The organism is Micrococcus sp. TA1, from assembly GCF_014199555.1.
In the GTDB taxonomy this organism is placed as follows: Bacteria; Actinomycetota; Actinomycetes; order Actinomycetales; family Micrococcaceae; genus Citricoccus.
This window is the reverse complement of record NZ_JACHNW010000001.1, coordinates 1266789-1493761: the sequence shown is the minus strand read 5'-3', so window position 1 is coordinate 1493761 and position 226973 is coordinate 1266789. Positions and strand designations below refer to the sequence as shown.

Genomic DNA, 226973 nt, shown 5'->3' with positions numbered 1-226973 from the left:
TGCTCCAGCACGGCGAAGTAGACCGCCGAGAACAGGGGCAGCAGGAACATGACCAGCGCCATGGGCCAGGAGCCGAAGTCCTGGTGCATGTCGATGGCCCACAGGGACAGGGTGGCGGCCAGCACGCCGATGAACCAGCGGGTCAGCAGCCGCAGCACGATGGTCATGGTGTTGTAGCGCAGCTTGGCCTGGAGCAACCGGTCGTGCTCGGGCCCCTCCTTCAGGTCGTCGAACGCGGCGTCGCGCATCACGCTGCGGGGGATCTCGAAGGCCGGGGAACCCAGCAGGCCGACGTCGTGGCGCATCGCGCCGGAGACCGGGACGAGCACCTTGGTGGCGAGCAGGACGTTGTCACCGATCCTCGCCCGGGGCGTGACGAGGACGTCGTTGCCGAAGAAGCTGTGGGCGCCGACCTCCGTGGGACCCACCCGGAAGGCCGTGCTCGAGTACTCGGCGTTCATGAAGATGATGCCGTCCGAGACCATGGTGCCCGTGCCCAGCCGGACCAGGTAGGGGATGTCGTGCCGGGTGAACATGCCGAAGTTGGTGCCGGTCTGGATGACCGGCTTCATCCGGTAGCCCAGCAACGAGAGATAACCGGTGATGTAGTTGCTGTCGCCGAACAACTGGCCGAAGCGCGCGTTGGTCATCCGCATCACCATGCGCATCGCCACGTATCCCAGCCCGTAGAGCGGGTAGACCCGGCCGGGTACGACCAGCCGGTTGACCAGGCGTGGCACCGTGAAGACCCACACCAGGCCGGTGGTGATGCCCACGGGGATGAGGACCAGCGTGATCCCCAGGGCGAGGAGGTTGTAGGGCCAGGCGGTCCAGGGGAGCTGCTGCACTCCCATCAGCGGGCCGCCGATGACCGGGAAGGCGTGGATGAGGGCCCAGGTGATCGTGAACAGCGGGGCGGCCAGCAGCACCGGCGTCAGGATGACCCAGAGGCCGAACACGACGCCGCGCCAGGGCCGCGGGGCGACGTCCGGCACGGTGCGGTGATCGTCACCGCCGGGCACGGCAGGCGTGCCGTGCCAGCTCTCGCCGGCGGGAATGCGCTGGCCGGGAGCCAGGCTCGAGGAGTGGGCCAGCTGCGCGTCCTGACCGACCACGGTGTCGATGTCGAGGACGCCGTGACCGCCCACGAAGGCCCGGTCGCGGACGGTCACCGGCCCGCTGCGGATCACTCCCGAGTCCACGCGATAGCAGTTGAGCATGGTGCCGGGGCAGATCACGACGTTGCTGCCGATCGTGAGCAGGTCGGGGAACGCGGGGATGGTGTTGCCGTGGATGATCGTGTTCCTGCCGACCCTGGCCCCCAGCAGGCGGAGGTACCAGATGAAGACCGGCGTCCCGGCGGCGAGCCTGGCCGGACTCAGGCCCAGCAGCCAGCGCACCACCCAGTAGTGGTAATAGCCCGCACCCCAGACGGGGATCCGCTGCACCCTGGTCCGGCCCACCAGCAGCCACTTCGCCACCACGGGCAGGATCGAGAGGAACACGAGCATGGCGGAGGCCATGCCGAGGGAGCGGGCCAGGGCGTGCCACCCGTCCGGGGCCGCGGTCAGCCAGTCGAAGAGCAGGATGAAGACGAACGCGGACAGGCTGGTCAGTGCCATGAAGGTCAGGGCCTGGGCCGCCCCGATCGCCGCGTACCGTGCCCTGCCCACCCGGTGGGCCGGTGGCGGAGCCGCGATGGTGGCTCCGGCCGGCAAGGCTCCGGTCCCCGCGGACGCGGTGGAGTCCACGAGCGCGGAGGCCAGGTCGCGAATGGTCGGGTGCCGGTAGACGTCCTGCATGACCGGGTGGCCCAGCCCCGGGTGCTCCCGGACGCGAGCGCAGAACCGGGCCATCACCAGGGAGTCGCCACCCAGGTCGTCGAAGAAGTGCGAGGTGACCCCGACTCTCTCCATGCGCAGGACCTCGGCCAGGAGCCGGGCGAGCTCGTGTTCGACGGGCCCCTCGGGGTCCACCGTCACCGTCGTCGCGCCCAGCCGGTCGGCCGGACCGGGCGGGGGGAGCCGCTTGCGGTCGACCTTGTCCGAGGGGAGCATGGGCATCTTCTCGAGTTCGATGAGGTACGAGGGCACCATGTACCCCGGCAGCCGGTCGCGCAGCAGTCCCTGCACCTGCAGGGGCTCCACGGCCGAGTCCCCGCGCCGGCAGTAGTAGGCGGCCAGTTCCACGACGTCGGGCTCCGGCCGGTGCGGTTCGACGACCGCCGTGGCGATCCCGGGGTACTGCATCAGGACCGACTCGATCTCGGTCAGTTCGATGCGGTACCCGCGGATCTTGACCTGGAGGTCGATGCGGCCCAGGTACTCGATGTTCCCGTCCTCGTCGATCCGTCCCAGGTCACCGGTGCGGTACAGCCTGCCGGAGGGATTGTTGGCCAGGCCGAGGCTGTCCTGGATGAACGCCTTGGCGGTGAGGTCGGGACGGTGGACGTAACCGGGGGACAGGGCGACGCCGCCGACGCAGATCTCACCTACCCCGCCCCGGGTGACCACCCGGTCGGACTGGGGATCCAGGAGCACCACCGAGTAGGTGGGCAGCGGGACCCCGATAGTCACGCGGTGGTCGGGGTCGAGGGGCGTCCACGTGGCCGTGACGGTGGCCTCGGTGGGCCCGTAGACGTTCAGGAAGCGCCGGTCGGGGCGATACCAGCGGGTGATGAGGTCCTGGGGGCAGGCCTCGCCCGAGACGAGCAGGAACCTCAGCCCGGGCAGGTCGTCCTCCAGGGTGGCGAGCAGGGTGGGAACGCAGCACAGGGCGGTGATCCTCCGGGACTGGAGGTACTGGTGCAGTTCCTCTCCGACCAGGGCGGCGCCATACGGTTTCGGCACCAGGGTGGCGCCCGCCATCCAGGGCACCCAGATCTCCTCGACCGAGAAGTCGAACGCGATGGTCATGCCCTGGTAGATGCGGTCCCCGTCCGTGATGCCGTAGACCTCGGCCGCCACCCGCACGAAATTGCAGATGCTCGCGTGCTCGATCGCCACGCCCTTGGGCCGTCCGGTCGTCCCCGAGGTGTAGATCACGTAGGCCAGTTCATCCACGGGGAGACCGCTTTCGCCCGGATCGAGCCGGTGCGCGGGCTGCATCGCGATGGCGGCGGCCTCCGCGTCCACGGCGACGGCATCCGCGGTGACGGACTCCAGGGCCGGGAGCAGGGAGACGCAGGTGACGACGGTGCGCACGTCGGCGTCGTGGCAGATGTACGCGATGCGGTCCGTGGGGAACCCCGGGTCGAGCGGTACGTAGGCGGCGTTCAGCTTGAGCGTGGCGAGCATGCCGGTGTAGCCATCGAGCGCATGGTCGAACAGCAACCCGACCCGGTCTCCGGACCGGACACCGCGCTGGGCCAGGTGACGAGCGAGCCGGTTGGCCCGGCAGTCCAGTTCGGCGTACGTCAGGGCTCCCTGCTCGGAGTCCACGGCCAGCCGGCCGGATTGTCCGCGGATGTCCAGGCTGTCCACCTTCTGCTCGAACAGGTGGTCCAGCCGTTCACCGGGGGACCAGCGCACCCGCTGGTCGAACCGGCTGTCGATCAACACGTCCACGTCGTGCACCGGATCGGGCATCTCCCACTCCGTTCTGATCGGATCTCAGCCGGCCACTGGCGTGGCACGCGGGTCGTCCGCGTGCCGGGACACCGCGGAGCGGAGGATCTCCAGGCCGCGGTCCAGGGTGGTCTCGTCGGTCGTGAGGGGTGCCATGACCTTGATGACCTCGTCGCGCGGGCCGCCGGCCTCGATCAGGAGGCCGTTCGCCGCGCAGGTCCGCCGCACGGCGGCGGAGACGCCCTCGTCGACCACGTCCAGGCCCTGCATCATCCCGCGGCCCTTGACCCGGGACCCCGGGATCGCTCCCGAGATCTCCTCCAGCCGTGTCCGCACCAGCTCGGAACGACGCCCGATCACCTCGGTGAACTGGGTGCCCGCCCAGAACTTGCGGATGGCCACCTCAGCCGTCACGAAGGCGTGCGCGTTGCCGCGGAAGGTGCCGTTGTGCTCCCCGGGCTTCCAGCGGTCGAGGTCCGGGCGGATCAGCAGCACGGACATGGGCAGCCCGAAACCGGAGATCGACTTGGCCAGGACCACGAGATCGGGGGCGATGCCCATGTCCTCGAAGCTGAAGAACGTCCCGGTGCGCCCGCAACCGGCCTGGCAGTCATCCACGATGAGCAGGGCACCGTGCTGGGCGGCCAGACCCGCGACGCGTCTCAGCCAGGCGGGCGAGACCTGGTTGAGGCCGCCCTCGCCCTGGACGCACTCCAGGATGATCGCTGCCGGGGCGTCGACCCCGCTCGAGGCATCGCTGAGCATGCGTTCGAGGAGCTCACTGGTGTCGATGTCGGGGCCGTGGTATCCGTCATAGGCCATCCGGGTCACGCCCTGGAGGCCCTGGCCGGACATCCGGTGGTGAGAACTTCCCGTGGCGGCCAATGAGCCGAGGCTGACCCCGTGGAAGCCGTTCGTGAACGCGATGACATTGGTCCGTCCGGTGACCTTGCGGGCCAGCTTCAGGGCGGCCTCGACGGCGTTGGTCCCGGTGGGACCCGTGAACTGCACCCTGTAGTCCATCTGCCGGGGCGCGAGGACGGCCTCGTGGAACGCGGTCAGGAAGTCGCCCTTCGCGGCCGTGTGCAGATCGAGTCCGTGGGCGATCCCGTCGCCGGCGACATAGGCCATGAGGGCGGACTTCATGTCCGGATCGTTGTGGCCGTAGTTGAGCGTCCCGGCTCCCGCCAGGAAGTCGATGAACTCTCTGCCCTCGCGGTCGTACACGAAGCTGCCCTTGGCAGTGGTGAGGACGTGGGGGAAAGAGCGGCAGTAGCTGCGAACCTGGGATTCGTGCGCAGCGAAGACATCTATGAGATGGGCCACGAGGGTTCCTTCCGAGACGGTGCGGGTGGGCCCATCCCCCCTCTTGGCACTCGAATATGCACCTCGCTGAGAACGTTGTCAACGGCTCATGAGTGGCGCTGTCTCGCTGAGATCCTGGGGGCTTGGGCGCCGTCATCCCGGTGCGGCGGACGGGATCCCGCGGGCTCCAGAGTGAGGGTGCCTGAGCGACCAGATGTCGGGCCTGAGCCCCGCCTCTCACGTGGGGATTCCGGGGGAGGGGCGCCATCTCTTAGGCCTGACCTTACGGAAGTGTCTGAGGTCCGGTTGAGGACCCACGCGGACAGCATGTTCCCGTCGCGCGCTGTCAGATTCAGAACCCGACTGCACTGAATTCAGAAGTGGACTGCACTGATCCGCAGGTGTGACCCCGGCACGGACCGTAAGGGATCGCCTTGCGGAGATTCGGTCAATCCCAGACGGGACGTTCTACCGAGGGGCGCTTTCGTTTTCGTGGTCGAGCCAGTGGGCCCGGTCGGCGACGTTCTGGATCTCGGGGCTGCGGACCACCGCCTGCCCAATGAGATGCCGGACGGCCACCGGCAACGGCGGGGTGATGTTGTCCTCCCAGTCCGTCAGCACCCAGCATTCCTCGTAAGAATTGGCGGACTGTCGGAGCAACTCGTAAACGAGGAAATCGCAATCGTTCTTCGGGACGACAAGACCCAGGGCATCGTCGATCGCATCGTGGGTCCGCTCCCGCTCATCCGTCCTGCAGAGCTCATCCAACCGGTGGTGACCGGCTTCGATCCGGACCGAATCCTCGGGGCGCTGTTCGTAGAGGTCGGTGATTTCCCGCATCTGGTTCAGGTACGGGCGGATGGCTTCCAGGTACTCCTGGGCCAGGGCCGACAGCTGTTCCTTTGGGGTCTGTGTGTGCAGATCATCCGGAAACGAATACACGGAATCCTTGTCGCGTCTCCTACTCATGGCACCTTTTCGCCTGCCTTTCACCGTACGCACGTCCCGCACGGCACCCCGGCAGTGTCGGTTCAAACGTCTCATGGGCATGTACGCAGGAAAGCCTCACACGCTGGCCGGAGGAGCATCTGCACTGACATATATACCCGTGCGGAGGATTGCTTGGCACCGCCCACTACCGGCGGGGGCAGTGACTATCCGTACCGCCCCGTGAGTGGATTCCCCGCTGGGACGGTATTAGTGATGCGCTTCTTCGTGCGTCTTCGGGCCGGGGGGAACGCATGCCCGGGGCGCTTTGGTTCGTTCCCGTGGGCTGCGGTGATCGATGACAGGCCCCTGGAGTAGCTCCGTTTCCGTGCATGCGCTGCAGGCCGGGCCTGCACTGCAGCGGCGGGGTTAGTGCGCACCAAGGTCGTCTGGTGGCGGCGCGGGGCGGTGGCCGGTGAGGATGAGGGTGCGAAACCATCCGGTGGCGCCGGCGAGGATGGCTTCGAGGGGGCCTTTGCCCACGGCAGCTCGCCAGAGAACGGCGAAGAGTATGAACACGATGACCTGGATGGCGATGGACATGATCGGGCGCTCAGGATCAACGGTGTCGGTGGCCATGATCACGACGTGGGCGGAATAGAGGGTCAACGTCATCGACCCGGCCGCGGCGAGGGGACGAGTGGTGCGACCCAGATACGGCACCAGGAGCAATACAGCGCCCAGGACCGCCAGGGAGGTGCCCACGGTGTGCAGGATGGTCACCGGGGTCGAGGTATAGGGCGCCAGGATCGCCAGCCACCACCCCGTGGTGGTCGGCAGCCCATCCACTGCATCGTCCTCCCCGTAGACCAGGATGTTCTGGATCTGACCGTGGTCCAGGTCCGGGGTGGCGGCCGTGATCTGGCCCATTCCCCCGACCGGACCCAGCAGCAGCACCGACACCAGCCACGTGGACACCGCCAGAGCCGCCCCCGCGCCGAGCAGGGCAGCCGCGACCTTCTTCGAGTTCAGGTCCAGGCGACCGACCACCATCCCCACGCAGATGTAGGCCACCCAGGGCAGGACCGGGTAGTTCCCGGTGAGCAGCATGTCGGTGAGGAAGACCCCCGGGTGGGCCGCCGCCAACCCGAAGGTGTACTCGTCGTCGAACACCGGCATCTCCGGCCACCCGGCGCGGACCAGTTGCATCGCCACCGGCCCGGCCACCGCGAAAACCACGGCCAGGACCAACAGGGTCCGCCGCCCCAGGCCCAGCAGGGGTGCCGCCAACAAGAACAGGATCCCGTAGTACGGCAGGATGATCGCCACCGCCGTGTCCGTGGACCCCAGCAGCAGCCCGATCCCGGTGATCAGCACGGCTCGTAAAGCGAGGGCTCCCCGTGCGGCGGTCATCGCCCGTCCGATGGGTGGTTGCCGGCCGCCGGTCTGCAGGGCGATGGAGATCCCCGCGATCAGCGCGAAGAGCGCGGCCACCCGGCCCGCGAGCACGGTCCAGACCAGCAGGAGGTCTCCGGTCGGGGTATCGGGTAGCACGTTCACGACCACGATCCCGATCAGGGCCAGCCCCCGGGCGACGTCGACGCCCTCCACCCGGCGCGACACCGGGCCGCCCGGAGGCGCCGGCCCCGGGGTGGAGAACCCCTCGGCTGGTTTTGGCACGCGAATTCCACCAGTGGCCACTGCCACATCACCCCCTTTCAGGGTGTTCCCAGGGCAAGCACCGCTGCACCATTCCAGCTGGAAACCGCCGATAGGGCGATGGCGCGTCAGCCGGAGCGCCAGTCCGTCCACACGGCTTCGGCCCCGGAATGGCCGGTCACCACGACCTGATAGATCAGAAGCAACCCGGCCAGGACGGTGAGCACCCGCAGAGCCGCCACCATCCACCGAATGTCCCGTCCCGGGGCCAACCACTTGATCCGGGAAGTGCTCCAGGGGCCGGTGACCGCCACCGTCAAGATCACGACGACGGCGAAGACTCCCGCGACAATCTCGAGCCGGTCACCCTGGGCGGCATGAGCCTCGATCAGGGAGCTGGGGGATCCGACCTCCTCCAAGGCCTCCTCCAAGACCTCCCCGGCACTGGCGGTCAGTATCGTAAGGGCCGCAGTGAGTACCGCCAGGATGACGATGGGCCATTCCAGGACACGTTGCCAGGGTGGGCGCAGGGCGTAGACGATGCCGGTCAGGCCGGCCACCGGTGCGAAAGCGACGACCGCGTGCAGGAACAAGATGTGCGCAGGAAGCCCCAGAATCTCTACCATGAGCGCTGCCTTTCAGGTTCAAAGTGCCACCGGATTCCGAATCGACACCTGCCTTGAGGTGCACCCCCGCGCTGAACTGTGCGCCTCACAGCTGAATGCCTGCTGAGCTGGCCCTGATACCTGCCTGAGGATCGGGTCGCGCACAAGTGCCCATCACCCACCGGCCGAAAGGACCCTAGGGCGGCCTCCCGGTTTGTCCCTACGGTGACTACGATCGATAGAGTGTTCAAGGCCGCCATGAATCCTGGGCCACTCGATGGCATTCTGACGGTCGCGTCGATAACTACGCCCGCATAGACCTAAACGCCACAGTGAGCCTTCCGCAACGGGATCCGCTTACGAAAGAACTCGGTACGGGCTACCGCACCAGCAGGTTCTCGTGAACCTGCGTCCAGCCGTCATCGGTGAGATCGGTGGTGTTGGCCCCGTCGCGCACCACCCTGGCCTCAGCGCCGGCCACTCCGAGTGTCGCCAGCTGGGTATCAACATTGGAAGGGCCGTCACAGGCGGACGACTCCGCTTCCACGGCCACAATGCACACACCGCCGGCCATGCCGGGGTCGGCGGGCTTGGCAAGGAAGTATGAGATGCCCTCATGTTCGCCGACGAACCGGGCGCTGTCCGGCTCCATCTCACCCCGATACAGGTTGGCGGGCAGCGTCCGGTCGTCGGCTGCCGGCTCGTCCAGGACGCTGATGCCGGCATTGGCTTGGTTGCTGCATCCCGACACCAGGAAAAGCATGCACATAGCGGCGGCTGCCAAACCCTTGCGTTGCATTATGGCTCCTGACCATGGGCGTAGTGATACCCGCCACCATAGTCAGGAACGACTGAACCGCGTCAGGCTCGTGCCGCCTACGGAACACGGTGCCCCGCAAGGGGATCCCTTTCCGGGGAGTCTTGTTGAATGGGGGAATGGATATTCGCCCCTGCACCGACGCGGACCTGAGCGTGTTGTGCTCGCGCTGGAGGACACCCGGTGGCGTCCACGAGGCACACCATGTCTGCCAGCGGGCCGGCCAGACCACGTACCTGGTCGCGTGGCATGACCAGGAGCCACTGGGCTCCGGGGTCCTGCAATGGGGTGGGTGCATCGGGTCCAACGCCCGGACCGCGTACCCCGAGGCGGTGGAACTCAATCACCTGCAGGTCCGCGACGAGTATCGCGGACAAGGAGTGGGCAGCGCCCTGATCGCCGCCGCCGAGGACCTCATCGCGCGAACCGGCTGCTACCAGATGGCGGTCGGCGTCGCCGAGGACAACCCGGCCGCGGAGCGTCTATACCGCCGCCTGGGATACCGCCGCACCGGGGTCCTCGATGTCAGCGAGTACGACTGGATCACCCCCGAGGGAACAGTCCGCCATGAGACCGAACGCGATCACCTGCTGATCAAAGCCTTGAACTACACCAGTGAGCAGGAGGGGTAGTGCTCGTCGTCGAACGCGTGGTCGACCTGCTGACGGACCACTCGGTGGTCGAGGCCGACGCCGACATCCAAGAACGTGACTACTGGCTGGTCTATCTCGAGTACCGCCACATCACCGCCACCCTGATCTTCAATGGCCACTACTCCACCGACGACCGGATCAAGTACGGCCGTGAGCCGGGTTCCATACTCGAGGGGCCCGGTCTCTGGTACGTCCCGGACGGCACGCCGGCGGAGATCGCCTCGTTCCTGGCCGGCTGGATGATCGGCCGAGCCGGGGCGCCCCGCAACCCTTGCCCATGACCCAGCTACCCGGACGGGTGCCGGCCGAGTCCGATCCCCACGAAGGCGGGACCATTCCGCGTCCCAGCCAGTGGTTCTCCCCGTCTGCATTCTTTGAGGGTCAGCACCGGTCCCGCCTGGACCCGGACGAGCGGACCGGATGAGCACCCGGTGACCCCACCACCAGTTCCTCTGGTTCACCCAGCTGGACTGCCCCACGAGGGGATCCCCAACCGATACAGCGTCCGTGGACCCCGCGTCGGCGCAGGCACGGCTCACAGCACGCCACGGAACGTGGGGGCCGAGCCTTCCGGGTGGGAGGCGACGGACCGGGTGGCCAGCCCCTTCCCAGCGTGATAGATGACGGCCGCCCATGCTTGTCGACCTAGCCCCGCAGTACCGCGCGCAGCGTCGGCCGGGAGGCGGCTACCCCCAGCCGGATGAGCGCGACGCCGGCCACCAGGCATCCGGCGACCAGCGCCATGGAGGTGGGGCTGAACACGATCGCCGCGCCGATCATTGGCAGCGTGGTGATCACGGCGGCCCCGACGGAGAACACCAGCACGGTCCACAGCGGGCCGAACACCGAGCGCCGCCGGATGGCCTCCATCGTGGCTTCGGTCATCCCGATCCGGCCGAGCCCGCGGTACATCTCGGCTCGGTCCAGGACCTGTGCGGCCTGGGTGATGCCCACCGAGCACGCGGTCAGCACGAAGGCGATGAGCATGGTCAGCAGCACGCCCGTGCGCAGGTCCGCCATCAGCAGCAGGTCCTCCGGCCGGGCGCCCTCGGCCGACGTCGCGCCGGCCAGACCCATGCCCGCGCCGCCGACGACGCCGATGTACACGGTCACCGCCAGCCCGCCGACCTGGCGCCAGGCCTGCTGCGGGGACTCCAGGACGTTGCGGGCGGCCACCAGCTGGTTAGGGCCCTTTGCCCGGCGCCAGGACCGTCGGCTCATGACGGCCAGCAGCCAGGGGCCGATGAAGTGCAGGGCCAGCAGGGGCAGTCCGAAGCCGATCAGCACCATGACGAGGAAGAACATCATGTCCCCGACCCCGGCGACTTGCAGCATGAGCTGCGCCACGGCCACGCCGGCCAGCGCCAGCACCACCCGCACCCAGTGGACCCGGGCCGGTTGTTGACGGGTGCGCACTCCGAGCGGGGTGATCTCAATCCGGCGTAGTCCGGCCAGCGAGCTCAGCACCGCCAGCAGCAGCAGGGCACCGAGCACCGCGGCCAGCCAGGGCCCGCCCAGCCACATCCCCGCCCCGCCGATGGGCCGTCCGGCGAACGGGATCAGTCCGACCACGGGCATCAGGACCAGGTACCCGGCGACGCCGACCACCAGCCCGGCGGCGGCCAGCACCGCCGCCTCCGCCACGGCCAGGGTGCGCACCGTGCCGGTCCCGGCACCCAGCAGGCGCAGGGAGGACAGTCGTTCGTCCCGCCGTCGGGCCAGCAGCTTTGCCGCGGCGCCGGCCAGCCCGGCCAAGGGGAAGATCAGCAGCATCAGGGCGAACACCGAAAGCATGAGGTAGAAGCCGCCCAGCTCCCCGGTGATGGACCAGAAGGAAGATGCGCCACCGGCCACCAGCAGGGTCAGCGTGCCGACGATCGCGAAGGAGGCCACGGGCAGCACCCACACCTGCCGGTCGGAGAACAGCTTGCCTAGGAACAAGCGCAGCAGCGCCGCCGTGCCGTGGCGTCCGATACCCGTGCCCGACGGTGACGGGCCGGGCATCGCCGGAAGGTCACCGGCCGGCGCCGGAGCGTGGTCCCCGGTGGGGATCCCGGCGCGCGATCCGGACGGGGACGCGGGCAAACGCGCGCTCATCGGTGGCCTCCCTGGGAGCCCGCGGGGGACGCGGACCGTCCGGTGGCTGAGTCGGCCACGATCCGTCCGTCCTGCACGCGGACCAGGCGGGAGCAGCGGGCGGCGGTGGCCTCGTCGTGGGTGACCATGACCAGGGTGTGGCCGCGGCCGACGGTGGAGTCCAAGAGCGCGGTGAGCACTGAGGCGGAGGTGACCGAGTCCAGGGCGCCGGTGGGTTCGTCCGCGTAGACGACCTGCGGGTCGGCGACCTGGGCCCGGGCGATGGCCACGCGCTGGGCCTGGCCGCCGGAGAGTTCCCCGAGGCGGCGGTCCTGCATCCCGTCCAGTCCCAGGGCGGCTAGCCACTGCCCGGCGTGGTGCTCGGCGGCGGGGCGGGGCACGCCGGAGAGCATGAGTGGCAGGGCGACGTTCTCCTGCGCCGTGAGCTCGGGCAGCAACAGCCCGTCCTGGAAGACGAAGCCGAGGCGTTCGCGGCGCAGTCTCGCCCGGGCGTCCTCGTCCAGGGCGGTGACCTCCACCGGGTCGGACCCGGGCGCCGTGAACAGGACCGAGCCGGCCTCGGGCAGCAGGATCCCGGAGAGCACGTGCATCAGGGTGGTCTTGCCGGACCCGGACGGGCCCATGATCGCGACCGACTCACCGATCCCCACGGTGAGATCGACGCCATCGAGGGCGCGGGTGGTGCCGTAGTCCTTGACGAGGTTACGTGCGGTGAGCAGGGGCGGGGTGCCGATGGAGGGGTGGGTCATCATGGGTTCCACTCTCGCGTCGAGGCTGCCCCGCCGTCGTCGGCCCTCAGGGTGAACCTGGCCGGCGTGGATCCCCCCGGAGGATGAGGCAACAGGCGGTCCCGGAGGCGGAGTTACGGTGGCGAACGTGGACACCGCGCTGGGACCAGCTCAGTCCGGAGGAACCGATCCCTCTCCAGACTCAGTATCTTCTGAGACGACGCAGCAACTCCAGGCTGCCCCTTCACCGACGCCGTTTCACATGGGGATCCTCCAACGGGCGCCTCTCATCGGAGGGCTGCACAACTCCTGGATGGCCACGCTCAGAATGTTGTGTACGCCGGGTGCGGAGCTTGCCCTTTGCGGGATCCGCGTGCGCACCATGGCACGTGCCCAGCACTTTCCTCACTGTCGTGGGACGTCGCCTCGGGGCAAGAGGATGAGTCCTTCATGGGTCACGGTCGAGCCCAAAACCGAGCCGTGCCGGTCCAGGAAGGTGACATCGACATTGCCCAGACGGGTGAACCGTACACGGTCACCGGTTGGCGTTGAGACGTACTCGAAGATGCCCCCCAGCTCTTCCAGGGCGTGCAGGATCGCCCGATCGTAGGAATAGCGATGCAGGACTGCCGATGGCTGCGGTCGCTGGTAACCCGGACGGGCACCGACGCCGATCTGCCGGATCGGATCTAACCAGGCCAGTGTCCTGCTCAAGGGATGCTCGTTGTCCCCGTCGTGGAAAACCAGCTCGATGTACGCGGTCGCGGACCTGAGGGAGCGCATCCATTTCCGCTGTGCAGCCCCATCGAATCCTGCAACGGACTCGAGGGGCACCTGCTGACACATATTCCTAGCCTTATCCATCCAGGCGGCACCGCAAAACCACTGATGATCCAGGACCGGGTGGCTCCCAGACTCACTCGGCTGCTCGCCCTCAGTCGTCCCTGTATGGGGATCCCCCTCCGGCATAGGAGTTCGGCGGCATGATGGGACGACGACCGGAATGGAGTGACCATGAATGATGCCGCCACGAGCCTGTCGGCTCTCATCACGTCCAAGCGGAGACTCTTCGCTCCCGAACAGATCGAGGCCACGGTCCACGCCACCGACGGAAACGCCACCCGCATCTTCCACGTGGTCGCCCGGACCCCGGCCGGCGAATACCGCGGCACCAACGACGACGAATCCGTCAGCTACAACCCCCACACCGGTGAACTGGTCCTCGAGCCGGCGGACGCCCCGCCGCTGCGGACGCACCGCGACGAGTTCCCGATGTCACACCCGGCGCTGGCCATGTTCAGCCCCCTGGACCTCCCCATCTGGGACGCCTCCACTAACTACGAGGTTGTGGATGCCTGGCGCAACGGGGACAGCGTCCGGCTGGAGTTCGCCGGCCAGGTTGGGTGTGGCCACGCGATCGTGGACCTGGAGAACCACGTCGCCGTGGAACTGCGGTACCGGGACTGGCTGTACACGGTGCGTGACCTGTCCACCACGCTCCACGGCGACCTCGGCAGGACGGCTTGGGACTGACCGCCGCGCACGGGAACCACGCGGTCGGTGCACGTAGGGGGGATATCCCCGGGCGGCTTGCCGAAGTTCTTTGCGGCGCAGGGATGGTTAGGAGAAATCGGAGTACCGTGCCGAGCCGTCGGTGTACTTGTAGCCGATGGGGAACTGCTCGATGATGACATGCCCTGGAAACTCGTCCTGAATCTCTTCGGCGAACTCACTGGCGTCGCTCGGGTCGTCGAACACCCCCAAGACGACGTTGTCAGGCATTTCGTCCTGCTGCACGATCCATACCCGGCGCCCGCGCCTCCGCCACCTCATGCCGCCAGCATAGGTTTCAGCGCGCGGGAGTCCGAGGCCGAGCCTCCGCACCGTAAGGGGATCCCTCGCCGGGACGGCGTTGGCGAACTGCATCTTGGCCCATCCTCGGGCCGGTGGGGGTTCTGCTAGCGGGACGTTTGGCATGTAGTAGACAGAAGGTTCGCGGACCAGATCCTGGAATTCAGGAGAAACAAGTTACTGTGACGTCCGACCCGATTCAGACATGCGTCTTGCTGGCCTTATGCTTCGGGAGCACGCGATCATCGGAGGTTGGCATGACGGAAAATCCGCGGCAGGAGCGACGCATCGAGGCCCTGGTCTTGTGCATAGTCGGCTTTGGGTTTGCCCTGTCAGTGGCTGCGGTGAACGCGCTATTTTTCCCCGGTGAGTCGTTCTGGGACAACCTGCAGCCCGGCGTGGGTTTCGCCCTCGGACTAGTGCTTGCCTATCCGATCCTTAAGTGGAGGGCTCGCCGGAAGCGTTAGCACCTCATGCCCTGTGCGCTGCGGTTCATGGGACCGGTCGGTATGTGCAGTCGAAATCCGACATCTGCGCCGTCGACCACGACTCTCCTGCGGGTCGAGTCAAGACCGGCGACTCGCTGAAGGATCCCCGCTACGGGATGGCTTTGAGGTCGGAGAAGCTTGCCGTCTTGATGAGAGCGCGGTGACCAGGGGTTGAGGCCCCCGGGCCAGTACCCAATATTGGGAGGACCCAGTATGGCCTCCTTCAGGAAGAGCGTTGATGAGACGACTAAGTGACACGACGATTCGCCAAAGAGGGCGCCTGATGTTCTGGCTCTACATGCTTCCCATTGGAACGTGTTTCATTTTCGGACTGGCCATACACCACTGGGGGATCGTCATTGCGGCGCTGATCGCCGCTGTCTTTTGGGTCGGCTTCTTGTTGCACAACGAGAAGAAGACACGGGATGACCCGCCGCACGCGAACTACTGAGCCTCCAGGTTTCCCTGTTCCAGAACGCTATATCGACTACCAGCAGCGCGAGCGTCCAAAACCCAATCACAGCCTTGGTGAAACGATCACTGGAATCCGCCCAAAGGTATCTGACCGTCTGCGTACCGTGGCATCCGTTTGGGGATCGCCTCGTGGGACGGTCCAACTGTGTGCATCGGGAAGGACTGGCGGTGGGAGCACTGGGTGTTCATCCGCTCCGCTCGTCCGGGTCCAGCCGGGCCCGGTGTTGACCTTCGAAGAAGGCTGGCGGGGAGAACCACTCGCTAGGGCGGGGAACGTTCCCACTTCCGTGAGGCTCGGGCTGGCCTGGTGTCGATCCGGAAAGCTCGGCGACTGGAGAAGGCTGCGGGGGCGCCCCGGCGCGGCCGATCATCCAGCCGGCCAGGAACGAGGCGATCTCCACCGGCGTTCCGTCCGGAACATACCAAAGACCGGGACCTTCTTGGACGGATCCCGGCTCTCGTCCGCGCTGGATGCGGTCCTCGGTGGAGTATTGACCGTTGAAGATCAGGATGGCGGTGATGTGCCGGTACTCGAGATAGACCAGCCAGTAGTCGCGTTCTTGGATGTCAGCGTCGGCCTCGACCACCGAGTGGTCCGTCAGCAGCTCGACCACGCGTTCGATGACGAGCATTACCGGGCTCGCTCCATAGTGGGGCCGAGGTTCTTGACCAGGAGGTGATCGCGTTCGGTCTCATGCCGGACGGCTCCCTCGGCGGTGATCCAGTCGTACTCGCTGACGTCGACGACCCCAGTGGGGCGGTAGCCCAGGCGGCGGTACAGGCGCTCGGCGTCCGGGTTGTCATCGGCGACGCCGACCGCCATCTGGCGCCGGCCGGTCTGTGATGCGAGGGCCTCGGCGGCGGTGATCAGGGCGCTGCCCACTCCTTGTCCGCGGTACGCGTCGCGGACTTGCAGGTGGTTCAGTTCCACCGCCTCGGGGTACGCGGCCCGGGCGTTGGATCCGATGCACCCACCCCACTGCAGTACTCCGGAGCCCAGTGGCTCCTGATCCTGCCACGCGACCAGAAAGGTGGTCTGGCCGGCCCGCTGGCGGCCGTGGTGTGCCTCGTGGACTCCGCCGGGCGTCCTCCAGCGCGCGCACAACACGCTCAGGTCCGCGTCGGTGCAGGGGCGAATATCCATTCCCCCATTCAACAAGACGCGCCCGAAAAGGGATCCTCCTGCGGGCACAAGGTGGATGGTGCTTTTGCGCTCCTTTAATGGGCTAGAACTAGGGCGTGCCTCCCTATGTCGAAGCTACCGACCAGGTCTCCAATGGCTGGGGCAGACCTCGATGACGATTGGCGCCGAAACTCCGGCGAGAACTCGCTGAACCAGGGGCACACTTAGCTGAATGGAAGAACCACAAATGGGACCCCCTACCCCTGCTCAATCTCGACTCCTCGCGGAGCTCGTGAGAGTTGCGGAGGGCTACGCCGCAGTACTTCGCCAGCAGTTCACTGACTGCAAAACCCGTCCCAAAGAATACTGCGAGGAATGCTTTGAGTTATCAGTGGCGGCCCAGACGCCGCCGTTGCCGCCAGAAGCGGAAAATCCCTTAGTTTTTGACGCTTCGACTTCCGACCCTTCTCAAACCGCACTGTTGGTGATGCTGTGGCATGAGGGAAGGCGTGTCGATGACTTGGAAATTTCATATCTTGAAGAACACCCACCGATTGCTTCCCTAAGCATCAACTCCTTGCTTCACGAGGATGCCGACTGAACTCCTCAGTTGGCGCCGTGCCTACCGTTGCCCAGCATCGCGACGAACTCGGCGCCATCCCTGAGGGCGTGTCCCCCACAGGGATCCCGCTAACGGACATCCCTGCGCCCATGGACGGTGCCGCCATCAAGCGATCACAGAAGACCGCCGTTTAGCGATCAATTTTCATTTCACGCGTCCAGGCAAAGCTGTTACGAGTCAGCATGAGGCGGTCGGCACCCACGTGAAGTCGGTCCCGGAGAACTCGGTGTACTCCCAGTTGTCAGCTGTCCTGTACCGCAGCTTGAGCCGGTCCAGGCTCGCCGGCCTCGCCAACCCGTCCCCCTCGACCTGGACGATCAGGTTGACCTCCTCGCCGGCGCCAACCGTGTACCGCAGCGGTTCGGGGGACAGCTGCGGCCACGGCATCTCTGGGTCGGCCAGGTCGCGGTTGCCGGCCATGAACCCGTCGGCGTCCGGGTTCACCGGGGCCACCCCGGAGGCCACGAGCTCGACGCCTGCCGGGTTGACCAGCTCGATGCCGGTCAGGGTGATGGACTCACCGGTGGGGTTCCGGACTCGCTCCCCGAGGAAGTACGGCTCTTGGAGAACGGAGTCCGGCACGCAGTAGTGGACTCCGGTGCGCCAGATCGCGGCGTCCACCCCAAAGCCCAACGGTCCGATGGTGCCCTCGGCCACGGCGCATCCGGTCATCGCGCCGCTGAGCATGGCTGTGACCGCGGTGGCGGCCCAGCGAGTCTTAGTCACCATGGTCCACCCACGGGACTGCGTCCAGGTCGGTCAGTCGCCAGCTGTGGGTGTCCGCGGGGTGGAGTATCCCCTCGCGCGCGTGCTCGTCACCCTGCTGCTCGATTTCTACCCTGGTGACTAGTGTGACCTGCGCATTCTCGGACATCGTCATGGTGCCAACCTATAGATGACTACGGGCGCTGTCTTGTGTCAGCAACCACAAACTCCGGCAGGTCGGTGGAATGCGGAATGGTGAGACGCTTCCACGGTCAAATGAGAACTCGCGCTATAAAGGGGTCGCCCTGGCTCATCCTCGGCCGTTGGTCGACCCGGTATACCGATCCGCGTTCAACGTTCCACAGGCACGTCGTTGGATTCCTGCAGGACCAAAGGCGCACGGGCGCCACCCCTAGACGGAGAGGCCGCACCGTGCGTATGCGCTCCAATGGTCGGGACTGCTGCACCGATAGGTGACAGGGTGGGTCAGGCTGCCTAAGCGGCAGCTGTGGTCATGATGGTCTCGTATTCGATGGGGGTCAATCGGCCCAGGGATGATTGCCTGCGGCGGCGGTGGTAGGTCCGCTCGATCCAGGTGACGATCGCGAGCCGCAGCTCCTGGCGGGTGGCCCACCGGCGACGATCCAGGACGTTCTTCTGCAGCAGCGCGAAGAAGCTCTCCATCGCGGCGTTGTCCCCGGCCGCCCCGACCCGGCCCATGGAACCGACCATGGCGTGGCGGTGCAGGGCGCGCACGAACTTTCGGCTTCGAAATTGAGATCCTCGGTCCGTGTGGACCACGCAGCCGGCCACGTCACCGCGGCGGGCGACGGCGTTGTTGAGCGCCGCGACCGCGAGCCGGGACTTCATCCGGTCGCTGATGGAGTAGCCCACGATCCGGTTGGAGTACACGTCCTTGATCGCGCAGAGGTAGAGCTTGCCCTCCGCGGTGCGGTGTTCGGTGATATCGGACAGCCACAACGCGTTCGGCCCGTCGGCGGCGAACCGGTGACGGGTCGCGCCGTGCTCGTCGAGGTAGGCGCACAGGTCGTCGTGGACCGGAGGGCCAGGCGTCTTGCCGTTCTTGCCGCGTTTCTTGCCGAACGCCGACCACCAACCGTTGGTCGAGCAGATCCGCCAGGCGGTGCGCTCGGCCATCGGTTCACCGGCATCCCGGGCCTCCTCAACCAGGTACCGGTAGCCGAACTCCCGGTCATCGGTGTGGGCGTCGAACAGGGCGTTGGCGCGGTAGGCCTCGGTGAGTTCGGCGGTGGCGACCGGGGTGGCGAGCCAGCGGTAGTAGGGCTGGCGGGAGAGCTTCAGGACCCGACACGTCACCATGACGGGGATACCGTCGGCGGCGAGCTCCTTCACGAGCGGGTAGAGCCTTTTGACGGCAGGTTGGCCTGCGACAGGTAGGCCGCCGCCCGGCGCAACACCTCGTTCTCCTGCTCCAGCAACCGGATGCGCTTCTTGGCCTCGCGCAGTTCCGCGTTCTCCGCTGCGGGCGTTCCGGGCCGGGCGCCGTCCTCGACCTCGGCCTGGCGTATCCAGTTGCGCACACAGGACTCGGCGATGCCGAAATCCGCGGCGATCTGCTTGATCGTTTGGCCTGCTTCACGGTTGCGGACGACGTTCACGACGTCGTCGCGGAACTCCTGGGGATAGGGCTTGGGCACGGTGTTCATCCTTCCAGCAACGCCTCACAGCGTCACAGATCAGATGTCACCTATTCGTGCAGCAGTCCCGTGGCCTGTTGGGCGATGGTGTGGGCGAGGCGGTAGGAGTCGGTGCCGGTTTCGATGATGGTGCCGTTGAAGGTCAGTCGGTCCACGATCGCGGCGCACAGGCGGGGGTCGGTGAAGGTCTTGGTCCAGCCGGAGAAGGATTCGTTGGAGGCGATCGCGATGGAGTTCTTCTCCTCGCGTTCGGTCAGGACCTGGAAGAGGAGTTCGGCGCCGCGGCGGTCCAGTTCCATGTACCCGAGCTCGTCGATGCACAGCAGGTCCACCCGGCCGTAGCGGGCGATGGTCTTGGCCAGGACCTTCTCGTCGGCGGCCTCGACGAGTTCGTTCACCAACCGGGTAGCCAGGGTGTACTTGACCCGGTAGCCCTTCTCCGCCGCGGCAGTGCCGAGCCCGATGAGCAGGTGAGACTTCCCCGTGCCGGAGTCCCCAATAAGGCATAGGGGCGCGCCCTTGCGGATCCAGTCCCCGGTGGCCAGGGTGTGGATGGTGGCGGGGTTGATGTTCGGGTTCGCGTCGAAGTCGAAGTCCCCGAGCCACTTGTCCCGGGGGAAGCTCGCGGCCTTGACCCGGCGGATGGAGGAACGCCGGTCCCGGTCGTCGCACTCGGCCAACAACAGCTCGGCCAGAAATCCCTGGTAGGTGAGTTGTTCCTTCCCGGCCACGGCCAGGGCCTCGTCCAGGACCGCCCGGATGGTGGGCAACCGGAGCCGGCGGCAGGCCTGGTCCACGGCGGCGACCGCGGCCTGCTCGGTCAGCCCGCGGCGTCGGCGCAGGGTCGGGGTGATGGTGGTGGCCGGGGCGGTGTGACTCATGAGATGTTCTCCTTCGGCACGGTGCCGGACTCGGTGGGGTGGTCGATGGAGTGTTCGGTGCGTTTGGCCAGCAGCTCGTCATAGGCGTTGATCGAGGGCAGCGGGCGGGTGTCCGGCGGGAGCCCGGCAATCACCGCTGCCGGGTCCATCAGCCGGCGCTGGGTCAGGCTGACAACCCGGTGCACATTCACTTCATCGCGGGCACCGGGATGACGGTCCGAACCGGACCCACCCCCGGAACCCGGAATGGTGTTGGTGGCGTGGCGGCGGGCCTCGACCGCCACGACGTCGGCGCTGACCGCGCCTACGCTCAGGGCCGCGGTGATCCCGGCCTGGATGTCGGCCGCATCCATGGAGCGGTGCAACAGCAGCACGTCGATGAGCTCCCGGGTGCCGTCGGCGTCGCCGTTGACCCGGCGGGAGGCGGCCCAGAATGCCTCGTGGGCTCCGGTGAACGCCCCGGAGTCCCGGGCCCGGGCCAGGGCGGTGGACCCGGGCAGGGCCCCGGGCTTGGTCTTGAGGACCTCGAGGTAGTGGTCCAGCTGGACCGACTGGCCGTGCTTGGCGACGACCCGCCGGTGCCGGGCGGCCACCGTACGGCCGTCGAACACCACCAGCTCCGAGGCCCGCAGCGAGACCCGGACCTTCCGGCCGATGAACCGGGCCGGGACGGAGTACTTCACCATCCGCACCGTGATCATCGAGGACCGGTCCACCCGCGGGGTCAACACCAGGCCCGGGTCGAAGGCCTCCGCCGGCAGCGGTGACAAGGACGGTTGTTCGATGGCGAAGTCCTGGCCGATAGTGCGGATCCGGTCGTTGATGCGCCGGTGCTCGTCCTCGGCCTCCCACCCCCGGATCCGGTCGTTGAGCTCATCCAGGGAATCGGTGACCGGCATCGGGGAGAGCCGGTTGCGGCGGAACCAGCCCACCTCGCCCTCGACCCCGCCCTTCTCGTGCGCCCCGGCAAGACCGGGCTGACAGTAGAAAGGGTCGAAGCCGTAGTGGGAGCGGAACAACACCCACCGGTCGTTCTCCACCCGCTGCCGGCCCTGCCCGAACACCACCGCGGTGACCGCGCTGGTCAAGTTGTCATACCTGATGTGTCGGGTCGGCACCCCGCCGATCTCCTGGAACGCCTCGAGGTGGCCCTCCAAGAAGGCCTCCTGCGCCTGGGTCGGGTAGATCCGGTGGATGGCCTTGCCCGAGTGGGAGAGCCGGAAGACGAACAGGTGGCACTTCGTTTTCACGCCGTTCAGCACGACCCAGACCTCGCCGAAGTCCACCTCGGCCTCCGCGCCCGGGGCGTGGTCCTGCGGGATGAACACCTCGACCCGGCGCCCGGCCTCCACATCGATCTGCGCCCGACGCACCCGCACGTAGTCCCGCACCGTGGAATACGACAGTTCCTCCGCCCCGTGCTCCTCGATCAGCCGGGCCAGGATCCGCCGGGCGGTATGGCGCTGCTTGCGCGGCGCCGTGGTGTCCTCGATGAGCATCGCATCGATCGCCGCCTTGAATGGCCCCAACCGCCAGGCCACCCCTTGACGTGGTTTGCGCTCCGGAGGGACCGCCGATTCCAGGGCCTGTCGCACCGTTTTGCGGTGGACCCCATGCCGGGTGGCCAGCGCGCGAACCGACAGGCCCTCGACCCGGGCATCCCGTCGGATCTGCGCGAACAACTCCACTCTCGACTCCATCCCGACCAGCCTTCCGCCGCATCCATCCACTGATGGATCCAACGCTGAAGGTGGGGCCACGAATAACCGTCCCAGGTACCCGGCGAGTCACGAACTGGGGCCAGAAATAACCGTCCTACCGGGGCCACCCAAACCTGTCATAGCCAAGCCGGGTTCACCCTGCTGCGGTTGACCGGCCAGATAGACCCGGCCGGTCATCAACGGACCATTCAGGCGGTCGACATCCTGATCGACTGCTTCGGGGAGCACCCCGACCTGCTCCAGCAGAGAGCGGATCTGCAAAGCTGGTCGACCGAGGGCACCCCTCAGGGCTGACCACCACGGTCCCCGTCCGTGTGCTCGAGTCCAGGAATCGACGGCCCAGTCTCATTAGAGATCGCTTAGCGAGACCTGCCGGGGTTCTCCTGGCCCCGGCAGCTCTGCCGCCGACCAGGACAAGCGTTGGCTGTTTCACTACGACCTGGCCCTGACCTGCGTGCCACAATCGCAGCAGGGTCGTCCACGGGGGCTGCCCGTGAGCAGAGGAGTACATCCGGATGGGTGCCTGGGACGTTTCAATCTTCGGCAATGATGGCGCCGGGGACTTCTTGTTCGAGTTCGACGACGCCCACGCCGTGGGCGAGGTGACTCCGGTCCTCGAGGAGGCCTTGGACGCCGTGCTGGGCGGCGGCGGGGTCGACTCCATCGATGGGGAGATCGGCCTGGCGGCCGCCGCCCTCGTGGTGGCCTGGCGGAACCCTCAGATGCTCGACGACGAGGACACAGGCGACTTCTCAACCTGGCCACGCGTCACGGATCCGCTGCCGGAACGGCTCGCCGTCAAAGCTGACCAGGTGCTGGAGCGGATGCAGCAGCCCGCGGGTAACGAGCTGTTCGAGCTGTGGGCCGAGGAGGACCAGGCCGAGGAGTTCGTCGCCGCGATCGGGCGCTGGCGTACGGCCCAGAGCACGGTCTAAGCCGCCTTACTCCGGTTTACGGGCCGGTGTCGAGATTTCCACGCCGGCGGACTGCAGGGCATGGATGGCGCCGGTCAGGGCCTTGTCTTGGGCCATGAGCAGTTCCAGGATCGCGCGGGTGGCCTGGATCGTCCAGTCCGGGCCGGTGGCGATGAACCGGTCCCGGGTGGGGGTCAGGTGCAGGCGGTCAGCCAGTTGGGGGTGGCGACTTCGGAGCAGCTCGGTCCAGAACGGGCCCGTGGAGGCGTGGCCCATCGCGGTGAGGGCCTCGGCGACGGGCAGGGTGGTGCACTCGGCCCAGAGCCTGAGGGGGCTGTCGTCGTCCGGAATCTCGACGCTGGTCACTACGGAGGCATCCAATGTGAGGGCCCGGTCGATAGCGGCGTCGAAGAAGGTCACCTCCCCGGCGCGGCGAGGGGCGTCAGGTTGCAACCAGATGGCCTCCATGAGCCAGGGGTTGCTGGCCGGTTTGCCCTCGACGATGACGTCCTGCGCCGGGACGTCCCAGACGTCGGCGGGCACCGAGACCTGCCGGATACCTTCGATCCAGACCCGTTCCAAGGTGGTCTGCTGGGCGGGCATGTTCAGGTGGGTGAGCATCTTGGCGTCGTTGATCGTTAGGTACCTCAGCGCGGGAAAGTTCGCGTCGCTGAAATCGACGGTCTTCCACCCGTACAGCATCAGGTTCTTCAACTGAGGCATCCGCGGCCAATGCTGCGCGGCCGGCATCATCCGGGGTCGCTGCAGCCGGAGTTCTGTCAGCGCGGTGCCGTCCAGGGCCTCCAGGGTCGCAGCCGTGGGCCGCCACACCATCACGTGCTTCAGGCTGGGCAGCGACAACCACGGAATCAGGTCCTCGGACCACTTCGCGGTGATGGACTTCAGACGGGAGAAGTCCTTGCCCGCCGGGATAGGCCCCAGGGGCTCCTCGTCGGCGTCGATGCCCCGGACCCACCCCAGGGAATCATCCTCGAAGGGCGCCCATGAGACCTCCTGGAAGACGATCTCCTTCTTACGCCTCAACCAATAGGACCCGCTCATGCTCTCTCTTCTGGAAACACGGCGTTCCCATGCAACTCCGGACTAGGACCCCTCGAGGAAACGGTATCCCGGAAATGGAACCCCCACCGGACACACCCACACGTGACCTGCACAAAGAACAGTGCCCCTCTCGGGGCATCCCGTAGGACCCGTCCGGTGCTCCATCCCGATGACGGGGCGGCATACGAAGCACCCCTCCGCGGTTTGAGCTCTGCCCTAGGACTGTCGCTCTAACGGTGTAAGAGGCGGTTTCCAGTCCTAGTGGTTCTTCGCGGCCGGCATCCGGTCGGCGAAGGAAACAAACGAAGGCGTTCAGCGCCGGGTTCCACCGGGGGACCCATCGTGTCTATTCCATGCCCTTGGAGTCCAGGCTTCGCACCACGAGGTAGAGCCTCTTCATCGCGGACTGCTCGTTGGGGAAGTGTCCCCGGGCCCTCTCCACCCGGCGGCACCGGACGTTGAGGGACTCGATCGCGTTGGTCGAGTAGATCACCCGACGGATCTCCACATCGTAGTCCTTCGAACGGGATGAACTCCGCCCAGGCCGAACGCCACAGCCGGTTAATGGCCGGGTAGCGGGCGCCCCACTTGGCCTCCACCGCCTCCAGGGCGGTCTCGGCCGCAGAAGCGTTCGGGGCGGTGTAGACGGGTCTGAGGTCCCGGGCCAACTCGTCCTAGTACCGTCTGAAGTCGTAGCGGAAGGTGTTGCGGATCAGGTGGATGATGCACGTCTGCACCGTCGCGGCCGGGAACACCGCGTTCACCGAATTCGGCAGGCCCTTGAGCCCGTCGCAGACCACGAAGAACACGTCCCGCACCCCGCGGGATTTCAGGTCGGTGAGCACGGCGTACCAGAACTTGGCGCTCTCGCCGTCGCCGTCTCCGGCCCACATCCCCAGGATGTCCTTGTGCCCGGCCAGGTCGACTCCGATCGCGGCGTAGATGAACCGGTTGCGGATCTGCCCGTCGCTGACCAAGGCCGAAGATGGCATCGAAAATGATCGCCGCGTAGACCTGCTCCAGCGGGCGGGCCCACCAGGTCTGCATCTGGGCGATGACGCGGTCGGTGATCCGGGTGACGGTGTCCTTGGAGACCTCGGCCCCGTAGACCTCGGCCAGGTGGGCGCTGATCTCCCCGGTGGTCAGGCCCTTGGCCGAGAGCGAGAGCACCACCTGGTCGAGGTCCGACAGGCGGCGTTGGCGCTTCTTGACGATCACCGGCTCGAAGGACCCGGCCCGGTCGCGGGGTACCTCGATCCGCACCGGCCCGGCGTTGTCGGTGATCACCGTCTTGGCCCGCTTGCCGTTGCGGGAGTTGGCCCCGTTCCGGCCCCCGGGGTCACCCGGTTCATAACCCAGGTGTTCGGTCATCTCCTCGGCCTTCGGCGGCCTCGACGTCCATCTTGGTCAGCTGCTTGAGCAGTCCGTCGGGACCGGTCAGCGCGGCCCCGCTGGCCCGGGCCGGGCGCACCAGCTCCCGGACCGCGTCCTGCTCCGCGGCAGACGACTCCAGCCCCTGCTCCGGTGGTTGGTCCGGGGGCTCGCCGGGATTCGCTGGGCTCACACCCACCAGTGTCTCGATGTTCTCGTCCATGTCGACCCTCCAACCCCGAAAGGGGTGGTTGGGCCTCTTACACCGTCATTGCGATACTCCCGCACGTGTCCGGCGGCTCGCCGTGCGCCTGCCAATGCCTGTGGCCGTGGCGTTCACACACCACGGCCACAGGCATTGGTTGTCGAAGATCTAGTTGGCTCGGATCTCCGACGTCCTGTGCGTGGTGAAGGGCAGCACCAGTCGGGAGGGGTGCTGGGCGTCGCGGTAGATCTTGTGCATGACCGGGCGGCCCACCGGCAGGTGGAAGGCGTCCGGAGGAAGCAGCGAGTTGTGCTCGTCGGCCAGCGGTTCGGCGTTGGACAACTCCACGGTGAGCTTGTGGCCGGGCTGGAAGGAGGCGGCGAAGGGGTACAGCCGGATCACGTACTCCTCGATCATGCCGGGCTCCACCGGCACGGTTCGGGTGTGCGGGTGGACCGGGTTGCCCTCGGTGGTGCGGTCCTGGTCCAGTTCGCGGTGTGAGGCTTTGAGGTAACCAGTGGTGATCAACTGACGCCGGCCGTTCGGTGCATAGTCCCACAGGCGCAGGATCAGGTTGGTGTCCGGCTGGTCGATCTCCACGAACAGGTGGGCAGCACCGGAACCGATCATCTCCACCGGCTCCTCGAGGACGGGGGTGGACCAGCTGAGGATCTGCACGTCGTCGGTGACGGTCAGTGGGGCCTGGTAGAAGCCATCCGGGTGGGCGTATTCGGTGCCCATCGTCTCCGGCTCGGCGGAGAGCCGGTGCCGCGGGCGCAGGTACAGGGGCCGGCAGTCGATCTCCTTGGGTGGCCACTGGTCCGCGGTGATCGTCTGGCGGGAACCCTCCACGAACACGTCCACGGCCGGCTCATCCATGACGCCGTTGTCGATGCCCTTGAGCCAGTAGTCATACCAGCGGAACATCTTGTCGTGCTCCTCGATGAAGGGGCGCGACTGCATGGGTGGGTAGGAGCCGATGGTCAGTTTCTTCGGGCCCTTCACGGCATTGAAGACCTCGATGGTGCTGTCCAGGGTCCAGCCGCGGCCCTGGTCCAGCTGCAGCCACACCGGGATGTCGATGGCGTGCGCCAGCTCGTTGGGGTTGCGCTCCTGGTACCACGGGCCGTCCAGCTCGTTCATGACGATGTCGAACCAGGCCTCGTGGTTCTTCGGGTAGTTGAGCACGTGCACCAGGTTCGGCCAGGCGGCCACGTCCGGATCCTCCAGACGCTGGGTCACCAGCTCCTTGAGCTCGGCGGGGGAGTGCTCCTCGATCATGCGGGACTTGACCCGGTCGGTGAAGGCCCAGCCGGAGTCGCCACCGCGGCCCTCGCGGGCGGCCCGCGGCATGAACCACATGATTCCGCCGTGGTAGGTGGTCTCGTAGAAGTCGTAGTGGCCGCCGGACACGAAGATCGCCTTCAGGTGTGGGGGGCGTTCGGCTGCGGCCAGGACCTGCATGGAGCCGAAGTAGGAGATGCCGACCATGCCGACGTTGCCGTCGCACCACGGCTGCTCGGCCACCCACTCGATGAAGTCGTAGGCGTCCTGGCCCAGCGAGACGCCGCCGGCGTTGTAGTTGCCGATGTGGTCGCCCTCGGAACCGCCGGAGCCGCGTAGGTCGCCGATGACGTGGACGTAGTCCTCGGCGACGATCCGGGCGATGTCACCGGCCTCGATGCATCCGTCCCACATGGGGGAGGGGCGGCGCTGCGGCGGGGTGGTCAGGGCCAGGGCCTGCAGTTCCTTGCCGTAGGGGCTCAGGGCGACCAGGGCCGGGCGGGGCTTCTGCTCGGTGCCCTCGTAGGCGTCGGCGACGAGTTCCACACCGTCGCGCATGGGGACGCGCAGGTCCTTGCGGATGGTGATGGGCGTACCACCGGCATTGATCGTCTGGTGTTCAACCATGGCTGGGGGGCTCCTCTTGTCCAGGGCTCGTGGCGAATCGGGTGTGGTGACCGTGAAGCGTGGTGAAGAACGGCGAAGGCTCGAGCGTGGGATCGCCGTCGTAACCGAGTTCCTCGGCGACCTGCGCGAAGGGCGAGTACGGGGAACCGGTGTCCCGCAGTCCGGCCACCAGGCAGCGGCAGGCGGCCTCGCCGATGCGGGCCTCGATCTCCAGGCTCTCGTTCAGGGCCTCCCTGGCCTGTTCCGCGTCGAGTTCGACACCGTAGGCCATGCCGTCCGTGCGGCGGTATGGGTGACCCAGGTAGAGGTGCCGCGGCCGGATCTCGTCGCGCAGGAACCGAAGGCTGGCGCGGTAGGCGACGGGATCCATGAATCCGGGAAAGCCGTTGGCGGCGCCGTGGACCTGTACGGCGTCACCGACGAAGGCGTCGTTCTGCCCGTCGAGGACATAGGCGACCGAACCGGGGGTGTGGCCCGGGATGGGGTGAACGGACAGGGTGACCTCGCCACCCAGAGAAAGGGTCTCGCCGCCGCGTACCAGCAGCGTGGGTTCCATCTCGCCGGAAATGACCGCGTTCCCGGCGGCGGCCACCTTCTCCTCGCCTTGCGGGTCGTGGAGGTACTCGCCGCGACCGGCGAGGTACTCGTCGACGTGGGCCTGACGCGAACGCAGCATCGGCGCGTCCTGCTCGTGGATGACCACCTGCGCGCGTCGGCCGGTGAGCTCCCACAGGGCGCGCGCGCCACCGATGTGGTCGATGTGCCCGTGGGTCAGCAGGATCCACCGCACGTCCTCGATCCGGCGCCCGAGTGCCTCCAGGGCCGGCGCCATGCCCTCGGCGGGCGAGGACGCGATGCCGGTGTCCACGATGGCCGGTTCCGGCGCGTCGATGAAGAAACTGTAGAGGCCGAAGCGTCCCCAGGGTGACACCAGGGGATGGACGGCGACGTCCCGTGTCATCGCCCAGCGTCCTGTGTGAGGAACTCGGCCGTCTGGGTGAAGGCCTCGTGCAGCTCCGGGATCCAGAAGAAGTTCTGGACGAAGCCGTGATTGGCCTGTTCGAAGCGCGTCACGGTGGTCTCTACCCCGGCCTCTCGCAGCCGCAGGCCGTACAGCTCGCCCTCGTCCCGCAGGGGGTCGAACCCGGCGGTGATGATCAGGGCCTTCGGCAGCCCGGACAAATCCGCCCGCTTGATGGGGGAGACCAGGGGGTCGGCCGGATCCGCTCCGGACTCCAGGTAGAACGAGTTCCACGGTCTCAGGGCCGGGGTCTCCAAGCCGTAGCCGGTGGCGTTCTCCCGCAGGGACGGGTACCGGTCCTCGTCGAAGTCCAGGTCCACGGAGGGGTAGTAGAGCACCTGGTGGGTGATCTTGCCGAAGCCGTCGTCGTGAGCCATAGCGGTGACGGCGGCCACGAAGTTGCCGCCGGAGCTGTCCCCGGCCACGGCCAGGGTCCGGCCGTTCCAGCGCAAGCCGCCGGGATCCCCGAAGTCGCCGACGGTCTCGGCGACCCAGCGCACCACGCCGTAGCACTGGGTCAGACTCCTCGGGAAGGCGGCCTCCGGGGCCAGGTCGAAGTCCACCAGGACGATCTGGTGGCCCGACTCCTTGGCCAGGTGACGGGCCACGTGGTCGTGCGTCTCAAGGTCGCCGGAGAAGAAGGCGCCGCCATGGAAGTACACGACGACCCCGTAGGAGTCGGCCTCGACCGGCGTGAAGATGCGCACGGGCACCTCACCGGTTGCCGTGGCCGCCGTCGTGTCCCGAACCGCGTGCAGCGGCAGGCGCTCGGCCAGCGGGGCCACGAACTCCTGGTCCGCGGCGCGCTTGCCGGCCGGGTCCGGGCGGACGCTGTGGTCGAACGGCGGCAGGGTCTCCAGCAGCTGGGCGATCTGGGGATGGAGGGTCATGGTGGAACCGCCGCCCTACGCGTTGGCCGGGAAGGCGGAGTCCACCGCGTCCGCGTGCCAGCCCTGACGTGAGATCCGCTGCAGTTCATCCGTGACGGGTTTACGGGTGGCCTCGTAGATCGACAGTGCGTCCTTCACGGAGTCGCCCTGCACCAGCGCGTCGGCGAGACCGCCGGCGTCCAGGATGGCCGAGTTCGCCCCCTGGCCCTGGTGGTGGAGCATCGCGTGGGCGGCGTCGCCGAGCAAGGCGACGGAGTCGGTGTGCCAGGACTCCAGGGGATCGATGTCGAACACCGAACGGCTGGTCACCCGGCCCAGGTCGAGTTCCCGGGCGACCTGGACGATCCGATCGTCGAAGCCCTCCAGGATCCGCACCAGGTACTCCGTCGAGATCTCCGGTGCCCACGAGTCGTCCTCGGAGGGTGCGGTGATGTCGTAGGAGAGCTGGCCGCGATGGCGCAGCGGCAGGTTGTAGGCGATCGTGCCGTTCTCGCCCATGTAGAAGCGCGGGTTGTCATCGGTCACCAGTCCGTGGGCGTCCTCGACCGAGATGACCGCACGGTAGGCGTGCTCGCCGGAGAACACCGGCGCCTTCTGCGAGAACAGCTGGTGGCGCACCGTGGAGCGGATGCCGTCGGCGGCGATGACGAGGTCGGCGGTGATGGTCCTGCCGTTGGTGAACGTCAGGGTCGCGGACTCACCGTTGTCCTCGATGGTCTGCAGCTTGTGGTCCAGATGCACCATGCCCTCGGGCAACGCGCCGAGCAGGACGTCGATGAAGTCCCCGCGGTGGATCATACGGTTGTGGTTGACCTCTGCGTAGGCGCGCAGGAACGGCCACTCCTCCGTGGCCAGGACCTGCCGGCCGTCCGCGCTGAGGATCTCCAGGTGGTCACTGGGCGAACTCACGGCGGCGACCGCGTCGAAGATGCCCCACTGGCGGAACAACTCGACCGACGGCGGGCGCAGCCCGATGCCGGCACCGACCTGGCCCAGCGCCGACGCCTGTTCGTAGACGTGGACGTTCCGCGCGCCGACGCTCTGCAGGGCCTTGGCCGCCGAGGCCCCGCCGTAGCCGCCGCCGACGACGGCAACCTTCAAGTTCTTGATGTCTTCAGCCTTCATGGTGATCTCTTCTCTCAGTTGGGGGGCGTCAGTTCTTCATGCCGAGGAAATCGGCGGTGTTCTCCACGAGCAACTGGTGGATGGTGGCGTCGTCGATGCCGACGGCCTGCATGTCCGGGATCATGTCCTCGAAGATGTAGTTCACGGTGTGGCCCTTCACCCCGGGCCAGCCCAGCGGACTGCAGTTGGCGTCCGCGCCCACCAGGAGACTGTCCGTGTAGCCCTTGTCCACGAGCTGCTTGAAGTGCCCCATGCGCTCGGCGCGCTTGCGACCCCAGAACGGTGGGTCCGGCAGTTCCAGGTCGTAGCCGAAGGTGTCGAAGCCGAGACGCCCGCCCTGTTCGTAGATCCAGTCGTGCGGGGTGATCGGGGCGTTGAGGCCGTCGTCGGCGTGGCCGAACAGGACGCGGTCCAGGTCCAGGCCCTCCTCGTGGAAGATGGCCACGGCCGGTTCGGGGTCGATGGCCAGGTGGGTGAGGATCGGCACGCCCGTCACGACGGCGGCGCGGGCGGCCGCGCGGTAGATGCGCTGGTCCAGCTCGGTCATCCGCCCGCCGCGGGAGACGCCGACCTTGATGATCCCGGCCTTGGCCCCGGTGTTGCCGATGCCCACGGTGATCTCGTGGATGAACACCTTGGCCAGGTAGTCCACGGAGGCCCGGGAGAAGTGCGGTAGGGCAGTGTCCCCGCCGACGAAACCGGTGCAGGCCACGATGTTCACGCCGGTCTTGGCCGACAGGGTCTGGTAGTAGTTCGGGTCGCGGCCGTTGCAGATGCCGGTGGCATCCACGAAGGTGCGTCCGCCGTAGTCGTGGAAGGCCCGCAGCTTGGGCACGGTCTCCTCGTACGCCTGTTCCGGCGTCTTCCACCACGTGGTGTCGAGCTCGGAACCGGGCATGCCGTAACCGATGTGCTCGTGGATGGCCACGATGCCCAGTTCTGCGGCCGGGATGGTACCGAGCACGGTGTTGACCTTGGTCATGAGTTCACCTCAGGGAAGTAGTTCAGGGTGTGGGGGCAGGTGCGGGCGTCGCGTGCGGCGGCGCTCAGCACACGGCAAGCAGGCGGCGCGGGTTGTCCTGGAGGATGCGCCGGGCGTCGGCGTCGGTGAGACCTTGCCGGGTGAGGAACGGCATGAAGGTCTCCAGCACGTGACCGTAGGGCAGGTCGTAGGCGGGCAGGCCCTTGGCCACCCCGATGGCGTTGGTCGAGAGGACGATCTTGTCCGCGTGGCCGGCGGACACCAGTTCCAGCACCAGTGCGGCGCGTTCGGCGTCCGTGAGGTACCCGGCGGCCTCGTTCAGGCCGACGTGGTCGATCCCCACGAAGGCGCCCCGGTCGGCCACCGCCAGGGCCGCGCCGTGGGCGTCCCGGCGGTCCAGGTCCCCGACCAGCACGCGGTCCGCGGGGAGCCGTTCCTCCAGGACGATGTCCAGGTCGTGCAGAGCATCGGCGCCGAAGCGGATCGAGACGGCCACGCCGGTGACCCGCGCGGCACGGGCGCAACCGCGGAACAGGGACTCCTCGGTGGGCGTCATCCCGGCGCGGTCGGCGACGGTGGCGATCAGCCCGGCCGCGGCGCGGCGTTCGATGCGCGGGACGACCATGCCCTCGGTGATTTCCCTGCCGAAGAGGTCCGCGAACTTCTCGGCCGGCCACGGGGTCGGAGGGTTGGTCTGCGGGGTCAGGAAGTACCCGCCCAACTCCTCCTCAGGGCCCAGACCCGTGGAGGCGACGATATGCACACCGGTCGCCGTCGACAGCGCCTCGTAGAGCTTCAGGTCGCGGCCGTGGAACATACCGGTGGAGTCCACGATCGTGCCGCCACCCGCCTCGCGGAACGCGATGACCTTGGCCTCGAGCGCCTCGTAGATCTCGGCCCTGTCCATGGAGACGTCCGGGGCGTACTGGGCCCCCGGCAACACGGAGAGCAGGGCCTCGTGCACCGCGACGGCGCCGATCTCGTCGGCGGGAACCGGGCCCAGGACGGTGTTCACCGTTGGGACGGAGGCGATGGGGCGGCCGGTGGTGGTGGGGCGGCTCATAGGGGTCTCCCTCAAGGTTCGGGCGGGGAAGGGCGGTTCCCGTCGGCCTGGAGGCCGGCGCGACGCTGCGTGTTACCAGCATCACGCAAAACTTTACACGCTGTCAACTAAACGTTCTGAGAACTCCCGCTCTCGTGGCGGTGTCGCCCGGGGCGACGGACGGACCTCTCCGGCGGGGGCTTCATCCAGGCTCGAGGTGCAGCCATGAGCTGGCTCACATTTTTTGCTTGACATGACGTAAAGTAAAACCACACACTGTTTCAGCGATCCCATGGTCCACGCCGGGAGTCGCACGGCATACGGGGAACACCGGGCGCGGCCTTCCGCCCGCTCCCCAGGGATCGACCGGAACAAAGGAATCTCATCGATGAGTCAGACGATCAAGGTGGCGAGCCGGGGGTCGGCACGGGCCACGTTCGTTGCCGCCTACAGCGCCGTCACACTGGCCCAGATCACCAACGCCCTGCCAGGTGCGCTCAGCGGAACGTTCGCCGTGGAATTCCATACGTCGGGAGCCGGACTGACGTGGATCGCGGGCATGTTCCTGATGGGCATCGTGGTGTTCGAACTCAGCTGGGGGCTCTTGGGTGACGTGTTCGGGCGCAAGAAGCCGCTCTACGTCGGTGCCGCGATCAGCGTTGCCGGGTCGGTGCTGGCGGCTCTGGCCCAGACCACAGGAATGATGATCTTCGCGCAGGCGGTCGGTGGCATCGGGGCAGGCATCCTCTTCCCGATCTCGCTGTCCATGATCGTGGCGATCACCCCTGAGCACCGTGCGCGGGCGAAGGTCATCGCCACGTGGGCGGGATTCCTCTCCCTGGGCGCGGTGATCTCACCGGTGCTTGCCGGCTTCACGGCTCAGTTCTTCACCGTGCCGGGGGCTTCCCCGGGCGCGCCGAACGAGTTCAGCGGCTGGCGGGCGGCCTACCTGGTGGCAGCCGGAGTGGCGGTGCTCGTCCTGATCGTCGCCCTGGGCGCGAAGGATTCCGCGGCGGCCGAGGGGCGCAAGCTGGACCTGCCCGGCCAGATCACGCTCGCGCTCGGCCTCATCGCCGTCCTCTACGCCACGGTGACGGCGGTGGACGCCGGCTTCGGCAGCGCCCAGGTGATCGCCGGCTACATCATCGGCGTGATCCTTCTGGTCGCGTTCATCGTCATCGAAACACGCACCGAGCAGCCACTCATCCACCTGTCACTGTTCAAGAACAACGCCTACTCGATCACCGGCATAGTGGCGGTCACCGGGATGTTCGCCTTCCTCGCGATCTGCTTCAGCACGAGCGTCGCCGTCAGCGGACTGGCCCTGGCCGAGACCTGGAAGATCGGCGTGCTCTTCGTCGTGATCCAGGGCCCCGCCTTCGCGTTCATCCCGGTGGTGGGGTGGCTCATCCACCATGTTGCCCCCCGCTGGGTACTCACCGCGGGCTTCTCCCTCATGGCCGTCTCGGGGTTCTGGCTCTCGACGTACTCCCTCGGGATCCCGGAGGCGTTCGGCGGAACCCCCTGGACGGCCTTCATTCCACCGCTTCTGCTGCTGGGCACCGGATTCGCCCTGACCGTCGGTTCCGTCACCGCTGTCGCCATCAATACCGTCCCGCCCCAGCAGATCGGCATGGCGTCGGCGACGACGAATCTCCTACGCGACCTGGGGTTCGCCCTGGGGCCCGTTGTCGGCTCGGCAGTGGCATTCGGCATTGGCGCCAGCGTCTTCGCCGGTGCCCTTGCCGGGATCCTCGACGGGGCAGGGCTGCCCGCCGACACGGTCGCAGGGCTCTCCCACGTGCCGCCCCTGGGCTTCCTCTCGGGCTGGGAGGGTGTGATCGCCCAGTTCTCCGGCCAGGCATCGGCCGCCGGCGCCTCCGCCCCGGCCGTCGATGGCATGGTCCAGGCCCTGAACACCGCCCAACCGAGCATCCAGGCCGCGGCAGGGACCTCGCTGGGTCAGGGGTTCCAGGCGGCATACCTCACCGCGGGCATCGCGGCCATCCTCTCCGCCGCCCTGACCCTCTTCATCTCCCCGCCGTCGGCAGTCCCCACGTCCGATGCCATCGCGGACCCCGCCGAGGTGCCTGCCGATGTGCTCGCCTGAGAGCCCAGTCCTCAGCGACGCCGACGCCCCACGATCCAAAACCCAAGACCCACGACGAAGCAACCACAAGGAGAACACCGTGACTGCACCGACCGAATCCGGCATCGACATCTGGGATGACGACATCGTCGTCGACCCCTACCCCACGTATGCCCAGCTGCGCGAGCAGAGCGGCGTCGTTCACCTGCCCGAGAACGGAATCTACGTGCTGACGCGGTACGACATCATCCGCGACGTGCTCGGGGACCCGACGACGTTCTCGTCCACCACCCTGGGATTCAACCCGATGGTCAACGAGGCGCTGCAGGGCACCTCGCTGGCCTCCGACCCGCCAACGCACACCCAGCTGCGCGCGACGCTGTCGGAGAACCTCACCCCGCGCGCACTGCGCGGCCTGAAGGCCACCATCGAGGAGAAGGCGGACAGGCTCGTCGCCGAACTCGTCGCCGGCGGAGGCTTCGAGGCCGTCGACTACCTGGCCCGTGTCTTCCCGATCGAGATCGTCGCTGACCTCATCGGCTTCAATGGGCACGTCAAGGACAACATGATGCGCTGGGGACAGGCAGCGATGCAGGTGCTCGGCCCGATGAACCACCGCACCCAGGAGAGCTTCCCGATCGCCGGCGAGCTCTACGGTTGGTGCTCCTCGGTCACCGCAGACGACCTGACTCCCGGCTCGATCGGCCGCGGGATCTTCGACGCCGAGACGCGCGGGGACATCCCGAAGGGCTCTGCCGGCCACATCATCCACCAGTACCTCGGGGCCGGCGTCGACACCACGGTCGCCTCGATCGGGAACATCGTTGCCCTGTTCGGACGCCATCCTGAACAGTTGCGGCTCGTCCGCGAAAACCCCGAGCTCGTCCCGGCGGCCTTCGCCGAGGTGCTGCGCTTCTGGACGCCGCTGCACATCTGGGGCCGCACGACGACCCGCGACGTGGAGATCGATGGGGCTTTGGTCCCCGCGGGCGCCCAGCTGGGCATCCTGCTCGGCGCCGGCAACCGCGACCCGCGCCACTACACGAACCCGGACGTCTTCGACGTGACGCGAAACCCGGTGGACCACCTGTCCTTCGGCTACGGTCCGCACGGGTGCGCCGGCCAAGGCCTGGCGAAGCTCGAGGGCCACGCCATCATCGGCGCACTGGCCCGACACGTGAGGTCGATCACGGTCGACGACGGGGTCCGGGCACCCAGCAACATGACCCGCAGCCTCGAAACCCTCCAGGTCCTCGAGGTGGTGGGGGTATGAACATCGAACTGGACCGCCCGCGCTGCGAGGGACACGGCCTGTGCGAGGAGGCCGCGCCTGCCCTGATGCACTTGGACGATGACGGCGAACTCGTGATCGACGTCCCGGAGGTGGACGGAGCCGACCTCGACGCCGCCAAGGCGGCGGTGCGGGTCTGCCCGGTCGCCGCACTGCGCCTGGCGGGGGACTCATGATGCGCCGGATCGTCGTCGTGGGTAACGGCATCGCCGGCCTCACGGCCTGTGACTCCCTGCGCTCGGCCGGCTTCGAGGGGGAACTGACGGTGGTCGGCGCCGAGCGCCACCACCCCTACAGCCGACCGGCCCTGTCCAAGGCCCTGCTGCACGGGGATGAGGCGCTGTCGGCCCACGAACTGCCGGCGCCCAACCACGGGGCGACCGAGCTGCTCGGCGTGGGGGCGACGGGCCTGGATCCCGATGCCCGCCTCGTGCGGCTCGAGGGAGGCGGCGAGCTTCCATACGACGGCCTGGTCATCGCCTCCGGGGCGCGAGCCAAACGCCTCGCCCCGGCCGGACCCGACGGCGCCGCGCGCGAGGTCACCCTACGCACGATCGAGGACGCCATCGTCCTGAAGCGGCTGGCCGCCGCGCGCCCCTCGGTGCTGGTGGTCGGCGGCGGACCGCTCGGCATGGAAGTCGCCTCGGGCTGCCTGCACCTGGGCTGTGAGGTGACCCTGGTCTCCGACGCCCAGCCGCTCGCCCCCCAGCTCGGAGACCACCTCTCCGGGGTGTTCGCCGCGGCCGCCGCCCGGCACGGCCTGCGGATCGTCAGTGGCGGCAAGGCCCGGTTGATCGATTCCGCCGCCGGCACGCGGGTCATCCTCGCCGACGGCACCGAGCTGGAGGCCGGACTGGTGGTCACCGCCATCGGCGACGCGCCGAACACGGAGTGGCTGTCCGGCTCTGGGGTCCTGGTCGATGGGTCGGTTCGGGTCGACTCCCGCGGCCGGCTCCGGCCGGAGATCGTCGCCGCAGGGGACGTGGCCTTCTTCCCCAACCGGCGCGGGGTCGCCCGCGTACCCTTGTGGACCAGCGCCATCGACCAGGCCAGGATCGCGGCCCTGGGCCTGCTGCACGGCGATGATGCCCCCGAACTCGACGTCCAGCCGTACTTCTGGACCGAGGGTTTCGGCCTCTCGCTCAAGGCGGTGGGCTTCACGCCCGTGACCGGGGCACCCGACTACCTCGAATCCGGCGCGAACGAGGAGTCGATGTTGATGCGCTGGGACCACGCGGATGGAGCCGGGACCGCCGTGGCGATCAACTACCGGATCCCCGTTCCGAAGCTGCGGCGGCTGGCCCACACCGGCCCGGTCGCCCTGCGCCCGCCGGCACCCGCCAGCCTCTGATGCGGATCCCGTCTGCCCGGCAGGAGGTGCCTCGTGGCGTACGCTGAGCGCAGTTCTCCCAGCGTAGACGGGACCCGCATCGTCGTTAGGATTGCCTGATGCCGTCACTGCGAGAAGCCCGGAAACAGCGGATCCGCAACCTCATCGTCGAAAAGGCGCTCGAGCTCTTCACCGAGAAGGGGTACGCGGCGACGACTATCGACGAGATCGCCGTCGCGGCGGGCACCACCAGGGTGACCTTCTACGCGTACTACCCCGCGCGCCGCGACCTGATGAGGGAGTTCCTGGCGCGTGTCAACGCCGTGCTGGAACGCGCCGATGGGCCTGACCGGGTTTCGACCTCCGTCGACCTGGTCGAGGTCGTCCGTGCCGGCAGACTGCCGGAGATCCTGGCATGGCTCGAGTCCCGTGCTGCGCTCTGGCCAGCCTTCCGGCCCTACCTCGACGTGCTCTATGAAGCAGCCGCAGCCGATGACGAGGTGCGCGCCCTGCTCGAGCAATGGCGTGAAGAGGTTATCGCCGACTTGGTCCGCGGCATGGAACTGGCCGGGCGATTCGACGAGAGAACCCACCATCTCCGCGGAACCCTCGCCTACGAGCAACTCGACTACATCAGCACCCTCTGGACTCGTCGCAAGGATGAGCCCCATCGCGACCAAGCGCTTGAGGTGCTCGCCAACAGCTGGCACCACCTGCTCTGCCACGAGGGGTGACGGTCAGTTTCGAAGACAGGGCGTACACATCCGGCTGCATGATCGACTCAACCGTGTCGGTAGGGTTCCGAACCGCGTCAGCGAGGCGGGGAGAGCGCGCTGAGCTGTGTGCAATGCGCTGCCGCCCCACTTTCGCCGCAGTCAGCCAAGACGAGGTGGACACCGGCACCGAATTAACCCTCGGCCTAGCGCAGCACCTCGACCAGCGCGATCCATGAGATCAGCAGCGCGACGATGATCGTCATGAGCGTGCCCACCGCGCTGACCCCGACGCCTGAGGGCTGGCCGGCCAGGCACAGCGCCCCGGCCGCGAAGTACGCCAGGATCGGCACGAACCCGATGGCCGAACGCAGTGACCGTCCCCGGGTCGGGCCCTGTCGGTCCCGGGCCAGGGTGGATGCCGCGTGGAACTGGAACCCGACGGCCGGGATCGCAGCGGCGATGGTCATCGCCCCGAACCATGGCAACGGCAGGCCGGGCACGAGCCCCAGGCCCGAGACGACGATGGCCACCACCAGGGTGGCGATCGAGGCCGCCAGACGGGACGTGACAGAGCCGGTCGCAACGACTTTGTCGATGTTGACGCTTGCGGCAACGATCACCAGACCCGCCAGGGCGGCCGTTGCCCCGACCATGGCGACGTGGAAATCCGACCAGCCCGCCAGCATGTCCATGACCACATGGTAGATCCCGTTCCAGGCACACCCGGGGCCGCACCGGTCAGCGAGGGATGGCGGGGTGGGGGAGTGGTGGCCGGCCTCTGCTAGGGCGTGTCTCCTCATGCTCTCAACCAGTGGTGGCGAGCCTGAGAGGGCAGCGGCGGTGGCTGAGGAGAGGAGGTCCGGGTAGTCGGGGAGCGTGAAGGTCTCGGCGGACGAGGCGGCGCGTGTCAGCCGGCTGGCGAGGGTACGGCCGAGGGGTGTCCCGGCGGCGCGCATGACGGTCCGCAGGGCGGCGACGCCGGCCCGGGAGGTGGGGTTGGCGATCCGGGGCGCCCCGGGCGGCAGTTTCTGCTTCTCCTCGACCCAGGGCCGCAGGGTCCGCTCGTAGGCGGCCAGGCCCTCGGCCAGGTCCGCGTGGGAGGCGATCTCCCCGGCGAGCACGTAGGCCCCGACGACGGCCAGGGTGGTGCCCATACCGGTCACCGGGGAGGGGCAGTACGCGGCATCCCCCAGCAGCACGACCCGTCTGCGTGACCACTGCGGTGCGTGCACCTGGCCGATGACCTCGACGTACAGGTCGTCCACGTCCTCAAGGGCGTCCAGCACGCGGTCCACCTCCCAGCCGGTGCCCCCGAAGGTCCGGCGCAGCAGGGCGCGCTGTTCGGCGGTTGTCCGACGCGCCGTCGGTTCCCGCCGCTCGGTCCGGGGCAGGGTACGGGTGATGATCGTGCGCATGGTGCCGTAGCGGTCCGGGCGCAGGGACACCGTGCCACCGGGGGCGTTGAACCACCGCCACCAGTCGGTGTCCGCGGGCTGCCAGGGTATCGTCGCCCACGTGGCCTCCACGCCCAGGGAGGCACGACCGGTTCCTCGCCGAAGGCCAGGGTGCGGGTGGTGGAGCCGATCCCGTCGGCGGCCACGACCAGGTCGAACCGCTGCTCCGGGGTGTGCTCGAACCCGGCCACAAGGCCTCCGCCGTCCTGGTGCAGGGAGGTGATCCGGTCCCCGAAGCGGTACTTGGTGCGCGGCGCGGTGGCGGCCACGAGCGGTTCGGCGAGGTCCCCGCGCAGGATCTCGATCTCGGAGGTCAGGCTCAGACTGCTGGCGTCCCCGACCGGGAATCGGGCCAGGGCCGGGCCGTCCGGGCCGACGAATGCGAATCCGTCCTCGCCGGTGTAGGCGGCGCGGACCTGGCCCTCGAGTCCCATGCGGGCGATGACCTGCAGCCCGGCTCCCTTGAGGTCGACGTTCTGCCCACCCGTGCGCAGCCATTGATGCCCACCACCGGTGGGGCAGGCCGACCGTTCCGGGATCACCGGTCGGTGGTCCAGGGCATCATCTACCGGTACCGGACCTGGATCGCTTGGCGGGATCTGCCACCGTGCTTCGGCCCGGGGCAGACGGTGTGGAATCGCCACCGCCGGTTCAGCGGCGACTGGACCTGGAATGCAATCCTCACCGTCGTCCCTCGCGGTGGGGGAGAGGCAATGCGGTAAGCAGCGGGCGTGGGGTTGTTCTGGTCTTTCACGCTTGTTTTGTCCCTGCTGGCGAGCTCGCTCGCCTGCCCCGAACGGAACCGGCAGCGGCCCGCAAGCCAATGAGGCTTTGCTCCCGCCGGTTCCGCATTGCGCACGAGGAGTTGCCCCACCCACGCGACTCGAGGTTGGGGGATCTAGTCGTACGTGGCCTCAGGAGGAGCGAGTGTCGACAGCGGAGACAGTGCGTCACGAGGCCTGGACCACCCGTGCGCACTCAGCGGTCCCGTGGTCTTCTCGTGGGGGAGCGGTGGGTCTAGCATGCCTTCGAACTGCAACGGGATAACGCGGTCGAGTCCGAGCCCGGGCGACGACAGCGGGGCCATGATGTCTAAGAAGCCACGAACAACGGATCCCTGACAGCCAGTATCTGAGGTCAGCTCCCCTCACTGCCGGTTGCATCGAGTGGGGACTCGTCGAGTACGAAAGAGGCGCGGTATGTCAGAGATTGTCCGCTACGAAGTCGGCTCCGGTTTCGTGCTGGTGGAGGCCCATGACGGAAGCTACGGAGTCGATCACCCGCTGCGAAATCAGCAGGGAATCCTCGACGCCGGCCGTCGCCTCGAAGAGGCCCTCGCGTCCATCCGCCCAGCCGCCGCCGCCGCATTCGAGGCGTTCGATGACCATGTGGCGGAACGCATTGAAATCCAATTCGGCATCAAGCTCGCCGGGGAAGCCGGAGCGGTCATCGCGAAGAACCACGCAGAAAGCCACTTCGTCGTCCGTATGTACCGGACCGGAGGTGGCCGGGGCAATCTCCCGGAGGCATAGGGCCATTCGCCGTTGCCGATGGGGGCCCGCCGCCCCGCACTTCGGGAAAGGAACCTACCCATGACTGCGGTCGACACGATCGGCAACGGGCACATGACCGCGGGGGCTTAGCTGTTTACCCACCACGTGCTGACCGACATCGGCCACTTCATACCGGAGCGCCCCATGAACCCCCTGCAACAAGTCCTCCTCATCGCGGGAACCATCCTGGTCCTGCTTCTGCTGTGGTTGTCCCTGAAGGTGATCAAAGAGTACGAACGCGGGGTGGTCTTCCGTCTGGGCCGACTGCTGCCGGTGCGCGAGCCCGGCCTGCACGTCATCATCCCCTTTATCGACGTGCTGCACCGGGTGCCGTTGCGGATCGTCACCCTGCCTATCCAGTCTCAAGGCATCATCACCAGGGACAACGTCAGCGTCGATGTCTCTGCAGTGGCCTATTTCCGGGTGATCGATGCCGCCAAGGCGGTGGTGGCGATCGAGAACGTTCACTCCGCGATCGACCAGATCGCCCAGACCACCCTGCGCAAGGTCGTGGGCCAGCACAGCCTCGATGACACGCTCTCGGAAACGGATCGCATCAACGAGGACATCAGATCCATCCTCGACGTGACCACCGTGGACTGGGGCGTGGAGGTCACCCTCGTGGAGCTGAAGGTCATCGAATTGCCCGACAGCATGAAGAGAGCCATGGCCCGTCAGGCCGAAGCCGAGCGGGAAAAGCGTGCCAAGATCATCAACGCTGAAGGCGAGGCGACTGCAGCCACAGCCCTGGCAGCGGCCTCGGATGTGATGATGGCCCACCCAGTGGCACTGCAGCTGCGGAACCTCCAGACCCTGCTCGAGCTCGGGGTGGACAAGAACACCACGGTCGTCTTCCCCGCACCGTTGATGAGCACCATCGAGGAACTTGGGTCCTTCCTCGCGCGAGAGGAACGCGCGGGCGGCCGGTACCGGCAGGAGTAACACCCGGTGGCCATCTGTGGCGGGCAACGACGGGAGACGGAGTGGTGCCAGCCCAGAACCTGGGGCGAATGGCCCGCAGAGCACCCGGGGCCATACGTACACCTATCAGCGTCCGGACCGGCACCTGCGCGCCTCCGACCGAAACCGTGACCGGGCCGAAGTCACGGCGCCCTTGCACGTTGACCTATTCACTGTCAATACTCATTCTCCACGTGTACCGGCTGACCACGGGTTTCACGCGCCCGGGACCCAGGCCGTGCCCCTGGTAGACGTCATCCCAGCTGACGGCATCAGTACATATGGGGTAGACGCGAGACTTGCTCCGATCGGACCGGTCTTGCCTAAGGTCGGGTACGGGAGCACCGCCGGGGCGGGATACCCACCTGTTCCTCCCGCTCCGATCCAACGGGGTGTGCGGATAGACGAATCGCACACCACTAACGAGTTCAGCAGCGAGCTCTTGATGCCACTCCCAGGAGGGGTCTATGGAGCACGACGTGCGAATCCACCTACGGGCCGGGGTACTGCCGGGACCGATGCGGCCCGATGCCGCCGGGTGCCTGACCCAGGACCACTACGCGCGGTTGCTTGACATCCTCGACCGGGCGGTGGGCCTGTGTCCCCACTGGTCAGCATCCAGGCCCCGTCCCGGCCCTGTCACCTGCCGCGACCCCCTCATGGCGAGGGCTCGTGACGCTATCCGGCCGGACGGCCCATCCCGAGTGTTCCCTCTCGACCGCCTGTCCGAGGGGCCCGACTGCCGTGTCTGAAACGGAAGAGATGAGATGACCAGTTCCATGTACGCCACCGCTCAAGGTGGGATGGCTGCCGGAGCCGACGGCCCGGATCCGGTGCTCCGGGTGTTGAAGGTCGGCCCCATGGTGCACGGGGGCCATTGCGTGGCTCGGCACCAGGGCCGGGTGATCTTCGTCCGTCATGCGATACCCGGGGAGACCGTCGTGGCCCGGTTGATCGGGTCCGGCCCCACGACCGGGTACTACTGGGCTGACACCGTCCAGGTGCTGGGGGCCTCGGAGTTCCGACGGGTCCATCCGTGGAAGTTGGCGGACCCGCTGCGGGCCTATCAGGCCGGCCGGCCCCCGGTGGACGGCGCCGAATTCGGCCACATCGTCCTGGACCATCAGCGCCGGCTCAAGGCCCAGGTCTTCCGGGACACCCTCGGCCGGGCCGGCCAGCTGCATGGAGATGATGTGGAGGTCCGTGTCATGGGCATCGTCGCCGATGAGCCAGCGGGGATGCACTGGCGCAGCCGCACCACGCTGGCCGTCTCACCCACCGGCAGGATCCCCCTGTCGGTGCCCGCCTACGACGAGCTCCGCCTCTGGGACCTGGACTTCACCGGTGCCGTACGCGTCGACGTCACTGCTGCCACTCAGGGATCCCGGGTGCTGGTGAGTATCACTCCGGGTCCACAAGCATCCCGTAACCCTCGAGTACTGCAGGATCAGCACGAGGGCTGGAAGCGCCGGCTGGCCCACTTGCCGGGCCACGTCTCGGCCCGGATCACCGTCCCGTCGCAAGGGTCGGCCCCGGGGCCAGGGGTGATCCACCTGCGCGGGGATGCTGTGATCCGGGAGCATGTGGTCACCGAGCACCACGGAACCCGGACGTTCCGCGCCTGGGGGAGCGGATCCTGGCCCGCCCACCGCGATGCCCCGAGGACCCTGGTCGAATCCGTGCTGGCAGCGACACAAGCCCAGCCGGGAGAGGTCGTGGCCGAGCTGTATGCCGGTGCGGGCTTGTTCTCCGCCTTCCTGGCCGACGCCGTCGGCCCGCAGGGGGCGGTGCTCTCAGTAGAACCGGACGCCCAGGTCAGCCAGGACGCCAAAGCCAACCTGGGTGAGATGCCCCAGGCGGTGGCCCTCACCGGTGACACCGAGCAGATACTGGCCGGATGGCTGCGAACCCGGCAGGCCGGAATGACCGAGGGAGGCCTGGCCGGCCGGAGGATCAACACCGTGGTGCTGAACTCCGCGAACGGTGGCCCCGGTCGAACCGTTCTCCGTCAGGTCCACCAGATACACCCGGACCGGCTTGTCCACATCTCCGGGAACCCGGTTTCCCTGGCCCGAGACATGCACCACCTGAACCAGCACGGCTGGCGCCTGAAGCACGTGGACGTCTATGACCTGGCGCCGAACACCCACCACGTGATATCGGTCAGCCTGTTCACCCCCCGCTAGGGCATACCCCGGCTTCAATCCACCAGCACGGCGCCAGGGTGCATGCTCTGGTCGGAACGCCAGTGCTCACGGTTCGCGGTTCAGAACCCTGAGCACACCCGGCCTCACCCCGGCGGCCTGTCCGACGCACGGGAGCGGGGTAGCACGAGCAGGTTCACCGCGTCCTGGGGAGACGGACGAGCCGCTGAGTTGACATAATGTAGATTATCGGCGTTCTACAGAGGCTCTGGTCGGGGCCCGTCTGACGGCATGGTGCCGACGGGCCCCCGGGGTCATCCGACGCGTCCACCAGTGGACCGGTGGTGCATTGCCACGCCTGGGACGGTCGTTCCTGGAGCGCGCCGCCGAGGACGTCGTCACGCCGCCGGCGTGGAATCACTGCGCCGCACACCGGCCGGCCCGTGACGTCGCGAGGCGCCTCGGGTCACACGGGCCGACCGTCGCGGTCAGCAGGCGTCGTGTCGGTTCGGTCAGCCCAGCTCGGTTCGGTCAGCCCAGCTCGGTTCGGTCAGCCCAGTCGCGTGACGTCGGTGCCTGTTCGCTCCACGGTGCGCCAGCCCGGGCCACCCGTCCGGCGCCGAGAGCTACTTGCGCCCTGGCCGCCGGTGATCGGTGGTACCCGGAGGGCCTGTCCTCCGTCAGTGCATGTGGGACGGGGCACTTTTCCGTCGAGCGCCTCCCGCTCCCAAGTCGACCGGCACCGTTCTCGAACTTGACATAATGCAACGGTCGGCAACCCTTGACCCCCCGCTGAACGCCTGTTTAATATCCTGAACATGCGTTCAGAGTCTCGCAGTCCCGAGGACCTCACCACCAAGACCCGGATCCGTGACGCCGCCATCCGGCGCTTCGCCGCGGACGGCCTGGGCGCCTCCCTGCGCGCCGTCGCGGCCGACGCGGGAGTCAGCCCGGGCCTGATCATGCACCATTTCGGTTCCCGGGCCGGACTGCGGGCGGCGTGCGACGAGTACGTGCTGGCCGAGACGCGCACCAGCAAGGCCGAGGTGCTGGCACCCGTCGGCGCCCCCGCCGCCATGCTGTCCCAGCTGGCCCAGGTTGACGGGTACGCTCCCCTGATCGGGTACGTCCTGCGCTGCCTGCAGGCCGGGGATGACCTGACCCGGCGGCTGGTCGACAGCATGGTGGCCGACGCGGTCACCTACTTCGAGAACGGCGTGAAGGCGGGCACCATCACCCCCAGCCGGGACGAACCGGCGCGGGCCAGGCTCCTGACGGAGTTCGCGCTCGGATCGCTCCTCATGAACCTCCCCGCCGGCGGGGAACGCCTCGACCTCGAGGCGCTGCCGGCCTGGCTGGAGGCCTACGCCGACAGGATCATCCTGCCCACCCTGGAAATCCTCACCGAGCCCCTCCTGGCGGACTCGAGCCTCCTCGACGCGTACCTGGCCTCCACCGCGAGGCCGCACCTCAGGCCCTGACGTACTCCGCCAGGTGGTGTCCCGTGAGCGTCTCCCCCGCCGTGCCCACCCGGGCCACCAGGTCGGCCGGCGTCCCCTCGAAGACGACCCGGCCGCCGTCGTGCCCGGCACCGGGCCCCAGGTCGATGATCCAGTCCGCGTGGGCCATCACCGCCTGATGGTGCTCGATGACGATCACCGTCTTCCCCGCGTCCACGAGCCGGTCCAGCAGCCCCAGCAGGTTCTCGACGTCGGCCAGGTGCAGGCCGGTGGTCGGCTCGTCCAGGACGTAGACCTCGCCGGCCGCGGCCATCTCGTTGGCCAGCTTCAGCCGTTGCCGCTCGCCCCCGGAGAGCGTGGAGAGCGGCTGGCCCAGTGTCAGGTAACCCAGCCCGACGTCGGTCAGGCGGGCCAGGATCTTGTGGGCGGCGGGAAGCCGGGCCTCGCCCGCGGCGAAGAACTCCCCCGCCTCGGCCACGGACATCGCCAGTACCTGGGCGATGTCCCGGCCGCCGAGGGTGAACTCCAGCACCGTCGCCTGGTAGCGCCGGCCCTCGCAGTCCTGGCACGTCGAGGCCACCGTGGACATGAACCCCAGCTCCGTGTAGATCACCCCGACGCCCTTGCAGCTCGGGCACGCGCCCTCGGAGTTGGCGCTGAACAGGGCTGGCTTGACCCCGTTGGCCTTGGCGAAGGCCTTGCGGATCGGCTCCAGCAGTCCCGTGTAGGTGGCGGGGTTGGACCGGCGCGAGCCCTTGATGGCCGACTGGTCGACGACCACCACGCCCTCACGGCCGGCGATCGAGCCGTGCACCAGGGAACTCTTGCCGGAGCCGGCCACCCCCGTGACCGCCACCAGCACGCCCAGGGGGATGTCCACGTCCACGCCCCGCAGGTTGTTGGTGACCGCGCCACGGACCTCCAGGGCGCCGGTGCCGCTGCGCACGTCCTGCTTCAGCGCGGAGCGGTCGTCCAGGTGGTGCCCCGTGAGGGTGCCGGAGGCCCGCAGGCCGGCCAGGTCGCCCTGGTAGGTGATCTCCCCGCCCCCGGTGCCGGCGCGGGGACCGAGGTCCACCACGTGGTCGGCGATCGCGATGGTCTCCGGCTTGTGCTCGACCACCAGGACGGTGTTGCCCTTGTCCCGCAGCTCCAGCAACAGCCGGTTCATCTTCTGGATGTCGTGGGGGTGCAGTCCGATGGTGGGCTCGTCGAAGACGTAGGTGACGTCCGTCAGGGACGAGCCCAGGTGGCGGATCATCTTGGTGCGCTGGGCCTCGCCGCCGGAGAGGGTTCCCGCGGGACGGTCCAGGCTCAGGTACCCCAGGCCGATCTCCACGAAGGCGTCGAGCGTCTCGGCCAGGGACCGCAGCAGCGGCGCGACGGAGGGGTCGTGCAGGTCCTTCACCCAGTCCGCGAGGTCGGAGACCTGCAGGGCGCAGAGATCGGCGATGTTCTTGCCGTTGATCCTCGAGGACCTCGCCTCCGGGGCCAGCCGGGTGCCCTCGCAGTCCGGGCAGGTGGCGAAGGTGACGGCCCGGTCCACGAACCGCCCGATGTGCGGTTGCATGGCCTCGCGGTCCTTGCTGAGCATGGACCGCTGGATGGACGGGATCAGGCCGAGGTAGGTCAGGTTGATGCCCTCCACCGTGATCTTGGTGGCCTCCCGGTACAGCAGGTCGTGGCGCTGTTTCTTGGTGAACCTGCCCACCGGCTTGTCCATCGGGAAGTACCCGGCCCCGGCATAGATGCGTCCGTACCAGCCGTCCATGCTGTAACCCGGGACCAGGATGGCCCCCTCCTGCAGCGACCTGGCCTCGTCCACGATCGCCGTGAGGTCGAAGTCGGTGACCGTTCCCCGTCCCTCACAGTGCGGGCACATCCCGCCGAGGCGGTTGAAGGAGGCCTTCTCCGCGATCGTCCTGCCGCCGCGCTCCACCGTGATCGCCCCGGAGGCCGAGACCGAGGGGACGTTGAAGGAGAAGGCGTTGGGCGGACCGATGTGCGGTTCCCCCAGGCGGCTGAACAGGATGCGCAGCTGGGCGTTGACGTCCGTGGCCGTGCCCAGCGTGGACCGGGGGTCGGCGCCCATCCGCTCCTGGTCCACGATGATGACCGTGGTCAGCCCCTCGAGCACGTCCACGTCCGGACGGTCCATGGAGGGCATGAAGCCCTGCACGAAGGACGAGTAGGTCTCGTTGATCAGCCGCTGGGACTCGGCGGCGATCGTGCCGAAGACCAGGGAGCTCTTGCCGGAACCGGACACCCCGGTGAACACGGTCAGCCGCCGCTTGGGCAGCTCCAGGCTGAGGTCCCTGAGGTTGTTCTGCCGGGCACCGACCACGCGGATGGCGTCATGACGGTCGGCCGGGTGCACGTCTGCCGTCGGCGGCGGGAAGTTGGAGTGGACGCTGGTCTTCATGACCTCAGGGTATGACCAGCCCGCTCGTGGTCGTGTCATGATCCGGCGGGTTCACGGGAACGCTGGCCTCCGCCATGCGCTCATGGCACTCTGTGGGGCATGGAGACCGATACCGCCAGCAGCTTCGCCCAGACCACCGAGCCCGAGCCCGCGTCCCAGGAGGGCCCACCGCCGCGCCCCCACGTGGAGGCCTACCGTGCCGCGTCCAACGCCCTGGCCCGCGTCTGCAGGAACATCACCGACTGGGAGGCACCGGGCCTGGGCGAGTGGACCGTCCGGGACCTGGCCGGCCACGTGGACCGCGCCCTGGTCAACGTCACCGCCTACCTCGAGGCCGGCACGGAGCCCGGCGCCCCGTTCGTGGACGGACCGGTGGCCTACTACCGGGCGTTCTGGGGCCGTCACGACGACGAGGGGGTCGCCGAGCGCGGCCGGCTGGCCGGACAGGCACTCGGCGACGAACCGTCCATCACCATCGAACGCGACCGCGTGCTGGCGCAGGCCGTGGTGGACCGCACGCCCGACGACGCGCGGCTGCGCACCCCGGTCGGCACCATGACGCTGGCCGGCTACCTGCCCACGCGCACCTTCGAGCTCGCCGTGCACACCGCAGACCTGGCCCGGGCCACGGGTCAGGAGGTCCCGGAGTCCCTCGACCTCGCCTGGCCGGAGGTGATCCGGCTGGCCTCGGAGCTGGCGGTCCAGAACGGCCAGGCCGTGGACCTGGTCATGGCCATCACCGGACGCGGGACCCTGCCGGAGGGTTTCACCGTCCTGTAGGAGGCCCTCAGTCCCCGGTGTGCAGGGAGAAGATCACGCCGTGGCCGCCCGGCCACGTGGCGGTCAGCCGCCGGCGGCTGGCCAGGTGCTCGGACCCGGCGTCCTCGGGATTGGCCACCACGCGGTGCACCTGCACCCGCCCGGGCTGCTCGGGCAGAGTTCCCAGGACGGTGACGGACACCTCCGAGGGCTCATGGCCGATGTACTGCCCGTCCTCCGCGTAGAGGTGGACCTCGGCCTGCTGCTGCTCGCCCTCCAGGGCCCGCAGGAAGCAGGCCGTGGCCACGGGGTCCGCCATGGCGTCGTAGACCCACCGCTGGCCCAGGACCGAGTGGTCCACGGTTCCCACCAGGTAGGGTTCGGCCCCCTCCAGGGGTGCCGCGCGGTAGCTCAGGGGCACGTGCAGCACGGTGTCGCTGCCGGCGCGCCGGACCAGGTGCGCCTCGATCCCGACCTCGCCCTCGGGGTCGTCGAAGCGGTAGGCGCCGACCTTCTCGAGATCGCCCTCACCGGACCAGGGCTGCTGGGCGAGCCAGGACTCCAGGAGTTCCCTCTTCGAGGGCACCAGGGTTGCTTGATACACGGTTGCCATGCTCGTCAGTCTACGGGTCGGCCTGCCGGGGCTACAGGCGGGCGGCCAGCCGCGTGGCCTGCTCGATGGCCCGCTTGGCGTCCAGTTCGGCGGCCACGTCGGCTCCGCCGACCAGTACGACGTCGGCCCCCGCGGCGACCAGCGGGTCGTACAGGTCCCGTTGGGAGTCCTGTCCGGCGCACACCACGATGTCGTCGACCTCCAGCACGCGGCGGGCGCCGTCGACGTCCAGGTGCAGGCCGTCGTCGTCGATCCTCACGTATCCGGCCCCCGTGATGCCCTCCACGCCCCGGGCCCGCAGGGCCGAGCGGTGGACCCAGCCGGTGGTCTTGCCCAGGCCCGCTCCCAGCCTGGTCGTCTTGCGCTGGATGAGGTGGACCCGACGGGCCGGTGCCCCGGGGTCGGCGGCGGTGAGTCCGCCACGGTCGGTGAAGTCCGGGTCCACGCCCCACTGGGAGTGCCAGGAGCGCGGGGACTGCGGCGCGGCGGGGTCCGGTTCGGTCAGCAGCCCGGCGACGTCGTGGCCGATGCCGCCGGCCCCGATGATCGCCACGCGGGGGCCGCAGCGCACCCGCCCGGAGACCACGTCCGGGTATGCGTGCACGTTGGGCCGGTCTATGCCGGGCAGCTCGATCGTCCGGGGCACCACCCCGGTCGCCAGCAGGATGCGGTCGTATCCGCCGTCGAGCAGTCCGGGCACGGTGGCCCGCCGGCCCAGGTGGAGGCACACTCCCGTCTCGTCGATGCGCTGCCGGAAGTACCGCAGGGTCTCGGCGAACTCCTCCTTGCCGGGGATCTGCCGGGCCAGGCGGAACTGCCCGCCGATCGACCCACCGGCCTCGAACAGGTCCACGTCCAGTCCGCGCGCCGCGGCCTGGGTGGCGGCCGCGAGTCCTGCCGGTCCGGCCCCGACGACGGCGATGCGCCGGGGGGCGGTGTCCTTCCGGCGTGACCGGGGGGCGACCGGCAGCAGCGACCGGTCCGGCAACGGGGGGAACGCCGGGTCGGTCTCCCGGCCGGCGCGGGGGTTGACCAGGCAGGACGCCGGCCGGTTCTGGAACGTGTGGTCGAGACAGGCCTGGTTGCACGCGATGCAGGTGTTGATGCGTCCGGGGGTGCCGGCGGCGGCCTTGGCCACCCAGTCCGGGTCGGCCAGGAAGGGCCGGGCCATGGTCACCAGGTCTGCCTGTCCCGAGGCCAGGACCTGCTCGGCGGTGAGGGGCATGTTGATCCGGTTCGAGGCGGCCACGGGGATGGTCACCGCCTCGCGGACTCGCCGGGTGAAGGCGGTGAAGGCTGCCCGGGGCACCGAGGTGACGATGGTCGGCACCCGGGCCTCGTGCCAGCCGATGCCGGTGTTCAGCAGGTCCGCGCCGGCCTCCTCCAGCTCCCGGGCGAGCTCGAGCGTCTCCGTGAGACTCTGCCCGTCCGGGACGAGGTCCGCCATCGACATCCGGAACACGATCAGGAAGTCCGGGCCCTCGGCCGCCCGGATGCGGCGGACGATCTCCGTGGCGAACCGGCGGCGCTTGCTCGGGGTGCCGCCCCAGGCGTCGGTGCGCCGGTTGGTCCGCGGGGACAGGAACTGGTTGATGAGGTAGCCCTCCGAGCCCATGACCTCCACCCCGTCGTAGCCGGCCCGCCGGGCCAGTCCGGCCGCACGCACGAAGTCCGCCACGGTGCGCCCGACCGCCCGCCGGGACATCCGGCGGGCGGTGAAGGGGGTGATCGGTGACGTCGAGCGTTCCGGTGCCGCGGACCAGGGGTGGTAGGAGTACCGGCCGGCATGCAGCAGCTGCAGCGCGATCCGGCCGCCGGCGGCGTGGACGGCGTGGGTGACCGTGCGATGGGCGACCACGTCGGCCGCCGAACGCATCGTCCCGGCCATCGGGGTGAGGCGGCCGGTCCGGTTCGGGGCGAAGCCACCGGTGATGATGAGCCCCACTCCCCCGCGGGCCCGCTCCGCGTAGAACGCGGCGAGCTTCGGTGCGTCGCGGCGACGGTCCTCCAGGCCCAGGTGCATCGAGCCCATGATCACCCGGTTCTCCAGCCGGACCGGTCCGACCGTCACGGGGCTGAACAGGGTCGGATACGGAGGGCTCGCGGGGTGCCCGGTGGCGGGTGTGGCGGTCATGGACCGATACTACTCGCCGGTAACTTACCTGTCAGCCGCTCGCGCCGGCCCCGCGGGAGACGGGCAGGTGCCGGTCCCACCAGCGCAGGACGTGCTCGAAGCGGGCCCGTCGGTGCCACGGGGTGCCCGAACGGGACAGTTCATGGTCCTCCCCCGGGAACACCAGCAGCTCGGACTCCACCCCGGACGCCCATAACGCGTGGTAGTAACGCTGGGCGTGCTCGATCGGGCAGCGCAGGTCCTGCTCCGAGTGGATCACCAGGGTGGGCGTGCGCACCCGGTCCACCACCTGCAGGGGGCTCTGGGTGCGGACGTGGTCGTGGTCGTCGCCGAAGTACTGGGACGTGAAGAACCAGCCGATGTCGCTGGAGCCCAGGGCGGAGACCGGGTCCAGGAATCCGCGCTCGACGATCGCCGCCGTGAAGCGGTGGTCGTGGGCCGTGATCCAGGCGGTCATGTACCCGCCGTAGGAACCGCCCATCACACCCATCCGGTCCGCGTCCAGCACCCCCGTGCCACCCGGGCCGAACTCGTCCAGGGCCGCCTCCAGGAACCCCAGGATGTCCTGGCGGTCCACCGTGCCCAGCCGCTCGCGGATGGTCGACCCGTGCTCGGACCCGTAGCCGTTCGAACCGCGCGGATTGCACATCACCACGGCATAACCGGCCTCGACCAGCACCTGGGTCTCGTCGAACCAGGACCACGTGTACTGCGCGTAGGGACCGCCGTGGATGTTGAGCACGACCGGGTGCGGCCCCGGCCCGGACGGGACGAACACCCACCCGTGCACCATGCCCGGTTCGACGCCCTCCTGGACCCGGTACTCGCGCTCAAGGCCCGCGGTCGAGAAGGCGTCCCGGCGCCAGGGGTCGTTCGGGTCGAACAGCTCCGTCAGGCCCGTCCCCCGGTGCTGGATGCCCACAGACCCGGGGGAGAGCTCCGTGGTGTAGGACACCGCCAGGTTGCCGCCGGCCTCGGACGCGCCGGTGACCTCTCCGCGCAGGTCCACGATCGTCTCCGGGTGGCCGTGATGGGACATCCACACCAGCACGCGCCGACCGCGCTGCTCGGCCAGCGCCAGCACGTTGTCCTGCCCCGAGGGTTGCAGGGGGCCACCGGAGCAGTTCATCCCGTCGGCGTCGGTCAGCAGCCGCGGCCGGAGCGTGGCCGCCGGACGGTCCCAGCCGGCCGTGGCGTGGCGGAGGGCCGTGGGGGCCGGCACGGCGTAGACGCCCGTGTTCGCCGCCACGAACTCCAGGCCGGACTCCCCCACGTCCTCCCCGTGCAGGTAGAGCCATTCCCCGTTGCGGGAGACGCACGGCCCGGAGAAGGACGTCCGTACCTCGCGTCCGCCCGCCACGAGCCGGACGGAGCCGTCGTGGGGACCCGCCGGCTCCACGGCGCGGGTGTCGACCACGGCGACGGCGGTCCGCAGGTCCAGCCCGGCGCCCGCCCCGGGCGTGGTGGTGAAGAACACGTGCCGGCCGTCGGCGGCGTAGACCGGATCGGTGGCCTCGCGCTCCCCACCGGTGAGCTGACGGGCCGGTGGCACGGCCGGGCCCGGCGCGGCGGCGGCCTTCGCCCGTCCCCGCGGGGCGAACACGGGTTCCCCGTCCGGGTCGGGGAGCTCGATCTCGAACAACTGGGCCCGCTGGTCGGTGGTGTAGCCCCGTCCGTTCTCGCGGTGGTCCGGCCCGGTGAACAGTCGCGGGTCCTCCTGCGCCGGGCCGACGTCGGGCAGCGTGCCGTAGCGACCGGCCTCGGGCACCGCGGCGCTGAACACGATCCGGGAGGAGTCCGGGGACCAGTTGAACTGGGTGACCCCCAGGGGCCGGTCGGTGAGGAACCGCGCCTCGCCGCCGTCCAGGGGCAGCAGCACCAGCTGCGGCGCGGAGTCGGCCGGGGTGTCCCGGTCGATCCCGGCGCCGTGGCCGGTTCCCGGGGCTGGCGTGCGCAGGAAGGCAACGCTCCTCCCGTCCGGGGCCACGCGCGGGCCGGCATCCCGGTAGCCACGCGTCAGGCGCCGCGGCGGGGCCGCACCGTCCGTCGAGATGAGCCACAGCTGACCGGTGTAACCGTCCGTCCCGAAGTCCGCGCGGGAGGTGGCGACCACGAGGTGCCGGCCGTCCGGGGTGAGCGAGGGCGTCCCGGTGGAGGTGATGAGGTCGAGCTGCTCTGGTCGCATGTGCATAACCTACGTTGTCGGATGCCGTGGTGAGCAGGCAGGATGGGGGGAAGGGCGCACATCGCGCGGGCGGGAGGCCACGATGGTCGAATGGGTCGGTGACAACCTCTGGGCGTTCTGGCTGACCGTGGCCGTCGTGTTCGCCGTGGTGGAGGTCTTCATCCTGGACCTCGTGTTCCTCATGCTCGCCGCCGGTGCGGCGGCCGCGCTCGCCACGGCACTGGCCGGTGGTGAGGCCTGGCTGCAGATCGTCATGTTCTCCGGGACGTCCCTGCTGATGCTGGCGGCCGTGCGGCCGACGGCCCTGCGGCACCTGAAGAAGGGGCCGGCGGACCAGCTGACCAACGTGGACACCCTGCCCGGCCGGACGGCCGTGGTCCTGGAGGACACCACGGGTGACTCCGGGCTGGCGAAGGTGGACGGCGAGACGTGGACGGCGCGCTCGGCCACCGGGGTCCTCATCCCGGCCGGTTCCGAGGTGGAGATCGACAGGGTCCAGGGGGCCACGCTCATCATCCACCCCCGTCCGAGCATCGACTGGGAGTCCGGCCAGGCCGACCAGACCGACGGACCCTGACCCGGCGCACAACCTACCCAGCATGAACAGCAGGCGGTCCGCGGACCGCAGGAGGGAGCAAGGGCGTGGAAGTCCTTATCGTGCTCATCGTCGTAGCGGTCCTGGTGGCCATCATCCTGATCCGGGCGGTGCGGATCGTGCCCCAGGCGCGGGCCGGCATCGTCGAGCGCCTGGGCAAGTACCAGAGCACCCGGGGGGCCGGGCTGACGCTGATGATCCCGTTCATCGACCGGATGCGGCCCCTGATGGACATGCGGGAACAGGTGGTGTCCTTCCCGCCCCAGCCGGTGATCACGGAGGACAACCTCGTGGTGTCCATCGACACGGTGGTGTACTTCCAGGTGACCGACGCCAAGGCGGCCACCTACGAGATCAACAACTACATCCACGCGGTGGAACAGCTCACCACCACCACGCTGCGCAACGTGGTCGGCGGCATGAACCTCGAGGTCGCGCTGACGAGCCGTGACTCGATCAACAACCAGCTGCGCGGGGTGCTGGACGAGGCCACCGGCAAGTGGGGACTGCGGGTCTCGCGCGTGGAACTCAAGGCCATCGACCCGCCGCACTCCATCCAGGACTCGATGGAGAAGCAGATGCGCGCCGAGCGGGACCGCCGTGCCGCCATCCTGACCGCCGAGGGCACCAAGCAGGCCGAGATCCTCACCGCCGAGGGTGAGCGCCAGGCCGCGATCCTCGAGGCCGAGGGTGACGCCCAGGCCCGCATCCTGCGTGCCAACGCCGAGGCGGAGGCCATCCACGTGGTGTTCGAGGCCATCCATGAGGGCCGCCCGGACCCGGACCTGCTCGCCTACAAGTACCTCGAGACGCTGCCGAAGATCGCCGAGGGCGAGTCGAACAAGGTGTGGGTCATCCCCGCGGAGCTCACGGACGCCCTGGGCCGGATGGGTTCGGCCTTCGGCGGCTCCGGCTCGGCGGAGTCCGCCGTGCAGGACCTGGACGGCGGATCGTCGAGCGGAGACGATGACGGCGAGGCCGACGCCCGGCCCCGGGGCCGCCGGCGGGAACCGCGACCGACCACCGCCGCCGAGCTGAGCGAGGCCGGCCAGGGCCTGGGCGCCATCACGGACACCCCACTGGAGGAGGCGCTGGCGGCGCCGGCGATCCTGGAGGACGAGCACTCGGCGACCGCCGAGCGCGCCCTGCAGGCCTCGACCTCCCCTGCGGACGCGCCCACCATGCCGCGGCGTGCCCCCGGGGGGACGGACGCGGTCAGCCCGGAGGGCCGGATCGGCGAGGGCGGGAACAAAGATGGGTCCTGAGGCGTTGGCACCCTCAGATCCCCCCGCCGGACCGGCCGAGGTACCCGACGGTGCACGGTAGACTGGTGGGTCGACGTCGTACCGCCCCGATGGGGGCCGGAAGGAGACCGAATGAGCGACCGCAGCCTGCGCGGCATGCGCCTGGGCGCCCAGTCCATGGAGTCCGAGTCCGGAGTGGAGCCAGCCCCGCGTCAGCGGGTCGAGTACCGCACCGAGGACGGTGAGCAGGTGTTCGTGGTGTTCGCCACGGACGCGGAGATCCCCGCCACCTGGACCTCGAAGACCGGCAAGGAGGCGCTCCTGGTCGACGGCGAGAAGCCGGACCAGACCGACGCCAAGCCGGTCCGCACCCACTGGGACATGCTCCTGGAGCGGCGCAGCATCGAGGAGCTCGAGGAGGCCCTGGAGGGCCAGCTGAACAAGCTCCGCGAACGCCGGGGCGAGAAGACCAGCTCCTGACCGGTTGCTGAGCGCCGGGACGTCCCGGACCGCCCGGCAGCAGAGGCCCGCATCGCGATCGATGCGGGCCTCTGCTGTTCCCTGCGCCGGGTCCGGCGCCGGGCGCCTTCCGGGGCTCAGCCGCCGAACCGGGCCTTGAGGACGTTCCACCGGGCCTGCAGGCCCCACTGGGTCACCGAGACGACGGCCTCGGTGATGATGTTCCCGCTCATCTTGGACTCGCCGTACTCGCGTTCCACGAAGGTGATCGGCACCTCGGTGATCCGCTTGCCCAGCAGCGCCGTGCGGAAGGTCATGTCGACCTGGAAGCCGTAGCCCTTGGACTGGACGTCGTCCAGGTCGATCGCGCGCAGCGTGTCCGCACGGTAGGCGCGGTAGCCGGCGGTGACGTCGGTGAGCTTCAGGCCGAGCATGATCCGGGGGTACAGCGAGCCGCAGGCCGAGATGAGCTTGCGGTGGGCCGGCCAGTTCACCATCTTGCCGCCCGGGACGCGACGGGAGCCGATCACCAGGTCCGCGCCGTCGACGGCCTCGAGCAGCCGGGGCAGCTGTTCCGGCTGGTGGGAGCCGTCGGCGTCCATCTCCACCAGCACGTCGTACCCGCGCTCCAGGCCCCAGCGGAAGCCGGCGATGTACGCCCCGCCCAGCCCGTTCTTCTGGGTCCGGTGCAGGACGTGGACCTGCGCGTCCGAGGAGGCTGCATCATCGGCCCACTGGCCCGTGCCGTCCGGCGAGGCGTCGTCCACCACCAGCACGTCCGACTCCGGGACGGCCACGCGCAGTCGATCGAGGGTGCGGGGCAGTGACTCGATCTCGTTGTACGTGGGGATGATGGTGAGCACGCGCATGCTGGAGAAGTCCTTCGGGTCGTCCGGGGGCATTGGCAGTCAAGTATAGGGGTGGCCGTCGGGGAGGGGACGGCCGGGGGGCTCAGGACCGGTGGGCGAGGGCGCCGTCCACGACCGTGGCCACGCACCGCGGGGCCGCGGTGCCCTCCTCGAGGACCGGAAGCAGCGGGGTCCCGGCGCGGGTGTCGGTGCTCCAGGCGGCCACGCGTCCATCCGGTGCCTGCACGCTGAGCGCCTCCGTGGCCCAGATGCCGAACGTGGCCGGAGCGGACGGTGCGATCCGGCCGGCCGTCCCGAACCGGTCGGCGACGGCGGCGGGCAGCGCGCGCAGCCCGGCCCGGGTGGCGGCGGTGAAACCGGCCCGGGCGGAGATCCGCTGGTCCGGGTCCCCGTGCTCGAGGCAGGCCCGGATGGCCGACCAGAGGTCCCCGGGCCCGGCCCCGGTGCCGAGGCAGACCGGAACCCCCCGGGCGAGCAGCGAGGCGACGGGCGCGAGGATGGCACCGGTGGCGTCCGGGACCACGGTCACGGACACGCCCAGGCGGGCCAGGTGCTCGATCGTGGACTCCGCAACGGGGCCGTTCCACGCGACGCGGTGCCGGGCCCGCCCGGTGGCGGCCTGCCCCTGGGCATCGGCGGCCCCGGCGACGGCGGCGATCACGGCCTCCAGGCCCTCGGCGTCCTCCGGCAGGAAGTACACCTGGACGCCGGCCTCGGTGGCCACGCCGGCCAGATGGGCCGCGGCCCCGGCATCCAGCCCCTCCGGCCCCACGCCGGCGGCCAGTCCGGCCACGGCCGTACCCCCGGTGTCGCCCTCCCCCGCCGCGACGCGGGCCTCCTGGAGGGACCGGGGCACCCGGTCTGCCTCGACCGGCCGGTAGGTCACGGTGGCGGCGCCGTCGCCCCTGACGGAACCCGCAGTGCCGGCGGTGCCGACGGTGCCGATGGCCACCGAGAGGAACACCCCCGACGACGCGGGGTCGGCACCGGTGGCCGGGCCGAGCGAGTCCACGAAGGCGGGGACCACGAGGGCCTCATCAAGGTCCACGACCTCCCAGTCCGCCCCGGCGCGCAACCGCATCTGGTCGGCGGTGTCATCGGTTCCGACCCAGGCGACGGACCCGCCGTCCACGAGCACGGCCGTGGCGTAGGGGTCGGACGCGGAGTGAATGGTGCCGTTGACGTAGAGAGTGGTCATCCGTCCAGCGTATCCACACTCGAGTACGCGACCACGCCGCGGCGGATGAGATCCACGGCACGCTGGCACTGGCGCGGCAACCCGGGGTGGCCCGGCACCTTGGAGAGCTGGTCCAGCAGGTCGACCACCTGGCGGGCCCACCGCACGAAGTCCCCCGCGGCGAGGTCCGTGCCCTTGAGGGCGTCGCGCAGGTTCCGTCCCCGGGCCCACCGGTGGATGGGCCAGACCAGTCCGGCGTCCGGCTCGGGCGTCGGTTCGAGCTGGGCACCCCGTTCGGCCAGCTGGAGCTCGTACCAGTGCTCACCGGTGCGGTCCAGGACCTCCTGGAGCCGGGCGGTGGGCATCTGCGGGATGCCCACGGTCTCGTCGCCCTTGGCCTGGTAGACCAGCAGGGCCGCGAAGCCCGCCAGTTCCTCCGGGTCGAGTTCGCGCGCCAGGCCGTCCTCGAGCAACAGGGAGGTCAGCAGGTCCCGCTCACCGTAGATCCGGCGCAGCGTCTGGCCGGAGGCGGTCACCCCCGGGGACGCCGTGGTCCCGGCCACGGCGCCGGCCACCGCGGCCTCGGCGTCCACGTAACCGTAGGTGGTGAGCAGGCCGGTCAATCGGTCGAACGCGCGGGCGATCGTGTTCGTGCGCCCGGCGATGCGGGCGGAGAGCTGGTCCACCTCCTTGCGCAGCTTCCACCAGCGCTCGGCCCAGCGGGCGTGCTCCTCGCGGTCCCGGCACCCGTGGCAGGGGTGCCGCTCCAATTGCCGTCTCAGGTCCTCGACCCGTTCCCCGGCTCCCTCGTCCCGGAACCGGAAGCCCGCGGTGGACCGGCCACCGGGCGCCGGGCGGTGCTCGCGCAGGGCCGACCGCATGGCGGAGGCGATGTCCTTGCGCTGGCTGGGGGTCTTCACCTGGATGTTCTGCGGCAGCCTGGCCCCGGCCACCGGGTCCACGGGGGCATCGAGGTCCTCGGTGGAGATGCGGCGCAGCTGGGCCTGCTGGGTGATCACGCCGACCCGCGGGTTCGCCGGGTTGCCGGCGGGGAACACCACGACGACGGTGCCCAGCCGGCGTGGCCCGGGCACCTCGACGACGTCCCCGGGCAGCAGGTTGGCCAGGGACTCCTTGACCGCCCGCTGGCGGGCGCGGTGGCGGCCCTTGGAGGAGTCCTTCTCCGCCTCCGAGAGTTCCTTGCGCAGCCGGGCGTACTCGGTGAAGTCCCCCAGGTGGCAGGTCATGGACTTCTCGTAACCGGCCAGCGACTCCTCGCGGCTGCGGACCTCGCGGGCCAGGCCCACGACTGAGCGGTCCGCCTGGAACTGCGCGAACGAGGACTCCAGGATGGTGCGGGAGCGCTCGAGGCCGAACTGGGCGATGAGGTTCACGGACATGTTGTAGGTGGGCCGGAACGAGGAGTTTAGCGGGTAGGTCCGGCGCGAGGCCAGCCCGGCCACGGCGGCCGGATCCAGTCCGGGCCGCCAGAGCACCACGGCGTGGCCCTCGACGTCGATCCCCCGGCGTCCCGCCCGCCCGGTCAGCTGGGTGTACTCCCCCGCGGTGATGTTGACGTGGGCCTCGCCGTTGAACTTCTCCAGCTTCTCGATCACCACGGTGCGGGCCGGCATGTTCACGCCGAGGGCCAGGGTCTCGGTGGCGAAGACGACCTTGACCAGGCCGGCGCCGAACAGCTTCTCCACGACCTCCTTGAACGGCGGGAGCATACCGGCGTGGTGGGCGGCGAAGCCCCGGGACAACCCGTCCCGCCAGCCCCAGAACCCCAACACGTCCAGGTCCTCGGGCGGCAGCGATCCGGCGGCCTCGTCCACCACGGACTGGATCTGCTGCTTCTCTCCCGGAGTGGTCAGGTCCAGTCCGGCCCACAGGCACTGCTCCACGGCACCGTCACAGCCGGCGCGCGAGAAGACGAAGGTGATGCAGGGCAGCAGGCCCTCGCGTTCCAGGGTGCGGACCATGCCGGGACGGGACACGCGCAGGTCGCTGCGGGCGCGCTGCGGAGCCTCGTGACGGCCTCCGGCCGGTCCCGGCCCACCGGAGCCACCGCCGTCGTACCGCGTGGTGGTGACGTCCTCACGGCGTCCGTAACCCGGGGACGCCGTGTTCCGCTGTCCTCGGGCGGGCTTTCCCCCGCCCCTGCCGCGCCCCCGGGGCCCGCTCCCGCGGCCGCCCCGGCCGCCGCCGTACTGCTGACGGTTCGGCCGGCCCCAGTCGCTGCGTTCCTCCCGCCGTCGCTGGTCCTCGGCCAACCGGGCCAGCTCGGGGTTGAGCACGAGCTGACCGGTGGGCTGCGGGGTTCCCGTGGGGCCGGCGTCGGGATCGGCGGGGTCCCGCACCGGGGTGTCCGGGCCGATCTCGTCGAAGGCGACCTCCGTGGCGAACAGGTCGTACAGCTGGGTCCCGGCCATCACGTACTGCCACAGGGGCACGGGCCGGTGCTCGGAGACGACCACGGCCGTGGACCCGCGGACGGTGTCCAGCCAGGCCCCGAACTCCTCGGCGTTGGAGACCGTGGCGGAGAGCGAGACCAGCTGCACGTGCTCGGGCAGGTGGATGATGACCTCCTCCCACACCGCGCCGCGGAACCGGTCGGCCAGGTAGTGCACCTCGTCCATGACCACGAAACCCAGGTTGACGAGGGTGTCGGAGTCCGCGTAGAGCATGTTGCGCAGCACCTCGGTGGTCATCACCACCACGTCGGCGTGCGAGTTGATGGCGGTGTCACCGGTGAGCAGGCCCACCCGTTCCGTGCCGTAGGTGGCGACGAGGTCCTGGTACTTCTGGTTGCTCAGGGCCTTGATCGGGGTGGTGTAGAACGCCTTCTGGCCGGCGGCGAGGGCCAGGTGGATCGCGAACTCGCCCACCACGGTCTTGCCGGCCCCGGTGGGGGCGGCCACGAGCACGCCGTTGCCGGCCTCGAGCTCTCGGCAGGCCTGGTCCTGGAAGGGGTCCAGCGGGAAGTCCAGGGTGGCGGTGAACCGGCCCAGCTCGGTCTTCGCCTCGGCGGTACGGCGGCGGGCTGCGGCGTACCGCTCCGCGGGGCTCAGCCGGCCGGTGGTGTCATCCGCGGAAGGTGCCATGCACCCAGCCTAGGACATGCCCCTCCTGCGGTCCCCCCGGGGCGTGCGGGGTCAGAGGTCGCGCAGCGGCGTGGGCCCGGTGCCGAGGTAGTCCTCGTTGGCCTGCTCGAGCCGCGCCGTGCGCCGGGCCCGGCGCCGGTCGTTGATCAGGCAGATGACGATGGCCACGCCGAAGAGCAGCACCAGGGGGATGGCCAGGTAGAACATGGTCATCGCGTCGGACCCCGGCGCGGCCAGGGCGGCGATCAGGGCGATGACGAAGACCGTGATGCGCCAGTGCTTGAGGATCTGCCGCCCGGGCAGCACCCCGAGCATGTTCAGGCCGACCAGCACGACGGGCAGCACCAGGGCCACCCCGAAGGCGAGGAACAGCCGCAGCACGAACGGGATGTACACGTCCGCGGTGATGACGTTCGCCGTGCCCTCCGGGGACAGGCCCACGAAGAACTGGACGGCCTCCGGGAGCACGAGCCAGCCCAGCCCGACGCCGAGGACGAACAGCGGGACGGCCGCGGCGATGAAGCCCAGCGCGTAGCGCTTCTCCTTCTTCTTCAGCCCGGGGACCACGAAGGCCCAGAGCTGGTAGAGCCAGACGGGGCTGGAGATGACCACGCCCACGAAGAGCGCGACCTGCAGCATGATGTCGAAGGGCTGGCCCACGGCGCTGAAGGCCACGGTCACGATCCGCCCCTCGTCCGAGAGCCGGTGGACCGGGTCGATCAGGGCCGAGAAGAACGGCTGGTAGATGATGAACCCGACGATGGCGCCGAGCAAGAGCCCGATGCCGGCGATGATCAGCCGGTTGCGCAGTTCCCTCAGGTGGTCCTTGAGGGGCATCTGCCCGTCGGGGTTCTTCCTCCGGGACACGCGGACGCGCCGGGAGCGGCCGGCCTCGGAAGCGGTCGACATGGAGTGCGGACCGCCCGCCTACTTCTGGTCGTCGGAACCGGAGGTGCGGCGGTCGCCGGCGCGCGGGGCGTCGGCCTGGCCACCGTCGACGATGCGGCCCTCGACCGGGGCGGAGCCGTCCTGGCCCGTGCTCCTGCCGTGTCCGTCGTCGTCCTTCATCTGCTTGACCTCGGACTTGAAGATCCGCATGGACTGCCCGAGGTTGCGGGCCATTGCGGGCAGCTTGGGTGCTGCGAACAACAGCAGCACCAGGGCGATGATGATGACGAGCTGCCATCCCTGGAGTCCGGCGAACATGAGGACGTCCTTTCGATTGAACGGTTCGAGTCTACGGCACGGGGCTGGGCGGGGACGCCTCGGGCACGTCATAACCGGCCCTGGCCTCCGCGAGCCAGCCGGTCACCGCGTCGACGAGTGATGCCGGTGACAGCACGCGGAATTCACCCCCGTGCCGGGCGGCCTGGGCGCGCGCGTAGTCCGCGGAGGTGAGACGAACCTCGGCCACCACGGACCCGTCCGCCAGCGTGGCCGTGCGCTCGGGGCGGAACCCGTCGGCCAGGTCCCGGATCCGGTGGGCGAAGAGCACGTGGGCGGTGCTCTCGGCGCCGTGCGGGGAGAACAGCGGCCCGTCCAGGGCCACCTGCCGCCCGGCGTGGATCTCCCCGGTCTCCTCGATCTCCCCGATCCGGTCGAGCCGGAAGTTGCGCAGCCCCTCCTGGTGCCGGCACCACGCCTGGAGGTAGCCGTGCCCGCCCTCGGTGGTGATCCGCAGGGGCTCGACCTCGCGCCGGCTCTGCTCGTCCCGCCCGGCGGCGTGGTACGTGATGGTCAGCACCCGGCGCTCCCGCACCGCGGCGTGCAGTCGCCCCGCCACCTCGGCGTAGGGGCCGAAGTCGAACCGGGCGTTGATGCCGTCCGCCGCGCGCTCCACCTCGGGGCCGGACGCGGCCACGATCTTGGCCAGCGCCGTCCGCGCGGCGTCACGCTCCTCCTCGGACAGTCCGGGGATGCCCGCGGAGGCGCGCAGCCCGACGAGCAGGGCAGCGGCCTCCGGGATGCTCAGCCGCAGCGGACCGGACAGGTCCTCCGCCTGGCTGATGCGTATCCGCCCGTCCTGGTCCTCGACCTCGAATTGCTCGCCGGCGAAGTACCGCTCGGGCATCCCGCAGAACTGGAGCTCCTGGAGGATCCTCTCCAGTTCCGCGTCGGTGACGTCGAGCCGCTCCGCCAGCTCGGTGCGGGGCATGGCCCCACGCTGGTTGATCAGCCCGATGACGTCCACCATGGTCGCGACCCTGTCCCGGTCACTGCGGCGGTTGCGGCGGCGTCGCGGTTCGGCCAGCTCATAGGGCGGGACGGGCAGCCGGTGGGCCGCCAGGGCACCGTCCAGCAGGCGCACGACGGCGTCGCGCACCGTGGCCGAGGTTGCCGGCACCCGCGCGGTGGGTCCGGCCGCGGCGACGGAGCCGGCCAGTTCGGCCGGGCGGGTGTATCCCAGGGTCACCCGGTCCCAGCCGTCAGGGGTGGTCCCCCGGGGCTCGGCGCCCAGGCGCAGCCCGACCGCCCGGCCGGGGCGCAGCTCCAGGTCCACCGTGGCCGGTTCCCGTTCACCGGAGACGAGGTCGCGCACGGCCTGCAGGTCGAAGCCCGCGGGGCGCCCGGGAGCCGGGCGTCCGCCGTCCGTGGCCGGGCGGGGTTCGGACTCCATGCGCGTGAGCCGGAACGTCCGCTGGGCCTGACGGTCGAGGTCCCAGCCGACGAGGTACCAGACGCCCGTGGGGTTGGTCAGGGCCCAGGCCCGCACGGTACGCCGGTGCGCCTCCGGCGCACCGGCGGTGCGGTAGTCGAAGGCGATGACGGACTGGCCCCGGACCGCATCGGCCAGGGCAGTGAGGGTGCGGTCGGCACCGGCCAGCCGGGCCCCGAAGGCCTCGTGGTCGGAGGTGGAGGTGGCCGCCACCCAGTCCTCCCCCGCATCGAGCCTGCCGAGCGCGCGGACCACGGCGCGGTCGACGTCGGAGCCCTGCCACGCCGAGCGGGCCCTGACCAGGGCGAGGCGCTCGGCGTTGGTGAAGTCGACGTGCGGCAGGTACATCTGCCCGGGGTCGATGCGGTAGCGCACCTCGTCGGCACGTTCCGCACCCTCCCAGTTCCCGGTCTCCTGGACCTCGTGGGCCCTGAGGGGCACCCCGATGTCCTTCAGGACCTCCTTGTCCCGGGTGAACATCTTCTCGAAGGCCTGCTCCGAGGTCGCGGCGGCATAACCGTCCACGTAGCGGCGCAGGGCGTCCTTCGTGACACCGCGGCGTTCATGGGCGAGCAGCAGCCACAGCACGGAGACGATGCGCTCCGTGGCCGGGGGCTGGAAGGCCGGATCCGGGGACGAGGGTGCGCTCACGCCGGGGATCAGCGGACGTCGACGAGGTCCACGACGAAGATGAGGGTCTCCCCGGGGCCGATCTCCGCACCGGCGCCGTTGTCCCCGTAGGCCAGGTGCGGCGGGATCTCCAGCCGGCGGCGTCCCCCGGGCTTCATGCCCAGCAGCCCGTCGTCCCAGCCCTTGATGACTTGGCCGACGCCCACCGTGAAGGGCAGCGGCTGTCCGCGGTTCCAGGAGGCGTCGAACTCGGCGCCGGTGGACCAGGCGACCCCGACGTAGTGGCACTCGACGTTGTCCCCGGCCTGCACGGCGGGACCGGAGCCCTCGATCAGGTCCTCGATGACGAGGTCCTCCGGTGGGGTCTCCCCCGGGAATTCGATCTCGGGGCGGGAACGGTCATAGTTGCGCTGTCCGAAGGACATGGGTGGGGTTCCTTCCAGGTGAGGGGGAGGTGCGTCAGCCCATCCTACTGAAGACTCGGCAGGGGGCCGGCCGGGCCCGGGACTACTCCGAGGCGGACGGGGAGGGCTCGGCGGAGGCCCCCTCCGTGGACTCGCCGGTACCGCCCTGGGGCTGTTCGTCCGGCTGGGCCGGGGGCATGGCGTGGATGATGTCGACGACGAAGACCAGGGTCTCCTTGGCCAGCTCGTGCTCGGAGCCGCCGTAACCCTTCGCAGGCGGCACGACGAGCAGGACCTGGGAACCGACCTTCTGGCCCTGCAGGCCCTCGGTCCATCCCTCGATCACGCCCGTCAGCTGGAAGCCGGAGAGCTCGTCCCGGGACCAGGAGGAGTCGAACTCCTCACCGTCGGACCACTTGATGCCCTTGTACTGGACGGTGACGTAGTCCTGGGCTCCCACCTCGGCACCATCGCCCTGGATGAGCGGCTGGACCACCAGGTCCTGGGGAGCCTTGCCCTCGGGCTTGGCGATGGTGGGCTCACCGGACTCCTCGTCCAGCGTCACCGCGGGCAGCTTCGGGTCGACGTCCCCGACGGACTCCCCGGTGGCGCGGGCCGGGCTCGCCCCGGCGATCTGGAAGACCATGAGCTGGTCACTGGCGCCCTGGCCCTGCTGCCCCGCGGGCATGAAGAAGGCGACCTGCGCACCGACCCGGTTCTGGTCGATCATGTTGTACAGGACCTCGTTCGCCTGCTTCAGCCCCTCCGTGAGGTGGACCGCCTCCGAGCCCTGGGTGAAGTTGTCCGCGGTGACCTCGCCCGTGGCGGGGTCCACCACGGCGGTCTGGACCATGGCGACGTCCCCCGGCTCGATCTCCTCGCCGTCCCCGTCCTTCAGGACGCGGGAGGAGACCTGGTCGGTCTCGATCTCCCCGTCCACGGTGACCTCCGGGCTCCCGTCCTCGGCGACCGAGAGCGAGACCGGCTTGAGGGCCTCCTTGTCTCCGGCGCCGCGCGCCTCCGGTTCGGCGCAGCCGGCCAGCAGCAGCGCCCCGGCCAGGGCGATCCCCAGGGGCGCGGCCGCCCGGAGACGGCGCGGGGACCGGGTCAGGGAGCGGGGTGCGGAACGGGGGGCGGTACCAGTCATGGGATCCTTCGGTAGTGCCAGCGGGCCCGCGGCGCGGTCGGCGCCGGGGAACCCTCTCCGGGGTGGGACCCGGACACTCTACTGTGCCACGTCACACTGGATGGATGCTGCACGCATCGCCGTCCCGGTGTCCCTCGGCCGGGGCGTGGTCCGGTGACGGGATGGACCGCAGCAGTTCGTCCAGCCGCTCGGACGAGGTCTGGAACGGGTCCTTGGTGGTGACGGTCAGCAGGGGCCGGTCGGAGAGCTTCAGGTGCGTCCAGTCCACCGCATAGGGCTGCCCGGACTCGCGGGCCGCCTGGATGAACCGCCCCCGCAGTGCGGCGCGGGTCGTGGCCGGTGGGGTGTCGACCGCCTGCCGGACGGCGTCGTCGTCCAGGAAACGGGCCGCCGCCCCGCGGGACTGCAGCAGCGTGAACAGGCCCCGCCCGGGGGTGATGTCGTGATAGGACAGGTCCAGCTGGGCCAGCCGGGCGGAGTCCCAGTCGAGCCCGTGCCGGTCGGCGTAGCGGGTCAGGAACCGCTGCTTGATCGCCCAGTCGATCTCGGTGTCGATGCCCGCGGGGTCCTGGCGCTCCACGGCGTCCAGGGCCCGTTCCCACAGGTCGAGCACGGCGTCGAGGCGGTCGTGGTGGGCCCCGTGCCGCTCGACGAACGCGGTGGCCTGCTCCAGGTAGTGCCGCTGCAGCTGCAGCGCGGACCGGCGCCGTCCCGAGCGCAGGGACAGCTCGGCGGTGCCGGTGAGGTCGTGCGAGACCTGGCGGATCGCCAGGATGGGGTTCTCCAACTGGTGGTCGCCCAGGGGCGTGCCGGCCTCGATCATCCGCAGCATCAGGTCCGTGGCGCCGAACCGGACCAGCTGGGTGGTCTCGGACATGTTCGAGTCCCCCACGATCACGTGCAGGCGCCGGTACTCCGCGGCGTCCGCGTGCGGTTCATCGCGCGTGTTGATGATCGGCCTCGAACGGGTGGTGGCCGAGGAGATGCCCTCCATGACGTGGTCGGCACGCTGCGAGAAGGCGAAGTGCGCGCCGTCCGGCCGGTCCCGGTCCAGGGTGCCCGGGTCGGTGTCCCCGGTCCGCGGCGCCACCACCTTCCCGGCCCCGGCGTACAGCTGCCGGGTGATGAGGAAGGGGATCAGGGCCTCGGACAGGCGGCGGAACTCGGTGCGCCGGTTCAGCAGGTAGTTCTCGTGGGAGCCGTAGGAGTTTCCGGCGGAGTCGGCGTTGTTCTTGTACAGGTAGATGGTGCCCGTGAATCCGTCCGCGGCCATCCGTTCCGTGGCCTGGTCGATGAGCTGCTGCATCATCACCTCGCCGGCCTTGTCCACCGCGACGAGTTCGTCCAGGGTGGAGCACTCGGCGGTCGCGTACTCCGGGTGGGAGCCCACGTCCAGGTAGAGCCGGGACCCGTTGGAGACGAAGACGTTCGAGGACCGTCCCCACTCGACGACGGGGCGGAAGAGGTAGCGGGCCACCTCCTCCGGGGTCAGCGGACGGGCTCCCGGGTGGGAGTAGTGCACGCCGAACTCGGTCTCGACGCCATAGATCCTGCGGTCCATGGGCGGTTACTGCCCGCCCTTCTGGACGAAGCCCTTGACGAACTCCTCGGCATTGGTCTCCAGCACCGAGTCGATCTCGTCCAGCAGGCTGTCCAGGTCGGTGGTGCCGGCCTGTGCGGAGCCGCCCGCGGGGGCCGGGGCCGGTTCCGGCGCCGGAACGTCCTCCTCGCGCTCGGACCTCGATCCGCTGTACTGCTGTGACATCATGCCTCCTGCGTCTGTCGGGTGCCCCCAGCCTACGCCCGCGGGTCCGCCTGGGCGCCGGACAGGGCCGCCAGCAGGCGGTCGAAGGACCCGGGTGCGGCGCCGTCGTCGTACACCCCGGCCATCTGCTGTGCCGTGGCCGAGAGCGGCTCGCGCTGATGGAAGCGGTACAGGCGGCCCTCGCCGTCCCGGCGCAGCAGCAGGGTGTCCCAGCTGGCGCCCACGACGTGCTGGCCGAAGACGCCCACCGTCCGGCCCCTCGCCCACGCACGGGTGTCCACCGGCGGGGTGTGCACGGCCCGCTGCACCGTCTCCTCCGGCACCAGGGTGCGCATCGAGCCCCGGCGGACCAGGGCGGCGTGCAGCCCCTTGTCCGGCCGCAGGTCGGCGTACTGCAGGTCCAGCATGCCGATGCGCGGATCGTCCCAGCCCACCCCGTGGCGCTGGCGGTAGCCCGAGAGCAGCTGGTACTTGGCCACCCAGTCCAGCCGGTCGGCCAGCGCGGCCGGATCCGAGCGGAGCAGCTCGAGGGTCTCCCCCCAGGCCTGCAGGACGTCCAGCGTGGCCGGGTCGGTCATTCCGAACCGCTCCACGTGCGCGGCGGCGGCGTCCCGGTACAGGTCCATCAGGTCCACGCCCGTGAGCCGGCGGCCGTCGGCCAGCCCGACCGTGGTGCCCAGGGTGGGGTCGTGGCTGATCGACTGCAGGGCCTCGACGGGGTCCCGCAGCTCGAGCACCGGGCACGTGCCCAGTTCGATCATGGACAGCACGAGTGCGGTCATCCCGCACCGCAGCCACGTGGCGTACTGCGACAGGTTGGCGTCCCCGATGATCACGTGCAGCCGCCGGTACCGTTCCTGGTCCGCGTGGGGTTCGTCGCGGGTGTTGACGATCGGCCGGCGGATCGTGGTCTCCAGGCCGACCTGTTCCTCGAAGAAGTCCGCCCGCTGGCTGATCTGGAAGCCCGGCGTGCGGCCGGTCGTCCCGATCCCCACCCGGCCCGCCCCGCAGACCACCTGACGGGCCGCGAAGAACGGGAGGAGCCGGGCCGCGAGTTCATCGAAGTCCAGGGCGCGGGTCACGAGGTAGTTCTCGTGCGCGCCGTAGGAGACGGACTTGTTGTCCGTGTTGTTCTTGTACAGCAGCACCTGGGGCTCGCCCGGGGCCTGGGCGATCCGCCGGGAGGCCGCCAGGGCCACCCGGTCCCCCGCCTGGTCCCAGACCATGGCGTCCAGCGGGTTCGTGGTCTCCGGCGCGGAGTACTCGGGGTGGGCGTGGTCCACGTAGAACCGGGCGCCGTTGGGCAGCACGAGGTTCATGACCAGGTGCACGGGGTTGCCGTCGTCGTCCGTCAGCGGCCGGTCGGTCAGCTGGGTGTGGTGGGCGGCCGAGCGGGGCAGCTGCCAGCCGCGGGCGTCCACCAGCGGGGACTCCTCCCCGTAGTCCCATTCGGTCCCGGCCACGGAGCCACCCTCGGCCGTGACCACGTCCGCGTAGGCGTTCACCACCTCGGTGGAGAGCACGGTGTGCCCCGCCCCGGGGTTGTCGGGGGCGTGCACGCCGAACTCGGTCTCCATGCCCATCACCCGGTGCACGCCCCAGCCGGCGGTGTCCCGACCGGCCGGCAGGACGGCGTCGTCCGGGACCAGCCCGCGCTGGCCGCGCCACGCGGGCGCGACGCCGGACGGTCCCCCCGGGCGTCCGGGTGCGGGCGGCACGTGGCTCACTCCGTCGCCCCCGGGGACCGGCCGTCGCCGTGGTCCTGGGCGGAGGGCAGCCGGTCGCGCACCAGCATCCGCAGGGAGGCCACGCGGCCGCCGCGGTGCCCGGCGATCCGGGCCCACTCCTCCGGGGAGGCGTTGTTCGGCAGGTCCTCCTGCTCGGCGAACTCCTCCTGGACGGCCTGCAGGAGGTGACCGGTGGTCAGGCCCTTGGCGGTCTCGTCCCGGCCGGCGGCGAGGTAGTCCTTGATGGCGTGCTTCTTGGCCCGGTCCACGATCGACGAGATCACGGCCCCGGAGGCGAAGTCGCCGAAGTGCAGGGTGCGGGTGCTGCCGTCCACGTAGGTGACCTCCACGTACTCGGTCTCCGGTCCGCGGCCGTAGAGGTGTGCCGTGACGGCCTCGATCATGGCGTCGACAGCGGCCTGGCGCCCCCCGGTGCGCTGGATCTCGCTGGCGTGCAGGGGCAGCCGGGTGGTGAGGTACTTGCTGAAGATGTCCGCCGCACCGGTGGCGTCGGGCCGGGAGACGTGGATCTTCACGTCCAGCCGGCCGGGCCGCAGGATCGCCGGGTCCAGCATGTCCTCGCGGTTGGAGGCACCGATGACGATCACGTTGTCGAGGCGTTCGACGCCGTCGATCTCGGCCAGCAGCTGCGGGACGATGGTGGTCTCCACGTCCGAGGAGATCCCGGAGCCGCGGGTGCGGAACAGGGACTCCATCTCGTCGAAGAACACCACCACCGGATAGCCGTCGGAGGCCTTCTCCCGGGCGCGGGCGAAGATCGTGCGGATGTGCCGTTCGGTCTCGCCCACGTACTTGTTCAGCAGCTCGGGGCCCTTGATGTTGAGGAAGTAGGACCGCGCCTCCTCCGTGGACCGCGCCGCCAGCGAGGAGGCGACGGCCTTGGCGATCAGGGTCTTGCCGGTGCCGGGCGGGCCGTAGAGCAGGATGCCCTTGGGCGCCTTGAGGCCGTGCTCGCGGTACAGGCCCGGGTGCAGGAAGGGCAGCTCGATCGAGTCGCGGATCTGCTCGATCTGCTCGCCGAGACCGCCGATGTCCTCGTAGCTGACGTCGGGCACCTCCTCGAGGACCACGTCCTGGACCTCGGTGAGCGGGACCAGGTCCAGGGCGTAGCCGGTGCGCGCGTCCAGGGTGACGGCGTCGCCGACCCGGACCCGCTCCGCGACCAGCCGTTCGGCCCGGCGGACCACGCGTTCCTCGTCGCCGCGGCCGACGACCACCAGCAGCCCCCCGTCCAGGGTCTCCTTGACCCTCACGAGCTCGCCGGTGCGCTCCCCCTCCACGACGGCCACGATCACGAGGGAGTCGTTGAGCAGCACGTCGCAGCCCTGGGTGATCCTGGCCTCGTCCAGCAGGGGCGAGACCGCCACCCGGATGCGGCGGCCGTTGTGCAGCACGTCCACCCCGCCCTGGACCGTCGCGGCGATCTCGACGCCCTCGACGGCCTCACGGGCCGGGTGCACCTGCAGGACGGTCGCGAAGCTGAACGGCGCTTCCCCGTCCATCTCCAGGGCCTTCTTCAGCACGGTGATCTCGTCGCGGGTGGTCTCCAGCAGGTCGACCATGCGGCGGTTGTTCCGCGAGGCCGTCTCCAGCTGGTACTCCAGCGTCCGGTTCTTCTCCACCAGGGTGGCCGAACGGCGCTTGGCGGCGTCCAGCTGGCTGGCCAGGGCGGGGTCCACCGCGCTCTCGGCGCCGGTGCCGGGCAGGGAATCGCTCACGAGTGCCTTTCCGGTCGAGGGGCTAGGGCGGGTGCCCCGTCGGCCTTGCCCGTCCATCCTAGGCGCGACGGGCCGGGCTCGTCCCTCAGAGGTCCTCGAGGTGGCGCAGCGCCCCGCGCTGTTCCATGGAGGCGGCCTCCTTGGCGGCCTTGCGGGCCTTCTTGTCCGTCACCGGTCGCTCACCCAGGGCCTGCGGGGTCCAGCGGGACTCGTCGGCCGGCTGCCACGCCTCGATGTCCTCGGCGGAGAACTCGGAGACCTTGGACCGCTTCTTCAGCTGCAGGGCCTCCTCGCCCGAGGCCAGCCGCCGGCAGGTGATCAGGAACCCGGTGTGGGCCACCATCCGGTGGTCGGGGCGCACGGCCAGGCCGTCCAGGTGCCAGCCCCGCACCATCGTCTCGGAGGCCTCGGTCTGGGTGAACCGGCCGTCCGCCCGGATGGCCTCGGCGACCCGGGATAGCTGGGTGGCGGTGGCCACGTAGTTGAGCCACACCCCGCCGGGGGTCAGCACGGTGGCCACCGCGTCCAGGCACTCCCACGGGGCCAGCATGTCCAGCACCACGCGGTCCACGCTGCCCGGGGCGTGCACGCGGGTCATCTCCTCCTGGGCATCGCCCAGGTGGATCTGCCACGCCGGGTGCTCGCCGCCGAAGAACGTCTGGACGTTGGCGCGGGCCACGTCCGCGAACTCGGGGCGCCGTTCGTAGGAGTGCAGTTCGCCGAGGTCACCGACGGCCCGCAGCAGGGAGATCGACAGCCCGCCCGAACCGACGCCGGCCTCCACCACCCGCGCACCGGGGAAGATGTCGGCCATCTGGACGATCTGGCCGGCGTCCTTGGGGTACACCACCGTGGCCCCGCGGGGCATGGACAGCACGAAGTCGCTCAGCAGCGGCCGCAGCACCTGGTAGTCGTGGCCCGCGGAGTTCTGCACCACCACCCCGTCGGGGCCGCCGAGCAGGTCGTCGTGGCGCAGCACCCCCTGGTAGCTGTGGAACTGGCCGCCGGGGGTGAGCGTGATGGTGTTCAGCCGCCCCTTGGCGTCCTTGAGCTGGACCCGCTGTCCGGGCCGGAGCGGGCCGCGGCGCTCGGAGGCGCCGGTCGGTCCGGGCCGGGCGGTGGACGGGCTGGTGGAGTCGGTCATGCGTTGCGGGTCTTCCTGGTGGAGGGGTGTGGCCGGTGTCTCAGCGCGTGCGGCCCGTGGTCAGCCACGCGACGACGTCGGGCTGGCGCAGGACGCCGCACACCGTGCCGTCGGGAGCCAGTACAGCGTATTCGGCCCCGTCCACCGCGGCGAGCCGGTCCACGAGGGGACGGCCGGCGTCGGTGGCGCGCACGATGGCTCCCGGCGCCAGCGCCCGCGCCACGGCCGCGGCGGGTACGACGGGCGCCTCGGTGTCCCGGACCGAGGCCAGGGCCGGCTCGTCGACGACGGCCTCCGGCACTCCCGCGGGCGAGACGAGGACCGCGCGGGCACCGGCCGGACGGTCCAGGACCTCGGCCACGGTGACGGTGGCCGGCAGGCCGACGGCCGGGTGCATGAGCTGGGCCGCGGTCAGGGTGGGAACCCGCAGTCTCAGCTGCGCCCCGCGGATCGCCTCCGTGGCACCGGTCCACAGGAAGTAGCCGACCATCACGAGGATGACGATCAGGGGGATGTCCGCCTGCCTGCCCTGCAGCAACGGCACCACCACGACGGCGACCACCAGGGCCGCCACGATGACCCGGCCGGCCCAGCCGGCGGCGATGGTGCCGCGGTCCTGGTCGCCGGTGATCGCCCACACGGCGGACTCGACGATGCGCCCGCCGTCCAGCGGCAGCCCCGGCAGGGCGTTGAAGATCGCCACCAGCCAGTTCGCGTAGGTGAAGATGCCCAGCAGCAGGCTCGCGACGCCGTCCGGCTGCCACGTGGCCATCAGGAGCTGGCCGGCCAGGGCCAGCACCACGTTGGCCGCCGGTCCGGCCAGGGCCGTGACGAGGGACTTGCCCGGGCTGGCCTGGAAGGCCCCGAACTGGGTGTGCCCGCCCCACAGGTTCAGCACGATCTCCGTGGTGGGCCAGCGGAACAGGCGGGCACTGCCGGCGTGGGCGAGCTCGTGGGCCAGGACGGAGAACAGCAGCAGGACGGCGTAGAGGAACGCGATCCCGTAGGCTCCCCAGCCCAGCTCGGGGAAGAGCCGGGCGACCTGCGGACCGAACAGCAGCACGACGAACAGGGCGATGAGCGACCAGCTCCAGGACAGGTAGACCGGGACGCCGAGCAGTCGTCCCAGCCGGAGCATGCCGCTGCGCTGCGGACCGGTGTCCGCACCGGCGGCCCGGGCGGGCCCGGTCACGGGGTGCTTCCGTGCGGGCCGCCGGCCACGGGTGCCAGGGGCCGGTCCGGACCGCCGGCCATCTGGCGGGCCACGCGTCCCAGGTCCGCCGGGAGGCGTCCGGCCAGCGAGGTCCAGTGCTCCCAGCGGGGATCGGCCGGCAGGGGCATCACGTGCGGCACGGCCACGACCGGCAGTCCCGCCGCGGCGGCGGACTCCAGGCCGGGCAACGAGTCTTCGATCGCCACGCACCGCGGTCGCTGCAGCCCGTCCACCCGGCGGGCCATGACGTCGAAGGCCGTGGCGTACGGCTCCGGGTGGGGCTTGCCGCGCAGCACCATGTCTCCGGTGACCAGGAACTCGAAGGACCCCGCGGGCATGGCCGCGGCGACGACGCCGGCCAGCGGCGCGTGGGACATGGTCACCAGGGCGCTGGGCACGCCCGCCGCGCGCAGTGCGGCGAGCAGCTCGCGGGCGCCCGGACGCCAGGGGACGGAGCGCTTGATGCCGTCGATGACATCGCCCATGGTGTGGCCGATGATCTCCTCCACGCCGAGGCGCACCCCGGCCTGCTGCAGCAACCGGGCGCCGTGGTCGAGTGCCTGGCCCACCAGCGACTGCGCGAGGGCGTGCGTCCAGGTGCCGCCGGCCTCCTTCACGAGGCGCCGCTGGCTCTCGTTCCACAGGGGCTCGGTGTCCACGATGGTGCCGTCCATGTCCCAGAACACGGCGGCGGGCATCGCGTCTGGACGGCGCCGGCCTGCGGCCTCATCAGGGGTGGACATGGCCTCCAGTCTACGGGGGCGCACGGCAGCGGGGCGGCAGGCTCACGTCTGGCACGGCCCTGACGCACGGGTCTAGGGTGGCTGTCATGGCGCAGGACGAGAAGAAGGACGACAGGAACCACCCCCGCGGGCTTCCCGACCACCTGGCCGGGTCCGTCTCCGGGCGTCGGCCGGTGATCCTCGTCGCCGCCTTCGAGGGCTGGAACGACGCCGGCGAGGCCGCCACCGACGCGATCGAGTTGCTGCGGCGACAGCTCGGCGCCTCGTCCGCCGGCTCCCTGACCGACGGGGACTACTACGACTACCAGTTCACTCGTCCCACCGTGGTGCGCGACGCCGACGGCCTCGGCACGCTGTCCTGGCCGCAGACCCGCATGTACCGCGCCACGACCGGGCCGGACGGCGTCGACCTGCTGCTGGTCAGCGGGGCCGAGCCCAGCTACCGCTGGCAGGCGTTCACCGCGGAGCTGCTGACCCACGCGGCCGAGCAGAACGTGGACGCGGTGGTGATGCTCGGGGCACTGCTGGCGGACGTGCCCCACACGCGGCCGCTGCCGGCCTCGCCGTCCAGCGCCGATCCCGAATTGCGTGAACTGCTCGGTGCGCGGCGCCCCACGTACGAGGGACCCACCGGAATCGTCGGGGTCATCACGGACACCGCCGCGCGGGCGGGCCTGCCGACGGTCTCGGTGTGGGCCACCGTCCCGCACTACGTCTCGCAGGCCCCCTCGCCGAAGGCCGAGCTGGCGCTGCTGCGCCGGCTGGAGGACATTCTCCAGCTCACCATCGACCTCAAGCCGCTCGCCGAGGACGCCCAGGCCTGGGAACGCGGGGTCAACGAGCTGGCCGGTGAGGACCCGGACGTGGCCGCCTACGTGGAGCAGCTCGAACGGGCACGTGACACCGAGGACCTTCCGGAGGCCACGGGCGAGGCGATCGCCCGGGAGTTCGAGCGGTACCTGCGCCGGCGGCGCCAGGACTGATCCCGCCGCAGGGCTGGCGGGTCGGCAGCCACCGGCGGTAGGGTTCCGGCGAGGACCGGAACACGCCATCGGCATCCTCCCGGTCACGGGTCCGATCCTCGCGCAGGCCGGTGTCGATGCCGTCTCAGGGACAGTCGTCCAGGTGCATCGACGAGAAGGGCTCACCCATCATCGCAGCGCGCTGACGCGCTGTCGGTTCTCGAGGGCGGAACACCTCTCCAGACCGAGAACCATCCCCCAGCCGACCCGGGACCTCGGCCTCACCCCCTCCCGTCACCGGCATCTCCCGGGCCTCCATTCCTGCCCTCGTCCCGCCCCGCGGTCACACCCGCAGCGGACCAGGGCACATCCGGCGACCGGTGGTCGTCAAGGAGCTGCATGACAGTGAAGACCTCAACGGCACGACGGACGATCCTGGGCGCTACGGCGCTCGTCAGCGCGGCGGTCCTGACGACCGGCGGCGGCCTGGCGGCCCCGCCCGCCATCACGGACAGGCCCTGGCTGGACCCCCGGCGCACGGCCCAGGACCGCACGGAGGCGTTGCTGGACGCGATGACGCTGGACCAGAAGATCCAGCAGATCGCCGTCTCGCGCTTCAACGAGAACGACACGGGTGATCCGGTGGTCATCAACCGGAGCGGGAACAATGCCTACCAGAACGGCGTCTTCCCGCCCCAGGGCACCCTGCCGGGCTGTGAGTGGCAGGACACGGGGCGGCAGATCCGCGGCATCGACGAACTGGGGATCCCGACCGTCCGGATGACCAATGGCGGCACGGGCGTCAAGGGCGGCTCGTGCGGCAACGACCCGCAGGCCACGGGCCTTCCCTCCACCCTCGCCCTGGCGGCGACCTTCGACCGCGGCCTCAACCTCGAGGCCGGGCGCATCCTGGGCGAGGAGACCAAGGCGTTCGCCCACCAGGTCATGCTCGGCCCGGGCATGAACCTGGTGCGCCACCCCTACGGGGGCCGGAACTACGAGTACTTCAGCGAGGACCCGTACCTCACGGGCAGCCTCGCGACCGAACAGGTCAGGGGCATCCAGGGCGAGGGCGTCCAGGCCCAGGTGAAGCACCTGGCCGGCAACGAGCAGGAGACCGAGCGGTGGACCATGGGCGTCCAGGTCCCCGCACAGGCCATGAACGAGCTCTACATGATGCCGTTCGAGATGACCGTGCAGGACGCCGACCCGGCGTCCGTGATGTGCTCGTTCCCGGACGTCAACGGCACCTACGCCTGTGACAGTCCCGAGCTGCTCCAGGACGCGTTGCGGGACGACTGGGACTTCGACGGCTGGGTCATGAGCGACCGGAGGGCGATCCATGACACCGCCGCCGCGGTCACGGCCGGGACGGGCGTCGAACTCGACTGGGCGCCGCAGTACTACACCCCGGCGAGGGTCAAGGCCGCCATCGACGCCGGGGCGGTCACCGAGGCCGACATCGACGAGCTGCTCCGGCCGCGGTACGTGGAGATGATCGGGTACGGCCACATGGACGAGCCCTATGACCGTTTCCGGCCGGAGATCGTGGACCTGGACGCCAACGGCGCCAGCGCCCGGCGGATGGCCGAGTCCGGTGCCGTGCTGCTGAAGAACGAGGACGGGTTCCTGCCGCTGGACGGCGAGACCACCTCGATCGCCCTGATCGGGGTGGAGTGGTTCGCCGGTGAGGCGAAGCTGTCCCCCCGGTCCGTCCGGGACAACAACGAGAATGTGGAGACGGCCTACACGGTGACCCCCCAGGAGGGCCTGGAGAACGTCATCACCGACCTCGGTCATGACACCCGCGTCACCTACGACGACGGCCGGGACCCCCAGGCGGCCGCCGAGCTGGCCGCGGCGTCCGACGTGGTGCTGCTGATGATCGGCGACAACCCCCACGAGACCGTGGACCGGCAGACCCTCGGCTTCCCCCCGATCGACCTCGACCCCTCCCGGGACGGTGAGGACTGGGTGGAGCAGGAACCGCTGATCGAGGCCGTCCTGGACGCCAACGCCGAGAACACGGCCGTGGTGCTCAAGACCTCCGGGACGGTCATCATGCCCTGGCTGGACGACGTCCCCGCCGTCCTGGAGGCCTGGTTCCCGGGCATGGAGGACGGCAACGCGGTGGCCGGCCTGCTCTACGGCGAGGTCAACCCCTCCGGCAAGCTCCCGATGACGTTCGGGACCACCGAACGGGAGGCGGCCTTCGCCACGCGGGAACAGTACCCCGGGACCCGCCAGGACACCGGGAAGCCCGGCGGCCCGGGTCCCTACGGTGACGGTTCCGACCAGTTGATCGCCCGGTACACCGAGGGCCTGGAGATGGGCTACCGCTGGTACGAGGCCCATGACGAGGAACCGGTGTTCGCCTTCGGCCACGGGCTGTCCTACACGTCGTTCGCCTACGACGGGCTCCGGGTGGGCCCCGTGAACGGCAACGGCGGCCTGGACGTCTCCTTCACGGTCACGAACACCGGCGAGGTGACCGGCGCGGAGGCCGCCCAGGTCTACCTGACCCTGCCGGACGAGGCCGGTCAGCCCGCGAAGCGCCTGGTCGGCTTCGAGAAGGTCACCCTCCGGCCGGGTGAGCGGACGCAGGTCTCGGTGCGGATCGGCGTGGCCGACTCCAACCACCCCTTCTCCTACTTCGCGCCCACCGACCCCGAGTTCCTCGAGAACTGGGCCGACGGCGCATGGACCACGCCCGACGGCCGCTACCGGGTCCATGTGGGCGGGTCCTCGGCGGACACCCCGCTGGAGCAGGGCGTGACACTGAGGTTCCCGGACCCGGCTGCGGGCGGCGGGGGAGCCTAGAGCTGGATCCCGAGCAGGGAGGTGACGACGGTCCGCACGTCCGGGGTCGCCGGCCCCGGGGCAGGGGCGGAACCGACCGTGCCGCGGGCGGCGGCACGGTCGGCCCAGGCGTCGAGTTCCGCCAGGGCCGCGGGCGCGTCGAGGTCTTGCGAGAGGCAGCGGTGCATCGCGGTCAGTACGGACACCCCGTCGCCGGACTCCTCGGCGGTCAGCGCCCGCCGCCACTGGGACAGGCGTTCGGTGGAGCGGCTCAGCTGGTCATCGGTCCACTCCCAGTCGCTGCGGTAGTGGTTGGCCAGCAGGGCTGTCCGGATGGCGGCCGCCTCCGCACCGTAACGGAGCAGCTCGGAGACCAGGACGAGGTTGCCGAGGGACTTCGACATCTTCTCCCCGTCCAGTCCGACCATCCCGGCGTGGACGAAGGCCTGCGCCAGCGGCTTGCCGTCTCCGGCCGTGGCGTGGGCGGCACTGAACTCGTGATGGGGGAAGCGCAGGTCAGACCCTCCGCCCTGGACCGTGAACGGGACCGGCAGCAGGCGCCGGGCGATCGCCGAGCACTCGATGTGCCAGCCCGGCCGGCCGGATCCCAGGGACCCGCCGTCCCAGGTCGGTTCGCCTGGCCGGGCCACCCGCCAGAGCAGCGGATCGAGCGGATGGCGCTTGCCGGGCCGGTCGGGGTCTCCGCCGCGTTCCGGGAACACCCGTTCCATCTCGGCGGCGTCCAGCCGGCCCACGCTGCCCAGCGTCCAGTGCGTGGCACTCTCGGCGGCCTCGATCGAGAAGTAGACGTCACCATCGGGGTCTGGGCCCGTGCCCGGCACGGTGTAGGCGGTCCCGTTGGCCACGAGCGCCTCGACGGCGCCCACCACCCAGTCCACGGTCTCGGTGGCCCCCACGTAGTGGTCGGGGGCCAGCACGTTGAGCGCCTCCATGTCCGAACGGAACAGCTCGGTCTGGCTGGCGGCGAGCTCGCGCCAGTCCACGCCGGTGGCCTCGGCACGCTCCAGCAGCGGGTCGTCCACGTCGGTGACGTTCTGCACGTAGGTCACCGGCAGGCCGCAGGCGCGCCAGTACCGGTTCAGCAGGTCGAAGGCCACGTAGGTGTTCGCGTGGCCCAGGTGGGTGGCGTCGTAGGGGGTGATGCCGCAGACGTACAGGGAGGCCTCGGCGAGGTTCCCGGGGTGGCGCTGCGACTGCGCGGCGGTGTCGTGGATCTTCAACCGGTCGGGCTGGACGGGCAGCAGTGCCGGCAGCGGCGTGTTCCAGGATTCCATGTGGGGCTCGGTGTTCCTCAGCTTCTCGGGGTTCAGGACAGGCTCTTCGGACGGTGGGTGGCGGTCAGGCGCTGATGACACCCAGGCCGAGCAGGATGTACAGCATCACGCCCAGGCCGATGCGGTACCAGACGAAGGGCTTGAACGAGTTGGTGGAGATGAAGCGCATGAGCCAGCCGATGACGACGTAGCCCACCACGAAGGCGACGACCGTCGCAACCAACGTCTCCCCCATTCCGTAGGCGCCCTGCTGGCCCGGTTCGGCGAGGGCCTTGAACAGCTTGTAGAACCCGGAGGCGAACACCGCCGGCACCGCCAGCAGGAAGGCGTAACGGGTGGCGGCCTCGCGGGTGTACCCCAGCGCCAGGCCCATGGTGATGGTCCCGCCCGACCGGGAGACCCCCGGGATCAGGGCCATCATCTGGGCGAGTCCGTAGAGGATGCCGTCGCGCACGGTCAGCTTCTCCAGCGGCTTGACCTGGCGGCCCAGGGAGTCGGCCACGGCCAGCAGCAGGCCGAAGACGATCAGGGTGGTGGCCACGATCCACAGCGAGCGGAACGAGGTGTCGATGTAGTCCTCGAAGAGCAGTCCGGCGAGGCCGATCGGGATGGAGCCGATGATGATCAGCCAGCCCATGCGGGCGTCGGGATCGTTGCGGGGCACGGAGCCGGTGAGGGAGCGAAACCACCGGGAGATGATCCGGACGATGTCCTTCCAGAAGAAGATCAGCACGGCCAGCTCGGTGCCGATCTGCGTGATGGCGGTGAACGCGGCGCCCGGGTCTGCGGCCCCCGGCAGGAACTCCCCGACGATCCTCAGGTGGGCGGAGGAGGAGATGGGGAGGAATTCCGTCAGTCCCTGGACCAGCCCCAGGATGATCGCTTCTAACCAGTTCACATCAGAGAACCCTACGGCACCACCGGGTCCTGACCGGGCCCGCGACCCTGCCGTGGCGTCGCGGCGTGGGGAAGATCATCCCCCGGGACGAGGGGCCCGGCGGTCCGGTCGATCAGTCGATGGGCTCGAGGTCGTCCTCGTCCTCCAGCGCGTCGTCGCTGTCGTCGTCGTCTTCGTCATCGTCGTAGACGTCCAGCGGCGTGAACTCACCGGTCGCCGCATAGAGCGCGTCCTCGTACGCCTCGAAGGCGTCCGCCACGCTGAAGAACGCCGCCTCGACCGCGGGATCGTCATCGTCACGCTTGCCGGTCGCGGCCGCCAGATGCTCTTGGAATGCGGAAACCAGGGCCTCCAGGGCCACGCGCGGATCGATGCTCATGGCCCCCACGGTAGCCGCTCGCTCGAGGTCTGGCATAGGGTTTTCACGTCTGGGGCCCCATGTGTCGGAACCGGGAGGAGAACCATGCAGGAACGCGAGCTGACCAGCGGACTGGACTCGATCAGCCGGCGGAACAACTGGGAGTACCTCGTGATGACGGTCGCCCCCCGGGACTCGCTCGCCGAGGCCCGGCGCCGGGTGGTGGAGCACGCCGAGTACGGCAAGTGGGAACTGCAGCGCACGATCCTCTACCGCGGCGGCACCCGCCGGTACTGGATGCGGCGGCGGATCATCCGGGTGCAGTCCACGCTGCCGGCCTGACCTGCTCCCCTACTCCAGCGGGCCGAGCATGAAGTTCGCCAGCGTGGTGTGCGCGGACTCGTCGTCCGAGGGATGGAAGACCCCGGCCATGACATCACGGTAGATCCGGGACAGTTCGTTGCCGCGATGATAGGACGCCCCACCGGAGGCCTCGAGGGCGAAGTCCGCCTGGGCCTTCGCCGTGCGGACGGCCAGGGTCTTGGCGGCCACGAGGCGGGGGAACCACTCCGCGCCCAGGTCCGCGCCGGCGTCGAGGTCAGCGGCGACCGAGCGCAGCTGGGCGTCCACCGCGAGCTGGCGCAGTGACGCCTCCGCGGTCTTGTAGCGCAGCACCGGATCCTGCGACAGGGCCTGACCCGTGACCTTCGAGGTGCGCCGGCCCAGGTTCTGCACGGCCAGCTCGACCGCCCGGTCCCCGATCCCGGTGTAGACGGCGGCCACCAGGGTGAGGAAGGAGGCGAAGATGCCGAACGTCAGCGGGTCCGCGTTCGGGCCGGTGGGGATGTGCCGCACGATCCGCTCGGCCGGGACCGGCGCCCCCTCGAGGCGAGTGGTGTGCGAGTGGGTGGCCCGCATGCCGAGCATGTCCCAGGCGGATGCGTCGGCGCTCCAGCCCGGTGCGGTGCGGTCGAGGAAGCCGAAGACCAGCTGCTCGCCGTCCGGGGTCTTGCCGAAGACCCCCAGCCGGGTCCAGGCCGGGGACAGGGTGGTGAAGATCTTGGTCCCCGTGAAGCGGTAGGACCCGTCGCCCACGGGCTCGGCGACCGTGTCGGAGTCGAACAGCACGGCGTCGTTGCCCGCCTCGGAGATGCCGAAGGCGAAGACCTCCCCGGCGGCCGACTCGCGATGGACGAACGACAACGAGTCGTCACCCCGGCGGGCCAGGACGGACGCCACGCCGTTCCAGATCTGGTGCATGTTCACGGCCAGCGCCGTGGCCGGGGAGTGCATGGCCAGGACCCGCTGGGCGGCGACGACGGTCGCGAGGTCCCAGCCCAGTCCGCCCGCGCCGGTGGGCGCCAGCGCGCCGAGGTATCCGGCGGCGGCCAGTGCCCGGAGGTCCTCGTGCGGGAAGGCGTTGGCCTCGTCGAAACCGGCGGCCCGGTCACGGATGCCGGCCAGCAGGTCCGCGGTCAGCACCGTCCCGACGGCGGCGAGCTGGGGATGGGAGGGGGCGGGCATGGGTGATCCTTCCGTCGAGACAGGGGGTGGGGTTCACGCCGGGGCCGGAGCCGGGCGGCGCCCAGCGGCGGCCGGCGGACACGGCGGGTCAGCGCGGTTCGAGCATGCGGGCCAGGACCCGGCACCCGAAGACCAGGGACTGGACGGGGACACGCTCGTCGATGCCGTGGAACAGGCCGGTGAAGTCGAGGTCGGCCGGCAGCTGCAAGGGGGCGAATCCGTAACCGGCGATCCCGAGCCGGGACAGCGACTTGTTGTCGGTCCCCCCGGACATCATGAACGGCAGCACCGGGGCACCGGGGTCCTCGGCCTGGATGCACCGCACCATCAGGTCGACGAGGTCTCCGGAGAAGGGCACCTCCAGCGAGATGTCCCGGTGCTCGTGGGCGAAGTCGACGCCGTCTCCGGCCAGTTCGCGCAGCACGTCCATGACCTCCTCCTCCTGGCCCGGCAGGAAGCGCACGTCCAGGGTGGCCTCGGCGCGTCCCGGGATCACGTTGTGCTTGTACCCGGCCGTGAGTCCGGTCGGATTGGAGCTGTTCCGCAGGGTCGAGCCCACGAACCGGGCCGCGGTGCCCAGGGCGTCCAGCTGCGCGGTGGGGTCGGTCTCGTCGAACTCCACGCCACAGATCTCCGCGACCTGTTCGAGCAGGGCCCGCGTGGTCTTCGTGTACTGCAGGGGCCACTCGTGGTGCCCGATCCGGTGCACGGCCCCGGAGAGCCGGGTGACCGCGTTGTCCGGATGGACCCCGGACCCGTGTCCTGGGGCTCCGCTGGCGGTGAGGTTCAGCCAGGCCAGTCCCTTCTCCGCGGTCTGGAGCAGGTAGGCGCGCTGGCCCCGGATCTCCGTGGAGAACCCGCCGACCTCGCTGACGGCCTCCGTGGCACCGGCGAAGAGTTCCGGGTGGTGGTCCACCAGCCAGCGGGCACCGTACACGCCGCCGGCCTCCTCGTCGGCGAAGAACGCGACCACGAGGTCACGACGGGGCCGGCGGCCGGAACGGTGCACCTCACCCAGGACGGTGAGGATCATCGCGTCCATGCCCTTCATGTCCACGGCCCCCCGGCCCCAGATCATGCCGTCCCTGAGCTCGGCGGCGAACGGGTCCACGCTCCACTCGGAGGCCTCGGCGGGGACCACGTCCAGGTGCCCGTGGAGTACGAGGGCCGGGGCCTGGCGGTCCCAGCCGGCCACGCGCCCCACGACGGAGGCCCGGCCGGGGGCGGACTCGAAGACCCGGGGCTCCATGCCGGCGTCGCGCATCAGCGCCGCACAGTACTCGGCCGCCTCCGGCTCGCCGCGGGAGACGTTGCCGCCGTGGTTGGAGGTGTCGATCCGGATCAGGTCCCGGCAGATGCGGACCACCTCGTCGTGGTAGGCGGAGTCCTGCGGGAGGCCGGGGCCGGGAAGGGGCGCGGAGGTCATGGGAACCACCCTATCGACGCCCGCCGCCCCCTGCCGTCCCGGGCGGTGGTCAACGGCACCTCCTGGGACGTGCTAGGATATTCAACGCTGCCTTTCGAGGTGGCAGACAGTGCGCGCGAGTGGCGGAATTGGCAGACGCGCAGCGTTGAGGTCGCTGTGCCCGAAAGGGCGTGGGGGTTCAAGTCCCCCCTCGCGCACGCGAATGAAATGGCCCCTGACCTGGGATTTAGTTCCCAAGGTCAGGGGTCGTTTTCGTTGGAAGTGCTAGAAAAAGTGCTAAGTCCTTGCGCCGGTCGCCGTCTGAGTGGCTTCGTTCGGCGCTTCTCTGCTGTTGGTGCCGTGGGATCATGGAGGGTATGCAAGCCGCCCAGACCGTCGTGTTCCTGCACGGGATGGGCGAGAGTGCGGATGCCTGGGATGCGCAGCGTGCCGCGTTGCCGTCTGGCTTCGACTCGTTGGCTGTGGACGTCTTCGGCTCCGGTGGCGGGTCTGATGGGGCGACCTCGTTCAGCCTCGATGGTGCGTCGGACACGGTGTTGGAGCATGTTGAGCGGCACGGGGCTGACAGGGTGCATCTGTGCGGGCTGTCGCTGGGGGCGATGATCGCGTTGCAGTTCGCGCTCGATCACGCGGAGCGGGTGCGGTCGCTGACGTTGGCGGCAGGCCAGGTCAAGCCGCCGCGTGCGCTCATGGCTGTGCAGGGTGCGGTGTTCCGCCTGCTTCCGGCCAAGGTGTTGGAGAAGCAGGGTGCGCGCAAGGACGTGATGCTGTCGGTGATGCGAGCGGTCAGCCGTGCCGATTTCTCAGGTCAGCTCGATGAGGTGTCGTCTCCGACGCTGGTGCTGTGCGGTGAGAAGGATCGTCCGAACATGCCTGCCGCTCGCGCTCTCGCGGCGGGCATCCACGGCGCGGAGTTAGGCATCATTCCTGGCGCGGGGCATCAGTCGCACATGCAGGCACCCGAGGCCTTCGCGACGCTGCTGGGAGATTTCCTGACTCGCGTGAGCGCGCAGGACGCTGACACGCGCTGACGAACCGAGGATATTCGTCGCTCGTGCGCGGTTCAGGAGCCGAGGTGGGCGGCGAAGCGGTCTACTGCGGACCTCTGCATGGTTGGGGTGACGTGGGAGTAGATGTTCATCGTCGTCGTGATCGTTGAGTGACCCAACCGCTCCTGCACGACCTTGGGGTGCTCCCCGAGTTCGAGCAGCAGGGTCGCGTGGGTGTGACGCAGCCCCTTGATCGTGACCCGATGCAGGGAGTCGAACTTCGCGGTCACCCACTTGAGGCGGCGATCCCAGCGACTCGTCATCGCGTCGGGTGAGCGGAGCTTTCCGTCATCGTCTCCGAAAACGTAGGCATCGGCTTTCGCCAGCTCGAACGACACCGCAGCCCGCGTGACCTTGTACGACGCGAGCACCTTCAACGTCTCGGCGTCCACGTCGATGACGCGGGCCTGTCCAGTCTTGGTGGTCTTCGTCTTCGTCCAGTCGTCGGTGTCGACCGCGCGGCGGATGCTGACCCGCATCGTCTTCGCGTTGATGTCCGACCACTTGAGGGCGAGCGCTTCTGAGCGACGCATGCCCGTGTAGGCGATGAGCCGCCAGAGCGGGAACAGCTCGTCTTCGAGGGTGTCGCGGTTCCAGGTGAGGAAGGTCTGCAACTGCTCGGCCGTCCACGTCGCGATCTCGGGTTTCTGCGCCCGCACCTCGCTGGACTTCGGCGGCTTCACCGTGCGCTTCTTTTTCGCGGGGTTCACCGCCAGGTGCCCGTCGTCTATCGCGGCGTCGAGGATCGCCCCGAGCACGACGTGCACCTTGTGGACGCTGTTGGCAGAGAGCGGGTGTCCTTTGCCATATTCGTCGCGGCGGCCGTGGGCTTCGAGGTCGCGGTAGTGGCGCGCGATGCGGGTGGCGGTGAGCTTGTCGAGCCGGATCGCGCCGAGCTGGGGCCGGATGTGGTTGCGGATGATCTTCTTGTACCCCTTGATCGTGGACGCCGCGAGCTTGAGCCCTGCCATCCACTCATCCGCATAGGTGCCCACGGTCGGCACCTTGTTGCCGAACTTCTCGTTCTGCTTGCGCTGCTTCAACGCCTCCTGCAAGGCGTCGTTCGCCTCGTCGGTGCTGGTGAACCCGGAGCGGGTGAGCCTGCGTGATCCCATCTCGGGGTATTCGGGGTCTTTCGGGACGTAGATCTGGAACCGCCACCGCTTGCCCTTGTCGGTGTCGTAGGTCTGGATCGAGCCGGGCTGTCGGGAGCGGGAGCGCCGCTGCTGCTTCTCACCCTTGCTGCCCTGCCCTGCGGGCTGCTTCGTGGTCATGACCGTGTGCTCCTTGCCGTCGTCGTGCCGGGCTGGTGCGTCTGGGCGTAGTTGTCGATGTAGTCGGCGGCGTTGAACACTCGCCCCTCGGGATCGAGTTGCACGCCGCGTTCCCGGATTGCGCGCGCTCGTGCTCTGGCCGTGTCCAGCCGCTCTTGGTAGGCGGCGATGGTCTTGGGGTGTGCCTGGGTCTTCTCGGGGTCGTCCTTGCTCGGGGCGGTCATGCCCGCGAGGGTGGTTTCGAGGTGATGGATGCGGTCGGTGCAGATCACCCACTCCTGCTGCCAGTAGTTGAACAGTCCCTCGTCGGTGAGGACGAGTTCCCCACGCATCCACCGGTCGATCTCTTCCGGCTCGTACCCCTCGGGAACGCCGGTGAGCGTTGTCTGCTCGTCCGGTGGGGTCAGGAGCGCGGCGGGGGTGGTGCGCAGCAGGTAGGCGATCACGGTCAGGTCGTCCACGTCGACGCGGCGATCCCCGGCCTCTAGCTTGCTGATGCCGGAGGTGGAGAGCTTGCGCCCGGCGGCTTTCAGCCCGTCGGACATGGTGCGCAAGTCCATGCCGATCGCTTGACGGGCGGCTCGGATGTTCTGCGCGACGTGCGTGTTCGTGATGCCTGCGGGGTTGCCCCGCACCCTGCCTGTTTCCATAGTAGAAAACTACAGCGCAATGCTTGACAGCGCAAGTGCGATTCTCTACGGTGGGATGAACCACATTTCTCGGCGCTGATACGAACGGATGGTGTGATGATGCGGCAGAGCACCCTCGACATGGACGACCTCCGTAAGCGGCGCAGCCTCGTCATCACCCGCAAGGAAGCAGCCGAAGCCCTCGGCGTCGATCCCCGCACGATCACCACGAGCATCAACGAGGGCACCATCCCGCATGTGAAGCTCGGGCGACGCATCGTGATCCCCCGCGAGAAGTTCCTCGCTCTCTTCGCAGATACCGCCGTCGACGGCGGCGAGTCCTGACGCTCCATCGGCGGTGCCGAATCGGCACCGCCGTACCAGGCTTCCCGGTGAATGTCGGCGGAGCGACGTAAACTGATCTGAGAACGCCGACCACAAGGAGGCCCCCGCATGGCTCTCAAGACTCCCGTATCCGAGGCCCATGTCCGGCGCGTGCTCGCGGAGGTCGAGGCCGGGCAGGTCACTGCCGGTGCAGTCGTCACTGACGCAGATCGAGAGATCGCCCGACGTCAGGTGCGCGGGGAACTGTCCGCGGATGAAGCGGCGCGCGAGGCGATCGCCGCGGCGCTCGACCGCTTCCCCGAGAAGTAACCCGTCCGGGCAGGAGTACCAGTGCCCGACCGCTACAGCTACCCGAACAGCCTCGTTCTGATCAACAAGCTCGGCATCACCGACTACGACCGATGGAAAGCCGTCGAGACGGCCGCGATCCATCAGCGCATGGTCGAACTCACCGAGCACCCCATCCCCGGACGGTACGACCTGCCCCACTTGCAGGCCATCCATCAGCATCTGACTGCCGATCTGTATGTCCGGGGTGGCGACATCCGCGATACCGACACTCACCCCGACGGCACGGGCATCGCGCATTGCCGACCGCCGTTCATCGTGCCCGAGGCTGAGCGTGTCTTCGGTGAACTCGCCGCCCGTGACCACCTCCGCGGACTGGATGCGGATGCGTTCTCCGATGGGCTGGCGTGGGTGTGGGGTGAGACGACGGCGATTCATCCGTTCCGTGATGTGAACACGCGCAGTCAGCACATCATGTTCAACCAGCTCGCCCGCGATGCCGGATGGGTTATCGACTGGTCGCAGATTCCCGGCGACGTGTTCGCCCATGCCCGCACTCTCGCCATCGTGGAAGACCACACAGGCATCGACGCGCTGGTCCGGCCGAACCTCTACGGGTCTGATGTCGGTTGTGTTGACTCGGGTTTCTCTTCACGCCGCGAGTGCGACGCTGCCTACATTAACAACTTCAAACTCCACTGGCGTCAGTCTGCCCAATCGACGCTGGCGACGTTTACGGTGATACTTCCCCTCGACCCAGGAAACGATCGCTAAACGAAGTTCTTCTCTGGTCGCCCACACCGTCCGATCAAGCACGTTCTTCTGCAGTAACGAGAAGAAGCTCTCCATCGCCGCGTTATCCCCGGCAGCACCCACACGCCCCATCGACCCCTGTAACTGATGCCGACGTAGCGCACCTTGGAAGTTTTGGGAACGAAATTGGCCGTATTCAACCGGTCGTCGCAACACCGGCGAATCGGGGTATTGGATGAGCGTGTGGGACAGGCAGAAGCAGGTGCGGGCGTATCGGGGGCAGATCGTGTCTCCTGGGCGGCCGACGGTCGCGTGGCGGCAAGATCGGGTGCGATTCTGGATAGCGATCGCTGCGGGGAAGAAGACTCGCGAGGCGGGCGACGCTGGGGGTGTTTCGGAGCCGGTCGCGCACCGGTGGTTCCGCGACGCTGGTGGTGTGAATCCGCAACTGCCTCCCACAGTGTCTGGTCGATATCTGTCGCCGCCAGAACGTGAGAACATCGCGCTGTGGCGGGCGCAAGGAGCTGGCGTGCGTGAGATCGCCGGACGCTTGGGGCGTGCACCATCGACGATCTCGCGGGAGTTGCGGCGCAATGCGTCCACGCGCACGTATCGGCTCGAGTACAAGGCATCGACGGCGCAGTGGCATGCGGAGCGTCGAGCGCGCAGGCCGAAGACCGCGAAGCTCGTCACCCACGATGCGCTGCGCACTTACGTCCAGGACAAGCTCAGCGGCAGCATCTTCACTGCGGACGGCACACGGATCGGACCGGTCGGGCCTGCATGGGATGGGAAGAACAAACCGCATCGCGGGGACCGGGAGTGGGTGACGGCGTGGAGTCCACGGCAGATCGCCAAGCGGCTACCGATCGATTTCCCCGGCGATCCTTCGATGCGGATCTCGCACGAAGCGATCTATCAGGCCCTCTACGTCGAAGCGCGCGGCGGACTGGAGCGGCATCGGTCCTGGCATCTACGTCGAGGACGCACCAAGCGCATGCCAAGGGCCCGGACCAGGCAGCAGGCATGGGCTCACGTCACCGAAGACACGGTGCTATCGAAACGCCCGAAGGAGGCAACGGATCGCAAAACTGCAGGGCATTGGGAAGGCGACCTCATCATCGGGTTGAAGCGCTCCGCGATCGCCACGCTCGTGGATCGGACCACACGATTCGCGATGCTCGTTCATCTTCCACGTCAGGCCGGATACGGGATCATCCCACCACGCAAGAACGGCCCCGCGCTGGCGGGGTATGGCGCGATCACGACGAAGAACGCTCTCACGGCGACGTTCTCCACGCTACCCGCGGCATTACGTCGTTCGCTGACCTGGGATCGCGGCAAAGAGCTCTCCGCGCACCGGTTGCTTACGACTGAGATCGGGCTGCCGGTCTATTTCGCCGATCCGAAGAGCCCCTGGCAGCGCGGCAGCAACGAGCACCTCAACGGGCTCCTACGCCAGTACTTCCCCAAGGGCACAGATCTCTCCCGGTGGAACGCGGCAGAGATCACCGCCGTCGCGGACGCGATCAACAACCGCCCGCGAGAAATCCTCGACTGGCGCACCCCCGCCGAGGCCTTCGAAGAGCTACTACGATCGACCCAACAAACAATCGTTGCGACGACCGGTTGAATACGGCCACCTTGCCGCCGTCTATGCGGAATCAGCTGCTGGAGTATCAGGAGAGTGCCGTCAAGACCCTCAGTCGGCGCATCATGACCCGCGGCGGCGCCATGCTCGGAGACGTAGTTGGGCTCGGCAAGACCATCACCGCCACGGCGACGGCGATGATGCTCAACGAGGCGGAGGGCTACCGCACTCTCATCGTCTGTCCACCGAACCTCGAGAAGATGTGGTGGGAGTACAAGGAGAAGTACGAGCTCAACGCCACAGTCGTGCCCTACTCCATGGCCGCGAAGCGGTTGCCGGACCTGGGCAGGTATCAGTTCGTCATCGTCGATGAGTCGCACACGATGCGCAGCGACAGTCGCCAGGACTACAAGGCGCTCCTGGAGTACATCCGCAACTACAACTCAAAGGTGCTTCTGCTCACGGCGACGCCCTACAACATACGGTTCCGCGATGTTGCCAATCAGCTAGGTCTTTACCTTGAGCCTGACGAGGACCTCGGACTCCAGCACCGAAGGCTAGTCCATCCCATATGTACCGGTCTGGGTTTTCGGCCAGCATGGGCCAGACCTGGAGGCCATTCCTTTCGAACCGTTCCAGCACGACGGGCACCACGTCGGTCATCAGTCAGCCCATGTGTGCGACTGGCGGAGAGTCAATACTGAGGGGTGCAGTATTGGTCGGTTGCGCGGAGCGTCGACCTCTCGCAGCCGACTAATTCACTCCGATGGCCACCCCAGTCGCAGCCCGAGGTCAAATGACGTGATGGCCTCAGTCATCTGCCGAAGAGGTTTCCCCAGCCAGGGATGTCAATGTTGGAGAGCTGTTCCCCGAAGCCACTGATGTTCTCGCCCAAGCCCGCTGTGGCTCCGGCAGCGAGGTCGCTCGCCCCGCCAGCTAGATCACTCGCCCCGCCGGCAAAGTCGGTGGCTGTGGCGGTGACGTCCTCCAGTCCCGTGGCAAGCGCGGAAAGGTCGATCGCGCCGGCAAGAGCATCGAAATCGACGCCCGCGGTGAGCGCTTCGGCAAGAAGAGGCGCGGCAATGGTACTTCCGATCGCGCCGGCAGCGACGACAACCAAGAGCCCACCGGCAGCACCGGCGGCGGCCACGCCGGCCCTCTGCCCGGTGGTGGCGTTACCGGTTCGAGGGGTACGAGCGAGGATCCCAGCCAGAGCACCAGGCCGAGCTGCCTCGGCGCGGGTGGCGGTGCGGGCAAGATCAGCCGGTTGGGATGTGCGGGGCTGTTCTGCGAGGGGGAGTTCGGTCCGCAGTCGCGCCTGGATTTGGTTGCGTTCTGCAGGAGTGAGTCGGCTGAACGCATCGGCGTGGATCCGCTCCAACTGGGCAGGCTCGGCGGTATGTAGGAGGTATTCGTAGCGGGCCACTGCGGCACGCTCGGACGCGTGATCGTTTGCCGGGGGTGAGGTCAGCCCGACGGTCTTCGAGGGTGCAGTGCCGGCGGGTGCGCCGGCAGGTGGGCTGAGCGGATGCCCGGGTCCCGCTGGCGGGACGGGTGTCGCCGGCGCGCTGCCCGGGGCAGGCGGGGTGGGCGCGGCGCCGGTGATCGCGCCCACCGCACCACGCAGTGTGCTTTTCCAGTCGCGCGGTTCGCTGCCAGGGGTCTGCGCAGGCGCGGGGGTCTTGTTGAGTGCCCGTTGGGCCAGGCCGGTGAGGCGGTCAAACAGGGTCATGAGCGTCTTCCTTCTGGGTAGGTGCTGGGGTTCTGTGGAACGTGAGTGCGCCTCTTCCGGGCGAGTGGACGTCCCTCCTGCTTCGCGAACGTTGGTCGATCACGTGGCAGGTCAGGCGAGCGGGAGCCATGCCACGGACATCACTCCCCACGCCTGTGCCCGACCTGCGGAGGGTGGGAGGCGGAGGGAAGAACGTGTGGCTGAGTAGGATTCGACGCGCACCTGCTCGGAGGTCAGCTCAACCCTCGCGGCGGCGGCATCCGCGAGCACCGCGGTGAGAATCTCGCGGTGCCGTCGAGTGCGAGAATGCAGCAAGACCGCCGGGTCGAGGCTGAACCCTGCCCGCTCCGGCTGCACGTGTACTCCCACATGTGCGGTGCGCTCTGCGAGGAGCCGAACCGCGGTGAACAGTCCGTTCCACCGGACTCTTTGGCGCGGCAGGGCGATGTGCACGCACAGATCACCGTCCCCGACGAACGAGCGGAGATCGTTGGGCCATACGGGCGCTTCGTGGCTGACGCGGTCGATCGGGGTGGTGAGCTGACCGTAATGCAGCAAGCACAGATCGTGTTCTTTCGTGATCACGATCAGCTCCGATCCGGGCAGGCATCGTCGTGTAGCTGCACACGCGCGCCCCAGTCATCAATCGGATGCAACACACCGGTGGCCGCAGCAGTCCGGTCGATCACCGTCCGGGCGTCCCAGGACGGACCTCCCTCGACGATGAGGCACTGCCCCGCATCCACGTGCAGCTCGTTGCTCGAGCCGCCGAGCAAGACCCGCTGCCCCGCCGCGACGACAACGTCCGTCACGGATTGATCCGTGACCTCACGCACGGTGACCGGATTGTCTCCCGCGTTGCGCAGACTCCCGCACCCCGGCAGAGGTCCGCCGCAGCGGTCACCGACACCGACAGTCCACGCGACTGCGAGAATCCCGGTCACAGCGAGCAGCGGCAACACAACTACCGCCACCGTCGAACCTCGGCGACCCCTCCTCACCGGCTGGGAATCGGGGGCCAGGGCCGCCGAGGGGTCACGGTCAGTCATCGGAACTCACCTTCCGTTCTGCGGGCACTCTGCCGCGGCGGCGGAAGACCGGCTCCGCGGCGGCGAGCTCCTCGTCACTGGCGAGGCGGAACGCCCCGGCGGCTTCGGTTTGCACCTCACGTCGTCCTTGGCCTCGGGTGGCACGGAGGCTGGCGACGATCGAGACGGTGATGATGGTGGCCACCACGGCGAGGCTGATGGTGGTCGGGATGTAGAGGACGTCCAGGAGGAGCATCTTGATGCCCACCCAGATCAGGACGAACGCGAGCCCGACCTTGAGGTAGATGAACCGGTGGATGAGGTCGGCGAGGAGGAAGTACATCGCACGCAGCCCCAGGATGGCGAACGCGTTGGCGGTGAACACCAGGAACGGTTCGGAGGTGACGGCGAAGATCGCGGGGATGGAGTCGACGGCGAAGATGATGTCGGTGATCTCCACCAGGACCAGCACCGCCAAGAGCGGCGTCGCCACCACGATTCCGGCTTTGCGGATCAGGAACTTCTGCCCGTGGTAGGCGTCGGTCATCGGCACGAACCGGCGGAAGGCCTTGAGGATCTTGGACTTCTCGGGGTGAATGTGGTCGTTGCGGGAGCGGAACATCCGCCATCCGGTGTAGATCAGGAACGCGGCAAACACGTACAGGATCCAGGCGAAGTTCTCGATCAGTGCGGCGCCGGCGGCGATGAAGATCCCGCGGAAGATCAGGGCGCCCAGGACGCCGAGGAAGAGCACCCGGTGCTGGTACTCGCGGGGGACGGCGAATGCGGCGAAGATGATCGCCCAGACGAACACGTTGTCCACCGCGAGGGATTTCTCGATCAGGTAGCCGGCGAAGTACTGCTGCCCGTACTCCGCCCCCCACAGCGACCAGACCAGCACACCGAACGCGACACCGAGCGTCACCCAGACGATCGACCAAACCGCGGCTTCCCGCACCCCGATCACATGCGCCTTACGGTGCGCGACCAGATCAACGGCGAGCATGACCAGGATCACACCCAGAACGGCGAACCAGGCCCACAAAGGGACAGTCATGACAAAGACCTCCACGAAAGATTCGTGAAGGTCTCATCGGCCTGGCGGGCCCCTGCGCACCGGATCCCGCGGAGGGAACGTATTGACGATGCGGAGCGAGGATTACTCCCCTTCTCGAGCCATCAAACAGGAGAAGTATGCTTCATGTCAAGTCTGCTCGCGAAACAGGTCCGGAGCCACGCTCTGCACATGGACGAGTTCCGGCCGCCGTGACGGCCGTCTGACGCGACTACGCTGAATCCCGGTTGCTCGTCAGCTACGCGGCGAAATAGGGTGGGTGGGTGAAGGGTTCAGGATTCGACCTCGATGCGGGGCTCCGACGCTACCCGTGGGTGTCTCGGGCAATGAACGCGGAGGCCGTTTACGGGACCGTGCTGACCGCGGGTCTCATTTCCGCGTACTCTCTCTACAACCCGACACTGCCGGTCCTCATCGCCCGCACCATCGGGACCGTCCTCGTGTTCTGGGGTGCACACGTCTACGCCGAGATCGTCGGAAACCGTGCGATGAGCTGGCGGGAAGCGGTCCGCGAAGGACTGCAGCGCTCCGCAGGACTCCTGTGGGCACTCATCGTCCCGGTCGCCTGTCTGACCGTAGCCGTGTTCCTCGGACTCTCGATGAATGTCGCCGTGGACATTTCTCTGTGGGGAGGTGTCGTCAGCCTCGCCATATTGGGATGGTGGGCGGCCCGGCAACGCAATGCCTCCACGGTGGTGAAGGTGGCAACCGCCGCCGCAACGGCAGGAATGGGACTCGCTCTGATCGCCCTCAAGGCACTCGTGCACTGACCGCGTCCGGGTGCCCGTTCAGCCGAGCGACAACGAGCGGGTCTAGTGGATGTCCAGCAGTGCGCGGATCAGGTCGTCCACGGTATGCGCGGCGTTCGCGGGATGCCGCAGCGGACGGTCCTGATACAGGACGTAGTGGTTGCGTCGTCCGCGCTTCTCCCGCTCCAGATACCCAGCGTTCTCGAGATCGTTGAGGATCGTGAGCGCCGAGCGTGTAGAGATTCCGACCACCGCAGCGATATCACGGACGGTCGCGTCTGGGTTACCCGCAATCGCGAGCAATACGTGCGCGTGATGCGTCAAGAACGTCCACTCGGCCATCGCTCCCCTCCTCCTGCGTAGCGCCTACCGGCGAGCCCTTGCGAACGCGCGGCTGAGATCAGGCTGCGCTGGGCGCGTGTTCTGATGCATCCGACGCCGAGAAGACGGCCAGGAGTTCGCCGATGTGATGGCCCCGATCCAGGGGGTGCCGCAACGGACGGTCCGGGTTGAGCCGGTAGGTGTTGCGCCGCCCGACCCGCTCCCGGGTCAGGTACCCCTCCTGCTCAAGCTCACTGACGATGCGTTGCGCCGCACGCTCGGTCACCCCCACCAGGCTCGCGACGTCCCGCAACAGAATCTGCGGGTTGGCTGCCACGCACAGCAGAACATGGGCGTGATTGGTGAGAAAGGTCCACTGCGCCATCACCCCATCTTACCGTTCCACCCCACTCGTTTCCGCATACGCATTTACCGAATCACAATACGTGCTATGTTTTTCGTGTTTCCAGTGTCAGGTGAAAGCGGGTGTGGTTGATGGGGAGTGTGGTCTTCACGATCGCGATAGCGGCACCGTGGGTCGGTGTCGTGGTCGCCGCCTTGCTCCCGGCATCGGCCGGGACCGTGGCGCGGGCCGCTGCATGGGCGACGGGAACAGGCGCCCTCGCTGCTATCGCCGCCCGGCTGCTGGCGGTACTAGCTGGGCAGCAGCCGCCGTCCGGGGGCCTCTGGGCCGGCGACGCGGTGGCGGTGCTGATGCTGACGCTGGTCTTGTGGTTGAGCGCGGTGATCCAGATGTTCGCGCTCCGCTACCTGCGCGGCGACCTACGGCAACGATGGTTCGCGGTGTGGGCGAACGCGTTGACGGGCAGCACCGTGGTGATGGTGTGTGCGGGGACGGTGGTCACCTTCACCATCGGCTGGATCGCGGCGGGCGTTTCCCTGGTCTTCCTGTTGCACACCTATGGGTCGCTGCCACAGGCCCGTCAAGGGGTCCGGCGGACTGGGCTGAGCTTCCTGATCGCGGACGCCCCCCTGGTGGTGGCGGTGTTGGTCCTGGCGCTGGCCGCCGGGAGAGATATTCGCCTCGCAGAGGTGGGATCGGTGTCAGCGACACTGCCGGAGGGCATCGTCGTCGCGGTGGCTCTGCTGTTGGTGGTCGCGGCACTTGGCCGGTCCGCCCAGATCCCCTTCCACCGGTGGCTTCCCGCGACACTGTCGGCCCCGACCCCCGTCTCTGCGCTGCTGCACGCCGGGGTCGTGAACGCCGGCGCCATCCTGGTCATCCGGTTCTCCCCGCTGATCGCGCCCGTTGCGGTGGCGATGCTGGTCATCTTCGCAGCCGGCGCGGCGACGCTGGTGTACGCCACGGCGGTTCGGCTGGTCAAACCTGACGTGAAGGGCCGGCTGGTGTTCTCCACCGCCGGTCAAATGGGCTTCATGATGATGGCTGTCGGGCTGGGCGCGTTCGCTGCGGCCATCTTCCACCTGATCGCCCACGCGCTTTACAAGTCCGCCCTGTTCCTTTCCGCCGGCACCGGAGTGGCCAACCACGCCGAGCAGCGGACCTGGCCCGCCCCGGAACCATCCCCCCGCTCCCGAACGGTCGCAGCGGTCCTGCTCGCCACCGCCCTGCCTGTGGCGGTGCTCGTGGCAGCGAAGGGAATGCTCGCCCCCCAGGCAACCCCCGCGAGCCTGGCCCTGCTCGGATTCGTCGCCTTTACCGCCGCGGTTGCCGTCGCAGCCGGGCTGCGCCGCTCGATGACAGCGGCCACTCTCACGGCCGCGGCGATCGGACTCACTGTCCTGGGATTCTCGTACGTCGCCTTCCTCGGCATTTTCGAACACCTGATCACTCCCGCTGCGTCAATCCAGCCGGCATCGCCTTGGTGGCTGCTGATCCCCGCCGCCCTATTGCTTGGTCTGGAGCTGCTCGTTAACTCCCCGCGCACGGCCAGCCGGATGCACAGCGCCCTGTATGCGCGGACCCTCGCCGAATCGACGGTCTCCGCGCCCACCCGGATCGGCCCTGCCCGTGCCCGTCAGAAGGAGGCCGTGTGATGAGTCTGCTGGTCCAGGCCCATGTCGCCCAAGCCGCCCACGACGTCATGGCCAGCTGGCCGATCGGATCGTTCATCGCGCTCAACCCGCTCGCTGCACACGAGAGCACCCGATTCGAGAACATCGCCGAACCCGGAGTCGCGCTCACCCAGACTCTCCCGCGGTACCACGCCCAGTTCGCGTCAGGCCGCATCACGCGCGCCGACCTGATCACCGCTCTGCGGGAGCGGATCGGGGAACTCGCCGGGCTACCTGTCATCGAGCTCGGCGGGATGGCCTGGTCGGCAGAAGAGATCCTGGTCGCGGAATTGCTCCGTCCCGACACCCGCCCGCCGACTCCGAGGACATCGCCGCCGGCGGATCCGCTCGAGCAGCACATCACAAAGTGGGTGGCCGCATTCGTGGACCCCGACCCGCAGTGGCCGATACCCGGACGGCAGCACGGGTTCTACCGCGCCTGGCACGCCCTGGCCGTCCACGACCCGCACCTGACCAGGCTGGCACGACGGCGGATCCGCTCCCTCCCCGACCGGGCTCTGCCCGCGCTGACGGCAACCCTCACTCATCTCGGGGTCGGAGACACGACCACCGTGGAGACCCTCACAGCAGAGCTGGCTGCGCTTCCGGGGTGGACCAGCTACCTGAAATGGCGGTCCGAGCACAACAGCGACATCGACTTGACCGAATATCTCGCCGTCCGCCTCGCCCTCCGCCATGCCCTCGACCTGCCCCTGCCACCCTCCGCGGCCCACCCCACACCGGCAGGCGAGGAGACCCCAGCCCCGGGGAGGGAATTGTGGGAGCGCGCCGAACAGATCTCCGCCACCCTGGCGACCGCGCCCACCCGTGCCGAGGTGGCGATGGTGGCCCGGATCCTGATCCTGCATGCCCCTACCGATCATCCGTTCACCTGGCAAGCCGCCTACGACGGCCACTATCGGGCCGCATTGCTTCAGTTGATCACCCAGAGCAGCACCGCACCGGACCGGCCGGCGGTGCAGGTGGTGATGTGTATCGACCCGCGCTCCGAAGGGGTACGCCGTCACTTGGAAACGCAACCGGGGGTGGAGACGCTCGGCTTCGCCGGGTTCTTCGGCGTCCCCGTCCGGTTCACGTCCCACCAGGGCCGCGGGGCGGTGGACTCGCTTCCCGCCCTGTTGCGTCCCCGCCACGCCGTCACCGAATCACCCACGAGTCCCCAGCGCGCCCATCGACGCGGCCGGGGGCTCCGATTCCTCGACGCCGCCGCGCACGCGCTGCACGCCACCGAGAACGCAACCGCGACCCCGTTCGCGCTGGCCGAAACCGCCGGCTGGTTCTACGGCGCCGCCACCTTCACCCGCACCCTCGCCCCCGGGCTGCACCACACCCTCACCCGCACGTGGCGGACCCTGATCGCGCCGCCCTCCTCCAGTGAGGTCACCGTTTCGGATGCCTTCAGTCTCGAGGAGCGTGTGACGCTGGCCGAAGCGGCGGTCACGATGATGGGACTGCACCAGTTCGCTCCGCTGATCGTCCTCACCGGACACGGATCCACCAGCATCAACAACCTCTACCAATCAGCGTTGGACTGCGGCGCCTGCGGCGGAAACCCAGGCGCTGTGAACGCCCGAGCGGCCGCAGCGATCTTCAACGACCCCACCGTCCGGGCAGCGCTCGCCCCCCGCGGGATCACCATCCCGGAGGACACGGTGTTCGTCGCCGCGCTGCACGACACCGTCGCCGACACCATCACCGTGCTGGACCCGCACCTGGTCCCGAGCACCCACGCCGCCGAACTGGCCAAGTTCAGCACGCGCGCACGTGACGCCGCCGATCTCCTCGTCCGCGAGCGAGCCACTGGCCTCCCCGGCGCACACCCGCACCAGTCCCTGGCGCGGCTGAGAGCCCGCGCACACGACTGGGCAGAGGTCTACCCAGAGCTGGGACTGGCCGGCAACGCCGCCATGATCATCGGCCCCCGGGAAATGACCGCCAGTGTGAACCTGCATCGCCGGGTGTTCCTGCATTCCTACCGCGCCGAGATGGACCCCGGCGGGACGGGGCTGGAAACCATCCTGACCGCCCCGATGATCGTGGCTCAGTGGATCAACCACCAGTACTACTTCTCCACCCTCAACCCCGACGTGCTCTCCGCCGGCACCAAAACCATCCACAACGCCATCGGCGGCATCGGCGTCCTCGCCGGCCACAGCGGCGACCTCCGCCGCGGCCTTCCCTGGCAATCCGTTGCTGTCGGTGACACTCTCCTGCACGAACCGGTTCGCCTGAGCGTGATCGTCCAAGCCCCGCTCGAGAGGATCGGCGACATCATCTCCGGCAACCAAGTCCTGCGCGACCTGTTCGACAACGACTGGATCACCCTCACTGCCCGCCCCTCCCCCACAACTCCCTGGCACCGGTACACCCGCTACGGCTGGGCGAGCCAACCCACCCGCACACACAAGAAGGAGAACCGCTGATGCACGGACTGACCGAAATGACGAAGGTGGAATTCGTCGTCCCCGGCCGCGACGCCCCCTCGATCCGCGCCCTGATCACCGCCGCCGGCGCCACCGGCTACACCGCCGTCTCCGGCGTCTCGGGCATCGGCCACCACGGCCAACACTCCGGTGCGCTGCTGTTCAACGACTACGACACCCTCACCATGCTGATCACCGTCCTCCCCCCCGAGCGCGCCGAAGAGCTCATCACCGCAGCCCGGGAACTGTTCACCACCTGCAGCGGCGTGATGTTCGTCACCGACACCTACGTCAGCCGACCTGACTACTTCCAATGACACCCACCCCGAACCCCTACCGCGGTGCTGTCATCGCGTTTGCCACCATGCACGGCAAAGAACAACTCGCCCGCGGACCGTTCCGCACAATCCTTGGCGCCGCGGTTCTCGCCCCGGCAGGAATCGACACCGACCAGTTCGGATCCTTCGCCGGCGACATCCCTCGTACCCTCACCCCACAACAGGCCGCACGCAGCAAAGCACTCCTCGGACTCCGCGCCGCCAGCTTCCCCGTGCCCCCGGGCCGGCACATCCTCACCAGCGCACAAGCCCTCTCCAACGCCACCCGCCTCGGCTTCCCCACCAAGGCGTCATCGTGCAAGCCCACCACGACCTGTTCAGGAAACACGGCGAGGACATGTATACTTGGAAGTCCGAGGGGAGTACTCCGCCACAGTCGGCTCGTCATTACGGTGCACGCCGCATCCCGGGCCACCGGTCCTCGATCACGAGGATGGAGAAGACCTTGGCACTGATCCGCTCACGCCACGGTTAGGACCCCGCTGTGAACATCCCCCCGCTCGTCTGGATCATCACGATCGCAGTCACGATCGCGTTCTTCGTCTACGAGTTCTACGCGCACGTGCGCAAGCCCCACGAGCCGACCATAGGCGAATCCGCCCGCTGGTCGGCCTTCTACATCGGTCTCGCGCTGCTGTTCGGCGTCGGCATCGGAATGGTGTCAGGCTGGACGTACGGCGGTGAGTACTTCGCCGGGTATCTGACCGAGAAGGCGCTGTCGATCGACAACCTCTTCGTCTTCCTCATCGTGATGACAAGCTTTGCCGTGCCGAAGATCTATCAGCAGAAGGTGCTGATGATCGGCATCGTGATCGCACTGATCCTCCGCGGCATCTTCATCGCCGTCGGCGCGACGCTCATCGAGAACTTTTCGTGGGTGTTCTACGGATTCGGTGTACTGCTGCTCTTCCTCGCCTACCGGCAGGCTTTCACACACGGCGACTCCAACCCCGCCGACGGCAGGTTCATGCGCTTCGTGCGCCGCCATATGCGCGTGACCGACGAGTACCACGGCGACCGCCTCACGATCGTGCAGCAGGGGCGCCGCTGGGCCACGCCGATGCTGCTCACCATCATCGCGATCGGCTTCGTCGACCTCATCTTCGCGGTCGACTCGATCCCGGCGATCTACGGGCTGACCGAAGAGGCGTACATCGTCTTCACCGCCAACGCGTTCGCGCTCATGGGCTTACGCCAGCTGTTCTTCTTGATCGGCGGCCTGCTGGAGCGGCTGGTCTACCTCGCGCAGGGGCTCGCTGTCATCCTGGCCTTCATCGGCGTGAAGCTGCTCATCCACGCCCTGCACAAGAACGAGTTGCCGTTCATCAACGGCGGCGAGCCGATCACGGTGATCCCCGAGATCCCGATCTGGCTCTCGCTACTCTTCATCGCCGGGACGATCGCGGTGGCGACCATCGCCAGCCTCATCAAGACCCGCGGCGACCGCCGCCCAGCCGAGCAGGTCTCAGCCGATGACACATAGAAGGAACTCTCGTGAGCATCCTGCACCGCGCTGATCCCTCCCCCGACCCCGACAGACCCGGCGCCCGGCCGATTCGGCGGGCGTACGCTGACGAAGGGCTTGACGTTCGATGAACGGCGACCTCACCCTGAACATCGCGCTGGTCATCGCCTTCGTGCTCATCGGCGGCGTCTTCGCACGCACCGAGATGGCGCTGGTCACCCTCCGCGAGAGCCAGGTCAACGCGATCGCCGCGCGCGGCCGGCGTGGTGAGCGCGCCGCCGCGCTGGCACGCAACCCCAACACGTTCCTGTCGGCGGTGCAGATCGGTGTGACCGTCGCAGGGATTCGCTTCGGCCGCCTACGGTGCGACCTCCATCGCACCGTCTGTCGCTCCGCTGTGATGCATCAGACCAGACATTGATGCAAATGCCCTGCCGAGGTTCCCGATCTCGGGGCCAACCTCTTTCAGCAACGCCACAAGTACCCACTTCTCGCTGCGGCGTGGGCTCGACCTTGCTCTCTTTCATGATGCATCAGACGGCAATATTGCTCGCTTAGCGACGCGCTCGATCTTGTCCGGTCGGAAGCCGGACCAGTGGTCCTGATCGTCGACGACCACAACCGGGGCCTGCGAGTATCCGAGTTCTTTGACGTACTCCAGCGCAGCGTCGTTCTCGGAGAGGTCCACGATGTCGTAGAGGATCCCCTTGGCATCGAGTGCCGAACCGTTCAACGTCGCCTTCGTCGCGCAGTCGCTCGGCACCAGCCGGCGCACCCTCGAACGACGAGTCCGTGCGGCGCTCAACCTCACTCCGCTCGGCTTCGTCCAACGGCTTCGCATCGAACGAGCTCGGCACCTCTCAGCAACCACGGACTTCACCTCCGCCGAGATCGCGCTACGGGTCGGCTACGCGAACGCCGAGACTCTGCGCTCCCTCCTGCGCAGGGAGCGACGCCGTTCCTGACCTATCGCCATGCCTGTAGCTTGTGTCCATTCAGGAGAGAAGGGGGGTGGAGGTTCGGATGGTGTCGATCGCGACGGGATGAGATAGGCTGAATGCGTTCAGTGAACATGTTCAGGTTAGGAAGATTCATGGGTTCGGTGCGAGAGGCGCAGAGGCGCAAGACAGAGGCTCGGGTGCTTGCTGCCGCTACCGAGCTGTTCCGCACGAGTGGGTTCGCACTGACCACAGTTCGTGACATTGCCAACGCTGCCGGAGTGAGCGCGGGCACTGTCATGTCAGTGGGAGATAAGGATGCCCTCCTGGTCGCCAGCTTCGATCAACGCATCGAGCAGGTTCATAGGGCGCGGGCAGGGAGACAAGTAACGCCGACAGATGGCGTAGTCGAGCAGATCACCGCCCTCATCGAACCGTTTGCGGAACTCTTTACCGCCGACCCTGGGCTTGCTCGCAGATACGGCTCTGTTCTCGTGACGGGCGAAACCGAGTCGGACACGTTCACGGAGCTTGCGAGCGCCCTTATCGGCGAGATCGAGATTGTGCTGCGAGGGGCCGGTTTGCCAGACACGCGACCGCTTGCAGAGAGCATCTACTTCGCCTACATCGGCCGACTCTTCACCTGGCCACCAGATCAAGATCAAGATCCGAACCAACTAAAACGAAGCCTGAAGCACATCGTTGCCGCGATCTGCCAGCCAGAGGAGACCAACGCATGATTCTCACTCCAGACATCTGGTGGCTTCCGGCGCTATTGGCTGCCACGCTCCTGTTCGATGCGGTCGCTTCGATCAGGCCACCCAAGTTCATCCGTGACTGCCTCGATGGGGTGGGCTTCCCACGCGAATGGTGGTGGACGCTCATCGTCATCAAGACGCTCGCAGTCACCGGATTGATCGTTGGAATCTGGGTTCCTGGCGTCGGCCTCGCTGCCAACGTCGGAGTCGTCGTCTACTTCCTCTGTGCGGCCGCATCACACATCATGGCCCGCTTCACTGGCATGTCGTTCTGGGTCAACTGTCTCGGAATGCTGGTGCTCTCCTTCATCGTGCTCGTGCTGTCGTTCTCCGTCCGGGGAAACTGAACTGATCGGACGCCTGGCGCGAGGGCAAGTGTGGCGGCAGAGAGCAGAGCGCAGATGTCATCTAGGAGCCGAGTCTCGGGCAGCTTGGTTCGGTGCCAGACGGGTATGCCAAGCTGGATTACATGACGTCTCGACTACCTGTTCCGCTATCGAACGACGCTGTGGAGCCAGAAGATCGCAGTCAGCCTCTGCCGTGGTGGGCGCTCCTCCTTGCCGCCGTCGCGTGGTTCGCTCTGTGGTACTTGACGCCGGGATTGCTGAGCGATGGTGTCGGGCATCTGTTCACCGACGAGCTGGCGGTGTCAGTTCTGATCGAGACGGTGCTCGCGGCGGTGCTCGCCGTAGTGCTCGTGCTGACGCACCGCCGCTACAATCGCGTCCTGTTCGCCCGATCCTGGTCGCTCTGGCTCTACGTCCTCCCCGCTGTCCTGGCGATCGCGCTGCCCTTCCACTACGAGTTGATCTTGCCCGTGTTCCTCTACATGGTCTGGATGACCGTCTCGGTGTTCTGGCAGGACTACCTCACCTTCGGGCTCTTGCAGAGCTACCTTGGGGAGCGCCTGCCGGTGTGGGGCGTGATCGTCGCCAGCGCTGTCATCTTCTGGATCGGACACGCACTGTTCATCCCCGACCGCTTCGCCCCGACGAACTGGCTCCCGAGCCTGGCGATCCTCGCGCTCGGCTTCGCACTGGCATCGCTCCGAGTGTGGCTCAAGTCGCTCCACCTAATCCTTGCTCTGCACCTATCGTTCTACTTCGCTTTCGCCTGAGCTTGATCCAGTGCGCAGCTTCCAGACCCGCGAAAAGTGCTAACGAAAGTGCTAAGCAACCTGTAGGTCGACGTATCGCGGTGGAGTTATCCACAGGTCACACACTCTAGATCGTTGATTTTATGCGGCAGAACGCCTGATCGAGATTCGCGGCGCGCGGGGGTCGAGGTCAGTTCAAGTCCCCCCTCGCGCACTGAACACCCCGGTCACCACCGGGTCACCCCGTGGGGCCGGTCATCGACCGGCCCCACGGTCGTCTCCGGGCCGGGCACCCCGCGTGCGGACACGCCCCCGGGGTGCGGCGACCCGGGACGCGGGCACCCTGCCATAATCGGGACTGTGGGACCGGCTCGTCTGCAGTCCCCGATGCTCCCGGACGTGAAAGAGGCCCACCTGCCATGACGGATGCCCGCGACCTGCTGAAGCGTCTTGCGCACGCCTACGGCGTCCAGACGTCCTACCGGGGGCATGACGGGCTGGAGCATCCCGTGGCGGACCGGACACTCGCCGCCGTCCTGGACGCCCTGGGCTGCCACGTCGATCCCGACGGCCGGGCCAGCCTGGAGGAGGCCATCGAACGACGCCGGCTCGAGCCCTGGACCAGGGTGCTGCCGCCCACCACGGTGGCCCACGCCGGCTCCGGCGGTTCCGTGGCCGTCCACGTCCCCCACGGCAGCGCCGTGACCCTCCGGGCGCGCCTGGAGGACGGCGGCAGCCGGGACCTGGAACAGCTCGAGGACTTCACCGAGCCCGAGCCGGTCGACGGCGCGCTGGTCGGCCGCGCCACGTTCCGGCTGCCCGCCGACCTGCCCCTGGGCTGGCACACCCTCGTCGCCCGCCTCGAGGACGGCAACGACGTCGAGGGGGTCCTCATCGTCGTCCCCGACCGGCTGGACACGGCCGAGACCTTCGGGGTCCGCCGGGGGTGGGGGCTGGCCGTCCAGCTCTACTCCACCCGCTCCACGCGTTCCTGGGGACTCGGTGACCTCCGCGACCTGGCCGGCCTGGCCGTCCAGACCGCCGCGCACGGCGGGGACTACGTCCTGTCCAACCCGCTGCATGCCACCGCACCGGCGCCCCCGGTGGTCTCCTCCCCCTACTCCCCCTCGACCCGCCGCTTCCTGAACCCGATGTACCTGCGCATCGAGGACCTGCCCGAGTACCAAGATCTCGATCCCGGGCGCCGGTCCGAGGTGGACGCCCTCGGGGCGCAGAGGCGCCGGGACAACGCGGACGCCGATGCCCTGGACCGCAACGCCGTCTATGGGGCCAAGCTCACGGCGCTGCGCTGGATCCACGAGGTGACCCCGACTGCCGAGCGCGCGGCGGCCTACCGGGCCTACTGCAGCGCCGAGGGTGGGGGCCTGGACGACTTCGCCCTCTGGTGCGCACTGCGCTCGGAGTTCGCACACGACGACCCGGTGTGGGACGAACCCGGGCTCGTCCCCGGCGGGCCCCTGGCGGAGCGGTACCGGGAGCAGCTCGCCGACGAGGTGGACTTCCACCGATGGATGCAGTGGCTCTGCGACGCGCAGCTGGAGTCCGCCCAGTCCGCAGCCCGGGACGCCGGCATGCGACTGGGCCTGATGCAGGACCTCGCCGTGGGCGCGGACCGGAACAACGCCGACGCCTGGATGCTGCAGGACCTGCTGGTCGGCTCCATGTCCGTGGGTGCCCCGCCGGACATGTACAACCAGCTGGGCCAGGACTGGTCCCAGTCGCCCTGGCACCCCGAACGCCTCCAGGAGACGGGGTACCGCGCCTACCGGGACATGCTGCGCTCCATCCTGCGTCACGCCGGCGGCATCCGCGTCGACCACATCCTCGGCCTGTTCCGCCTGTGGTGGGTGCCCGTGGGCGGACCGCCGACCGAGGGTGCCTACGTGACCTACGACCATGAGGCGATGGTCGGCATCCTCGTCCTGGAGGCCCAGCGGGCCGGGGCCGTCGTCGTGGGCGAGGACCTCGGCACCTTCGAACCGTGGGTCCAGGACTACCTGGCCCGCCGGGGACTGCTGGGCACCTCGATCCTGTGGTTCGAGCAGTCTGACGGCCGGCCGCGCCCGCCCCACGAGTACCGGGTCCAGTGCCTGACCTCGGTCAACACGCACGACCTGCCCCCGACGGCCGGGTACCTGGCCGGCCTCCACCTGGACCTGCGGGAGCGCCTGGGACTGCTGGCGGGAGACGCGGAGGACGAGCGGGCCCGTGCGGCCGCCGAGCGCGACGCCTACCTGTGCGCCGTCCGTGAGGCGGGGTACCTGCCGGCCGGGGACGAACCGGACCTGTCCGACCCCCAGCAGGTGGCCGACGTCGTGGTGGGACTGCACCGGTACCTCGCCCAGGCCCCGTCCATGCTGCACGGCGTCGCCCTGGTCGACGCCGTGGGCGAGACGAGGATCCAGAACCAGCCCGGTACCACCCAGGACCAGTACCCCAACTGGGAGATCCCCCTCGCCGACGCCGCCGGTCGCCCCGTGCTGATCGACGACCTCGACGCGGTCCCCGGTTTCGCCCGCCTGCTGGACGCCGTGGACGGGGAACTGAGGCACGGCCACCCATGAGCGGGTCCTCCGGGCCGGAGCCCTTCGGCATCGTGATGGTGTCCCTGCACACCTCGCCGTCCGCCCAGCCCGGCCAGGGCGACGCCGGCGGGATGAACGTCTACGTCCGTCACCTGTCCACGCGGCTCGCGGCCGCCGGGCACCCGGTGTGGGTGCTGACCCGTCGGGAGCGGGCCGGGCAGGGACGGGAGGACCTGCCGGTGCCGGACTCCCCCGGTGCGGCGCGGGCCACCGTCCTCCCGGTGCCGGCGGGACCCGCCGCCCGGATCCCGAAGGAGGAGCTGCCCCGCTGGGTGGGGGACTTCGCGGCGGCCGCCCCGGGGGTCCTGGCCGCGGCCGGGGGCTGCCAGGGTGATGACTGCCGCTGGATCGTGCACTCGCACTACTGGCTCTCGGGGTTGGCCGGGCTGGCCGTCGCGGGCTCCCTCGACGCCCCCCTGGTGCACACCATGCACACGATGGCCGCCGTGAAGAACGCCCGGGACCGGCGATCCGCCGAACCGGAGGAGCGGGAGGCGGCCGAGCAGCAGATCGCCTCGGCCGCCGCACGGCTCATCGCCAACACGCCCGCCGAACGCCAGGAGCTGATCGACCACTACGCGGCCCCCGCGGACCGCATCGAGGTCATCCCGCCCGGCGTGGACACGGAGGTCTTCACGCCCCACGGACGGGTCGACTGGCCCGGGCGCACGGCAGCGCTGAAGGTCCTGTTCGCCGGACGCGTCCAGGGCCACAAGGGCCCGCAGGTCATCGTCCGTGCCCTGGGCCGGTTCCGCCGCCGGCATCCCGAGGGGCCCACGGTGGCCCTGCACCTGACCGGTGCCACGTCCGGCCGGGGGGACCTCGACCTGGCCGCCCTCATCGAGGAGGAGGGGCTCGCGGACTGTGCCACGACCTCCGGCCCCGTCACGGCGGACGCGTTGGCGGCGATGTACCGGGCCGCGGACGTCGTCGCGGTGCCGAGCTACTCCGAGTCCTTCGGCCTGGTCGCGCTCGAGGCCCAGGCCTGCGGGACCCCCGTGCTCGCCCACCGGGTGGGCGGCCTGGTCCACGCGGTGGCGGCCGGTGAGACCGGCCGGCTCGTCGACGGGCTGGATCCGGGCGCCTGGGCGGACGAGCTGGGACGGATCGCCGCCGATCCGGCGGCCTGGCAGGGGCTCGGGCCCGCCGCGGCACGGCGGGCCCGGGGTTTCAGCTGGGACGCCATGGCCGACCGGATGATCGCGGCCTACGAATCGCTGTAGGCCGCTCCCCCTGGCTCGATCCGGCCGGTGAAGTGCGGCTTGCCGCTCCTGGCGTTCCACGCCGTCACCTCGGTGACCCGGGCGGTACCCGCACCGGAGCGCGTGACACCCAGGGACACCGATCCGGGCAGCAGCACCGGGGTGGCGAACGAGATCGACCAGGAGTGCCCGGCGCCGGCCGGTTCGCGGCCCGCGAGCATCCGTCCGGCCAGGTACATGCCGTGCGCGATCATGCCCTTCTGGCCCAGGGCGCGCGCCGCGAGCGGATGGAGGTGGATGGGGTTGTAGTCCCCGGAGACCGCGGCGTAGTCCCGACCGGTGGACTCGGGCAGGCGCCAGCGCGCCGTCAGCTCCGGGGCCGCGAATTCCTCGCGTGGGAGGCGGTCCGCCCGGGGATGCCCGGCCAGGCGGACACCCCGGCCCAGGTAGGTCGAGGTCCCCTCCCAGAGCAGGACGGGGCCCTCCCCGGGGCGGTCGCCGTCCGGTCCGTGCACGGTGATGACCAGGTCCACGGTGGTACCGGCGGGATGGGGCGCCAGGCCGGTCGCCGAGGCGGCGACCTCCAGCGGCACCCCGGCGGGAACGGGGCGGTGGTGCCGGACCCGGTTCTCCAGGTGCACCATCCCCAGCAGGGGCAACGGGAAGTCCGCCTGTGCCATGAGGTCCATGGCGGCCGGGAAGCCCGCGATGTGCACCAGGACCGAGGGCAGGTCGGCCGGGTCCAGTGGCCCGGTGCCGGGGAACAGCCCGGCGTAGGCCGTCACGAGGTCCTCACCGATGACGTGGTCGTGCACCAGGAGGGTGCGCGCCGGCAGGGACTGCGTCCGGCGGCGCCTGAGCAGGGCATCCCGGGCGGCCGTGGACAGGGCCACCCGGTAGCTGGTGGCCAGTGGGGTCATCGTCTCGCGCTCCATCTCAGGCCCCCATGATCCCCTGGCCGCACACCCGCAGGGTGGCGCCGGAGGTCCCGCCGGCGGCGTCGGAGACGAGGAAGGAGACGGCCTCGGCCACGTCGACCGGCCGGCCGCCCTGGGAGAGCGAGTTCATCCGGCGGGCCACCTCACGGGTGAGGAAGGGGATCTTCGCGGTCATCTCCGTCTCGATGAACCCGGGGGCCACCGCGTTGATGGTCCCGCCACCGGTCATCAGCGGCGCGGTGGCCGAGACCATGCCGATGACCCCCGCCTTGGAGGCCGCGTAGTTCGTCTGTCCGGCGTTGCCCGCGATCCCCGAGGTGGAGGCCAGCGAGGCGATGCGCAACCCGGCCGCGACGACGCCCTTGCCGGCCGCCGCCAGGAAGACGCGGTTCATGGCCAGCTGGGACTCGATGTTCACGGCGATGACGGAGTCCCACCGGGCCGCGTCCATGTTCGCCAGCTTGCGGTCCCGGGTGATGCCGGCGTTGTGGACCACGACGTCCATTCGCCCGTGGCGCTCCCGGCAGTGCGCCAGGATCCGCTCGCCGGCATCCGGCGCGGTGATGTCCAGTTGCAGTGCACTGCCGGACAGTGCGTTCACGACGTCGGCCAGCCCCTGACCGGCGGCCGGGACGTCCACCCCGACGATCGTCGCACCGTCGCGGTGGAGCGTCTCCGCGATGGCGGCACCGATCCCCCGGGCGGCACCGGTGACGACGGCGACCCGACCCGCCAGGGGCCGGTCCCAGTCCCGGGGGGTCGCACCGCCGTCGGTGGCGACCGGGATGAACTGGCCGGAGACGAAGGCGCTGCGCCCGGAGAGCAGGAAGCGCAGCGCGCCGGCGGCACCCGGGGCCCCCAGCGAGACGCCCTCCCCGAGGATGATCCCGTTGGCCGTGCCCCCGTGGCGCATCTCGTGAGCGAGGGACCGGGTCAGCCCCTCCACGCCCTTGCGGGCGGCGCGGACGGCCGGATCCGGGATGCCGGCCGGATCCCGGTACACCGTGACCACCCGCCCCGAGCCGCCCAGCTGGCGCTGGACGGACCCCAGCTCCAGGGCGGTGGCGGACAGGTCGGCCGGGGTGGACACGTCGTCGAAGGCGGCGACGACGGCCCCGTAGCGGTCCTGCGTGGCCGGGTGGCGCCGCACGTCCTGGCCCCAGTCCAGCAGGTGGGCGGCCGCCTCGTCGGCGGCGGGGCCGCCGCCGAGGACCAGCACCGGACCCTCCACGAGGGGGGCTCCGGGCCGGTGGCGGCGCAGGATGGCGGGCTGGGGCAGGCCGAGGGCCTGGGCCAGCCTGTGTCCCAGCGGCCGGTTGACGAGGGCGGTGTAGGAATCGGTGCTCACGGGATCTGTGCTCCTGGGGGCCGGGTGGAGGTGGCGGGCAGGGGGTTGCGGGGCGGGGGTTGCGGGGTGGGGCTCAGCGGCCTCGGAGGATCGCCACGATGCCCTGGCCGCCCGCCGCGCAGACGGAGACCAGCCCGAGCGAGCCCGGTCCCTTCTCGTGGAGCATCTTGGCCAGCGTGGCGGTGATCCGTCCCCCGGTCGCCGCGAAGGGGTGGCCGGCGGCCAGCGAGGAGCCGTTGACGTTGAGCCGGGCCCGGTCGATCGGTCCGAGGGGGGCGTCCAGGCCGAGCCGCTCGCGGCAGAACTCCTCGTCCTCCCAGGCCTTGAGCGTGGCCAGCACGGTGCCGGCGAACGCCTCGTGGATCTCGTAGTAGTCGAAGTCCTGCAGGGTCAGGCCCTGGCGCCGCAGCAGTCGGGCCACGGCGTAGGCGGGGGCCATCAGCAGTCCCTCCTGCCCGTCGACGAAGTCGACCGCCGCGGTCTCGAAGTCCACGAAGTCCGCCAGCACCGGCAGTCCACGTGCGGCGGCCCAGTCCTCGGAGCCCAGGAGCACGGCGGAGGCACCGTCCGTCAACGGCGTGGAGTTGCCGGCCGTCATGGTGGCCTCGTCGCCCAGGTCGCGGCCGAAGGCCGGCTTGAGTGAGGCGAGCTTCTCCAGGGTGCTGTCCGCCCGCAGGTTGTTGTCCCGGGTGAGCGTGCCGAAGGGGGTGACGAGGTCGTCGAAGAAGCCCCGGTCGTAGGCGGCGGCCATGTGGTGGTGGCTGGCCAGGGCCAGTTCGTCCTGGGCCTGGCGGGTGATGCCCCAGCGGTGGGTGGTACGGGCCTGGTGCTCGCCCATGGACAGGCCGGTGCGGGGCTCCTCCGTGCCGGGGGCCTCCGGTGCCAGGTGGCCGGGGCGGAACCTCAGGACGGCCTTGATCCGGTCCTGGACGGTGCGCGCGCGGTTCAGGTCCATCAGGACGGACCGGGCGGCGTCGTTGAAGACGAGGGGGGCGTCGGAGATGCTGTCCACGCCTCCCCCGATCGCCGAGTCGAGCTGGCCCAGGCGGATCTTGTTGGCCAGCCCGCCGATGGCCTCCATGCCCGTGGCGCAGGCGATCTGCACCTCGTGGGCCGGGGTCGAGTGGTCGAGGACGGTGCCCAGGACGGACTCGCGGGTCAGGTTGAAGTCGCGGCTGTGCTTGATGACGGCGCCGGCGGCGACCTCCCCGATGCGTTCCCCCTGCAGGCCGAACCGGGGCACCAGCCCGTTCAGTGCGGCGGTCAGCAGGTCCTTGTTGCTCGCGGAGGCATACGCGCCGTGCGAACGGGCGAAGGGCGTCCTGTTGCCGCCGATGACCACGGCCTGGCGCAGCGGACCGCCGGCGATGGCGGCGGTCCCGGTGCTGGAGGTCTGCTGTTGGGGGTTCTCGGTCATGGTGATCCCTTCGGGTGGTCACGGCGGGCCGTGGCGCGGACGGAACGTGTGAGGTGGGTTACTGGAACCCACAGTACCTGATACGCTCAGTATCGTGAACAGCGCAGCCCAGGGCCGGCACCCCCTCCAGTCGCCGGCCTCCCCGTCGTCCGCCCCGGCCGCGGCGGACGGCCGCAGCACGCGCTGGGACCGGCATCGTCAGCAACGCCGCAGCGAACTGATCCGCGCCGCCCGCCACGCCGTGCACGACCTCGGCCCCCAGGCCTCGATGGACGAGATCGCCGCCCACGCGGGGACGTCCAAGAGCGTCTTCTACCGGTACTTCGGGGACAAGAACGGCCTGCAGGTGGCCGTGGGGCAGCGCGCCATCGAGTTCATGGAGCGCGAGCTGCTGACCGCCGCGGAGGCCTCCGAGAACGCCCTGGACGGCCTCTACGCGATGATCTCGGTCTACCTGCGGCTCGCGGAGTCGTCCCCGCACGTCTATGCCTTCTCAACCCGGTTGCCGCCGGAGGCCGCCGACGCGGCCGCCCTGGACGGCTCCCAGCCGGCGGCCATGGCCGACTTCTCGGACCGCATCGCCGCCGTGATGGACGTGCACTTCCGGACCTACCTGAGACAGCAGGGCCGCGAGCCGTCCGAGGGGTCGGCCACGTGGTACTGGCCCCGTGCCGCCATCGGCATGGTCCGGTCCGCCGGGGAGACCTGGCTGGCCACCCCTCCCGGTCCGGGCAGGCCCGAGGCCGACCGCCTCGCCCGCAAGATCACCTCGTGGCTCACGGCCGGACTGGCCGGGACCTACGCGCCCCAGCACTCCTCCTCCCCCACTCCCCGACAGGAGACGTCATGACCACCACCCCTGATTCCACCGTCCTGGCCGGAACCGCCGAGGCCGGAGCGGCCCACCCGGACCCCGCCATGGACGGTGTCGCCGTCTCACCCGTTCCGGACACCGACCAGGCCGCGGTGCCGGTCGCGGCCTCCAGCGCGGTGTCACCGGCCGAACCCGGTGGACTCGACATGGACCGGATCCAGGACCTGTTGCTCGGACGGTGGGCCGCGGAGCGCCGGCAGTCCCGGGAGATCGTCAAGGACCCGCGCCTGCACAAGGTCGAGGGACTGCCCATGGACGAACACCGCGAACGGGTGCTCGGACAGCTGGGACTGCTCGTGGACCTGGGCGTCGTCCAGAAGGCGTTCCCCGCGCACCTGGGAGGCGAGGACAACCATGGCGGGAACATCGCCGCCTTCGTGGAGGTGGTCACCGCCGATCCCTCCCTGCAGATCAAGTCCGGCGTGCAGTGGGGCCTGTTCGGCTCGGCCATCATGCACCTGGGCACCCAGGAGCACCACGACAAGTGGCTGCCCGACGTCATCAGCCTGAAACTGCCCGGGGCCTTCGCCATGACGGAGATCGGCCACGGCTCGGACGTGTCCTCCCTCGCCACGACCGCCACCTACGTGCCGGAGACCGACGAGTTCGAGGTGCACACCCCCTTCAAGGCCGCCTGGAAGGACTACCTCGGCAATGCGGCCCTGCACGGCAAGGCCGCCGTGGTCTTCGCCCAGCTGGTCACCCGCGGCGTGAACCACGGCGTGCACGCCTTCTTCGTGCCCCTCCGGGACGAGTCCGGGGCGTTCCTGCCGGGCGTCGGCGGCGAGGACGACGGGCTCAAGGGAGGACTCAACGGCATCGACAACGGACGGCTGCACTTCGATCGCGTCCGCATCCCCCGCACGAACCTGCTCGACCGGTACGGCTCGGTGGCCGATGACGGCACCTACTCCTCCGACATCAGCTCCCCGGGGCGCCGGTTCTTCACCATGATCGGCACCCTGGTCCAGGGCCGGGTGTCCCTGGCGCTGTCCGGTGCGGCCGTCTCGGCGCTGGCCCTGAAGGCCGCGGTCACCTACGGCAACGAACGTCGGCAGTTCAACGCGACCTCGGACACCCATGAAGAGGTCCTGATGGACTACCAGTTGCACCAGCGGCGGCTGATCGACCGGCTGGCCCGCACCTACGCGGACGCGTTCGCCGGCAACGAGCTGCTGGAGAAGTTCGACTCCGTGTTCTCCGGGGAGTCCGACTCCGACCAGGACCGGCAGGAGCTCGAGACCCTGGCGGCCGCGATCAAGCCGCTGGCCACCTGGAACGCCCTGGACACCTTGCAGGAGGCCCGCGAGGCCTGCGGCGGGGCCGGCTTCATGGCGAAGAACCGGTTCGCGTCCCTGCGGGCGGACCTCGACATCTACGTCACCTTCGAGGGGGACAACAACGTCCTGCTCCAGCTGGTGGGCAAGCGGCTCCTGGCGGACTACTCGAAGGAGCTCTCCGGGTTCTCCGTGGGGGCCCTGTCGAAGTTCGTCGCGGCCCGGGCCACCGAGGCGGTCGTCCACCGGTCCGGCCTGCGCCGGGTGGTCCAGTCCGTCCAGGACGCCGGGTCGGAACGCAAGAGCGCCAACTGGTTCAAGGAGACCGCGGTCCAGCGCGCCCTGCTGGAGGACCGCGTGCGCACCAAGACCGGCGCCGTGGCCCAGGCGCTGCTCCCGGTGGCCAGGAAGTCACGCGCCGAGCAGGCGGCCACCTTCAACCGCCACCAGACCGAACTCATCGACGCCGCCCGGAACCACGCCGAACTGCTCGAGTGGGAGGCCTTCACCCGGGCCGTGGAGCGCGTGGAGGACGATCACACGCGTCAGGTCCTCACCTGGCTGCGGGACCTCTTCGCACTGCGGGTCATCGAGGACGACCTCGGCTGGTTCCTGGAGAACTCCCGCATCTCACCCCAGCGTGCGCGCACCCTGCGCCAGTACATCAACCGCCTGGCCTACCGGCTGCGGCCGCACGCCCAGGACCTGGTGGACGCCTGGGGCTATGCTCCGGAGCACGTCCGGATGGACGTGGCCACCGGCGAGGAGGCCCGGCGCCAGAACGAGGCCGCCGAGTACTACCGCATCCTGCGGGCCAGTGCCGACGCTCCCGTCCCGGAGAGGTCCGTGCAGGGCACGCGCTCCCACCGCTGAGCCGAGGGACACCGCGGCGCCGCACCGCCCCGCACCGTCCCGGACGCCGAGGCCCCGGTCCCTGCCGTCGTGCAGGGGCCGGGGCCTCGTCGACACGGTGCTCAGGCCAGGACGGCGGAGTAGACCTCGAGCGTGCGGTCGGCGATCGACTCCCAGGAGAAGTGGTCGATGGCCCGCTGGCGTCCCGCGGCACCCATGCGCGCGGCCTGCTCCGGGTCACCCAGGACGGCGGTGAGGGCGTCGGCGAAGTCCGCCACGAAGCGCTCCTCCTCCAGCGGTGTCCCGGTGCCGTCCGTGGCCTGTTCCAGGGCCACGAGCCGCCCGGTGACGCCATCCTGGACGACCTCCGGGATCCCGCCGACGGCCGAGGCCACCACGGCGGTCCCGCAGGCCATGGCCTCCAGGTTCACGATCCCCAGCGGTTCGTAGATCGAGGGGCAGGCGAAGACCGTGGCGGAGGACAGGATCTGCACGACGTCCCTGCGGGGCAACATGCCCTCGATGACCACGACCCCGTCGCGGGTCCGCTGCAGGTCCTGGATGAGCGCGTTGACCTCGGCCGCGAGCCCGGGGGTGTCGGCGGCGCCTGCGCACAGCACGATCTGGACCTCGGGATCGAGGCGTGCCGCGGCCCGGAGCAGGTACGGCACGCCCTTCTGGCGCGTGACCCGGCCGACGAACGCCACGGTGGGGCGGGCCGGATCGATGCCGTGCCGTTCCAGGGCGTCCGTCTCCGGCTGCGGGGTCCACCGGTCGGTGTCGATGCCGTTGTGGACCACCCGCACCTTGTCCGGGTCGATGTCCGGGTAGGCGGCGAGGATGTCACGGCGCATGCCCTCGGACACCGCGATGACGGCGGCCGCGGAGGCGTAGGCCGTCGCCTCCGCCCAGGAGGAGACCCGGTAGCCCCCACCCAGCTGCTCGGACTTCCACGGCCGCAGGGGCTCCAGGGAGTGCGCGGAGAGGATGTGCGGCACGCCGTGGAGCAGCCCGCCGAGGTGGCCCGCCATGTTCGCGTACCAGGTGTGGGTGTGGATGAGGTCGGTCCCCGCCAGGTTCTCCAGCATCACCAGGTCGGTGCCGAGGGTCTGCACCGCCGCGTTGGCGTCCTGGAGCCCCCCGGGCACCCGGTAACTGGTCACGGAGGCGCCGTGGTAGTCCGGGTCGCGGTCCTCGCCGAAGGCATGGACGTGCAGCTCCGTCCGGGGCGCGAGGACCCGGGACAGCTCGGCGACATGGACGCCCGCGCCTCCGTAGATGGCCGGGGGGAACTCCTTGGTCACAATGTCTATCCGCACGACTACAACGTAGTCCAGAGTGACGAAGTCCCGTTACTGTGAAGGAAGTTCACTACATCGACGGAACGGGATGAAGGAAATGCCTCAGAAGAGGGTGCTGGCGATCGTCCTGGCGGGCGGCGAGGGGAAGCGGCTGATGCCGCTGACGGCGGACCGCGCGAAACCGGCGGTGCCCTTCGCCGGCAGCTACCGGTTGATCGACTTCGCCCTGTCGAACCTGGTCAACTCCGGGTACCTGAAGATCGTGGTGCTCACGCAGTACAAGTCGCACTCACTGGATCGGCACATCTCCGAGACCTGGCGCCTCTCCACCCTCCTGCAGAACTACATCGCGTCCGTCCCCGCCCAGCAGCGTCGCGGCAAGGACTGGTTCCTGGGCAGCGCCAACGCCATCTACCAGTCGATGAACCTCATCCATGACGCCCGTCCGGACATCGTCGTCGTCATCGGCGCCGACCACGTCTACCGGATGGACTTCCAGCAGATGGTGGACCAGCACATCGCCTCCGGCGCCTCGGCCACGGTGGCCGCGGTGCGCCAGCCCCTGGAGCTGTCCTCGTCCTTCGGCGTGATCGAGACCCGTCCGGAGGATCCGACGATGATCGAGCGCTTCGTGGAGAAGCCCCCCACGACGCAGGGCCTCGCGGACGATCCCACCCAGTTCCTGGCCTCCATGGGCAACTACGTCTTCACGGCCGACGCGCTCGTGAACGCCATCAACGAGGACGCGAAGATGGAGGACACGGACCACGACATGGGCGGTGACATCGTGCCGTGGTTCGTCGGGCAGAACGACTGCGGGGTCTACGACTTCACGTCGAACCAGGTGCCCGGGGAATCGGGAGGATCCCACTACTGGCGGGACGTCGGCACCCTGGACGCGTACTACGACTCGCACATGGACCTCGTGAAGCCGTGGCCCGACTTCAACCTGTACAACAGCGACTGGCCGATCTTCACCAGCCAGTCGGTGTCCCCGCCCGCCAAGCTGGTGCGGTCCGCCACCAAGCGGCCCGGCACCGCGGTGGACTCCATGCTCTCCCAGGGCGTCGTCGTGTCCGGCGGCACCGTGGCCCAGTCGGTGCTCTCCACGGACGTGCGGGTCAACAACGAGGCGTGGGTGGAGCAGTCCGTCCTGCTGGACGGCGTGGTGGTCGGCAAGGGCGCCAAGATCCGCAACGCCATCCTGGACAAGAACATCGTCGTGCCCGAGGGCGTGCAGATCGGGTTCGACCGCGCGGAGGACGAGTCCCGCGGTTTCACGGTGACCGACTCCGGCCTGACCGTGCTGGCGAAGGGCCAGTTCGTGCCGCCCCTGACCTGATCAGCTCCAGACCAGAACAACCCTGATCCCTTGTAGTCACTGACACAAGGAATCAGGGTTGTTCTGGTGCGGGATCAGGCCACCTGGCGCATGAGCACCTCGACGGAGAGGCGGGAGCCCTGTCCCCCGGACACGATCCCCTTCAGCGGGGTCACGTCGCGGTAGTCGCGGCCGCGGCCCACGAGCACGTGGAGGTCGCCGGCCGGCTTGGTGTTGGTCGGGTCCCACGTGTGCCAGGCGCCGTCCCACCATTCCAGCCAGGCATGGGACTGTCCGGCCACCTCGGTGCCCAGCGGCACCGAGGGCTTCGGGTGGATGTACCCCGAGACGTAGCGCGCGGGGATGCCGAGGGCGCGCATCATGCCGATCCCGATGTGCGCCAGGTCCTGGCACACGCCCTTGCCGGTGGCCAGGGCATCCTCGGCCCCGGAGGTCACGGCGGTGACGCCCGGCTGGTAGGACATGGCCTCGTCGAGCCATTCCAGCACGTTGCGGGCGCTCTGGTGCGGCCGCGGGGCGCGCAGGGCGCGGGCCCGCTCGCGCGCGTCGTCGCCCGGATCGGACAGCCGGGTCTGCGGCAGGAAGTCGGAGAACTCGTGCACCGTCTCCGTCGACTCCATCCGGTCCCAGTCCGCCAGGTCGTCGTCCGGCACGAGCGGATCGGCGCGGTGGACCTCCACCGTGGCGGAGGCGAGGACCTCGAGGGTGTCGTGGGGGACGTGGACGTCGAACGAGGTCACCCGGGTGCCCCAGTAGTCGCGGTAGGTGGTGGCCACCGCCTGCCGGGGCGTGATGGTGATCGAGGACTCCAGGGTGATCTGCTGGGCGTCCGTCACCGGGGTCATCCGGGCCTCGTTGTACGAGGTCGTAGCCGGGCTGTTGTACGCGTAGTTGGTCCGGTGCGTGATGTGCAGGCGGCTCATGAGACCTCTCCCACCCAGGACAGTTCCTGACCCCGGGAAAAGTACTTGTTGGTGATGGCTTCGGAGGCCCGGGCGCAGGAGAGCTGGACCTGGTGCAGGAAGATCGGCAGCGAGGCGGCCAGCTGGTCCGGGGTCGAGTACTCCAGCGTGGAACGCATCTCCCCCACGATCCGCCGAGCGTCATCCATGAAGCCTACGCGCTGGTAGGACGGGTCCAGGGCCATCAGGCACTCCTCGGCGTCCTGCAGCGCGCGCAGCACGGAGCGCGGGAAGAGCCGGTCCAGCAGCAGGAACTCACCGGCGTGCTCCTCGCCCACGGTGGCCCGCTGGGTGCGCAGGAAGGACTCATAGGCCCCGGCGCACCGCAGCATGTTGACCCAGGACAGGCCGAGGGCCTCGGACTCGCGGGTGGCGAGCATGCGGGCGGTCATGTCGGCCCGCTCCAGCGAGCGGCCCAGTTCCAGGAACAGCCAGGCCTCGTCATGGCTCATGGTGGAGTCGGCGAGACCGCGGATCATGGCGGTGCGCTCCAGCACCCAATGGCAGAACCGATAGGTGCCGACCATGTCCCGGCGGTGCTGGCCGAGGCCGTACCACGTGGTGTTGAGCGCCTCCCAGAGGGAGGACGAGACGGTCTCGCGCGCCCGCCGGGCGTTCTCCCGGGCCGCGCCCAGGGAACCGGCGACGGAGTGCGTGCTGGTCCGGGTGTAGGCCAGCGTGTTGAGCAGGGAGCCCAGCGTGTACTCCTCCGGCTGCGGGACGCCCATGATGGTCAGCAGCTCCCGGGTGACGGTCTCCTGTTCCTGGGCGCTCGCCCCGTTGAGCCGTTCCAGGTGCACGTCGAGGATGCGGGCGGTGCCGTCGGCGCGCTCCACGTAGCGGCCGATCCAGAACAGCGACTCGGCGATGCGGCTCAGCATGATGCCCCTCCCTGTTGTTGCTGCTGCTCGGGCAGCAGTCCGATCTCGTCCAGGGGACTCTGCGACTGCCCCTCGGGCCAGTCGTCCCCGACCACGTGCACCTGTGGCTCGGGTTCCCGGTGGGCCGCGGGGCGCGCCTCCGCGCCGGTGCGGGCCATCACCCAGGTGTCCTTGGACCCGCCGCCCTGGGAGGAGTTCACGATCAGCGACCCCTCCTTCAACGCCACGCGGGTCAGCCCGCCGGGCAGGACCCAGACGTCGTGCCCGTCGTTGATGGCGAACGGCCGCAGGTCCACGTGCCGGGGGGCGAAGCGGCCCCCGGCCAGGGTCGGCACCGTGGACAGCTGCAGCACCGGCTGGGCGATCCAGCCCCGGGGTTCGGCGAGGACCTTGCGGCGCAATTCCTCGAGCTCGGCCGGTGAGGCGTCAGGCCCGATGACGAGGCCCTTGCCACCGGACCCGTCGACCGGCTTGACCACGAGCTCGTCCAGGCGGTCCATGACCTCCTCGCGGGCCTCGGGCTCCTCGAGCCGGAACGTGTCCACGTTGGGGACGATGGGATCCTCGCCCAGGTAGTAGCGGGTCAGGTCCGGCATGTAGGTGTAGACGAGCTTGTCGTCGGCCACGCCGTTGCCCACCGCGTTGGCGATGGTGACGTTGCCGGCCCGGGCGGCGTTGACGATCCCCGGGACCCCGAGGACGGAGTCGGAACGGAAGTGCAGGGGGTCCAGGAAGTCGTCGTCGATCCGCTTGTAGATCACGTCCACGCGCCGCTCGCCGTCGGTGGTTCGCATGTAGACCTTGTTGGCCCGGGTGACCAGGTCACGCCCCTCGACCAGTTCCACGCCCATCATCCCGGCCAGCAGGGTGTGCTCGAAGTAGGCGGAGTTGTAGACCCCCGGGGTGAGCACCACGACGACCGGGTCCTCGATCTCCGACGGCGCCGACGTGCGCAGCGCGGCCAGCAGGCGACGGGGATACTCCTCGACGGGACGGACATTGACGGACCCGATGGCCTCGGGCAGGCCCTTGGACATCGCCCGCCGGTTCTCCAGCACGTAGGAGACGCCCGAGGGCACCCGGACGTTGTCCTCGAGGACGCGGAAGGTCCCCTCGGCGTCGCGCACCACGTCGATGCCGGAGACGTGCACGCGCACTCCGCCGGCGGGGCGGAAGCCGTGGACGGCGCGGTGGAAGTGGGCGCTGGTGGTGATCAGCGACCGGGGCACCACCCCGTCCCGCACCACCGACATCGTGGAGTAGACGTCGTCCAGGAAGGCCTCCAGCACCCGCACACGCTGGGCCACGCCCCGCTCCAGGACCTCCCAGTCGTCCGCGGGGATGACGCGGGGGACGATGTCCAGGGGCCAGGCCCGCTCCTCGCCCGCGTAGTCGAAGGTGACGCCGCGGTCCAGGAAGGTCCGGGCCATCGAGTCCGCCCGGGCGGTGACGTCGTCGAGGGAGAGCTCGTCCAGGGCACGCTGCACGGGACGGTAGTCCTGGCGCAGCGTGAATCCCGGGGCGAACATCTCGTCCCACGCGTCGCCGCGCTCCAGCGCCTCGGCGTATGCGGCAAACAGGTCTGACATGTCCACCAGCATTCCACGGCCCGGCACCGCAACGGGACATTTCGCGCGGGTGCCGGTCCACGGCGGAAAACCTGAAACAGTGGTTGAATACCTTCATGGTGACCACGCCCACAGCCGAACCGGCCTTCCTGGACCGCACGAACCTCACCCGCGAGGAGGCCCGCGAGCGCTCGGCGCTGGTCACCGTCCACGACTATGACGTGCACGTGGACCTCGGCACCGCACTGGATGCGCAGGCCACCGGCTTCCGCACGAGGACTTCCCTGACCTTCTCCTGCGCGGACCCGGGGTCGTCCACCTTCCTGGACTTCATCCATGACGGGGTCGAGTCCGTGGTGCTCAACGGCCGCTGCCTGGACACCGCGCAGGTCTGTGGCGGGTCCCGCATCCTGCTGCCGGACCTGGCCGGGAGCAACGAGGTGACCGTGGTGGGCACGGCGCTCTATTCCACCTCGGGTGAGGGCCTGCACCGCTTCGTGGACCCCTCGGACGGCCGGACCTACCTGTACACCCAGTACGAGCCGGCGGACGCCCGCCGGGTGTTCGCCACGTTCGAGCAACCGGACCTGAAGGGACGGTTCACGTTCCACCTGACGGGGCCGGCGGACTGGGTGCTGGCCTCGAACCAGCCCGAGGCCGCGCGTCGGGACGCGGGCGAGGGCCTGGTGACGGTGGACTTCTCCCCCACACCGCCGATGTCCACGTACATCACCACGCTGCTGGCGGGACCGTATGCGGTCTGGGAGGACCGCTGGGACGGCCACCCGGGGTCCGGGGCGCCCGTGGTGCCGCTGAGCCTGTACTGCCGGCGCTCGATGGCCGGGGCGATGGACGCGGAACGGGTCTTCGACACCACGCGGGCCGGCCTGGACCACTTCCACGACCTGTTCCGGGTGCCCTACCCCTGGGGGAGGTACGGCCAGGCCTTCGTCCCGGAGTACAACCTCGGGGCGATGGAGAACCCGGGGCTGGTCACCCTCACCGAGGACTACGTGTTCAGCTCACGCGCCACACGGGCCCAGTACGAGGGCCGGGCCACCACGATCATGCACGAGATGGCCCACATGTGGTTCGGTGACCTGGTCACCATGAGGTGGTGGGACGACCTGTGGCTGAAGGAGTCGTTCGCGGACTACATGGGGACGCTGGCCGTGGCCGAGGCCACGGAGTTCACGGACGCGTGGACCACCTTCGCGCACCGGCGCAAGGGGTGGGCCTACGTCCAGGACCAGTACCCCACCACCCACCCGATCGTCGCGGACATCGCCGACCTCGAGGCCGCCCGGCAGAACTTCGACGGCATCACCTACGCCAAGGGCGCCTCGGTGCTCAAGCAGCTGGTGGCGTTCGTGGGGCGAGAGGCGTTCATGGCGGCCTCCCGGGAGTACTTCGCCCGGCACGCCTGGGGCAACGCGGCGCTGCAGGACTTCCTGGCGGTGCTCGAGGAGGTCTCCGGCCGGGACCTCGCCGACTGGCCGGTGCAGTGGCTGCAGACCGCGGGCGTCCCGGAGCTGTGGGTCCGGGACGGGGAGACCCCGGTGCTGTGCCAGCGCGGCACGGACCCGGCCACGGGGCGGCAGGTCCTGCGCCCACACGTGCTCAGGGTGGGTCGCTATGCCCCCGACGACGGCGGCCGGCTGGTGCGCACGGCCGTCACCGACGTGGAGGTGGCCTCCGGTGCCACCGGGGCGCACATCGCGGCCGGGGGCGCGGCGGGTCACGAGGCAGCCGGCGGCGAGGGTGCCGGGGCCGTGCGGCTGGTGCTGCCCAACGACGAGGACCTCACCTACGCGAAGATCCGGCTGGACCCGGCCTCCGTGGCGGCGGTGCTCGAGCACCCGGTGACGGACAGCCTCGCCGCGGCGACCGTGTGGGCGGCGCTGTGGAACATGACGCGCGACGGGCTGCTGCCGGCCGCGGACTTCGTGGGGGCCTGCTGCCGGCTCTCCGGTCACCTCGAGGACGTCGGCCTGTACTCCCAGGTCCTCGGGCAGGCGGAGACGGCCATTCGCCGCTACGCCCCGGCCGGCGTGAGGACGGGGCTGCGGGTGCGGTTCGGGGCCGCCCTGCGCGAGGCGCTGAGCGGGTCCGGGAGCGTTGTGGCGGGCAGCGACCGCCAGCGGGCCGCGATGCGGGTGTTCGCCCTGCTCGCGCGCGGTGCGGCCGATGCCGGCGACGCCGGCGACGCCGAGGACGCGGACCACGATGCCGTGCGCGGTGTCGTCACGGTCCTGGAATCGGTGCTGGCCGGCTGGCCCGGGGGTGCGCGCCCTGCCGGTGACGGCACGGCGGAGGGCGGGCGCGCCGCCGTCGCGCCCGGACTGGAGGTGGACGCCGAGATGCGCTGGGCGGCCCTGCAGGCCCTGGCGGCGCTGGGCCGGGCGGACCAGGACCGCCTGGACCGGGCGCTGGCCGCGGAGGTGACCGCGCAGACGGCCGTGTGGCACCGGACGGCCTCGGCCGCCGTGCCGGAGGCGCGGGTGCGCGAGCAGGCCTGGACCGCGGTCATCACGGGGCGGACGGCCGACGGCCGCGTGCTCTCCAACGATCACCTGTCAGCCGTCGCCGCGGGATTCACCGCGTCCCGCCCGGACCTCGCCGCGCCGTTCACCCCCCGGTACTGGCCCGAGCTGACGGGCATCTGGGCCGGCCGGTCCAACGGGCTGGCCTCGCGCACCATCGGGGGGCTCTTCCCCGCGGCCCAGGACGCACTGCCCGGGGGTCCCGACGCCCAGGACGCCCACCCCGTGGTCGCGGCGGCGCGCGCGTGGCTGGCGGAGCACCCAGAGGCGCCGAGGGCGCTGCTGCGGATCGTCGTCGAGCGGACGGACGACCTGGTCCGTTCCCTGCGGGTCCAGGCCGCCGGGCGGTGACCGGGTCCGGCGTCAGGGGACCCGCGCGGTCCACTCCGGGGTGGCGAACTTGCCGGCGGCGAGCTGTTCGGCGCGGCTGATCTCGTCCTCGGTCAGGGTGCTGCGGAGGGCACCGTGGCGCTCGGCGAAGGTGTCCATCATGACCTCCCAGATCTCGGACCGGGTCAGCCCGGTCTGCCGGCGCAGCGGGTCGACGCGCTTCTTCGCCGAGCGGATGCCCTTGTCCCGGAGCTTCTCCTGGCCGATGCGCAGCACGTCGGTCATCTTCTCCGCGTCGATGTCGTAGCTCATGGTGACGTGGTGCAGCAGGCCCCCGCCGGACAACCGCTTCTGGGCGGCGCCGCCGATCTTGCCCTGCGGCGTGGCGATGTCGTTGAGCGGCTGATAGAACGCCTCCACGCCCGTGCGGCGCAGTGCCTCCATCACCCACGCGTCCAGGAAGGGGTAGGAGTCGGCGAAGCTCATCCCGTCCACGAGGGACTGCGGCAGGTACAGCGAGTAGGTGACACAGTTGTCGGCCTCCATGAACATGGCCCCGCCCCCGGAGATGCGGCGCACCACGGAGATGCCGTGCCGGTGGACCCCGTCCGGGTCCACCTCGTTGGCCAGGGACTGGAAGGACCCGATGACCACGGCCGGCTCCGTCCACTGCCACAGCCGCAGTGCGGGCCGGCGCAGTCCGGCGGACACGTCCTCCGTGAGGACCTGGTCCAGAGCGACCTGGGTGGTGATGGGCAGGGGCTGGGGGGCCAGGACCTCCCACTCGTGGTCCTCCCAGGTGGTGGCGTGGCCCAGGGCCCGGCGCACCGCGGTGGCCACGGCGTGCGCGTCGAAGCCGAACATGACCGTCCCGGGCCCGACGGCGGCGTCCACCGCCTCCGCGATGGTCCCGTGGGGTGCCTCCTGGGACAGGCCGACCAGCGACCGGTTGATGTGCTCCAGGGCCTCGTCCGGCTCCAGGAAGAAGTCACCGTTGATGCTCGCGCTCGTGATGGTCCCCGCCCCGGGGGCGGAACCGTCCGAGACGGTGAGGTCGGCGATGACCAGCTTGCCGCCGGGCACCTTGAATTCACCATGGTGATCGCTCATCCCTCCATACTATGAACCCCCTGGCCACCATGAACCCCTGGCCGGGGGCCGGACCTCACGTTTTCCCTCCCGGCGACGACTACGGTGTGATGACGATGATGCCGCCCTTCGACCTGGCCGTCCGCACGCACGGTGCCACCGTGCTGCGGGTCTGCCGCGCCGTGCTGGGACCGGGTCCGGACGCGGACGACGCCTGGCAGGAGACCTTCCTCGCGGCCCTGCGGTCCTGGCCGGACCTGGAGGCCGTGGCGAACCTGGAGGCCTGGCTGGTGCGGGTCGCCGGCCGGAAGGCGGTCGACGTGCTGCGCGCCCGGCAACGGCAGCCCGTGCCGGTGGAGCAACTGCCGGACACCGTGGTGGCACCGGCGAGTGACGCGGACGGGCACGCGGCCGTGTGGACGGCCGTCGCCGCGCTGCCCGAACGTCAGCGACTGGCCATCGCGTACCACTACCTCGGAGGCCTGAGGCACACCGAGACGGCCGAGCTGATCGGCAGCACCCCCGAGGCCGTCCGCCGGGCGGCGGCCGACGGGCTCAGGACCCTTCGGGACCGCTATGACGGTTGAGCGGTCAGACGAGACACGACGAGACGAGACGAAACGAGACACGATGAGGACCACGTCATGACGACACCATCACCCCTGGGCCCCGGGAGCCTGCCGGCTTTCTCGGTGTCCGAGGCCGAGCTGGCCGGACTGGCCGGGAGGCTGGCCCACCGGGCGGAGGACGAGGCCCTGCTGGAGGTCGCCTACCGGATCCTCGAGAGCCCCGTGGGCCGGCTCCTGCTGGCCGCCACCGAGCGGGGACTGGTCCGGGTCGCCTTCGAGCGGGAGGGCTTCGATGAGGTCCTGTCCGGGCTGGCCCAGCGGCTCGGGCCCCGCATCCTGCACGCTCCCTGGAAGCTGGACGCGGCCGCGGCCGAACTGGAGGAGTACTTCGCCGGCCGCAGGCGGCAGTTCGGGGTGCCCCTGGACTTCGCCCTGTCCCACGGTTTCCGGCGGGCCGTGCAGCAGCGCCTGCCGGAGATCGGCTACGGGCGGACCATGTCCTACCGTCAGGTCGCCGAGCTCCTCGACCGACCCGGTGCCGTCCGGGCCGTGGGCACCGCCTGCGCCACCAACCCGCTGCCGGTCGTCGTCCCCTGCCACCGGGTGCTGCGCTCGGACGGCGGGCTGGGGGGTTACCTGGGCGGGCTCGAGGCCAAGGAGACGCTGCTGGGCCTCGAGAACCGGGCGGTCGCCGCGTGAGCGAGCCGCTGCCGGACGCCCTCGTCGTCGGGGAGGACGGCCTCGCCCGCCCGCCGTGGGCCGCCACCGATCCCCTGCTGCGCGAGTACTACGACACGGAGTGGGGCCTGCCCGTCAGGGACGAGCACGGCGTGTTCGAGCGACTGTCCCTGGAGGCCTTCCAGTCCGGGCTCTCCTGGCGGACCGTGCTGGCCAAGCGGCCCGCGTTCCGGCGGGCCTTCGCGGACTTCGACCCGGAACAGGTCGCCTGCTTCGGGGAGACCGAGGTGGACCGGCTCCTGGCCGATGCGGGGATCATCCGCAACCGGGCCAAGATTCTGGCGACGATCGGCAATGCCCGGGCCACCCTCCGGCTGCGGCCGGACGGCGGGCTCGCCGAGTTCGTCTGGTCGTTCCAGCCGGAACAGACCCCCCGGCCGCAGACCCCGGCGGAGGTCCCGAGCACGTCCCCCGAGTCCACGGCGCTGTCGAAAGCGCTGCGGGCGCGGGGTTTCCGGTTCGTGGGACCGACCACGATGTTCGCCCTCATGGAGGCCATCGGGATCATCGACACCCACCTGCTGGGTTCGCACCGCCGGGGATCCTCCGAAGTGTGGACGTGAGAGGGGCTGGGTAGGCTCGGGGCATGACGAACGACGCGGGTGCCCTTCGCCGGTGGACGACGAGGGCCGGCTGGATCCTGGCCGTGGCGGTGCCCCTCTGGATGGCCGGTGGCCGGTTCCTGACGGACAGCGCCGGGGACCTCACGGCGGTCTATGCGCTGACGCTCGCGCCGGTCCTGTTCCTGCTCTCGGTGACCGCCCTCGCGGTGCCCCGCCGCCGCGCGGGACGCCAGCCCTCCGCCCGGTCCCTGGGGCTGCTGCTGATCGCCTGGGCCTGCGGCCTCGGGCTGGGCTTCACGCTGCCGGACACCGGGGAGGGCGCCTCCTCCGTGCTCGGCGCCCTGGTGGGACCTCAGGCCGAAGGCGTGGCCGCCGCGCTGAGCAATCCGCTGGGGATCATCATGCTCTTCATGTCGACCGCCGGCTGCGTGCTGGCCGTGCGGGACAGCTCGCGCACGGACGATGCCCGTCGCTCCCCCAGCGACGAGGACGACTACCAAGGCACCGGCTACTTCCCCGTCCTGGACGTCTGACCGCCGCAGGACGAGGGCAGTCGGGTAGACAGACAGGAACCGGGGCCGAGTCCTGGCCGCCTCCCGAGGGAGGACGGCCGGCTCGACCCCGGTTCCGGGATGTCGTGGAGGCGGAAGACTACTTCTTGCCGCCGAAGCCCTTGAAGCGGGCGTTGAAGCGCTCGACGCGGCCGGCGGTGTCCATGATCCGCTGCTTGCCGGTGTAGAACGGGTGGGACGCGGCCGAGATCTCGACGTCGATCACCGGGTAGGTGTTGCCGTCCTCCCACTCCATCGTCTTGTCCGAGGAGGTGGTGGTGCGGGTGAGGACCTTCTCGCCGGAGGCCAGGTCGTTGAAGATCACCAGCTGGTAATCGGGGTGGATGTCAGTCTTCATGGGGAATCCTTCGCATGCGCCACTGGATTTTGCCAGCAGCTTTTCAGGAACGTTGGGGGGTCGGCCGCGGCACGGCCGAGGATCAACTATAGCGCATCGGCCCTCAGGCGCGGGAACGCAACTCCCAGAAGGCGACGGCCGACGCGGCGGCCACGTTGAGGGAGGCCACCCCGGCGGACATGGGGATCGCCACGTGCAGGTCACAGGCCGCGAGCGTCGCCGGGGTGACCCCCGGGCCCTCGGCGCCCAGGACCAGGGCCAGCCGGTCGTGTCCGCGCAGCTCCGGGGCGTCCACGGGGATGGCCTCCTCGCTGAGCTCGAGGGCGGCCACCGTGAACCCCTCGCCCCGCAACCGGTCCAGCTCGGCGGGCCAGGCCGACCGGCCCCGGCCGTCGGCCTCCCCGATCCGGGCCCACGGCACGGCGAACACGGTACCCATCGACACGCGGATGCTGCGCCGGTAGAGCGGGTCGGCGGACTCGGGACTGACCAGGACGGCGTCCACCCCCAGCCCCGCCGCCGAGCGGAAGATCGCGCCGAGGTTGGTGTGGTCGGAGACGTTCTCCAGGATCGCGACCCGCCGCGCCCCGGCCAGGACCTCGTCCACGGTGCGCGGCGCCGGCCGGTCCATGGCGGCCAGCGCACCGCGGTGCAGGTGGAAACCGGTGATGCGTTCCAGGACCTCGTCCGTGCCGGTGTACACGGGAACCCGGGGATGCGCGGCGAACACGTCGGCCATCGACTCCAGGTACCGGTGGGTGAGGAAGAACGACCGGGGAGTGTGCCCGGCCGCCAGTGCGCGGCGTACCACCTGCGAGGACTCGGCCAGGTAGATGCCGTGGACGGTGTCCTGCCGTCGGCGCAGGGCGGCGTCGGTGAGCCGGGCGTAGACCTCCACCCGCGGATCGGAGACGTCGGTCAGCTCCACCGGCTGACTCCCCGACTGACTCCCCGGCTGGCCCCCGGGCCGGCCCACTGCCTCACCCACCGGCGACCAGCCGCCAGACCATGTTCGCCAGGCCGGCCAGGCCCACGACGACGATGACCACCCGCAGCCAGAACGGCCTGATCCGCCGGCCGATCCGGGCGCCCAGGCTGGCACCGAGCATGGAGGAGACCGCGATGAGCAGCACGGCCCGCCAGTCGATGCGGTCGAAGGCGAAGAGCAGGTAGGACGTGGCGGCGATGAGGTTGACCATGAGGGACAGGTAGGTCTTCGCGGCATTGGCGTGGACGAGGGCCCCGCCCATGAACACCCCGAGGATGCCCAGAAGCAACACGCCCTGCGCCGCCACGAAGTACCCCCCGTAGACACCCGCGCCGAAGGTCAGCAGCCACAGCAGCGGGGTCACCGGTCCCGTCGGGACGCCCGGGTCCTCCGCGCCGACGCGGGTCACGGCCCCCGGCCCCGGGGCCGTCGCGGCCTCCGGCGTCCCCTCCTGGCCGTCCGTTTCGGCCTGGCGCGCCTTCCGGCGGCGCACCCACGCGGACATCCGCGGCTGGAACACCACGAAGCCCAGGGCCACCACGATCAGGATCGGTGCCGCGACCCCGAAGACCTCCTCCGGCAGCACCATGAGCAGGAACGCGCCGACCAGCCCCCCGGTCAGCGAGGCGGTCGTCAGCGCCGGCAGCACCGCGCGCGACTGGGCCAGCTCACGCCGCCAGCCGAACACCCCGGACACGCCCGCGGCCACCAGGCCCATGGCGTTGGAGATCTGGGCGGTCACCGGGGGGAATCCCATGGCGACCAGCACCGGGAAGGTCACCAGGGTGCCGGACCCGACGAGGGTGTTGATGGTGCCGGCCCAGAATCCGGCCAGCAGGATGACGGCCACCTGCCAGAGCTCGAGGCCCAGGAATTCCACGCAGTACCCCTCCGGTGCGACGGGTGCGCCGGTCAGCGGGCGACGGCCGTGTAACGGCCCTCGTCGCGAGTGACCTTGAGGGGCAGGCCGAAGGCGGCGGAGAGGTTGTCCTCGGTGAGGGTCTGCTCCAGCGGACCGGCGGCGACCACGCGGCCCTGGCGCATCAGCAGTGCGTGGGTGAAGCCCGGCGGGATCTCCTCCACGTGGTGGGTGACCAGGACCAGGGTGGGCGCGGCCGGATCGGCGGCCAGGCGGGTCAGGGCCCGCACGAGGGTCTCCCGGCCGGCCAGGTCCAGGCCGGCCGCGGGCTCGTCGAGCAGCAGCAGTTCCGGGTCGGTCATGAGCGACCGGGCCACCAGAACGCGCTTGCGTTCGCCCTCGGACAGGGTGCCGAAGCGCCGGTCCTCATAGCCGCTGAGTCCCCACTGCCAGATCAGGCGCCGGGCCCGTTCCTCGTCCTGCGCGTCGTAGTCCTCGTTCCAGCGGCCCATCACGCCCCAGGACGCCGTCACCACGGCATCCAGCACGGTCTCCTGGCCCGGGAGCTGCTGGGCCAGCGTCGCGGAGGACAGGCCGATGCGCGGGCGCAGCTCGAAGACGTCGACGGCGCCGAGGACCTCGTCCAGGATCCCCACCATGCCGGTCGTGGGGTGCATGCGCGTGGAGGCCACCTGCATCAGGGTGGACTTGCCGGCCCCGTTGGGGCCCATGATGATCCACCGCTCGCCCTCACGCACCTGCCAGTGGATGTCCTGCAGCAGTTCCTTGGTTCCCCTGCGGACCCCCACCGCCGCCATCTCCACCACTGCCTCGCCCGAGGGGACGAGGGTCGAAGGGGCATGACTGGCGCGCTGGAGTCCGTCAGAAGGGTTGGTCATGCCTCAAACACTAGGCTAGGAGGACCCTTCCCAGCACGAAAGGCCACGGCATGGCGCCCATTGCATCCTTCACCGCAGCAGTCACCGACGACGACGGACTCACCCCGGCCTCCCGGCCCGGGGCCGCGACCGACCGGGTCCTCGTCTACCTCCCCGGGGAGGCCGGTCCCGCCGCCGGTGGGCCGGGCCGCGATGACGCGCCGGTCGGGGTGCCCGCCCACGCGGAACCGGTCTCCGGCGTCGGCTTCCACGGCTGGCGCTGGGACGTCCCCGCCGGGGAGCCGGCCGGCCGGCCGGATCCGGCCCTGCTGCCCCACGGCGCGGCCGTGGCGGTGGTGCCCGCGGACGCCGTCTCGGCCACGCCCAGGATGCTGGTGATGGACGTGGACTCCACGCTGATCCGCCAGGAGGTCATCGAGCTGCTGGCCGCGTATGCCGGGCGCGAGGCGGAGGTCACGGAGGTCACGGAGGCCGCCATGCGGGGTGAGGTGGACTTCGCCCAGTCGTTGCACCAGCGGGTGCAGGCCCTGGCCGGGCTGGAGGAGGACGTCATCGCGAAGGTGGCGGCCGCCGTCGAGCCGCAGGACGGGGCCCGCGAGGTGATCACCGCGTTCCGCGACGCCGGCTGGGAGGTGTGCGCGGTCTCGGGCGGCTTCACCCAGGTGCTGGCGCCGCTGGCCGCCGACCTCGGGCTGACCCGCTACCGGGCCAACGACCTGGAGATCGTGGACGGCCGGCTGACCGGGCGCGTGACCGGGGCCGTCGTGGACAGTGCCGTCAAGGCGCGGATGCTGCGCGCGTGGTCCGCGGAGGCCGGGGTGGACCCTGCCGGGGTGATCGCCGTGGGCGACGGCGCGAACGACATCGACATGCTGCAGGCCGCAGGGCTGGCCGTGGCGTTCTGCGCCAAGCCCGCCCTGCGCCCGCACGCCGATGTCGAGCTGGACGTGCCGTCGCTGGACGTCGTCCGGGTGCTCGCCGGCCTCTGAGGGCCCCGCGTCAGCGGTGGTCGGGATCGCCGCCGGCGGCCTCGAGGAAGTCCTGGGCCCCGCCCACGTACTCGGTGTGTCCGGCCGGCAGGTCCCGGCCCACGAGGGAGGCCACCTCGGCGGCGAACTCCTCGACCGAGTACAGCTTCCCGGCCGCCTCGCGCCGGGCCTCGATGGCCCCGGGCTCGGCCCGGTTGAGCATCGTGGCCGTGATGGTTCCCTCGATCATGTCCCCGGACACCACCACGAGGGTGATGCCCTTCTCGCGCAGCGCGGGGATGCGCTCCCGCAGGGCGGTCTCGCCGGCACGCTTGGAACGGGCCACCGGCACATAGGCGTCCATGGTGGGGACCGCGTCGATGAAGTGCGCCTGGTGGCTGGTGACGAAGACCACCTGCGAGCCGGAGGGCATGACCTCGGCGGCGGCCTCGAGCATGGCGACCTGGGCGTCGCGGTTCAGCACGTTCGCGTAGTCCTCGCCCATGGAGGACTCCATCCCCCCGGAGGCGTTGAGCACCAGGATGTCCAGGGAGCCGAAGGCCGAGAGGGCGGCGTCCACCATGGCCTGGCGGCCCTCGGCGGTGGTGATGTCCGCGCCCACGGCGACGGCGCGGCCGCCGGCCTCCTCGATCGAGGCCACCACCTTGTTCGCCCGGGGCGCCTTCTGCCGGTAGTTGACCACGACGCCGGCCCCCCGGGCGGCGAGCAGTCGCGCGGTGTCGGCGCCCACACCACGGCTGGAGCCGGTGACGATGGCGCCCTTGCCGGCGAGGTCCTGGGTGGTCTGGGTGCTCTGGGTGCCCTCGGCACCCGTGTTCTCGGAAGTCATGCGGATCAGTGTCCCATCCCCAGGCCGCCGTCCACGGGGATGACGGCACCGGAGATGTAGGAGGCCTCGTCGGAGGCGAGCCACCGCACCACGCCGGCAACCTCGGACGGCTCGGCGAAACGGCCGGCGGGGATCTGCGTCTTGTACTGCTTCTGCAGGTCCTCGCCCAGGGCCTGGGTCATCTCGGTGTCGATGTACCCGGGGGCCACCACGTTGGCCGTGATGTTCCGGGAACCGAGTTCGCGGGTGAGTGAGCGGGCCATGCCGACCAGGCCGGCCTTGGAGGAGGCGTAGTTGATCTGTCCCGGCGAGCCCATCAGGCCGACGACCGAGGAGATCAGCACCACGCGGCCCTTCTTCTTGCGGATCATGCCCTTGGAGGCGCGCTTGAGCACCCGGAAGGCACCGGTGAGGTTGGTGTCGATGACCGAGGTGAAGTCCTCCTCGCTCATCCGCAGCAGCAACTGGTCCTGGGTGATCCCCGCGTTGGCCACGAGCACCTCGACCGGGCCGTGGGCCGCCTCGACCTCGGAGAAGGCCCGGTCCACCGAGTCGGCGTCCGTGACGTCGGCCTGCACCGCGAACAGCCCGTCCGGGGCCTGCCCGGACCGCGAGGTGACGGCCACCCGGTCCCCGTTGTCCCGGAAGGCCTGCGCGATGGCCAGGCCGATGCCCCGGTTGCCACCGGTGACCAGGACGCTGCGCCCGCCCGTCGAATCCTGCGTGCTTGCCTCGGCCATGGTTCCTCCTGGGTCGGTCCTGCTTCTTCGGTGCCCCACTCTAGGGCGGAAAGTGGGACAATGGACGACAGGCCCGGACACGCCGGCCACCGATTCCCCACCGCTCAGGAGCCTGCCCCATGTCCATCCGTCACGCCGAGACCGGTCGCCAGACCGGGCACCCCCGGCGAGACCGCTCCGAGGACGTCCAGCGCATCACCAGCGCACCGGCACCGGGCCACGTCGACCGCGACGCCCGCTTCGTGCGCTACGCGTGGCAGATGGGGATCCGCACCGTCTGCTTCGTGCTGGCCTTCTTCACGACCGGCTGGGTGCAGATCGTCTTCTTCGTCCTGGCCATCGTGCTGCCGTACATCGCGGTGGTCCTGGCCAATGCCGGCACCGTCTCCAACGGCGAGGCGCTGGACGCCGTGCCCCGGGCCAGCGCCCAGGAACTCACGAACCGGCTGCAGCTGGACGCCGGGCCGGAGACCCTGGTGGGAACCACCACGGACGATCCGCCGGCGGGCGCCCGGCCGACCGGGCCCCGCGTCCAGCCGGAACCGCACCCCCTGCCGGAACCGGGCAACGATCGGGACCACCGCGCCGCATGAACGACCGTGACCTCCTGGGTGCCCTGGACGGCACCGCCTCCGCCACGCCCGGCCCGGCGACCGCGCCGCCCTCGGGACCGGACGGGTCCGGCGGACCGGCCCGGGCGGAGTGCTCCCGCAAGGGGTGCCGGCAGGACGCCGCCTGGCTCCTGGAATGGAACAACCCCCGCATCCACGCGCCCGAGCGGCGCAAGACCTGGCTGGCCTGCCCGGAGCACCGGGACTGGCTCGCCGACTACCTGCGGTCCCGGGGACTGCTGAAGGACGTGCTCCCGCTTGACTGAACCCGAGGCGCAGACGCCGAAGCGTGCCCGGCTCGACTACCGCTTCCTCATCTCCCCGCAGTGGCTCGGCGGGCTGGCCTTCTGCGCCGTCTTCGCCGTCGCCTGCGCCCTGCTGGGCCAATGGCAGATGGACCGGCGCATGGAGGCCGTGGCCGAGATCAACAAGGTCCTGCAGAACTACGACGAGCCGGCCGTCCCGCTGGCCTCGAACGTCACGGTGTTCACCGACTTCCAGCCCCACCAGCAGTGGACCCCCGTGGAGATGGAGGGCGAGTACCTCGAGGAGGACACCCGGATCGTGCGCAACCGCCCGCTGGCCGGCAAGCCGGGCTACGAGGTCCTCGTGCCCTTCCGCGCGGACACCGGGGACGTGATCGTGGTCAACCGCGGCTGGCTGCCGATCGGTGACACCCCCGGCCGGCCCGACGTCGTCCCCTCCCCGCCCGCGGGCGAGGTCACGGTCGTGGTCCGGGCCAAGCCGGGCGAGCCCGACCTGGGCCGGGACGCCCCCGAGGGCCAGCTCGCCTCGATCGACCTGGTCGCCTTCACGGACAGCGTCGGTTACCCCGTGGCCGACACCGCCTACGGTCAGCTGGCGGACGAGACCCCCGCCCCCGCGGTGGGCATGCAACAGCCGCCCAAGCCCCCGCTGGACGAGGGACCGCACCTGTCCTACTCGCTGCAGTGGTTCATGTTCGGGCTGATGAGCTTCGTGGTCTGGGGCTACATGGCCCGGCAACGGGCCCTCAACGACCGCGACGACCGCGAGCAGGGACTGACCGAGGACGACGGGTACCTCTCCGCCTACCGGGCTCCGAAGTCGAGGCCGGCCCGCCGCCGCGGCGGGCGGCCGACCGACGAGGAGGCCGAGGACGCGCTCCTCGACGCCGCCGAGTCACGCTGAGCACGCTGAGGGCGCGCCGGCCGGTCCGCCGGTCAGGCCAGCGTGATGAGGTCCTGGTAGGAGCTGTTCCAGAGGTCCTCCACCCCGTCCGGCAACAGGACCACGCGCTCCGGGTCGAGCGCCTCCACCGCGCCCTCGTCGTGGGTGACCAGCACGACCGCACCCTCGTAGGTCCGCAGGGCGTTGAGGATCTCCTGGCGTGAGGCCGGGTCCAGGTTGTTCGTCGGCTCGTCCAGCAGCAGCACGTTCGCGCTGGAGGCCACGAGGGTGGCCAGGGCGAGGCGGGTCTTCTCGCCGCCGGAGAGCACGCCGGCCGGCTTGGCCACGTCGTCGCCCTGGAACAGGAAGGAGCCCAGGATGTTGCGCACCTCGGTGTCCGCCAGGTCCGGGGCCGCGGTCTTCATGTTCTCCAGGACGGTGCGATCGGTGTCCAGCGTCTCGTGCTCCTGGGCGTAGTAGCCGAGCTTGAGGCCGTGACCGGCGATCACCTCGCCCGTGTCCGGTGTGTCGATGCCCGCCAGCATCCGCAGCAGCGTCGTCTTGCCGGCACCGTTGAAGCCGAGGATCACCACCCGAGAACCGCGGTCGATCGCCAGGTCCACCCCGGCGAAGATCTCCAGGGAGCCGTAGGACTTGGACAGGTCCTGCGCCGTCAGCGGCGTCTTGCCGCACTTGGCCGGTTCCGGGAAGCGGATCGCCGCGACCTTGTCCGCGGCCCGCTCCCCCTCCAGGCCCTGCATCATGCGCTCGGCGCGCTTGATCATGTTCTGCGCGGCGACCGCCTTGGTCGCCTTGGCGCGCATCTTGTTGGCCTGGTCCATCAGGTGGCTGGCCTTCTTCTCCGCGTTCGAGAACTCGCGCTTGCGCCGGGCCTGGTCCTGCTCGCGCTGCAGCAGGTAGTTCTTCCACCCCATGTTGTACTGGTCGATCACCTGGCGGTTGGCGTCCAGGTAGAGGACCTTGTTGACGGTCATCTCCATCAGGTCCACGTCGTGGCTGATGACGATGAAACCGCCCGGGTAGGACTTCAGGAACTCCCGCAGCCACACGATCGAGTCGTGGTCCAGGTGGTTGGTCGGCTCGTCCAGCAGCAGGACGTCCGCGTCCGAGAAGAGGATCCGGGCCAGCTCCACGCGGCGGCGCTGGCCGCCGGAGAGGGTGTGCAGGGGCTGGTCGAGGATGCGGTCCGGCAGGCCGAGGTTGGCACAGATCGTGGCGGCCTCGGACTCGGCGGCGTATCCGCCCGACGTCGTGAACTCCGCCTCGAGCCGGCCGTACCGGTGCATCGCCTTCTCGCGGATCGCATCGTCCGGGTTGGCCATGTCGTCCTCGGCCTGGCGCATGCGCCGGATGATCTGGTCGAGCGAGCGCGCCGAGAGGATCCGGTCCCGCGCCGTCTGGTCCATGTCCTCGACCTTGGGGTCCTGGGGGAGGTAGCCGACCGAGCCGCGGCGCGTGACGTGGCCGCCCGTGGGCTGTCCCCCACCGGCCAGGACCTTGGTCAGGGTGGTCTTGCCGGCACCGTTGCGGCCCACCAGTCCGACCTTGTCCCCGCGATCGACCTTGAACGTGACCCCGTCCATGAGCAGACGCGCACCCACGCGGAGTTCGAGGTCTGTGACAGCAAGCACGGGGGGATCTCCTTGGACGGCCTAGACTGTCCGCCGAGGCGGGCGGAACCCGTCAAGTCTACCGTCGAGCCACGCCGGTACCGTCCGTACAGGAGCTGAACCATGAGCCAAGCAGTCCAGAGCGCCCAGCGCACGTCGTTGGCGGTGCCCACGCAGGTGGCCCTGGCCGGGGTGTTCGCGGCGCTGATCGCGGTGTGCTCGATGCTGCCGCCGATCCCGGTGGGCGGTTTCGGGGTGCCGATCACCCTGCAGACGTTCGCGGTGATGCTCACCGGCCTGATCCTGGGGGCCCGCCTGGGCTTCCTGTCGGTGCTGCTCTACCTCGTGGTGGGGCTGGCCGGGCTGCCGGTCTTCTCCGGGTTCAACGCCGGGATCGGCGTGCTGGCCGGGCCCTCGGCCGGGTACCTGCTGGCCTTCCCGCTGGCGGCCGGGCTGGCCGGGGCGCTGTCCACGGTGGTGCTGCGCCGCGGCCAGGCCGCCGCCGCCCGGGGCGCGGGCCGGATGGGCTTCGGCTGGTGGGCCCTGGTGTGGCTGTGCGCGATGGTGGCCTCCTTCGTGTTCATCCACCCGATGGGCATCGCCGGGATGATGCTCGCCCTCGACCTGGACCTGGCCACCGCCCTGGGGGCCGACATGGTGTTCTGGCCCGGGGACGTGGTCAAGAACGTGCTGGCCACGGCGGTGGCCGCCACCGTCATCCGGGCCTTCCCGGCCCTGGCCCTGCGCCGGTTCTGAGCCGGATGCCCACCGCGGGGCCGGACCCGGTCATCGAGCTGCGCGGGGCGGTCGTGGACCTGCCCGGCGCGGCCCCGGCCCCGGGGCAGGGAACCGGGGCCGCCCCCGGGACCCTGCGTATCCTCGGGCCGGTGGACACGGTCCTGGCCGAACCGGTCACCGCGGTGATCGGGGCCAACGGATCGGGCAAGTCGACCCTGGTCCGCCTGCTCAACGGGCTGGTCCAGCCCTCGGCGGGCACCGTCACGGTGCACGGACTGGACACCGTCGCCCGGGTCGACGAGGTACGGTCCCGCACCGGGTTCATGTTCACCGACCCGCTGGTGCAACTGGTCATGCCCACGACGGGTGAGGACGTCGAGCTCTCCCTGCGCCGGACCATCCGCCACCGGGGCGAACGGCGCCGCGCCGCCGAGGCGGTCCTGGCCGAGCACGGACTGGCCGGGCTGGCCCACCGCAGCATCTACGACCTCTCCGGTGGCCAGCGCCAGCGCCTGGCCCTGGCCACCGTGCTGGCCACGGACCCCGCGCTGCTGGTGGCCGACGAGCCGACCACCCTGCTGGACCTGGACTGGACCCTGGAGGTCCAGGACCTGCTGCTCTCCCTGCCCGGCAGCGGCCGGTGCCGCCAGCTCGTCTACACCACCCACGACCTGGACTTCGCCGCCCGGGCCGACCGGTGCCTGGTCGTGGCCGGCGGGCGCATCGTCCACGACGACGACGGGCCCGGGGCGGTGGCCTGGTACCGCCGGGACGTCCACGACCGACGTGCCGCCCGCACCCGGCCCGGAGCCGGCCGCCAGGAGCGCGCACGGTGAACCTGCTCGACCACCGGCCCGGCACCTCCCCGGTCCACCGGGCACCCCTGGGCGTGAAGTACGCGGTGCTGCTGGTGCTGACCGTGGTCCTGGTGGCCTGGCGCCAGCCCGTGGTGGTCGGCGCCGTGCTCGCCGGGGTCCTCGGCCTGTACCTGCTGGCCCGGCTGCCCGGAGAGTTCCTGGCCCCCTGGCGCCGCGGCTGGCCCCTGCTGGCCTTCGCCGGCGTGGCCCGCTTCGCCTCCGGGGTGTTCGGGCCGGTCCCCCTGTCCCCGCTGGACGCCCTCGGGCCGGCGCTGGTGGTCATGGCCGCCGTCTTCGGCGCGCTGGCCGCCGCTCGGTTGCTGGTGATCACCACCCCCGGCACGGAACTGCTGGACGGCCTGGCCCACTTCTTCGGCGCGTTCCGCCGGTTCGGGGTCAACCCGGAGGCCGCCGCCCTGGCCGTGAACGTCATGCTGCGCACGATCCCCTGGGTAGGCGCCGCCGTGCGCGCCCACGCGGAGGCCCTGGCCTCCCGGGGCCTGCGCCGCGGGCCCGTGCGCCTCATGGGACCGGTGCTCGTGGCCACGGTCGGCCACGCCCGAGCCACCGGGGAGGCCCTGGCCGCCCGCGGGCTGCCCGCCGCACCCGAGCCGAAGCCTCCGGGGCCGGACTACACTCGGGGCGCATGAGCTTCAATGACAACGTCCGGCTGGACCCCTCCCGCGTCCGAGACTCCCGGGGCCGCGGTGGTGGCGGCCGGGCGGGGCGCGGCGGAACCGTCGCCATCGGTGGCGGCACCGGCCTGCTGGTGCTGCTGCTGGCGATCTTCGCCCCCGGACTGGCCGAGCAGCTCGGACTGACCGGCCCGTCGCCGGAGACGTCCCAGTACGAGCCCGTCGGCCCGGCGGCGTCCGCCACCTGCCGCACCGGGGAGGCGGCGAACGAGCGGACCGATTGCCGGATCATCGCCACGGTCGAGTCCGCCGACGCCTTCTGGGATCCCCACCTGGCGGAGTACAACGTCACCTGGCGGCCCCCCGGAGTGGAGCTGTTCGGCGGTCAGGTCAACACGGCCTGCGGCATGGCCACCTCGGACGTCGGCCCGTTCTACTGCCCGGGCGATGAGACGGCGTACTTCGACACGGACTTCTTCGGCCTGCTGCAATCGCGGTTCGGGGCCTCCGGCGGCCCCCTGGCCGAGGAGTACGTGGTCGCCCACGAGTACGGCCACCACATCCAGAACATCATCGGCTACCTGCAGTACTCGCAGTCCGGCGGCACCGGGCCGGAGTCCGGGGCGGTGCGCGTGGAACTGCAGGCGGACTGCTACGCCGGGATGTGGGCCGGGCACGCGGTGCGCACCGTGGACCCCGAGTCGGGCGACCCGTTCCTGGATCCCCTCACCCAGACCGACCTGCGGGACGCGCTCTCCGCGGCGGCCGCCGTCGGGGACGACCGCATCCAGCAGTCCACGACCGGTCGCGTGCTGCCCGAGGCCTTCACGCACGGCACCTCCGAGCAGCGGATGGCCTGGTTCATGCACGGCTACGAGTCCGGGGACGTCAACCAGTGCAACACCCTGGACCACCCCGACCTGGACGATCCGACGGCCTGAGCCGCCCGTCCTCCCGGGCAGGGACAGTGCCGGGGACGCAGACGAGAACACCCCGGTCCGTGGACCGGGGTGTTCTCGTCTGCGGGGGTGAGGGGTCGGGCTCAGATGTTGAAGCCCAGGGCCCGCATCTGCTCGCGGCCCTCCTCGGTGATCCGCTCCGGGCCCCACGGCGGCATCCAGACCCAGTTCAGCCGCCACTCGTCGACCATGGTGCCGATCTCGTTGCCGATCTGCTCCTCGATCACGTCGGTGAGCGGGCAGGCCGCGGTGGTCAGGGTCATGTCGATGATCAGGGCACCGTCCTCGGCATAGTTCATGCCGTAGAGCAGCCCGAGGTCGACGATGTTCACGCCCAGCTCGGGGTCCATGACCTCGTGCAGGGCCTCCCTGATGTCCTCGAGGGAGGTCTGTGCCTGGTCAGTCGTCATGCTGTCCTCCTCAGGCCCCTGCAGCAGCGGTCTCGAAGCGCTCGTAGCCCTCGGCCTCGAGGCGGTCGGCCAGCTCGGCGCCGCCGGACTCCGCGACCTTGCCGTCCACGAACACGTGCACGAAGTCGGGCTTGATGTACTGCAGGATGCGGGTGTAGTGGGTGATGAGCAGGGTACCCATCTCATTGGTGGCCTGCGCACGGTTGACGCCCTCGGAGACCACGCGCAGCGCGTCGACGTCCAGGCCGGAGTCGGTCTCGTCCAGCACCGCGAACTTCGGCTTGAACAGCTCGAGCTGCAGGATCTCGACGCGCTTCTTCTCGCCGCCGGAGAAGCCCTCGTTGACGTTGCGGCTGGCGAAGGCGGGATCGATCTTCAGGCCCTCCATGGCGGCCTTGACGTCCTTGGTCCAGTGGCGCAGGGACGGGGCCTCGCCGTCGATGGCGGTCTTGGCGGTGCGCAGGAAGTTGGTCATGGTCACGCCCGGGATCTCGACCGGGTACTGCATCGCCAGGAACAGGCCGGCGCGGGCACGCTCGTCCACGGACATCTCCAGGACGTCCTCGCCGTCGAGCGTGATGGTGCCGGAGGTGACCTCGTAGCGCGGGTGGCCCGCGATGGTGGAGGCCAGGGTGGACTTGCCGGAGCCGTTGGGGCCCATGATGGCGTGGGTCTCACCGGTGTTGATGGTCAGGCTGACGCCCTTGAGGATCTCCTTGGGGCCGTTCTCGGTCTCGATCGAGACGAACAGGTCCTTGATTTCCAGCGTAGACATTCGTGTTCTCCTTGCGGTTCGCCGGTGCCCCGGCGGGAAGTGTGGTTGGGGTGGCTGCGGTGCAGCGCTCGGGCTATGCGACCCGGTTGAGGACTCTGGAGGTGTCCACCCAGATGCCGTCGTCCTCCACGGCGAGGGCATAGACGGCGACCGGCTCGGTCGCGGGCGGCACGTTCGGTTCACCGGTGACGAGGTCGAAGGCCGACCCGTGGCCGATGCACTCCAGGGCGCACCCCTCCACGAACCCCTCGGAGAGGGAGACCTCGCCGTGCGAGCAGGTGTCGTTGAGGGCGTGGAGCGAGCCGTCGGAGGCGCGGACCACGGCGACGGGGATCCCGTCGACCATGAACCGCCTGGCCTCCTCCGGCCCGATCTCGTCCGCGCCGCAGACGCGCTGGCCGGCCGCCATCAGTGGGTCGCCACCTGCAGCTCGGTCTCCATCTGCGCGGTAAGCATCTCCTCGACGTCGGTGATCCCGATCTTCTGGATGATCTCGTTGAGGAAGCCGCGCAGCACGAGCTCGCGGGCCTCCTGCTCCGGGATGCCCCGGGCCATCAGGTAGAAGAGCTGCTCGTCATCGAACTGGGCGGTCGAGGAGGCGTGTCCGGCGCCCTCGATCAGCCCGGTCTCGATCTCCAGGTTCGGCACCGAGTCCACGCGGGTGCCGTCCGTCAGGACGAGGTTCTGGTTCTTCTCGTAGCTGTCGGTGCCCTCGGCCGTCTTGCGGATGAGGACGTCGCCGATCCAGACGGCCCGGGCGTCCTTGCCCTGCAGGGCGCCCTTGTACAGGACGTTGGAGGTGCAGTTCGGGGTCGCGTGGTCCACGAACAGCCGCTGCTCCAGGTGCTGGCCGGCGTCGGCGAAGTACAGTCCGTACATCCGGGCCTCGCCCCCCGTGCCCGCGAAGCGCGAGGTCGGGGTCAGGCGCACCACCGAGCCGCCGTAGGAGACGGTGACGTGCTTGAAGGAGGCGTCCTTGGCGACCTTGGCCTGCTGGGCCGAGGCGTGCACCGCGTCCCCGTCCCAGGCCTGGATCGAGGTGACGTTCAGCCCGGCGCCCTCGCGGACGTCGAACTCCACGTTCTGGCTCACCACGGCGGTGCCGCGGTGGGTGATCACGACGTCGGCGCGGGAGTTGGGCTCGGCGATGATCAGCAGGTGCTGGGCGGCCGGCTCGGAACCCGCGCCGGTGACGTCGATGCGGACCGGGGTGCCGGCCTCGACGCCGGCACCCACGGTGACGACGGTCGCCTCGGCGAAGGAGGCCCAGGCTGCGGCGGACACGCGGTCGTCCGGGGTCAGGGCGGCGCCGAGGCGGGAGTCCTCGCGGGACACCGTCTCGACGGTCACCCCGTCCACGGCACCGACCCCGACCGCCGGGGCGGCGCCGGTCAGCCGGGCGGAGTCGCCCTCGGGCAGGTGCAGACCGGCCAGGCGGTCCAGCGGGGTGAACCGCCAGTCCTCCTCGCGGCCGGTGAGCACGGCGAAGTCGGCCAGCTCGAAGCTGGACCGGCGGTCCGCGCGGGACGAGCCGGCGGTCGCCTGCCGGGCCCCGTCCGCGGGGACCGCGTGAGAGGCGTGGCCGGCGGCGCTGGCCGCGGCGACCTCACCGGAGAGCTTCTCGCCCTCCTCCCCCATGCCGGGGATGACGGGCACTCCGGCGCCGTCCGCGTCGATTTCTTCCGGGGCGGTGTTGACAGTCTGTGACACGCTCAGCCTACCGATCCTTCCATCTGCAGTTCGATCAGCTTGTTCAATTCCAGGGCGTACTCCATCGGCAGCTCGCGCGCGATCGGCTCGATGAAGCCGCGCACGATCATGGCCATGGCCTCGGTCTCGGACATCCCGCGGCTCATCAGGTAGAAGAGCTGCTCCTCGGAGACCTTCGACACCGTGGCCTCGTGGCCCAGGGTCGCGTCGTCCTCGCGGATGTCGATGTACGGGTAGGTGTCCGAGCGGGAGATCGTGTCCACCAGCAACGCGTCGCACACGACCGAGTTGGCGGAGTTCTTCGCGCCCTCCATGACCTGGACCAGGCCACGGTAGGCCGCCCGGCCACCCGAGCGTGCCACCGACTTGGAGACGATGGAGCTGGAGGTGTTCGGGGCCAGGTGCACCATCTTCGAACCGGTGTCCTGGTGCTGGCCGGCACCGGCGAAGGCGATGGACAGGGTCTCGCCCTTGGCGTGCTCGCCGGTCAGGTAGACCGCCGGGTACTTCTGGGTGACCTTGGAGCCGATGTTGCCGTCGATCCACTCCATGGTGGCGCCCTCTTCGGCCACGGCGCGCTTGGTCACCAGGTTGTACACGTTGGTGGACCAGTTCTGGATGGTGGTGTAGCGCACGCGGGCGTTCTTCTTGACGACGATCTCCACGACGGCGGAGTGCAGCGAGTCCGAGTTGTAGATCGGCGCGGTGCAGCCCTCGATGTAGTGGACGTAGGAGTCCTCGTCCGCGATGATCAGGGTCCGCTCGAACTGGCCCATGTTCTCGGTGTTGATGCGGAAGTACGCCTGCAGCGGGATCTCCACGTGGACGCCCTTGGGCACGTACACGAAGGAGCCGCCGGACCAGGTGGCGGTGTTCAGGGCGGCGAACTTGTTGTCGCCCACCGGGATCACGGAGCCGAAGTACTCCTTGAAGATCTCCGGGTACTCCTTCAGGCCGGTGTCGGTGTCCAGGAAGACGACGCCCTGCGCCTCCAGGTCCTCGCGGATCTGGTGGTAGACGACCTCGGACTCGTACTGGGCGGCCACACCGGCGACCAGGCGCTCACGCTCGGCCTCCGGGATGCCGAGGCGCTCATAGGTGTTGCGGATGTCCTCGGGCAGGTCCTCCCAGGACTTCGCCTGGCCCTCGGTCGAGCGCACGAAGTACTTGATGTTGTCGAAGTCGATGCCGGACAGGTCGGCACCCCAGGTGGGCATGGGCTTGCGCTGGAAGTACTTCAGGCCCTTCAGGCGCAGGTTGAGCATCCACTCGGGCTCACCCTTCTTGGCCGAGATGTCGCGCACGACCTCCTCGTTGACGCCGCGGCGCGCGTTGGCACCGGCATCGTCCTGGTCGGCCCAGCCGAACTGGTACGGGCCGATGGCCTCAAGCTCCGGGTTCTTCTCGAGTACCTCGGAGATCACGCCCGGATCGGCGTTCTCCCTGGTGATCTGATCGGTCATCTGAAGCCTCTCTTCGTGGTCGGTGGTCTGGACGTCAGTCGGTGTCCGGAGCCGTGTGGCTGCCGGCGCCGCTGATGGTCTGGGGGCCGGCCCCGTGCCGGCCGGGCGGCTCGGCGTCGCGGCCGAGGGGGACGTGGGTGGTGCACACGTGGCCGCCGGTGGGCAGCGTCGCCAGCCGGCGGACGTCCACCCCGAGCAGCCGGGCGAACAGCTCCGTCTCCTCCTCGCAGAACTGCGGGTAGTCGGCGGCCAGCTCCTGGAGGGGGCAGTGCCCCTGGCAGATCTGGGCCGCCTTGAGGGTCGGGTGCTTCGTGGCGGAGTCGGGCCGCCCGACGAGGCGGACGCTGGCGTGGAAGCCCTCCGCGTCCAGCACCCGCGCCAGGGCGGTGGCGCGGTCCTTCAGGGACGCGGTGGTGCCGATGGCCTCGCGGTAGCGGTCCTCGACGGCGGCGAAGCGCTCCCGCGCGACGGCCCGGACGGCGTCGGGCCCGGCCACCTCGGCCAGGTGCCCCAGGGCCCGGCTGGCCAGCTCGAGGTAGTCGTTGCCCAGGCGGCTCTGGCCCTCGTGGCTGATGACGTAGCGCCGCGAGGGGCGTCCGGCGCCGCGGTTGCCGGCGACGAGCTTGACCTCGACCGCACCCTCCTCGGAGAGGGCGTCCAGGTGCCGGCGGACGGCGGCCGCCGTGAGCCCCAGCAGCTCACCGACCCGGGCCGCGCTGACCGGCCCGTGGGACAGGACCGCCTGCAGCACCCGGTCCCGGGTGCTCTCGCGGGGTCCTTCGACCGTGTCCCCTGCGGGCACGTCGACGTCACTGGAGGAATACACAACCGCCATTTTACCTAATTCGTGGTCAGGCGAAAGTAAGGCGTGCCTTGCCCCGCGAGCGTCCACGGGCGCGGCGCGCGAGGCCCGGCACGCCCCGCACACCGCGCTCGGCCGGGACCATCCTCGCTTGCCCTAACCCCGCTCTACCTTTCGTAGAAGTCGAGGGGCCCACGGGTACCATGGACGGGTGCCGTTCCCCCTGCCCCCCACCCCTCGCGAGCCCGGTCGCCGGGCCGACGTCGCGGTCGCCGACCGTCAGGCCGGTGGCCCCGTCGCCTCCGCTGCCGGCGCTCCCGCGCCCGCCCTGGTGTCCCTCAACGGCGTCTGCCGGACGGTGCGGAACCGCCGTCGAGGGGACGTGGAGATCCTGCGCGGGGTCGACTTCCAGGCCCGCGCGGGCCAGGTCACCGCGCTGCTCGGGCCCAACGGGGCCGGCAAGACCACCACCCTGACGATCGCCCAGGGACTCGACCGCCCCGACGCCGGCACGGTCGAGCTGCTCGGCCAGGATCCCTGGCGCGCCGGTTCCGCACTGCGCAGCCGGGTGGGGGTGATGCTCCAGGACGGCGGGCTGCCCCCGTCCGCCACGCCGGCCCGGCTGCTGGCGCACGTCGCCTCGCTGTACCGCGAGCCGGCCGACATGGCCGCGCTGGTCGAGCGGCTCGGCATCGGGGAGTTCGCCGGCCGTGACATCCGCCGCCTCTCGGGGGGCCAGCGCCAGCGCGTGGCGCTGGCGGCCGCCCTGGCCGGCCGTCCGCGCGTCGTGTTCCTCGACGAGCCAAGCGCGGGCCTGGACCCCGTGTCCCGCCAGCTGGTGTTCGACCTGATCACCGAGCTGAAGCAGGCGGGGCTGGCCGTGGTGCTCACCACGCACCTGCTCGACGACGCCGAACGGCTGGCCGACCACGTGGTGCTGCTGCGCGAGGGGGTCGTCGAGCGCGCCGGCACCGTCGCCGAGCTCACCGCCCGCTCCGGCCCGGCGCCCCTGTCCTTCACCGTGTCCGTGCCGGTCGGGGAGGCCGTCCTGGCCTCCGCACCGGAGGGGCTCTCCGTCAGCGAGGTGGGCCTGTCCTCCGAGACCGCCGATGCCCCCGGAGGCTGCACCTACCACGTGCTCGGGGTCTCCGACCCGGCGCACTGGGCGGCTCTGGGCGCCTGGTGGAGTGCCGCCGGGCTCATGCCCACGGACGTCCGCCTCATCCACCGCACCCTGGAGGACGTCTTCCTGGAGGTCGCCCCGTGAACACCCGCCTCGACACCTCCCCCGCCGGGACCTCGAACGCGCGGTCCCTGGCGCGGCGCGTGCTGGCGCAGGGACGCTACGAGACGGTGACCGCCCTGCGCAACGGCGAGCAGTTGCTGATCTCCCTGATCCTGCCGGTGATGGCCCTGTTCGGGGTGGTCTGGGCCGGCCTGCTGGACCGGCCGGACGTCGACGGCGTGGACGTGGCCGTGCCGGGCGTACTGGCCCTGGCCGTCCTGAGCTCGGCCCTGACGGGGCAGGGCATCGCCACCGGGTTCGACCGGCGCTACGGAGTGCTCGCGTACCTCTCCACCACGCCGCTGGGCCCCGCCGGCCTGATCCTCGGCAAGGCCGTGGCCGTGCTGTCCGTCCTGGTCCTCCAGGTCGTGGTCATCGGCGGTGTCGGCCTGGCCCTGGGCTGGCGTCCGGACCCCGCGGGCATCCCGGCGGCACTGCTGTTCTTCCTGGCCGGCGCGGCGGCCTTCACGGCCATCGGGCTGTTCATCGCGGGCACCGCCCGACCGGAGGCCACGCTGGCCCTGACCAACCTGATGTGGGTGCTGCTCGGCGCCGTGGGCGGCGTGGTCTTCCCGCTGCCGGAGAGCGGGTGGCTGGCCGGGCTGGGCGTCGTCCTGCCCTCGGCGGCGCTCGGCGACGGACTGCGCGCGGCCCTGGGCGCCGGTGCCCTCGACGTCGGTGCCCTCCTCACGCTCATCGCCTGGGCGGCACTGGCGACCGCCGGGGCGCTGAGGTGGTTCAAGTGGCGCTGACCCGACCCCGACCCGAACCCCACCGCAGCCGCCGGCTGCCCGACCGACCCGTCCGAAGGACCCGCCCGTGAGCACCCCCACCCAGTCCCCCGCCCCCGGATCCACCGCGACGGCGGCCGGAGCCACCCCGGGCCGGTGGCGCCTGCCGCGGGACATCACCCGCACGACGTACTGGCTCACCGTCATCTCCCTGGTCACCGAGATCGGCATCATCGTCACGGGAGGCGCGGTCCGGCTGACCAAGTCGGGATTGGGGTGTCCCACCTGGCCCAAGTGCACCCCGGAGTCCCTGACCAACACCCCCGAGATGGGCATCCACGGCTACATCGAGTTCGGCAACCGCACCCTGACCTTCGTGGTCGGCATCGCGGCCCTGGCCGTGCTGCTCTGGGTCTGGAACCTGCGCCGCTCCCACCGGGGCATCTTCTGGATGTCCGTGGGCATGCTCGCGTGCATCCCCGCCCAGGCCGTCGTCGGCGGGATCACCGTGCTGACCGGACTGAACCCCTGGGTCGTGGCCATGCACTTCCTGGTCTCCTCGGTGATGGTCTGCGTCGCCAGCCTGCTGGTCAACCGGGTGGGCGTGGAATGGCGCCACCGCGAGGCCCTGGCCCGCGGCGAGGGCGAGCAGTCGCCGGCGGCGATCGTGGACGGTGAGACCTCCCCGCTGTCGCGGGGCATGGCCACGACGGCCTTCGTCACCGGCTGGGTGGTGCTGTACCTGGGCACCGTGGTCACCGGCACCGGACCCCACGGTGGTGACGCGGACGCGCCCCGTCACGACTTCGACCCACTGGTCGTCACCCGCCTGCACGCCCTGCCCGTGTACCTGATGACCGCTGCCGCCCTCGTGCTGCTCGTGGTGGTGCTGCGCCAGCAGTCCTCACGGCTGCAGCGGATCTCCGCCTGGTCGCTGGTGGGCGTGATCGCCTTCCAGGCGATCATCGGCTACACCCAGCACTTCACCGGCCTGCCGATCTGGCTGGTCCTGCTGCACATGCTGGGCACCGGCCTGGTGGTCTGGGCCGTGACCACCGCCTGGGACCGCCAGGTGTCCGCCTACCGCGCCCGACCGGCCCGGCGGCACGCGACGACGGCCTAGGGCCCCGTGTCCTCCGCCCGCGTGATCCCTGCGGCCATGCCGGCAGTCTCCGAGGCCTCGGACGTCGTCCACGCGGGCCCGCTGTCGGAGCTGGCGGCGTCGACCTTCCCGCTGGCCTGCCCGCCGGGCTCAGCGCCGGAGGACATCCGGTCCTTCATCGCCGCGAACCTGACCGCGGGGCATTTCGCGGCCCACATCCGGGCGGTGGACCGGACCGTGCTGTGGGCCGGCGACGAGGACGGGGAACCGGTGGGGTACTGCCTGCTCGTCCACGGCTCGCAGCCGGCGTTCTCCGAGCCCGCGGCCCTGCGGCACGCGCCGACGGTGGAGCTGAACAAGTTCTACGTGCACGCGGACCACCACGGCCGGGGCGTCTCCGCCCGGCTCATGACGGCCGCCCTGCAGGCGGCCCGCCGGAGCGGCGCCGCCGGGATCTGGCTCGGCGTCAACCAGGAGAACGCCCGGGCCCAGCGGTTCTACGCCAGGAGCGGGTACTCACGCTCCGGCGTCCGCACCTTCCGGATGGGACGCCGCACCGAACAGGACTTCATCCTGGAGCGACCCCTCTGAACGTCCAGGACGGCCGTCGCCACCGCCGGTGGCCGCCGTCCACTCCCGAGCGGGGCAGCCCGCGGGTCAGGCCGGGGCGCCCGGAACGGTCATGAGCGGTTCGCCCACGAAGGGGTCCACCGCGAGGGCCACGAAGACCAGCGTGAGGTACGTGATGGACAGGTGGAAGACCTTCATGGCCTTCTTGTCGTTGTAGTCCGGCTTCTGCGACTGCCCGTAGAGCACGTGGCACTCGTAGATGAACCAGCCGCCGGTGACCAGGGCGACCGCCGTGTAGACGATGCCGGCCCAGCCCAGCGGGACCAGCAGCAGGGAGCAGGCGACCGTGGCCCAGGCGTAGAGCACGACCTGGCTGGACACCACGCGGGCCGAGGCCACGGCACCGAGCATGGGGACCTCCGCGTCCTGGTAGTCCTTCTTGTACTTCAGGGACAGCGGCCAGTAGTGCGGCGGGGTCCACAGGAAGATGATCAGGAACAGCACGATGGCGGGCCACTCGATGGTCCCGCGCACCGCGGCCCAGGCGATGAGCACCGGGAAGCACCCCGCGATCCCGCCCCAGACGATGTTCTGCTCGGTGCGCCGCTTGAGGACGAGGCTGTAGACGACCACGTAGAAGAAGATCGCGGCGACCCCGAGGGCGGCGGCCAGCAGGTTGGTCCCCAGGGCCAGGATGAGGATCGACACCACGCCGATCACCCAGGAGAAGACGAGCGCCTCGCGCGGGGTGAGCTCGCCCGTGACGAGGGGACGGTTCTCGGTCCGCTTCATGATCTTGTCGATGTCACGGTCGATGTAGCAGTTGAACGCGGCGGAGGAACCGGCGGCCAGCGCCCCGCCGACCATCGTGGCGACCATGGTCAGCACATCCGGGAAACCGCGCTGGGCGAAGATCATGGTCGGCAGCGTGGTGACCAGCAGCAGCTCCATGACGCGCGGCTTGGTCAGCGCCACGTAGGCGGCGGCCTTCCGGCCGAACCCCAGCTTCCGGGTCTCGGAACGGACGCCGGACGACGTCTGCGTCCCGGCGGACTGGGCATCAAGGGTGCTGGGCATCTACTTCTCACGGTGCAGGAGGACGGGGACGGTGTTCACGCAAGAGGTCCATTGCCCGCCCTGACATCGGACGGCCGACCCGGGGAACACCCCCTCCAGTGTACCCGTCGCGCCGACGCCGTCAGACCCGGGTGACGTTCCCGTGGGTCGCAGTGACCCACCTGACACGGGCAGGGGCGGTTCTCCGCGGCGCGACCCCGTCGCCACCGGTTTCCCGGGGGCTCATTCGGGATAAGCTGGCCCGAGGTCGGTACCGGCCGCAGAATCATCCCGTCAGGAGCAGCTTTCGTGACTTCAGTCCCGGCACAGCCCACCGGAACCGCGACCCGGGGGACGTCCCCCCTGCAGCGTCAGGCACCCGCCCGTGAGTACACCTACTCGGACCTGGACCGGAAGGCCGTGGACACGCTCCGCGTCCTGGCCGCCGACGCCGTGGAGAAGGTCGGCAACGGACACCCCGGCACCGCGATCTCCCTCGCTCCGGTGGCCTGGCAGCTGTTCCAGAACGTCATGCACCATGACCCGGCGGACGCCACCTGGGCCGGCCGTGACCGGTTCATCCTCTCAGCCGGGCACACCTCGCTCACCCTGTACCTGCAGCTGTTCGCCGCCGGCGCCGGGCTCGAGCTGGAGGACCTGCAGTCCCTGCGCACCTGGGGGTCCAGGACGCCCGGGCACCCCGAGTACGGCCACACCGACGGCGTGGAGATCACCACCGGCCCACTGGGCCAGGGCCTGGCCTCCTCGGTGGGCTTCGCCTACGCCCAGCGCCGGCTGCGCGGGCTGCTCGACCCGGACGCCCCGGCCGGGACGAGCCCCTTCGACCACCACGTCATCGTCATCGCCTCGGACGGTGACATGCAGGAGGGCGTCACCTCGGAGGCCTCCTCGCTGGCCGGCCACCAGGAGCTCGGCAACCTCGTGGTGATCTACGACGACAACAAGATCTCCATCGAGGACGACACCGACGTCGCGTTCAGCGAGGACGTCTCCGCGCGGTACGAGGCCTATGGCTGGCACGTCCAGACCGTGGACTGGCTGGCCACGGGTGACTACGTGGAGGACACCCGGGCGCTGTACGAGGCGATCGCCGCGGCCAAGGCCGAGACCGGCCGCCCCTCGCTGATCAACCTGCGCACCGTCATCGGCTGGCCCTCGCCCGGCAAGCAGGACACCGGTGCCATCCACGGTTCCAAGCTCGGTGGCGAGGAGCTGAAGGCGCTCAAGGAGGTGCTCGGCTTCGATCCGGAGCAGTCCTTCGCGGTCGAGGACGACGTCCTGGCCCATGCGCGCGGCGTCCGGGACCGCTCCGCGGCCTTCCGGAGCGACTGGGAGGCGTCCTACCGCGCCTGGCGCGAGGCCCACCCGGAACGCGCCGCACTGTATGACCGGCTCTCCGCCGGCGAGCTGCCCGCAGGCTTCGTCGAGGCCTTCCCGACCTTCACGGCGGACTTCGACCCGACCTTCTCCGGGCAGGCCAAGGGCCTGGCCACCCGGGCGGCCTCCGGCACGGTGCTCTCCGCCCTGGGCCCGGTCATGCCCGAGCTCTGGGGCGGGTCGGCGGACCTGGCCGGTTCCAACAACACCACGATGGACGGGGCCGAGTCGTTCATCCCCACGTCCCGCCAGACCAGCACGTGGTCGGGCGGGCCCTACGGACGGACCCTGCACTTCGGGGTGCGCGAGCACGCCGCCGGGGCGATCGTCAACGGCATCTCCCTGGGCTCGCTGCTGCGTGCCTACTCGGGGACGTTCCTGATCTTCTCCGACTACCAGCGGCCCGCCATCCGCATCGGGGCCCTGATGGGCACCCCCGCGATCTACGTGTGGACCCACGACTCGATCGGGCTCGGCGAGGACGGTCCCACGCACCAGCCCGTGGAGCAGCTGGCCAGCCTTCGGGCCATCCCGGGCCTGTCCGTCGTGCGGCCCGGCGATGCCAATGAGGTGTCCTGGGCCTGGCGGACCATCCTGGAACGCACCGACGGGCCGGCCGGGATCGTGCTGTCCCGCCAGAACCTGCCCGTGTTCCCCCGCGGTGAGCAGGGCTTCGCGGGCGCCGAGGGCACCGCGCGGGGCGCCTACGTCCTGCTGGAGGCCACCGACGCCTCGGGCCAGGACGTGGAGCCCCAGGTGATCCTCCTCGGCACCGGTTCCGAGGTGCAGCTGGCCGTGGAGGCCCGCCAGGCACTGCAGTCCGAGGGCATCCCCACGCGCGTGGTCTCCGCACCCTGCCTGGAGTGGTTCGACGCCCAGGACGAGTCCTACCGCGCCCAGGTCCTGCCGGACAACGGGGCCGTCCGCGTCTCCGTCGAGGCCGGCATCGCCCAGGGCTGGGCGAAGTACACCGGTGCCCGCGGTGCCCAGGTCTCCCTGGAGCACTTCGGCGCCTCGGCCGACTACCAGACGCTGTACCGCGAGTTCGGGATCACGGCCGGGGCCGTGGCGGCCGCGGCACGCACCCTGCTGGCCGACTGACCCCCTCAGCACACCGACCCGAGCACACCGACCCGAAGGACACGGGAGCCCACGCGATGACCGAACAGAACCCGAACACGCGAGCACTGGCCGATGCCGGCGTCTCCATCTGGCTCGACGACCTCTCCCGGGAGCGGATCGTCACCGGCAACCTGCAGGAGCTGATCGACACCCGGAACGTCACCGGGGTGACCACCAACCCGTCGATCTTCGCCAGCGCGCTGAAGAACGGCGGACCGTACGCCGAGCAGCTGGCCCAGCTGGCGGCCGAGGGGGCGGACGTGGACCGCGCGGTCTTCGAGCTGACCACGCGGGACGTCCAGCAGGCCTGTGACATCCTCGCCCCGGTCCACGCGGCCACCGACGGGGTGGACGGGCGGGTCTCCATCGAGGTGGACCCCCGGTCCGCCCGGAACGCGGAGAGCACGGTCGCCGAGGCCAAGGAGTTGGCCGCCGCCGTGGCCCGGCCCAACGTCCTGGTGAAGATCCCCGCCACCGAGGAGGGACTGCCGGCGATCACGGCCACCCTCGCCGAGGGCATCAGCGTCAACGTGACCCTGATCTTCTCGCTCACCCGCTACCGGGAGGTCCTCAACGCCTGGCTGCTCGGGCTGGAGCAGGCCCACGCGGCGGGCAGGGACCTGTCCACCCTGCACTCGGTGGCCAGCTTCTTCGTCTCCCGCGTGGACACCGAGGTCGACCGGCGGCTGCGCGAGTCCGGCACCGAGGGCGTGGAGGAACTCACCGGCCAGGCCGGCCTGGCCAACGCGCGGCTGGCCCACCGGATCTTCACGGAGACCCTGGACACCGAGCGCTGGCGCGTCCTGGAGGCGGCGGGCGCCCGGCCGCAGCGACCCCTGTGGGCCTCCACCGGCACCAAGGACCCGGCGCTGCCGGACACCCTGTACGTCACCGGGCTGGTGGCACCCGGAACCGTGAACACCATGCCGGAGAAGACCCTGGCAGCCCTCGCCGACCACGGTGAGGTCACCGGCGACACGGTGACCGGTTCCGGCGAGGACTCGGACCGCGTGCTGGACGCCATCGGCCACGCCGGCGTGGACTACAACGACGTGGTGTCCGTGCTGGAGGAGGAGGGCCTGGAGAAGTTCGTCACCAGCTGGAACGAACTGCTCGAGACCGTGGGCACGGCGCTCCGCGAGGCCTCGGCCCAGGACGCCGCAGCGCGCTAGCCGGGCACCGCCCCTCCCACCAGGCAACGACACCAAGGAGAATCCCCCATGAGCTCGCTCGGACTGCAGGCCACCGGCGCCGCACTCGAGGCCATCGACCGCCACGTGCCCGCCCTGGTGCAGGACCGCTTCGCCAGCCGCCTGTCCGAGCGCGACGCCACCCTGTGGGGTCCGGCCGCCGAGGACGAGGCCTCGAGGCGACTGGGCTGGATGACGCTGTTCGAGGACTCCCGCGCGCTGGTGCCCCAGGTCGAGCAGCTCCGCGAGGAACTCGCCGCGGAGGGCATCACCCGCGTGGTCCTGGCCGGGATGGGCGGGTCCTCCCTGGCCCCGGAGGTCATCGCGGCCACCGTGGGCGCGCCGCTGACGACCCTGGACTCCACCGATCCGGAGATGGTGGGCAACGTGCTGGCCGCCGGCGTGAAGGACACGGTCCTGGTGGTCTCCTCCAAGTCGGGGTCCACGGTGGAGACCGACTCCCAGCGCCGGGTCTTCGAGCAGGCCTTCGCCGACGCCGGCGTGGACCCGAGGGCCCACGTGGTCGTCGTCACGGACCCGGGGTCCCCGCTCGAGCAGTCCGCCCGGGAGGCCGGATACCGCCGGGTCTTCACGGCGGACCCGACCGTCGGCGGACGCTACTCCGCCCTGACGGCCTTCGGGCTGGTGCCGACCGGCCTGGCCGGCGTGGACATCGCGCGGTTGCTGGACGAGGCCGAGGAGACCCTCGAGGTGCTCGTCACGGACGAGCCGGACAACCCGGGCCTGCAGCTCGGTGCGGCGATGGCCGGCACGGATCCCCTGCGGGACAAGCTGGTGTTCTCGGACGAGGGGTCCGGCCTGGTCGGCTTCGCGGACTGGGCCGAGCAGCTCATCGCCGAGTCCACCGGCAAGGACGGCACGGGCCTGCTCCCGGTCGTCGTGGACGCCGGGGACCCCGAGACCACCGGGGACGCCGGTGACCTGCTCCAGGTCCGGCTCGTCGCCGACCCGGACGATCGCGAGGAACGGGTCGGCACCGACCCGGCCACCCGTTCCGAGGACGCCGTGGAGGTGTTCGGCTCCCTGGGCTCCCAGTTGCTCCTGTGGATGTTCGCGACGGCGGCCGCCGGCCGGATCCTGGGCATCAACCCCTTCGACCAGCCCGACGTCGAGGCCGCCAAGACCGCCGCCCGCGGCCTGCTGGACGCCACGCCCGCGCCGGGCACGCCCGACGCCGTGATGGGTGCCGTCGAGCTCACCGGCCCGGCCGACGTCGTGGGTGCCCCGGACGTGGCCTCGGTGCTCGGCGCCGTCGCCCGCCTGGTGCCCGAGGGGGGCTACCTGGCCGTGCAGGCCTACCTGGACCGCCTGGGCTACCCCGAGCTGGAGACCCTGCGCGCCGTCCTGGCCCGGGAGTCCGGCCGGCCGGTCACCTTCGGCTGGGGCCCGCGCTTCCTGCACTCCACCGGCCAGTACCACAAGGGCGGACCGGCCGAGGGCGTGTTCCTGCAGATCACGGCGGACTCCGACGTCGACCTGGCCATCCCCGGCCGGCCCTTCACCTTCGGCCAGCTGATCACCGCGCAGGCGGACGGTGACGCCACCGTGCTGCGCGAGCACGGGCTGACGGTGGTCCGGGTGCACCTGACCGACCGCGGTCAGGGCATCGCCCAGCTGCTCAACGGTTTCCGCGGTGCCTGAGACGGCCCAGGACCGCGGGACGAGGAACCCGCTCCGGGACCCCCGTGACCGGCGACTGACCCGGATCGCCGGACCCTCCGCGCTGGTGCTGTTCGGCGTCACCGGCGACCTGGCCCGCAAGAAGCTGCTGCCGGCCATCTACGACCTGGCCAACCGCGGCCTGCTGCCCCCGGGGTTCTCCCTGGTCGGGTACGGGCGGCGCGACTGGGACGACGCTGCCTTCACCGACTATGTGCGCGCCTCCGTGCAGGCCTCGGCCCGGACCGAGTGGAACGATGCCGTCTGGGACCAGCTGCGCGGCGGCTTCCGGTTCATCTCGGGCGCCTTCGACGACTCCGCGGCCTACGAGCGGCTCAGCGACACCCTGGCCGTCCTGGAGTCCTCCCGGGGGACCGGAGGAAACACCGCGTTCTACCTGTCCATCCCCCCGGACTGGTTCGAGGAGGTCTGCCAGCAGCTCGCCGACCACGGCCTGGCCGGACGGCACCACGACTCCGGCACCCGGCCCTCCCCGGCGCGCACTGGGGCCACGGGCCGGCCGTGGCGCCGCGTGGTGATCGAGAAGCCCTTCGGCCACGACCTGGCCAGCGCGCGGGAGCTCAACGACGTCATCGAGCAGGTGTTCGTGCCGGACGCGGTGTTCCGGATCGACCACTACCTGGGCAAGGAGACCGTCCAGAACATCCTCGCGCTGCGCTTCGCGAACCGGCTGTTCGAGCCGCTGTGGAATGCCAATCACGTCGACCACGTCCAGATCACCATGGCCGAGGACATCGGCATCGGGGGACGGGCCGGGTACTACGACGGCGTCGGAGCGGCGCGGGACGTCATCCAGAACCACCTGCTGCAGTTGCTCGCCCTGACCGCGATGGAGGAGCCGATCTCCTTCGACGCGGACCACCTGCGCGCCGAGAAGGAGAAGGTGCTGGCCGCCGTCGAGGTCCCCGCGGACCTCGGGGCCGCCTCGGCCCGGGGCCAGTACACCGGCGGCTGGCAGGGCGGGGAGAAGGTCACCGGCTTCCTCGACGAGGAGGGCTTCAACCCGGCGTCCACCACGGAGACCTACGCGGCGCTGCGGCTGGGCATCCGGACCCGGCGCTGGGACGGGGTGCCGTTCTACCTGCGCGCCGGCAAGCGCCTGGGCCGACGCGTCACGGAGATCGCGGTCGTGTTCAAGCGAGCCCCCAACCTGCTCTTCCCGGGCCACCGGGAGGACGAGTTCGGCCAGAACACCATCGTGGTGCGGGTCCAGCCGGACGAGGGCGTGACCATCCGCTTCGCCTCGAAGGTGCCCGGCACCCAGCAGGAGGTCCGGGACGTGACCATGGACTTCGGCTACGGTCACGCGTTCACCGAGGACAGCCCGGAGGCCTACGAGCGGCTCATCCTGGACGTGCTGCTCGGCGAGCCGCCGCTGTTCCCGCGCCAGGCCGAGGTGGAGCTCTCCTGGGCCATCCTGGACCCGTTCGAGCAGTACTGGGCCTCGCTGCCCGGACAGCCCGAGCCCTACGCCCCGGGCAGCTGGGGTCCCGTCACGGCCGATGAGCTGATGGCCCGCGACGGCCGTGTCTGGAGGAGGCCCTGATGATCATCGACGTCAAGGACACCACCACCTCCCGGGTGGCCAAGGAGATGAACCGGCTGCGCCAGGCCGGCGGCGTGGTCACCCTGGGACGCGTCCTCACCCTCATCATCGCCACCTCCGACGATCACGTGGAGTCCTCGATCCGGGCGGCCAACCTGGCCAGCCGGGAGCACCCCTGCCGGATCATCGTGATCGCCGTCGGCGACCCCGAGGCGGAGACCGCCCTGGACGCCCAGATCCGGGTCGGCGGGGACGCGGGCGCCTCGGACGTCGTGGTGCTGCGCGGTTCCGGATCCAACGCGGTGGAGTCGGAGTCGCTCATCGGCGCCCTGCTGCTGCCGGACGCCCCGATCGTCGTCTGGTGGCCGCACCGGCCACCGGAGGTCCCGGCCGAGTCCCCGCTGGGCCGCATCGCGCACCGCCGGATCACGGACACGGCCACGGCGGCTTCCGCCCGGGCGGCGTTGATGCACCTGCGGACGACCTACCGGGCCGGGGACACCGACCTCGCCTGGACCCGGCTGACGGGCTGGCGCATCCAGCTGGCGGCCATCCTCGACGGGCTGGACCCGGCGGAGATCCGCTCCGTCACCGTGGACGGGGCCGAGGACTCCCCCTCCACCATGCTGCTGGCGGCCTGGCTCACGCGCCGCCTGGACGTCCCCGTGACGATGGCCCACTCCAAGGCCGGCCACGGCATGCGCTCCGTCCGGCTCCGCAGGGACGACGGTGACATCGTGCTCTCCCGCCCCGTGGGCGACGTCGCCTCCCTCTACCAGCAGGGCCGGCCGGTCCAGCGCATCTCCCTGCCCAAGCGCAGCGACCAGGAGTGCCTCGCCGAGGAGCTGCGGCGGCTGGACCCCGACGAGGTGTTCGGCGACGTGGTGGTCCACGGGCTGCCCCTGACCGACCTGAAGGCGGTACTTCCCAGTGAACGATGACCACGTGACCATCACCACCGATCCCAGCGGGGACTGCGTCCGCGTCTACGGGGACCGGGAAGCCCTGTGCCGGGCCGCCGCCCGGGAACTGCTCCGTGTCCTCGCCGAGGCCGTCAGCGGCCGGGGCAGCGCCTCGGCGGTCCTCACGGGAGGCGGGACCGGTACCGGCATCCTCGCCGCCCTGGCCCGCCTGCTCGGGGAGGAACCGGCGCTGGACTGGTCGCGCGTGCACCTGTGGTGGGGCGACGAACGCCACCTGGCCGCCGGCGACCCTGACCGCAATGAGGTTCAGGCCGCGGCGGCGTTGGTGGACGCGCTCGTGGGCGGCCACGGGATGCCGGCCGGCAACGTGCACCCGGTGCCGGCCGCCGACGGCTCCGGCCCGGACGCCGCCGCCGCACGCTACGCCGCCGAGCTGGCCCGGCACGCCCAGGCCGACCCCGGTCCGGACCCGCGGCTGCCCGTGTTCGACGTGGTGATGCTGGGTGTGGGCCCCGACGCCCACGTGGCCAGCCTGTTCCCCGGCCTGCCGGGCCCGCAGGCCCGGGACGCGACGGTGATCGGGGTGGAGGACTCCCCCAAGCCGCCGCCGCTGCGCGTCTCGCTGACCCTCGAGGCCCTGAACACCGCCCGGCGGCTGTGGTTCGTGGTCGCGGGCCTGGACAAGCAGGAGGCCGTCACGGCCGTGCGTGGGGCCAGGAACGCCAAGACCACCGACGCGGCCCGCTGGCCGGCATCGGTGGTCTCGGGTGCGATGTCCACGACCTGGTGGCTGGACGGTGCGGCCGCCCGCTGAGGCACGGGCGGGGCAGCGCCGGCGGCTCTCGCCGGCGTCCCGGCTGCCCGAAAGGCTCAGAAGTCCTGGGAGAACCGCATGATCAGGCCCAGGGCCACGACGATCGCACCCCAGGTGATGCCGAGCGTCACCGTGAGGCGGTTCAGGTTCTTCTCGGCGACGCCGGAGGCGCCCAGGGACGAGGTCACGCCCCCGCCGAACATGTCCGACATGCCACCGCCACGGCCCTTGTGCAGCAGGATCAGCAGCACCAGCAGGACGCTGATGAGCGCCAGGGTGATCTGCAGGATGAGGGTCAGGACGTCCACGTCACTCTTTCCATTGGGGGTGCGCCGGTCAGTCGGTCAGCAGGTGGTGCTCGAACCTGACAATGCTAGCAAACTCGGACTCGTCCAGGCTGGCGCCGCCCACCAGGACGCCGTCCACGTCGCGCTCCCGCAGGATCGCCGCCACGTTCCCGGACTTCACCGAGCCGCCGTAGAGCAGGCGGACGCCCCGGGCGGTGGCGTCGTCGTAGAGGCCGGCCAGCTCGGCGCGCAGGGCGGCGCACATCTCCTGGGCGTCCGCCGGCCCGGCCACCTCACCGGTGCCGATGGCCCACACCGGCTCGTAGGCGACCACGAGCCCGGAGACGGCCTCGGCGGACAGTCCGGACAGGCCGTTCCGCACCTGGGCCAGGGTGTGCTCCACGTGCCCGCCGGCCCGGCGGACCTCCAGGCCCTCGCCGACGCAGAACACCGGGGTCAGCCCGTGGCGCAGGGCCGCCTGCAGCTTCCGGTTCAGCAGCGCGTCGTCCTCGCCGTGCAGGGTGCGCCGCTCGGAGTGCCCCACGAGCACGTAACGGCAGCCGAGACGGTCCAGGAACTGGCCCGAGATCTCCCCGGTGAAGGCACCGGAGTCCTCGGCGGAGAGGTCCTGTGCCCCGTAGGCCAGCGGCAACCGGTCCCCGGCGACCAGGGTCTGCACGCTGCGCAGGTCGGTGAACGGCGGGAAGACCGCCACCTCGACCCGCTCGAAGTCGTGGTCGGCGTCGGCCAGGGTCCAGGACAGCTTCTGGACGAGGGTGACGGCCTGGAGGTGGTCCAGGTTCATCTTCCAGTTCCCCGCGATCAGCGGGGTGCGGTCATAGACGCCGTTGGTCTGGGAGGTCATGCCCCGGCACCTGCCTGGCCGGCCGCCGGGGCGGTCTCCAGGGCGGCGACGCCCGGCAGGGTCTTGCCCTCGAGGTACTCGAGGGAGGCACCGCCCCCGGTGGAGATGTGGCCGAACTGGGAGTCCTCGAAGCCCAGGGTCCGCACCGCGGCCGCGGAGTCCCCGCCGCCGACGACCGTGAGCCCCTGGGACTCCGTGAGTGCCTCGGCCACCGTGCGGGTGCCGTGGGCGAAGGCCTCGAACTCGAACACGCCCATGGGCCCGTTCCAGAACACGGTGTGCGCGCCGCGGATCTCCTCACCGAACGCGGCCCGGGTCTCGGGTCCGATGTCCAGGCCGATGGCCTTCTCCCCGTGTGCGCCCGCGGTGAGGCGGTCCACCGGCAGCACCTCGTGGTCGGCGTCCGCGGCGAAGCCGGAGGCCATCACGATGTCCGTGGGGAGCACGATCCGGCAGCCGCCGTCCTGGGCGCGCCGGAGGTACTCGGTGACGACCGGGACCTGGTCCTCCTCGAGCAGCGAGGCGCCCACCTCGTGGCCCTGCGCCTTGAGGAAGGTGAAGAGCATGCCGCCGCCGATCAGCAGCGTGTCGGCACGCTCCATGAGGTTGTCGATCACGGCGAGCTTGTCCGAGACCTTGGACCCGCCGAGCACCACCACGTACGGGCGGTCGGGGTCTCCCGTGAGGCGGGACAGCACGTCCAGTTCCCGGGCCACCAGGGCGCCCTGGTAGGACGGCAGTCTCCCGGCGATGTCGTAGACCGAGGCGTGGCGGCGGTGCACGGCGCCGAAGGCGTCGTCCACGTAGGCCCCGTGCTCCCCCGTGAGGGCTGCCAGTTCCGCGGCCAGCGCCTCGCGGTCGGCGTCGGCCTTGGAGGTCTCCCGCGGGTCGAAGCGGACGTTCTCGAGCAGCAGGATGTCCCCGTCGGACATCGCGGCCGCCTGCTCACGGGCCGAATCCCCGGTGACGTCGCCGGCCAGGCGCACGTCGCGACCGGACAGCTCCGCCATCCGGTCGGCGGCCGGCCGCAGGGAGTACTTCGGGTCCGCCTGGCCCTGGGGACGGCCCAGGTGGGCCATGACGATCACCCGGGCGCCGGCGTCGGCCAGCGCGGTGATGACCGGCAGCGAGGCGCGGATGCGGCCGTCGTCGGTCACCGTCCCGTCGTCCAGCGGGACGTTCAGGTCCGAGCGGACCAGGACGTGACGTCCGGCGACGCCCTCCTGCAGCAGGTCGTCAAGGGTCTTGGCGGTCATGCGAAAGTGCCTCTCTGAAGGGGATTGCGGCTCGATGCGGTGCGATGGCGTGGTCAGAGCCTGGACGCGACCAGGGAGGTCAGGTCCACGAGCTGGGAGGTGTAACCCCACTCATTGTCATACCAGCCGAGGATCTTCACCGTCTTGCCGATCGACTTGGTCAGCGGCGCGTCGAAGGTGCAGGCCGCCGGGGCGCCGATGATGTCGGTCGAGGTGATCGGGTCCTCGGAGTAGACCAGTCGTCCGCCCGAGAGCGGACCGGACTCCGCGGCGGCCCGGAAGGCGGCGTTGACCTCGTCCACGGAGGCCTCCCGTTCCAGCTCGACGGTCAGGTCCGTGGCCGATCCGGTGATGACCGGCACGCGCAGGGCGAAGCCGTCCAGCTTGCCCTTCAGCTCGGGGATCACCTCGCCGATGGCCTTGGCCGCGCCGGTGGACGTGGGGACGATGTTCTGGGCGGCGGCCCGGGCGCGCCGACGGTCCTTGGCGTGGGGGGCGTCGTGCAGGTTCTGGTCGCCGGTGTAGGCGTGGACCGTGGTCATGATGCCGTCGATGATCCCGAAGGACTCGTGCAGCACCTGGACCATCGGGGCCAGGCAGTTGGTGGTGCAGGAGGCGCTGGAGACGATGTCCATGGTCCCGGGGTCGTAGTCCCCGTCGTTGATGCCCATCACGAACGTGCCGTCGATGCCCTTGCCGGGGGCCGACAGGACGACCTTCCTCGCCCCGGCCTCGAGGTGCTTGCGGGCCTGCTCACCCTTCGTGAAGTGCCCGGTGCACTCGATGACGATGTCCACGCCGAGCTCGCCCCAGGGCAGGTCGGCCGGGTCCTTCTCGGAGAAGACCCGGATGGTCCGGCCGTTCGCCACGAGGTTGCCGTCCACGAGGTCGATGTCGTGACCGTACCGGCCCATGACGGAGTCGTACTTCGTCAGGTACAGCAGGTCCTCGGCACCGGTGAGGTCGTTGACGGCCACGAGCTCCAGGTCATGGCCGTCCTGCTCGAGGACACGGAGGATGCTCCGGCCGATGCGGCCGAATCCATTGATGGCGATCTTGGTCACGGTCATGCCTTTCAGTCGTGCTGGGAGGGTGGACGACGAGGGACTGCGGGGAGACGGCATGGGCGGGGCCGGCCGGGCTGTGACAGGCCGGCCGGCCCCGGGCACTTCATCGGATCAGGGGGTGATCAGCTTCGGGGCGCCGGTGCGGGCGGCCTCGAAGCGGGCGGCGACGTCCGCCCAGTTGACGATGTTCCAGACGGCCTTGACGTAGTCGGCCTTGACGTTCTGGTAGTCCAGGTAGAAGGCGTGCTCCCACATGTCCAGCTGGAACAGCGGGATGGTGGCGACCGGCACGCCGTTCTGCTGGTCGTAGAACTGCTCGATGACCAGGTTGCCGCCGATCGGCTCGTAGGCCAGCACGGCCCAGCCGGAGCCCTGGATGCCCAGCGCGGCGGCGGTGAAGTGGGCCTGGAACTTGTCGAACGAGCCGAAGAACTCGTCGATCGCGGCGGCGAGCTCGCCCTCGGGCCTGTCGCCACCGTTCGGGGAGAGGTTCTTCCAGAAGATGGAGTGGTTGGTGTGGCCACCGAGGTTGAAGGCCAGGTCCTTGGAGAACTGGTTCACGGAGCCGAAGTCGCCGGCCTCGCGGGCCGCGGCGAGCTTCTCCAGGGCGGTGTTGGCGCCCTTGACGTAGGTGGCGTGGTGCTTGGAGTGGTGCAGCTCCATGATCTTCGCCGAGATGTGCGGCTCGAGAGCGGCGTAGTCGTAATCCAGCTCCGGCAGGGTGAATTCAGCCATTATTCCTCCTTGGTGGACGTGTGGCCGGGACCTGTGCGACAGGCCCCGCGGTTCGTGGCCCCGAGAAGGAGCCATCTGTCTCATCCTATGCATGGGCGGGGCCCGTCTGGTCAATGATTCCGCTGTCAGCCACAATGTCCGGCCGGTGTCCCGCCCGGTCACCGGCACGCAGAGGGCAACCCGGGGCATCCCGCCGCGCCCGCGTCGTTGCCAGGGACGCCGCGGGGATGATGACAATGAGGGGTCCTCAGCATGCCGACCCAGGGGGTGGACCGATGTCGAGCACGGCAACCGGTGCCGGTGGTGAGGCCGGCCCCGGTGTGGAGCAGCGGTCCGGGGCCCGCGGGGGCCGGCGCGCGGTCGCCTCGGGGTTCCTCTTCGGTTGTGGCATCGCGGCGTCGATGATCGACCTGTTCGTCTTCCACCTGGGCCTGCAGTGGCATCACTTCTACGACCTGTCCACCCCGGAGGTGGCCCTGGCCGCCGACGGGGTCTTCCACGCCCTCGGGTGGTTCATCACGGTCTGGGGGCTGTTCCTGCTCGCGGACGTGCGCCGGCGCGGCGACGTGCCCTGGCGCCGGTGGACGGGGGCCGTGATCGCCGGGGTCGGGGCCTTCCAGCTGTTCGACGGGGTCATCAACCACAAGGTGCTCGGGATCCACCAGATCCGCTACCACGTGGACCTGCTGCCGTATGACCTGGCCTGGATCGGCTCGGCCGCGCTGCTCCTGCTCCTCGGGTCCGCCTTCCTGTGGTGGACCCGGCCGGCACCGGCCGCCGGATGATCGCGGCCCGCATGGACCACGGGCACGGAGGGGGACCCGCCCCCGGCGGTTCCGGAGGTGCCGACGCCCTGGGTTGGTTCCTGGCCGACGTCGCCGTCGTGCTGCTGCTGACGGTGGCCGCGCTGGGCTATGCGCTGGGCCTGTGGGCGTCCCGGGGCCGCTCCCCGTGGCCGGTCCGGCGGGCCCTGTGCTGGTACGCGGGGCTGGGGTGCGTGGGGGCGGCGCTGCTCGGGCCCCTCGCCCGGGCCGCCCGCGAGGGCTTCACCGCCCACATGAGCGCACACCTGCTGCTGGGCATGATCGCTCCCCTGCTGCTGGTGCTGGCCGCCCCGGTGACCCTGGCCCTGCGGGCGCTGCCCGTGCGCGCGGCACGGTCCCTGACGCGCCTGTTGCGCCGACGGTCCGTGCGGGTCATCACCCACCCGGTGGTTGCGGCGGTGCTCTCTGCCGGCGGGCTGTGGGTCCTGTACACGACGGCGCTGTACCCCCTGATGCACGCCTCACCCCTGGTGCACGCGCTGGTGCACGCCCACGTGCTGCTGGCCGGCTGTCTGCTCACCGCCGCGCTCGTGGGTCCGGACCCGGATCCGCACCGGACCTCGATGGTCCTGCGCTCGGCGGTGCTGGTCGCCTTCATCGCCGCCCACTCGGTCCTGGCCAAGTGGCTCTACGCGCAGCCGCCGGACGGGGTGGACCGGACGGACGGCGAGGCCGGCGCCCAGCTGATGTACTACGGCGGGGACGCCGTGGACGTGGTCCTGATCGTGCTCCTGTTCAGCGGCTGGTACGCCGCCACCCGGCCCCGGGAGCGGGTGCGTTCCGGGAGCGGGGCCGGAGCCTAGTCCCCGTCCGCGGCGGACGGCGCCTCGGCGTGCAGGGCGGCGTCGGTGCTGGGCAGGCCCTCCTCCGCGGCGCGCTTGTCCGCCATGGCCAGCAGGCGCCGGATGCGCCCGGCGATCGCGTCCTTCGTCATGGGCGGATCGGCCAGCCGGCCCAGTTCGTCCAGCGAGGCCTGCTTGTGCTGGACCCGGAGCTGTCCGGCGTACTTCAGGTGGTCCGGGACCTCCTCGCCGAGGATCTCCAGTGCGCGCTCCACCCGGGCGCCGGCGGCGACGGCCGCCTGGGCCGAGCGGCGCAGGTTGGCGTCGTCGAAGTTGGCCAGTCGGTTCGCGGTGGCCCGGACCTCCTTGCGGGTACGGCGTTCCTCCCACACCAGCACGGTGTCATGGGCACCCATCCGGGTCAGCAGCGCCGAGATGGCGTCCCCGTCGCGGATGACCACGCGGTCCACGCCGCGCACCTCCCGGGCCTTGGCGGTGATGCCCAGGCGCCGGGCCGCACCGACCAGGGCCAAGGCGGCCTCGGGACCGGGGCAGGTGACCTCCAGGGCGGAGGACCGGCCCGGTTCGGTCAGCGACCCGTGGGCGAGGAAGGCCCCGCGCCACACGGCCTCGGAATCGGCGACGGAGCCGTTGACGATGGCCGGCGGCAGACCGCGCACGGGGCGACCCCGCACGTCCAGCAGACCGGTCTGCCGGGCCAGGGACTCGCCGTCGCGCACCACCCGGATCACGTAGCGGTTGCCCTTGCGCAGGTTGCCGCCGGAGACCACGATGATCTCGCTGCCGTGCCCGTAGACCTCGGCGATCGCGGTCCGCAGGCGCCGGGCCGCCGCCGCGTTGTCCAGCTCGGCCTCGATGACGATGCGCCCCGAGATGATGTGCAGCCCGCCGGCGAAGCGCAGGATCGCCGACACCTCGGCCTTGCGCTCAGAGGAACTCCTGACCGCGTGGTGGGTCAGCTCCTCTTTCACCGCAGCAGTCAGGGCCATGGGTCGCCTCACATCTTTCACTTGAACTCGTGGTGGCCCGGCACCGGCCGGGTGGGTACGCGCAGGGGGTCAGGATCTCGCGAAGGCCTCCTGAAAGGCCAGGGCCAGGCGCAACGGATCGTGCACCGGCGTCCCGGAACCGGCCCCTACCTTACTAAACTGCACGGCCGCACCGAGACGGGAGGCGGCCTTCTCGAAGCCGGCCCGGTCCTGGACCGCGTCGGGATCGGCCAGCACGACGTCGATCCGCAGGTCCGGCGCGTGATGGTGCACCGCCTCGAGGTGGTCGGCGGCGCTCATGCCGGAGGTCTCGGCGGTGTCCACGGCGAGGTTCATCACCAAGGCCCGGCGGGCGGTGGTCCCCTCGAGGGCCTCCCGCAGCTCCGGCAGCAGCAGGTGCGGCAGGACCGAGGTGTACCAGGACCCCGGGCCGAGGACCACCCAGTCGGAGAGCTCGATGGCCTCCAGGGACTCCCGGCAGGCCGGGGCATCGTCCGGCTGGAGCTGGATCTGCGAGACCCGGGTGTTCCGGCCGGCGGCGGCGAGCGAGGCCTGGCCGGAGATGGTGCGCCGGATGAGCTCGCCATTGCGGCCCTCGGCGAGGACCGAACCGGAGATCGTCAGGGGGATGGTGGACATCGGCAGGACCTGGCCGCGCGCGCCCAGCAGCGCCCCGGCCCAGCGGAGCCCGCTCACCGGGTCGCCGAGGAGCTCCCACAGGGCCACGATCAGCAGGTTGCCCAGGGCGTGGTTGTCCAGGGTGCCGTCCACGCCCTCCTTGGAGTGGAAGCGGTGCTGCATGACGTCACGCCAGGTCCGGCCCCAGTCGGTGTCGTCGCACAACGCGGCGAGCGCCATCCTCAGGTCACCGGGGGGCAGCACGTCCATCTCCTGCCGGATGCGCCCGGAGGACCCGCCGTCGTCCGCCACCGTGACCACGGCCGTGATCTCCCCGGCGATCAGGCGCAGGGCCCGCAGCGTCGCGGAGAGCCCGTGCCCGCCACCCAGCGCGGTGACGCGCAGGGTGGGGTCGTACGTGCCCCCGGCGATCGACTGGGAGACCGGGACCAGGGGCAACTGGCCGGTGAAGTGCGTGCTCATTCCCGCCCCAGGTCCCGGTGCTGCACGTTCACGGTGACCCGTGGCTGCTGGCGGAGCCGGCGGGCCAGCTCCTCGGCGACGGCGACGGAACGGTGCTTGCCGCCGGTGCAGCCGACGGCAAAGGTGCCGTAGTGCTTGTTCTCCCGGCGGTACCCCTCCAGGACCGGCAGCAGCGCCTGGACGTAGCGGTCCACGAACTCCGCCGCCCCGTTCTGGCCCAGGACGAAGTCCGAGACGGCCGCGTCCTTGCCGGTGAAGGGGCGCAGTTCCGGCACCCAGTGCGGGTTGGGCAGGAACCGGACGTCGGCCACGAAGTTGGCGTCCTGGGGCAGCCCGTACTTGAAGCCGAAGCTCATCACGTTCAGGCGCAGCACGATCGGCCCGGACTCGGTGAACAGCTCCGTGATGGTGGTGGCCAGGGAATGGACGTTCATGGAGGTGGTGTCCACCACGATCTCGGCCTGCTCCTTGAGGTCCTTCAGCAGCAGTCGCTCGGCGGCGATGCCGTCCGGGATCCGGCCGGAGCCCTGGAGGGGGTGGGGCCGGCGGGCGGACTCGAACCGGCGGACGAGCAGGTCGTCCGCGGCGTCCAGGAACAGCACGCGGTAGTCGACGCCCTGGGCGCGCAATTGCTCGAGGGCCTCCTGGATGTCCGTGAACAGGTCCTTGGACCGGACGTCGACCACGAGCGCCATCCGCGGGATGGCCTCGGGCGAGCGGCCCACGAGGTCCGTCAGGGTGCCGAACAGCTGCGGGGGGATGTTCTCCACCACGTACCAGCCGTGGTCCTCGAGGGCGTGTGCGGCGGTGGTGCGTCCTGCCCCGGACATGCCGGTGACGATGAGTACCTCGGAAGTGGCCGGTTTCACCGGGATCAGGCCGTCGCTCATGCGTCCAGCCTACCCAGTGTCAGTCCAGGATCTCCCCGGTGGTCAGGTTGATCCCGTACTGGTCCGCCACCTGGTCCACGGCCTGCTCCCCCGCCTGTCCCGGGGCCCCGTCGGCCGCCTGGCCCGGATGCAGGGAGGCGTGGACGGCGGCGGCCAGGGCGGCACCGATGCCCGGGGCCTGACGGAGCTCGTCCAGTCCGGCCGCCCGGATCCGCTTCACCGAGCCGAAGTGCTTGAGCAGCGCCTTCTGCTTGGTGGGGCCGAGCCCGGGGATCCCGTCCAGGACTGAGGAGACCATCGACTTGGCACGCTTCTGCCGGTGGAAGGTGATGGCGAAGCGGTGGGACTCGTCGCGCAGCCGCTGCAGCATGTAGAGCCCCTGCGAGGCCCGGGGCAACACGACCGGGAATTCCTCCCCCGGCAGCCACAGCTCCTCGAGGCGCTTGGCCAGTCCGACCACCGGCAGGTCGGTGATCCCGAGGTCCGCGAGGGCCTGTGCGGCGGAGGCCACCTGGGCGGGGCCGCCGTCGACCACCACGAGGGAGGGCGGGTAGGCGAACCGCCGGGCGCCCGCCTCGGCCGGGGCGGCGCCCTCCGGTCCGTCGGGGCCGGCGTCGGGGATCTCACCGGTGGTGAAGGACCCGTTGCGTTCCTGGTCCTCCAGGTAGTGCCGGAAGCGGCGGGTCAGGACGTTGTGCATGGCGGCGGTGTCGTCCCGGGCCGCCTCCCCGGTGACGGCGAACTTGCGGTAGTCGGACTTCTTGGGCAGCCCGTCCTCGACGACCACCATGGACCCGACGACGTTCGTGCCGGACACGTGCGAGATGTCGTAGCACTCGATCCGCAGCAGCGGTTCGTCCAGCTCCAGGGCCTCCTGCAGTTCGCGCAGCGCGGCCGAGCGGGTGGTCAGGTCCCCGGAGCGGCGGGTCTTGTGCAGTCGCAGCGCCATCAGGGCGTTCTCCTGCACCGTCTCCATCAGGGCGCGCTTGTCCCCCCGCCGGGGCACCCGCAGGCTGACCTGGGCACCGCGCAGTCCGGTCAGCAGCGTGGCGACCTGTTCCGCGTCCTCCGGCAGCTCGGGGACCAGCACCTCACGCGGGATGCGGCTGGAGTCCTCGAGGGACCCGTAGACCTGCTCGAGCAGCTGCTCGACCATCTTCGGCCCGGAGACGTCCTCCACCTTCTCGACCACCCAGCCACGCTGGCCGCGGATCCGGCCCTCGCGCACGTGGAAGACCTGGACGGCCGCCTCCAGCTCGTCCTCGGCGAAGGCGAAGATGTCCGCCTCGGTGGACTCGGACAGCACCACGGCGTTGCGCTCGAAGACCCGCTTCAGCGCGGCGATGTCGTCCCGACGCCGGGCGGCGTCCTCGTAGCGCAGCTCGGCCACGGCCTCCTTCATCTGCTCCTCGAGCCGGCGGATGTACCGGTGGGCGTCCCCGGCCATGAAGTCGCAGAAGTCCTGGGCGAGCTGGCGGTGGTCCTCGGCACTGACGCGGCCCACGCAGGGCGCGGCGCACTTGTCGATGTAGCCCATCAGGCAGGGCCGGCCGGAGAGCTCCGCGCGCCGGAAGACGCCGGCGGAGCAGGTGCGCACGGGGAACACCCGCAGCATCAGGTCCACGGTCTCGCGGATCGCCTTGGCGGGGTGGAACGGCCCGAAGTACTTCACGCCCTTGCGCCGGTCCCCGCGCATGACCTGGACGCGGGGGTACTTCTCGTTCATGGTCACGGCCAGGTACGGATAGGACTTGTCGTCCCGGTACATGATGTTGAACCGCGGGGTGTACTGCTTGATCCAGGTGTACTCGAGCTGCAGGGCCTCCAGCTCCGAGCCGACGACCGTCCACTCGACCGAGGAGGCGGTGAACACCATGGCGCGGGTCTTCGGATGCAGCCCGGCGGGGTCCTGGAAGTAGGACGCCAGGCGGGAGCGCAGGTTCTTGGCCTTGCCCACGTAGACGACCCGGCCGTCCGGGTCGCGGAAACGGTACACCCCCGGGGAGGTAGGAACCTCACCGGGCCTCGGCCGGTAGCTGGCCGGATCAGCCATGGCGCATCAGTCCCGCATCAGTCCCGGGGCCCGCCGACCGGGGCGTTGTACTGCTCCACCCGCTCCTGGCCGGTGAGCGCGGCGATCGCCTCCATGACCTGGGCGGTGGCCTGCTTGCGCGGCGGCAGCGGGTGCTTGCGACCGAGGTGCTCGAACTGGAGGGGTTCGCCCACGGTCAGGCTGAAGTGGTGCGGGGTGACGCGGTTCGTGCCCGGCGGCTGGAGCCGGTCCGTGCCCCGCAACCCCACGGGGACCACCGGCATGCCGGTGGCCAGCGCGAGCCAGCCGACGCCGGTGCGGCCCTTGTAGAGCCGCCCGTCCCGGCTGCGCGTTCCCTCCGGGTAGATCCCCACGCCGGACCCGGCCTCCACGAGTTCCACCAGCTGGTCGAGCGCGGCCACGGAGGCGGCCTGCTGGTCGCGCTGGACGGGGATCGACCCGACGGACTCGAAGAAGCCCTTCATCACCCGGCCCTTGAGGCCCGGCTGCGTGAAGTACTCGGACTTGGCGAAGAAGTGGACCATCCGCGGCATGAGCGCCTGCAGGATCACCGAGTCCAGGAAGGACAGGTGATTGCTGGCCACGATGAACCCGCCGGTCCGCGGGACGTTCTCGAGCCCGGTGACGGTGGGGCGGCAGGAGACCTTCAGGGCGGCACGGAACCCCCAGCGCACGGCCTCGTTGGTCGCCATGTCCATCCTCTCGCTGCGTGGGTACGTGCTGGTCCGCACCGGTTCCGTTGAGGACCGGCGGACCGGTCCATCATAGTGTGCTCAGTGCTGGATGGCCCGCTCGCCCAGCAGGCACCGGCACAGCGCGGGCAGTTCCGCCGGGCTGTCGCACAGGGCCTCGGCCCCGGCGGCGGTCAGCTCGTCCCGCTCGCCGAAGCCCCACAGCACCCCGATGCCGGGCAGGCCGTGGTGCGCGGCACCGTCGAGGTCGAAGTGCCGGTCGCCCACCATCACGGCACGCGGCTTCCCGCCCCCGTCCATCCCGACGGCGGCCAGGGCCTCGGCCATCGCCTGCACCTTGGTGCCCCCGGGCGGGACGGGCGCGGTCTCGTCGTCGCTGGAGCCGCAGATGGCCACGAAGTGGTGGTCCAGGCCGTGGATGCCCAGCAGCCGGCGTGCACTCGAGACCGGCTTCGAGGTCGCCACCACCAGGTCGTGGTCCCGGCCCAGGTCCTCCAGCGCCTCGCGGATGCCCGGGTAGACCACGCTCGCGGCCATCCCGTGGTCCCGGTAGCCGGCGCGGTACTCGCGGATCAGGACCAGCAGGTTGTCCTCGGTCACCCCGTCCAGGCTCCGCAGTCCCTCCCGCAACGGGGGGCCGACCAGTGCGCGCAGCCGCTCCGGTCCCGGCACGGGCAGCCCGTGGCGGGCCAGGGTCGCCGCGATGCCCCCGGTGATGGCCCCCGCGGGGTCCACGAGGGTGCCGTCCAGGTCCAGCAGGACGGCCGGACGGGGGCTGCCGGTGGCGGGCGTCGCCGCCGTCACAGGACCTCGGCGAGGAACCGGCCGGTGTGGCTCGCCGGGTTCTTCGCCACCTGCTCCGGGGTGCCCGTCGCCACGATGGTGCCACCGCCGGAACCGCCCTCGGGACCGAGGTCGATCAGGTGGTCGGCCGACTTGATGACGTCCAGGTTGTGCTCGATGGTGATGACGGTGTTGCCCTTCTCCACCAGGGACTGCAGCACGCCGAGCAGCTTGCGGATGTCCTCGAAGTGCAGGCCGGTGGTCGGCTCGTCCAGCACGTAGATCGAGCGGCCGTTCGAGCGCTTCTGCAGCTCGGCGGAGAGCTTGACGCGCTGGGCCTCGCCGCCGGAGAGCGTGGTGGCCGGCTGGCCGAGCCTGACGTAGCCCAGGCCGACGTCCACCATCGTGTTGAGGTACCGCGAGATCTTGGAGTAGGCGGAGAAGAACTCGGCGGCCTCCTCGATCGGCATGTCCAGCACCTCGGCGATGTTCTTGCCCTTGTAGTGCACCTCGAGGGTCTCGCGGTTGTACCGGGCGCCGTGGCAGACCTCGCAGGGCACGTAGACGTCCGGCAGGAAGTTCATCTCGATCTTCAGGGTGCCGTCCCCGGAGCAGGACTCGCAGCGGCCGCCCTTGATGTTGAACGAGAACCTGCCGGGCTGGTAGCCGCGGACCTTGGCCTCCTGGGTGTCCGCGAACAGCTTGCGGATGGTGTCGAACACGCCCGTGTAGGTCGCCGCGTTGGACCGCGGCGTGCGCCCGATCGGACTCTGGTCCACGTGCACGACCTTGTCGAGGTGCTCGAGGCCGTTCACGCGCTTGTGCCGGCCGGGAACGTGGCGGGCGTTGTTGAGCTGGTTCGCCAGCACCTTGTAGAGGATCTCGTTGACCAGGGTGGACTTGCCCGAGCCGGAGACGCCCGTGACCGCGGTGAGCACCCCGAGGGGGAAGTCCACGGTGACGTCCTGCAGGTTGTTCTCCCGCGCCCCGACCACGGTGAGCTTGCGGTCCTTGTCCACGGGGCGGCGCTCGGCCGGCAGCGTGATGGCGCGGCGGCCGGAGAGGTAGTCCCCGGTGATCGAGCGCTCGTTGGCCTTCAGGTCCTCGAGGGACCCGGAGTGGACCACCTCGCCGCCGTGCTCGCCGGCCCGGGGACCGATGTCCACGATCCAGTCGGCCTCGGCGATGGTGTCCTCGTCGTGCTCCACCACGATCAGGGTGTTGCCCAGGTCGCGGAGCCGGTTGAGGGTCTCGATCAGCCGGCGGTTGTCCCGCTGGTGCAGCCCGATGGACGGCTCGTCCAGGACGTAGAGGACGCCCACCAGTCCGGAGCCGATCTGGGTGGCCAGCCGGATGCGCTGGGCCTCGCCGCCGGAGAGCGTTCCCGCCGGGCGCTCCAGGTTCAGGTAGTCGAGGCCGACGTCGAGCATGAAGTGCAGCCGGGCCAGGATCTCCTTGAGGACCTGGTCGGCGATCTGCCGGTCGCGGGCGGACAGCTCCAGTGCCTCGAGGAAGGTGATGGCGTCCCGCATGGGCAGGACCGAGGCCTCGGCGATGGACTTCCCGCCGACCAGCACGGAGAGCGACGTCGGGTTCAGCCGCGTGCCGTTGCAGGCGGCGCAGGGGATCTCGCGCATGTAGGACTCGTAGCGGTCCCGCGCGTTGTCCGACTCGGTCTCCAGGTGCTTGCGGTGGATGTAGTCGATCACGCCCTCGAAGCCGGTAGTGTACCGGCGTTCGCGGCCGAAGCGGTTGCGGTACTGGACCACGACCTTGAAGTCCTTGCCGTGCAGTACGGCCTTGCGGGCCGCGGCGGGCAGCTTCTTCCACGGCGTGTCCATGGAGAACCCGACCTCGTCGGCGAGGCCGGACAGCAGGCGCTTCCAGTACTCGGACGTGGACTTGCCCATGGACCAGGGCGCGATGGCGCCCTCGGCGAGGGAGAGGTCGGGGTCGGGGACCACCAGGTCCTCGTCCACCTCGAGCCGGGTGCCGATGCCGGTGCAGACCGAGCAGGCCCCGAACGGGTTGTTGAAGGAGAACGACCGCGGCTCGATCTCGTCGATGGACAGCTGGTGGCCGTTGGGGCAGGACAGCTTCTCCGAGAAGGAGCGGTACTTGCGGTTCCCCTCAGCGTCCACGGCGTCCCACTCACCGGCGTTGGCCTTCTCCGGATCCACCCCGGCGTCCACGTCCACGAAGTCCACCACCACGAGGCCGTCGGCGAGCTTCAGCGCCGTCTCCACGGAGTCGGTGAGCCGCTGGCGGATCCCGTCCTTCATCGCCAGCCGGTCCACGACCACGGCGATGGTGTGCTTGACCTGCTTCTTCAGCTTGGGCGGGTCGGAGAGCTGGATGAGCTCGCCGTCGACGATGGCGCGCGAGAAGCCCTGGGTGGCCAGGGAGGAGAAGACGTCCACGAACTCGCCCTTGCGGCCCCGGGCCACGGGGGCCAGCACCTGGAAGCGGGTCTTCCCCGGCAGTTCGGACAACTGGTCGACGATCTGCTGGGGTGACTGCCTGGAGGCCGGCTCCCCGCACTCGGGGCAGTGCGGCACGCCGATCCGCGCCCACAGCAGGCGCATGTAGTCGTAGACCTCGGTGATCGTGCCGACGGTGGACCGCGGGTTCCGGTTCGTCGACTTCTGGTCGATCGACACCGCCGGGGACAGGCCCTCGATGAAGTCGACCGAGGGCTTGTCCACCCGGCCCAGGAACATGCGCGCGTAGGAGGACAGGGACTCCACGTACCGGCGCTGGCCCTCCGCGAAGATCGTGTCGAAGGCCAGGGAGGACTTCCCGGACCCGGACAGCCCGGTGAAGACCACGAGCGAGTCCCGGGGGATGTCCAGGTCGACGTTCTTCAGGTTGTGTTCCCGGGCTCCCTTGACCACGATCCGGTCCGGGTCGTGGCGATGGCCACCGCTGTCCGGGCCCGAGGCCAGGCCGCGGGCGGTGGTGGGTGGAATGGTCTGGTCAGTGATCGTCAGAGGGGTATCGGGCACGCCGTCCAGTCTATTGGAGGACGCCTTCGAAGACATCTTCGAAACGTCGGCCGAGAGCGTAACCGGCCCCGGGCGCGCCTGCGGCACCGCCGCCCGTGCTCAGGACGGCGGGTAGACGGCCTCGAGCTGCCGGACCGCCTGGCGCCGCGTGAACCCGAGGGCCTGCGCGGCCTCCGCGTAGGCGGTGGCCGCCGCGGCCAGCCGGTCCTCGGCGTCGTCGCCGCCGCGGGCCACCACGGTGCCCAGCCGGGGCCGGGCCGTGACGACGCCGGCCTGCTCCAGTTCCTTGTAGGCGCGCGCCACGGTGTTGGCGGCGACCCCCAGGGCGGCCGCGAGACCGCGCACGGTCGGCAGCTTGGTGCCGACCGGCAACCGGTTGCGGTGGATGAGGTCGAGCAGTCCGGTGCGGACCTGCTCGAACGGCGGGACGGTGGAGGAGGTGTTGATGGCCAGGGCCTTGACGAGCCAGGCCGGCACCGATCCCTGCTGCGGCGCCCGCGCCGCGCTCTCGTCCTCCACCAGCACTCCCCCGTCTGCCGTGCACCCGCTGATGGCCCCACCCTAGCGAACGGCGCGGACCGGGTCTTGACCTCCCCGGCGGCCTTGCCCTTCGGAGCGTCAACGTCCCTAGACTGGGTCGCATGCCTTCTTCCACCTCACCGATCCGGCTGCTGCACGACCTGCCCCAAGTGACGGTCCGACAACGCTCGGTCTCCGAGATGGCGAACAACGTCTACGTCCTGACCTCGAAGACCTCCGGGACCCAGGTGCTGATCGATGCCGCGGACGACGCGGAGGCGGTCCGGGAACTGCTGGAGTCGGCGCGCGAGGACACCCCCTGCGAGCTCAAGCTCGCGGTGATCATCACCACCCACCAGCACTGGGACCACGTCCGGGCGCTGGCCGCGGTGGCGGAGTCCACGGGCGTGCCCACGGCCGCGGGGACCGCGGACGCCGCCGCGATCGAGGAGGCCACCGGCGTGGCCGCCAAGGTCCTGCTGAACCACGGGGACACCGCGGCCTTCAACGGGATCTCGCTGGCCGTCGTCGGGCTCCGCGGCCACACCCCCGGCTCGGTGGCCCTGGTCTACGAGCCCGAGGACGGGCCGCCGCTGTGCTTCAGCGGCGATTCGCTGTTCCCCGGGGGCGTGGGCAACACGCAGCAGGACCCGCAGCGGTTCGAGTCCCTGTTCGCCGACGTGGTGGGCAGGCTGTTCGACGTGTACCCGGACGACATGATCGTGCATCCCGGCCACGGGGACCCGACCACGCTCGGCGCGGAGCGACCGCACCTGGCGCAGTGGCGCGAGCGCGGCTGGTGAACGGCCCGGCTCAGATGCTGGGCGCCAGGTCGCTCTTGACCCCGACCACGAAGATGCGGCGGAACGGGTAGTCGGTCAGCCGCACCCCGTCCGGGGTGAGGTAGGTCGGGTAGGAGGCGCGCATGATGCGCTTGTACTCCTCCACGTACCGTTCCACCAGGTTCGTGCCGTCGCGCCGGTCAGCCTCCTCCAGCCGCTGCAGCGACGGACGCAGCGCCGCCCCGCGGACCCAGTCATAGACGGGATCGGACCCGGTGAGCGGCTGGGAGTAGGTGGTCTCCCAGACGTCGGCCTCATAGCCGGCCGCGATCAGGGTCTCCAGGTACTCCTCGGTGGTGTAGACGGACTCGCGTTCCATCACGCCCTCCAGCGCCGCCGCGTACTCCGGGCGGCGGGACAGCTCGGCCATGGTGGCGTGGGAGGGTGCCTCGAAGTTCCCGGGCACCTGGACGGCGAACCAGGCCCCCGGCCGGAGGGCGGCCAGCCAGCCGGCGACCAGGTCGCGGTGGTCCGGGATCCACTGGAGCATGGCGTTGGAGACCACCACGTCGACGTCGGCGCCCGGTTGCCAGCGCTGGGCGTCCACCTGCTCGAAGGACAGGTTGGCCGGCGCCCCCGGCTCGGCGGCCAGCCGGCGGGCGGTGTCCACCATGTCCGCCGAGGAGTCCAGTCCGGTCACGTGCGCGTCGGGCCAGCGCTCGGCGAGGGTGGCCGTCATGTTGCCGGGGCCGCAGCCGAGGTCCACGACCACTCGGGGATCGGCGATACGGATCCGGGCCGTCAGGTCGCGGTAGGGCCGGGCCCGGCGGTCGGCGAAGACGCTGTACTGCTCCGGATCCCAGGTGAAGTCGCGCATGGTTCCACGCTAGCGCCCGCCGGCCCGGACCGTACCCGTGGGATGACGCGGGAGGACACGAACCCACCCCGGAACGCCAACTAGGCTGGCAGGGATGCTGCTCTCCGACCTGATCCCCGCCCCGGACGCTCCCCGGCTGTCCCCCGATGCCGTCTATGAGTCCTTCCTGGACTGGACGCGGTCCCGGGGGATCACCCTCTATCCCGCCCAGGACGAGGCGGTCATGGAACTGGTGCAGGACAACAACGTCGTCCTGGCCACGCCCACCGGGTCCGGGAAGTCCCTCGTGGCCCTGGCCGCGCACTTCCACGCCCTCGCCCGCGGGCAGCGGACCTACTACACCGCGCCCATCAAGGCCCTGGTGTCCGAGAAGTTCTTCGCCCTCGTGGACGTCTTCGGGGCGGAGAACGTCGGGATGGTCACCGGCGACTCCTCCGTCAACGGTGACGCCCCCATCATCTGCTGCACCGCGGAGATCCTGGCCAACCAGGCCCTGCGGGAGGGATCCGGACTGGACGTCGGCCCGGTGGTGATGGACGAGTTCCACTTCTACGCCGACCCCCAGCGCGGCTGGGCGTGGCAGGTGCCCCTCCTGGAGCTGCCCCAGGCGCAGTTCCTGCTGATGAGCGCCACGCTGGGGGACACGAGCCGCTTCGAGGAGGACCTCACGGAACGGACCGGCCGGCCCACCACCACGGTGGCCCACGCCGAGCGCCCCATCCCGCTGACCTACGAGTGGTCCGAGGACCACGTCCAGGACAAGGTCGCCGAGCTCGTGGAGACCCGGCAGGCTCCGGTGTACGTGGTGCACTTCTCCCAGCTGGACGCCGTGGAGCGGGCGCAGTCCCTGTCCTCGGTGTCCGTGGCCACCCGCTCCGAGAAGGACGCGATCGCGGAGCGGATCGCCGGTTTCGCGTTCTCCGCGGGGTTCGGCAAGACGCTCAACCGGCTCATCCGGTCCGGGATCGGCGTCCACCACGCCGGGATGCTGCCCAAGTACCGGCGCCTGGTCGAACGCCTCGCCCAGGAGGGCCTGCTCAAGGTCATCTGCGGGACGGACACACTCGGGGTGGGCATCAACGTGCCGATCCGCACCGTGCTCATCACGGCGCTGAGCAAGTACGACGGCGAACGCACCCGGATCCTCAACGCCCGGGAGTTCCACCAGATCGCCGGCCGGGCCGGTCGCGCCGGGTTCGACACCTCCGGGCTGGTGGTCGTCCAGGCCCCCGAGCACGTGATCGAGAACGCCCGGAACCAGGCGAAGCTGGCGGCCAAGTTCGCCGGCGTCAAGGACGAGTCCGAACGGTCCAAGCGGATGAAGCAGTCCGCGAAGTCCTCGCCGAAGAAGACCCCGCCGAAGGGGTTCGTGTCCTGGGGCAAGGCGACCTTCGAGCGCCTCGTGGAGGCCGAGCCGGAGGCCATGTCCAGCCACCTGCGGATCAGCCACGCGATGCTGCTGAACATCCTGGACCGGCCCGGTGACCCGGTGATCGCCGTGCGACGGCTGATCCGCAACAGCCACGAGACACCGGCCCGGCAGGCCGCCCTGATGCGCCGCGCCCTGGGGATCTTCCGCGAGCTGCTGGCGACCGGCGTCGTGGAGAAGCTGCAGGAGCCGGACGCCGAGGGCCGCACGGTGGACCTGACGGTGGACCTGCAGCCGAACTTCGCCCTCAACCAGCCGCTCTCCCCCTTCGCCCTGGCCGCCTTCGAGCTGCTGGACCCCGCGGAGCCGGGGTACGCCCTGGACATGGTCTCGATCGTGGAGGCCACGCTGGAACCGCCCCGGCAGGTGCTCTCCGCCCAGGTGAAGAAGGCGCGCGGCGAGGCGGTGGCCGCCATGAAGGCCGAGGGCATGGACTACACGGACCGGATGAACGCGCTGGACGAGGTCACCCACCCGCAACCCCTGGCGGAGCTGCTGGAGCAGTCCTTCGAGACCTACCGCGCCTCCGCCCCGTGGCTCAACGACTTCGAGCTGACGCCGAAGTCCGTGGTGCGGGACATGTACGAACGGGCCATGGGCTTCACCGACTACGTGAACTTCTACGGACTGGCCCGGTCCGAGGGCGTGTTGCTGCGCTACCTCACGGACGCGGTCAAGGCGCTGCGCCAGACCATCCCGCAGGACGTCCGGGACGATGAGCTGGACGTGCTGATGGCCTGGCTGGACGAGATCGTCAAGCAGACCGACTCCTCGCTCATCGAGGAGTGGGAGGACCTGCTGGCCGGGGACATCGAGGAGCTCAAGAAGGACCACGAGCAGCTCGCCCCGCCCGAGCCGCCGCGGCTGACGGCCAACCGGACCGTCTTCACCGTGATGGTCCGCAACGCGATGTTCCGCCGCGTGCGGTTGTTCGGGGACGAGCAGGACCGCGCCCTGGGCGAGCTCGGCGCCTCCGCCGGGGACTCGTTCACCACGCACGACTGGGCCGAGGCCCTGGACGGGTACTTCGGGGACTACGAGGACATCGACGACGGCGCCGCCGCCCGGGGTCCCCAGTACTTCCGGGTGGACACGTCCCCGGCGGCCGGGCCCGGCGGCGGCGCGCCGGCCGGAGTGTCCGGCTCCCGGTGGTGGGCCGTCCGGCAGGTCCTCGTGGACCCCGAGCAGAACCTGGACTGGGGCATCAACGCCGTCGTGGACCTGGACGCCTCGGACGAGCTGGGCCACCCCGTGATCCTGGTGGTCTCGGTGGGCCCGCCCGAGCCCGGCTGGGCCGTGTGATGACGGGACGGGACAGGACGGACAGGACAGAGAGGAAGGACAGGACGATGGAGACAGCGACCATGACGAACGGCATCCGGCCGGCCCGCCCCACGGACGTTCCGGACATCCTGCGGCTGATCCGCGACCTGGCGACCTACGAACGGGAGCCCGACGCGGTCCGGAACACCGAGGAGGAACTGCACCGGCACCTGTTCGGTGAGCATCCGGCCGTGTTCTGCCACGTCGTGGAGGACGTGGCGGACGACGCGTCCGACGCCGCGCCCCGGGTGGTCGGCCTGGCCCTGTGGTTCCTGAACTACTCGACCTGGGAGGGCACGCACGGCATCTGGCTCGAGGACCTCTACGTGGATCCCGCGGTCCGCGGGCGCGGGCACGGCCGGCGGCTGCTGGAGCACCTGGCCGGGATCTGCTCCCGGCGCGGTTACGCCCGGCTGGAGTGGACGGTCCTGGACTGGAACGAGCCGTCCATCGGGTTCTACCGCTCCCTCGGGGCCGAGCCGATGGACGAGTGGACGACCTTCCGGCTCGCCGGTGGCGCCCTGCAGCGGGCCGGCGAGGCCGCGGGGGCCGGCGTCGGGCACGCCGCCCGGCCGACGACCGGGATGGCGGGCGCACGGGGGTGAGTGCCCTCGTCGCCGGTGACCCCCGCACCTTCGCTCCCCCGCGTCCCGCCGCGCACCGGGCCGGTCCCCGGGCCACGTTGCTGGACGGCACGCGGATCGCCGACCACTGGTTCGAGGTCCCCCTGGACCACGCGGCGCCGCACGGCCGGACCATCACCGTCTTCGCCCGCGAGTACGTGGCCGCCGCCCACCGTGGGAGGCGGCAGGAGCTGCCCTGGCTGGTATTCCTGCAGGGCGGGCCCGGGGGCAAGGGCATGCGCCAGGCCAGGCTCGGTGGCTGGATGAAGCAGGCGGCCGCCGACTTCCGGATCCTCATGCTGGACCAGCGCGGTACCGGGCTCTCCTCCCCCGTCACCCGTCATACCCTGCCGGCCGAGGGGACCGCCCGGCAGCAGGCGGAGTACCTCGTGCACTTCCGGGCGCCGTCGATCGTGCAGGACGCCGAGGCGATCCGGCTCGCCCTCGGCTCCGGGCCGTGGACCGTCTTCGGGCAGAGCTTCGGCGGCTTCTGCGCCCTCAGTTACCTCTCCTGGCACCCGGAGGGCGTGGAACGGGCCCTGATCACCGGCGGACTGGCCCCCCTGGACGGCCACGCCGAGCAGGTCTACCGCGCCACCTACCGGCGGATGCGGCACCGCAATGAGGAGTACTTCTCCCGCTTCCCGCAGGACCGGGACGTGCTGGCCCGCGTCTACGAGGTGGCCCGGGGCGGTGCCGCGCGCCTGCCCGACGGTTCGCCCGTGACCGTCGGCCGGGTCCAGGCGCTGGGGATGCTCTTGGGGGGCAACACCCGCGTGGACCAGCTGCACTACCTCCTGCAGGAGGCCTTCGCCGGCCCCGGATGCCCCGAGCTCTCCGACACCTTCCTGCACGGGCTCTACCAGCAGGTCTCACGGGCCACCAACCCGCTCTACCTGGTGATGCACGAGTCGATCTACGCGCAGCCGGCCAGCACCGGTGCCGTGCGTTCGGACACGGGCGGGACGGACACCGGCTGGGCCGCGCAGCGGCTGCTCACCGGGTCGGCGGACCTGGCCGACTTCGACCCGGACCGCACGGCGGTGCCGTTGCTGACCGGGGAGATGGTCTTCGACTGGTACGCGGACCTCGACCCGGCGCTGCGGCCGCTGCGCGCGGTGGCCGAGGCGCTGGCGGGCCGCACCGACTGGGGACCGCTCTACGACCCGGACACGCTCGCCGCCAACTCGGTGCCGACGGCCGCCGCGGTCTACACGCACGACGTGTACGTGGACCGGGACCTCTCCCTGCAGACGGCCGGACGGGTCCGGTGCCTCACCGTGTGGGAGACCGACGCATTCCACCACGACGGCATCGGCGACGACGGCCCGGCCATCCTGAAGCGGCTGCTGGAGATGACGGGCTGAGGCGGACGCCGCTCAGCGCAGCAGCCAGTCGTTCGGGCTGAACAGCTCGAAGTGGACCTCCACGGGGAACAGGGTGGTCTTGTGCTCCTCGATCTGGTCGCGGATGTCCTGCAGGAACGCGTTGCCGCCGCACAGGTACCACTGCGCGCCCGCCGGCAGGGTGCCGTCCTCGGACAGGGCCTTCAGGTCCAGTCGCTGGCCCTGGTCCCGGAAGGCGGTCACGAGCGGCGCGTGCAGGCGGGACGTCACCGACTGGGCCAGCTCCCCGAAGGCGTAGTCGGCCTCGGAGGAGTCGGCGTGCAGCACGGTGATCGGGTGCTCCGGAGCGGACTGCGCCCCCTGCTCAGTGTCCAGCCGCCGGATCAGCGCCATCAGTATCCCGGCCATCGGGGTGGAGCCGATGCCCTGGCTGACCGTCACGATCGGCGAGGTGAACTGGTGCAGCACCAGGTGTCCGGCGGGCAGGGTGGCCTCGATCGTGTCCCCCTCCCGCACGTGGTCCTGCAGGTGGGAGCTGACCTCGCCGTCCCGCTGGACGGCCACGGAGAAGCCCCGGTCGTCCCATTCCACGAGGGAGTACTGGCGCAGCTGCCGGGCACCGTCCGGCAGGCTCACGCCCAGGGAGGTGTACTGGCCGGGCTGGGTCTGGGAGAAGCCCTCGGCCTCGAAGGAGTACCTCATCACGGATCCCGTCAGCTGCTCGCGCCGGGCCAGCCGCGCGGGCACGAAGACGTCTCCGGGCGGCACCCCCGCGGAGTCGTAGAGGCCCTTCTCGAAGCTGACCAGGACGTCCGCCATGATCCAGTAGACGCGGTCCCAGGCCTCGGCGACCTCAGGGGTGACCGCGTCGCCCAGGACCTCCACGATCGCGTGGAACAGGTTGTCGTGGACGATCTGGTACTGGTCGTCGGTGATGCCCAGCGAGACGTGCTTGTGGCCGATCCGCGTCAGCAGCTCGACGGGACTCGGTGCCGAGGAGTCCACCAGCATGGCGGCGAAGGTGGCGACCGAGGCCGCCAGCGCCTTCTGCTGCTCACCGCTGCGCTGGTTGCCCCGGTTGAAGGTGTTGGCGAGCAGCTCGGGGTGTTTCGAGAACATCGTGCGGTAGAAGAGCCGGGTGATCTCCTGGATGTTCGCGCCCACCGCCGGCAAGGACGCCCGGATGGTCTCCGCGTGCTCCGGGCTCAGGGCATGACGGTCTGCCTGGGGTGCTGTCTCCGTGTACATGGGGCCACCATAGACCCCGGTCCCCGGGGTGGTGTCCAGCCCTGGACGACGGGGGCCCGGCCTGGCGACTGCCAGACCGGGCCCCCGTGCGGTGGGTCGGGATCAGGTCGTGGGACCCTCGTTGTCCACGATGGTCTGCGAGATGGCCGGCACGTCCCGGCCCTCCGCCTGGGCGGAGGCCAGACGGGTCTCGTGGGCCGTGCGGATGATCTGCGAGTAGCTGTCCTTGTGGTCCAGCAGCTCGTCGCGGTAGTGCGGGGAGACCCGTTCGGCCGCGTGCGTCCACTTGTCCATGAGCGCCTCGGCCTTGCGGCGGTCCTCCTCGGTCGCCGTCTCGTCCAGCTTGGTGTACCGGTAGGAGAACTTCTCCGCGTTCTGCAGGGCCACCAGGGCGCGCCCCTTGGGGCTGGTCAGCGAGGCCACGACCGTGATGATGAGGATGCCGACGATGAGCATCAGTGACACCGTCGTCTCGATCTCGATCACCGGGACGTTCTCGCCGCCGTTGATGAACGGCAGGTTGTTCTCGTGCAGCGCGTGCAGGATCAGCTTGATGCCGATCAGGCCGAGGATCGCGGCCAGGCCGTAGGACAGGTACACGAGGCGGTCCAGCAGGCCGTCGATGAGGAAGAACAGCTGGCGCAGGCCCATCAGCGAGAACGCCGTGGCCGTGAACACGATGTACGGATCCTGGGTGAGCCCGTAGATGGCCGGGATGGAGTCGAAGGCGAACAGGACGTCGGTGAGCCCGATGCTGACCATGACGAGCAGCATGGGCGTCATGACCTTCTTGCCGTTCTCCCACGTGAACAGCCGGTCGCCGTCGTAGCGCTCGGAGGCGGGGAGCCACTTCTTGGCCAGGCGGACCAGGAAGTTGTCCGCCTCGTCCTTGTTCTCCTCGTCCCCGGTGAGCTCGCCCTTGAGCTGGCCGCCCGCGATCAGCAGCAGCGCCAGACCGAAGAGGTAGAACACGTCCGACCAGGCGGAGATCAGCGCCGCACCGAGGAGGATGAACACGGTCCGGGAGATCAGCGCGAAGGTGATGCCGAACAGCAGCACCTTCTGCTGGTACTCGCGCGGCACCTTGAAGGAGGCCATGATGACCAGGAAGACGAAGAGGTTGTCGACGCTGAGCGCCTTCTCCGTGATGTAGCCGGCGTAGTACTCGATCGCGTGCTGGGTGTCGCCGAAGGCGAAGAAGACCAGGCCGAACACGAGGGCGATGCCGACGTAGATGGCGGACCAGATGGCCGCCTCCCGGATGGTCGGCGTGTGGGCCTTGCGCACGTGGAAGATGTAGTCGAAGAGCAGCAGCGCGATGATCACCGCGATGGTGATGATCCAGGTCAGCGCATTGATTTCCATGCAGTCACTTTCCGTGGTGGTTCCGGTGACCACGGCCGGACCGTCGCACGAGGGACGGCCGGCACGGGACACCGCTGGGTGTGTGCCGCAAGTCTCTCCGCCTGCCGTGCGGCAGGCCGCTGCGTACGGCTGGTCAGACCAGCGTGCTGACGTCCGCAGTGTTCGGGATACTCCCCTACGCCGTGGCCCAGTGTACCCTGCCCACGGTCAGGTCTCAGGCGTGGCCCGCCCGCTGCATCTGCCGCAGTTCCTTCTTGAGCTCGGAGACCTCGTCCCGGATCCGGGCCGCGAGCTCGAACTGGAGGTCCACGGCGGCCTGGTGCATCTGCGCGCTCATCTGGTCGATCAGGTCGGACAGGTCCTTGGCGGGCAGCTTCGCGAAGTCCGGGGCGCCGCCGTCGTGCTCCACCAGGTCCGCGTCCCCGCCGGCGACGGTGTGGGCGGCCGCCGCGCGCTGCTCGTCGCTGATGGTCGCGGTGTAGCCGCGCTTGCCCTTGCCGAACTCGAAACCGGACTTGATGCCGCCCATCCCCGCCAGGAAGTCCGCCGAGTCCGCGTCCTCGCGGGCCAGCTGGTCGGTGATGTCCGCGATCCGCTTGCGCAACGGCGTCGGGTCGATGCCGTGCTCCCGGTTGTACGCCTGCTGCACCTCGCGTCGGCGGTTCGTCTCGTCGATCGCGTAGCGCATCGAGTCGGTGATGCGGTCCGCGTACATGTGCACCTGGCCGGAGACGTTGCGGGCGGCACGGCCGATGGTCTGGATGAGCGAGGTGGACGAGCGCAGGAAGCCCTCCTTGTCCGCGTCCAGGATGGACACGAGGGACACCTCGGGCAGGTCCAGGCCCTCGCGCAGCAGGTTGATGCCCACGAGCACGTCGAAGGTGCCCTTGCGCAGCTCGCGCAGCAGCTCCACGCGGCGCAGCGTGTCCACGTCCGAGTGCAGGTACTCGACCTTGACCCCGTGCTCGAGCAGGTACTCCGTGAGGTCCTCGGCCATGCGCTTGGTCAGGGTCGTCACCAGCACGCGCTCGTCGCGCTCGGTGCGCACCCGGATCTCCTCGAGCAGGTCGTCGATCTGCCCCTGGGTGGGCTTGACCACCAGTTCGGGGTCCACCAGGCCGGTGGGCCGGATGATCTGCTCCACCACGCCGTCGGCCTGGGACAGCTCGTACTTGCCGGGCGTCGCGGAGAGGTAGACGGTCTGGCCGATCCGCTCGAGGAACTCGTCCCACTTCAGCGGGCGGTTGTCCATGGCCGAGGGCAGCCGGAAACCGTGCTCCACGAGGGTGCGCTTGCGGGACATGTCGCCCTCGTACATCGCCCCGATCTGCGGGATCGTCACGTGGGACTCGTCGACGACGAGCAGGAAGTCGTCCGGGAAGTAGTCCAGGAGGCAGTGTGGGGCCGAGCCGGCCGGCCGGCCGTCGATGTGCCGCGAGTAGTTCTCGATGCCGTTGCAGTACCCCATCTGCTGCATCATCTCGAGGTCATAGGTGGTGCGCATCCGCAGCCGCTGGGCCTCGAGCAGCTTGTTCTGCGACTCGAACTCCTGGAGGCGCTCCCGCAGCTCGTCCTCGATGGAGCCGATCGCCTTGTGCATGCGCTCGTCGCCGGCCACGTAGTGCGAGGCCGGGAAGATGTACATCTCCTCCTCCTCGCGGACCACGTGGCCCGTGAGCGGGTGCAGGGTCTGGATGGTCTCGATCTCGTCCCCGAAGAACTCGATGCGGATCGCCAGCTCCTCGTACATCGGGATGATCTCCACGGTGTCCCCGCGCACGCGGAAGGTCCCGCGGTGGAAGTCCTGGTCGTTGCGGACGTACTGCATCTGCACGAACTGGCGCAGCAGCGCGTCGCGGTCCATCTCCTGCCCGCGGCGCAGCGTCACCATCTGCTGGATGTACTCCTCGGGCGTGCCCAGGCCGTAGATGCAGGACACGGTGGCGACCACGATGACGTCCCGGCGCGTCAGCAGGGCGTTGGTGGCGGAGTGCCGCAGCCGCTCGACCTCCTCGTTGATGGAGGAGTCCTTCTCGATGAAGGTGTCCGACTGCGGGACGTAGGCCTCGGGCTGGTAGTAGTCGTAGTAGGAGACGAAGTACTCGACGGCGTTGTTCGGCAGCAGCTCACGGAACTCGTTCGCCAGCTGCGCGGCCAGGGTCTTGTTCTGGACCATCACCAGCGTGGGCCGCTGGACCTTCTCGATCAGCCAGGCCGTCGTCGCGGACTTGCCGGTGCCGGTGGCACCCAGCAGGACCATGTCCTTCTCCCCCGCCTGGACGCGCTCGGCCAGTTCGGCGATCGCCTTGGGCTGGTCGCCCGAGGGCGTGAACTCCGAGATCACCTCGAAGGGGGCCACCTGCCGTTTGATCTTCTGCGCCAGACTCATGCCGTTAACCGTACTGCTGTTCGAGTCACCTCGGCAGTACGGTTCACCACCGGCGGAGACCGGTGGTCCCGGTGGTGGTCCCGGACGGCGCCCCGCCGGGGACGCTCAGCCCCCGGCGCCGTCCAGCACCGGCGCCACGTACTCCTCCCAGAAGCGGCGGGTGGCCCGGCGCAGGTCCTCGAGGCCGGCGTCGTTGACGATGACGACGTCGGCCGCGGCCCGGCGCTGTTCGTCGGTGGCCTGCGTGGCGATCCGGGCCCGGGCGGCCTCCTCGGTCATCCCCCGGTCCCGGACCATCCGCGCCACCCGCTCGTCCAGGTCGGCCTGGACGACCAGGACCAGGTCGTAGGCGCCGGCCTGCCCGGTCTCGACAAGCAGCGGCACGTCCTGGACCACGACGGCGTCGGGCCCGGCCTCGCGGACCAGGCGCCGTCCCTCGGAGCGCACCAGGGGGTGGATGATCCCGTTGAGCCGCTCCCGGGCGTCGGCGTCGTTGAAGACGAGGGCCGCGACCGCGGCCCGGTCCATCGTCCCGTCCGCGGCGATCGCCGCGGGACCGAAGGCCTCGCGGACCAGGGCCAGCCCCTCGGAACCGGGGGCGACGACCGCGCGGGCCAGGGCGTCCGCGTCGACGACGACGGCCCCCAGGTCCGCGAGCTCGGCGGCCACGGTGGACTTGCCCGAGGCGATGCCCCCGGTCAGGCCGATGTGCAGCCGGGGCCGCTGGGCCGGTGTCTCAGTCATCGCGGTCTCCTGTCGCCGGGGCCCCGTCCAGGACGGGCTGGACGTGGTCCTCCCAGAACCGCACGGTCGCCTCGGACAGGTCGGAGACACTGCCGTCGTTGACGATCACCGCATCCGCCACGTCCCGCCGCTCGGCGTCCGTGGCCTGGGCGTCGACCCGCTCCCACGCCTCCTGCACGGTCAGGTGCCGCTCGCGCACCAGGCGGTTGACCCGGGTCTCGGCGGGGGCCTCCACGGTGAGGACCACGTCGAAGTCCCGCACGGAGTCGGTCTCGAGCAGCAGGGGCAGGTCCACCACCACGACCGCGTCCGGCCCGGCCTCACGCGCCAACCGGGCCACCTCGTCGCGGACCCGCGGGTGCATGATCTCGTTCAGCCGTTCCCTCGCGCTGGTGTTGCCGAACACGATCCGGGCCAGGGCCGGCCGGTCCAGCTCTCCGGTGCCCGTGATGACGTCCGCCCCGAAGACCTCACGGATCTCCGCCAGGGCCTCCGAGCCCGGGGCCACGGCCTGGCGGGAGAGCGCATCGGCATCGATCACCAGGGCGCCGAGGGACTCCAGTTCGCGGGCGACGATGGACTTGCCCGAGGCGATCCCCCCGGTCAGCCCGACGTGGAGCAGGGCCCGCTCGCCCTGGGCCTGCTGCCAGTGCCAGGTCCTCGGCTGGTGCGTGTCGTGCTCGGGCTCGGTGCCCACCTCGTACTCGGGACGGATCACGTAGTCCTCGATGTCGTGCCCCTCGTCCTGGGCCCGGCGGTGGTACTCCTCGATGGGCAGCACCTTCTTCCACTGGCGCGTGCGGATCGGCTTCACCGAACCGGCGTCCTCGCGCAACGCCTGGAGCAGCATGGCCGACTGCAGCAGCATGACGACCATCACCGGCAGGCCGATGACGATGATGACCTCCTGCAGGGCGTTCAGCCCGTTCTCGCCCGAGGTGGTCAGGATGGCCGTGCAGACCAGGCCGACGGCCAGGGTCCAGAACACGCGCTGACGCCGGGGGGCCTCGTCCTCGTGCCCGTTGGCCATGGAGTCCATGACCAGCGCACCGGAGTCGATGGAGGTGACGAAGAAGACCGTGATGATGACCAGGGCGAAGATCGCCACGGGCAGGTACAGGGGGAAGGACTGCAGCAGCTGGAACAGCGCGGCCTCGACCTGCTGGTCCACGACGATCGTCTGCGTCAGGCTCCCCGCGTTCTCCCCGTCCCGGTCGATGCGGAACGCGTTCAGTCCGTAGGTGCCCATCCAGATGACGACGAAGGCCGTCGGCAGCCCGAGGCAGGCCACGACGAACTCCCGGATCGTGCGCCCGCGGGAGATCCGCGCCACGAAGAGCCCGACGAACGGCGACCACGTGACGGTCCACGCCCAGTAGAACACCGTCCAGTCGCCGGACCACTCCCCGCTGCCGAAGGTGTCGTTGAAGAAGGACAGGGCCGGCAGGTTGGAGAGGTACGCGCCGGCCGACTCCACGATCCCGCGCACGGTGTCCATCGTGGCGCCCCACATCAGCACGTAGAGCATCAGCGCCACCGCCATGATGATGTTGGCGTAGGACAGCCGCTTGACGCCCTTGTCCATGCCGGCCAGCACGGAGGCCAGCCCGGCGGCGGTGATCACGGCGATGATCACCGCCTGGATCCAGCCGGCCATCGGCACCCCGAGCACGTAGTTCATCCCCGAGTTGATCTGCAGGGCGCCGAGCCCGACGGAGACGGCGAGTCCGAACACCGTGGACACGATCGAGATGATGTCGATCGCCTTGCCCCACGGACCGTGGATGCCGTCCCCCAGCAGCGGCTGGAACGCCGAGGACACCCGCGGCGGCAGCTTGCGCTTGTACGTGAAGTAGCCGAACGCCAGCCCGGGCACGATGAGGATGGCCCACATGTGCAGCCCGAAGTGGAAGTTGGAGATGGACAGGGCCTGCATGGCCGCGGTGTCCGAGGCCGGCTCCGTGCCGTACAGCGGGGGGTTCGCGTAGTGGTTCATCGGCTCGGCGACGCCCCAGAACATCAGGACGGCGCCCACGCCGGCGGCGAAGATCATCCCGAACCAGGCCAGGCCGGAGTACTCGGGCTCGGCGTCGTCGTCGCCGATCCGCACCCGCCCGTACCGGCTGGCCGCCAGCAGCACGGCGAAGACCAGCATCAGGGACGCCCCGAAGGTGTAGAACCAGCCCGCGTCGTAGCGCAGGAACCCGGCCACCACCCCGAAGGCCCCCTGCACCTGGAGGGGGAACAGCGCCATGGCCGCGGTGAACAGGATGATCACCAGGGCCGAGATGAAGAAGATGTGCGGCCCGGTCCGCAGACCGAGCCTGTCGTGCAGTCGCGTGAGCATCACGGGCGCTTCCATGTGGGCCTCGCCCCGGTGGGCCGGGACGTGTGCGCGGGGGGCACGGACATTCAAGGTACCAAAGGACTCCCCCGTAGACTGGGGTGCATGCCCGAGGAGTCCCGCGCCACCCGGTTCACGGTGCTCCCCGGATCCGCCCGGGCCCGGCCCGTGGTCCACGAACTGGAGATCAGGCGCTCGCGCTTCATCGGGTGCCTGGCCCGGGTCGAGACCGAACAGCAGGCCCGCGAGTTCATCGCCGGGTTGCGCCGGCAGCACCACGAGGCCCGGCATGTGTGCAGCGCCTTCATCCTCGGCCCCGACCGGGACGTGATGCGGTCCTCCGACGACGGTGAGCCGGCCGGGACCGCGGGCATCCCCATGCTGGAGGCCCTGTCCCTGAGGGACACCGGAGGCGCACGCGACCTCTCGGACGTCTGCGCGGTCGTCGTGCGCTACTTCGGCGGGGTGAAGCTGGGTGCCGGCGGACTGGTCCGCGCCTACTCGGACGCCGTGTCCGCCGTCCTGGACACCGCCCCCCTGCTCGCGCGGCAGCGGATGGTGCTCGCCGGGGTCGAGGCCCCGCACGCGGAGGCCGGCCGCTGGGAGAACGAGTTGCGCGCGGCGGGGTTCGCGGTGCAGGACACCGACTACGGGGCCTCCTCCGCCACGGTGACGGTGGCCCTGCCCGACGACGGCCGCTCGACAGAGGCGTTCGCCGCCCGCCTGGCGTCCATCACGGCCGGGGCCGGGACGTTCCGCACGCTCGGCAGCGAGTGGGTGGACCTGCCGTGAACGCCACCGTCCCGTTCGGCCAGACTCCCCCGGTCGACCGCTCGGCCCTGACGGAGGGCTTCGCGTTCGTTGCGCTGTCCCGCTGGCCCTACCCCGAGGCGCCCGGACTGCAGGCCCACGACGCCGCGGACCTGCTGCTGCTGGACACCCTGCAGTCCTGGCTGGACACCGGGCACGCCGGTGCGGGGAGCGGGGCGCGGGACGCCGTCGTGGTGCTGGAGGACCGGCACGGTGCACTCACGCTCCCCCTGCTGGCGGCCGGTCACGACGTCCGGGTGGGGCAGGACGCCCTGGCCCACGAGCGGTCCCTGGAGGCCAACCTCGGCCGGTGGGCCACGCCGCTGCCGGGGACCCTGCACCGCGGAGCGGTGGACCCCGCCCTGGTGGCCGGGGCGCGCACCGTCCTGCTGGTCCTGCCCCGCTCGCTCGACGCCCTGGAGCAGTGGGCGCACCTCGTGGCCGAGCACGCCGCCCAGGACGTCCTCCTGCTGGCCGCGGGCCGGGACAAGCACATGACCCCGCGGCAGAACACCGTGCTGAACCGCTACTTTGACTCCGTGGTCCCCGGGCGCGGCCGCTCCAAGTCCCGCGTCCTCACCGCGCGCGGCCCGGCCCGCGGACGGCCCGCCCCCTTCCCCCGCACGGCGGTGCACACCCTGCCCGACGTCGGCACCGTCACCCTCGCGGCCCACGGTTCCACCTTCGGGGGCACCGCCGTGGACCCGGGAACGCGGTTCCTGCTCGAGAACATCGGGGGGATCGGAGACGTGGGGCGGGCCGTAGACGTCGGCTGCGGCAACGGCACGATCGCGGTCCACCTCGCGTTGCGGGCCCGCAGCGGGGGCCGGGAGGCCACGGTGGTCGCCACCGACCAGTCCGCCGACGCCTGCGCCTCCACGGTCCTGTCGGCCGGGCTCAACGGCGTCGCGGCCCAGGTGGAGGTCCGCCGGGACGATGCCCTGGCCTCCTTCCCGGACGCCAGCGAGGACCTGCTGGTGCTCAACCCCCCGTTCCACGCCGGCAACACGGTGGACACCCGGGTGGCGTTGCGGCTGTTCGACGCCGGCGCGCGCGTGCTGCGCCCCGGCGGCGAGCTGTGGTGCGTGTGGAACTCGCACCTGATGTACCGGCCCGAACTGGAGCGACGGGTGGGCCCCACCCGGCAGGTGGCCCGTGACCGCACGTTCACGGTCACGGTCAGCACCCGGCACTGAGCCCGGCGTGTCCGAGCCCGGGGCGGACCGCGTCGCGGGTCAGGTGCCTGCCGCACTCCGGACGCAGGAAGGCCCCGCACCGTGGTGGTGCGGGGCCTTCCTGTCATGCTGTCCGGATGGTCAGCGGCTCAGCCGATCAGTTGCCGGTGAGCTTCTCGCGCAGGGCGGCGAGGGCCTCGTCGGAGGCCAGGGTGCCCTGGTCCGCCTCGCCGCGGTCCTCGGAGGAGTAGGAGGCGGCGCCGGACTCGGCGGCAGCCGCACCCTCGACGTCCTCGTTGAGGTGGCGGGCCACCTGCTCCTTGTGGGCCTCCCAGCGGGCCTGGGCGTCGGCGTACTGCTGCTCCCACGCGGCGCGCTGGGTCTCGAAGCCCTCGAGCCACTCGTTGGACTCCGGGTCGAAGCCCTCGGGGTACTTGTAGTTGCCCTCGTCGTCGTACTCGGCAGCCATGCCGTAGAGCGCCGGGTCGAACTCGGTGCCCTCCGGGTCCACGCCCTCATTGGCCTGCTTGAGGGACAGCGAGATGCGGCGGCGCTCCAGGTCGATGTCGATGACCTTGACGAACAGCTCGTCGTTGACGGACACGACCTGCTCGGCGGTGTCGATGTGGCGCGAGGCCAGCTCGGAGATGTGCACCAGGCCCTCGATGCCGTCCTCGACGCGCACGAACGCACCGAACGGAACCAGCTTGGTGACCTTGCCCGGCACGACCTGGCCCAGGGCGTGGGTGCGGGCGAACAGCTGCCACGGGTCTTCCTGGGTGGCCTTCAGCGACAGGGAGACGCGCTCGCGGTCCATGTCCACCTCGAGCACCTCGACGGTGACCTCCTGGCCCACCTCGACGACCTCGGACGGGTGGTCGATGTGCTTCCAGGACAGCTCGGAGACGTGCACCAGGCCGTCCACGCCGCCCAGGTCCACGAAGGCACCGAAGTTGACGATGGAGGAGACGGTGCCGGTGCGGACCTGGCCCTTCTCCAACTTGTGCAGGAAGTTCGAGCGGACCTCGGACTGGGTCTGCTCGAGCCAGGCGCGGCGGGACAGGACCACGTTGTTGCGGTTCTTGTCCAGCTCGATGATCTTGGCTTCCAGCTCCTGGCCGATGTACGGGGCCAGGTCGCGGACGCGGCGCATCTCGACGAGGGAGGCGGGCAGGAAGCCGCGCAGGCCGATGTCGACGATGAGGCCGCCCTTGACGACCTCGATGACGGTGCCGGTGACGACGCCGTCCTCTTCCTTGATCTTCTCGATGGAGCCCCAGGCACGCTCGTACTGAGCGCGCTTCTTGGACAGGATCAGGCGGCCTTCCTTGTCCTCCTTGGTGAGGACCAGGGCCTCCACGTTATCGCCCACGGCGACGACCTCATCCGGGTCCACGTCATGCTTGATGGAGAGTTCCCGGGACGGGATGACGCCTTCAGTCTTGTAGCCGATGTCGAGGAGCACTTCGTCGCGGTCGACCTTGACGACGGTGCCTTCGACCAGGTCGCCGTCATTGAAGTACTTGATCGTCTCATCAATGGCGGCGAGGAAGTCCTCAGCAGTGCCAATGTCATTGATGGCGACCTGCGGGGCGGTGGAGGTAATGGTCATGTAGTAGGGGCTCCGATGTGGATTGTTCACTCGGCCGGGCCAGGCGGACACACGTGACGACCGCGACACCCGGATAGTGGGTTGATTTGGATTATTGGGTATGCACAGAAAGTGCTCGGCCAGTCTAGCCGCCGTCCCAAGTCGCGGTCAAAGCGGGGCGTGCTCCCGGGGGCGGCCCTCCGGGACCACCGTCCGTCAGAACCCGGTCATGCAGTGGACGGGCCGGTCCTGCGCCAGCATCCCGGCCAGGGCGGCGGCGGCCCCGATCCGGTGCTCGGTGATCCTCCCGGCCTGGCGGAGCACCTCGGCGGACACCCCGCCCAGGTAGGCCCCGGACAGGTCCGCGACGTCCAGCTCCAGGTCCGGGTCCGCGCCCAGCGGCACGACGTCGGCCTCGCCGCCGGCCACGGTCAGGCGCCAGTCGCCCGCGGTGTGCCCGAGGCGGTCGTGCACCCGCAGGGTCAGCTCACCGTCGCGGGCCCAGGACCGGCCGCGCAGGGCCGCCGGGAGGTCCAGCAAGCGCAGCCACAGGTGGTCCTCTCTACCGGTGGTGCGCACCCGGCGGTGGTCCGCGAACAGGTGCTCCAGCAGGCCGTCGTCCGGCGCGCCGCGCCAGCTGACCCGCTCGATGAGGTCCAGGTTCGCCAGGAAGGACCACAGGGCCCGGGTGCTCTCCGCCGTGGTGGCGGACAGCAGCGAGACCCGGATGGTGGCCGGGTCCGAGTCCCAGCCGGCGAACCGGTAGGTGACGTACCCGCGGGGCGCCCCGCCGTCGTCGTAGTGGACCGCGGCGAACAGCCCCTGGTCCTTCCCGTGACGGCCCGACTCGATGGTGTCCGTCTCGTGGCCGCCGTAGGAGGCCATCCGCTGCACGGAACCGGGCGTCTGCAGGTAGGCCTGCCCGAACAGCCGCGGGCCCAGCCCGGCCAGGTCCCCCGGCTCCACCAGCTCGACGCGGCCGGTCACCGGTCCCGCCAGGGCGGCGTCCCCCCGGAGGTCCACCTCGACGGAGCGCTGGGCGGTGGCCGCGCCGAAGCCGAAGCGGCGGTAGATGGTGGCCTCGGAGGCGGTCAGCGCCGCCAGCGGCAGGCCCCGCTCGGCGGCGATCGCCAGTTCCGACTCCATCAGGGCGCGCAGGATCCCGCGGCGGCGATGGCTCGGGGAGACGGTGACCTCGGAGATCAGGCGGGCGTCGACCTCCCGGCGCCGGCCGGTGTGCAGGCGCTTGTCGAAACCGGAGAAGGTGCCGACCGGGCGGTCGGCGGCCGGGTCGGCACCGGCCGCGTAGACGCCGGTGTAGGTGCGCCCGTCCGCGTGGGCGTAGCCGAGCAGCTGGTCCAGTGCGGTGCCCGTCGGCTCCGGCTCGTAGAAGCCGCGCTCGACGGTCCGCAGGAACAGGGCCGCGGCGGGGTCCTCCGCGGCCGGGCGGCCGGTGACCTCGAAGCGATGCAGCCGGAGTCCCTCGGGCAGGACGGGATCAGTGCGCGGCATCGTGCCAGCTCCGCCCGACGCCGACGTGCACGTCCAGCGGGACGGACAGTTCCGCGGCCGCTCCCATCCGCTCCTGGAGCAGGGTGGTGGCCGCGTCGAGTTCCTCGTCCGGGACCTCGAGGACCAGTTCGTCGTGGACCTGCAGCAGCAGCCGGGAGCGCAGTCCCTGCTCCACCAGTCCGGACTGGACGTCCAGCATGGCCTGCTTGATGATGTCCGCCGCCGAGCCCTGGATGGGGGCGTTGAGCGCGGCGCGCTCGGCCATGTCCCGCAACTGGCGGTTGTCGCTGTTCAGGTCCGGCAGGTAGCGGCGCCGGCCCAGGATGGTCGCGGTGAAACCGTCCTGGCGGGCCTTGGCCACGACCTCCTTGAGGTAGTCGCGCACCGCGCCGAAGCGGTCGAAGTAGCCCTTCATGAGGGACCGTGCCTCGTCGACGGGGATCTGGAGCTGCTTGGAGAGGCCGAAGGAGCTCAGCCCGTAGGCCAGGCCGTAGCTCATGGCCTTGACCTTGGCGCGCATCTCCGAGGAGACGTCCTGGGGCTCCACGCCGAACACCTGGGCGCCGACGAAGCGGTGCAGGTCCTCACCCTCCCGGAACGCCTGGATCAGGGCCTCGTCCTCGGACAGGTGCGCCATGATGCGCATCTCGATCTGGGAGTAGTCGGCCGTGAGCAGGGTGCCGTAGCCCTCCCCCACGACGAACACCTCGCGGATCTTCCGGCCCGCCTCGGTCCGGACCGGGATGTTCTGCAGGTTCGGGTGCAGGCTGGACAGCCGCCCGGTGGCGGCGGCGGTCTGCGAGTAGGTGGTGTGGATGCGCCCGTCCCCGGCCACCGTGTCCAGCAGTCCCTCCACGGTCTGGCGCAGCTTGGTGGCGTCCCGGTGGAGCATGAGGTTCTCGAGGAAGGGGTGCTGGGTCTGGGCCAGCAGGTCGGTGAGCGAGTCCACGTCCGTGGAGTACCCGGTCTTGGTCTTGCGCGTGCGCGGCATGTCGAGCTTCTCGAACAGCAGCGCCTGCAGCTGCTTGGGCGAGCCGAGGTTGACCTTCTCCCCGCCGGTGGCCTCCGCCACGGAGGCCCACGCCGATTCCTGGGCGGACTGCATCCGCGTGGTGAACTCCTCGAAGAGCCCGTCCAGCACGGGCCGGTCCACGGCGATGCCGGCCAGCTCCATGTCCACGAGCACCAGGGCCAGCGGGATCTCGAGGTCCCGCAGCAGCTGCTGGGCCCCGCGCTCGAGCAGCTGGGGCACGAACACCTCGGACAACCGGCGCACCATCCAGGCTGCGCGGACGGTGGCGGCGGCCCGGGCCTGGAGCAGCGCAGCCCCGGCGTCGGCCCCCTCGGCCTCGGCCGCCCCGAGGTCCAGTTCCAGCTGGTCCCCGGCCTGGGTCGGGTCGTCCTCCATCTCGAGGGTGGACTGCAGGTACGCCTGGACGAGGGCGTCCAGGCCGTAGCCCCGGCGGTCCGGGGAGATCAGGTAGGCCGAGAGCAGCACGTCGTCCACGACGCCGGCCAGCGCCACGGCGCGCCCCAGTGCGGTCCGGGCACCCGAGGCCTTGAGGGCCTTGCCGGCCGCCTTCAGGTCGTACACCGCCTTCTGCGCACCGGACTGGGACAGATAGTCGGCCAGCACCGGGCCGGCGCCGGCGTCGGGCGTGTCCAGGGGGACGTAGACGGCGGCGCCCTCCGCCACGAGCGCCGCCCCGAGCGGGACCCCGTAGTCCCCGGGGGCCGGGATCTTGCGCTTGGGCAGGATGGCGGGCCCGTCCAGGACCACGTGCACGCCCACCAGGTTGGCCCCGTGTGCGGTGATGAACGCCTCCAGCTCCTCGGCGGTGGTGGCGACCGCGAAGTCCGGGGTCTGCTCGACCGGGGCGGCCTCGGGCTCGCCGCCCAGCCGTTCGGCGAGGGTGTCGAACAGGCGCTGGCGCACGGCGTTGAACTGCAGGGCGTCGAAGAGGTCCTCGATCTGCTCGTGGTCCGGGTGCTCGAGCTCGGTGGCCTCCAGCGCCACGGGCAGGTCCATGTCCGTCACCAGCGCGTTGAGCCTGCGGTTGCGGCGGACGGACTCGGCGTGGTCCCGCAGGGACTGGCCCGCCTTGCCCTTGATCTCCTCGGCGTGCTCCAGGACCTGTTCGACCGTGCCGTACAGCCCGATCCACTTCGCGGCGGTCTTCGGGCCCACGCCCGGCACGCCCGGCAGGTTGTCGGCGCTCTCCCCCACCAGGGCCGCCAGGTCCGGGTAGCGCTGCGGGGGCACGCCGTACTTCGCCTCGATCGCGGCGGCGTCCATCGGCGGGATGTCCGAGACGCCCTTCTTCGGGTACAGCACCAGGGTCCGGTCGGTGATGAGCTGGAACGCGTCCCGGTCGCCCGAGACCACCCGGGTCTGCCAGCCGGCCGCCTCGGCCTGGGCCGCCATCGTCGCCACGATGTCGTCCGCCTCGAAGCCGTCCACCGTGATGGTGGGGATGTTCATGGCCTCCATGACCTTCTGGATCAGCTCGACCTGCCCGTGGAACTCCTCCGGGGTCTTGGACCGGCCCGCCTTGTACTCCTCATACTGCTCGGAGCGGAAGGTGGGGGTGTCCAGGTCGAAGGCGACCGCGACGTGCGTGGGCTTCTGCTGGCGGATCATGGTCAGCAGCATGGTGGTGAAGCCGTAGACGGCGTTGGTGTGCTGACCGGTGTCCGTGACGAAGTTGTCCACCGGCAGGGCGTAGAAGGCCCGGAAGGCCATCGAGTGGCCGTCGATGACCAGCAGTCGCTGGGCGGTGTCAGGTGCGGAATTGCTCGAATCAGTCACGGGTGCCAGCCTAATGCTCATGGACTCAGCCCAGACACGCGCCCCCGCCGCGGCCCCCTACGCCTTCGTCCCCGGGGTCACGCCGGACCCCTCGCCCGAGGAGCTGCGGCGGCTCATGCTGGACTCGGGGATCCCGGAGGAGATCCACGGCAGGCTGGGCCGGCTGGGGATCAGTCCGCTGACCGCCAAGATGGGCATCGTGTTCCAGGAGATGACCGTGGAGCGCATGGTCGCCACCATGCCGGTGGCCGGCAACGAGCAGAACGCCGGGCTGCTGCACGGCGGGGCCCACCTGGTGCTGGCCGAGACCCTGGGGTCCATCGCCGCGGTCCTGCACGCCGGCAAGCCGGTGGTCGGGATCGAGATCGGGGCCACGCATCACCGGGGGATCCAGCGGGGCACCGTGACGGGGACCTGCACACCGATCCACCTGGGCGGGACGCTGACCACGCACGAGATCGTCATGACCGACGAGCAGGGACGGCGGCTGTCCAGCGCGAGGATCACCAATATGATCCTCGACCCGGAGCGCCGGAAGGACTAACGGCCGCGGGCGGTCGCACCGCCCCGCCGCCAGTGCCCCAAGTGGGACTCGAACCCACACATCTCTCGATACCGCATTTTGAGTGCGGCGCGTCTGCCAGTTCCGCCATTGGGGCCCGCCGGGATCCGGCGAGGCAACTCCACAAGGATACACGCGCGACCGCCGGGACCCGGCCTCGGGATACGCTGAACCGTGAGTCCCGTGAACCGTCCCCACCTGCGAGGAGCCACCATGCCGACCGAGAGCACCGCCCCGAGCACCGATGAGCCGTTGCGCGTCGTCGTCGCCGAGGACGAGACGCTGATCCGCCTCGACATCGTGGAGATCCTCTCGTCCCAGGGCTATGCGGTGGTCGGCGAGGCGGACAACGGCCAGCGGGCGGTGGAGCTGGCCACGGAGCTGCAGCCGGACGTGGTGCTGATGGACGTGAAGATGCCCATCATGGACGGCATCACCGCCGCCGAGCAGATCGCCCGGGACCGGGTGGCGCCCGTGGTGCTGCTGACCGCCTTCAGCCAGCGAGAGCTGGTGGAACGGGCCCGCCAGGCCGGGGCGATGGCCTACGTGGTCAAGCCCTTCAGCGAGAACGACCTGGTGCCGGCGATCGAGTTGGCGGTGGCCCGGTTCGAGGAGCTGCGCGCCCTGGAGGCCGAGGTCTCCGACCTCACCGAGCAGTTCGCCACCCGCAAGCTGGTGGACCGGGCGAAGTCCGTGCTGACGACCACCCTGGACCTGTCCGAGCCCGAGGCCTTCCGGTGGATCCAGAAGACCTCCATGGACCGTCGCCTGACGATGCGGGAGGTGGCCCAGACGGTCATCGACCAGATGGGCTGACTCCGCCGGCGGGGTCCGCTGAGCCCGCACCCTCCTCGAAGCGGTGATAGCGGTGATAGCGGTGATGCAGCCTCCGGACCTGCTCCGCGAGCTCCTCGTCCGGGCCGTCGACCGGCACCCCGGGGGCGACCTGCCGGATGGACAGCGCCGCGACCGGTCCGGGCGGGACTCCCAGCCCGCGGAACCACCGGCCCAGCTGGGCACTCGAACTGGCGTAGACGATCCGTCCCAGTCCCACCCAGGCATGCGCGGCGGAGCACATGGCGCAGTGCTCACCGGAGGTGTAGACCACGGACGTGGACCGCTGGTCCGGGCTCAGGTGCCCGGCGGCCCACCGGGCGATCGCGAACTCCGGGTGACGCGTGGCGTCCCCGCCGCCCACCCGGTTGTGGTCCTCGAGGAGCACGGCGCCGTCCGCGGAGACCAGCACGGAGCCGAAGGGCTCGTTCCCGCTCCCCAGGGCCGCCTCGGCCAGTTCCACGCATCGCCGCAGGTGGCCGCGGTCCGTGTCCGTGATCATCTCAGAGCGGGGACCGCGCCGGCCACACGCCCACCCGTTCCCGCGCCGGACGCTGGTAGCCCTGCAGCAGTCCGCCGGAGTCCGCGAGGTCGCCGATCCGGTGCACCTTGACCGTGTTCGTGGAACCCGCCTGGCCGGGAGGCGAACCGGCCGCGATGACCACGAGGTCGTTGACCCCGGCGATACCCTCCTTGAGCAGCGAACGGTCCACCTGGGCCGTCATCTCGTCGGTGGAGTCGGCGAACGGCACCATCTTCGGCAACACCCCCCAGGACAGGCACAGGATGTTGTGGGTGTGCTCCACGTGGGTGAACGCGTAGACCATCTGGTGCGGCCGCAACCGGGACAACCGCCGGGCCGAGTCGCCGGACTGCGTGAAGGTGGCCAGGTAGCGCACGTCGAGCTGGTTGGCGATGTCCACGGCGGCCCGGGTGATGGCCCCGCCGCGGGTCTTCGGCCGCGACCCCAGCGGCAGGATCCGGTCCAGGCCGTGGGTCTCGGTGGACTCGATGATCCGGGCCATCGTCTCCACGGTGACCACCGGGTACTTGCCCACCGAGGTCTCGCCCGAGAGCATCACGGCGTCGGCGCCGTCGAGCACCGCGTTGGCGCAGTCCGAGGCCTCGGCGCGGGTCGGCCGGGGGTTGTCGATCATCGACTCGAGCACCTGCGTGGCCACGATGACCGGCTTGGCCCAGCGCCGGGCCAGCTCGATGGCCCGCTTCTGCACCACCGGGACGTCCTCGAGCGGCAGTTCCACGCCCAGGTCGCCGCGGGCCACCATGATCGCGTCGAACGCGTCCACGATCCCGTGCAGGGCCTCCACCGCCTGCGGCTTCTCGATCTTGGCGATGACCGGGACCTTCCGGCCCTGCTCCGCCATGATCTCGTGCACGCGTTGCACGTCCTGGGCCGAGCGGACGAAGGACAGCGCCACCATGTCCACGCCGAGGTCCAGCGCCCAGCGCAGGTCCTCCTCGTCCTTCTCCGACAGTGCCGGGACGTTGACCGCCACGCCCGGCAGGTTGATGCCCTTGTTGTTGGACACGGTGCCCGCCACGGTGACCTCGGTGACCACGTCCGTGTCCGTGACCTCCACGGCCCGCAGCGCGACCTTGCCGTCGTCGATCAGCAGGGTGTCCCCGGTGCGGACGTCCTGCGGCAGCCCCTTGAAGGTGGTGCCGCACCGCTCGGCGGTGCCCTCCACCTCCTGGGTGGTGATCGTGAACCGGTCCCCCACGGCCAGCGCGTGCGGCCCGTCGGCGAACCGGCCCAGCCGGATCTTCGGGCCCTGCAGGTCGGCGAAGACCGCCACCGGGCGGTCCAGGTCCGTGGCGGCCCGGCGGATGTCCGCGTAGGTCCGCTCGTGCACCTCGTACGTGCCGTGGCTCATGTTCATCCGCGCGACGTCCACGCCCGCGGCGATCAGCGCCCTGGTGTTCTCGTATCCCTCCGTGGCCGGACCGAACGTGGCAACGATCTTCGCGTGTCTCATGGTTCCACCCTAACGAGCGGAAGGTCCCTTCCGGGACTGACGCGGGACGACGTGCGGGTGAACGACCGGATCATCCGCGCACCCGGGCCTCGGCCGCCTCGGAGGCGTACTCACGCCGCCGCGGCCGCAGGGCACCGTCGTCGGCGCGCACCGCGATCGGCCGGTCCGTGGGCTCCACCGGGGAGGGCAGGCGGGTCCAGCTCTCCAGCGACTCGTCCACGGCCCGGGCACAGGCCCGGCCCTCGGCGATCGCCCACACCACCAGCGAGGCCCCGCGCCCTGCGTCGCCGGCCACGAACACCCCCGGGGTGTCCGTCTCGTACCGCCGGTCCCGGCGGACCAGGCCGCCCTCGAGCACGACGCCGGCGCCGTCCGGTCCCTGGGTCAGCCCGGTGTCCTCCACCCCCGTGAACCCGAGGGCCAGCAGCACGAGGTCGGCCGGGATCTCCCGTTCGGTGCCCGGCCGGGGCACCCGCCGCCCGTCCGGCAGGTACTCGGTCTCCGCCACCCGCAGGGCGCGGACGTGGCCGTTGCCGTCGTCGAGGAACTCCACGGTCGAGGCCAGGTACTCGCGGGTGCCGCCCTCGGCGTCGGCGCTGGTCACCTCGAAGACCTTCGGCATGGTGGGCCAGGGCTGGTCCTCCGGCCGCTCGGTGGGCAGTTCCCGGCCGATTGCCAGCGTGGTGACGGAGGCCGCGCCATGGCGGTGCGCGGTGCCGATGCAGTCCGCGCCGGTGTCCCCGCCGCCGAGCACGATCACGTGCTTGCCGTCGGCCCGGATCTGGTCCGGGACCTGCTGGCCGGCCACCACCCGGTTGGACTGCACGAGGTAGTCCATGGCGGGGTGGATCCCGGCCAGGTGCCGGCCGGTGACGGGCAGGTCGCGCGGCACGGGCGCACCGGTGGCGATGATGACGGCGTCGTAGCGCTCACGCAGCTCGGACCACGTGATGTCCTCGCCGATGGACACGGAGGTGCGGAACCGGGTGCCCTCGGCGACCATCTGCTCGATGCGCCGGTCCAGGATGTCCTTCTCCATCTTGAAGTCCGGGATGCCGTAGCGCAGCAGTCCGCCGACCTTCTCGTCCCGCTCGAAGACGGCCACCGTGAACCCGGCCCGCGTGAGCTGCTGGGCCGCGGCCAGCCCCGCCGGGCCGGAGCCGACGACGGCCACCGTGTGCCCGTTGAGCCGCTGCGGGATGACCGGATCGAGCCAGTCGTTGTCGAAGGCGGCGTCCGCGATCGACACCTCGGTCTGCTTGATGGTCACCGCCGGCTGGTTGATGCCCAGCACGCAGGAGGACTCGCAGGGCGCCGGGCAGATGCGCCCGGTGACCTCGGGGAAGTTGTTGGTGGCGTGCAGCCGTGCCGCCGCCTCCTCCATCCGGCCCTGGCGGACCAGGTCGTTCCACTCGGGGATGAGGTTGCCCAGCGGGCAGCCCTGGTGGCAGAACGGCACGCCGCAGTCCATGCAGCGCCCGGCCTGCTGGCGCACCACGGCCGGGTCCTGCCGGGCGTAGACGTCCTTGAAGTCCATGATGCGCACGGGCACCGGACGGGACGGACGGTCCCGGCGTTCGCGGTTGGTCAGGAATCCACGGGGATCAGCCATTGGTTGCCTCCAGAATCCGACCCCAGGCGTCGACGCCGTCCGGGTCCAGTCCTTCATCGATGACGGCCGCGCGGGCCTTGAGCACGGCGTCGTAGGTGGCCGGCAGCACGGTGGTGAACCGGGGCAGGGCCTCGTCCAGCGTGGCCAGCAGGTGGGCCGCCACCGGCGACCCGGTCTCGGCGTGGTGCCGGGCCAGCAGTTCGGCGATCGCCTCCCGGTCCTCGGGCCGGGGTTCCAGCAGCAGCAGGTCCCCGTTCGCCATCGCCAGCGGGTTCATCACGGTGCGGTCCAGGTCCAGGACCCAGGCCACACCGCCGGACATGCCGGCCCCGAAGTTGCGCCCGGTGCGGCCCAGGATCAGGGCCCGGCCACCGGTCATGTACTCGCAGCCGTGGTCCCCGATGCCCTCCACGACGGCGCTGGCCCCCGAGTTGCGCACCAGGAACCGCTCGCCCACGCGACCGCGAAGGTACAGCTCGCCGGACGTGGCCCCGTAGCCGATGACGTTGCCCGCCACGACGTTGTCCTCGGCGGCGAACCCGGCCCGCTCGTCCGGGCGCACGACGATCCGTCCGCCGGACAGGCCCTTGCCCACGTAGTCGTTGGCGTCGCCCTCGAGCCGCAGGGTGATGCCCGCGGGCACGAACGCCCCGAGGGACTGTCCGGCCTCGCCCGTGAGCCGCACGGTGATGGTGTCGTCCGCCAGCTCGTCCAGCAGCCGGGCCCGGGTCACGTGGTAGCCCAGCATGGTCCCGGCGGCACGGTCGGTGTTGACGATCGCCTTGGACACCTCGAGCGGCTGCCCGGTGGCGATCGCCGGCTCGGCGGCGGTGATGAGGTCGTTGTCGAAGTGCCGGTCCAGCTCGTGGTTCTGCCCCGTGTGGCTGAGCAGCTGCCGCGCCTTCTCGGGGTCGGCCGGATCGTAGCCGGACAGGATGCCGGACAGGTCCAGCCCACCGGTCTTCCAGTGGTCCAGGGACTCGTCCCGGTCGAGGACCTCGATGTGGCCGATCGCCTCCTCGAGGGACCGGAAGCCCAGCTCGGCGAGGTACTCCCGCACCTCCTCGGCGATGTACTCGAAGAAGGTGACCACGAACTCTGGGGTCCCGGTGAAGCGGGAGCGCAGCTCGGGGTTCTGGGTGGCCACGCCCACGGGGCAGGTGTCCAGGTGGCACACCCGCATCATGATGCAGCCGGAGACCACGAGCGGCGCGGTGGCGAAGCCGTACTCCTCGGCGCCCAGCAGGGCGGCGATCACGACGTCCCGGCCGGTCTTCAGCTGCCCGTCGACCTGGACCACCACGCGGTCGCGCAGCCCGTTGAGCATCAGCGTCTGCTGGGCCTCGGCCAGGCCCAGCTCCCAGGGGGCGCCGGCGTGCTTGAGCGAGTTCAGCGGCGAGGCGCCGGTGCCGCCGTCGTGGCCGGAGATGAGCACGACGTCGGCCTTGGCCTTGGTCACGCCGGCCGCCACGGTGCCCACCCCGGACTCGGAGACGAGCTTGACGTGCACGCGGGCGGCCGGGTTGGCGCGCTTGAGGTCGTGGATCAGCTCGGCGAGGTCCTCGATCGAGTAGATGTCGTGGTGCGGCGGCGGGGACACCAGGGACACCCCGGGCGTGGAGTGCCGCGTGGACGCCACCCAGGGGTAGACCTTGGTGCCCATCAGCTGGCCGCCCTCGCCGGGCTTGGCGCCCTGGGCCATCTTGATCTGCAGGTCGTCCGCGGTGGCCAGGTACAGGCTGGTCACGCCGAAGCGGCCGGAGGCGATCTGCTTGATCGCCGATCGGCGCTCCGGGTCGAGCAGCCGCTCGGGGTCCTCTCCGCCCTCACCGGTGTTGGACTTGCCGCCCAGCCGGTTCATGGCGATGGCCAGCGTCTCGTGCGCCTCCCGGGAGATGGAGCCGTAGCTCATCGCCCCGGTGGAGAAGCGCCTCACGATCGAGGAGACCGGCTCCACCTCGTCCAGCGGGACCGGCTCGCGCACCCCCGTCTTCAGGCGCAGCAGTCCGCGCAGGGTCATCAGGTCCTGGGACTGCTCGTCCACCCGGCGGGTGTAGTCCTTGAAGACGTCGTACTGGCGGGTCCGGGTGGAGTGCTGCAGCCGGAACACCGTCTCCGGGTTGAACAGGTGCGGCGGCCCGTCCCGGCGCCACTGGTACTCCCCGCCCGTCTCCAGCTCGCGGTACGGGTCGATGTCGTTGCCGTCCGGCGGGTACGCCGCCCAGTGCCGCTGCTGGTTCTCCGCGGCGATGACCTCCAGCCCCACCCCGCCCATGGGGGTGTGGGTGCCGGCGAAGTACCGGTCCACGAGGGACCGGGACAGGCCGATGGCCTCGAAGGTCTGGGCGCCGCAGTAGGAGGCGACCGTGGAGATGCCCATCTTGGACATGATCTTCTGCACGCCCTTGCCCAGGGCCTTGATCAGGTTGGCCACGGCCTGCTCCGCGGTGACGCCGGTGATGGCGCCGGTGCGCACGAGCGCCTCGGCGGACTCCATGGCCAGGTACGGGTTGACGGCCGAGGCGCCGTAGCCGATCAGCACCGCCACGTGGTGGACCTCGCGGACGTCCCCGGCCTCCACGAGCAGCGAGGCCCGCGTCCGGTTGGCGGAGGACAGCAGGTGGTGGTGCACGGCCGAGAGCAGCAGCAGCGAGGGGATCGGCGCCCACTGGGCGTTGGAGTCGCGGTCGGAGAGCACGATGAACTGCACCCCGCGGTTCACCGCGGTGGAGACCTGCTCGCAGATCTCGGTGAGCCGGGCGCGCAGGCCGGCCGCGCCGGCGTCGACCCGGTACAGGCCGCGCACCTTCAGGGCGACCTTGGCGCCGCGGCGCGAGGGTCCGCCCTCGGAGGGCTGCTCGCGCAGGTTGGCGATCTTGGCCAGCTGGTCGTTGTCGATCACGGGGAACTCGAGGTTGACGTGCCGGGTGCGCACCTGCTCCGTGGACAGCAGGTTGCCGTCCGGGCCGATCGAGGTGCGCATCGAGGTGACCAGTTCCTCGCGGATCGCGTCCAGCGGCGGGTTGGTGACCTGCGCGAAGGACTGCGTGAAGTAGTCGAACAGCAGCCGCGGCCGCTTCGAGAGCACAGCGATCGGGGTGTCCGTGCCCATGGCGCCGAGGGGCTCTGCACCCGTGGCGGCCATGGGCCCGATGAGCACGCGCAGCTCCTCGGTGGTGTAGCCGAAGGTCCGCTGGCGGTGGGCCACGGACTGGGCCGAGTAGCGCACGTGCTCGCGCTCGGGCAGGTCCGCGAGGTCCACCAGGTTCTCGGCCACCCAGCGGCGCCACGGGTTGGCGGCGGCGACCTCGGCCTTGACCTCGTCGTCCTCGATGATCCGGCCGGCCACGGCGTCCACGAGGAACATCCGGCCCGGGGCCACGCGGCCCTTTCGGACGACGCGCTCGGGGGCCAGGGGCAGCACGCCGACCTCGGAGGCCAGCACCACCAGACCGTCGTCGGTGACCCAGTAGCGGGCCGGGCGCAGGCCGTTGCGGTCCAGCACGGCGCCGACCTGGCGACCGTCCGTGAAGGCGACGGCGGCGGGCCCGTCCCACGGCTCCATGAGCATGGAGTGGTACTGGTAGAACGCGCGCCGGTCCGGGTCCATGGAGCCGTGGTTCTCCCAGGCCTCCGGGATCATCATCATGACCGCGTGGCTCAGCGGCCGCCCGCCCAGCATCAGCAGCTCGGCCACCTCGTCGAAGGACTGGGAGTCCGAGGCCCCCGGCGTGCAGATGGGGTAGAGCTTCTCCGGGTCCTCGCCGAGCACGGGAGAGTCCAGCAGGGACTGCCGGGCGCGCATCCAGTTGCGGTTGCCCTTGACGGTGTTGATCTCGCCGTTGTGGGCGATGGTGCGGAACGGCTGGGCCAGCGGCCAGGACGGGAAGGTGTTGGTGGAGAACCGGGAGTGCACGATCCCCAGCGAGGTCTTGAACCGGGGATCGGACAGGTCCGGGTAGAACGGCTGCAGCTGCCCCGTGGACAGCATGCCCTTGTAGACGATGGTCTGCGGGGACAGCGACGGGAAGTACACGCCGAAGCGGTTCTGGGCCCGCTTGCGCAACCGCCAGGCGCGCACGTCCAGGGAGTCCTCGGCGGTGATGAACAGCTGCTCGAAACGCGGCATCACCGATCGCGCGGAGGCACCGATGACGGTCTCGTCGACCGGGACCGGGCGCCAGCCCAGCACGGTCAGCCCCTCGTCGGCGGCCAGTCGCTCGATCCCCGCCACGGCCTCGTCGTACTCGGCCTGGGGCTGGGGCAGGAAGGCGGTGCCGACGGCGTAGTCCCCGGCGGCGGGCAGCTCGAAGCCCACGACGGCGCGCAGGAACTCGTCCGGCACCTGCATCAGCAGGCCGGCGCCGTCGCCGGTGCCGTCGTCGCCGCCGACGCCGCCGCGGTGCTCCAGGTTGCGCAGGGCCACCAGGGCGTGCTCGACGATGTCGTGGCCGGGCGTGCCGCGCAGGGTCGCGATCACGGCCAGGCCGCAGTTCTCGGTCTCCGTGTCCGGACGGTACAGGCCCTGCTCGGGCGGGATGGCGGAGAAGCGGTTGAACGGGTTCTTCGGGTCCCGTGCCATGGCCTCGGCGGCGCTGTCGTCGGGCAGCGCCGCGTCATCGTCTCGGGGGGCGTTCTCCGCAGCTGGGCGTGACGTCATGGAGGTCCTTCCGGTGTGCCGAGCGAACTCGGGCGGTGGAAGGGGACGTCGTTGGCCCCGGTGACGGCTCAGGCACGCTGGAGATCATCCGCGTCACCCGTGGCCGGTGCAGTGGAGTAAATACTAGCGACCGGTGGGGGGCTCACGCGTCGTTTCGACGCGAAAAACCCTCATTCTGTGTTTCGTCCGCGTTAACTTTGTGACCATCAGGCGTCGGTTCCGTTTCCGGCGTGGTCCCGGCCGGGGCGGGGGCGGCGGCGTCCGGGCCCTCCTCCACGGCGGACGGCTCGCGGCCCGGCCTCCAGACGGAGTCGGCGGCGGCCCGCGCCTCGGCGGTCCTGGGCCGGGTGGCCCAGAGCCCGATGAGGAAGCCCACGGCGATCAGGAACAGCAATAGGGAGGTCCACACGTTGAGCCGCTGGGTGACGCCGAAGAGGGTGATCATCTCGGCATCGTCGATGCGCATCATCTCGATCCAGGTGCGCCCGGCCGTGTACCAGGCCACGTAGGCCCAGACCATCATCCCGCGGCGCAGGCGCAGTCGCCGGTCGATGAGCAGCAGGAGCCCGACGCCGGCCAGGTTCCACAGCATCTCGTAGAGGAACGTGGGGTGGAACAGCGTGCCCTCCAGGGTCCCGGCGGGCCAGTTGGGGCTCTCGGGGCTGACCTGCAGGCCCCACGGCAGGGTGGTGGGTCCACCGAAGAGTTCCTGGTTGAAGTAGTTGCCCAGCCGGCCGATGCCCTGGGCCAGCAGCACGCCGGGGGCCACGACGTCGGCATAGGCGGAGAGCTTGAACCCGTACCGCCGGCAGGCGATCAGGGCGCCGATCGCACCCAGGGCCACGGCGCCCCAGATCCCCAGGCCGCCCTCCCAGACCCGCCAGATCCTGGTCAGGTCCCCGGTGCCGTCGAACCCCGGGCCGAAGTAGGCGTCCGGCGAGGAGAACACGTGGTAGAGCCGGGCGCCGACGAGCCCGAACAGGATCGCCCAGACGGAGACGTCGATGATGCCGCCCTCGGGGCCGCCGCGGGCCTTCCAGCGGGCGGTACCGAGCCACAGGCCGGCGATGATCCCGGCGATGATGCACAGCGCGTAGGCGTGGACCGTCACCGGTCCGAGGTGGAATCCGTCCCAGCCGGGGGCGGGGATGGCTCCGGTGACCAGCACCGCGTTCACGCGTCGGCCCCGTCCCTCACCGCTCCGGTCGCCAGCTCGGCGGTCAGCGTCCCGACGGCGGCCGGGCCGCCGTCGCGCAGGGCGCTCACCAGGGCGGTGCCCACGATCGCGCCGTCGGCGTACCGCCCGATCTCGCGGATGTGCTCGGGCCGGGAGATGCCCAGCCCGACCGCGACGCGCGGGGCGCCGGCCGCATGGGCGCGGGCCACCACCTGCTCGGCGGCCGAGGAGACCTCGTTGCGGGCACCGGTGACGCCCATGACGGAGACGCCGTAGACGAAGCCGCGGCTTGACCCGACGACGAGCTTGATCCGCTCGTCGGTGGAGCTGGGGGCGGTGAGGAAGACCCGGTCCAGCCCGTACCGGTCCGAGGCCTCGAACCAGTCGCCGGCCTCCTCGGGGACGAGGTCCGGGGTGATGATGCCCGCTCCCCCGGCCTCGGACAACCGGCGGGCGAAGGTGTCCACGCCCATCCGGTCCACGATGTTCCAGTAGGTCATCACGAGCACGACCGCGTCGGTCCGTGCCGAGACGGCCTTGACGATGTCGAACACGGAGTCGATCCGGAAGCCGTCGGCCAGGACCTGGCTGGTGGCCGCCTGGATGACCGGGCCGTCCATGACCGGGTCCGAGTAGGGGATGCCGATCTCGATGACGTCCGCCCCGTTGTTGCCCAGGGCCACGGCCGCCTCGATGGAGTCCTCGACGGTGGGGTACCCGGCGGGCAGGTAGCCGATCAGGGCGGTGCGCCCGGCCGCGCGGGCGGCCTCGATCGCCTCGGCGGTGCGCGAGTGCACGGTGTTGACGGTCTCGGACATCAGCTCTGGGCTCCTTCCGGCCGGGCCGCCACGGCCTCGGCGTCCCCGCCGGCGGGGGTCTCGGCGTCCGGCAGCATCCCGAAGTACTTCGCGGCGGTGGCCACGTCCTTGTCGCCGCGTCCGGAGAGGTTCACGACGATGATCTTCTGCTCGTCCTCGGGCGTGTCCGGGCCGATGAGACCGGCGTCCGTCCAGCGGCGGGCCAGTCGCAGGGCGCCGGCCAGGGCGTGGGAGGACTCGATCGCCGGCACGATCCCCTCGGTCCGGCACAGCCGCTGGAAGGCGTCCATGCACTCGGTGTCGGTGACCGGCTCGTACGTGGCCCGGCCGGTGTCGTGCAGCCAGGCGTGCTCGGGACCGACGGCCGGGTAGTCGAGGCCGGCGGAGATGGAGTGCGAGTCGACGGTCTGTCCGTCCTCGTCCTGCATGAGGTAGGTGCGCGCTCCGTGCAGCACGCCCGTGCGGCCCAGGTTGATGGAGGCGGCGTGGCGGCCGGTGTCCATGCCCTCCCCGCCGGCCTCCAGGCCGTAGAGCTCGACGCCCGGGTCGTCCAGGAAACCGTGGAAGATGCCCATGGCATTGGATCCGCCGCCCACGCAGGCGCACACGGCGTCCGGCAGGCGTCCGGTCTGGGCCAGGACCTGCTCGCGGGCCTCCTCGCCGATGACGGAGTGGAAGTAGCGGACCATGGCGGGGAACGGCGCCGGTCCGGTGACCGTGCCCAGCAGGTAGTGGGTGGTGTCCACGGAGGCGACCCAGTCCCGCAACGCGTCGTTGATGGCGTCCTTGAGGGTGCGGGCACCGGTCGTGACCGCCACGACCTCGGCACCGAGCATCTCCATGCGGGCCACGTTGAGGGCCTGGCGCTGGGTGTCCACCTCGCCCATGTAGACGGTGCACTCCATGCCGAACAGGGCGGCCGCCGTGGCGGTGGCCACCCCGTGCTGACCGGCCCCGGTCTCGGCGATGAGGCGGGTCTTGCCCATCCGCTGCGCCAGCAGTGCCTGGCCGATGACGTTGTTGATCTTGTGCGAACCGGTGTGGTTGAGGTCCTCGCGCTTGAGGAAGACCCGCACGCCCGGGGTGTCGGCGGCGAACCGGGGCACCTCGGTGAGCAGGGACGGCCGGTTCACGTAATTCGTGAACAGGTCCTGCAGTCGCGCGATGAACTCCGGGTCCTCACGGGCCTCGGTGAAGGTGCGCTCGACCTCCTCGAGGGCGGCGATCAGGGATTCGGGCATCCAGCGGCCGCCGTACGGGCCGAAGTACGGCCCGGGCTGGTTCTGGTAGCTGCCGGTGTGCTCAATCATGTCTCGGTCCAGTCTGTTCAGTGCCTGTGCTGTGGTGCCGGATGTCAGCGGGCCCGGGCCGTCACCGAGGCCGCGCGGAAGTCCCGGATCGCCTGGGACGGGTCGCCGTGCTTCACCAGGGCCTCGCCGACCAGGACGGCGTCGGCACCGTCCTGCGCGTAGCCGGCGACCTGCTCGGGTCCCTCCACCCCGGACTCCGCCACCCGGACCACGCCCTCGGGAAGGTGCGGGGCGAGGTTGCGGTAGTTGTGCGGGTCGACGTCGAGGGTCTTGAGGTTGCGCACGTTCACGCCCACGATGCGCGCGTCCACGGCGACGGCCCGCTCGATCTCCTCGGGGGTGTGCGCCTCCACGAGGGCGTTCATGCCGAGATCGTGGGTGAGCTGCAGCAGTCCGGCCAGTTCTGCGTCGTCCAGGGCCGCGACGATCAGCAGCACCAGGTCGGCACCGTGGGCGCGGGCCTCGTAGACCATGTACTCGTCGACGGTGAAGTCCTTGCGCAGCACCGGGATGCCCACGGCGGCGCGCACGGCGTCGAGGTCGGCCAGCGACCCGCCGAAGCGGTGCTGTTCGGTGAGCACGGAGATCGCGGCGGCGCCCCCGGCCTCGTACTGCCGCGCCAGGTCGGCCGGCGAGGAGATCTCGGCCAGCGCGCCCTTCGACGGGCTGGACCGCTTGACCTCGGAGATGATCCGGATGCCGCCGGCATCCTCGCGGCCACCGGCGAGGGCGGCGTGGGCGTCCAGTGCCGGGCGGGTCCGCACGGCCTCCTCGGCCCGCTCCCGCATGGCGGCCAGGGGGACCTCGCGGCGCCGGGCCTCGAGGTCCTGGCGGACCCCGACGATGATCTCGTCGAGAACCGTCGCCATCAGTGGCGCGCGGCCTTGGCGTGGCCCTTGGTGCCCATGCCGGCCTTGCCCATGACGAAGCCTGCGATCACTCCGGCCACCGCGGCGACGATGCCGGCGACGGTGAGGAACATCAGGTCCGCGAGCATGCCGATGGACACCAGGACCGCACCTAGCAGGAGCAGCAGGACGAGGGTCCAGGCGGCCGGCGAGTTGCCGTGGCCCAGCGGCTCGGCGTGCGTCGGGTCGTTCAGGACGAGGTCGTCGTCGGAGGTGGGGCGCGTGGTGGTCATGGACCGTACCTTTCCTGCGGAAGCTGATCGGTTCTGCCGTTCATTCTGCCACGGAACCGCCCCGGCCCTGCGTAGATCACGGCAGATCACGGCCGGGGCGCCACGGTCAGGTCGGGTCCTCACCACGGGTCAGCTCGTCCCAGGCGTCGATCTCGTCGACGGGCCCGGTGGCCCCCGGCCCCGTGCCGTCGCCGGCACCGGTCCCGGCGGCCGTCGCGGCGGTGGCCCGGGTGTCGTAGCGGCGGTTCTCGCGCCAGCCGCGGCCGGCCACCAGCACGGCGATCCCGCAGGCCGCCAGCAGCACGCCCGCCGCCAGGGTGACCCAGGGCCAGAAGGTCAGGGCGTAGGCGGCGGCGTCGGCCGTGGTGCCGGTGGCCGCGGAGACCTGGGCCCGGGCGGCGTCCGCCGGCCGGAGCGTGGCGTTCACCGCGGACCATCCGGTGGCCACCCCGGCCAGGACCAGGAGCACCGAGGTCACCACCCGGCCGATGCGCCGGGCCATCGAGAGGGCGACGCCCGAGGCCATCCCCACCAGGGCCATCGCGGGCACGACGGCGGCGGCCTGGTTCCCGGTGGTCGTCACCGTGGCATCCGGGACCCCGGCCAGCCCGCTGGCCTGGATCCACGTCTGGGCGCCCGACCCGAGGATCACGGCCCCGGCGGCGATGGCCCACAGCACGGCGGTGCGTCGCGTCAGGCTCACTGCGCGTCCTCGTCCCCGGCGTCCGGCACCTGCAGGGTCCGCAACCGGCCGGCGGCCAGCACGGCGCGCATCGGCGCGCTGGACTTGGTGACCGTCTCGGCCGCCTCCGCCTCGGGGACGGAGTCCGCGACGATCCCGGCACCGGCCTGGACGTACGCGGTGCCGTCCACCAGCAGGGCCGAGCGGATGTTGATCGCCATGTCCATGTTCCCGGCGAGGTCGAAGTAGCCCACCACGCCCCCGTACGGTCCGCGTTCCTGGGGCTCCCACTCGTCCAGCAGCTGCAGGGCCCGGGGCTTCGGGGCGCCGGACAGGGTGCCGGCCGGGAAGGCGGCGGCCAGCACGTCCAGCGCCCGGCTGCCCGGGGCCAGCCGCCCCTCCACGTGGGAGACCAGGTGCATGATGTGGCTGAAGCGCTCGACCTCCATGAACTGGGTGACCGACACGGACCCCGGGACGCAGACCTTGGACAGGTCGTTGCGGGACAGGTCGACCAGCATCAGGTGCTCGGCACGCTCCTTCTGGTCGTTGACGAGGTCCTTCTCGTGCAGGTGGTCCTCGGCCACCGTCGCCCCGCGGGGCCGGGACCCGGCGATCGGGTGCGTGATCACGGAGCCGTCGTTCACCGTGACCAGGGCCTCGGGCGAGGACCCGACGATCTGGTACCGGCCGCCGTCGGGCCGCTCGAAGGTGAACAGGTACATGTAGGGGCTCGGGTTCATGGCCCGCAGCACGCGGTAGACGTCCAGTCCGCCGGCGTCGGTCGCCGCGGAGAAGCGCCGCGACACCACGATCTGGAACACCTCGCCGTCGGTGATGGCCTGCTGGGCCTTGGCCACGGCGTCGAGGAAGCCCTCCTGCGTCCAGGAGTCCCGCACGTGGGTCGCCAGCTCACCGGGGGCGAGGTCCGGCCAGCCCGGCGGGGCCGTGGAGACCGGGTCGTGGGTGGGTGCCGTGAGCCGGCGGACCATCGACTCGAGGCGGGCGACGGCGTCGGCGTGGGCCGCCTCCACCCCGGAGTCCAGCCCGTCGCGGTTGATGGCGTTGGCCACGAGGGTCACGGTGCCGTCGACGTTGTCGTGCACGGCCAGGTCGGTGATCAGGTTCAGGGCCAGCTCGGGCAGGCCGAGGTCGTCCGGCGGCGGGGAGGGCAGCCTCTCCCAGCGCCGCACGGTGGGCCAGCCGAGGAAACCGGCCATCCCGGACAGCAGGTTCGGCCGGTCCGACCCCGGGCCGTCCCAGGCATCCGTGGCCAGGTGGTCCAGGGTGGCGCGGAGCACCTCCAGCGGGTCACCCTCGGTCGGCACCCCGGCCGGCGGGGTGCCGAGCCACTGGGCGCTGACACCGACCTGTCCGTCCCCGCCCTCGACGCGGCGCGTGGTCAGCGTCGCGGAGCTGCCGGCTCCGATGAAGGAGTACCGGGACCACACCCCGCCCTGCGCCGCGGACTCCATGAGGAACGTGCCGGGCTCGTCGGCGGCCAGCCGGCGGTAGATCCCCACCGGGGTGAGGCCGTCCGCCAGCAGGGTCATGGTCACCGGGATGACCCGGTGCTGGCGGGCCAGGACGGCGAACTCTCCGGCCGAGGGGGTGATGCCGCCGAGTTCACGCATGGGGGTGCCCCGCGATCGGGAAGGTCGTGGGTCCCGGCGCCGGGGCGGTCGGCGTCGGCAGGCGCCGGCCGTCGAAGCAGGTCCGCGTCCCGGTGTGGCACGCCGGGCCGGTCTGGTCCACGTGCACCAGCAGGGCGTCGCCGTCGCAGTCCAGGGACACCGAGACGACGGCCTGCGTGTTCCCGGAGGTGTCCCCCTTGCGCCAGTACTCCTGGCGGGACCGGGAGTAGTACGTCGCCCGGCCGGAGGTCAGCGTCCGGCGCAGCGCCTCCTCGTCCATCCAGCCGAGCATCAGCACCTCACCGGTGTCGTGCTGCTGGGCGATGGCCGCCACGAGCCCGTCGGGGTTCTTCTTGAGCAGGCGGGAGATGGCGGGATCGAGCGTGGCGGGTTGTTCCATGGTGGTCCAGTCTATGCGCCGTGTAGCGTGGGGCGTGTTATGCCGAACGACACTGACAGGGCCCCGTCGAGGGACTTCACCGCCGCGTCCCGCGACGCACTCGTGGAGGCGTTGCTGTCGGCCGGCCCCGGCCAGCCGACACTCTGTGAGGGCTGGCAGACCCAGCACCTGGCCGCGCACATAGTTCTCCGCGAGGGGTCGCCGCTGGTGGCCGGGCTCGTGGTGAAGCCCCTCCAGTCCCGGCTGGAGCGCCGGACCATGGACCTCGGGGACTCGGCGGCGACCCCCGAGGCCTACCAGGACCTCGTGGCGCGGATCAGCGCGGGCCCCTCGGCGGGGCGCCGGCTCGCCGAGCGGCTGCAGAACCTGCCGGCCGTGCGACGGGCCGCGCAGGCGACCAACCTGCTGGAGTTCTACGTCCATACCGAGGACGTGCGGCGCGCCCAGCACCGCTGGGCCCCGCGGCACCTCGCCGAGGAGTACGCCGACGCCCTGTTCACCGAGCTGGCCCGCTCGGCCCGGCTGCGCTATCGCTCCGAGGACACCGGGATCGTGCTGGCCCGCAGCACCGGCCAGCGGGTCGTCGCGCGCAGGCCCGGTCCGGGCGAGCCCTCCCGGACCATCTCGGGGCCGGCCGGCGAGCTCGTCATGCACGCCTTCGGGCGGCGGGACAACGCCCTGGTCGTCGTCGACTGACCTGCGCTCAGGCGGGCCGGGTCAGGTACCGGTACCGCGCCGCCGTCGTGAAGCCCAGGTCCTCGGCCAGCGCCAGCGCCTTCTCCGAGCGTTCCTCCACCTGCATCCAGATCCCCTCCAGGCCCATCCGGACGGCGTGGTGGAAGATCGCGTCGATGATCGGGCCGACCATGCCCCGGCCGCGCAGGTCCTTGCGCACCTTCACGGCGTACACGCCCCCGAAGGACCGTTCCGGCGTCTCGTGCACGATGGAGAGCTTGGCGATCGCGGCCAGCGCCCCGTCCTCGTCCGGGTAGTCGAAGAACCGGCTGCTGCCGCCGGCCAGGAGGCGGCGGTAGACCATGCGGCTGGCGGGGTCGATCGCGTCGGCCGAGGTGCCCATGTGGGCGTCCAGCCAGGCGTCGGAGAGGGTCTCGGCGATCCCCACGCGCGGGTCCCAGGCCGTGTGCTGCGGGATGTCCTCACGGCCCAGCCACAGCACCCGCGTCGGGGCGACGCTCTCGTAACCCCGCCGCTCGAGCAGGTCGGCCAGTCGCTGCTGCCCCTCGAGGAAGTCGTCGTCCTCGCCGGCCGTGCCGTCCGGTCCGGGCACGGCCGCGGAACCGGGCCACGTCCCCGACGCCGGCTGCCAGACCTGGAAGGTCGGGGCCAGCCAGCGCTCGGCGGCGCGCCGTTCCACCTCGTCGACGGCCGCGGAGATCTCGGCGGGGTCCCGCGGCATCGAGGTGGACAGCACGCTGTTCGCGCGCCGGGTGATGCCGGAGGAGAACCGCACGGACCAGCCCTCGACCTGCTGGACCTCGATCGCGGGCCAGCCCAGTGCCGTCAGCCGCTGCAGGGCGAGCGGAGTGACCTGGGTGGCCCGGCCGGTCCGGGGATCCTCAGCGGACAGGGTGACCAGCCTCCCGGATGGCCTGCTTCACCCGCGCGATCATGTCCACGGGACCGAAGTGGAAGATGGAGGCGGCCAGCACGGCGTCCGCGCCGGCGTCGATGGCCGGTGGGAAGTCCTCCGGGGACCCGGCACCGCCGGAGGCGATGAGCGGGACGGTGGTGACCGCGCGGACGGCGCGGATCATCTCGAGGTCGAAGCCCTCCTGGGTGCCGTCCGCGTCGATGGAGTTCAGCAGGATCTCCCCGACCCCCCGCTCGGCGGCCTCCCGGCACCACGCCACCGCGTCGATGCCGGTGCCCTGCCGGCCGCCGTGGGTGGTGACCTCGAAGCCGGAGGCCACGGAGGGGTCGTCGGTGCGGCGGGCGTCCAGGGACAGGGTGAGCACCTGGGAGCCGAAGCGCCGGGTGATCTCGTCGATGACCCCGGGCCGGGCGACCGCGGCGGTGTTGATGGAGACCTTGTCCGCACCCGAGCGCAGCAGCTTGTCCACGTCCTCCACGGACCGCACCCCGCCCCCGACGGTCAACGGGATGAAGACCTCCTCGGCGGTCTGGGCGACCACGTCATAGGTGGTGGAGCGGTCGGCCGTGGACGCGGTCACGTCCAGGAACGTCAGCTCGTCCGCGCCGGCCTCGTTGTACCGGCGGGCCAGCTCGACCGGGTCACCGGCGTCCCGCAGGTCCTCGAACCTCACGCCCTTGACGACCCGGCCGGCATCGACGTCCAGGCAGGGGATGACACGTACGGCAACGGTCACGGGGGCTCCTCTCAGATCCGGATCGCGTGGATGGCGGAGACCAGGATGGCGCGGGCCCCCATGTCGTAGAGCTCGTCCATCACCTTGTTGGTGTCCTCCTTGCGCACCATCGAGCGCACGGCCACCCAGCCCTCGTCCTGCAGCGGCGAGATCGTCGGTGATTCCAGCCCCGGGGTGACGGCGGAGGCCCGCTCCAGGTTCTCCCGGCTGACGTCGTAGTCGATCATCACGTAGCGGCGTGCCACCAGCACGCCCTGGAGGCGGCGCAGCAGCACGTCCAGGCCCTCGGGACGCTTGCCGGACTGGCCGATGATGATGGCCTCGGAGCGCATGATGGGCTCGCCGAAGGTCTCCATGCCGGCGGCCCGCAACGTGGAACCGGTCTCCACGACGTCCGCGATGGCGTCGGCGACGCCCAGGTTCACGGAGGACTCCACGGCACCGTCCAGGTGCACGATCATCTCCGGCTTGACCGACTGGGTGGACAGGTAGTCCTCCAGCAGCCCGTCGTAGCTCGTGGCGATGCGCTTGCCCTCGAGGTCCGCCAGGGACGAGAACCGGCCCATCGGCGCGGCGAAGCGGAACGTGGACTTGCCGAAGCCCAGGGCCATGATCTCCTCGGCGGAGCCGTTCACCTGGGCGTCCTGGAACAGGTCCCGGCCGGTCAGGCCGATGTCCAGGGTGCCCTGGCCGACGTAGACGGCGATGTCCCGGGGGCGCAGGTAGAAGAACTCCACCTGGTTCTCCGGATCCATCATGACCAGTTCCTTGGAGTCGCGGCGCTGGAGGTAGCCGGCTTCCTGGAGCATGTCGCGGGCGGCCTCGGACAGGGCGCCCTTGTTGGGGACGGCGATGCGCAGCATGGGTGCTGGTTCTCCTGGGGTGGTGACGAGTGGGTGGACGGGGGCGATCCCGGGTGCGGGAACCGGCACGGGTCAGAGGTGCCGGTAGACGTCCTGCAGGGTCAGGCCCTTGGCGATCATCAGGACCTGCAGGTGGTACAGCAGCTGGGAGATCTCCTCCGCGGCCTCGTCGTCGGATTCGTACTCGGCGGCCATCCAGACCTCGGCCGCCTCCTCGACGATCTTCTTTCCGATCCCATGGACCCCGGAGTCGAGCTCGGCGACGGTGCCGGAGCCCTCCGGCCGTGTCTCGGCCTTGTGGCGCAGCTCGGCGAAGAGTTCATCGAAGGTTTTCACCCCTTTAGCGTACCGACCGCGCGGCCCCGCCCCGGACCGTCGCCGCCGTATGTGAAGAACGTGGGGCGTCAGCGCAGGGCCAGCTCCGTCAGGACGGCGGCCTGGAAGGCCTCGTAGCCCTTGTCCTCGCTGGAACCGGGAAGCCCGGCGCGGTCCAGCGCCTGCTCCTCGGTGTCGCACGTGAGCACCCCGAAGCCGACCGGGGTCCCGGTGCGCACGGAGACGTCCACGAGTCCGTCCGTCGCCCCGGAGCAGACGTACTCGAAGTGCGGGGTGCCGCCGCGGATCACGACGCCCAGGGCCACCAGGGCGTCGAACCGCGGCGCCAGCCGGGCGGCCGCGACCGGCAGCTCGAACGTGCCCGGGACCCGCACCTCGACCGCCTCGATCCCGGCCTCGGCGGCCGCGCGGCGGGCACCGGCCAGCAGCCCGTCCATCACCGCGTCATGCCATTGCGCGGCGATGACGGCGACGCGCAGCGACTCCGCGCGCGCTCCGGTCATGTCCAGTCCCTGGGGTGCTCCGTGTCCGCTCATGCCTGTCCTCCTGTGGTCGTGGGTGTCGTGAGGGGTGTCATCGTGGGGGTCCCCCTCGGGGGTGTGGTGCTGCTGCGATCCGGCACCAGGTCCCCGGCCAGCCGGTGGGCCATCCGGTCCCGCTTGGTCGCGAGGTAGTCGCGGTTGTGCTCGGTCACCGGTGCCGGGCTGGGCACGATCTGCTCGACGTGGATGCCCGCGCGCGTCAGTTGCTCCGCCTTGTCCGGGTTGTTCGTGACCAGCCGGATGCGGAACAGTCCCATCCGCCGCAGGATGGCCGCGGCCGAGCGGTAGCTGCGCGCGTCCGCCGGCAGGCCCAGGTGCTCGTTGGCGGCCACGGTGTCCATGCCCGCGTCCTGCAGGGCGTAGGTCATGATCTTGTTGGCCAGGCCGATCCCCCGGCCCTCATGGCCGCGCAGGTAGATCACCGTCCCGCCCTCGGCGGCGCTCTGGCGCAGCGCGTGCTCCAGCTGGGCGCCGCAGTCGCAGCGCTCGGAGCCGAAGACGTCACCCGTGAGGCACTCCGAGTGCAGGCGGACCAGCGGGGGCCGGCCGGAGGCGTCCATCATGTCCGGCACGGGGGCGCGCAGCACCATGTGCTCGGCACCCGTCTCGTGGTCCGGGTGCACGGAGACCTGGAAGGTGCCGTACCGGGTCGGCAGGCTGACCGTGGGCACGGCCATGGACCCGGGACCCTCGAGGGCGGGGTCCACCCCGGTCTCGAGGTAGGCCACGAGGTCCTCGATCGACACGAGCGGCATGCCGTGGCGGTCGGCGAACCGGCGCAGCTCGGGCAGGCGCATCATGGTGCCGTCGTCGTTGACCAGTTCGGCGATGGCACCCACCGGGGCGCGCCCGGCCAGGCGGGAGAGCTCCACCGCGGCCTCGGTGTGGCCACGGCGCTGCAGGACCCCGCCCTGGGCCGCGACCAGCGGGAAGAGGTGGCCGGGCCGGCTGACCAGGTCCGCCGTGGACGACGGGTCGGCCAGGACCTTGAGCGTGATGGCGCGGTCGGCGGCGGAGATCCCCGTGGTGGTGCCGGCGATGGCGTCGCAGCTGACGGTGTAGGCCGTGCCCTTGGGGTCCTCGTTGCGGTCCGTCATGGGCGGCAGCTCGAGGCGGCGGGCGACGTCCGGGGGCATCGGCGCGCACAGGACACCGGAGGTGTACCGCACGGTCAGGGCGACGAGCTCGGGGGTCGCGGCATCGGCGGCGAAGACGATGTCCCCCTCGTTCTCCCGGTCCTCGTCGTCGACCACGACGACGGCCCGTCCCGCCGCGATGGCCGCCACGGCGGCTCCGATCGGGTCCAGGTGGATCGCGCTCATGCCGTCACCTCCTCGGTCTCGAGGGCCCGGTCGTAGTCGTGGAGGCGGGCGGCGTACTTCGCCAGGACGTCGACCTCGAGGTTCACCCGGTCCCCCACCACACGGGTGCCGAGGGTCGTGGCGGCCAGGGTGGCCGGGATGACGCCGACCTCGAACCAGTCCTGCCCCGGGGCCGGGGCGCTGACCGCGCTCACGGTCAGGGAGACGCCGTCGACGGCGATCGAGCCCTTCTCGGCCACGTAGCGGCCCAGGCCGGCCGGCAGGGCGATGCGCACCTGCCGCCAGTCGCCGTGCACCTCGATCCGGGCGACGGTGCCGGTGCCGTCGACGTGGCCCTGCACGACGTGGCCGTCCAGGCGTCCGTTCGCCGGGACGCAGCGTTCGAGGTTCACGCGGACCCCGGGGGCCAGGGTGCCCACGGTGGTGCGGCGCAGGGTCTCGCCCATGACGTCGACGGTGACGGTGCCCGCGGCGGCCCGGATGTCCGTGGCCGTGAGGCAGGTCCCGTTGACGGCGAGCGAGCCGCCGTCCTCCAGGCCCACGAGGGACTGCGGGGCATGCAGGGTCAGCCGGGCGGCGTCCTGCTCCGGCAGGGACTCCAGCGCGGAGACCGTGCCCAGTTCGGTGATGATTCCGGTGAACATGTTTCTTCCTTCGGGGTGATCAGGCGGAGAGATGGATCAGGACGTCCTGGCCGAGGCGGCTGAGTCCACCCGTCTCGGCGTCGTCCAGGGTAAGGGGGCGGGACTGGCCCAGGGTGGTGTTCTCCGGCCAGTGCAGCCCGGAGGGGCCGTGCCCGATGACCAGCGGTGCCTGGTAGACGAACAGCTCGTCCACCAGGTCCGCCGCGAGCCAGGCCGAGAGCACGGTAGGTCCGCCCTCGATGAGCAGGTGGCCGGGGGTGGCGCCGCCGTGGGGCCAGGGACCGCCCCGCCCCTCGAGTGCGGCCAGCACCTCGGCGGGGTCGTGGCTGCGCACGTGCAGCCAGTCACGGGGGACGTCGCGCAGACCCTGCACCACCGGCACGGGCTGAACGGGATGCTCCGTGCCGTCGTCGCGGCGGGCGGTCAGCCGGGGGTCGTCCGCCAGGACGGTGCCCGTGCCGACCACGATCGCGTCGACCCGTGAGCGGACCTCGTGGGCGTGGCGGCGAGACTGCTCGCCGGTGATCCACTGGCTCGTCCCGTCCGCGGCGGCCACCCGTCCGTCGAGGGACTGCGCCAGGTGCCCGGTGACGAAGGGCCGTCCGGCGTCCCGGGCGGCGAGCCAGCGGCGGTTCAGCGAGAGTGCTGTCCCCGCGGCGGTGTCGGGGACCCGGGCGACGTCCACACCGGCCGCGCGCAGGCGGGCCGCTCCACCGCCACCGGTCCCCGTGGGGTCGGCGACGGCGTAGCGCACCGACCGGATGCCGGAGGCCAGGATGGCCTCGGTGCACGGACCCGTGGAACCGGTGTGGTCGCAGGGCTCGAGCGTGACCCACAGGGTGGCACCGGCCGCATCGTGGCCTCCGCCCCGGAACTGCCGCAGCGCGTCCGCCTCGGCGTGGTCCGTGCCCCGGCCGCGGTGATGACCGGTGGCCACCACCTCGTCCCCGACGGTGATCACGGCGCCGACCAGCGGGTTCGCGCCCCGTGGTCCGCGCAGCGCCGCCTGCACGGCCAGTTCGAGGGTGGCCTCCACGGCCACGGTTCCTGTACCGCTCATGGCGTGTGGACCGGGGTCGGGACGGGGTCCTGCGCGGCCGGCCGGACCGTCGGGTCCGGGATGAGGGTCTCGACCTCCGGCTTCTCGTGTGCCTTGGCGCGCACCCAGACGAAGAACCCGACCAGGGTGAACACGCCGTAGAACAGGTACATGAAGGCACTGGCGTAGTAACCGGCGCTGAACAGCAGCGGGACGCCCACGACGTCGACGGCCACCCAGACCAGCCAGAACTCCACCCAGCCCCGGGCCATCCCGTAGGTCGCGATCAGTGAGCCGACGAAGGTCCAGGCGTCCGCCCACACGGGCTCGTAGGATCCCAGGGCGCTGAACAGCGGCGTGAGCGCCACGGTGCCGATGACCATGGCGGCCACGATCCCGATGCGGGCCCTCCAGCCGGCCCACTGGGGCGAGATGGCCGTGTTGTCGGCGATACCGTGCCGGCCGTGGCGCTCGGCCCTGGCCCGGCGCCACTGCCGCCAGCCGTAGACGGACACGGCGATGAACATGAGCTGGCGACCGGCCTGACCCAGCAGGCTCGCGGTGTCCGCCCCGCCGAACAGGCCGGAGAGGAACACGGTGAGCAGGATCAGGTTGCCGATGATGCCGACCGGCCACGCCCAGACCTTGCGGCGCATGCCGCCCAGGGCCGAGGCCAGTCCGAAGATGTTGCCGACCACTTCCCGCACCAGCAGCCCCCCGCCGGCGACGGGGATGTACCAGGTGAACAGGTCGACGAGCCACCGCATGATGTCCATGATTCTCCCTTCGGAACGCGGCGGCTCCGGGGAATCATGCTGCGAGTCCGCCCTTCGGAGCGGGTGCGGACCATGACGGTTCCGACTCCACGCCGAACGGCGGGGCTGCACGTGCTTCTCCCATCCAGACTTTAACTGTCGGTACCGGAATTCCACCGGTTCAACCGTCCATCGGCACTGCGGATGCAGGCCGACTCGCGGGTCGCGGACTTTGACCGCCGGTTCGGATTCTCACCGACCCCGGAGCACGTTGGACCCCATTGTGCCACGCCTGGGCGCGCATCCCGTGCAGGCGACGTGTTCCATGTCTCACTGCGTCATGGGGCCCCGCCGGCCCCGCGGTGGTCAGCCCAGGGCCGCGCGCCGCAACGCCTCGATGGCGCCCGCCGGGTCCTCTGCGCCGTACACGGCCGAGCCGGCCACGAAGACGTCTGCCCCCGCCTCGGCGGCGCGCAGGATGGTGTCCTCGGTGATGCCCCCGTCGACCTGGAGCGCCACCGGGACGCCGGAACCGTCCAGGGCCTCGCGGGCGCGCCGGATCTTCGGCAGGACCTCATCGAGGAAGGACTGACCGCCGAAGCCCGGTTCCACGGTCATCAGCAGGAGCATGTCCAGGTCCGCGAGCATGTCCAGGTATGGCTCGACGGCGGTCTGGGGCTTGATCGCCATCCCCGCCCGGGCGCCGTGCCGGCGCAATTCACGGGCCAGGTGGATCGGTGCCACGGAGGCCTCGGCGTGGAAGGTCACGGACTCCGCCCCGGCCTCCGCGTAGCCCGGAGCCCACCGGTCGGCGTCCTCGATCATGAGGTGGACGTCCAGGGGCAGGTCGGTCGCGGAGCGGATGGCCTGCACCACCGGCAGCCCGAACGTCAGGTTCGGCACGAAGTGGTTGTCCATGACGTCCACGTGCACCGCGTCCGCTCCGCCGATCCGCTGCAGTTCCTCGGCGAGCCGGGCGAAGTCGGCGGACAGGATCGACGGGTGGATGTGGATCCCCCGGGTGTGCTCGGCGCGGTGCGGCATGGCGTGGGTCATCACGAGGCTCCCTTGCGGAACAGGGCCATGAACATGGCGTCGGTGGAGTGCAGGTGGGGCCAGAGCTGGGCGGTGCCCGGTGCGCCGGCGGTCCCCGCACCGGAGACGTCGCCGGTGGCCACCGCGTCGAGGGCGCCCACGGTGTCCAGCAGTTCCAGCTCCGGGTGCCGCTTGAGCACGTCCTGGACCTGGAACACGGTCTCGGCCGGGTGCGGCGAACAGGTCACGTAGCCGAGGACGCCGCCGGGGGCCAGTGCGGTGACGGCGGAGTCGAGCAGCTGGCGCTGGAGTTCGGTGAGCGGTCCCAGGTCGGAGGGCTGGCGCCGCCATCGCGACTCCGGCCTGCGGCGCAGGGATCCCAGTCCGGTGCAGGGCGCGTCGACCAGGACGCGGTCGAACGGCTGACACTGACCGGACCGGACCTCGCCGCCCACGTCCCGTCCGTCGCCGCAGCGGACCGACCACGCCGTCCGCGGCACCGCGGCCAGGGCCTGCTCGACGAGCGTCGCGCGGTGTCCGGCGACCTCGTTGGCCAGCAGGGTGGCCCCCCGCTGATGGGCCAGGGCGGCCAGCAGGGCCGCCTTGCCCCCGGGGCCCGCGCAGAGGTCGAGCCAGCGCTCACCCGTGGCCTCCCCCGGCTCCACCCCGGCCAGGGCGCGAGCGGTTAGTTGCGAACCGACGTCCTGCACGCGGACCGTGCCCTCCCGCACCCCGGGCAACCGGCCGGCGTCGCCGCCCCGGTAGAGCGCCGAGTCCGGGGCGAGGGCGCCGGGCTCGGCACCGGCCTCGAGGACCGGCGTCAGGTCGCCGAGCCCGGGAAGCGCCACCAGGTTCACGACGGGGGCGGCGTTGTCCGCCTCGAGGAGGGCGTCCAGCTCGTTCGTGGGACGGCCGTGGTTGGCCAGCGACTGGCGCAGCGCCCGGACGATCCACCGCGGGTGTGAGTGGCGGATCGCCAGGGCGTCGTCGTCGCCCGGGGCCGGTGCCAGCTGCTCCAGCCAGGCCTCGCGGTCCTGGGCGCTGACCTTGCGCAGCACGGCGTTGACCAGGCCCGAGGGCCCCGCGCCGACCTGGTCCCGGACGAGGGCCACGGTGGCGTCCAGGGCGGCATGGGCGGGTACCCGCATGCCGAGCAACTGGTGGGCCCCGAGCCGCAGCGCGTCGAGCACGGGGCGGTCGAGCTGGTCCAGGGACCGGTCGACGCAGGTGGCCAGGACGGCGTCGTAGAACCCCTGGCCCCGCAGGGCCCCGTAGGCCAGCTCGGTGGCGAACCCGGCATCCCGGCGGTCGAGGCGGTGTGCCGCGATCCGGGACGGCAGGACGAGGTTGGCGTAGGCGTCGTCGCGGCTGACCGCGGTGAGGGTCTCGAAGGCCGCCAGCCGGGACGGGTCCGCCGAGCGACGACGCTGGGAGGGTGCCGTGGCGGAGTACTTCCGTGGCCCGCCCGAGGTGCCACGGTTGCGCGTCCGGCCGCGGTCGTCGCGACGTTCATCGCCCCGCTCGCCGCCACCCCGGCCGGGCCGTCCCCGGTTGTTCCGCTCACTCACCGTGCCTCCTCCGCCCCGGTCAGGAACCGGGCCCCCTCGGGTAGTCCGCGGGCCCAGTCGGCCGCGGCCATGACCTTCTTCCCGGCCGGCTGGACCCTCTCCAGGCGGACGGTGCCGTCGGCGCACTGGAGGTGGACGGCCTTCCGGTCCACCACGAGCTCCCCGGGCCGGCGCGGGCCCGCCGGGGCGTTCCCCTCCGGGGTGGGCACCGCCTCGGGCCGTGCACCGACGAGCTTGATCCGTACCGGGCCGTCGGCCGGCGCCGGGCCGGCCAGGAGTGCCCACGCACCCGGTTCCGGCGTGGTGCCGTTGATGCGGGCCGCCACCGCAGCAGCGGCCTGGGCGGCGTCGACGTGACCGTCCTGCTGCCCGAGCTTCGGCGCCAGGGTCGGCTCCCCGGACTGGGGCTCGGCCCGGGCGGTTCCGTCCTGGATCCCTGCGAGGGTCTCTGACAGCAGCGCGGCGCCGCTAACGGCGAGGTCGGCCAGCACCTCGCCGGCGGTCTCCCCCGGCTCGAGGTCCCGTGTCAGTCGCGAGAAGACCGGGCCGGTGTCCAGGCCGTCCTCCAGCTGGAACACGCAGGCGCCGGTCACGGCCTCCTGCGCGAGGATGGCGTGCTGCACCGGCGCCGCGCCCCGGTAGGCGGGCAACAGCGAGAAGTGCAGGTTCACCCAGCCGTGACGCGGCAGGGACAGTCCCGCCGCCGGCACGAGGGCCCCGTAGGCCACGACGGCGGCCGCGTCCAGGTCCAGTGCGGCGATCCGGTCCAGGGTGTCCCGGCCGGGCTCCCCGCTGAGCCGGGAGGCGTGCAGGACCGGGATCCCGAGCTCGGCGGCCCGCGCCGCGACCGGCGACGGCGTCAGCGTCCGCTTGCGGCCCACGGGGGCATCCGGGCGGGTGAGCACGGCCACCACCGAGAACCCGGCCTGGACCAGGGCCTCCAGGGAGGGCACGGCCGTCTGCGGGGTCCCCGCGAACAGGACGCGGAAGTCCGCGCGGGCGGCGCTCACCGGGCACCCCCGAAGCTCGAGTTCACGGACTTGGCGCGGTCAGCCTGCGTGGTCCCCGACACCTGGCCGTAGGCGCGGTCACGCAGTCTGCGCCGTGAGTCCTTCCGGTCCTCCCCCGTCAGCCGGTCGATGTAGAGCCGGCCCTCCAGGTGGTCGACCTCGTGCTGGAAGCACCGGGCGAGCAGGCCCTGCCCCCGGTACTCCACGGGCTGGCCGTCCGCATCGACGCCGGTGACGACGGCCTCCGAGTACCGCTCCGGGTTGTAGTGCAGTCCCGGCACGGACAGGCAGCCCTCGCCGGGCTCGGTGACCAGCTCCCCGGAGGTCCGCAGGACCGGGTCGATCACGTGTCCGCGCCGGCCCTCCACGTCGAAGGTGAAGACGCGCAGCTCCACGCCGACCTGCGGGGCGGCCAGGCCGACGCCGCCGACGTCGTCCATGGTCTCGAACATGTCCTGCACCAGTCGGTGCAGGTCGGTCCGGTCCGGCCCGGCGGCGGCCGCAGGCGTGCGCAGGACAGGGTCGGGGAAGGTGCGGATGGGAAGGACGCTCACGCGCCCACCTTAGTCGCGTCCGTCCCGTGGCCGGCGGCAGGGGCCTGTCCGGGGGCCGGGCCCGGAGGGGGTCCGATGGGCCGCAGTGCCGGGCCGGCGCTGTCGGCGACCTGGGAGTAGCCCCAGACCTGGCGCAGGGCCCAGAACTTCCGCCAGTGCGCCGGGAGCACCTCGGGGTTGGCCTGGTGGGCGACGACCTCGGTCTGGCCCAGGGCGACGCCGAGCAGGACCGGCGCGTCCCCGTAGCGCCAGGGCTCCCACGTGCCGGTCGCCGGATCGACGAGGGACTCCTCGGCGCGCAGCCCGGCCACCAGCTGCATGACGACCTTGGCGTCCAGCGGCTTCACCCGGCCGTCACGCGTTGTGCCCTTGGTCTTGTAGTCGATGATGCAGGTCCGTCCGCCGATGGTGGCGACGAGGTCCAGGGTCCCGGCGTAGCCCACGGTCGCGTTCCAGACGGTCAGCTCGGTGGCCAGGGGGCGGACGTCGTAGAGGTCCCACCACTCGTCGAAGCGGTCCGCGTAGGCGCCCTCCCCGTGGTCGGCCAGCACGGCACGGACCTCGGCCGTGCGGTGGGGCCGGCCCAGCGCCCGCAGCCCGACCTGTTCGGCGTAGTCGTGGACGCGGTCCCCTCGTGCGGCCGCCTCGTCCCGGTACCGTTCGGCCGCGCTGGAGGCCTGCCGTGCCACCGACTTCAGCTGCGGCCGGGAACCGACGACCTGGGGCAGGCGCGGGTCCTCGATGACGGCGGTGGCGGCCATGTGGCCCGCCCAGCCGCTCAGGTCGGCCGCCTGCTGACCGATCACCGTGGTGATGGAGGGGACCTCCGGTACGCCGTCCAGGCTGCGGGCGTACATGCGGCCGTATTCGGTCTGGTGGGCGAGTCGGGGCTGCGTCATGGTCATCCATTCTCCCATCCGTCCGGACACGGTAAGGGCCGCGTCCGGACAGGGTGAACACGCGGGTCGTGGGGCCGATTGGACGATCGGCCCGAACGTGCAGTAGAGTCATCTCTCGTTGGAAATCACGGTGACTGGTTCTTCCGGTCACCAGTTTTCTGTGCGGATGTAGCTCAGTTGGCTAGAGCGCCACCTTGCCAAGGTGGAGGTCGCGAGTTCGAATCTCGTCATCCGCTCGCAAGTCTCCCAACCCTGGTGGGGTGGCCGAGAGGCGAGGCAACGGCCTGCAAAGCCGTGTACGCGGGTTCGAATCCCGTCCCCACCTCGCATCGGTCGCCATCCGCTAGGATGGGGACCTGCAGCTGAAGGATTCCGGGTCACCGGAAACCCCCAGCGCGATTAGCGCAGCGGTAGCGCGCTTCCCTGACACGGAAGAGGTCACTGGTTCGATCCCAGTATCGCGCACGGACGGAACGCCCCCCGGGGCAGGCCGGCCACGCGGATGTAGCTCAGTTGGCTAGAGCGCCACCTTGCCAAGGTGGAGGTCGCGAGTTCGAATCTCGTCATCCGCTCCCTCGAGAAAGGCCCTCCCGACCGGGAGGGCCTTTCTGCTGTCCCCACTGTCCCCGCTGTCCCGCGAGGCGGGTGCGGTCGCCGCGGGCCCAGCCGGCGGACCGGCCGGGCCCGGGGGGCGTTACAGGCCCGTCTCGCCCATCTGCCCCTCACGGACCAGTGCGGTCATGCGGGACACCGTGCGGAAGTACTTCTTCAGGTAACCGCCGTTCATCATCTCCTCCGTGAACAACCGGTCGAACGGCACCCCGGAGGCGATGACGGGCACGTCCTTGTCGTAGAGGCGGTCGGCCAGCACGACGAAGCGCAGGGCCATCGCCTGTTCCGTGATGGTCTCCACCCCGTGCAGCACCATCACGTCGATGTCCTCCACCAGCGCGCGATACCGGCTCGGGTGCACCCGGGACAGGTTCGCGGTGAGGGCGGAGAAGTCGTCCTGGGACACGACCCCGGCCTGGGGGAACCGCTCCCCGACGATCTCCATCAGCGCGTCGTCGGCCAGCGGCTCGGGCGCCGCGGCCAGCCCGCGGTGGCGGTAGTCCTCGCCGTCGATGCGGATCACGTCGAACTGCTCGGCGAGCACCTGGATCTCGCGCTTGAAGTCCTGCGCGGCGAAGCGGCCCTCCCCCAGCGACCCGGGCAGCGTGTTGGAGGTCGCCACGAGCCGCACGCCCGCGTCGGCGAGTTCCCGCATCAGCCGGGACATCAGGACGGTGTCGCCCGGGTCGTCGAGCTCGAACTCGTCGATGCAGACCAGGGTGTACTCCTTGAGCACGTCCACGGTCTTGCGGAAGGACAGGGCGCCCACCAGGTTGGTGTACTCGACGAACGTGCCGAACGCCTTCCGCCCCGGGGCCGCGTGCCACAGCGAGGCCAGCAGGTGGGTCTTGCCGACCCCGAAGCCGCCGTCGAGGTAGATGCCGGTGGCCGACGCGCCGTTGCCCCCGCGCCCGCCGCGGCCGTTCCCCGAGCGCTTGTCCCGCCCCTTGAACAGGCCCAGGAACCCACCGCCCCCGGACTCGGCGCCACCGCCCCGGCCGTTGATGGAGGCCGCGAAGTCCCGCAGCCGATGCACGGCCTCGGCCTGCGAGGGGTGCGTCGGGTCGGGGATGTAGGTGTCGAAGGAGACCTCGCCGAAGCGGTAGGACGGGTGGAATCCGGCCAGTAGGTCCTCTGCGGACACCTGCGGGGTGCGGTCGGCGAGGTGAACGATCTCGGCCACGAGCGGCTCCGTCCTGGCGGTGTAGAGAGGCGTGAGGGGGGTGAGGACAGGGCAACTCTACCGGTGCGCGCCCGCTGCCCCGGGCCACGC

The 226973-nt window shown here is 70.4% G+C and carries 202 protein-coding genes, 6 tRNA genes, 7 pseudogenes and 1 riboswitch (1 of these 216 only partly in view); of the genes and pseudogenes, 84 read left to right on the top strand and 131 right to left on the bottom strand.

Annotation, left to right across the window (positions count from 1 at the left end; translation table 11 throughout):
• From GGQ69_RS06545 to GGQ69_RS06520, 6 genes and pseudogenes are all read right to left on the bottom strand, one after another.
• Positions 1-3587, bottom strand: a pseudogene (locus GGQ69_RS06545) (Pls/PosA family non-ribosomal peptide synthetase) (its annotated part extends 439 nt beyond the left edge of the window); the annotation flags it as partial.
• A 24-nt stretch (positions 3588-3611) separates the two neighbouring features.
• Entirely contained in the window at positions 3612-4892 is a 1281-nt protein-coding gene (ectB, locus tag GGQ69_RS06540) for a diaminobutyrate--2-oxoglutarate transaminase (RefSeq protein ID WP_183526119.1), read from the bottom strand.
• Positions 4893-5339: 447 nt separating this feature from the next.
• Positions 5340-5813: a hypothetical protein gene (locus GGQ69_RS06535; protein WP_183526117.1), complete on the bottom strand. Its 474-nt coding sequence runs from the start codon at positions 5811-5813 to the stop codon at positions 5340-5342.
• Positions 5814-6227: 414 nt separating this feature from the next.
• Positions 6228-7478, bottom strand: coding sequence for a heparan-alpha-glucosaminide N-acetyltransferase domain-containing protein (locus GGQ69_RS06530; RefSeq protein WP_183526114.1), 1251 nt, complete (start codon positions 7476-7478; stop codon positions 6228-6230).
• Between the two features lie 107 nt (positions 7479-7585).
• Positions 7586-8083: a DUF2231 domain-containing protein gene (locus GGQ69_RS06525; protein ID WP_183526111.1), complete on the bottom strand. Its 498-nt coding sequence runs from the start codon at positions 8081-8083 to the stop codon at positions 7586-7588.
• A gap of 358 nt (positions 8084-8441) precedes the next feature.
• A complete protein-coding gene (locus tag GGQ69_RS06520) occupies positions 8442-8861 on the bottom strand; it encodes a hypothetical protein (protein WP_183526108.1) in 420 nt (139 codons plus the stop codon).
• A gap of 137 nt (positions 8862-8998) precedes the next feature.
• Between GGQ69_RS06520 and GGQ69_RS06515 the strand changes: the two genes are divergently transcribed.
• Together GGQ69_RS06515 and GGQ69_RS06510 are read left to right on the top strand one after the other, a co-directional pair.
• Positions 8999-9511 (top strand): GNAT family N-acetyltransferase, encoded by a 513-nt coding sequence (locus GGQ69_RS06515; protein WP_183526106.1) that lies wholly within the window; start codon positions 8999-9001, stop codon positions 9509-9511.
• A complete protein-coding gene (locus GGQ69_RS06510) occupies positions 9511-9813 on the top strand; it encodes a hypothetical protein (protein WP_183526103.1) in 303 nt (100 codons plus the stop codon). The genes GGQ69_RS06515 and GGQ69_RS06510 overlap by 1 nt, the downstream gene beginning before the upstream one ends.
• A 364-nt stretch (positions 9814-10177) precedes the next feature.
• Here the strand turns inward: GGQ69_RS06510 and GGQ69_RS06505 are convergent, their stop codons facing one another.
• The 3 genes from GGQ69_RS06505 to GGQ69_RS06495 all read right to left on the bottom strand — a co-directional run bounded on the left by GGQ69_RS06505 (position 10178) and on the right by GGQ69_RS06495 (position 13191).
• Positions 10178-11629: a hypothetical protein gene (locus tag GGQ69_RS06505; RefSeq protein WP_183526100.1), complete on the bottom strand. Its 1452-nt coding sequence runs from the start codon at positions 11627-11629 to the stop codon at positions 10178-10180.
• On the bottom strand, positions 11626-12378 hold the full coding sequence (locus GGQ69_RS06500) for an ABC transporter ATP-binding protein (RefSeq protein ID WP_183528370.1): 753 nt from the start codon (positions 12376-12378) through the stop codon (positions 11626-11628). Before GGQ69_RS06500 ends, GGQ69_RS06505 begins: the two co-directional genes overlap by 4 nt.
• Positions 12379-12762: 384 nt before the next feature.
• Positions 12763-13191, bottom strand: a complete 429-nt coding sequence (locus tag GGQ69_RS06495) for a hypothetical protein (protein WP_183526097.1) — start codon at positions 13189-13191, stop codon at positions 12763-12765.
• A 180-nt stretch (positions 13192-13371) separates the two neighbouring features.
• Between GGQ69_RS06495 and GGQ69_RS06490 the strand changes: the two genes are divergently transcribed.
• Positions 13372-13890 carry a hypothetical protein gene (locus GGQ69_RS06490; RefSeq protein ID WP_183526094.1) on the top strand — a complete coding sequence of 173 codons (519 nt, stop codon included), beginning with the start codon at positions 13372-13374 and terminating at the stop codon, positions 13888-13890.
• 87 nt (positions 13891-13977) lie between these two features.
• On the opposite strand, the gene GGQ69_RS06485 is transcribed toward GGQ69_RS06490, so the two are convergent.
• Positions 13978-14283, bottom strand: coding sequence for a hypothetical protein (locus GGQ69_RS06485; RefSeq protein WP_255459435.1), 306 nt, complete (start codon positions 14281-14283; stop codon positions 13978-13980).
• 696 nt (positions 14284-14979) lie between these two features.
• Between GGQ69_RS06485 and GGQ69_RS06480 the strand changes: the two genes are divergently transcribed.
• A complete protein-coding gene (locus GGQ69_RS06480; protein WP_183526091.1) occupies positions 14980-15147 on the top strand; it encodes a hypothetical protein in 168 nt (55 codons plus the stop codon).
• Between the two features lie 208 nt (positions 15148-15355).
• Here GGQ69_RS06480 and GGQ69_RS06475 read toward each other — a convergent pair whose 3' ends face one another.
• Positions 15356-15802, bottom strand: coding sequence for a hypothetical protein (locus GGQ69_RS06475; RefSeq protein WP_183526088.1), 447 nt, complete (start codon positions 15800-15802; stop codon positions 15356-15358).
• Positions 15802-16314 (bottom strand): GNAT family N-acetyltransferase, encoded by a 513-nt coding sequence (locus GGQ69_RS06470; protein WP_183526085.1) that lies wholly within the window; start codon positions 16312-16314, stop codon positions 15802-15804. Before GGQ69_RS06470 ends, GGQ69_RS06475 begins: the two co-directional genes overlap by 1 nt.
• 271 nt (positions 16315-16585) lie before the next feature.
• Here GGQ69_RS06470 and GGQ69_RS06465 point away from each other — a divergent pair, with 271 nt between their 5' ends.
• Positions 16586-16894: a hypothetical protein gene (locus GGQ69_RS06465; RefSeq protein ID WP_183526082.1), complete on the top strand. Its 309-nt coding sequence runs from the start codon at positions 16586-16588 to the stop codon at positions 16892-16894.
• 198 nt (positions 16895-17092) lie between these two features.
• On the opposite strand, the gene GGQ69_RS06460 is transcribed toward GGQ69_RS06465, so the two are convergent.
• The 4 genes from GGQ69_RS06460 to istA form a co-directional block, all read right to left on the bottom strand.
• On the bottom strand, positions 17093-17644 hold the full coding sequence (locus GGQ69_RS06460; RefSeq protein ID WP_183526079.1) for a hypothetical protein: 552 nt from the start codon (positions 17642-17644) through the stop codon (positions 17093-17095).
• 471 nt (positions 17645-18115) lie between these two features.
• Positions 18116-19299, bottom strand: a protein-coding gene (locus tag GGQ69_RS06455; protein ID WP_183523301.1) for an IS3 family transposase whose coding sequence is annotated in 2 segments (ribosomal slippage) — positions 18116-19012 and positions 19015-19299 — 1182 coding nt in all. Because the reading frame shifts where the segments join, the coding sequence is not laid out codon by codon here.
• Between the two features lie 50 nt (positions 19300-19349).
• Positions 19350-20180 (bottom strand): IS21-like element helper ATPase IstB, encoded by an 831-nt coding sequence (gene istB, locus GGQ69_RS06450; protein WP_183526076.1) that lies wholly within the window; start codon positions 20178-20180, stop codon positions 19350-19352.
• On the bottom strand, positions 20177-21880 hold the full coding sequence (gene istA, locus GGQ69_RS06445; RefSeq protein WP_183526073.1) for an IS21 family transposase: 1704 nt from the start codon (positions 21878-21880) through the stop codon (positions 20177-20179). The genes istB and istA overlap by 4 nt, the downstream gene beginning before the upstream one ends.
• A gap of 168 nt (positions 21881-22048) precedes the next feature.
• Between istA and GGQ69_RS06440 the strand changes: the two genes are divergently transcribed.
• Positions 22049-22195, top strand: coding sequence for a hypothetical protein (locus GGQ69_RS06440; RefSeq protein ID WP_183526070.1), 147 nt, complete (start codon positions 22049-22051; stop codon positions 22193-22195).
• 221 nt (positions 22196-22416) lie between these two features.
• Complete coding sequence (locus GGQ69_RS06435; RefSeq protein ID WP_183526067.1) at positions 22417-22836, top strand: DUF4259 domain-containing protein; 420 nt, start codon at positions 22417-22419, stop codon at positions 22834-22836.
• A gap of 6 nt (positions 22837-22842) precedes the next feature.
• On the opposite strand, the gene GGQ69_RS06430 is transcribed toward GGQ69_RS06435, so the two are convergent.
• The 8 genes and pseudogenes from GGQ69_RS06430 to GGQ69_RS06395 all read right to left on the bottom strand — a co-directional run bounded on the left by GGQ69_RS06430 (position 22843) and on the right by GGQ69_RS06395 (position 32445).
• Positions 22843-23877 (bottom strand): hypothetical protein, encoded by a 1035-nt coding sequence (locus GGQ69_RS06430; RefSeq protein ID WP_183526064.1) that lies wholly within the window; start codon positions 23875-23877, stop codon positions 22843-22845.
• A gap of 258 nt (positions 23878-24135) precedes the next feature.
• Positions 24136-25471 (bottom strand): annotated as a pseudogene (locus GGQ69_RS06425) (IS256 family transposase).
• Between the two features lie 150 nt (positions 25472-25621).
• A complete protein-coding gene (locus GGQ69_RS06420) occupies positions 25622-27364 on the bottom strand; it encodes a CocE/NonD family hydrolase (RefSeq protein ID WP_183526061.1) in 1743 nt (580 codons plus the stop codon).
• On the bottom strand, positions 27357-28325 hold the full coding sequence (locus tag GGQ69_RS06415; RefSeq protein ID WP_183526058.1) for an MBL fold metallo-hydrolase: 969 nt from the start codon (positions 28323-28325) through the stop codon (positions 27357-27359). Before GGQ69_RS06415 ends, GGQ69_RS06420 begins: the two co-directional genes overlap by 8 nt.
• Positions 28322-29275: an alpha/beta hydrolase gene (locus GGQ69_RS06410; protein ID WP_183526055.1), complete on the bottom strand. Its 954-nt coding sequence runs from the start codon at positions 29273-29275 to the stop codon at positions 28322-28324. The genes GGQ69_RS06415 and GGQ69_RS06410 overlap by 4 nt, the downstream gene beginning before the upstream one ends.
• A gap of 15 nt (positions 29276-29290) precedes the next feature.
• On the bottom strand, positions 29291-30400 hold the full coding sequence (locus GGQ69_RS06405) for an NAD(P)/FAD-dependent oxidoreductase (protein WP_183526052.1): 1110 nt from the start codon (positions 30398-30400) through the stop codon (positions 29291-29293).
• 28 nt (positions 30401-30428) lie between these two features.
• Positions 30429-31382, bottom strand: coding sequence for a phosphotriesterase (locus GGQ69_RS06400; protein ID WP_183526049.1), 954 nt, complete (start codon positions 31380-31382; stop codon positions 30429-30431).
• A gap of 64 nt (positions 31383-31446) precedes the next feature.
• The gene (locus GGQ69_RS06395) at positions 31447-32445 is read right to left on the bottom strand and encodes a phosphotriesterase (protein ID WP_183526046.1); all 999 of its coding nucleotides are present in this window, start codon (positions 32443-32445) and stop codon (positions 31447-31449) included.
• A gap of 367 nt (positions 32446-32812) precedes the next feature.
• On the opposite strand from GGQ69_RS06395, the gene GGQ69_RS06390 reads away from it, so the two are divergent.
• The 5 genes from GGQ69_RS06390 to GGQ69_RS06370 all read left to right on the top strand — a co-directional run bounded on the left by GGQ69_RS06390 (position 32813) and on the right by GGQ69_RS06370 (position 37868).
• Complete coding sequence (locus GGQ69_RS06390; RefSeq protein ID WP_183526043.1) at positions 32813-34534, top strand: MFS transporter; 1722 nt, start codon at positions 32813-32815, stop codon at positions 34532-34534.
• A 79-nt stretch (positions 34535-34613) separates the two neighbouring features.
• On the top strand, positions 34614-35786 hold the full coding sequence (locus GGQ69_RS16835) for a cytochrome P450 (protein ID WP_370577120.1): 1173 nt from the start codon (positions 34614-34616) through the stop codon (positions 35784-35786).
• Positions 35783-35980 carry a ferredoxin gene (locus tag GGQ69_RS06380; protein ID WP_183526037.1) on the top strand — a complete coding sequence of 66 codons (198 nt, stop codon included), beginning with the start codon at positions 35783-35785 and terminating at the stop codon, positions 35978-35980. The genes GGQ69_RS16835 and GGQ69_RS06380 overlap by 4 nt, the downstream gene beginning before the upstream one ends.
• A complete protein-coding gene (locus GGQ69_RS06375; RefSeq protein ID WP_255459434.1) occupies positions 35977-37155 on the top strand; it encodes an NAD(P)/FAD-dependent oxidoreductase in 1179 nt (392 codons plus the stop codon). The genes GGQ69_RS06380 and GGQ69_RS06375 overlap by 4 nt, the downstream gene beginning before the upstream one ends.
• Positions 37156-37253: 98 nt before the next feature.
• Complete coding sequence (locus GGQ69_RS06370; RefSeq protein ID WP_183526034.1) at positions 37254-37868, top strand: TetR/AcrR family transcriptional regulator; 615 nt, start codon at positions 37254-37256, stop codon at positions 37866-37868.
• Between the two features lie 185 nt (positions 37869-38053).
• On the opposite strand, the gene GGQ69_RS06365 is transcribed toward GGQ69_RS06370, so the two are convergent.
• Entirely contained in the window at positions 38054-39382 is a 1329-nt protein-coding gene (locus tag GGQ69_RS06365) for an FAD-dependent monooxygenase (protein WP_324590217.1), read from the bottom strand.
• A 95-nt stretch (positions 39383-39477) separates the two neighbouring features.
• On the opposite strand from GGQ69_RS06365, the gene GGQ69_RS16830 reads away from it, so the two are divergent.
• The 5 genes from GGQ69_RS16830 to GGQ69_RS06340 all read left to right on the top strand — a co-directional run bounded on the left by GGQ69_RS16830 (position 39478) and on the right by GGQ69_RS06340 (position 45442).
• Positions 39478-40026: a transposase gene (locus GGQ69_RS16830; RefSeq protein WP_183526028.1), complete on the top strand. Its 549-nt coding sequence runs from the start codon at positions 39478-39480 to the stop codon at positions 40024-40026.
• 477 nt (positions 40027-40503) lie between these two features.
• Positions 40504-40836, top strand: coding sequence for a CU044_2847 family protein (locus GGQ69_RS06355; protein WP_183526025.1), 333 nt, complete (start codon positions 40504-40506; stop codon positions 40834-40836).
• A gap of 126 nt (positions 40837-40962) precedes the next feature.
• The gene (locus tag GGQ69_RS06350) at positions 40963-41799 is read left to right on the top strand and encodes a slipin family protein (RefSeq protein WP_324590374.1); all 837 of its coding nucleotides are present in this window, start codon (positions 40963-40965) and stop codon (positions 41797-41799) included.
• An 821-nt stretch (positions 41800-42620) separates the two neighbouring features.
• Positions 42621-44003 (top strand): class I SAM-dependent RNA methyltransferase, encoded by a 1383-nt coding sequence (locus GGQ69_RS06345; RefSeq protein WP_183526022.1) that lies wholly within the window; start codon positions 42621-42623, stop codon positions 44001-44003.
• Positions 44004-44779: 776 nt separating this feature from the next.
• Positions 44780-45442: a TetR/AcrR family transcriptional regulator gene (locus GGQ69_RS06340; protein WP_183526020.1), complete on the top strand. Its 663-nt coding sequence runs from the start codon at positions 44780-44782 to the stop codon at positions 45440-45442.
• Here GGQ69_RS06340 and GGQ69_RS06335 read toward each other — a convergent pair.
• A complete protein-coding gene (locus GGQ69_RS06335) occupies positions 45432-47840 on the bottom strand; it encodes an excinuclease ABC subunit UvrA (RefSeq protein WP_183526017.1) in 2409 nt (802 codons plus the stop codon). The genes GGQ69_RS06340 and GGQ69_RS06335 overlap by 11 nt on opposite strands.
• A gap of 99 nt (positions 47841-47939) precedes the next feature.
• Between GGQ69_RS06335 and GGQ69_RS06330 the strand changes: the two genes are divergently transcribed.
• Positions 47940-48620: a maleylpyruvate isomerase N-terminal domain-containing protein gene (locus GGQ69_RS06330; protein ID WP_010142715.1), complete on the top strand. Its 681-nt coding sequence runs from the start codon at positions 47940-47942 to the stop codon at positions 48618-48620.
• Between the two features lie 7 nt (positions 48621-48627).
• Here GGQ69_RS06330 and GGQ69_RS06325 read toward each other — a convergent pair whose 3' ends face one another.
• The 3 genes from GGQ69_RS06325 to GGQ69_RS06315 are packed head-to-tail and all read right to left on the bottom strand — an operon-like array spanning position 48628 to position 53531.
• Positions 48628-49212, bottom strand: coding sequence for a hypothetical protein (locus GGQ69_RS06325; protein ID WP_183526013.1), 585 nt, complete (start codon positions 49210-49212; stop codon positions 48628-48630).
• Between the two features lie 31 nt (positions 49213-49243).
• Positions 49244-51346, bottom strand: a complete 2103-nt coding sequence (locus GGQ69_RS06320) for an NADPH-dependent 2,4-dienoyl-CoA reductase (protein WP_183526010.1) — start codon at positions 51344-51346, stop codon at positions 49244-49246.
• 31 nt (positions 51347-51377) lie between these two features.
• The gene (locus GGQ69_RS06315) at positions 51378-53531 is read right to left on the bottom strand and encodes a S9 family peptidase (protein ID WP_183526007.1); all 2154 of its coding nucleotides are present in this window, start codon (positions 53529-53531) and stop codon (positions 51378-51380) included.
• 82 nt (positions 53532-53613) lie between these two features.
• Here GGQ69_RS06315 and GGQ69_RS06310 point away from each other — a divergent pair, with 82 nt between their 5' ends.
• From GGQ69_RS06310 to GGQ69_RS06300, 3 genes are all read left to right on the top strand, one after another.
• Positions 53614-54108, top strand: a complete 495-nt coding sequence (locus tag GGQ69_RS06310) for an NfeD family protein (protein ID WP_183526004.1) — start codon at positions 53614-53616, stop codon at positions 54106-54108.
• Positions 54109-54173: 65 nt separating this feature from the next.
• On the top strand, positions 54174-55391 hold the full coding sequence (locus GGQ69_RS06305) for an SPFH domain-containing protein (protein ID WP_370577119.1): 1218 nt from the start codon (positions 54174-54176) through the stop codon (positions 55389-55391).
• A 111-nt stretch (positions 55392-55502) separates the two neighbouring features.
• Positions 55503-55850 carry an RNA polymerase-binding protein RbpA gene (locus GGQ69_RS06300; protein ID WP_183526001.1) on the top strand — a complete coding sequence of 116 codons (348 nt, stop codon included), beginning with the start codon at positions 55503-55505 and terminating at the stop codon, positions 55848-55850.
• Between the two features lie 116 nt (positions 55851-55966).
• Here GGQ69_RS06300 and GGQ69_RS06295 read toward each other — a convergent pair whose 3' ends face one another.
• From GGQ69_RS06295 to GGQ69_RS06225, 15 genes are all read right to left on the bottom strand, one after another.
• Positions 55967-56698 (bottom strand): polyprenol monophosphomannose synthase, encoded by a 732-nt coding sequence (locus tag GGQ69_RS06295; protein ID WP_183528360.1) that lies wholly within the window; start codon positions 56696-56698, stop codon positions 55967-55969.
• Positions 56699-56780: 82 nt separating this feature from the next.
• A complete protein-coding gene (locus GGQ69_RS06290; RefSeq protein ID WP_183525998.1) occupies positions 56781-57896 on the bottom strand; it encodes an amidohydrolase family protein in 1116 nt (371 codons plus the stop codon).
• Complete coding sequence (locus GGQ69_RS06285) at positions 57893-60979, bottom strand: RNA helicase (RefSeq protein ID WP_183525995.1); 3087 nt, start codon at positions 60977-60979, stop codon at positions 57893-57895. The genes GGQ69_RS06290 and GGQ69_RS06285 overlap by 4 nt, the downstream gene beginning before the upstream one ends.
• A gap of 51 nt (positions 60980-61030) precedes the next feature.
• Positions 61031-61888 carry a twin-arginine translocase subunit TatC gene (tatC, locus tag GGQ69_RS06280; protein ID WP_255459431.1) on the bottom strand — a complete coding sequence of 286 codons (858 nt, stop codon included), beginning with the start codon at positions 61886-61888 and terminating at the stop codon, positions 61031-61033.
• A gap of 18 nt (positions 61889-61906) precedes the next feature.
• Positions 61907-62185 carry a Sec-independent protein translocase subunit TatA gene (tatA, locus tag GGQ69_RS06275; protein WP_183525992.1) on the bottom strand — a complete coding sequence of 93 codons (279 nt, stop codon included), beginning with the start codon at positions 62183-62185 and terminating at the stop codon, positions 61907-61909.
• Positions 62186-62216: 31 nt separating this feature from the next.
• Complete coding sequence (locus GGQ69_RS06270) at positions 62217-64286, bottom strand: YafY family protein (protein ID WP_183525989.1); 2070 nt, start codon at positions 64284-64286, stop codon at positions 62217-62219.
• 8 nt (positions 64287-64294) lie between these two features.
• On the bottom strand, positions 64295-64690 hold the full coding sequence (locus tag GGQ69_RS06265) for an FKBP-type peptidyl-prolyl cis-trans isomerase (RefSeq protein WP_010142700.1): 396 nt from the start codon (positions 64688-64690) through the stop codon (positions 64295-64297).
• Between the two features lie 82 nt (positions 64691-64772).
• The gene (locus GGQ69_RS06260) at positions 64773-65816 is read right to left on the bottom strand and encodes an FKBP-type peptidyl-prolyl cis-trans isomerase (protein WP_183525986.1); all 1044 of its coding nucleotides are present in this window, start codon (positions 65814-65816) and stop codon (positions 64773-64775) included.
• Positions 65817-65907: 91 nt separating this feature from the next.
• Complete coding sequence (gene pafA / locus GGQ69_RS06255; protein WP_183525983.1) at positions 65908-67377, bottom strand: Pup--protein ligase; 1470 nt, start codon at positions 67375-67377, stop codon at positions 65908-65910.
• 6 nt (positions 67378-67383) lie between these two features.
• Entirely contained in the window at positions 67384-67584 is a 201-nt protein-coding gene (locus tag GGQ69_RS06250) for a ubiquitin-like protein Pup (protein WP_183525980.1), read from the bottom strand.
• 29 nt (positions 67585-67613) lie between these two features.
• Complete coding sequence (dop, locus tag GGQ69_RS06245) at positions 67614-69299, bottom strand: depupylase/deamidase Dop (protein WP_183525977.1); 1686 nt, start codon at positions 69297-69299, stop codon at positions 67614-67616.
• Between the two features lie 5 nt (positions 69300-69304).
• A complete protein-coding gene (gene arc, locus GGQ69_RS06240; protein WP_183525973.1) occupies positions 69305-71047 on the bottom strand; it encodes a proteasome ATPase in 1743 nt (580 codons plus the stop codon).
• Between the two features lie 85 nt (positions 71048-71132).
• Entirely contained in the window at positions 71133-72191 is a 1059-nt protein-coding gene (locus tag GGQ69_RS06235; RefSeq protein WP_010142693.1) for a tRNA (adenine-N1)-methyltransferase, read from the bottom strand.
• A 40-nt stretch (positions 72192-72231) separates the two neighbouring features.
• Complete coding sequence (locus tag GGQ69_RS06230; protein WP_183525970.1) at positions 72232-73383, bottom strand: site-2 protease family protein; 1152 nt, start codon at positions 73381-73383, stop codon at positions 72232-72234.
• On the bottom strand, positions 73380-74147 hold the full coding sequence (locus GGQ69_RS06225; RefSeq protein WP_255459430.1) for an HAD family phosphatase: 768 nt from the start codon (positions 74145-74147) through the stop codon (positions 73380-73382). The genes GGQ69_RS06230 and GGQ69_RS06225 overlap by 4 nt, the downstream gene beginning before the upstream one ends.
• Positions 74148-74233: 86 nt before the next feature.
• Between GGQ69_RS06225 and GGQ69_RS06220 the strand changes: the two genes are divergently transcribed.
• Complete coding sequence (locus GGQ69_RS06220; RefSeq protein WP_010142690.1) at positions 74234-75130, top strand: PAC2 family protein; 897 nt, start codon at positions 74234-74236, stop codon at positions 75128-75130.
• Between the two features lie 378 nt (positions 75131-75508).
• Positions 75509-77929: a beta-glucosidase gene (locus tag GGQ69_RS06215; RefSeq protein ID WP_183525966.1), complete on the top strand. Its 2421-nt coding sequence runs from the start codon at positions 75509-75511 to the stop codon at positions 77927-77929.
• On the opposite strand, the gene mshC is transcribed toward GGQ69_RS06215, so the two are convergent.
• From mshC to GGQ69_RS06200, 3 genes are all read right to left on the bottom strand, one after another.
• Positions 77926-79203, bottom strand: coding sequence for a cysteine--1-D-myo-inosityl 2-amino-2-deoxy-alpha-D-glucopyranoside ligase (gene mshC / locus GGQ69_RS06210; RefSeq protein ID WP_183525963.1), 1278 nt, complete (start codon positions 79201-79203; stop codon positions 77926-77928). The genes GGQ69_RS06215 and mshC overlap by 4 nt on opposite strands.
• 64 nt (positions 79204-79267) lie before the next feature.
• Positions 79268-80101, bottom strand: coding sequence for an undecaprenyl-diphosphate phosphatase (locus GGQ69_RS06205; RefSeq protein WP_183525961.1), 834 nt, complete (start codon positions 80099-80101; stop codon positions 79268-79270).
• 112 nt (positions 80102-80213) lie between these two features.
• Positions 80214-80480 carry a hypothetical protein gene (locus tag GGQ69_RS06200; protein WP_183525958.1) on the bottom strand — a complete coding sequence of 89 codons (267 nt, stop codon included), beginning with the start codon at positions 80478-80480 and terminating at the stop codon, positions 80214-80216.
• Between the two features lie 84 nt (positions 80481-80564).
• On the opposite strand from GGQ69_RS06200, the gene GGQ69_RS06195 reads away from it, so the two are divergent.
• Positions 80565-80801, top strand: a complete 237-nt coding sequence (locus tag GGQ69_RS06195; RefSeq protein WP_010142684.1) for a DUF5703 family protein — start codon at positions 80565-80567, stop codon at positions 80799-80801.
• Positions 80802-80810: 9 nt separating this feature from the next.
• On the opposite strand, the gene GGQ69_RS06190 is transcribed toward GGQ69_RS06195, so the two are convergent.
• On the bottom strand, positions 80811-81983 hold the full coding sequence (locus tag GGQ69_RS06190) for an acyl-CoA dehydrogenase family protein (protein WP_183525955.1): 1173 nt from the start codon (positions 81981-81983) through the stop codon (positions 80811-80813).
• 88 nt (positions 81984-82071) lie between these two features.
• Positions 82072-83409, bottom strand: coding sequence for a M20/M25/M40 family metallo-hydrolase (locus GGQ69_RS06185; protein ID WP_183525953.1), 1338 nt, complete (start codon positions 83407-83409; stop codon positions 82072-82074).
• 113 nt (positions 83410-83522) lie between these two features.
• On the opposite strand from GGQ69_RS06185, the gene GGQ69_RS06180 reads away from it, so the two are divergent.
• Positions 83523-83606, top strand: a tRNA-Leu gene (locus tag GGQ69_RS06180).
• 159 nt (positions 83607-83765) lie between these two features.
• Positions 83766-84440: an alpha/beta fold hydrolase gene (locus tag GGQ69_RS06175; protein WP_183525950.1), complete on the top strand. Its 675-nt coding sequence runs from the start codon at positions 83766-83768 to the stop codon at positions 84438-84440.
• Between the two features lie 32 nt (positions 84441-84472).
• Here the strand turns inward: GGQ69_RS06175 and GGQ69_RS06170 are convergent, their stop codons facing one another.
• Together GGQ69_RS06170 and GGQ69_RS06165 are read right to left on the bottom strand one after the other, a co-directional pair.
• The gene (locus GGQ69_RS06170) at positions 84473-85732 is read right to left on the bottom strand and encodes a tyrosine-type recombinase/integrase (RefSeq protein WP_183525947.1); all 1260 of its coding nucleotides are present in this window, start codon (positions 85730-85732) and stop codon (positions 84473-84475) included.
• Complete coding sequence (locus GGQ69_RS06165) at positions 85729-86382, bottom strand: helix-turn-helix domain-containing protein (RefSeq protein WP_183525944.1); 654 nt, start codon at positions 86380-86382, stop codon at positions 85729-85731. Before GGQ69_RS06165 ends, GGQ69_RS06170 begins: the two co-directional genes overlap by 4 nt.
• Before the next feature lie 96 nt (positions 86383-86478).
• On the opposite strand from GGQ69_RS06165, the gene GGQ69_RS06160 reads away from it, so the two are divergent.
• The 3 genes and pseudogenes from GGQ69_RS06160 to GGQ69_RS16460 form a co-directional block, all read left to right on the top strand.
• Positions 86479-86706 (top strand): helix-turn-helix domain-containing protein, encoded by a 228-nt coding sequence (locus GGQ69_RS06160; protein WP_221243356.1) that lies wholly within the window; start codon positions 86479-86481, stop codon positions 86704-86706.
• Between the two features lie 108 nt (positions 86707-86814).
• The gene (locus GGQ69_RS06155) at positions 86815-87015 is read left to right on the top strand and encodes a hypothetical protein (protein ID WP_183525941.1); all 201 of its coding nucleotides are present in this window, start codon (positions 86815-86817) and stop codon (positions 87013-87015) included.
• Between the two features lie 129 nt (positions 87016-87144).
• Positions 87145-87471: pseudogene (locus GGQ69_RS16460) on the top strand (Fic/DOC family protein); the annotation flags it as partial.
• A gap of 174 nt (positions 87472-87645) precedes the next feature.
• Here GGQ69_RS16460 and GGQ69_RS06150 read toward each other — a convergent pair.
• A pseudogene (locus tag GGQ69_RS06150) lies at positions 87646-87936 on the bottom strand (IS3 family transposase); the annotation flags it as partial.
• Positions 87937-87982: 46 nt separating this feature from the next.
• Between GGQ69_RS06150 and GGQ69_RS06145 the strand changes: the two are divergent.
• Positions 87983-89380 (top strand): IS30 family transposase, encoded by a 1398-nt coding sequence (locus tag GGQ69_RS06145; protein WP_183525938.1) that lies wholly within the window; start codon positions 87983-87985, stop codon positions 89378-89380.
• Between the two features lie 23 nt (positions 89381-89403).
• Entirely contained in the window at positions 89404-90042 is a 639-nt protein-coding gene (locus GGQ69_RS06140; protein ID WP_183525935.1) for an SNF2-related protein, read from the top strand.
• A 110-nt stretch (positions 90043-90152) separates the two neighbouring features.
• Here GGQ69_RS06140 and GGQ69_RS06135 read toward each other — a convergent pair whose 3' ends face one another.
• From GGQ69_RS06135 to GGQ69_RS06120, 4 genes are all read right to left on the bottom strand, one after another.
• On the bottom strand, positions 90153-91070 hold the full coding sequence (locus tag GGQ69_RS06135; protein WP_183525933.1) for a cation-transporting ATPase: 918 nt from the start codon (positions 91068-91070) through the stop codon (positions 90153-90155).
• Between the two features lie 111 nt (positions 91071-91181).
• Positions 91182-91655, bottom strand: a complete 474-nt coding sequence (locus GGQ69_RS06130; RefSeq protein ID WP_183525930.1) for a hypothetical protein — start codon at positions 91653-91655, stop codon at positions 91182-91184.
• A 2-nt stretch (positions 91656-91657) separates the two neighbouring features.
• Positions 91658-91906, bottom strand: a complete 249-nt coding sequence (locus GGQ69_RS06125) for a hypothetical protein (RefSeq protein WP_183525927.1) — start codon at positions 91904-91906, stop codon at positions 91658-91660.
• A gap of 205 nt (positions 91907-92111) precedes the next feature.
• Complete coding sequence (locus GGQ69_RS06120; RefSeq protein ID WP_183525924.1) at positions 92112-93155, bottom strand: TerC family protein; 1044 nt, start codon at positions 93153-93155, stop codon at positions 92112-92114.
• Positions 93156-93436: 281 nt separating this feature from the next.
• Between GGQ69_RS06120 and GGQ69_RS06115 the strand changes: the two genes are divergently transcribed.
• A complete protein-coding gene (locus tag GGQ69_RS06115; RefSeq protein WP_155947953.1) occupies positions 93437-93943 on the top strand; it encodes a hypothetical protein in 507 nt (168 codons plus the stop codon).
• 42 nt (positions 93944-93985) lie between these two features.
• On the opposite strand, the gene GGQ69_RS06110 is transcribed toward GGQ69_RS06115, so the two are convergent.
• Together GGQ69_RS06110 and GGQ69_RS06105 are read right to left on the bottom strand one after the other, a co-directional pair.
• Entirely contained in the window at positions 93986-94264 is a 279-nt protein-coding gene (locus GGQ69_RS06110) for a helix-turn-helix domain-containing protein (RefSeq protein WP_028495567.1), read from the bottom strand.
• Positions 94265-94322: 58 nt separating this feature from the next.
• On the bottom strand, positions 94323-94628 hold the full coding sequence (locus GGQ69_RS06105) for a winged helix-turn-helix domain-containing protein (protein ID WP_036272261.1): 306 nt from the start codon (positions 94626-94628) through the stop codon (positions 94323-94325).
• Positions 94629-94738: 110 nt separating this feature from the next.
• On the opposite strand from GGQ69_RS06105, the gene GGQ69_RS06100 reads away from it, so the two are divergent.
• The 5 genes and pseudogenes from GGQ69_RS06100 to GGQ69_RS06080 form a co-directional block, all read left to right on the top strand.
• Positions 94739-96262 carry a proton-conducting transporter membrane subunit gene (locus GGQ69_RS06100; RefSeq protein ID WP_183525920.1) on the top strand — a complete coding sequence of 508 codons (1524 nt, stop codon included), beginning with the start codon at positions 94739-94741 and terminating at the stop codon, positions 96260-96262.
• Complete coding sequence (locus GGQ69_RS06095) at positions 96262-98724, top strand: DUF2309 domain-containing protein (RefSeq protein WP_183525917.1); 2463 nt, start codon at positions 96262-96264, stop codon at positions 98722-98724. Before GGQ69_RS06100 ends, GGQ69_RS06095 begins: the two co-directional genes overlap by 1 nt.
• 17 nt (positions 98725-98741) lie before the next feature.
• Positions 98742-99041, top strand: coding sequence for a transcriptional regulator (locus tag GGQ69_RS06090; protein WP_255459429.1), 300 nt, complete (start codon positions 98742-98744; stop codon positions 99039-99041).
• Between the two features lie 505 nt (positions 99042-99546).
• Positions 99547-100545: a TerC family protein gene (locus GGQ69_RS06085; RefSeq protein ID WP_183525911.1), complete on the top strand. Its 999-nt coding sequence runs from the start codon at positions 99547-99549 to the stop codon at positions 100543-100545.
• 109 nt (positions 100546-100654) lie between these two features.
• Positions 100655-100925 (top strand): annotated as a pseudogene (locus GGQ69_RS06080) (CNNM domain-containing protein); the annotation flags it as partial.
• A gap of 125 nt (positions 100926-101050) precedes the next feature.
• Here GGQ69_RS06080 and GGQ69_RS06075 read toward each other — a convergent pair.
• Positions 101051-101302: a glutaredoxin domain-containing protein gene (locus GGQ69_RS06075; RefSeq protein ID WP_253878101.1), complete on the bottom strand. Its 252-nt coding sequence runs from the start codon at positions 101300-101302 to the stop codon at positions 101051-101053.
• Here GGQ69_RS06075 and GGQ69_RS06070 point away from each other — a divergent pair.
• From GGQ69_RS06070 to GGQ69_RS16450, 6 genes and pseudogenes are all read left to right on the top strand, one after another.
• A pseudogene (locus GGQ69_RS06070) lies at positions 101250-101492 on the top strand (helix-turn-helix domain-containing protein); the annotation flags it as partial. The gene GGQ69_RS06075 and the pseudogene GGQ69_RS06070 sit on opposite strands and share 53 nt — an antisense overlap.
• Before the next feature lie 128 nt (positions 101493-101620).
• A complete protein-coding gene (locus tag GGQ69_RS06065) occupies positions 101621-102205 on the top strand; it encodes a TetR/AcrR family transcriptional regulator (RefSeq protein WP_183525905.1) in 585 nt (194 codons plus the stop codon).
• The gene (locus GGQ69_RS06060; RefSeq protein WP_183525902.1) at positions 102202-102570 is read left to right on the top strand and encodes a DoxX family protein; all 369 of its coding nucleotides are present in this window, start codon (positions 102202-102204) and stop codon (positions 102568-102570) included. Before GGQ69_RS06065 ends, GGQ69_RS06060 begins: the two co-directional genes overlap by 4 nt.
• Before the next feature lie 161 nt (positions 102571-102731).
• A complete protein-coding gene (locus tag GGQ69_RS06055; protein WP_183525899.1) occupies positions 102732-103340 on the top strand; it encodes a hypothetical protein in 609 nt (202 codons plus the stop codon).
• A gap of 398 nt (positions 103341-103738) precedes the next feature.
• Positions 103739-105904, top strand: a complete 2166-nt coding sequence (gene malQ, locus GGQ69_RS16455; RefSeq protein WP_255459428.1) for a 4-alpha-glucanotransferase — start codon at positions 103739-103741, stop codon at positions 105902-105904.
• Positions 105901-107148, top strand: a complete 1248-nt coding sequence (locus GGQ69_RS16450; protein WP_255459427.1) for a glycosyltransferase — start codon at positions 105901-105903, stop codon at positions 107146-107148. Before malQ ends, GGQ69_RS16450 begins: the two co-directional genes overlap by 4 nt.
• Here the strand turns inward: GGQ69_RS16450 and GGQ69_RS06045 are convergent.
• The 3 genes from GGQ69_RS06045 to GGQ69_RS06035 all read right to left on the bottom strand — a co-directional run bounded on the left by GGQ69_RS06045 (position 107133) and on the right by GGQ69_RS06035 (position 110830).
• Positions 107133-108062: a MaoC/PaaZ C-terminal domain-containing protein gene (locus GGQ69_RS06045; protein WP_255459426.1), complete on the bottom strand. Its 930-nt coding sequence runs from the start codon at positions 108060-108062 to the stop codon at positions 107133-107135. The genes GGQ69_RS16450 and GGQ69_RS06045 overlap by 16 nt on opposite strands.
• Position 108063: 1 nt before the next feature.
• Entirely contained in the window at positions 108064-109413 is a 1350-nt protein-coding gene (locus tag GGQ69_RS06040) for a 3-oxoacyl-ACP reductase (RefSeq protein WP_183525896.1), read from the bottom strand.
• A 73-nt stretch (positions 109414-109486) separates the two neighbouring features.
• Positions 109487-110830, bottom strand: coding sequence for an acetyl-CoA C-acetyltransferase (locus tag GGQ69_RS06035; protein WP_183525893.1), 1344 nt, complete (start codon positions 110828-110830; stop codon positions 109487-109489).
• A gap of 94 nt (positions 110831-110924) precedes the next feature.
• Between GGQ69_RS06035 and GGQ69_RS06030 the strand changes: the two genes are divergently transcribed.
• Both GGQ69_RS06030 and GGQ69_RS06025 read left to right on the top strand, forming a co-directional pair.
• The gene (locus GGQ69_RS06030) at positions 110925-111680 is read left to right on the top strand and encodes a TetR/AcrR family transcriptional regulator (RefSeq protein WP_183525890.1); all 756 of its coding nucleotides are present in this window, start codon (positions 110925-110927) and stop codon (positions 111678-111680) included.
• A 68-nt stretch (positions 111681-111748) separates the two neighbouring features.
• Positions 111749-113854, top strand: coding sequence for an acyl-CoA dehydrogenase (locus GGQ69_RS06025; protein WP_370577165.1), 2106 nt, complete (start codon positions 111749-111751; stop codon positions 113852-113854).
• A 101-nt stretch (positions 113855-113955) separates the two neighbouring features.
• On the opposite strand, the gene glgA is transcribed toward GGQ69_RS06025, so the two are convergent.
• Positions 113956-115152: a glycogen synthase gene (gene glgA / locus GGQ69_RS06020; RefSeq protein ID WP_183525883.1), complete on the bottom strand. Its 1197-nt coding sequence runs from the start codon at positions 115150-115152 to the stop codon at positions 113956-113958.
• Positions 115153-115231: 79 nt separating this feature from the next.
• On the opposite strand from glgA, the gene glgC reads away from it, so the two are divergent.
• Entirely contained in the window at positions 115232-116476 is a 1245-nt protein-coding gene (gene glgC, locus GGQ69_RS06015) for a glucose-1-phosphate adenylyltransferase (protein ID WP_183525880.1), read from the top strand.
• A 74-nt stretch (positions 116477-116550) separates the two neighbouring features.
• On the opposite strand, the gene GGQ69_RS06010 is transcribed toward glgC, so the two are convergent.
• Genes GGQ69_RS06010 through GGQ69_RS06000 form a run of 3 tightly spaced genes read right to left on the bottom strand, consistent with a single transcriptional unit; the run spans position 116551 to position 119908 of the window.
• Positions 116551-117399: a transglutaminase family protein gene (locus GGQ69_RS06010; RefSeq protein WP_183525877.1), complete on the bottom strand. Its 849-nt coding sequence runs from the start codon at positions 117397-117399 to the stop codon at positions 116551-116553.
• Positions 117396-118319: an alpha-E domain-containing protein gene (locus GGQ69_RS06005; RefSeq protein ID WP_183525875.1), complete on the bottom strand. Its 924-nt coding sequence runs from the start codon at positions 118317-118319 to the stop codon at positions 117396-117398. Before GGQ69_RS06005 ends, GGQ69_RS06010 begins: the two co-directional genes overlap by 4 nt.
• Complete coding sequence (locus GGQ69_RS06000) at positions 118313-119908, bottom strand: circularly permuted type 2 ATP-grasp protein (RefSeq protein ID WP_183525872.1); 1596 nt, start codon at positions 119906-119908, stop codon at positions 118313-118315. Before GGQ69_RS06000 ends, GGQ69_RS06005 begins: the two co-directional genes overlap by 7 nt.
• A 95-nt stretch (positions 119909-120003) precedes the next feature.
• Between GGQ69_RS06000 and pepN the strand changes: the two genes are divergently transcribed.
• Positions 120004-122781, top strand: a complete 2778-nt coding sequence (pepN, locus tag GGQ69_RS05995) for an aminopeptidase N (RefSeq protein WP_183525869.1) — start codon at positions 120004-120006, stop codon at positions 122779-122781.
• A gap of 12 nt (positions 122782-122793) precedes the next feature.
• On the opposite strand, the gene GGQ69_RS05990 is transcribed toward pepN, so the two are convergent.
• A complete protein-coding gene (locus tag GGQ69_RS05990) occupies positions 122794-123870 on the bottom strand; it encodes a biotin/lipoate A/B protein ligase family protein (protein ID WP_183525866.1) in 1077 nt (358 codons plus the stop codon).
• Positions 123871-123965: 95 nt separating this feature from the next.
• Here GGQ69_RS05990 and GGQ69_RS05985 point away from each other — a divergent pair, with 95 nt between their 5' ends.
• The 4 genes from GGQ69_RS05985 to GGQ69_RS16440 are packed head-to-tail and all read left to right on the top strand — an operon-like array spanning position 123966 to position 126252.
• Positions 123966-124436, top strand: coding sequence for an RNA polymerase sigma factor (locus GGQ69_RS05985; protein WP_221243575.1), 471 nt, complete (start codon positions 123966-123968; stop codon positions 124434-124436).
• Positions 124437-124493: 57 nt separating this feature from the next.
• The gene (locus GGQ69_RS05980) at positions 124494-125117 is read left to right on the top strand and encodes a methylated-DNA--[protein]-cysteine S-methyltransferase (RefSeq protein WP_183525860.1); all 624 of its coding nucleotides are present in this window, start codon (positions 124494-124496) and stop codon (positions 125115-125117) included.
• Positions 125114-125719, top strand: a complete 606-nt coding sequence (locus GGQ69_RS16445) for a DNA-3-methyladenine glycosylase I (protein WP_298045450.1) — start codon at positions 125114-125116, stop codon at positions 125717-125719. Before GGQ69_RS05980 ends, GGQ69_RS16445 begins: the two co-directional genes overlap by 4 nt.
• A 23-nt stretch (positions 125720-125742) precedes the next feature.
• Positions 125743-126252, top strand: coding sequence for a hypothetical protein (locus tag GGQ69_RS16440; RefSeq protein ID WP_183525857.1), 510 nt, complete (start codon positions 125743-125745; stop codon positions 126250-126252).
• Positions 126253-126370: 118 nt separating this feature from the next.
• Here GGQ69_RS16440 and GGQ69_RS05965 read toward each other — a convergent pair whose 3' ends face one another.
• From GGQ69_RS05965 to GGQ69_RS05950, 4 genes are all read right to left on the bottom strand, one after another.
• Positions 126371-126628, bottom strand: coding sequence for a type B 50S ribosomal protein L31 (locus GGQ69_RS05965; RefSeq protein WP_183525853.1), 258 nt, complete (start codon positions 126626-126628; stop codon positions 126371-126373).
• Positions 126629-126731: 103 nt separating this feature from the next.
• On the bottom strand, positions 126732-127556 hold the full coding sequence (locus GGQ69_RS05960; RefSeq protein WP_183525850.1) for an RNA methyltransferase: 825 nt from the start codon (positions 127554-127556) through the stop codon (positions 126732-126734).
• A gap of 52 nt (positions 127557-127608) precedes the next feature.
• A complete protein-coding gene (locus GGQ69_RS05955; RefSeq protein ID WP_183525847.1) occupies positions 127609-128496 on the bottom strand; it encodes a sulfite exporter TauE/SafE family protein in 888 nt (295 codons plus the stop codon).
• A gap of 32 nt (positions 128497-128528) precedes the next feature.
• Complete coding sequence (locus GGQ69_RS05950; protein WP_183528350.1) at positions 128529-129293, bottom strand: ABC transporter ATP-binding protein; 765 nt, start codon at positions 129291-129293, stop codon at positions 128529-128531.
• A 131-nt stretch (positions 129294-129424) separates the two neighbouring features.
• On the opposite strand from GGQ69_RS05950, the gene serB reads away from it, so the two are divergent.
• Positions 129425-130363: a phosphoserine phosphatase SerB gene (gene serB, locus GGQ69_RS05945; RefSeq protein WP_183525845.1), complete on the top strand. Its 939-nt coding sequence runs from the start codon at positions 129425-129427 to the stop codon at positions 130361-130363.
• Between the two features lie 10 nt (positions 130364-130373).
• On the opposite strand, the gene GGQ69_RS05940 is transcribed toward serB, so the two are convergent.
• The gene (locus GGQ69_RS05940; protein ID WP_183525842.1) at positions 130374-131192 is read right to left on the bottom strand and encodes an SDR family oxidoreductase; all 819 of its coding nucleotides are present in this window, start codon (positions 131190-131192) and stop codon (positions 130374-130376) included.
• A 5-nt stretch (positions 131193-131197) separates the two neighbouring features.
• Positions 131198-131932, bottom strand: coding sequence for a beta-ketoacyl-ACP reductase (locus tag GGQ69_RS05935; protein ID WP_183525839.1), 735 nt, complete (start codon positions 131930-131932; stop codon positions 131198-131200).
• A gap of 119 nt (positions 131933-132051) precedes the next feature.
• On the opposite strand from GGQ69_RS05935, the gene GGQ69_RS05930 reads away from it, so the two are divergent.
• The 3 genes from GGQ69_RS05930 to GGQ69_RS05920 are packed head-to-tail and all read left to right on the top strand — an operon-like array spanning position 132052 to position 133713.
• Positions 132052-132525 (top strand): DUF3099 domain-containing protein, encoded by a 474-nt coding sequence (locus GGQ69_RS05930; RefSeq protein ID WP_183525836.1) that lies wholly within the window; start codon positions 132052-132054, stop codon positions 132523-132525.
• Positions 132522-132809 carry a hypothetical protein gene (locus tag GGQ69_RS05925; protein ID WP_183525833.1) on the top strand — a complete coding sequence of 96 codons (288 nt, stop codon included), beginning with the start codon at positions 132522-132524 and terminating at the stop codon, positions 132807-132809. Before GGQ69_RS05930 ends, GGQ69_RS05925 begins: the two co-directional genes overlap by 4 nt.
• Entirely contained in the window at positions 132802-133713 is a 912-nt protein-coding gene (locus GGQ69_RS05920) for an SURF1 family protein (RefSeq protein WP_183525830.1), read from the top strand. The genes GGQ69_RS05925 and GGQ69_RS05920 overlap by 8 nt, the downstream gene beginning before the upstream one ends.
• Before the next feature lie 32 nt (positions 133714-133745).
• On the opposite strand, the gene abc-f is transcribed toward GGQ69_RS05920, so the two are convergent.
• Positions 133746-135344 carry a ribosomal protection-like ABC-F family protein gene (abc-f, locus tag GGQ69_RS05915; protein ID WP_010142583.1) on the bottom strand — a complete coding sequence of 533 codons (1599 nt, stop codon included), beginning with the start codon at positions 135342-135344 and terminating at the stop codon, positions 133746-133748.
• A 102-nt stretch (positions 135345-135446) separates the two neighbouring features.
• On the opposite strand from abc-f, the gene GGQ69_RS05910 reads away from it, so the two are divergent.
• Genes GGQ69_RS05910 through GGQ69_RS05895 form a run of 4 tightly spaced genes read left to right on the top strand, consistent with a single transcriptional unit; the run spans position 135447 to position 138494 of the window.
• Positions 135447-136079, top strand: a complete 633-nt coding sequence (locus GGQ69_RS05910) for a biotin transporter BioY (RefSeq protein ID WP_183525827.1) — start codon at positions 135447-135449, stop codon at positions 136077-136079.
• 5 nt (positions 136080-136084) lie between these two features.
• The gene (locus tag GGQ69_RS05905; RefSeq protein ID WP_183525824.1) at positions 136085-136897 is read left to right on the top strand and encodes an energy-coupling factor ABC transporter ATP-binding protein; all 813 of its coding nucleotides are present in this window, start codon (positions 136085-136087) and stop codon (positions 136895-136897) included.
• On the top strand, positions 136894-137568 hold the full coding sequence (locus GGQ69_RS05900; protein ID WP_183525821.1) for a CbiQ family ECF transporter T component: 675 nt from the start codon (positions 136894-136896) through the stop codon (positions 137566-137568). Before GGQ69_RS05905 ends, GGQ69_RS05900 begins: the two co-directional genes overlap by 4 nt.
• Complete coding sequence (locus GGQ69_RS05895) at positions 137565-138494, top strand: neutral zinc metallopeptidase (RefSeq protein ID WP_183525818.1); 930 nt, start codon at positions 137565-137567, stop codon at positions 138492-138494. Before GGQ69_RS05900 ends, GGQ69_RS05895 begins: the two co-directional genes overlap by 4 nt.
• A 101-nt stretch (positions 138495-138595) precedes the next feature.
• Here the strand turns inward: GGQ69_RS05895 and GGQ69_RS05890 are convergent, their stop codons facing one another.
• The 6 genes from GGQ69_RS05890 to GGQ69_RS05865 all read right to left on the bottom strand — a co-directional run bounded on the left by GGQ69_RS05890 (position 138596) and on the right by GGQ69_RS05865 (position 143696).
• Positions 138596-138922, bottom strand: a complete 327-nt coding sequence (locus GGQ69_RS05890) for a metal-sulfur cluster assembly factor (RefSeq protein ID WP_010142577.1) — start codon at positions 138920-138922, stop codon at positions 138596-138598.
• A gap of 10 nt (positions 138923-138932) precedes the next feature.
• Positions 138933-139697, bottom strand: coding sequence for a Fe-S cluster assembly ATPase SufC (gene sufC, locus GGQ69_RS05885; RefSeq protein ID WP_010142576.1), 765 nt, complete (start codon positions 139695-139697; stop codon positions 138933-138935).
• A gap of 73 nt (positions 139698-139770) precedes the next feature.
• On the bottom strand, positions 139771-140106 hold the full coding sequence (locus GGQ69_RS05880) for a non-heme iron oxygenase ferredoxin subunit (RefSeq protein WP_183525815.1): 336 nt from the start codon (positions 140104-140106) through the stop codon (positions 139771-139773).
• Positions 140106-141335: a Fe-S cluster assembly protein SufD gene (gene sufD / locus GGQ69_RS05875; protein WP_183528348.1), complete on the bottom strand. Its 1230-nt coding sequence runs from the start codon at positions 141333-141335 to the stop codon at positions 140106-140108. Before sufD ends, GGQ69_RS05880 begins: the two co-directional genes overlap by 1 nt.
• 74 nt (positions 141336-141409) lie before the next feature.
• Entirely contained in the window at positions 141410-142870 is a 1461-nt protein-coding gene (gene sufB, locus GGQ69_RS05870; protein ID WP_221243355.1) for a Fe-S cluster assembly protein SufB, read from the bottom strand.
• 34 nt (positions 142871-142904) lie between these two features.
• Complete coding sequence (locus tag GGQ69_RS05865) at positions 142905-143696, bottom strand: metalloregulator ArsR/SmtB family transcription factor (RefSeq protein ID WP_183525812.1); 792 nt, start codon at positions 143694-143696, stop codon at positions 142905-142907.
• A gap of 187 nt (positions 143697-143883) precedes the next feature.
• Here GGQ69_RS05865 and GGQ69_RS05860 point away from each other — a divergent pair, with 187 nt between their 5' ends.
• From GGQ69_RS05860 to GGQ69_RS05845, 4 genes are all read left to right on the top strand, one after another.
• Positions 143884-144939, top strand: coding sequence for an ABC transporter ATP-binding protein (locus GGQ69_RS05860; RefSeq protein ID WP_298045437.1), 1056 nt, complete (start codon positions 143884-143886; stop codon positions 144937-144939).
• Positions 144936-145709: an ABC transporter permease gene (locus tag GGQ69_RS05855; RefSeq protein ID WP_183525809.1), complete on the top strand. Its 774-nt coding sequence runs from the start codon at positions 144936-144938 to the stop codon at positions 145707-145709. Before GGQ69_RS05860 ends, GGQ69_RS05855 begins: the two co-directional genes overlap by 4 nt.
• A gap of 67 nt (positions 145710-145776) precedes the next feature.
• Positions 145777-146811, top strand: coding sequence for a COX15/CtaA family protein (locus GGQ69_RS05850; RefSeq protein WP_183525805.1), 1035 nt, complete (start codon positions 145777-145779; stop codon positions 146809-146811).
• A gap of 36 nt (positions 146812-146847) precedes the next feature.
• Positions 146848-147381 (top strand): GNAT family N-acetyltransferase, encoded by a 534-nt coding sequence (locus tag GGQ69_RS05845; protein WP_183525802.1) that lies wholly within the window; start codon positions 146848-146850, stop codon positions 147379-147381.
• 66 nt (positions 147382-147447) lie between these two features.
• On the opposite strand, the gene GGQ69_RS05840 is transcribed toward GGQ69_RS05845, so the two are convergent.
• Positions 147448-148437, bottom strand: a complete 990-nt coding sequence (locus GGQ69_RS05840; RefSeq protein WP_010142565.1) for a heme o synthase — start codon at positions 148435-148437, stop codon at positions 147448-147450.
• 288 nt (positions 148438-148725) lie between these two features.
• Between GGQ69_RS05840 and tkt the strand changes: the two genes are divergently transcribed.
• The 6 genes from tkt to pgl are packed head-to-tail and all read left to right on the top strand — an operon-like array spanning position 148726 to position 157110.
• Positions 148726-150915, top strand: coding sequence for a transketolase (gene tkt / locus GGQ69_RS05835; protein WP_370577118.1), 2190 nt, complete (start codon positions 148726-148728; stop codon positions 150913-150915).
• Between the two features lie 56 nt (positions 150916-150971).
• Positions 150972-152108, top strand: coding sequence for a transaldolase (tal, locus tag GGQ69_RS05830; RefSeq protein ID WP_183525799.1), 1137 nt, complete (start codon positions 150972-150974; stop codon positions 152106-152108).
• A gap of 48 nt (positions 152109-152156) precedes the next feature.
• Positions 152157-153788 carry a glucose-6-phosphate isomerase gene (locus GGQ69_RS05825; RefSeq protein WP_183525796.1) on the top strand — a complete coding sequence of 544 codons (1632 nt, stop codon included), beginning with the start codon at positions 152157-152159 and terminating at the stop codon, positions 153786-153788.
• Positions 153781-155373: a glucose-6-phosphate dehydrogenase gene (gene zwf / locus GGQ69_RS05820; RefSeq protein WP_183525792.1), complete on the top strand. Its 1593-nt coding sequence runs from the start codon at positions 153781-153783 to the stop codon at positions 155371-155373. The genes GGQ69_RS05825 and zwf overlap by 8 nt, the downstream gene beginning before the upstream one ends.
• On the top strand, positions 155373-156314 hold the full coding sequence (locus tag GGQ69_RS05815; protein WP_183525789.1) for a glucose-6-phosphate dehydrogenase assembly protein OpcA: 942 nt from the start codon (positions 155373-155375) through the stop codon (positions 156312-156314). Before zwf ends, GGQ69_RS05815 begins: the two co-directional genes overlap by 1 nt.
• A gap of 4 nt (positions 156315-156318) precedes the next feature.
• Complete coding sequence (gene pgl, locus GGQ69_RS05810) at positions 156319-157110, top strand: 6-phosphogluconolactonase (RefSeq protein ID WP_370577117.1); 792 nt, start codon at positions 156319-156321, stop codon at positions 157108-157110.
• 56 nt (positions 157111-157166) lie between these two features.
• Here the strand turns inward: pgl and secG are convergent, their stop codons facing one another.
• The 5 genes from secG to GGQ69_RS05785 all read right to left on the bottom strand — a co-directional run bounded on the left by secG (position 157167) and on the right by GGQ69_RS05785 (position 161320).
• On the bottom strand, positions 157167-157418 hold the full coding sequence (secG, locus tag GGQ69_RS05805; RefSeq protein WP_010142557.1) for a preprotein translocase subunit SecG: 252 nt from the start codon (positions 157416-157418) through the stop codon (positions 157167-157169).
• A gap of 28 nt (positions 157419-157446) precedes the next feature.
• Entirely contained in the window at positions 157447-158262 is an 816-nt protein-coding gene (gene tpiA / locus GGQ69_RS05800) for a triose-phosphate isomerase (protein ID WP_183525786.1), read from the bottom strand.
• Positions 158259-159518 carry a phosphoglycerate kinase gene (gene pgk, locus GGQ69_RS05795; protein WP_183525783.1) on the bottom strand — a complete coding sequence of 420 codons (1260 nt, stop codon included), beginning with the start codon at positions 159516-159518 and terminating at the stop codon, positions 158259-158261. The genes tpiA and pgk overlap by 4 nt, the downstream gene beginning before the upstream one ends.
• A 53-nt stretch (positions 159519-159571) precedes the next feature.
• Entirely contained in the window at positions 159572-160588 is a 1017-nt protein-coding gene (gap, locus tag GGQ69_RS05790; protein ID WP_183525780.1) for a type I glyceraldehyde-3-phosphate dehydrogenase, read from the bottom strand.
• Between the two features lie 108 nt (positions 160589-160696).
• Positions 160697-161320, bottom strand: a complete 624-nt coding sequence (locus GGQ69_RS05785) for a superoxide dismutase (RefSeq protein WP_183525778.1) — start codon at positions 161318-161320, stop codon at positions 160697-160699.
• A 275-nt stretch (positions 161321-161595) separates the two neighbouring features.
• Here GGQ69_RS05785 and GGQ69_RS05780 point away from each other — a divergent pair, with 275 nt between their 5' ends.
• Both GGQ69_RS05780 and GGQ69_RS05775 read left to right on the top strand, forming a co-directional pair.
• The gene (locus GGQ69_RS05780; protein WP_221243353.1) at positions 161596-162105 is read left to right on the top strand and encodes a DUF2243 domain-containing protein; all 510 of its coding nucleotides are present in this window, start codon (positions 161596-161598) and stop codon (positions 162103-162105) included.
• Positions 162072-162947, top strand: coding sequence for a cytochrome c oxidase assembly protein (locus GGQ69_RS05775; RefSeq protein ID WP_183525775.1), 876 nt, complete (start codon positions 162072-162074; stop codon positions 162945-162947). Before GGQ69_RS05780 ends, GGQ69_RS05775 begins: the two co-directional genes overlap by 34 nt.
• Here GGQ69_RS05775 and whiA read toward each other — a convergent pair.
• From whiA to GGQ69_RS05735, 8 genes are all read right to left on the bottom strand, one after another.
• Positions 162944-163936: a DNA-binding protein WhiA gene (gene whiA, locus GGQ69_RS05770; protein ID WP_183525772.1), complete on the bottom strand. Its 993-nt coding sequence runs from the start codon at positions 163934-163936 to the stop codon at positions 162944-162946. The genes GGQ69_RS05775 and whiA overlap by 4 nt on opposite strands.
• 69 nt (positions 163937-164005) lie before the next feature.
• On the bottom strand, positions 164006-165037 hold the full coding sequence (gene yvcK, locus GGQ69_RS05765) for a uridine diphosphate-N-acetylglucosamine-binding protein YvcK (RefSeq protein ID WP_183525769.1): 1032 nt from the start codon (positions 165035-165037) through the stop codon (positions 164006-164008).
• The gene (gene rapZ / locus GGQ69_RS05760) at positions 165034-165927 is read right to left on the bottom strand and encodes an RNase adapter RapZ (RefSeq protein ID WP_010142547.1); all 894 of its coding nucleotides are present in this window, start codon (positions 165925-165927) and stop codon (positions 165034-165036) included. Before rapZ ends, yvcK begins: the two co-directional genes overlap by 4 nt.
• A gap of 19 nt (positions 165928-165946) precedes the next feature.
• Entirely contained in the window at positions 165947-167980 is a 2034-nt protein-coding gene (gene uvrC, locus GGQ69_RS05755; protein ID WP_183525766.1) for an excinuclease ABC subunit UvrC, read from the bottom strand.
• A gap of 17 nt (positions 167981-167997) precedes the next feature.
• Entirely contained in the window at positions 167998-168672 is a 675-nt protein-coding gene (locus GGQ69_RS05750; RefSeq protein WP_183525763.1) for a 1-acyl-sn-glycerol-3-phosphate acyltransferase, read from the bottom strand.
• An 81-nt stretch (positions 168673-168753) separates the two neighbouring features.
• Entirely contained in the window at positions 168754-169476 is a 723-nt protein-coding gene (locus GGQ69_RS05745; RefSeq protein WP_183525760.1) for an HAD hydrolase-like protein, read from the bottom strand.
• On the bottom strand, positions 169473-172496 hold the full coding sequence (uvrA, locus tag GGQ69_RS05740) for an excinuclease ABC subunit UvrA (protein ID WP_255459425.1): 3024 nt from the start codon (positions 172494-172496) through the stop codon (positions 169473-169475). The genes GGQ69_RS05745 and uvrA overlap by 4 nt, the downstream gene beginning before the upstream one ends.
• A gap of 63 nt (positions 172497-172559) precedes the next feature.
• Positions 172560-172979 (bottom strand): GntR family transcriptional regulator, encoded by a 420-nt coding sequence (locus GGQ69_RS05735; protein ID WP_183525757.1) that lies wholly within the window; start codon positions 172977-172979, stop codon positions 172560-172562.
• Positions 172980-173101: 122 nt separating this feature from the next.
• On the opposite strand from GGQ69_RS05735, the gene GGQ69_RS05730 reads away from it, so the two are divergent.
• Positions 173102-173782, top strand: a complete 681-nt coding sequence (locus GGQ69_RS05730) for an MBL fold metallo-hydrolase (protein ID WP_183525754.1) — start codon at positions 173102-173104, stop codon at positions 173780-173782.
• 10 nt (positions 173783-173792) lie between these two features.
• Here GGQ69_RS05730 and GGQ69_RS05725 read toward each other — a convergent pair whose 3' ends face one another.
• A complete protein-coding gene (locus GGQ69_RS05725; protein ID WP_183525751.1) occupies positions 173793-174638 on the bottom strand; it encodes a methyltransferase domain-containing protein in 846 nt (281 codons plus the stop codon).
• 94 nt (positions 174639-174732) lie between these two features.
• Between GGQ69_RS05725 and GGQ69_RS05720 the strand changes: the two genes are divergently transcribed.
• Genes GGQ69_RS05720 through GGQ69_RS05710 form a run of 3 tightly spaced genes read left to right on the top strand, consistent with a single transcriptional unit; the run spans position 174733 to position 179380 of the window.
• Positions 174733-177369 (top strand): RNA helicase, encoded by a 2637-nt coding sequence (locus GGQ69_RS05720; RefSeq protein WP_183525748.1) that lies wholly within the window; start codon positions 174733-174735, stop codon positions 177367-177369.
• Between the two features lie 47 nt (positions 177370-177416).
• Positions 177417-177995 (top strand): GNAT family N-acetyltransferase, encoded by a 579-nt coding sequence (locus tag GGQ69_RS05715; protein ID WP_183525744.1) that lies wholly within the window; start codon positions 177417-177419, stop codon positions 177993-177995.
• Positions 177992-179380 (top strand): alpha/beta fold hydrolase, encoded by a 1389-nt coding sequence (locus GGQ69_RS05710; protein WP_183525740.1) that lies wholly within the window; start codon positions 177992-177994, stop codon positions 179378-179380. The genes GGQ69_RS05715 and GGQ69_RS05710 overlap by 4 nt, the downstream gene beginning before the upstream one ends.
• Positions 179381-179392: 12 nt before the next feature.
• Here the strand turns inward: GGQ69_RS05710 and GGQ69_RS05705 are convergent, their stop codons facing one another.
• The 5 genes from GGQ69_RS05705 to coaE (GGQ69_RS05685) all read right to left on the bottom strand — a co-directional run bounded on the left by GGQ69_RS05705 (position 179393) and on the right by coaE (GGQ69_RS05685) (position 187452).
• Entirely contained in the window at positions 179393-180607 is a 1215-nt protein-coding gene (locus GGQ69_RS05705) for a globin domain-containing protein (RefSeq protein WP_183525736.1), read from the bottom strand.
• Positions 180608-180709: 102 nt separating this feature from the next.
• A complete protein-coding gene (locus GGQ69_RS05700) occupies positions 180710-181972 on the bottom strand; it encodes a TerC family protein (RefSeq protein ID WP_183525733.1) in 1263 nt (420 codons plus the stop codon).
• Positions 181973-182186: 214 nt separating this feature from the next.
• Positions 182187-184361: an excinuclease ABC subunit UvrB gene (gene uvrB, locus GGQ69_RS05695; protein ID WP_183525730.1), complete on the bottom strand. Its 2175-nt coding sequence runs from the start codon at positions 184359-184361 to the stop codon at positions 182187-182189.
• Between the two features lie 105 nt (positions 184362-184466).
• On the bottom strand, positions 184467-185105 hold the full coding sequence (gene coaE / locus GGQ69_RS05690; protein WP_183525728.1) for a dephospho-CoA kinase: 639 nt from the start codon (positions 185103-185105) through the stop codon (positions 184467-184469).
• Entirely contained in the window at positions 185098-187452 is a 2355-nt protein-coding gene (gene coaE / locus GGQ69_RS05685; protein ID WP_255459582.1) for a dephospho-CoA kinase, read from the bottom strand. The genes coaE (GGQ69_RS05690) and coaE (GGQ69_RS05685) overlap by 8 nt, the downstream gene beginning before the upstream one ends.
• Positions 187453-187554: 102 nt before the next feature.
• Between coaE (GGQ69_RS05685) and GGQ69_RS05680 the strand changes: the two genes are divergently transcribed.
• Both GGQ69_RS05680 and GGQ69_RS05675 read left to right on the top strand, forming a co-directional pair.
• Positions 187555-188241, top strand: coding sequence for a YigZ family protein (locus GGQ69_RS05680; RefSeq protein WP_183525722.1), 687 nt, complete (start codon positions 187555-187557; stop codon positions 188239-188241).
• Positions 188238-189455 carry a class I SAM-dependent methyltransferase gene (locus GGQ69_RS05675; protein WP_183525719.1) on the top strand — a complete coding sequence of 406 codons (1218 nt, stop codon included), beginning with the start codon at positions 188238-188240 and terminating at the stop codon, positions 189453-189455. Before GGQ69_RS05680 ends, GGQ69_RS05675 begins: the two co-directional genes overlap by 4 nt.
• Positions 189456-189591: 136 nt before the next feature.
• On the opposite strand, the gene rpsA is transcribed toward GGQ69_RS05675, so the two are convergent.
• The 3 genes from rpsA to polA form a co-directional block, all read right to left on the bottom strand.
• On the bottom strand, positions 189592-191046 hold the full coding sequence (gene rpsA, locus GGQ69_RS05670; protein WP_183525716.1) for a 30S ribosomal protein S1: 1455 nt from the start codon (positions 191044-191046) through the stop codon (positions 189592-189594).
• 195 nt (positions 191047-191241) lie between these two features.
• Positions 191242-192537: a GNAT family N-acetyltransferase gene (locus GGQ69_RS05665; protein WP_183525713.1), complete on the bottom strand. Its 1296-nt coding sequence runs from the start codon at positions 192535-192537 to the stop codon at positions 191242-191244.
• The gene (gene polA, locus GGQ69_RS05660; RefSeq protein WP_183525710.1) at positions 192524-195367 is read right to left on the bottom strand and encodes a DNA polymerase I; all 2844 of its coding nucleotides are present in this window, start codon (positions 195365-195367) and stop codon (positions 192524-192526) included. Before polA ends, GGQ69_RS05665 begins: the two co-directional genes overlap by 14 nt.
• Between polA and GGQ69_RS05655 the strand changes: the two genes are divergently transcribed.
• Positions 195360-195890: a hotdog fold thioesterase gene (locus GGQ69_RS05655; protein WP_183525707.1), complete on the top strand. Its 531-nt coding sequence runs from the start codon at positions 195360-195362 to the stop codon at positions 195888-195890. The two genes, polA and GGQ69_RS05655, sit on opposite strands and share 8 nt — an antisense overlap.
• A gap of 33 nt (positions 195891-195923) precedes the next feature.
• On the opposite strand, the gene GGQ69_RS05650 is transcribed toward GGQ69_RS05655, so the two are convergent.
• A tRNA-Leu gene (locus GGQ69_RS05650) sits at positions 195924-196005 on the bottom strand.
• 116 nt (positions 196006-196121) lie between these two features.
• On the opposite strand from GGQ69_RS05650, the gene GGQ69_RS05645 reads away from it, so the two are divergent.
• Positions 196122-196724: an ANTAR domain-containing response regulator gene (locus tag GGQ69_RS05645; protein ID WP_183525704.1), complete on the top strand. Its 603-nt coding sequence runs from the start codon at positions 196122-196124 to the stop codon at positions 196722-196724.
• Here GGQ69_RS05645 and GGQ69_RS05640 read toward each other — a convergent pair.
• The 12 genes and pseudogenes from GGQ69_RS05640 to hisI all read right to left on the bottom strand — a co-directional run bounded on the left by GGQ69_RS05640 (position 196705) and on the right by hisI (position 212173).
• A complete protein-coding gene (locus GGQ69_RS05640) occupies positions 196705-197244 on the bottom strand; it encodes a nucleoside deaminase (RefSeq protein ID WP_183525701.1) in 540 nt (179 codons plus the stop codon). The genes GGQ69_RS05645 and GGQ69_RS05640 overlap by 20 nt on opposite strands.
• Before the next feature lies 1 nt (position 197245).
• Entirely contained in the window at positions 197246-198739 is a 1494-nt protein-coding gene (gene pyk, locus GGQ69_RS05635; protein ID WP_183525698.1) for a pyruvate kinase, read from the bottom strand.
• Positions 198740-198887: 148 nt separating this feature from the next.
• Positions 198888-200351: pseudogene (locus GGQ69_RS05630) on the bottom strand (glutamate synthase subunit beta); the annotation flags it as partial.
• Positions 200344-204933, bottom strand: a complete 4590-nt coding sequence (gltB, locus tag GGQ69_RS05625; protein ID WP_255459580.1) for a glutamate synthase large subunit — start codon at positions 204931-204933, stop codon at positions 200344-200346. The pseudogene GGQ69_RS05630 and the gene gltB, both read right to left, overlap by 8 nt.
• Before the next feature lie 220 nt (positions 204934-205153).
• Positions 205154-206188, bottom strand: coding sequence for a prolipoprotein diacylglyceryl transferase (lgt, locus tag GGQ69_RS05620; RefSeq protein ID WP_183525689.1), 1035 nt, complete (start codon positions 206186-206188; stop codon positions 205154-205156).
• Complete coding sequence (gene trpA, locus GGQ69_RS05615) at positions 206185-207006, bottom strand: tryptophan synthase subunit alpha (RefSeq protein WP_183525685.1); 822 nt, start codon at positions 207004-207006, stop codon at positions 206185-206187. Before trpA ends, lgt begins: the two co-directional genes overlap by 4 nt.
• Positions 207006-208316: a tryptophan synthase subunit beta gene (gene trpB / locus GGQ69_RS05610; RefSeq protein ID WP_183525682.1), complete on the bottom strand. Its 1311-nt coding sequence runs from the start codon at positions 208314-208316 to the stop codon at positions 207006-207008. Before trpB ends, trpA begins: the two co-directional genes overlap by 1 nt.
• Before the next feature lie 44 nt (positions 208317-208360).
• Positions 208361-209185: an indole-3-glycerol phosphate synthase TrpC gene (gene trpC / locus GGQ69_RS05605; RefSeq protein WP_183525679.1), complete on the bottom strand. Its 825-nt coding sequence runs from the start codon at positions 209183-209185 to the stop codon at positions 208361-208363.
• Positions 209185-209457 carry an HGxxPAAW family protein gene (locus GGQ69_RS05600; RefSeq protein WP_183525676.1) on the bottom strand — a complete coding sequence of 91 codons (273 nt, stop codon included), beginning with the start codon at positions 209455-209457 and terminating at the stop codon, positions 209185-209187. Before GGQ69_RS05600 ends, trpC begins: the two co-directional genes overlap by 1 nt.
• A gap of 106 nt (positions 209458-209563) precedes the next feature.
• On the bottom strand, positions 209564-210160 hold the full coding sequence (locus GGQ69_RS05595; protein ID WP_370577113.1) for a Trp biosynthesis-associated membrane protein: 597 nt from the start codon (positions 210158-210160) through the stop codon (positions 209564-209566).
• Positions 210157-211773 (bottom strand): anthranilate synthase component I, encoded by a 1617-nt coding sequence (locus GGQ69_RS05590; protein ID WP_183525673.1) that lies wholly within the window; start codon positions 211771-211773, stop codon positions 210157-210159. Before GGQ69_RS05590 ends, GGQ69_RS05595 begins: the two co-directional genes overlap by 4 nt.
• The gene (hisI, locus tag GGQ69_RS05585; protein ID WP_010142508.1) at positions 211766-212173 is read right to left on the bottom strand and encodes a phosphoribosyl-AMP cyclohydrolase; all 408 of its coding nucleotides are present in this window, start codon (positions 212171-212173) and stop codon (positions 211766-211768) included. The genes GGQ69_RS05590 and hisI overlap by 8 nt, the downstream gene beginning before the upstream one ends.
• A gap of 39 nt (positions 212174-212212) precedes the next feature.
• Here hisI and GGQ69_RS05580 point away from each other — a divergent pair, with 39 nt between their 5' ends.
• Entirely contained in the window at positions 212213-212869 is a 657-nt protein-coding gene (locus GGQ69_RS05580) for a TIGR03085 family metal-binding protein (RefSeq protein ID WP_183525670.1), read from the top strand.
• A gap of 7 nt (positions 212870-212876) precedes the next feature.
• Here GGQ69_RS05580 and GGQ69_RS05575 read toward each other — a convergent pair whose 3' ends face one another.
• The 14 genes from GGQ69_RS05575 to GGQ69_RS05510 all read right to left on the bottom strand — a co-directional run bounded on the left by GGQ69_RS05575 (position 212877) and on the right by GGQ69_RS05510 (position 225088).
• Positions 212877-213644: a GNAT family N-acetyltransferase gene (locus GGQ69_RS05575; protein WP_183525667.1), complete on the bottom strand. Its 768-nt coding sequence runs from the start codon at positions 213642-213644 to the stop codon at positions 212877-212879.
• 106 nt (positions 213645-213750) lie between these two features.
• Positions 213751-214521: an imidazole glycerol phosphate synthase subunit HisF gene (gene hisF / locus GGQ69_RS05570; RefSeq protein WP_183525663.1), complete on the bottom strand. Its 771-nt coding sequence runs from the start codon at positions 214519-214521 to the stop codon at positions 213751-213753.
• 11 nt (positions 214522-214532) lie between these two features.
• The gene (gene hisG / locus GGQ69_RS05565) at positions 214533-215384 is read right to left on the bottom strand and encodes an ATP phosphoribosyltransferase (protein WP_183525660.1); all 852 of its coding nucleotides are present in this window, start codon (positions 215382-215384) and stop codon (positions 214533-214535) included.
• A gap of 72 nt (positions 215385-215456) precedes the next feature.
• On the bottom strand, positions 215457-215720 hold the full coding sequence (locus GGQ69_RS05560) for a phosphoribosyl-ATP diphosphatase (protein WP_183525657.1): 264 nt from the start codon (positions 215718-215720) through the stop codon (positions 215457-215459).
• A gap of 68 nt (positions 215721-215788) precedes the next feature.
• Complete coding sequence (gene ribH / locus GGQ69_RS05555; RefSeq protein WP_183525654.1) at positions 215789-216256, bottom strand: 6,7-dimethyl-8-ribityllumazine synthase; 468 nt, start codon at positions 216254-216256, stop codon at positions 215789-215791.
• Positions 216253-217584: a 3,4-dihydroxy-2-butanone-4-phosphate synthase gene (gene ribB, locus GGQ69_RS05550; RefSeq protein WP_183525651.1), complete on the bottom strand. Its 1332-nt coding sequence runs from the start codon at positions 217582-217584 to the stop codon at positions 216253-216255. The genes ribH and ribB overlap by 4 nt, the downstream gene beginning before the upstream one ends.
• Complete coding sequence (locus tag GGQ69_RS05545) at positions 217581-218228, bottom strand: riboflavin synthase (RefSeq protein ID WP_183525649.1); 648 nt, start codon at positions 218226-218228, stop codon at positions 217581-217583. The genes ribB and GGQ69_RS05545 overlap by 4 nt, the downstream gene beginning before the upstream one ends.
• Positions 218229-218247: 19 nt before the next feature.
• Positions 218248-219288 (bottom strand): bifunctional diaminohydroxyphosphoribosylaminopyrimidine deaminase/5-amino-6-(5-phosphoribosylamino)uracil reductase RibD, encoded by a 1041-nt coding sequence (gene ribD / locus GGQ69_RS05540; protein WP_183525646.1) that lies wholly within the window; start codon positions 219286-219288, stop codon positions 218248-218250.
• Positions 219285-220043: a nicotinamide riboside transporter PnuC gene (pnuC, locus tag GGQ69_RS05535; protein ID WP_183525643.1), complete on the bottom strand. Its 759-nt coding sequence runs from the start codon at positions 220041-220043 to the stop codon at positions 219285-219287. Before pnuC ends, ribD begins: the two co-directional genes overlap by 4 nt.
• Positions 220044-220151: 108 nt before the next feature.
• A riboswitch (FMN riboswitch) is annotated at positions 220152-220295 on the bottom strand.
• Positions 220296-220388: 93 nt separating this feature from the next.
• The gene (gene rpe / locus GGQ69_RS05530; protein ID WP_010142497.1) at positions 220389-221078 is read right to left on the bottom strand and encodes a ribulose-phosphate 3-epimerase; all 690 of its coding nucleotides are present in this window, start codon (positions 221076-221078) and stop codon (positions 220389-220391) included.
• Positions 221078-222625: an RsmB/NOP family class I SAM-dependent RNA methyltransferase gene (locus tag GGQ69_RS05525; RefSeq protein ID WP_183525640.1), complete on the bottom strand. Its 1548-nt coding sequence runs from the start codon at positions 222623-222625 to the stop codon at positions 221078-221080. Before GGQ69_RS05525 ends, rpe begins: the two co-directional genes overlap by 1 nt.
• Positions 222622-223635, bottom strand: a complete 1014-nt coding sequence (fmt, locus tag GGQ69_RS05520) for a methionyl-tRNA formyltransferase (protein WP_183525637.1) — start codon at positions 223633-223635, stop codon at positions 222622-222624. Before fmt ends, GGQ69_RS05525 begins: the two co-directional genes overlap by 4 nt.
• Complete coding sequence (gene def, locus GGQ69_RS05515; protein ID WP_183525634.1) at positions 223632-224189, bottom strand: peptide deformylase; 558 nt, start codon at positions 224187-224189, stop codon at positions 223632-223634. The genes fmt and def overlap by 4 nt, the downstream gene beginning before the upstream one ends.
• Entirely contained in the window at positions 224186-225088 is a 903-nt protein-coding gene (locus GGQ69_RS05510) for a cytochrome (protein ID WP_183525631.1), read from the bottom strand. The genes def and GGQ69_RS05510 overlap by 4 nt, the downstream gene beginning before the upstream one ends.
• Before the next feature lie 162 nt (positions 225089-225250).
• Between GGQ69_RS05510 and GGQ69_RS05505 the strand changes: the two genes are divergently transcribed.
• The 4 genes from GGQ69_RS05505 to GGQ69_RS05490 all read left to right on the top strand — a co-directional run bounded on the left by GGQ69_RS05505 (position 225251) and on the right by GGQ69_RS05490 (position 225660).
• Positions 225251-225324, top strand: a tRNA-Gly gene (locus GGQ69_RS05505).
• A gap of 18 nt (positions 225325-225342) precedes the next feature.
• Positions 225343-225413, top strand: a tRNA-Cys gene (locus tag GGQ69_RS05500).
• Positions 225414-225481: 68 nt separating this feature from the next.
• Positions 225482-225553 (top strand) — tRNA-Val (locus GGQ69_RS05495).
• A gap of 33 nt (positions 225554-225586) precedes the next feature.
• Positions 225587-225660, top strand: a tRNA-Gly gene (locus GGQ69_RS05490).
• A 122-nt stretch (positions 225661-225782) separates the two neighbouring features.
• Here the strand turns inward: GGQ69_RS05490 and zapE are convergent.
• The gene (gene zapE / locus GGQ69_RS05485) at positions 225783-226883 is read right to left on the bottom strand and encodes a cell division protein ZapE (protein WP_183525628.1); all 1101 of its coding nucleotides are present in this window, start codon (positions 226881-226883) and stop codon (positions 225783-225785) included.
• Positions 226884-226973: the final 90 nt, after the last annotated feature.

What these genes read in the sequence shown, in the direction of transcription:
- GGQ69_RS06525 (WP_183526111.1), bottom strand. Translation starts at nt 8,083, where the DNA reads ATGGTAGAGATTCTGGGGCTTCCTGCGCACATCTTGTTCCTGCACGCG.
- GGQ69_RS06520 (WP_183526108.1), bottom strand. Translation starts at nt 8,861, where the DNA reads ATGCAACGCAAGGGTTTGGCAGCCGCCGCTATGTGCATGCTTTTCCTG.
- GGQ69_RS06515 (WP_183526106.1), top strand. Translation starts at nt 8,999, where the DNA reads ATGGATATTCGCCCCTGCACCGACGCGGACCTGAGCGTGTTGTGCTCG.
- GGQ69_RS06505 (WP_183526100.1), bottom strand. Translation starts at nt 11,629, where the DNA reads ATGAGCGCGCGTTTGCCCGCGTCCCCGTCCGGATCGCGCGCCGGGATC.
- GGQ69_RS06500 (WP_183528370.1), bottom strand. Translation starts at nt 12,378, where the DNA reads ATGACCCACCCCTCCATCGGCACCCCGCCCCTGCTCACCGCACGTAAC.
- GGQ69_RS06490 (WP_183526094.1), top strand. Translation starts at nt 13,372, where the DNA reads ATGAATGATGCCGCCACGAGCCTGTCGGCTCTCATCACGTCCAAGCGG.
- GGQ69_RS06485 (WP_255459435.1), bottom strand. Translation starts at nt 14,283, where the DNA reads ATGCAGTTCGCCAACGCCGTCCCGGCGAGGGATCCCCTTACGGTGCGG.
- GGQ69_RS06480 (WP_183526091.1), top strand. Translation starts at nt 14,980, where the DNA reads ATGTTCTGGCTCTACATGCTTCCCATTGGAACGTGTTTCATTTTCGGA.
- GGQ69_RS06475 (WP_183526088.1), bottom strand. Translation starts at nt 15,802, where the DNA reads ATGCTCGTCATCGAACGCGTGGTCGAGCTGCTGACGGACCACTCGGTG.
- GGQ69_RS06470 (WP_183526085.1), bottom strand. Translation starts at nt 16,314, where the DNA reads ATGGATATTCGCCCCTGCACCGACGCGGACCTGAGCGTGTTGTGCGCG.
- GGQ69_RS06460 (WP_183526079.1), bottom strand. Translation starts at nt 17,644, where the DNA reads ATGGTGACTAAGACTCGCTGGGCCGCCACCGCGGTCACAGCCATGCTC.
- istB (WP_183526076.1), bottom strand. Translation starts at nt 20,180, where the DNA reads ATGAGTCACACCGCCCCGGCCACCACCATCACCCCGACCCTGCGCCGA.
- istA (WP_183526073.1), bottom strand. Translation starts at nt 21,880, where the DNA reads ATGGAGTCGAGAGTGGAGTTGTTCGCGCAGATCCGACGGGATGCCCGG.
- GGQ69_RS06435 (WP_183526067.1), top strand. Translation starts at nt 22,417, where the DNA reads ATGGGTGCCTGGGACGTTTCAATCTTCGGCAATGATGGCGCCGGGGAC.
- GGQ69_RS06430 (WP_183526064.1), bottom strand. Translation starts at nt 23,877, where the DNA reads ATGAGCGGGTCCTATTGGTTGAGGCGTAAGAAGGAGATCGTCTTCCAG.
- GGQ69_RS06420 (WP_183526061.1), bottom strand. Translation starts at nt 27,364, where the DNA reads ATGGTTGAACACCAGACGATCAATGCCGGTGGTACGCCCATCACCATC.
- GGQ69_RS06415 (WP_183526058.1), bottom strand. Translation starts at nt 28,325, where the DNA reads ATGACACGGGACGTCGCCGTCCATCCCCTGGTGTCACCCTGGGGACGC.
- GGQ69_RS06410 (WP_183526055.1), bottom strand. Translation starts at nt 29,275, where the DNA reads ATGACCCTCCATCCCCAGATCGCCCAGCTGCTGGAGACCCTGCCGCCG.
- GGQ69_RS06405 (WP_183526052.1), bottom strand. Translation starts at nt 30,400, where the DNA reads ATGAAGGCTGAAGACATCAAGAACTTGAAGGTTGCCGTCGTCGGCGGC.
- GGQ69_RS06400 (WP_183526049.1), bottom strand. Translation starts at nt 31,382, where the DNA reads ATGACCAAGGTCAACACCGTGCTCGGTACCATCCCGGCCGCAGAACTG.
- GGQ69_RS06395 (WP_183526046.1), bottom strand. Translation starts at nt 32,445, where the DNA reads ATGAGCCGCCCCACCACCACCGGCCGCCCCATCGCCTCCGTCCCAACG.
- GGQ69_RS06390 (WP_183526043.1), top strand. Translation starts at nt 32,813, where the DNA reads ATGAGTCAGACGATCAAGGTGGCGAGCCGGGGGTCGGCACGGGCCACG.
- GGQ69_RS06380 (WP_183526037.1), top strand. Translation starts at nt 35,783, where the DNA reads ATGAACATCGAACTGGACCGCCCGCGCTGCGAGGGACACGGCCTGTGC.
- GGQ69_RS06375 (WP_255459434.1), top strand. Translation starts at nt 35,977, where the DNA reads ATGATGCGCCGGATCGTCGTCGTGGGTAACGGCATCGCCGGCCTCACG.
- GGQ69_RS06370 (WP_183526034.1), top strand. Translation starts at nt 37,254, where the DNA reads ATGCCGTCACTGCGAGAAGCCCGGAAACAGCGGATCCGCAACCTCATC.
- GGQ69_RS06355 (WP_183526025.1), top strand. Translation starts at nt 40,504, where the DNA reads ATGTCAGAGATTGTCCGCTACGAAGTCGGCTCCGGTTTCGTGCTGGTG.
- GGQ69_RS06345 (WP_183526022.1), top strand. Translation starts at nt 42,621, where the DNA reads ATGGCTGCCGGAGCCGACGGCCCGGATCCGGTGCTCCGGGTGTTGAAG.
- GGQ69_RS06340 (WP_183526020.1), top strand. Translation starts at nt 44,780, where the DNA reads ATGCGTTCAGAGTCTCGCAGTCCCGAGGACCTCACCACCAAGACCCGG.
- GGQ69_RS06335 (WP_183526017.1), bottom strand. Translation starts at nt 47,840, where the DNA reads ATGAAGACCAGCGTCCACTCCAACTTCCCGCCGCCGACGGCAGACGTG.
- GGQ69_RS06330 (WP_010142715.1), top strand. Translation starts at nt 47,940, where the DNA reads ATGGAGACCGATACCGCCAGCAGCTTCGCCCAGACCACCGAGCCCGAG.
- GGQ69_RS06325 (WP_183526013.1), bottom strand. Translation starts at nt 49,212, where the DNA reads ATGGCAACCGTGTATCAAGCAACCCTGGTGCCCTCGAAGAGGGAACTC.
- GGQ69_RS06320 (WP_183526010.1), bottom strand. Translation starts at nt 51,346, where the DNA reads ATGACCGCCACACCCGCCACCGGGCACCCCGCGAGCCCTCCGTATCCG.
- GGQ69_RS06315 (WP_183526007.1), bottom strand. Translation starts at nt 53,531, where the DNA reads ATGCGACCAGAGCAGCTCGACCTCATCACCTCCACCGGGACGCCCTCG.
- GGQ69_RS06310 (WP_183526004.1), top strand. Translation starts at nt 53,614, where the DNA reads ATGGTCGAATGGGTCGGTGACAACCTCTGGGCGTTCTGGCTGACCGTG.
- GGQ69_RS06300 (WP_183526001.1), top strand. Translation starts at nt 55,503, where the DNA reads ATGAGCGACCGCAGCCTGCGCGGCATGCGCCTGGGCGCCCAGTCCATG.
- GGQ69_RS06295 (WP_183528360.1), bottom strand. Translation starts at nt 56,698, where the DNA reads ATGCGCGTGCTCACCATCATCCCCACGTACAACGAGATCGAGTCACTG.
- GGQ69_RS06290 (WP_183525998.1), bottom strand. Translation starts at nt 57,896, where the DNA reads ATGACCACTCTCTACGTCAACGGCACCATTCACTCCGCGTCCGACCCC.
- GGQ69_RS06285 (WP_183525995.1), bottom strand. Translation starts at nt 60,979, where the DNA reads ATGGCACCTTCCGCGGATGACACCACCGGCCGGCTGAGCCCCGCGGAG.
- tatC (WP_255459431.1), bottom strand. Translation starts at nt 61,888, where the DNA reads ATGTCGACCGCTTCCGAGGCCGGCCGCTCCCGGCGCGTCCGCGTGTCC.
- tatA (WP_183525992.1), bottom strand. Translation starts at nt 62,185, where the DNA reads ATGTTCGCCGGACTCCAGGGATGGCAGCTCGTCATCATCATCGCCCTG.
- GGQ69_RS06265 (WP_010142700.1), bottom strand. Translation starts at nt 64,690, where the DNA reads ATGTCCTTCGGACAGCGCAACTATGACCGTTCCCGCCCCGAGATCGAA.
- GGQ69_RS06260 (WP_183525986.1), bottom strand. Translation starts at nt 65,816, where the DNA reads ATGACTGGTACCGCCCCCCGTTCCGCACCCCGCTCCCTGACCCGGTCC.
- pafA (WP_183525983.1), bottom strand. Translation starts at nt 67,377, where the DNA reads ATGGACCGCAGGATCTATGGCGTCGAGACCGAGTTCGGCGTGCACTAC.
- GGQ69_RS06250 (WP_183525980.1), bottom strand. Translation starts at nt 67,584, where the DNA reads ATGATGTCACAGCAGTACAGCGGATCGAGGTCCGAGCGCGAGGAGGAC.
- GGQ69_RS06235 (WP_010142693.1), bottom strand. Translation starts at nt 72,191, where the DNA reads ATGACCGACTCCACCAGCCCGTCCACCGCCCGGCCCGGACCGACCGGC.
- GGQ69_RS06225 (WP_255459430.1), bottom strand. Translation starts at nt 74,147, where the DNA reads ATGTCCACCCCTGATGAGGCCGCAGGCCGGCGCCGTCCAGACGCGATG.
- GGQ69_RS06220 (WP_010142690.1), top strand. Translation starts at nt 74,234, where the DNA reads ATGGCGCAGGACGAGAAGAAGGACGACAGGAACCACCCCCGCGGGCTT.
- GGQ69_RS06215 (WP_183525966.1), top strand. Translation starts at nt 75,509, where the DNA reads ATGACAGTGAAGACCTCAACGGCACGACGGACGATCCTGGGCGCTACG.
- mshC (WP_183525963.1), bottom strand. Translation starts at nt 79,203, where the DNA reads ATGGAATCCTGGAACACGCCGCTGCCGGCACTGCTGCCCGTCCAGCCC.
- GGQ69_RS06200 (WP_183525958.1), bottom strand. Translation starts at nt 80,480, where the DNA reads ATGAGCATCGATCCGCGCGTGGCCCTGGAGGCCCTGGTTTCCGCATTC.
- GGQ69_RS06195 (WP_010142684.1), top strand. Translation starts at nt 80,565, where the DNA reads ATGCAGGAACGCGAGCTGACCAGCGGACTGGACTCGATCAGCCGGCGG.
- GGQ69_RS06190 (WP_183525955.1), bottom strand. Translation starts at nt 81,983, where the DNA reads ATGCCCGCCCCCTCCCATCCCCAGCTCGCCGCCGTCGGGACGGTGCTG.
- GGQ69_RS06185 (WP_183525953.1), bottom strand. Translation starts at nt 83,409, where the DNA reads ATGACCTCCGCGCCCCTTCCCGGCCCCGGCCTCCCGCAGGACTCCGCC.
- GGQ69_RS06175 (WP_183525950.1), top strand. Translation starts at nt 83,766, where the DNA reads ATGCAAGCCGCCCAGACCGTCGTGTTCCTGCACGGGATGGGCGAGAGT.
- GGQ69_RS06170 (WP_183525947.1), bottom strand. Translation starts at nt 85,732, where the DNA reads ATGACCACGAAGCAGCCCGCAGGGCAGGGCAGCAAGGGTGAGAAGCAG.
- GGQ69_RS06165 (WP_183525944.1), bottom strand. Translation starts at nt 86,382, where the DNA reads ATGGAAACAGGCAGGGTGCGGGGCAACCCCGCAGGCATCACGAACACG.
- GGQ69_RS06160 (WP_221243356.1), top strand. Translation starts at nt 86,479, where the DNA reads ATGATGCGGCAGAGCACCCTCGACATGGACGACCTCCGTAAGCGGCGC.
- GGQ69_RS06155 (WP_183525941.1), top strand. Translation starts at nt 86,815, where the DNA reads ATGGCTCTCAAGACTCCCGTATCCGAGGCCCATGTCCGGCGCGTGCTC.
- GGQ69_RS06145 (WP_183525938.1), top strand. Translation starts at nt 87,983, where the DNA reads ATGAGCGTGTGGGACAGGCAGAAGCAGGTGCGGGCGTATCGGGGGCAG.
- GGQ69_RS06140 (WP_183525935.1), top strand. Translation starts at nt 89,404, where the DNA reads ATGCGGAATCAGCTGCTGGAGTATCAGGAGAGTGCCGTCAAGACCCTC.
- GGQ69_RS06135 (WP_183525933.1), bottom strand. Translation starts at nt 91,070, where the DNA reads ATGACCCTGTTTGACCGCCTCACCGGCCTGGCCCAACGGGCACTCAAC.
- GGQ69_RS06120 (WP_183525924.1), bottom strand. Translation starts at nt 93,155, where the DNA reads ATGACTGTCCCTTTGTGGGCCTGGTTCGCCGTTCTGGGTGTGATCCTG.
- GGQ69_RS06110 (WP_028495567.1), bottom strand. Translation starts at nt 94,264, where the DNA reads ATGGCCGAGTGGACGTTCTTGACGCATCACGCGCACGTATTGCTCGCG.
- GGQ69_RS06105 (WP_036272261.1), bottom strand. Translation starts at nt 94,628, where the DNA reads ATGGCGCAGTGGACCTTTCTCACCAATCACGCCCATGTTCTGCTGTGC.
- GGQ69_RS06100 (WP_183525920.1), top strand. Translation starts at nt 94,739, where the DNA reads ATGGGGAGTGTGGTCTTCACGATCGCGATAGCGGCACCGTGGGTCGGT.
- GGQ69_RS06095 (WP_183525917.1), top strand. Translation starts at nt 96,262, where the DNA reads ATGAGTCTGCTGGTCCAGGCCCATGTCGCCCAAGCCGCCCACGACGTC.
- GGQ69_RS06090 (WP_255459429.1), top strand. Translation starts at nt 98,742, where the DNA reads ATGACGAAGGTGGAATTCGTCGTCCCCGGCCGCGACGCCCCCTCGATC.
- GGQ69_RS06065 (WP_183525905.1), top strand. Translation starts at nt 101,621, where the DNA reads ATGGGTTCGGTGCGAGAGGCGCAGAGGCGCAAGACAGAGGCTCGGGTG.
- GGQ69_RS06060 (WP_183525902.1), top strand. Translation starts at nt 102,202, where the DNA reads ATGATTCTCACTCCAGACATCTGGTGGCTTCCGGCGCTATTGGCTGCC.
- malQ (WP_255459428.1), top strand. Translation starts at nt 103,739, where the DNA reads ATGACGGATGCCCGCGACCTGCTGAAGCGTCTTGCGCACGCCTACGGC.
- GGQ69_RS16450 (WP_255459427.1), top strand. Translation starts at nt 105,901, where the DNA reads ATGAGCGGGTCCTCCGGGCCGGAGCCCTTCGGCATCGTGATGGTGTCC.
- GGQ69_RS06045 (WP_255459426.1), bottom strand. Translation starts at nt 108,062, where the DNA reads ATGGAGCGCGAGACGATGACCCCACTGGCCACCAGCTACCGGGTGGCC.
- GGQ69_RS06035 (WP_183525893.1), bottom strand. Translation starts at nt 110,830, where the DNA reads ATGACCGAGAACCCCCAACAGCAGACCTCCAGCACCGGGACCGCCGCC.
- GGQ69_RS06025 (WP_370577165.1), top strand. Translation starts at nt 111,749, where the DNA reads ATGGACGGTGTCGCCGTCTCACCCGTTCCGGACACCGACCAGGCCGCG.
- glgC (WP_183525880.1), top strand. Translation starts at nt 115,232, where the DNA reads ATGCCTCAGAAGAGGGTGCTGGCGATCGTCCTGGCGGGCGGCGAGGGG.
- GGQ69_RS06010 (WP_183525877.1), bottom strand. Translation starts at nt 117,399, where the DNA reads ATGAGCCGCCTGCACATCACGCACCGGACCAACTACGCGTACAACAGC.
- GGQ69_RS06005 (WP_183525875.1), bottom strand. Translation starts at nt 118,319, where the DNA reads ATGCTGAGCCGCATCGCCGAGTCGCTGTTCTGGATCGGCCGCTACGTG.
- GGQ69_RS06000 (WP_183525872.1), bottom strand. Translation starts at nt 119,908, where the DNA reads ATGTCAGACCTGTTTGCCGCATACGCCGAGGCGCTGGAGCGCGGCGAC.
- pepN (WP_183525869.1), top strand. Translation starts at nt 120,004, where the DNA reads ATGGTGACCACGCCCACAGCCGAACCGGCCTTCCTGGACCGCACGAAC.
- GGQ69_RS05990 (WP_183525866.1), bottom strand. Translation starts at nt 123,870, where the DNA reads ATGAGCGATCACCATGGTGAATTCAAGGTGCCCGGCGGCAAGCTGGTC.
- GGQ69_RS05985 (WP_221243575.1), top strand. Translation starts at nt 123,966, where the DNA reads ATGATGCCGCCCTTCGACCTGGCCGTCCGCACGCACGGTGCCACCGTG.
- GGQ69_RS05980 (WP_183525860.1), top strand. Translation starts at nt 124,494, where the DNA reads ATGACGACACCATCACCCCTGGGCCCCGGGAGCCTGCCGGCTTTCTCG.
- GGQ69_RS16440 (WP_183525857.1), top strand. Translation starts at nt 125,743, where the DNA reads ATGACGAACGACGCGGGTGCCCTTCGCCGGTGGACGACGAGGGCCGGC.
- GGQ69_RS05965 (WP_183525853.1), bottom strand. Translation starts at nt 126,628, where the DNA reads ATGAAGACTGACATCCACCCCGATTACCAGCTGGTGATCTTCAACGAC.
- GGQ69_RS05950 (WP_183528350.1), bottom strand. Translation starts at nt 129,293, where the DNA reads ATGGCGGCGGTGGGGGTCCGCAGGGGAACCAAGGAACTGCTGCAGGAC.
- serB (WP_183525845.1), top strand. Translation starts at nt 129,425, where the DNA reads ATGGCGCCCATTGCATCCTTCACCGCAGCAGTCACCGACGACGACGGA.
- GGQ69_RS05940 (WP_183525842.1), bottom strand. Translation starts at nt 131,192, where the DNA reads ATGACTTCCGAGAACACGGGTGCCGAGGGCACCCAGAGCACCCAGACC.
- GGQ69_RS05935 (WP_183525839.1), bottom strand. Translation starts at nt 131,932, where the DNA reads ATGGCCGAGGCAAGCACGCAGGATTCGACGGGCGGGCGCAGCGTCCTG.
- GGQ69_RS05930 (WP_183525836.1), top strand. Translation starts at nt 132,052, where the DNA reads ATGTCCATCCGTCACGCCGAGACCGGTCGCCAGACCGGGCACCCCCGG.
- GGQ69_RS05925 (WP_183525833.1), top strand. Translation starts at nt 132,522, where the DNA reads ATGAACGACCGTGACCTCCTGGGTGCCCTGGACGGCACCGCCTCCGCC.
- GGQ69_RS05910 (WP_183525827.1), top strand. Translation starts at nt 135,447, where the DNA reads ATGAGCCAAGCAGTCCAGAGCGCCCAGCGCACGTCGTTGGCGGTGCCC.
- GGQ69_RS05905 (WP_183525824.1), top strand. Translation starts at nt 136,085, where the DNA reads ATGCCCACCGCGGGGCCGGACCCGGTCATCGAGCTGCGCGGGGCGGTC.
- GGQ69_RS05895 (WP_183525818.1), top strand. Translation starts at nt 137,565, where the DNA reads ATGAGCTTCAATGACAACGTCCGGCTGGACCCCTCCCGCGTCCGAGAC.
- GGQ69_RS05890 (WP_010142577.1), bottom strand. Translation starts at nt 138,922, where the DNA reads ATGACGACTGACCAGGCACAGACCTCCCTCGAGGACATCAGGGAGGCC.
- sufC (WP_010142576.1), bottom strand. Translation starts at nt 139,697, where the DNA reads ATGTCTACGCTGGAAATCAAGGACCTGTTCGTCTCGATCGAGACCGAG.
- GGQ69_RS05880 (WP_183525815.1), bottom strand. Translation starts at nt 140,106, where the DNA reads ATGGCGGCCGGCCAGCGCGTCTGCGGCGCGGACGAGATCGGGCCGGAG.
- sufD (WP_183528348.1), bottom strand. Translation starts at nt 141,335, where the DNA reads ATGGGGGAGGAGGGCGAGAAGCTCTCCGGTGAGGTCGCCGCGGCCAGC.
- sufB (WP_221243355.1), bottom strand. Translation starts at nt 142,870, where the DNA reads ATGACCGATCAGATCACCAGGGAGAACGCCGATCCGGGCGTGATCTCC.
- GGQ69_RS05845 (WP_183525802.1), top strand. Translation starts at nt 146,848, where the DNA reads ATGCCGGCAGTCTCCGAGGCCTCGGACGTCGTCCACGCGGGCCCGCTG.
- GGQ69_RS05840 (WP_010142565.1), bottom strand. Translation starts at nt 148,437, where the DNA reads ATGCCCAGCACCCTTGATGCCCAGTCCGCCGGGACGCAGACGTCGTCC.
- tal (WP_183525799.1), top strand. Translation starts at nt 150,972, where the DNA reads ATGACCGAACAGAACCCGAACACGCGAGCACTGGCCGATGCCGGCGTC.
- GGQ69_RS05825 (WP_183525796.1), top strand. Translation starts at nt 152,157, where the DNA reads ATGAGCTCGCTCGGACTGCAGGCCACCGGCGCCGCACTCGAGGCCATC.
- GGQ69_RS05815 (WP_183525789.1), top strand. Translation starts at nt 155,373, where the DNA reads ATGATCATCGACGTCAAGGACACCACCACCTCCCGGGTGGCCAAGGAG.
- tpiA (WP_183525786.1), bottom strand. Translation starts at nt 158,262, where the DNA reads ATGACCTCCCAGACCAACGGCGTCTATGACCGCACCCCGCTGATCGCG.
- pgk (WP_183525783.1), bottom strand. Translation starts at nt 159,518, where the DNA reads ATGACCGCCAAGACCCTTGACGACCTGCTGCAGGAGGGCGTCGCCGGA.
- gap (WP_183525780.1), bottom strand. Translation starts at nt 160,588, where the DNA reads ATGACCGTGACCAAGATCGCCATCAATGGATTCGGCCGCATCGGCCGG.
- GGQ69_RS05785 (WP_183525778.1), bottom strand. Translation starts at nt 161,320, where the DNA reads ATGGCTGAATTCACCCTGCCGGAGCTGGATTACGACTACGCCGCTCTC.
- GGQ69_RS05780 (WP_221243353.1), top strand. Translation starts at nt 161,596, where the DNA reads ATGTCGAGCACGGCAACCGGTGCCGGTGGTGAGGCCGGCCCCGGTGTG.
- whiA (WP_183525772.1), bottom strand. Translation starts at nt 163,936, where the DNA reads ATGGCCCTGACTGCTGCGGTGAAAGAGGAGCTGACCCACCACGCGGTC.
- yvcK (WP_183525769.1), bottom strand. Translation starts at nt 165,037, where the DNA reads ATGAGCACGCACTTCACCGGCCAGTTGCCCCTGGTCCCGGTCTCCCAG.
- rapZ (WP_010142547.1), bottom strand. Translation starts at nt 165,927, where the DNA reads ATGAGCGACGGCCTGATCCCGGTGAAACCGGCCACTTCCGAGGTACTC.
- uvrC (WP_183525766.1), bottom strand. Translation starts at nt 167,980, where the DNA reads ATGGCTGATCCGGCCAGCTACCGGCCGAGGCCCGGTGAGGTTCCTACC.
- GGQ69_RS05750 (WP_183525763.1), bottom strand. Translation starts at nt 168,672, where the DNA reads ATGGCGACCAACGAGGCCGTGCGCTGGGGGTTCCGTGCCGCCCTGAAG.
- uvrA (WP_255459425.1), bottom strand. Translation starts at nt 172,496, where the DNA reads ATGTCTTCGAAGGCGTCCTCCAATAGACTGGACGGCGTGCCCGATACC.
- GGQ69_RS05730 (WP_183525754.1), top strand. Translation starts at nt 173,102, where the DNA reads ATGCCTTCTTCCACCTCACCGATCCGGCTGCTGCACGACCTGCCCCAA.
- GGQ69_RS05725 (WP_183525751.1), bottom strand. Translation starts at nt 174,638, where the DNA reads ATGCGCGACTTCACCTGGGATCCGGAGCAGTACAGCGTCTTCGCCGAC.
- GGQ69_RS05720 (WP_183525748.1), top strand. Translation starts at nt 174,733, where the DNA reads ATGCTGCTCTCCGACCTGATCCCCGCCCCGGACGCTCCCCGGCTGTCC.
- GGQ69_RS05715 (WP_183525744.1), top strand. Translation starts at nt 177,417, where the DNA reads ATGGAGACAGCGACCATGACGAACGGCATCCGGCCGGCCCGCCCCACG.
- GGQ69_RS05705 (WP_183525736.1), bottom strand. Translation starts at nt 180,607, where the DNA reads ATGTACACGGAGACAGCACCCCAGGCAGACCGTCATGCCCTGAGCCCG.
- GGQ69_RS05700 (WP_183525733.1), bottom strand. Translation starts at nt 181,972, where the DNA reads ATGGAAATCAATGCGCTGACCTGGATCATCACCATCGCGGTGATCATC.
- uvrB (WP_183525730.1), bottom strand. Translation starts at nt 184,361, where the DNA reads ATGAGTCTGGCGCAGAAGATCAAACGGCAGGTGGCCCCCTTCGAGGTG.
- coaE (WP_183525728.1), bottom strand. Translation starts at nt 185,105, where the DNA reads ATGACTGAGACACCGGCCCAGCGGCCCCGGCTGCACATCGGCCTGACC.
- coaE (WP_255459582.1), bottom strand. Translation starts at nt 187,452, where the DNA reads ATGCTCACGCGACTGCACGACAGGCTCGGTCTGCGGACCGGGCCGCAC.
- GGQ69_RS05680 (WP_183525722.1), top strand. Translation starts at nt 187,555, where the DNA reads ATGCCCGAGGAGTCCCGCGCCACCCGGTTCACGGTGCTCCCCGGATCC.
- rpsA (WP_183525716.1), bottom strand. Translation starts at nt 191,046, where the DNA reads ATGACCATTACCTCCACCGCCCCGCAGGTCGCCATCAATGACATTGGC.
- GGQ69_RS05665 (WP_183525713.1), bottom strand. Translation starts at nt 192,537, where the DNA reads ATGCCGCGCACTGATCCCGTCCTGCCCGAGGGACTCCGGCTGCATCGC.
- GGQ69_RS05655 (WP_183525707.1), top strand. Translation starts at nt 195,360, where the DNA reads ATGCTCATGGACTCAGCCCAGACACGCGCCCCCGCCGCGGCCCCCTAC.
- polA (WP_183525710.1), bottom strand. Translation starts at nt 195,367, where the DNA reads ATGAGCATTAGGCTGGCACCCGTGACTGATTCGAGCAATTCCGCACCT.
- GGQ69_RS05645 (WP_183525704.1), top strand. Translation starts at nt 196,122, where the DNA reads ATGCCGACCGAGAGCACCGCCCCGAGCACCGATGAGCCGTTGCGCGTC.
- GGQ69_RS05640 (WP_183525701.1), bottom strand. Translation starts at nt 197,244, where the DNA reads ATGATCACGGACACGGACCGCGGCCACCTGCGGCGATGCGTGGAACTG.
- pyk (WP_183525698.1), bottom strand. Translation starts at nt 198,739, where the DNA reads ATGAGACACGCGAAGATCGTTGCCACGTTCGGTCCGGCCACGGAGGGA.
- gltB (WP_255459580.1), bottom strand. Translation starts at nt 204,933, where the DNA reads ATGGCACGGGACCCGAAGAACCCGTTCAACCGCTTCTCCGCCATCCCG.
- trpA (WP_183525685.1), bottom strand. Translation starts at nt 207,006, where the DNA reads ATGTCCGAGACCGTCAACACCGTGCACTCGCGCACCGCCGAGGCGATC.
- trpB (WP_183525682.1), bottom strand. Translation starts at nt 208,316, where the DNA reads ATGATTGAGCACACCGGCAGCTACCAGAACCAGCCCGGGCCGTACTTC.
- trpC (WP_183525679.1), bottom strand. Translation starts at nt 209,185, where the DNA reads ATGGCGACGGTTCTCGACGAGATCATCGTCGGGGTCCGCCAGGACCTC.
- GGQ69_RS05600 (WP_183525676.1), bottom strand. Translation starts at nt 209,457, where the DNA reads ATGACCACCACGCGCCCCACCTCCGACGACGACCTCGTCCTGAACGAC.
- GGQ69_RS05590 (WP_183525673.1), bottom strand. Translation starts at nt 211,773, where the DNA reads ATGCGTGAACTCGGCGGCATCACCCCCTCGGCCGGAGAGTTCGCCGTC.
- hisI (WP_010142508.1), bottom strand. Translation starts at nt 212,173, where the DNA reads ATGGAACAACCCGCCACGCTCGATCCCGCCATCTCCCGCCTGCTCAAG.
- GGQ69_RS05580 (WP_183525670.1), top strand. Translation starts at nt 212,213, where the DNA reads ATGCCGAACGACACTGACAGGGCCCCGTCGAGGGACTTCACCGCCGCG.
- hisG (WP_183525660.1), bottom strand. Translation starts at nt 215,384, where the DNA reads ATGCTGCGCATCGCCGTCCCCAACAAGGGCGCCCTGTCCGAGGCCGCC.
- ribH (WP_183525654.1), bottom strand. Translation starts at nt 216,256, where the DNA reads ATGAGCGGACACGGAGCACCCCAGGGACTGGACATGACCGGAGCGCGC.
- ribB (WP_183525651.1), bottom strand. Translation starts at nt 217,584, where the DNA reads ATGAGCGCGATCCACCTGGACCCGATCGGAGCCGCCGTGGCGGCCATC.
- GGQ69_RS05545 (WP_183525649.1), bottom strand. Translation starts at nt 218,228, where the DNA reads ATGTTCACCGGAATCATCACCGAACTGGGCACGGTCTCCGCGCTGGAG.
- ribD (WP_183525646.1), bottom strand. Translation starts at nt 219,288, where the DNA reads ATGAGCGGTACAGGAACCGTGGCCGTGGAGGCCACCCTCGAACTGGCC.
- pnuC (WP_183525643.1), bottom strand. Translation starts at nt 220,043, where the DNA reads ATGGACATCATGCGGTGGCTCGTCGACCTGTTCACCTGGTACATCCCC.
- rpe (WP_010142497.1), bottom strand. Translation starts at nt 221,078, where the DNA reads ATGACCCACGCCATGCCGCACCGCGCCGAGCACACCCGGGGGATCCAC.
- GGQ69_RS05510 (WP_183525631.1), bottom strand. Translation starts at nt 225,088, where the DNA reads ATGACGCAGCCCCGACTCGCCCACCAGACCGAATACGGCCGCATGTAC.